Here is a 227857-nt window from a genome sequence, read left to right on the forward strand (position 1 = left end):
TCACCTGAGCAAGCTGGGCACCGCGCGTTTCTACTTTGCCCGCCTGCTGCCACGTATTCATTCGCTGAGCGCCAGCGTCAGGGCCGGTAGCGACAGCCTGTACCTGCTCGAGGCCGGGCAACTGTGAAGGCCGCCGACATGATCACCACTCGCATCATGCCTGCGGCCGAGCAGGCCTACGCCTATCCGCTGCTGATCAAGCGCCTGCTGCTGTCGGGCGTGCGCTACCAGCCCAACCAGGAAATCGTCTACGCCGACAAGCTGCGCTACACCTACACTACGCTGCTTGAACGCATTCAGCGGCTGGCCAATGTGCTGACCGCCGCGGGGGTCAAGCCTGGCGACACCGTGGCCTTGCTCGACTGGGACAGCCATCGGGCCCTTGAATGCTTCTTCGCCGTACCGATGCTGGGTGCGGTGCTGCACACGGTGAACGTACGGCTGTCCACCGATCAGGTGCGCTACACCATGAACCATGCCGAGGACCGCCTGGTACTGGTGCATGACGACTTCCTGCCGTTGATGGCGCAACTGCGCGATGACTTGCCGACGGTCGAGGGTTTCATTCGCCTCGGCGAAGGCGGCCCGGCAACGCAAGATGTGCCGTTGTTGGGTGAGTACGAAGCGCTGCTGGCGGCTGCCGAGCCACAGTTCGACTTCGCCGATTTCGACGAGCAGTCGCTGGCCACGCTGTTCTATACCAGCGGTACCACCGGCAACCCCAAGGGCGTGTACTTCAGCCACCGGCAACTGGTGCTGCATACCCTGGTCGAGAAGGGCACCCTGGCTGCCTGCGGCGAGGTACCGCTGCTGCGCAGCGGCGACGTGTACATGCCCATTACGCCGATGTTCCATGTGCACGCCTGGGGCGTGCCCTATGTGGCCACGGCACTGGGCATCAAGCAGGTCTACCCGGGGCGCTACGAGCCCAACCGCCTGGTGCGCTTGTACCGCGACGAGGGCGTGACGTTCTCCCATTGCGTGCCCACGGTGCTGCAGATGATGCTCGACAGCGACGAAGGGCGCCGCGCCGACCTGAGCGGCTGGAAGATGCTGCTGGGCGGCAGCGCCCTTACCCTGGGCCTGGCGCAGCGTGCCAGTGAGCGCGGCATCAGCGTGCATTGTGGTTACGGCATGTCGGAAAGCTGCCCGCTGCTCAGCATCACCCACCTGAGCGCCGAGCTGCTGGCACTGCCCATGGCGCAACAGCTGCCGCTGCGTATCGATGCCGGCGTGCCGATTGCCCTGGTGGACCTGCGCATCGTCGACGCTGAAGGCATTGATGTGCCCCGCGACGGCGAGAGCCTGGGTGAAATCGTGGTGCGTGCCCCGTGGCTGACCCAGGGCTATCTGCATGAACCGGAGCAGGGTGCCGCGTTGTGGCTGGGGGGCTGGATGCATACTGGCGACCTGGCCTGCATCGACCCTGCGGGTGTGGTGCGTATTCGTGACCGGATCAAGGATGTGATCAAGACCGGAGGCGAGTGGGTCAGCTCGGTGGCGCTGGAAAACCTGATCAGCCAGCACCCGGCTGTCGCTTCGGTGGCGGTGATCGGCATCCCGGACCCGCAGTGGGGTGAGCAACCCTTGGCCTTGGTGGTCCGTTGTGACGGCATGCAATTCGACCAGGCGGCATTGGCAGGGCATCTGCAGCCGTTTGTCGACAGCGGGCACCTGAACAAATGGGCGATACCGCGGCAGTTGCGTTGCGTGGACGAGATCCCAAAGACCAGCGTTGGCAAAATCGACAAGAAGCGGATTCGCCAGGCATTTCTCTGAATGCTGGCAGGGCCCGGCTGATGGGGGCCCTGTGGGAGCGGGCATGCCCGCGAAGCAGGCGACGCGGTGGAGGGCACTCTGGTCCGGGCAATATGCCGACGCCGATGTTCCGCTTGCGTGATTGCCTGAGCAAGAAAGCGGATGCAGGCAGAACTGGGGATGCGTACAGTAGGTTGATCGCAACCTGGCAGGAGCCTGCTTATGTCCAGCGCATTCACCTTCATGCAGTCGCCCGTCGGCACCTTGACCCTGGTAGCCCGTGGCGAGTGCCTGGCAGCCGTACTCTGGGAAGAGGAGCGGGAAAACCGCGTGCGCCTTGGCGCCCTGCACCGCGATGACCAGTGCCCGGTACTGCTGGAAACCGCCCGCCAGCTCGGCGAGTACTTTGCCGGCAAACGCCAGTGCTTCGAACTGGCGCTGGATTTTGCCGGCACCGAATTCCAGCGACAGGTGTGGGCCGCGCTGTTGGCGATACCGTTCGGTGAAACCCGCAGCTACAGCGACATCGCCCGGCAGATCGGCAACCCCAGCGCGGTGCGTGCGGTAGGCGCCGCCAATGGCCGCAACCCGATCTCGATCATCGCCCCGTGTCATCGGGTGATCGGTGCTTCGGGCAGCCTCACCGGCTTTGCCGGTGGCCTGGCGGCCAAGCAGTACCTGCTGGCGCTGGAGGGCCGGCAAAGCCTGGCACTGGACCTGTAAGGCGTCAGTAGAACCAGCTGGCGACCAGGCAGACCAGCACGGCCAACGCCGAGCCGGCCATCAGGGTGTACTGCCGATGGGCCCGGCGCGCATGGGGCTTGACTGCGCGCAGGTACTCGCCAGGTGTCGGCGCGTCGGGCCGGTGGCGCAAACCCTCGGCCACATCGGCCAGTTGCCCCTGGATGAGCAGACCCGTCAGGTAGTAGGTACAGGCATAGCTCAGCAACGCCAGAAACAGATAGATCATGCCGGGTGTGGGTTCAGGGGCACTGCCATGGCACTGGCGTTGGCGGTGTCCAGCACGATCAGACCTTCGCTGTGGTCGTCCAGGCTGGCCAGCAAGCGCCCCTGGCTGTCCCAGGCCGCCGAGCCGCCAGCGCCGATGAAGGTGTCGGCCGGCCCCACGCAGTTGGCCAGCAACACTGCCATGCCCAGCTCTAGAGCCACCTCGGAGTAGTGCAGGTAACCCTCGCGAATGCCTTTGGCAGTTTTAGCCACACTGACCAGGTACAGGTCGGCGCCGTGTTCCCGCGCGGCTGCCGCATGCGCCATGAACATCGATTCGTAGCAGATCGCAGGCGCTACCCGGTGCGCGCCCACCTGCAGCAGCAAGGCTTGATCGCCTGGGGTGAACCAGGGCAGTTCATCATCATGCAGGCGCCGCTTGGCATAGGCCTGGCGCGCCACACCGGGGCTGAGGATTGGCATGCCGATACGAATGCCATCAGGGGTCGGCAGTGGCAGGCCCGCTGCGACAGTGATACCAAACCGGTCGCAGGCTGCCTGCAGCGGGTCCAGCCGTGCCGAACTGACTGGCAGGGCGGCCTGGCGCGCGAGGGTTGGCTCATAGCCGGTCAGCGACAGTTCGGGAAATACCACCAGTTCGGCACCAAGGGCCGCGGCCTGTTCGATGCAGGCCAGGTGGCGTTCGAGGTTGGCTTGCACATCGCCCTTGAGCGATGCCAGTTGCACGGCGCACAACTTCATGAAAAACCCTTCCCTGGTACAGGTTGAAGGGCCGAGCATACTACCGGCACCAACGCCTGTACCAGTGAAGGGATTTTCAGGATGCCGGGTGGACGGCGAAACGCTGGCGGAACCAGTCGTCGAGCATGGCCTTTTCGGCATACAGGCGGTCGCTGCTGCTCGTGACCCGGCCCGGGCGGCTGAGGTACATCTTGTCGCTGACCCGTTCCTGCGCCTGCTGGTCGGGTTTGCCCGGTTGGCTGAGGGTGTAGCTGAGGTCGATGGTCGGCCAGGTGATTTCGCGCATGAAGCGTACATCGTAGGCCTGGCTGTGCCAGGGCTCGAAACGCCCGGCCAGGTCGATGTCGCGGATGTCGATGACCAGTTGCTGGCCAGGTTGCAGGTAGCGCTGGCCAAGCTTCTGAAGGTACTGGGTCAAGGTTTTCATCACATAGGCGTCGGCACCACGCTCGTACCCGTGGCTGTCGAGGCTGGCATCGCGGAATTTTTCCGGATGGTCGAAACGTACCTCGACCTGCGCGGCCGGGGCGCCTTGTGCCATGCTGTCCAGTGACAGCGCCATGAGCACGGCACACACGAGGGCGGTACGCATGATGCACCTCCGGGGCAGACTGCGTGTGCGTCCATTTTACCCCTGGCATGGCGGCGCCAGCAGAGGAAGATTGTAATGGCACGGTTTCGGCGTCTGATTGCCAACCTGCGGGGGCGTGACCTGGCGGTGGGCGATATCCATGGTCACTTCCAGCGCCTGCAGCAATGCCTGGATGGGGTGGGGTTCGATCCGGCCGTGGACCGCCTGTTCAGCGTGGGGGACCTGGTCGACCGTGGCCCGGACAGCGAGGCGGCGCTGGAATGGCTGGCGCAGCCCTGGTTCCATGCCGTGCAGGGTAATCACGAGGCCCTGGCAATCACCCGCGTACGCGGCGGGCGGCTCGATCTGGACATGTACCGCGCCGCCGGGGGTGGCTGGTTTCTGGACCTGCCGAAGGCTCGGCAGTTGCGTTTCGTGGAGCGATTCGAGCAGCTGCCGATTGCGATAGAGGTTGAAAGTGCGGCGGGCTTGGTAGGGCTGCTGCATGCCGACAGCCCATATGCCGACTGGACGGTGTTGAGGACCTGGCTGGAACTGGATGACGACCCGCAAGTACGGGAAGTGTGCCAATGGTCGCGGCGGCGGTTGAAGGTAGGTGATACCGAGCCCGTGCAGGGCCTGCGTGCCTTGTTGGTGGGCCACACGCCGGTACTGGAAGCCAAGCTGCTGGGCAACGTCTGGCACCTGGACACCGGGGGCTGGGCCAGTGGCCATTTCACCTTGATGGACATGCGGACCCTGCAACTGGTCAGCCCCAGGCCAGGTGAAACAACAGTGCCGTAGCCAATAGCACCAGCATGGCCCCGGAGGCCCGTTCCAGCCAGGGCAGGCTGCGGGCGAAGCGCCGCAGCACCAGCGGGTTGCCGATGGCCACGGCAATCAGCAAGTCCCACAGCAGCACGATGCTGAACATCCACAGGGCACAGGTTGCCTTCCAGGCAAAGCTGGCGCTGGCGACCATGCTTACCAGGCTGGCATAGAACAGCGCATTCTTGGGGTTGAGGATGCCGGACAGGAACCCCATGCCCAATCCACGCCACCACCCTTGGGCGGTCTGTTTGCCAGCGACTGTGCTCAGGCTGGTTTGCCCGGCATGGCGCAGGAACAGGGTGCCGATGTACAGCAGGTAGCCGGCGCCGGCCAGTTGCAGGGCGGTGAACAGCAGGCTGCCTTCCTGCAGCACCGACAAACCGGTGAAAGCCATGGCGATGAACACGCCATTGGCCAGGGCGATACCCAGGCAGGCGGCGCTCGCGACGCGCCAGCCAGCGTTGACCGAAGTGCGTGCGACCAGGAAGAAGTCCGGGCCGGGAGAGAGCAGGGCGAGGAAGTGGGCGAGGGCGATGATCAGGAACTGTTGCATTGGGGTGAGGCTGCTCTGGAGGAAAGCCTGACTCTGCCCCTCAGCGCAAATGCCGTATTGAACAATATTGCAGGCCCCTGTAGGAGCGGCCTTGTGTCGCGAAAGGGCTGCGCAGCAGCCCCGGCAATCTGTGCGGCGGAGCTGAAAACCTGGGGCCGCTTCGCGCCCCATCGCGACACAAGGCCGCTCCTACAGAGACCGCGCGGGCCTTCAGTCTCCCCGATACTGCCCTGGTGTCACCCCCACATGGGCCTTGAACACCCGCTGGAAATGGCTTTGGTCAGCAAACCCGAGCCGATAGGCCACCTCCGCCAGGGCCTGCCCTTCACCCAACAATTCGCGCCCACGGTTGACCCGGGCATTTAGCAGGTAGGCATGCGGCGTAAACCCGGTGGCCGCGCGAAATGCGCGAATCAGCTGGTAGCGCCCAAGCCCGGCCTGCCGGGCCAGTAACGCCAGGCTCAACTGCGACGGGTCCTGGCCTTCGATGTGCGCGATCAGCCCACTCAGTTCGCTCTTCCCCAAAGCCGGCGCCGGCGCCAGCGGCGCGTGCCTGGCAAAGTCGAGATCACCCAGAAAGGCAATCAGCGCCGCATCTTTCTCTCCGTTGCTGGCGCTGGAAAACAGCAAACTGTTCAGTTCGCAGAACTGCCGATATACCTCCGGCTCCTGGCAGATACGTGCCGGCTCGCCGGGCCCGGCACCATCCAGCCCGGACTCCAGGTGCAGCTGAGCCAGCCAGTCGGCATCCACGTGCAGCATCTGGTAGCTCCACGCCTGCCCGGGCTCGGGGTTGCAGGCATGTACCCGGCGGGCCGGGACCAGCACCAGAGTGCCAGGCGTCAGGCGTTGCTGGCCGTTGCCGGCACCGGTGAAATGACTGTGGCCGGCATCCACCACACCGATGGAAAACGTTGGGTGGCTGTGGGCCTTGTAGCAGGCGCGGCTATGGCAGGCGCGGCGGCTTTCGACATGCGGCAGGGCCGGGTCGCGCCACAGCGCGGCATGGGAACGGGGCATCACAGGGTCCTCGATATGCCAGGCAGCTTATCAGGCGCTGCGCACCCATACAGTTTTTTCCACTGGCTGTAACTTGACCACCAGGCCAGCTACGCGCCGAAATAGGCGCCTGTTGCCAAAGGAAAACGATAATGGACCTTTCAAGCCTGCTGCTTTTCATCCCCGCCTGTTTCGCCCTGAACATGGCGCCGGGGCCGAACAACCTGCTGTCGCTGCACAATGCCAGCCGTTACGGCCTGCGTACGGCCTGCGTGGCCGGTGGCGGGCGCATCGTCGCCTTCAGCGGCATGATCGCCCTGGCGGCGATGGGCCTGGCAGTGGTGCTGCACACCAGCGAATACCTGTTCCTGGCCATCAAGTTGGCGGGGGCGGCCTACCTGTTCTATATCGCCTGGCAACTGTGGCGGGCACCGGTGGGCGAGGCCGCGGTTGCAGGTGATCAGCCGCACGGCACTTGGCGTCTGATACGCCAGGAGTTCTGGATGGCTGCTGGTAATCCGAAGGCTATCCTGATCTTCACCGCGTTCCTGCCGCAGTTCGTTTCGGTCGGCAGTACCACTCCGGTGAGCGAGCAGTTCCTTTGGTTGGGTGCGTTGTTCCTGTTGCTGGAATGGGCCGCCATCGCCATCTACGCCGGCCTGGGGGCGTACATGCAACGCTGGTTCAGCCAGCCCGGCCCACGCCGGCTGTTCAACCGGGTCAGCGCCTCATTGCTGGGCTGCGCGGGTCTCGGGCTGCTGGCTGCGCGGCGCGCTTAATCGCGGTAGAACGTCTGCACCAGGTGATAGCCGAACTTGCTCTTGATCGGCCCGTGCACCACGCGCAGGGGTTTCTTGAAGATCACCTGGTCGATGGCGCCGACCATCTGCCCGGGGCGGATTTCACCCAGGTCGCCGCCACGTTTGCCCGAAGGGCAGGTGGAGAACTTTTTTGCGAGCACGTCGAAAGCCTCGCCATTGGCGATGCGCTGCTTGAGCTTTTCGGCTTCGTCAGCGGTCTTGACCAGGATGTGGCGGGCTTGGGCTTTCATGGGGTACCTGTGCTTCTGGGGCGGAAAAAGTGGGCATTATGCCTCATAGTTTTGTGCTGAGGCGATTACGCGTCCCTTGTAGGAGCGGCCTTGTGTCGCGATGGGGCGCGAAGTGCCCCGGCAACCTGTGCTGCGAAGCTGAAAACCTGGGGCCGCTTCGCGCCCCATCGCGACACAAGGCCGCTCCTACAGGGACGGTGACAAGGGTCAGGTTTGCAACTCCTCGCGATCCCGGAACTGCTCCAGTGCCTCGGGGTTGGCCAGGGCGTCGGTGTTCTTCACCGGCAAGCCATGCACCACATTGCGAATCGCCAACTCCACCAGCTTGCCGCTGATGGTACGCGGGATGTCATCGACCTGGGCGATCACCGCCGGTACATGGCGGGGCGTGGTGTACTGGCGGATCACCTGACGGATGTGCTGGCGCAGGGCCTCATCCAGCTGCAGGCCGTCGCGCAGGCGAACGAACAGCACCACCCGCACGTCGCCTTGCCAGTCCTGGCCGATGGCCACGCTTTCCAGCACCTGCTCGACCTTTTCCACCTGGCGGTAGATCTCCGCCGTGCCAATGCGCACGCCACCGGGGTTGAGCACGGCATCGGAGCGGCCATGAATCACCAGCCCGCCGTCGGCACGCTGTTCGGCGTAGTCGCCCTGGGCCCACACTCCCGGGAACTGGCTGAAGTAGGCGTCGTGATAGCGGCTGCCGTCCGTGTCCTTCCAGAACCCCAGCGGCATGGACGGGAAGTTGCGCGTGCACACCAGCTCGCCTTTTTCGCCCAGCACCGGCTGGCCATGCTCGTTCCATACTTCCACCGCCATGCCCAAGCCCTTGCACTGGATCTCGCCACGGCGCACTGGAAGGGTCGGGTTGCCCAGCACGAAGCAGGAGACGATATCGGTACCGCCGGACATCGACGCCAGGCACAGGTCGGCCTTGATCTTGCGGTACACGTAGTCGTAGCTGTGTGGCGACAGTGGCGAGCCGGTGGACAGTAGCAGGCGCAAGCGCGCCAGGCGGTGGCTTGCCGCAGGCTCCAGGCCCGCCTGCTCCAGTGCCGCCAGGTACTTGGCGCTGGTACCGAAGGCCTGGATATCCTCGGCGTCGATCAGGTCTAGCAGCCGCTCGGGGCCGGGATGGAAGGGCGAGCCGTCATACAGCACCAGCGTGGCGCCCACCGCCAGGCCGCTGACCAGCCAGTTCCACATCATCCAGCCGCAGGTGGTGTAGTAGAACAGTACGTCATCGGCTTTCAGGTCATTGTGCAGGCCATGTTCCTTCAAGTGCTGCAACAACACGCCGCCGGCGCGGTGGACGATGCACTTGGGTACGCCGGTGGTGCCGCTGGAATACAGGATGTACAGCGGGTGATCGAAGGGCAGCGGGGTGAAGCGGGGCTCGCCGCCGGGCTGATAGAACTCGTCCCACAGGCTGACATTGGCGGCCTGGAATTCGTCGACACGCGTTCCGCTGCGGGTGTGGGGTACCACGATCAACTGTTCCAGCCCGGGCAGCTGCGCACACACCTGGTTGACCTTGTCCACCTGGTCGATGGCTTTGCCGGCGTACTGGTACCCGGCGCAGGCGATCAGCAGCTTGGGCTCGATCTGGCCGAAGCGGTCGATGATGCCGTGCACGCCAAACTCGGGCGAGGAGCTGGACCAGACCGCACCGAGGCTTGTGCAGGCAAGCATGGCGACAAGGGTCTGCCAGGTATTGGGCATGATGGCGGCTACGCGGTCGCCGGGGGCGATGCCGGTGGCCTTCAAGGCTGTTTGCAGGCCGGCCACCTGGGCGGCCAGCTGGGCATGGGTGAACAGCTGACGCTGGCCGTCTTCGCGCACGGCGACCAGGGCGGGGCGGTCGTCACGGCGGCGCAGCAGGTGTTCGGCGAAGTTGAGGGTGGCGTTGGCGAACCACTGGGCATCGGGCATCTGCGGCCCTTCGCTGAGCACCTGGCTTGGCGGGGTATGCCAGTGAATGTGGAAGTAGTCGGCAATGGTTTGCCAGAAGGCAGGGCGCTGCTCGATGCTCCAGCGGTGCAGCGCGTGGTAGTCGTCGAGTTGCAGGTTGTAACGCAGGTTGACCCGGCGGCGGAAGGCATCCATCCGGCTGGCCTCGATCTGCGCCGTGGAGGGGCGCCAGAGCACATCGTTCATGCCGAACCTCCTGTTGCCTGCAAGGGCCCCATCGCCGGCAAGCCAGCTCCCACAGGAACCTCACAGGTTTTGAGTGCAGTGACCAACCTGTGGGAGCCGGCTTGCCGGCGATGAAGGCACCATCAAGGCCAAAGGCTTGCGTTTTACTCTACTTTAGCCTTTTGCACGTCCTGCGACGCGGTCCACACGCGGTAGCGCACTTCGACGTCCTTGGGCACATACACCACCACCGGCAGCTTGCTGTTGTAGCGCAGCATGAAGCCTTCACCGACCACAGGCACGAAGGCCTCGGTCTTCTTGCCATCGGGGCAGGCCATCAGCGTGCTGGCCGGGCCGCTGACCTTGTCCAGGCGGTAGTAGCTGTAGCCCCAGCCTTCCAGGGTACGTTCCTCCAGGCTGCCGCCCAGGCGCTGGCGATTGCAATCCACCTTCAGGGTCTTGCCGGCGAGGATTTCCAGTTGATAGGCCGACTCATCAGCCTGGGCCGGCAGGTGGATGACCTGCCGGGTGAAGCCTTTTTCCGCCTCGGGGTAGGGCGCGACGTCCTTCAGGCTGGCTGCCATCGCGGGTGCGACGGCAGCCAGGGTCAGGGCCAGAATCGCGGTCATCGGGGTTGGGCGCATAGGGCCTCCTTGCAGATAAACGAATGCAAGACCGCCGCCAGGCCCAGGCCGCCCGTCACTGGGCCAACCAGCCACCATCGACGTTCCAGGCGGCACCGCGAACCTGGCTACCGGCCTCGCTGCACAGGAATAGTACCAGCTCACCCAGGTGCTCGGGGGTGACGAAGGCCAGCGATGGCTGTTTTTCTGCCAGCAGATCGTGCTGCGCTTGCAGCGGATCGCCACCGTTGGCGGCACGATCGTCGATCTGCTTTTGCACCAGCGGGGTCAACACCCAGCCAGGGCAAATGGCGTTGCAGGTGACGTTGCTGGTGGCGGTTTCCAGGCCCACCACCTTGGTCAGGCCGACCACGCCGTGCTTGGCCGCCACATAGGCCGCCTTGCCGGTAGAGCCGACCAGGCCGTGCACGGAAGCGATGTTGATGATGCGCCCCCAATTGCGCGTGCGCATGCCGGGCAGGGCCAGTCGCGTAGCGTGGAACACGGCCGACAGGTTGAGGGCGATGATCTTGTCCCAGCTTTCCAGCGGGAACTGTTCCACTGGCGCCACGTGCTGGATACCGGCGTTGTTGACCAGGATGTCGACGTCGCCGAACTCGCGCGCGGCCAGGGCGAACAGCGCTTCGATCTGGGCCACGTCCGAGAGGTCGGCCGGGTGATGGACTGCCTTTACCCCGTGCCGGGCGATCTCGGCCAGCGCCGGGGCAGGGTCGCCGAAGCCGTTGAGCACGATGTTGGCGCCTGCGCGGGCCAGCACCTGGGCAATGCCCAGGCCGATGCCGCTGGTGGAACCGGTGACGAGTGCGGTCTTGCCTTTGAGGGTCATGCAAAGCTCCTTAGACGATGCCGGTGGCGTAGAACGTGGCGATGACCACGAACACCGCCAGGGTCTTGATCAGGGTAATACCGAAAATGTCCTTGTAGGCCTCACGGTGGGTCAGCCCGGTCACGGCCAGCAGGGTGATGACCGCACCGTTGTGCGGCAGGGTGTCCATGCCACCGCTGGCCATGGCGGCCACGCGGTGCAGTACTTCGAGCGGGATGTTGGCGGCATTGGCGGCGGCGATGAAGGTGTCGCCCATGGCCGCCAGGGCGATGCTCATGCCGCCCGAGGCAGAGCCGGTGATGCCGGCCAGCAAGGTCACGGTAATCGCTTCGTTGACCAGTGGGTTGGGGATACCGCGCAGGGCGTCGGCCAATACCAGGAAGCCCGGCAGCGAGGCGATCACCGCGCCAAAGCCGTATTCCGAGGCGGTGTTCATGGCCGCCAGCAAGGCACCGCCCACGGCGCTTTTGGTGCCTTCGGCCAGGCGGGCACGGATGGCGCCGAAGGCACACACCAGCACCATCAGGATGCCCACCAGCAACGCTGCCTGCACCGCCCAGATGGCAGTGAGCTTGGCCACATCGCTTTGCACCGGTGCGCTCATGCCGGGCAGTTGCAGGCTGTGACTGGGGCCGTACCACTGCGGGATCCAGTGGGTGAACAGCAGGTTCATCACCCCCACCAGCAGCAGCGGTGACAGAGCCAGCCAGGGGTTGGGCAGTGCCAGGTCGGCAGCGGTCTCCGGTTCGTTGCGCAAGTCGCTGCCATAGCCTTCACCGGCGCGCTGGGCCTTGTTGCGCTGGCGCTGCAGGTAGGCCATGCCGGCGCAGAACACGAACAATGTGCCGATCAGGCCCAGCCATGGCGCTGCCCAGGCGGTGGTGTTGAAGAAGGTGCTGGGGATGATGTTCTGGATCTGCGGGGTGCCGGGCAGGGCATCCATGGTGAACGAGAACGCGCCCAGGGCGATGGTTGCCGGGATCAGGCGCTTGGGGATATTGCTCTGGCGGAACATCTCGGCGGCGAACGGGTACACCGCGAACACCACCACGAACAGCGACACGCCGCCATAGGTGAGCAGCGCGCAGACCAGCACGATCACCAGCATCGCCTGGCGGGTGCCGAGCACGCGGATGGCGGCGGCGACGATCGAGCGCGAGAAACCGGACAGCTCGATCAGCTTGCCGAACACGGCGCCCAGCAGGAACACCGGGAAGTAGAGCTTGATGAAACCGACCATTTTCTCCATGAATACCCCGGTGAATGCGGGGGCCACGGCGGACGGGTCGGTGAGCAGTACCGCACCGAGGGCGGCGATGGGGGCGAAGAGGATTACGCTGTAGCCGCGGTAGGCAGCCAGCATCAGCAGGGCCAGAGCGGCTAGGGCGATGAGCACGGTCATCGGGGTGGGTCTCCTGGGTGAGTCTTGTTTTTATCGGTGAGCAGGAGATAGCGGGAATCGTGCCAGTTTTTAACTCATTGATTTATATGGGTATTTTGTTTTCTTCTGAATTTTTGTCTCTGTCTTGAGATTTTGGGGCCGCTTTGCGGCCCATCGCGACACAAGGCCGCTCCTACATGTGCACCGCAATCTCCTGTAGGAGCGGCCTTGTGTCGCGATCGAGGGCAAAGCCCTCGCGACAGTCTCGAAATGGAAACAAAAGTCTCCAGTCAGAGACCGAGCGCTACCATCTTCTTATACAGCGTTGACCGCCCCAGTCCTAACGCCGACGCAGCTTCCGGCACATTTCCCCCATGTTCGGCCAGTGCCCCGACAATCAGCTCGCGCTCAAATGCCTCACAGGCCTCACGGTAAGTCTGCCGCATAGGTTCACCCGCCACCGGGCTCAACGGCCCCAATGCCGCCCGAAGATCCGCCACCCCCAGCCGCGGCTGATCCGCCAGCAGCGTGGCCCGCTCCAGCACATTGCGCAGCTCGCGAATGTTCCCCGGCCATGCATGCCGCGCCAGTAGCTGCTGCGCTTCGGCCTCGAGCTCATACTGGCTGCCCAGTTCGCCCAGGATGGCCTCGCACAGCGCCGGCAGGTCCTCCAGCCGTTGCCGCAGTGGTGGCACCTCGATCGGCAGCACATTCAGCCGGTAATACAGATCGGCGCGGAATGCCCCGCGGGCGATGGCGGCCTGCAGGTCGATGGAAGTGGCGGCAATGATGCGCACATCACTGCGCAGCATCTGATTCGAGCCTACCGGCTCGTACTCCTTCTCCTGCAACACCCGCAGCAGCTTGCTCTGCAGGGCCAGCGGCATGTCGCCGATCTCGTCGAGGAACAGCGTGCCGCCTTCGGCCAGTTGCAGCTTGCCGCTGCGGCCCTTGCGGTCGGCGCCGGTAAAGGCGCCGGGGGCGGTACCGAAGAATTCGGCTTCCAGCAGCGTCTCGGGGATCGCCGCACTGTTGATGCTGACAAACGCCTTGTGCGCCCGCGCCGACGCCGCATGGATGGCATGGGCCAGCAGTTCCTTGCCGGTGCCGGTTTCGCCCAGCAGCAACACCGGCGAATCACTGCTTGCGCCACGCCGGGCGCGGCGCTTGGCCTCCAGGCTGGCGGCGCTGCTGCCGACGAACTGGGCGAAGCTGTACTTGGCCTGGCGAGCGCGCAACTGCGAGCGGGTCGAGGCCAGTTCCTGCTGCATGCTGGAATAGCGTTTGAGCAGCGGCGACAGGCTGCGCAACTCGTCGAACAGGGCAAAGCCGATGGCACCGATTAGCGCGCCCTGGTCGTCGTGGATGGGCAGGCGCATAACCACCAGCGGCTCGTTCGGGGTGTCGAGCATGTCCAGCAGGATTGGCCGGCCATTATTCACCACCTCGCGCATCAGGCTGCCCGGGATCACCGCCTCGCAGGGTTGGCCAATAGCGCTTGCCGCGTCGGCCAGGCCAAAACGCCGGGCGTAGCGTTCGTTCATCCAGACGATGCGCGCCTGGCGGTCGACGATTACCGTGCCTTCGCTGGACTGTTCGATGATTTCGAACAGCGAGCGGATCGCCAGTTGTCGTACCTGGGGGTAATCCTTGAGGCTGTCGCTGTCGTGCATGGGGCTCCCCTTTGAGTAACAAGGGAGTATGCCTTGTTCCCCTTGTCATTAGAATGGTGCGTGGCACTAGTAAAACTGCCAGTTTTAATTGTCGCGTAAAAAATATATGTTGGGGTAGTGCGGCCAGATATCAAGTGAAGGAAATGCATACTCGCCGATTTTACAAAATTGATAAAATGATTACCGTTTTAGTAGCGGGAGAATCAGTCTCGCTATTTCAGGTGAAGGCTGCATGCTTGGCAACGTTGTCCGGCAAGAAGTGTACGATGGTAGTTAGTGATGCGAAGCACACGGGATTGGCGTTTCTGTGTAATCGCACGCTTGATATTCATACGTATTTACCATTCGGGTATTCTGCCCAGGCGCTTATCCATCCGTTGAGGCCTGGATATAATGGAGAATGGTTGTGTTCAGCTTCAGGCGGGTATCTGTTAGGGAATGGTCATCGCGTATTCAAGCCACAACGCATGGGTTTCGAATCGCCAGACGCATTAAGCCCCTTTGGGGCCGGAGGTATTAACGCTTACACTTATTGCCAAGGCGACCCTTTAAACTATGTGGACCCGTCCGGACAGTTCAGGATTGGCCGGCTAAAATTTTCTAATCTCTTCAGGTGGCCATTCAGAAAACGTGTGCGAGTCAGCGATCGTCAAGTGAGCAAGGGCGTCGCGGCTGTTACGAAAGCGCTGGTGGGTGGCTCAGAGCAGCAAAAAGCATCGCTGCGAAAACTCAGTGAGGATCGCCGTGCTTTTAATGAGCTCTCAAATGAAGTATTAGCGCTCGGTTCGACTGCCTTTGGCATCTCATGGCGTGGCTCTGATTATCGTGGCATCATTACGGATATTGTTGTTGAGCCGTTTTATTGGCAGCAAAGAAAATTTTCGTATGCACATCAAATTAGTCTGCTGGAGGATCGAAAGGCCTTCCTAACAGCATTTGTGGGGGCTGGGCCGGATCAAGACCTTATTCCTTTGGCACAAGCTGTAAGTGCCAGTCAGGCGTTGATCAGGTCCGGGGGTCAAAGGCCTCCCGCAAGGCATCCCCAATACAAACCAGCAGCGACAGAATCACCGCCAGGGCAAAGAACGCGGTAAAGCCCAGCCACGGCGCCTCCAGGTGCTGTTTGCCCTGGGTCACCAGCTCTCCCAGCGAAGCGCTCCCGGCCGGCATGCCGAACCCGAGAAAATCCAGTGCAGTCAGGGTGGTGATCGCCCCGGTCAGCATGAACGGCACATAGGTCAGCGTCGCGTTCATGGCATTGGGCAGGATGTGCCGCAGCATCACCTGGTTGTCTGGTAACCCCAGCGCCCTTGCGGCCTTGACGTACTCCAGGTTGCGACCGCGCAGGAACTCTGCGCGCACCACGTCGACCAGCGTCAGCCAGGAGAACAGCGCCATGATCCCCAGCAGCCACCAGAAGTCCGGCTCGACGAACCCGCTGAGGATGATCAGCAGGTACAGCACCGGCAACCCCGACCACACCTCCAGCAGGCGCTGGCCGACCAGGTCGATCCAACCACCGTGGTAGCCCTGCAGGGCTCCGGCCGCCACCCCGATCAGCACGCTGACCACGGTCAGGGCGAAGGCGAACAGCAAGGATACCCGCGTGCCATACAGCACCCGGGCCAGCACGTCGCGGCCCTGGTCGTCGGTACCCAGCCAGTTGCTTGCGCTCGGCGGGCTGGGGGTGGGCACCTGCAGGTCGTAGTTGGGGGTATCGGCGCTGAACGGGATGGGGGCGAACAGCATCCAGCCACCTTGCTGCTCGATCAACTGGCGTACATAGGCGCTGCGGTAGTCTGGCTGGAACGGCAGCTGGCCGCCGAACTGCTGCTCGGTGTAACGCTTGAGCGCCGGCACGTACAGGTCGCCCTTGTAGCCCAGCAGCAGCGGTTTGTCGTTGGCCACCAGCTCGGCGCACAAGCTCAGCAGCAGAAGTGCGGTGAACAGCCACAGCGAAACCCAGCCGAGGCGGTTGCGGCGAAAGCGTTGCAGGCGACGACGCGAGATCGGTGAAAGCATCAGTATGCCCTCGCGTCGAAGTCGATACGCGGGTCGAGCAGGGTGTAAGACAGGTCACCGATCAGGCGGATCAGCAGGCCCGCCAGGGTGAAGATGAACAGCGTGCCGAACACCACCGGGTAATCGCGCGACACGGCCGCTTCGTAACTCATGCGGCCAAGGCCATCGAGCGAGAAGATCACCTCGATCAGCAACGAGCCGGCGAAAAACACCGTGATCAACGCCTGCGGCAACCCCGCCACCACCAACAGCATGGCATTGCGCAGCACGTGGCCATACAGCACCCGGCGTTCGCTCAGGCCCTTGGCGCGGGCGGTAACCACGTATTGCCGGGAAATCTCGTCGAGGAAGGCGTTCTTGGTCAGCAGCGTCAGGGTGGCGAAGCCGCCGATCACCAGGGCGCCGACCGGCAGCACCAGGTGCCAGAAGTAGTCGGCGACCTTGCCAAGCAGGCTGAGCTCGTCGAAGTTGTCCGAGACCAGGCCACGCACCGGGAACCAGCTCAGCGAGGTGCCGCCGGCGAACAGCACGATCAGCAACAGGGCGAACAGGAACGAGGGCAGGGCATAGCCGACCACGATCAGTGCACTGCTCCAGGCATCGAAGCGGCTGCCATGGCGCACCGCCTTGCGGATGCCCAGCGGGATCGACACCAGGTAGGTGATCAGCGTGGCCCAGAAGCCCAGCGACAGGGTTACCGGCAACTTGTCGAGGATCAGGTCGGTGACCTTGGCGCCGCGGAAGAAGCTGTTGCCGAAGTCCAGCCGGGCGTACTGGCCCAGCATCAGCCACAGGCGCTCGGGGGCGGACTTGTCGAAGCCGTACTGGCGTTTGATCTCCTCGATCAGTTTCGGGTCCAGGCCACGGGTGGCACGTGACTCGCCGTGCACCACCTCGGCCCGGGCACCGGGAGCGCCACCGCCGATACCTTGCAGGCGTGCCACTGCCTGCTCCACCGGGCCTCCCGGTGCGGCCTGGACGATCAGGAAGTTGACCAGCAGGATCGCCAGCAGGGTCGGGACGATCAGCAGCAGGCGGCGCAGTATGTAGGTGGTCATGGCGAGGATTTCCGGCGTTCGGCCATTTGCGCGTTGGTCAGCGCGGCAGGGCTGACTTCCCACCAGGTGTCCAGGCCTTCGTCATAGGCAGCCTGGACCTTGGGCAGGCCGAAGCGGTTCCACCAGACAGTGGAGCTGCCCGGTGGGTAGTAGTTGGGGATCCAGTAGTAGTTCCATTGCAGCACCCGGTCCAGGGCATGGGCGTGGTACAGCATGTCGGCCTGGGTGTCGGCGCGCACCAGGCCGTCGATCAGGCGGTCCACGGCAGGGTCCTGCAGCACCATCAGGTTGTTCGACCCAGGGTCGTGGGCTGCTGCCGAGCCGAAATAGTTGTACAGCTCGGCGCCAGGCGACAGGGTGACCGGGTAGCCGGTGACGATCATGTCGTAGTCACGTGCCATCAGGCGGTTGACGTACTGGGCCGAATCGACGTTGCGGATGTCCAGGGTCACGCCAATCTGGGCCAGGTTGCGCTTCCAAGGCAGCAGCAGGCGCTCCATGCCTGCCTGGCCGTTGAGGAAGGTAAACGCCAGCGGCGTGCCCTGGCTGTTCACCAGGCGGTCGCCTTCGGGGCGCCAGCCGGCTTGTTCGAGCAGCGCCAGTGCCTGCAGCTGCTGCTTGCGGATTATCCCCGAACCATCGGTGACCGGGGCGGTGAACACGGTGCTGAAGACTTCGTCCGGCACCTTGCCGCGCAACGGTTCGAGCAGTTTCAACTCGCCGGCATCCGGCAGTTGGCGGGCGGCCAGCGGGGTATTGGAGAACACGCTCTGCTGGCGGATGTACATGTTGCGCATCATCTGCCGGTTGCTCCACTCGTAGTCCCACAGCATGCCCAGCGCCTGGCGCACGCGACGGTCCTTGAACTGCGGCCGGTCGAGGTTGAACACGAAGCCTTGGGCCACCTGCGGTTTGGCCGGGCCCAGGTGGGCGCGCTGCAGGCGGCCGTCGTCCAGTTGCGCGCCGTTGTAGCCCAGGGTGTAGGCGGTGGCGGAGAACTCGCGGTTGTAGTCGTAGCCGCCGCCTTTGAGCACCTGCCGCGCCACTTCGGTATCACCGAAGTACTCGATGCGCAGCTTGTCGAAATTGTAGCGGCCACGGCTGACCGGCAGATCGCGCGCCCACCAGTTGGCGTCGCGCTGGAAGGTGATGCTGCGGCCGTTGTCGATGCTCCCGATACGGTACGGCCCGCTGCCGACCGGCTTGTCGAAGCCGGCGCCGTTGGCAAAATCGCGCTGCTGCCAGTCGTGTTCGGGTAGTACCGGCAAGCTGGCGAGGTCGAGTGGCAGGGTGCGGCCGTGGTCAGGCTTGAAGTCGAAGCGCACGCTGTGTGGGCTTTCCACCACGACGGCCGCAACATCGGCGAACTGGGTGCGATACCTCAGGCTGCCCTTGCTCATCAGCAGCTCGAAGGTAAAGCGTACGTCTTCGGCGCGCACCGGCTTGCCATCGGCGAAGGTGGCGCGCGGGTCGATCTCGAAACGCAGCCAGGCATCCTCCGGGCCGCGCTCCATGCGCCGGGCGATCAGGCCGTAGACGGTGTAGGGTTCATCGAACGAGCGCACGGCCAGTGGCGCGTACAGCAGGCCATCGACCTCGCTGACACCGATGCCTTTGTCGATGTACGGCAGGATATGGTCGAACTGGCCGATCTCGATGGCCGAGCGGCGCAGGATGCCGCCTTTGGGGGCGTCGGGTTGACGTAGTCGAAATGCTGGAAGCTGGCGTTGTAGCGCGGGGCTTCGCCGTAGACGGTGAGGGCGTGGGTGGAGCCGGCGTGGGCGTTGAAAGCCAGGCAAAGCAGGAACAGGCACCACAATCTCTGTAGGAGCGGGCGTGCCCGCGAATGCGTCAGCTCAGGCAACGAGGCTGCATGCTCGGACGCATTCGCGGGCACGCCCGCTCCCACAGGGGATCTCATCACCTGAACAGGTGAATCAGTCCTGGCGGCTGGTCACTTCCAGCAGGTGGTAGCCGAACTGGGTCTTCACCGGGCCTTGCACGGTATTGATCGGGGCGCTGAACACCACGGTGTCGAACTCCTTGACCATCTGGCCCGGGCCGAACGAGCCCAGGTCACCGCCCTGGCGGCTGGACGGGCAGGTGGAGTTGGCTTTGGCGATTTCAGCGAAGTCGGCGCCTGCTTCGATCTGGGCTTTCAGTTCGTTGCATTTATCGATGCTGCTGACCAGGATGTGGCGGGCGGTTGCACGGGCCATGGGTACTGCTCCTTGGGGTAAAAAAGGCAAGCCTAGCGTACTTGTCCAGGGTATGTCTCGCCAGGCTTGCGTCCCGCTGCCTGGAGTTTTTGTGCCGCCTCGCGCAACAGGGTTTCGGTCGAGGCCCAACCCAGGCAACCGTCGGTGATCGACACGCCGTATTTCAGCGCGCCCTTGCCCAGCGCCTGGCAGCCGTCGAACAGGTGCCCTTCGATCATCACGCCGACGATCGAGCGGTCGCCGGCCAGGCGCTGCGCCAGCACATCGTTGAAAACCGCCGGCTGACGCGCCGGGTCCTTGCCGCTGTTGGCATGGCTGCAATCGACCATGATCCGCGCCTGCAGCCCGGCCTTGGCCAGCGCCTGGCGGGCCATGGCGATGCTGTTGGCGTCGAAGTTCGGGCCCTTGTGGCCGCCGCGCAGCACCAGGTGGGTGTCCGGGTTGCCCAAGGTCTCGATGATGGCCGGGTAGCCCTGCGCATCCATGCCGAAGTGGCGGTGCGGGTGGGCGGCACTGCGCATGGCGTCGCTGGCGATGGCGATGCCGCCGTCGGTGCCGTTCTTGAAGCCGACCGGCAGCTCCAAGCCACTGACCATTTCGCGGTGGATCTGCGACTCGGTGGTGCGCGCGCCAATCGCGGCCCAGGCCAGAAGGTCATCGAAGTAGCCGGCGGCCATTGGCTGCAGCAGTTCGGTGGCGACCGGCAGGCCGCGTTCGATCATGTTCAGCATCAGCCCGCGGGACAGCGCGATGCCGGCGTGCATGTCGTCGCTGCCATCGAGGTGCGGGTCGTAGGCCAGGCCTTTCCAGCCGACCGTGGTGCGGGGTTTTTCGACGTAGGCGCGCATCACCAGCAGCAGCTTGTCGTCGACTTCGCGGCTGAGGGCTGCCAGGCGGTCGGCGTATTCCAGGGCCGAGCGCGGGTCGTGGATCGAGCACGGGCCAACGATCACCAGCAGGCGCTGGTCGCGGCCTTCGAGGATGTCGCGAATGGCCTGGCGGTGGGCATGGACTTGCTGGGTAAGTTCGCTGGACAGCGGCATTTGCTGCTTGAGCAGGTGCGGGCTGGGCAGGCGCTGGCTGACGGTGGTGTTGGCTGCTTGCGGCTGGGTCAGGGCGAGGCTGGAGGCGTGCATGGCGTTTTTTCCCTGGGCGGACGGCGGGTTCTGGCCCGCGTCGTCGGCCCTATCGAGGTGTTCGACAAATCGTTGAATTCGTATTGGCTGCTGCATTGCCACCTGTGGAAGACCGAACGGAGGCGGCAGGCTGGCCCGAACGGGATTGGCTAAATCGCCAGGCGTAGGTGTTTGCGTAGTAATAAGTGGCGTAGTTCATGAATCTGTCCTCAATGTGAATCGGTGTTGTTCAAAGGCCTGAAAAGCAAAACCCCCGGTCGGGGAGCCGACCGGGGGTTTGAGTATTCTCATGTTCGGCGGCCCCTCGAAGGTGGGCGCCGTGTGGGTATCGGCGCCTAGTGGCTAAACCAATACCCAAAGTAATAGCTGGCAGGTGCCACGCAGCCGGCAACGGCCAGCACAGGGCGCAGGGTGCGGCCGGTGTGGTTGGCGTGGTTGCGGGTGTGTTTCGGCATGTTGCTCTCCAGTGAATGAGCCCGAGCTTACTTCAGTTCGGCTGGGCCATTCAATGGATAAATGCTATGGGGGTGTTTAATTGTTCCGGTACGGCCAGGCTCAGTGGCCATAGCGCCCGACCAGGCTCTGCGCCCCCAGCGCGTGGCCTTGCAGCAGTTGCAGCAGGCCGCTGCGGTCCAGGCCTTCGGGCAGGGTACCCAGTGGCAGGTCGGTGGCGATCAGCGTCAGCGCGTAGTGGTGCGGGTTGTCGCCGGCGGGTGGGCAGGGGCCGCGGTAGCTGAGCGTGCCCCGAGAGTTGCGCCCTACGGTCACGCCTTGCCCGGTCAGCCCGGCGACGCCTTCCTTCAGCCCATCCTGGGCCGGGTCGATGTTGTAGGCGATCCAGTGGACCACGCCAATACCCTTGCCGCCGTCCGGATCGAACATGATCAGTGCCAGCGACTGAGTGCCTGCGGGGAGGTTGTCCCAGCTCAGTTGCGGGGTGCGCTCTTCGCCAGCACCACAGGCCGGGTCCGGGCCAACCTGCTGCAAGGCGATCACGCCGCCATCGGTGAACGACGATGAGCTGATCGACAGCGCGCCCTGGCTGCCAGCGACGGCCAAGGCGCTGCACGGCAGCAGGGCGGCGAGCAGCCAGGGTTTGAGGTTCATGGTGAATCCTTGGCAGGGCGTTCCGGCGCAGTGTAGCCCAGGCCGGCCTCAATGGCTGTCCTGGTCCTCGGCGGTGCCACCGGTGTGCCCGGCGCCGGAGCCGGTTGCTTCGCCGGTGCTGTTCGAGCCGCCAGCGGCGCCGTCGGCGGCATCGCTGTTGCTGCCGGTGTCGCTGCTGTCATTGGTTTCGCTGCTGCCTGGGCTGTTGACGCTGCTGTCTTCACCGGCGGTCTTGCCACCGTACTGGTCGGTTTGCGGGCGGCTGTCGGTGTCTGTGTCGGTGGCGGCGAAGCTGGTGCCAGTGACGCTGACCAGGGCGAGGGCAAGGCACAGTGAAAGTGGGCGAATGCGGATCATGGAACCTCTCCTTTACGGATGATCTGTCATTCGTTGGGCTGGGGGCGGGGAGTGAGGTGCCGTCTGGGCGACGGATGGTCATTGTTGCGGGCTGCTGTGCAGCCCGCTCGATTGCAAGGGGCCGCGCAGGCCCCGAGGAAGGCGATCAGCGGCAGTTGCCCGCCTTGCGATAACCCGCCGCCTGCGCCTCACCCTCTGTGGCGAAGGTGACCTGGTTCTTCGCGGTAACCTGGGTATAGCCTGGGCAGCCGACGGAAAGGTGATAGACATGGCTGTTGCGGTTGCCAAGCACCGCCCCCACCGACCCGGCACTGGCCAGGCTCGGCTTTGCCTCTGGCTTGGCAGCCTTCGCCGGCACCGCTTGCACCACGCCACTGCCGACTGGCTTGTAGTTGGCGGTCCATTTGCGTTCCCCGGTCACGAAGGGGTTGGCATGCCCCATGATCGCGGCAATGCGCCGGTCACGCTCTTTCTCCCAGGCCGACACTGGGTGCTGTTTGTCCCAGGCCATCAGCAACTGCTGCTGTTGGCGCGACATGCTCAGCTTGTAACGGTCGTACATGTAGAAGGTGGTGCGGGCGACCAGGCCTTTCACTTCGTCGCGTGGTTCGGCAGCACGCTGCACGAAGTCCACCTTGGTGGTGCACTGCCCGTATTGCCCTGCATTGCCAGCAACCATGCCGTAGTTGAAATTGCTGCGATCACCGTTTACCTCGCCCACTGCCGGGTACAGGTTGAACAGGTCGGCCTCCATGGCGCGGAACACCGGGTCGTCATCCACGCAATGTTCGCGGCCGCCATTCTTCCAGCACTGGCGCTGGTTGCCGAAGGTGTAGGCCGGCACGATGTGTTCCCATTCGGTGCGTTCGGCGCGGTTCTGCTGCTTGCGGGTCTGGTAGCCGCACGAGGCGGCATCGATACGCCCGCCAGACTTGCCCACCCAGGCCCATTTGCAACCGCAGTACAGGTCGCCCATGGCACTGCTGGCCTGGTCCATGTACACCTTCTGCTTGGCCACCACCTTGGCCTCGGTGAAGGTCGCCGGCGGGCTGGCCAGGGCAGGGAGGGTGAAGGAAAACAGTAAGGATACGGCGTAAAGCAGTGATTTCATGGGAAAAACATATTTCAGGTTGGGGCATGCATTGTAATCATTTCCCTGGGGCTGGCCAGCTCGCCGATCCACACCAGTGGGCGGCGCGGGTCGTCGCTGCCCATGCTGCTGAACGTGGCCGAGTCGTGCATCGCCTTGAGCTGGGTGGCCATGCGCAGCAGGCGCTCGATGAAGCCGGTACCGACGGCGCCCAGTACCACGGTGAAGCGAGGGCTAAGCTGCCCGGCCAGGCGCTCCTGGACCAGGTCGAGTAGCGCGACCGGGACTTCGTCGGGGCGCAGTGAAGTGGGGAAGCATGGTGTGAAGGGTGGCATGGGCATGTCCTGCTAGGCGGGGGTACGAGTCCTAGGGAGCTTAAGCAAGGTCACTGTCAAAGGGGTAAAAGCGGGTAATGCTCAACGCCAGCTCGGTGCGGTCTCTGTAGGAGCAGCCTTGTGCTGCGAAGAGGCCAATCATGCCTCTACATTTCCGTCGGCCGTGCTGGCCTCTTCGCAGCACAAGGCTGCTCCTACACGGAGTCAGGCATCAGAAGGTCTGTCCCAGCGAGAACTGGAAGATCTGGGTTTCTGCCCCATCCGGCTTCTTAAGCGGTGCCGCCGGGACCGCACAAATTTCAGGCATTGTGCGGTCTCTGTGGGAGCTGGCTTGCCGGCGATGGGCTGCATGGCAGCCCCGTTCACGCTATCTGTCAGGCCTCAACCTTAGTGCCCACCCTTCATCCGCCGTGCCACCAGGTAGATCCCCAGCCCGACCAGCGCCGTAGCCGCGCCAATGTACCCGGTGCTGGTCCAGCCCATACCTGCGGTAATCGCCATGCCACCCAGCCACGGCCCCAGCGCATTGGCCAGGTTGAACGCCGCATGGTTGGACGCCGCCGCCAGGCTTGGCGCTTCATGGGCAATGTCCATCAGGCGGATCTGCAACGGCGCCGCCAGGGCAATCATGGTGCCGACCAGGCCAATGCCCAGCAGCAGGCTCCACAGCGCCTGTGCGGCAAAGCTGAAGAACAGCAGCACGGCAATCGACCACACCAGCACCAGCCCGACGGCGCGGAACTGCAGGCGGTCGAACAGCTTGCCACCGGCGATGTTGCCGACGATGCCGCCGACGCCGAATGCCGCCAGGCCGAATGGAATCCACTGCGGCGACACCTGGGTCACCTGCAACATGGTCGGCGCCAGGTAGCTGAACACACAGAACATGCCGGCAAAGCCGATCGAGGCGATGCCCAGCGCCATCCACACTTGCGGCAGGGTGAAGGCTTGCAGTTCCTTGCGCGGGTCGCTGCGCACTTCATCGTGGCGCTGGGGCACGAAGCGCCAAACCAGGGCGATGGTGCACAGGGCGATCACGCCGACCAGCACGAACGCCGAGCGCCAGCCGAAGTACTGGCCCAGCAAGGTGGCAACCGGGTTGCCGAGCAACATGGCCACGGTCAGCCCCATCATCACCCGGGCCACGGCCCCCGCCCGCTGGTCCTTGGCCACCATGCTCGATGCCACTACCGCCGCGATGCCGAAGTAGGCACCGTGGGGCAGGCCGCTGATGAAGCGGAAGGCGACCAGGCCACCGAACGAGGGGGCGAAGGCGGTAGCCAGGTTGCCAAGGGCATACAGCGCCATCAACAACAGCAGCATGTGCTTGCGCAACAGCCTGGCACCGATGATCGCCAGTGTCGGGGCGCCAACCATCACCCCCAGCGCATAGGCGCTGATGGCATGGCCCACCTGGGGCTCGCTCAATTGCAGATTGCTGGCGATATCGGGCATCAGCCCCATGATGGCGAACTCGCCGGTGCCAATGGCAAAGCTGCCCAGTGCCATGGCAGCTTCCATCTTCGCGACGGTACTTTTGCTAGAGAGAGGGGGTAATTCCTGAACTGACATCTGGATCCTTGTGAAACATGCTGAAACGTTCAAGGTGGGATCATAGTCAACTCGCGATAGTGACGTCGAGCAGGGTGGAGTCAACGTTCCAGGTAATGGGTCTGCGCGGCAAAATCGATGAAGCGCTTGCTGGCCAGCGACAGGTATTCCCCCGAGCGCCAGCACAAGCGGAAGCTCATCTGCTGCGCTGGCTGGAACGGTACGCCGACGATGCCCGGTGTGCGCTGTTGCACCGAGCGCAGCAGGGTCGCCACGCCCATGTTGTCCAGCGCGGCTTGTACCACCAGCGATACGAAGTTGCTCTGCAGCGCTACCTGGTACGTGATGCCATGTTCGGCGAAGAACGCATCCAGCAGGTGGCGCTGCACGAAGGTGCGGTCGAACACCACCATGTCGGTATTGCGCAGGTCCTCGGCTGTGAGGAAGGCCTTGCCAGCATAGGGATGGTCAGGGTGCATGCACGCCAGCATCTCATCGCTGCCCAAGAGGATCGATTCCTTGTCGGGCGGCACGCGCCGGGACTCCAGCAGCGCCAGGTCGATCTCCCGTTGTTCCAGGCGATGACCAATGTCCTCTGCACTGCCTTCGAACACGGTCATGGCAATACCCGGGTACAGCTGGCGGAAGGCGTTCATCAGGCCGGGTACATAGTGCAGGCCGAACATCGGCGGGATTCCCAGGCGCACTTCGCCGCGCTTCAGGTCGGCCATGTCACGCAGTTCTTGCCGCGCCACATCCATTTCGCGCAGGGCCGCTGCGATACGTGGCAGGAAGCGTTCGCCCTCGGCTGTAAGGATGACTTTGCGCGTGGTGCGGTTGAACAGGGTGACGCCCAGTTCTTCTTCCAGGCGGGTAACGGCCATGCTAAGTGCCGGCTGGGCGATATGCAGGTGCTGCGCGGCTTTGGTGAAGCTGCCTTGGCGCAGGATCTCGACGCAGCAGCGCAATGCCTTGAGGTTCATTGAGGGGGGGTTACCGTTCATAACAAACTGTGATGCCAAGCATCATAACAATATATTTATTATTATTAACCAGAGGGCCTACGATGCGCGCCACTGAGACATCCTGCAACATCTCAGTCACGCAGCTTAATAAATCTGCAATCCCACAAAGATTTTGAGGTAGTACCCCAAATGGCCAAGGCCGCCGATGTCGTTGTGCAATGCCTGGAAAACGAAGGTGTCGAGTATGTGTTCGGCATTCCTGGTGAGGAAAACCTCGACCTGCTCGAATCCCTGCGCAAGTCGAAGATCAAGCTGGTACTTACCCGTCACGAGCAGTCCGCAGGTTTCATGGCTGCCACCTATGGTCGCCTGACCGGCAAGACCGGCGTCAGCCTGTCGACCCTCGGCCCTGGCGCCACCAACCTGGTCACCGCCAGCGCCTACGCCTACCTGGGCGGCATGCCGATGATGATGATCACCGGCCAGAAGCCGATCAAGAAGTCCAAGCAGGGCCGTTTCCAGATCATCGACGTGTGCGGCATGATGGACCCCATCACCAAGTACACCCACCAGTTCGCTTCCGCCGACAACATCCCTTCGCGCATGCGTGAAGCCTTCCGCCTGGCTGAAGAAGAAAAGCCGGGTGCCGTGCACCTGGAGCTGCCGGAAGACATCGCCGCCGAGCAGACCGACGCACTGCCGATCCCGCCAAGCCTGCACCGCCGCCCGTTGGCCGAGCACGTGGCGATCGACGCAGCCGTACAAAAGCTGCTGAACGCCCGCAACCCGATCCTGGTGATCGGCGCCGGCGCCAACCGCAAGATGACCGCCAAGGTCCTCAAGCAGCTGATCGACAAGACCGGTATCCCGTTCATCACCACCCAGATGGGCAAAGGTGTGGTCGACGAGCGCCATCCACGCTTCCTGGGCAACGCCGCGCTGTCGTCGGGTGACTTCGTGCACCGCGCCGTCGAAGCCGCCGACCTGATCGTCAACATCGGCCACGACGTGATCGAGAAGCCGCCGTTCTTCATGGTCCGTGGCGGCACCGAAGTCATCCACATCAACTTCCGCTCCGCCGAGGTCGATGCCGTGTACTTCCCGCAGGTGGAAGTGATCGGCGACATCGCCAACGCCGTATGGCAGATCAGCGAAGCGCTGAACGACACGTCGCACTGGGACTTCACCCGCCTGATGGCGATCCGTGAAGCCAACGAAGCACAGATCGCCGAAGGTGCCGACGACAACCGCTTCCCGGTCTACCCGCAGCGCATGGTCGCCGACATCCGTCGCGTGCTGCCGTCCGAAGGCATCGTTGCCCTGGACAACGGCATCTACAAGATCTGGTTCGCCCGCAACTACAAGGCGCACAAGCCGAACACCGTACTGCTGGACAACGCCCTGGCGACCATGGGCGCGGGCCTGCCATCGGCCATGGCCGCGCACCTGGTGCACCCGGACCGCCCGGTAATCTCGGTTTGTGGCGACGGCGGCTTCATGATGAACAGCCAGGAGCTGGAAACTGCGGTACGCCTGGGCATGCACATCACCGTGGTGATCCTGCGTGACGACGGCTACGGCATGATCCGCTGGAAGCAGGCGAACATGGGCTTCACCGATTTCGGCCTGGACTATGGCAACCCGGACTTCGTCAAGTACGCCGAAGCCTACGGTGCCAACGGCCACCGCGTGGAAAGCGCCGAAGGCCTGCTGCCGCTGCTGGAGCACTGCATCAAGACCCCGGGCGTGCACGTGATCGACTGCCCGGTCGATTACAGCGAGAACGACCGCATCCTCAACAGCGAGCTGCGTGAGCGCGCGCTCGCCGTGTAAGGCCTGACAGGATCGGCGCCACCTCAAGGCTGGCGCCGAACCTGTGTAGGAGCGGCCTTGTGTCGCGATGGGCCGCAAAGCGGCCCCCCGGATTTCAGCATCAACGCAACAATCGCCGGGGCTGCCATGCAGCCCATCGCGACGCTAGGCCGCTACTACACGGCTAGCTACCTGCCTCAGAATCCGCCACCGCAAACACCGGCGCCGCCGGTGCCATCCAGAGCATCGCTCAAAGCGCCGTATCGACCTGAGTGGACAGCTCAGGCTTCCTCGAAGTGCATCTCCGGGGGCTTGCGCTTGAAACCACGGGTAATCACCGTCAGGTAGAGCACGCCGAGGCAGAGCCAGCCTGCCCCCAGGTAGATCGCCAGGTGATCCAGGCTTGCCATCAGCCACAACGTGGAGGCGAAGCCCACCAGGGGGAATGCGAGGTACATCAGTAGCGCGTTCGCACCACGCTGCTGCATGGCGACCCAGTAGTGGAAGATCACCGCCAGGTTGACCAGGCTGAAGGCGAGAAATGCACCGAAGTTGATGAACGAGGTGGAGGTCGTCACGTCCATGCGCAAGGCAAGCAGGGCGACCACCCCGCACAGGATGATGCTGGGCACCGGCGTGCTGAAGCGTTCGCTCAACCTTCCAAAGAATGACCTGGGCAGCACTCCGTCACGCCCCATCGCATACAGCAGCCGGGAGGCGCTGGCCTGCGCCGACAGGCCAGAAGTGAACTGGCCGACGATCAGGCCCAGCAGGAAGATGCTGACGAAGATGTCGCCACCGATGTTCTGGGCTATTTCATAAGCCGCCGCGTCGGCGTTGGCAAAGTCGGTGGACGGGTGAGCGAGCTGGACGAAGTAGCTGCAGGCGATGAACAGCGCGCCGCCAATCAGGGTGATCAGCAGGATGGCTTTCGGGATGTTCTTGCGTGGTTCTCTGGTTTCTTCAGTCAGGGTACTGACCGCGTCGAAGCCCAGGAATGAATAGCAGGCAATCGCCGCACCGCTCATGATCAGCGGCAACTGGGTACCTTCCTTGTAGAACGGCTCTAGCGTCCACAGCGGTACCGTCGGGTCGCCCCAGACATAGTGCACCGCGAGCACAACGAACGCCGCCAGCACCAGCAGCTGGATGAACATCAACAGGCCATTGACGGTCTTGGCCAACCGCAGGCCGATCACATTGATCGTTGTGGTGATGCCGATGAATGCCAACACCCAAATGGCTTGTGGCACGCCCGGGAACGCCGAGTGCAGATAGGCCGCGCCAATGAGCCAGATCGCCATGGGCAGGAACAGGTAGTCGAGCAACACCGCCCAACCGGTGATGAAGCCCAGCTGCGGGCTGATCGATTTGCGCACGTAGGTATAGGCGGACCCGGCGACCGGGAAGGCGCGCGCCATGTGGCCGTAGCTCAAGGCGGTAAAGAGCATGGCGATGGCTGCAGCGAGGTAGGCTGCGGGTACCCTCCCTCCCGTGGTCTCGGCCAGGATACCGAATGTGCCCAGGACAATGATGGGGGTCATGTAGGCGATGCCGAAAAGCACCACCGAGCCCAGCGAAAGCGTTCGCTTGAGTGTGGCCATTACTGCTTGCTCCAGCTTGTGATTGTTATTCAGAGTCGAACACGCTGCCGTCCCTGGCGGCATTGCATTCCAGTAATAGAGCCTGGAAGGGTGGAATGTTCAGGAGGCGATGATCAGTTCGCGAAGGCCGTTGGCGTGCTCGACCTGTTCACCCGGCAGATGGATGCGGCGCTGGGCAATGTAGCTGTAGTCGCGCCGTGACCGCTGCAGTTGCTCCATGGCCAGCTCGACGGTCATGCGGCACTCGCCACGGCCGGCTTCGCACAGCAATTGGCCGTACGGGTCGACGACGGCACTGCCGCCAGCGAAGACCAGGCCGCCATCACCATCGCCCACGCGGTTGACCATGACTGCAAAGGCCTGGTTTTCCATGGCGCGCGCGGTGATGGCGGTTCTGTGGGTGGGCCCGTACGGGTCCATGTTGCCGTTGGTGACGATGATCAGTTCTGCTCCCAGCTGCCCCAGGGCACGGGCGGTTTCGGGGAATTCGATGTCAAAGCAGATCAGCAGGCCGACACGGATGCCTTTGAACAGGGCTGTCGCAAAACGGTCGCCTGGGGTGAAAACCCCGCAGTCCGATGCCCAAAGGTGGGTCTTGCGGTAGGTGAGCGCTACGCCTTCAGGCGTGACCAGCACAGTGGTGTTGTAGAAACGACCGTCGTTTGCGGCTTCGGCCATCCCGACGACCACGGCAACATTCTGCGCTTGTGCTGCCTGTTGGACTGCCGTGATGCTCGGGCCATCCAGTGGCTCGGCGATGCGGCCGATGTTTTCTTCGGTTGGGAAGCCCATCAGCTGGGTTTCCGGAAAGACCAGCAGATCGGTATCGGCGCCGCAGTTGCCGATCGCCTTGATGGTGCGCTGCAGGTTGTACGCGGTATCGCCATCGCGACCGGCCAGTTGGACAAGCTCTACCTTCATTTCCAATCCTCGACTAACAGCTTCGACCGCCACGCCGTGGCGACATGGGGTGTAAAAAACGATCCCGGTACAGGTTCGCTCAGCGTAAGCTAGCCCGGATTATGGGGTGGTCATCATGGCGGGGGGTATTACGCCCACGTGGTAACCCAACAGGGGTAGAGGATGAATTTTACGCTGCACGACATCGCCTGGCACCGATCGGTAGGCCAATTGATCGAAACCCTCGACAAGGACCACTTCTGGACAGCCTTGGTGCGGTTACTGAACGAGTACGTTGCCTGCGACAGCTGGGTTGCGCTGCTGTTTTCCGCAGGGCGCCCGCAGGTGTTCGCCGAGTGCCCCAGTGCAGACGGCAACCCTGACCCGCTGTTTCAGGATTACCTGAAGGGCTTGTACCTGCTGGACCCTTTCTACGTGGCCAGCCGAGAGGCTGCGGTGTCCGGCCTGGTGCGCCTGGCGGATGTGGCCCCTGAGTGTTTCGAGCAGACGGACTACTACCAGCGCTATTTCCGGCTTAACGTGGTTGCCGATGAAATTCAGTTCAACGTGCAGCTGGATGCGCAGCGCACGCTGTGCCTGTCGTTGGGTAGCAAGCGCCGGTTCAGCATCGAACAGGTCACCCTGCTGGAACTGTTGCGGCCGTGGGTCACTGCGCTGATGCGCCAGCGGATGACGTTCGAGCGGGAGTTGCTGGAAGAGGCCACCAAGCCTGCGCCGCACTGGCAAAGCCGCATGGAGGACAGGGTCGAGCAGATGGCGTCGCCGCTGACCGGGCGTGAGCTGGAGGTGGGCCGGCTGATGCTCAGCGGGTGTTCCAGCAAAGAAATTGCGCGCAAGCTTGAAATCTCGGTGGAGACAGTGAAAGTGCACCGCAAGCATATGTACAGCAAGTTGGGTATCAAATCGCAGTCGGAGCTTTTTTCGCTGTTTCTTCAGGCCCAGCTGGGTTGATTCAGGCTAGCTGCATGGCTCCACTGGCTTGTGATGAATACTGTCGCACCCAGGCCTGCGCTGCATCTTCAGATTCGACTGGTAATTAAAAATGACCCGCCCGCTGTTTGTTTCCATCGATGGGCCCAAGGGCACTGGCAAGACCACGCTTCTGGAGGCGGTTACCAAGGCCTTGCGGGCTGACAACAAGAAAGTGATCCGGCTTTGCGAGAAAAAAAGCGACCCCTACCGGGGGGAAACCATGGCCCTTGTCAATCAACTGGTCAGAAACCCCTCCCGGGACCTGGAGTTGAGGGTATGCGAGCGCTTCGCCGAAAGCCGTGCCTGGATTTCCCGAGACGTGCTGCCCAGGCAGCCAGCGGGCAGCATCATCCTGATCGATCGCTGGTACCCGTCTGATGCCGCATTTCGCCGCAGCGTGGCGTTCGACGAGATTCTGCGCCTGAACCTCGAGCGAAATGTACAGGTGCCCGATTTGCATGTCGGCGTTGTCACGGCCCCCGATACTTCGTGGGCAAGAGCCGCGGCAAGGACGCGCGGGCTGGGCAGTACGGTGATCCATAGCCTGGTCGAGCAGGTTGCCTGTACCGAGGCGTTCGAGCGTGCGGTTGCGGAACACGGCTGGGTATTGTGCCGTAATGAAGGGGCCATCGAGGATGCAACGCGGCAGATAGTGGCCGAGATCGATGGCGTGCTTCGACCACGTCATCGACCGCAGTGCGATCAGTGCTGAAACAACAGCAAGTACTGGTTACTGCTTCATGGGCATATCCATCATCGACGACTGCTGATCCATCATCTTCATCATCATGTCCATCATTCCGTCGCCCATACCCATGCCACCCTTGGCTCCCGACATTCCCATGCCCGAACCCATGCAGCCCGCAGCATGTTGCTGGTGCAGCATGGCCATGCTCTCCTTCATTGTCTTCATGCCCTCGCGCATGGCGGCCTGGCGCTCGGCAGGGGTCTTCGCGGCTGCGGCTTTGTCATGAGCAACCTGCATCTTGTGCATTTGCTCGCTCATCGCCTTGTGCATGGGCGACTCGGAAGTTGTACTGGCGGCTGGGGCGCTGGTGGAGGCGTCGCCAGCCTGATTTTTGTCTTCGGCATGCGCCATGAATGCACTACCGGCCAGAACAACAGCAAGAACCAACTTCAATTGCGTTTGCATGGCGAACTCCACTTTTATGGATATATACGACGTGCCTCAAGGCCTTGGTATGCCTGGATGATTGCAGTCTAGGCGGCCATCTGGTCGCGAATTTGACCTGCATCAAACAAGTGCAGCTTCATGCACTTTTAATAGGCTGGCTAATCTCATTGAAATTGTCGGCATAGGGGGCGTGGTATTCTTCAACTTTCTTACTGAACCGTTAATTGTTCTCTTGTTCCTGTTCCGGGAGAAATACGATGGCAATTGATTGGCTGGCCTTTACACCATGGTCCGCGCTGGCTGGTGGTGTGTTGATCGGGCTGGGGGCTGGGCTGTTCGCGGTGGTGAATGGCCGTATTGCAGGAATCAGTGGTTTGCTCGGTTCGATGCTGCAGCGAGGCGGGGAAGGGCGCAGAGAAAAGCTTGCCTTTCTTTTGGGGCTGCTGGCAGCCCCGTTGCTTTGGGGGATATTTGCCACGCTGCCGTCAGCCCGTTTCACCACGGCTTCCTGGACACTCATCGCGGCGGGCCTTCTGGTAGGGCTGGGGACGCGCTACGGCAGCGGTTGTACCAGCGGCCACGGCGTCTGTGGCCTGTCGCGCCTGTCACCCCGTTCGGCGGTGGCAACGCTGTGCTTCATGGCTACCGGTTTTGCCACGGTGTATGTGGTCCGCCATCTCGTACAAGGGGCCTGAAATGCCGGTGTTCAGTGGTTTCATCGCCGGGCTGCTGTTCGGCGTGGGGTTGTTGCTGGCAGGCATGGCCGACCCCGCCAAGGTGCTCGGTTTTCTCGACATCGCAGGGCAATGGGACCCTTCGCTGGCGCTGGTGATGATCGGGGCGATTGCCGCAGCATGGATACCGATGCGCTGGGCGAGCGGTCATCCAACGGCCCTGCTGGGTGGAGCGATGCAATTGCCTGGCCGACGTGATGTGGACCGCCGCCTTATCGGCGGCAGCCTGGTATTCGGCATTGGCTGGGGGCTTGCGGGCATCTGCCCGGGGCCGGCCCTGGTGCTGCTGCCTGCAGGGTACTGGCAGGCCTGGCTGTTCGTCGCTGCGATGCTGGTTGGCATGGGGTTGTTCCAGTGGCTTGAGGCGCGTCGTGGTAGCTGACATCCAGCTTTCCAGAGCAGGCCGCTGTATGTACGCACCTTGGTGGATGCTGCATCATGCCTGGCCATTTACCGCCCCACGGAGAAAACGATGATCAAGACCGGCGATACACTGCCCGACGTAACGCTTTACCAGTACAGCAACGGCGAGGGCGGCTGTGCAATCGGCCCGAACGCGTTTTCCCTGCACGAGCGCTGCAAGCAGAAAAAAGTGGTTATCTTCGGCTTGCCTGGTGCCTTCACGCCTACCTGTTCGCAGCGGCATGTACCGGGCTACGTGGCCGCGGCCAAGGACCTGTTCGCTACCGGGGTTGCCGAAATTCTCTGTGTTTCGGTCAATGATGCGTTCGTCATGAATGCCTGGGGTGTAAGCCTGCAGGTGGGCGATGAGGTCATGATGATCGGCGATGGCAACGGTGAATTCAGCGAGGCGCTGGGCCTGATCCAGGACCTCTCGGCGCGCGGCATGGGCCGGCGCTCGCAACGCTATGCCATGCTGGTCGACGACTTGGTGGTAAGGCACATCGCGGTCGAAGCACCCGGCAAGTTCGAGTGCAGCGATGCTGCGAGCATGTTGGCTGTTTGTAAGCTCTGAAGGCATACACAGTTCATGTGGGAGATAGCTTAGCCCTTTGGGATGCGCTATCACGCAGAAAACAAATATCGCTCGCTTGACGCGTTCTTTGTAGGAGCAGCCTTGTGCTGCGAAGAGGCCCGTACTGGCATTGCATATCTGTTGCCTATACCGGCCTCTTCGCAGCACAAGGCTGCTCCTACTGGACCCTGCTAAATCAAAGGTTCATGTGTTGCGCCTCACGCCACCAGGACAACGTGTCTTCTGGAGGCAGGTAGGGAAGGGCTAAACTGGCGCCAGTTCCAGACGTTCGCTTTGCCGCCGCTGCCTGCATACCCCGGAGGTAACTCATGGCTTCTGCACCTGAAAGGCTCTTTTTCGAGGACTTGCAAGTAGGTGAGTCCTTCATGAGTGGCTCGTATGAAATGACCCAGGAACGCATCCTGAGTTTCGCCTCGGAGTTCGACCCCCAGCCATTCCATACGGACCCCGATGCTGCCCAAGAAACCTTTTTTGCTGGGCTGGCTGCTAGCGGCTGGCATACATCCGCAGTCACGATGCGGTTGTTGGTAGAGAGTGTTCCAGTGGCTGGAGGGCTCATCGGTGCCGGCAGCGAAATCAGCTGGCCAAGGGCCGTGCGTCCAGGTGACCTGTTGCGAGTGACCACAACCATAAGGGAGCTTGCCGCGTCGAAGTCCAAGCCTGACCGGGGCTTCGCTGTCCTTGAGAGCATCACGCTGAATCAGGACGATGCCGTATGCCAAACCACGGTTTCAAGGGTATTGGTGTTTCGCCGGGCAGATGCATAAGGCCCCGAACTGTCCACATCATTCAATGCTCATGGGCATGCGAGTGAACGGTCAGGGCACCCGGCACCTTGGTCCGTTCGAGCCCGCCGTGGTCCAGCCACCGCAGCGTCTGCTCATAGGCCCGCTCCAGCAACGACTCGGTCTGGTCGAAGTTGAATACCGAGACATCGACCGGGCACAAGGGCGGAACGATATGCAGGCTGGTGAGCGTGCGGAAGTGTTCGATGTCACTCACAAGCTGGCGCATGCTCATCAGGTTGACAGTGTGCAGGGCCAAGGCGACAAGGCCGCGGGGCGGTTGAGTCAAGGCGCAGCTGAGCCCGGTGGGAATTACCACGACATTGCTGGCGCCCAGCGCTACGGCAGTCGAAATAGGCGTGTTGCTTGCCACACCGCCATCCACCAGGAACTGGCCGCCGATCTGCACGCAAGGGAACACCAGCGGTATCGCGGCGCTGGCCAGTAGCGCCTGCTCGAGTTCGCCATTGCACAGCACTGTCTCGGCACCACTGAGCAGGTCGGTGGTGACGATATGCAGGGGCAGTTTCGCATCCTCGATGCGATGGATCGGCAGCGCCTTGCCAAGCAATCGGTGCAAGGCCGCTGGTTGCAGCAGGAAACCACGCCGTTTGAGCAGGCCTCGGCAGGTATCGAGCCAGGACAACGGAAAGATGTCGGTTCTGCTCAGGCCTCGCCAGAATTCGGCGAGAGTCTCGACACCCTGAGCGTTGGGCCTTGCTGCAAAGTAGGCACCGTTGATGGCGCCTACCGAGGCGCCAACCACCATGTCGAACTGGACTTCGGCTTCGACCAGGGCCCGCAGCATCCCCACCTGGACCGCACCCAGACTGCCGCCGCCAGCGAACACGATTGCGGTTTGCGTAGGCATGATTGCTGTCTCTGCACAGACGTGTGTCGACTGAGTGTAGTTGGCCGGGTGCCGGCGGGGCTGGGTGCTGCCAGTGCCGCCCACCTCTCATTTCTTGCCCGGCAATACCGAACCGAGAACCTGCCTGGCCGTCTGCACGATGACCTGAGCCGGTCGTCGTCGCTGCTGAACGGCTGCACTCAAGCCAGGATCAATCGAGCTGAGTCGCCCGATTTCATTCAGCCAGCAGGAGTTACAGCGATGGCCCAGTACCTGTACCTGATCAGCTACATCCTCGACAACCAACCCGGCACCTGCGAATTGCGCAGCGACCAGGAGGACCTGAGCCGCGAAGCAGCGCGCGATTACCTCCAAGGCCTGCACCGCAACGAAGCGTCATCTTTCACTGACGTGCAGGTGCAACGTCTGGAGCACGACCATGAGCCAGGCACGTCACCGGGGCATTATCAGCAACCATGAAAAGGTGAGGGCTGGCAGATGAAAAGAAGAGGTGAAACCTATAGAAAGTGGTGCGACCCGATCCTGCACCATCAAACCCATGAGGAAACGCTCGGAACCGGCACTTGCCTGGAAGTGCAGACGCGCTTGTCACGCACAGGCGCCACGCAGTTGTTCATTGGTGTCTATCGCACCGACGGTTCGGTGCTGTGCGAACGGATCTACGACCAACGCGCGGGGGAAACCATGAGGCGTGCGTTGCTGTGGGGTGTGGGATATGCCCGACGCGTCGCGGGTGAGGGCGAGGCGTTGCGTGGCGAACCGGCAGGTAGCTGATGATTTATCTCGGTTGCGCTGGCTGGAGCCTGTCGAGCCGTTACGCCGAGGCATTTGCGCAGCCCGGCAGCCACCTGCAACGCTACGCCACCCGCTTCAATGCAGTGGAAATCAACAGTTCCTTCTACCGGCCCCATCGCCCGGAAACCTATGCCCGTTGGGCTGCGTCCGTACCTGAGCATTTCCGCTTTGCGGTGAAGGTGCCCAAGGCCATCAGCCATGAGCAGCGGCTCTGCGGGTGCGAGGACGCGCTGGACAGGTTTCTTGCTCAATGCGGTCAGTTGGGCGACCGCCTGGGTTGCCTGCTGGTACAACTGCCGCCATCGCTTGGCCATGACCCCCAGCATGCGCGACGTTTCTTCGAAAGCCTGCGGCAACGGTATGACGGGCCGGTAGCGCTGGAGCCCAGGCACGCCAGCTGGCAATCGGCGCAGCCGATGCTGGTCGATTTGCGCATCGCCCAGGTTGCCGCGAGCCCGTCGCGCTTCGTTACCGATGCGCAACCGGGAGGTTGGCCGGGGCTGGTCTACTGGCGCCTGCATGGCGAACCGAGGATCTACCACAGCGAGTATCCCGACGAATATCTGCAGCGTCTGGCTGAACGCTTGCAGCACAGCCTTGCCGCCGGAGTGCCCACCTGGTGCATTTTCGACAACACCGCCTCCGGCGCTGCGATAGCCAATGCACTGGCTTTGGAGCGGCATTTGCGCTGAGGAAGTGATGGAAGCATGGCGATGGAAAAGAGCGATGACCAATCAGTCAAAATTAATGAATCTTTTTACACGTCGCTCGCTCCATTAGTCTGAATTGGTGAAGGAGAGTGCAATGGCTGGACAGCAGTTGTATGTGATCGAGTACGAGCTTCATGGGGAATTTCGCACCTTCATCATCCGGCTCGAGCGTATGGACAACGCCGAAGCCTGGCACTGGGCAAGTTGCGATGCCGGCGTGGGTATCATTCCACGGTTCGGCCAGCACAAGATCAAGAAGGTCAGCCGGCCAATGGCTGAGCGCTACGGCATCGGCAATGTGCGCTGGCGGGTATCGGGCGACGGGCCGGAGTTCGTCGCACCGACCATTGATGTGAAGAAGTTTTCCAATAGCGGTACCGGCAATACCTGAAGCTTGTTGTGCGCAAGGCCTGCCTGAAGTCTTCAGGCAGGCTTGCGCTCATGGGTTCGCTTCCCAAGTTTCGAGGCACCATCACTCTCACTTTCAGGAGCCAGTACGTGCCGCAAATCATCACTCCAGGCACCCCTGAACACGAGATCAGCGAGCGGAACGCCCGCATGTTCGGCTCGCCAAAGGAACGCCTGGATTTCTACCGCCGTGAAATCCAGTACGAGACCAGCATCCTTGCCAACCGCACTGACGCCTATCTAGCTGCCCAGTCGTTTCTGGTGATCGCCTTCGTGTCGTCAATGAGTAACCTCAACCAGAGCTGGGGCGAGATGTTCACGCTGGTGGTTCCCCCGTTTCTCGCATTGCTGGGCGTGTTGAGTTCACTCAATGCCTGGCCGGGCATTCGCGCGGCCTACAAGATCATCGAGCACTGGCAATTGAAACAGAGCCACCTTCTGCGCAGCGAGCCATTGATGGGCCTGGCATATGACGAATCGCCACTGTTCAGCGAGGCGGAAACCTCCCTGGCCGGGCACCGCAAGTCGTTGTTATTTTCGCTGCGTACGCCTTGGATATTCCTGGTCTTCTGGATGATTCTCGGTATTTACGCGGTCTTCATCCAGCTGGCGTGAGCGGCGCGGCTGCACCCCGAGACAAAGCGGTACTCCAATCGTTGTCGACGCTGATTACCGCCACCTTCAAAGCCTTTGCTCCGGTACCAATAACCAGGTTTGATTGCGCCATTTTCTTTGGGTCTCCAGACAAGTGTCATAGATCACAAACGCTGAACTCCTGCCGCCCCACCTGCGTCCCTCGAATGAATGCCCCAGTAAAGACGGCATCCACCCAACAATCAGCTTCGAGGGCGAAACGATGGACAAGACTAATCAAAGCTCGACGTCTCCACCCGGTAGCACCCAGGAACATGCCTTGATCGATGACGCCGGTGCGCTGCTTGGCGAGGCCAGGCACAAAGGCAGCGAGCAGTTCGAACACTACCGCGATAACGCAGCCGATCAGCTTGATTCGCTCGAGGAAGGTGCGCGTTCGGCGGCAGCTGCGCTGCAAGGCAAGGACAGTCTCGGGCTGTCGCAGTACCTGAACCAGGCAGCAGAGTGCGTGGGTGAGTTCGCCGAACAGGTACGCCATGAAAGTGCCGAAAGCCTGCTGCAGCGTGGTGCTCAGTTGGCCAGGAGCAACCCGGCGCTATTCCTGGCCGGTAGCGTCGCGATCGGGTTTGCCGTATCGCGTTTCATGCGAGCCAGCACCAGCCATGAGTCCACCACCCCTGCGTCGTCCGGTGATTGGCAACAGTCCCGCCCCGCGCAGCCAGTGCCTGATCGTGGTAGCGACGTATCCACCCGTGAACCTTTCACCCCAGTCGACCCAGTCGGCCCTGGTGCAGGCACGCCGGTCAGTGGCAGCCCGTTCGAACGCGATCCTCTCAAAGGAGGTGAATGATGAACAAAGAACCCTTGCATACCACCCCGAGCTTGCACACGGCGGAAGACGACGCCGTCGGTGTTGGCGGTTTGTTGCGCCAGCTGATGCGGGAAGTACCGGACCTGTTCACCAAGGAGCTGGCGCTGGCCAAGGCAGAGCTGCAGCAGAACCTCGCCACCCTCAAAGCCGGCACGGCTGCGGTGGCAGCGGGTGCGATCGTGATGCTGGCGGGCTTCGTCATCCTGTTGCTGGCGGCAGTCTACGCCTTGGCGATGGTGCTCGAACCCTGGCTGGCAGCCCTGATCGTGGGCGCGGTCACCTTGGTAATCGGGTTCATCATGTTGCAGTCGGGCAAGAAACGGTTCGAACCCACGCATCTGGCCCCTGACCGCACCTTGCATGCCATGCAGCAGGACAAGGACACGCTGAAGAGGAAACTGCCATGACCACTTCCTTCGAACATGAAGCGCACAAGGACCCGGACTTGCTCGAGCAGGAAATCAACGCCAAGCGCGAGCACATCAGCGATCTGGTGGACGCCCTCGAACAGCGCCTGAGCCCGGGCCAGATGGTCGACCGGGTCCTGGCCTATGCCAAGGGCAATGGCGGCGAGTTCTTCGAGAACCTTGGCACCACCCTCAAGAACAACCCCGTACCCGCAACCCTGACGGTATTGGGCCTGGCCTGGCTGGGCCTGAACCAGAACCGCCCCTTCAACCCCGGGCCTGCGCACCATGGGCCTGGGTTGGGCGAAAAGCTCGGCGACGCGGTGGACACGGTGAAGGGCGCTTTCGCGCAGGCGGGGGAGGCAGTGCACGACGCCAGCCAGAAGGTGCGCATGAAAGCCCATGACATGCGCGATCGGGCCAGCGACCTTGGCAGCGGCGCCCGCGACTCCGTGGGGGCTTCCGCGGATACCCTGCGCCATTCGGCACACAAGGCCGCAGATCAGGCCACGGCACTGAAGGGCCAGTTCGATCACCTGCTTCAGGAGCAACCTCTGGTATTGGCCGCTTTGGGCATAGCACTGGGTGCGGCATTGGGGGCCGCATTACCCACTACCCGCAAGGAAGACCAGCTGATGGGCGCCAGCAGTGATCGTTTGACCGACACACTCAAGGCCAAGGGCCGCGAGGTGAAGGCGTCGGTCGAAGAGTCGTTCGATCAGGTGGGTGGTAAAGCGTCTACACAGGCAGAGCGCAAGCCCGGAAACTCCGACCTTTCCTCAGGGTTGGGCTTCAATTCCTGATCCCGTGGGATGTGCGTCGCCGGCCCCTCTGCCTGCGCAGAGGGCTGGCGGCTCATCACGAAGGTTGTAGGCCCAGGCTGGGAATGGCTGCGCAATGTCGCTACGCTTTGGCCCACGCGCCAGGTCAAGAATTCGCCACAGTGAAGAAAACAGTTCGGTTTGATGATCTTCAGGTCTTCGTCACAACAGCCTTTGCCGGCAGCTTCTCGGCAGCGGCCAGGTTGTTGGATATTTCACCGGCCTTGGCCAGCGGGGCTGTCCAGCGACTGGAAAGCAGCCTGGGTGCCAGGTTGTTCGTGCGCTCCACGAGGCGTTTGCGGCTCTCGGATGATGGCGAGCGATATCTGCCCCATGCCCGTCAGGCCTTGGACGCACTGGACGCCGGTGAGGTGGCGCTGACCGAAGGGCGAGATGAGATCGCGGGTACACTTCGCCTGTCCATCCCTTCGGATATTGGCAGGAATCTGTTGCTGCCCTGGCTCGACGATTTCCAGCGGTTGAACCCCAAGGTGACGCTGCAACTGCGGGTCAGCGATCAGGTGGCCGACCTTGTCGGCCAGCAACTGGATGCGAGTATCAGGTATGGGCAACTGGCAGACTCCAGCCTCGTTTCACTGATGCTCGCCCCAGGGAATCGCAGAACGGTCTGCGCCTCACCTCGATACTTGGCACGACATGGGGCGCCAGACGCTCTGGAAGACCTGGGCAGGCATAATTGCCTGCGCTATGTGATGGGCGAGCAGACTTACGAGCGATGGAGTTTCCATTTGCCCGGTGGAATCAAGACCGTCCAGGTTACAGGCGACCGCTTGAGCGATGACGCCGATGTCGTTCGGCGCTGGGGCGTTGAAGGATTGGGGATCGTTTACAAATCCAGGCTGGACGTTCTGGCGGACATACGCGCTGGGCGGCTGGTCGAGTTGTTTCCTTGGGGTTACGGCCAACCTGCGCCGTTGCAACTGGTGTGCGCTCATCGAACCTCGCTCACACCTGCCGTGCAGGTGCTCAGAGCGTTTCTGGCGGAGCGTTTCGAGCAGCTCATCGCTGCTGATGGATAAGCTGACGGGGCTCATGGCCCCGCCTTGGTTACCTTGACTGGATGAATGCTCAGAAGCCTTCCAGGACAATCTTGCCTTTTGCCTTGCCGCTTTCGATCAGGGCATGGGCGCGTTTGAGGTTGCTGGCATTGATGCTGCCGAAGTGCTCGCCAACGGTGGTCTTGATGACCCCTTCGTCGACCAGCGTCGAGACTTTTTCCAGCAGATGGTGCTGCTTGATCATGTCCTCGGTCTGGTACAGCGAGCGGGTGAACATCAGCTCCCAGTGCACCGACAGTGATTTGCGCTTGAACGGCACGACATCAAGATGCTCAGGGTCATCGATCAGCGCGAGCTTGCCCTGTGGGCGCAGGACTTCGACGATCTGCGCAAGGTACGCATCGGTGTGAGTCAGGCTGATCACGTAATCCACTGGGTTGAGCTGGAGTTGCTCCAGTTGCAGGGCAAAGGATGCCGAATGGTCGATGACGTGATGTGCCCCGAGTTCGCTGACCCAGGCCTGGGTTTCAGGCCGTGACGCGGTACCGATCACCTTGAGCTGGGTACGCTTGCGTGCAAGCTGTACCAGGATCGAACCAACCCCGCCGCCGGCACCGATGATCAGCAGGCTCTTGCCAGCGCCGCCATTTTCCTCAACACCCAGGCGGTCGAACAGCAGCTCCCAGGCGGTGATGGACGTCAGCGGCAAGGCTGCGGCACTGGCATTGTCCAGAGTACGAGGCTTGTGCCCGACGATGCGTTCGTCGACCAGGTGAAACTCGCTGTAAGTGCCCGGGCGGTCGATCGCGCCGGCGTAGAACACTTCGTCGCCAGGCTGGAACAACGACACCTCGGCGCCGACCTCGCGAACGACGCCCACGGCATCCCATCCCAACACCTGGGGATGGGCGCCGCCGCGGCTGGCTCTGACCTTGGTATCGACCGGGTTTACTGCGATAGCTTTGACTTCCACCAACAGGTCCCTGGCGCCGGGCGTGGGTTTGGGCAGTTCGTGCTCGTACAACGATCGGGAATCCTGGATCGGGAGGCCGGGGGTGTCGTAGACGATTGCTTTCATTGGGATGTGACCTTTCAGGTAAACAGTGGTAACAGGCTAATCGTGTCGGCCCCCCTGAAAAACCGGGCTATTGCCGGAACACTTTCCGCGTTTCGCTGAAAATCGGCTAGCTGCCGCCCGGGTTGAAAGGGCTCCCTTGGACCGGGCGGCAGCAATCGGCAGCCTTGTGGTGGAACGTTGCCAACAGACTGCGCAACGTTGTCGGGATTCGGGAATTGGGTTCAGGCAACAGGGATCGGGTTCTCAACCAGCGCCAGGTTGAACTGGTGAATCAGTTCGTGTTCGTTCAGGCCCTGGTTGGCTCGCAGCGGGACGACACGATCCACCAGGACTTCCGTGGTTGCGGATTCGAGCTTGACCAAGGTTTCCTGGATAAAATCATCCAGCGGCATGGCACGCTCATCACCGCTCTTGTGAATCAGATCGGTGTCCACCCAAGGTGGCGCAATTTCCAGTACCTTGACGCTGGTGTCACGCAGGCTGAACCGCTGCGACAGTGAGTAGGAGTGGATGGCGGCCTTGGTCGCCGAATACAAAGCGGTGGCCGCCAGCGGCAGGTAGGCCAGAACCGAACTGTTGTTGATGATGCAAGCATCCGGTTGGCGCTTGAGGTGCTCGACGAAGGCTGCGCTGACGCGCACCGGGCCGAGCAGGTTGGTCTGCAGCAAGCTCACTGCTTGTTCGTCGTCGAGGTCCCCGGAAGCCGGATTGTCGAACGGCATGACGCCGGCATTGTTGATGATCACGTTCAATGCAGGATGGCGGCGGATCACATCCTGGGCCACCTCCTTGATCTGCTGCGGATCATTGATGTCCAGGCGCACTGTATCGATCCCCGGGTTGGCCTGGGCGATTTCATCCAACAGTGCCTGACGGCGCCCCGCAACGATCACTTTATTGCCACGTTGGTGGAATGCCTCGGCCAGAGCGCGGCCGATGCCTGAGGTACCGCCGGTAATGAAAATGGTGTTTGCGCTAAGTTTCATGATCCGTCTCCTTGCATTGTTCAGTTGGCGTTGTAGCGAGGGGCAAGCTGATTGCTGGACAGCTGGCCGAACAGGGCTTGCCGGCTGGCCTCGTAGCGTTCGAAGGACTTCAGGTCATGCATCGAGGGGATAGAGATCAGTACCTCGTCGTCAAAGTCCTGCAGGGCACCGTCCACCAGGTCCTGGGCCGACATCACGATACCCGGATCAAGGTTTTCGACCGGCAAGCCGCCGATCTGCCAGAAGTCGGTGGCGGTGGCTCCTGGCAGCACTGCCTGGATCCTTATGCCCTTGTCCGCAAGCTCCTTGTGCAGGGACTGGGTAAAGGCGGTGACATACGCCTTGCTGCCACCGTACACACCATTGAGCAGCTCCGGCGCCAGGCTGACAACGGACGAGATGTTGATCACGGCGCCTTGCGCACGGGCGACAAATCCGGGGATGGCCGCGTAGGTGAGGCGGGTGAGGGCGGTGACGTTGAGGGTGATCATTTCAGCCATGCGCTCGACATCACTTTCCAGCAGGCTAGTGTGGGTGCCTATGCCTGCGTTGTTCACCAGCAGGCTGATACTGGCGTCCTCGCGCAATTTGCGTTCTACCTTGGCCAGGTCATCCGTGTTTGCCAGGTCTGCCGGAAACACCTCCACGTTCTGCCGGGTTTCCGTAGTCAGCCGGCTGGCCAACGTATTGAGGCGCTCCCGGTTGCGGGCCACCAGCACCAGGTCGTAACCCCGACGCGCCAAGCGTTCTGCGTAGATCGAACCGATGCCGGTAGAGGCGCCAGTGATGAGGGCAGTGCCTTTGAATTGCTGCTTCATGGTCATGCTCCGTTGTTGGATGTGGAGCCCATGATGCAGAAGGTCGCCTTTGTCTTAAACGACACATATGGTACGTTTTCAGGACATCCAATGTGGAGCTCCAACCATGCACCGGGTCGGCTATCTCATCACCGAAGGTTTCCAGATCATGTCGCTGGCGACGCAGGCCGTGTTCGAGTTCGCGAACATTGTCGCGGGCGAAACGGTTTACAAGATCCAGAATTTTTCCATCGGCGGCGGCACGGTGCGTTCTTCCCTGGGCATGTACATGGACACGCTGCCGTTGGGCGCTCCTGGTCTGGCTGATACCTGGATGATCACGGGAACCCTGACGCCGCTGACTCCGCCAGGCGAGGAAGTGCTGGCCAGCGTCAGAGGCTTTGTCGATGGCGCTCGACGCACTGCCGGTCTGTGCACCGGCTGTTTCGTGTTGGCCCAGGCAGGCGTGCTGGACAACCGGCGGGCCACGACACATTGGGCCTATGCGAAAAAGTTGCGTGAACTGCACCCGAAGATCGAAGTGGAAGAAGACCGAATCTTCATTGTGGACGGGCAGATCTGGACGTCCGCCGGGATGACCGCCGCCCTGGACATGGCACTGGGTATGGTGGAAAAAGACCTGGGAACTGAGATGGCCAGGTCAGTGGCACGCAAGCTGGTGATGCATCAGCGCCGCTCCGGTGGGCAATCGCAGCATTCCGAGTTGCTGGCGCTTTCGCCGAAGTCTGATCGGATACAAAACGCCCTGGATTACGCACGCAAGCATTTGAGCCGTCCATTGAGTGTCGAAGAGCTCGCCGAGTCCGTGCATTTGAGCCCCCGACAATTTACCCGCGTATTCACTGCCGAGACAGGTCAATCACCTGCCAAGGCTGTGGAAAGCCTGCGTCTTGAGGCTGCCCGCCTGATGATCGAGCAGAGTCGCCACAGCCTGGATGTGGTGGCGAAGGAAACCGGGTTCAGGGACCGTCGGCACATGCGGGAGGTGTTCATTCGTGGATTTGGTGTCCCGCCTCAAGCCGTGCGAAGAGATGCCCGGCGGGTCATATTGGTTGAATGACAACGGACCCAGCCCGATGGATGTGCGCTTTCTGGCTCTGATCCACTACACAGGAAGCAGGTGCTCTCGTTCAAGCAACTCGATGTTGGACGGCTTCACCCGAACTTCGTGAAGCTCTGGGGCAGTGAACCAGCGGCACTCCACGATCTCGTGATCTGCAGCAGGCTTTGCTCCCGTTTCAACAGGCAACTGATAGAGGTAGTGCTCCTCACCCGCGAGCACGTAATGGTTGAGGAATCGAGCACCATTGAAGGGTAGGCAAGTTTCCTCCATCAGCTCGCGCTGCGCTGTATCCAGGTGATGCTCGCCTGGGTCAATCTTCCCGCCTGGCAACGCCCATTCAGCGCCTTGCTTGCGCACGAAAAGGATACGTCCTGCTTGCAGGCAAATGACAGTCGAGTGTCGTTCTGTGGCGTTGTTCATCATGCCCTCCCGTACCATGGAGGTGGCATCAGGGCAGCAATCACCCTGATGCCCGCTGCTGATTATCAGCGCTCTTTATCCCACTGCTGCTGATCATCTGCCTGGTTTTGCTGACCACCCATGCGGTCCTTGTCTTGCAGGTTCTGGCTCTGCTTGTCGGTCGTACCCTGGCCGCCCTGGCCGCCCTGGCTACCCGTATCACGGGAACGTTCCCAGTCCTTGTTCATCTTGTCCTCAGGTTTTTGGCCGGATTGGCTGCCACCTTGCTGCTGACCGGGCATCCGCCCCCCCGAACCTTGGCCGCCTTGCTGGCCAGCTCCGGCAGTATTGTTGCCCATGCCGGTGTCGGCATTGCCCTGGTTGCCACCTTTGTCTTGATTGTTTGCCATGATCGCTTACCTCGGGTCAAACACAGGAAGGTCTGTGTGTACTGTTATGACCGAGGCCCGTTCGCGCGGTATTCAAGGAATATTTGGCTAGCTGACTAAACGCATGAATTTCAGGGGTACGAGATTTTGGTGTGTGGGCAGGAAGGTGCCTGAAGGGCAGCGCCATCTGCGAAACCCTGTTCGGGGCGATCGGAGATCGCCCCTTTTGCGGTTCAGGGGCGGTCCTTGAGGGTTTCGAAGGCTTTGACGCTTTTGATCAGACTTTTGTTGCTGGCGGAGCCGGCACTGTTGAACAGAAAAGAGAAATCCGAGGCCAATGACGGGCTGCCGGCAATCGTCGCGTACTGATGGCACTGATTGCAGTTATCACCCTGCACGTAGGTCTCCATGGTGGTGTTGGCCACCGGCACGTTCCCCTGGCTGATGAACGGCCCGTACGACAGCGGCACTTGCGCGTTGGCGCCCGGTTCCGGGCTGGGCGGGTTGGGAGCGAGGGTCCAGAGTACGTTGACCAGCTTGTAGTACTGGAACACCGACTTGCCTTGGCTGTGCTGCGCGAAGTTGGCTTGTACCGCGCTGTTGAGGGCTTGCAGGTCGCCGGGCACGGGGTGTTCGCGGGTGGTCTGTACCGGCTGGTCGCGCGGGAAGAGATCGGTGCAGTCCTTGTCGGGATGCGTTTGCTTGCACTGGATACGGGCTTGGTTTGGTGTGCACTCGGGGCCGTTGCCACAGTCAGGGTTGTTGAAGGCAAACCCGTTTGGCGGGGTTTGTTGCGGCGGAACCTGGGCCGGTTCGGGCACGTTGTCCACCTGCTCGAAGGTGGTCCAGATGAAGTTGGGCGAAGCCTGGGTCTTGTTGATGATATGCAGGCCCACCAGCCCCACCACCTCCTGGGTGCACTCCAGCGTGTCGGGACGTTTGAGCCAGGCGACGGTAGTCAGGTAGCGCCCGAACAGCTCGGGTTTGCCAGTCAGTACCCGCCAGGCGGCCTTGAGCTCGATCGCGCCCAGTTGCTCCTGTGGCACTGGGGAGGTAGGCAGTGAGCGCATCGGTTCGCCGATGGGCAGTGACAGACCCTCCGGTGTCTGGCCGTCGAGGTTTCGCGCGACCTTCAATTGGTTGGCGGCGTCGTAGAGCCCCTTGTCGACGATGTAGTCGAACTCGGCCTTGCCCACCTTGCGTTCAAAAAACACCGGTTTGCCCGCCTGGTCCGTCAGCCAGCCGCCGGACGCTTCCATGACCGGGTCGGGAATGGAGGCAAGTGTCCCGGTCGACAGGTGGAAACCGTGCAAGGCATTGATCGCGCCTTCGGAGGTGGCGTTCATGAACTTGCGCGCGCCCACCTTGAGTGTCTTGAGGCTACCTTGGGTGCTGCAGTCGGACGGTACCAGGGTTTGCACGCCCCAGCCGGTGGGCGTGGGGGCGCCGGGCAGGAAGATGTCGTTGGCGTCCTTGTAGCTGGCCCATACCGGGGCCACGCTCATGGGTTGACCCGGTGTGGAGGGGACCCCGAACTGCGCCAGCGTGCTTTGCATGTCGGGTTCGCCCGCCAGGCTGGCGGTGGCCGGCCAACCGGGGTTCACCGGCCAGTTCAAGGCAATGAACAACTGCCAGCCAAAGCAGTTCATGAACGCCTGGCTGGTGGCATTGAAGTTGTTGACCGGCAGGAATCCCCCGCTGGCCGGGTTGAACACCAATTGCTGCTGTACACAGGTATCGGCGTCCGACAGCGTGGCCGCCGTGGCGGGTTGCGGGGTCGACAGGCACAGTAGAATGCCGCACAGCAGCGACAGAAGACTCAAGCGTGACCTGGACATCATTGCGCTCCTTGCAAGCTGTGAAGCCGCACCCGAAGGTGCGGCGGTAGAAGGGCGTAAGTGGCGTGGCTCAGGCGCCAGGCACCAGCGCCAGGCCAGATTCCCAAGGGTGGTCTGTCGCGCTCACGTTCACATCTTCACCCGGGTTGAGGGCACGCAATGCCACCAGGCCGGGTGCTGCGGAGGGGCTGACCGTGATGGTCAGAATGTAGGCCTGGGTGCCGCCCGAGTTGGTCTGGCCGGGAATGGCCGACGCGTCGGGCAGGTACTGGGTTACCTGCGCCGTCACCCCGGGGTTGGAGAATTGCACCCTGGCATTCTGCGCCGTGGTAGTCGGGTCGGCACCTTGCACCACCAGCACGAACTGGTTGCTGCTACCCGGTGCAAGCCAGGCGGGCAGGTCGGTGGGGGATTGCCCGTAGAACAGGTCCAGCGGCAGCAGTTGCACTGGCCAGGGTTGCAGGCCGGCTACCCGGTCCTGCACGCATGGGAATGCTTGGGGCGTGGCGCTGAGCGGCTTGACGGTGACGCTCAGGCCGACCAACAGTTGTTGGGCGATGACCCACACATAGTTGACCTTCTGGTTGTTGATGGTGATGTCATTGATCGAGAAACCAGCGCTTTCCGGCACCTCGAACACCGCCTGCAGGATCTGGTCGGAACCGTTGGCAGCCGACTTGGCCGTACCGCGCGTGATGCGCCAGTACTGGCTCACGTCCTGGCCTTGTGGGCCCTTCCAGGCGCTGAAATCGGTGGGCTGTTGCAAGTACAGGCCAATGGGGTTGGTCAGCGACAGTCGGTTGTTCACCGCCGTGGTATTGGCCATGAAACCGATGTGCGGATCAGAGTTGCGATAGTTTTGCCCGTACTGCGCGCAGCAGATCAACGACTGGGCGTTCTGGCTGCTGCTCACCGGGCGCAGGATGGTGGCGGCGGCGGCCAGGTACACCTCGGCGCTGAGGGTATTGGGGCCGGAGGTCAGGTGCATCGCACCGCCATACTGGCCGGGCACACAGGCCGTTCCGGCGTTCCATTTGTTGACGGTGTCATAGGCCGGCTTGCCGGTGGTGGGGTCGATGACCGGGTCGCCGGCCTTGCCGGTCGGGCAGTCGACGGTGTAGCGCAGGTACAGGTCTTCGAGTTGCACGTTCGGGTCGATGTAGTCGCGGTAAAGCCCCAGTACTGCGTTCGGGTCGATGCGCCACATGGTCAGGAAGTACGCGGGGTTTTCGCAGGTGAAGGTGATCTTGCGCATGTTGCCGTTGGCATCGCGTACGATCGACCACTCGCAGTACTCGTCGAGCCAGCCCCGTGGGCCGGAAGGCGAGAACGCCGTGTATTTGCCGTTCCAGTCGATGCTCGGGCAGCGCTTGGCCGGCAGTTGCAACACGGTACCTTGCTTGTTGGGGTCGTAGAGCATGTAGAGGGTGTTGTCGAGGGTGATCTGGCCGTGGTCGGTCAACTCCATCACCTGGTCCAGGGTCATGGCCTTGCCACCCAGCTGGGGAATGACCGCTGCACCGTTGTTGTAGAAGAACGTCCAGAGCCGGTTGGGGAAGGGCGCCCAGGTGATCGCCGGGGCGGTCACGTCGCCGAAACCTTCCACCAGCGGGTTGTAGTAACCCGAGCGGGGGGCGTCGTTCAGGCCCGACCAGGGGTTGCCGATGATCGACGATTCGGTCCAGCCGGTGAGGTTGTTGTTCCAGTCGGTTTCAAACTGCGGCAACTGGTCTTCCAGGCCCAGCTTGTTGTAGTCCTTGGGGGCTTGGCCGGCGGGAGAGGTGAACTGCTTGAAGGGCGTGCTCATGTCGGTTCTCCTGATGTGCGTGAGGTGGAAGCAGAGCAGCAGCCGGCGACCGGGGGCGGGCCGGCGAGGGTCTGGCGCGGGTCGTCCCACACCAGTTGGGCGATGAAACCGGGCAAGGTCATGTATTCGTCAGGCGTCAGCACGCGGCCGCTGTCGAGGTGGGTCACCACCAGCGACAACTGCACCGCGTCGCCGCGGCCAAGGCCCAGCGCAGCAGCGTTGCGGGCCGCATTCAGTGCACGGGACACGCCGTGGGTGATGCACCGGCCCTTGTCGTCCACCAGCCCCATGCCGATACGGCTGAAGCGCCCCACGTAATGGGGGTTGTCGGCGCTGATGTGCTGCGTGGCAGCGTCGGGCTGGTCGAGAAAGACATCGATCAGATAGGTGTCATGGGTGCAGCGCACATGATCGAACACCACCCACGGCCCGGGCCCTGCGGCGTTGCCCGCGGCAGGCCCGGCTTTTGCGCTGTGCTTGCAGCAGGCGCCGGTGGCCGCCTTGGGCGCGCCGAATTGTGGGGCCACCGGCACGCCGTAGTCGTAGCCGATGTGCCGGCTGTCCTGGGCCATGTCGCCGATGGTGGTGTAGCGCCAGGCGTCGGCGCTGGTGAAGGTGAGCTGCGTGGCGTCGTGGCCGGAGAACGGCTGGAGCAGGCACTGCGTGGTGAATTGCGCCCCGGGGTTGGCCCTGATCCATACCTCGAGCATGCGGTCGATATTGGCGTGGTAGGAGCAGAACACTGGGTCGAAGGCGGTGTAGGCGTTGTCGGCCATGTCACCGCCGATCCAGCCGTGATAGTTGTCGTGGGGTTGCTCGTACAGGCCGTCGAAGTTGAGGGCACGATTGGGGTACAGGCTGTCCTTCTGGGGCGGGTCGAACACCGGGATGTTGGCCCACGGATAACCGGGCACACCCTGTGGTTGGCTGAAGGTGGTGAACTTCAGGGCATCTACCACCTGTTGCTGGAAAATCCGGCTCATGCCGAACAAACGGGTGCGCTCCGAACGCGAGTCGTCACCGTGGGTGTAGAACAACCGGTCGCGTTGCACATACCGGCAGTCCACCCCTTTGACCGCACCGCTGGCGCACACTTTCGAACAACCATCCTTGGCGGCCGCGTAGCGCAGGGGGTTGGGCCGGGTTTCGCCGGTGTGGGGGTGCACATAGGTTTCATCGAGAAAAGCCTGGGGCAGGCCGGCCTGTGGGCTGCCGTCGACGCTGGCGTCTTCGGCCATCCAGTCCCAATAGGGAATGGCACAGTCGATCAGTTGTTCCAGGTACAACAGGTAGGCCCGGTGCCAGAGGGCAAACGCCTCCTGATAATGCAGGCACCAGTTGGTGTGGATGTAGGCGTAACGTTGCCAGGGCGAACCACTGTCGGGGTCGCCCACCTGCATCACATCGTCCAGGCGGGCGCGGTACAGGTTCAGCTCCTCAAAGGTCAGGGCGCGGATGTCCTTTCTCACCCGCCTGACCGATTGGGGCAGGTCTGGTGGCGGGATGCGTTCGGCCAGATCGAAGGGAGAATCGGCGTCCAGGCGCCAGCCCTGGTTGACCCACAACCTGAAGGTTTCCAGCGCATCGATCGGCCAGAACTGTTGCTGGTCGAGGGTCAGCGGCATGTTGCGCGAGGCCAGGTGCTGGTAGATGGTTTCTGACCAGGTTTTGACCGACTCCGGGTCGTCCAGGTAGACGAAATAGGCGTTCATGCACCCGGTCCAGGAGGCTGCCACGGCCGCGCGCTGCGCAGCGGGAATCCAGTAGGGAGCGGTAAAAAGGCCGTGGATGTCCGCGGTCCATGTCGGTTTCGCGATGATCATAAGGTCCCTCTCATGCGCCCCGCAGGCCATATTCGGCCGGGCTGCTAAGCTCAGTTGATGGTAAAGAGCTGGCGCGTAGGGAATCGTGCAAATTGGCGCGTCCTTGCGGCGGATTCATTGCAGTTTTTCAGGGAAGACACGTGAAAAATGACAGACGCCATGGATCTGAAGATTCTGGGAAAGCTGCAAAAGGATTGCAGCCAGAATCTGGAGTTGCTCAGCTACAGCGTTGGGCTGTCTTCCACCAGTTGCTACCGGCGTATCAGGCGCCTGGAGAGCGCAGGCATCATCAAGGCCAAGGTCGCGATACTGGACGAGCGCAAGCTTGGCATTCAGGTGACTGCCTTCTTTCTGGTGAAGCTGGACCGCGACAGCAACGACATTGACCGCAAGATGCAGCACATCCTGGCCAGCCACCCGGAGATTCAGGACTGTTACCTGATGACGGGCGAGTTCGATTTCGTGATGGTTGCCAAGTTTCGCGATGCCACCGAGTACACCGACTATATCTACCGGTTTCTCGACACTTACCGGGATATTCCGATTCGCACTTATTCCTCGACGCTGGTGGTGCGTACGGTGAAGAAATCGTATGAATTGCCGCTGGGAGGAGGGCTGCAGCAGGCTGTCGATGCCTGACAAAGCTAGCGCGGTACCTTGAACCGCTCGTGATACTCAGCATTTATTCAAAGGTAGATTGCTGCCGTAGTGTCGAAAGAGTACAGATGTGCTCCTTGATTGAGCAAAGGCTCAGTTTGAATGGACGCTTGTCGCTGCCAAGCCTGCGGCGACATTCCCTCGGCCTTCACGAATGTGCGGCAAAAGTGGGACTGATCGCAGAAACCGCACTCCAGTGCGATCTCAGCGAGCATCATTCCCGAGCCCCCCAGTAGTTCCTTGCTTTTGCGCAAGCGTTGTTCACGCATCCACTGCTGCGGGGGCACGTGCATGGTATCCCTGAACATTCGTGTGAAATGGCTACGCGACAGCGAGCAGGCTTGGGCGAGCTCCGTAACCGTTATGCCGGTGTCCAGGTTCTCCAGCATTAACCTCTTGGCAGTCGTGACCTGCCAGGGCTTGAGGAGCCCGGTCGTTTTCAGAGCGACAGTCGCCAGCACAGTGCAGTGATCGCTGTTCATACAAATCCATTAATCAATGAAGTGGGCACGCAAGTTTCGAGTGGGCAGGGCAGGCCACTGCAGCCTCGGGCGGGCTACAGACGATAACGCTCGATTCGATGGCCTGGCTCAGCCAGCCGGCGTACCCATCAGCGGGTCAATGAACAGCCCCTGGATGCAGGGGCTGGCAATGGTCAGACAGCGGCAGCAACCGGGGCCAGGGTTGGGCCGTGCTGAACGCGCTCTGGTGCTTTGTGCACCATGGTGTAGGCATAGTCGACACCCATGCCGTAGGCGCCGGAGTGTTCTTTCACCAGTGCCATGACGGCATCGTAGGTGTCGCGGTTTTTCCAGTCGCGTTGCCACTCCAGCAGCACCTGTTGCCAGGTCACCGGAACCACGCCTGCCTGAATCATGCGCTGCATGGCGTAATCGTGGGCTTCCTTGGTGGTGCCACCGGAGGCGTCGGCAACCATGTAGATTTCATAGCCGGCATCGTTCATCGCCGACAGCGCGAAGGTGGTGTTGCACACCTCCGTCCACAGGCCGGAAACGATGATCTTGTTGCGCCCGTTTTTCTTCAGCGCGTCACGCACCTTCTGGTCATCCCAGGAGTTCATGGAGGTTCGCTCCAGCAGCGGAGCGTCGGGGAAGACGGCGAGCAGCTCGGGGTAGGTGTGCCCAGAGAAGCTTTCAGTCTCGACCGTCGTGATGGTGGTGGGCACATTGAAAATCCTGGCTGCCTTGGCCAGGCCCACGGTGTTGTTCTTCAGCGTCTGGCGGTCGATGCTCTGGACGCCGAAGGCCATCTGTGGCTGCTGATCGATGAAGATCAGCTGGCTGTTGAACGGGGTCAGTACTTCAGTTTTCGGATTGTTCATTTGTGTTCCCTGTCAGCTGGATGATGGTCATCGCACAAGTCACGGCGCCTGCTTTTCGCAGGCTGTGCTGAGGCACTGGATGACGTCCTCAGTGATGCCCGTTGCTTGAGTCCGAGCACAAGATAGCCAATCGCAGAGCGAAGCGGTGGCGCACTTTTGCGCTCTCAAAGGCGCACTAATGCGCCCTTCGTTTGTTCATCCTGTTGCTAGTATTCGCACGCAAACGCGGATCTACCTGATCCGGTTTACGCCAGGAGAAAGCGATGGCAGCTTCACAACCACTCAATAAACAAACCGCCTATTGGGGCGTTCCGTGGGAGAATTCCTACGGGTATCCGCAGGCACGGCGGGTAGGGGACGAGATCTACGTATCGGGCCAGTTCAATCATGACGAAGAAGGGAACCTGGTCGCGCCAGCACCCTTGGATCGTGACGGCAGGCCCTGTGATTTCTCTTCGATGGGGGATCAGATGCGCGCCGCCTACGACAATATTGCCAAGCTGCTCGCGCTATACGGGGCGACGCTTGAAGATGTCGTGGAAGAGACGCTCTACGTACTGGACATGGACGCGGCCTTTGCCGTGGTCGGCAAGGTGCGCAAGGCCGCCTACGGCACGGAACGGCCTCAATGCGCCAGCAACATCATCGGCGTATCGAGGCTTGCCCAGCGCCCACAGCTGATCGAAATCGCCTGCAAAGCGGTACTTGGCTCACACGCTGAGTGACCCGCACTCCCGGTTTCGCTCTACGTGACCGGGAGTACCAGTTGGCCCTCGATCAACGGCTTCTGGTTGGCAACGGCAGCTGCACAGAACGTCATGAATGCTTTGACCCGCCACGATTTGCGGATGTCCTGGTGCGTCAGCAGCCACAGCTCATCCTGCAGCTCCGGCACCACCGGGCCGACGCGTTCTAGCCCAGGCGTGATATCACCCAACATGCAGGGCAAAAAACCCACCCCCAGGCCTGCCGCGATTGCAGCACTTGCCGCCGCAACCGAATCGGTGCGGTACGAGATGCACTCGGCTGCGACCCTGTCTTCGACATAGCTCGTTGCCTTGAGCCCGCGTAGCGCTGCGGAATAGGAAACCCATGCCTGGCCTTCAGTGAACAGAGGAGTAGGCGATGTGTGGTTGCTGCTGCCGTAGGGAGCCCAGGCGATTGTGGCCAGTTTGCGGCCCACCAGGCTTTCGGCGGGTTTCCTGGTCGCCCGAACCGCTATATCCGATTCGTCTCGCGCAAGGCTCAGTGATTCGTTGCCCACCAGCACCTCAATCGTGATGCCTTCATTGAGGGCCTTGAAGTCCGCGATGATGGGGGTGAGGAAGTAAAGAAGCAGTGAGTCGCTGGTGGTGATACGAAGCTTTCCGAGTGGCCCCTGGCCGGCACGTGAGACACGCCGCGTCACGCTGACAATGTCCAGCTCCACGCGCTCGGCGAGGGCACGTAATTCCGCGCCCTCGATGGTGAGCAGATAGCCTGATTTGCGGTGATCGAACAAGGCTACGCCAAGTGTTTTTTCAACCTGGGAGACCCTGCGGGAGACGGTGGACACGTTGATGCCGAGCTTCTTGGCTGTGGCAGCGCGATTGCCACACTCACTGAGCGTTTTGATGATCCGCAGGTCGTCCCAGGAGAGCTGGTTGGCAGCCTCGCCCACGTTCCATTTCACGTCCTTGGGGGCAACTGGGGTAATTGGGACATTTCCAGGTAACGACTTCACGAAATCCGTTCCAGATCAGATTGCAACGATCATACGAGAAGGGGCTGCGTGAACCAAGTATCAGCATGAAGGCGAAGGAGGGGGCTTCGGTCGTCCCTTCATGCACACTCAACACTTGTCGGCGTTATCCTGTCTGTTGAGCCGAGAGTCTTTGGGGAATTACTCATGCGCAAGTTGACACTGTTGTTGGCGATCGCTGCATTTGCGGGTTGCCAGGCGCCGATGCCAACTGCCAACCCACAGATGGCTTGGGTCGATCTCTCGACGCCATTCCCGAATGACCGTGTGCTGTTGGCCGAACGCCAGGATAAACAACGCCTGCGTGATGGGCGCTTCTTTGAGGTCAACCCCGGCAGTCATGAATTGGTCGTCAGGTTCGACTACGAGGTAAATGGTGGCGGTGGCATCAGCCTGATGGGAGGTACCACGGTAAGGCAATGCTACCTGACCATCGACTACGAGCATTTCAAGGCTGGGCAGCGCTACGTGCTCGAGGCCCGCTCCATGGCCATGACGCCAGAGGCGAGACTTTATGATGCGAAGGGAGAGATTGTGGCAGAGGTTACGGAGTTCTATTGCCTGATGTGATGGTGAATCGTTCATAGTTCATTGATTACAACTAGCCTCGAAAAATCAGATTTTTTCGCTTTCTTGTAGGGCATTTCCCAAAGATACTGTTGCCGCCTATTTTCCGTTGCGGGTGCTCTGGCACGGCTCTAGTCTGGGCCTGTCGCTGCTCATCAGTGACACGGCTTTGACAGGCCGTAACGGTTTAAGCATTCGGCTTTCCCTTTATGGTGGCTGTGCGTGGGGCACGCTTGCGTGCGCCGGAACTTGCTTATTCCGCCGGTCTGTCAACCTACGTACAGCTGCCACCCTTCTGTTTGACAGCAGTCAGGTGGCGCACTCATAAAGGTAATAAGCAATTGACTACTGACGAATCGAACGAGAAAACCACCGTTGGCAAGACCACGTTCTACCAAGGTGAAAACCAGACCCATCCGTTGTTTCGCATCGAAGCCGGCATTCCTTGCAAGAGCGCTCGGGAGCAGTCTTCGGAATTGATGGGGTACGTGCGGGAACTGACGATTGTCGGGTTGATGGATGAAAAGCCGATGATGATCTGGGCTGCGCATTACCTGAGCGCATTGGCCAAGGCGCTTATGGACGATGCCGAACTGGGTATGATGCGCTGAGTTCACTCCACCCGTGGCGGTACGCGAAACGCGGCCGCCTTCACATCAGTGTATGTCTTACGTCCGCCCCGGATGTAGGCATACGCTCAAACGGCGATGAGCTTCCGGTTCGGATCTTGCTGCATGAAGAGCAGGATGTCGAAGACCCGTCCAGGCTCGAATTGAAGGGCAGGGTGATCGCTCTTCAAAACGGCTTCAGTCAATAGCTCCTTGTTTTGCTCCCAGCATCCCAGCATCCCAGCATCCCAGCGCTGCCAAGAGCCTCGATCTCTCGATCGAACAGACTTCCCGGATTGCTTAGCGACCCTGGATAATGGAGGGGAATCACAAGGGCTATGCCATGCTGACCATCTCTAATAACGTGCATCTGCCAGATGCCGACATCGAACTGACATACATCCGCGCGCAAGGCGCAGGTGGGCAGAATGTCAACAAGGTGTCCAGCGCCGTGCACCTGCGCTTCGACATTCGCGCCTCGTCGCTGCCCGAGTATTACAAGGAGCGGCTGTTGGCGCTGCGTGACAGTCGCATTACCAGCGACGGCGTGTTGATCATCAAGGCACAACAATACCGCACACAGGAGCAGAACCGCGCTGACGCACTGGCGCGTCTTGCCGAGTTGATCATCACTGCCGGCAAGATCGAGAAGAAACGCCGTCCCACCAAGCCGACCCTCGGCTCGAAGACCCGTCGCCTCGAAGGAAAAGCCAGGCGCAGCACTGTCAAGGCGGGTCGGGGCAAGGTGGAGTTCTAAGTTCTGCACAAAATGCGATGTCTCAAGCCAGTGAGACCCTGGCGGCGTGGTTTTGCGAGCTTGTGGAAGCGTGGGGCTTGATAGACGAATGGGGACAGAATACGGACGGGCACTTCCAAATACGTCATTTAACATAATACTCATTATGCGCTAGTCTATATTTGGTCACCAGACCACGAGTGAGGCACTTTGGGACCAGGTGTGACGCTCTGCTAATTTTGACCATGATCGAATGACGAGAAGATTCAGGGATTTTCCTTTTGAATCAGCCGGTTAGGCTATGGGGTTAACGAAAAATCCGCTCAGAATTATGAGAGATATTTTGATCATTGACAGCTATGGTCGCCAGAAATGGCCCGATTACTACGCAGAAACTCAATTTTGGTGAGTGTCGACGCCTGCAGCTAGAAATGATCAATCCTTCTCGCTGTGTCAGGAAAATATGATCGGATCTTAAAAGTGATTATCGCCCGGTTGTGACGCTCTGCTAATTTTGACCATGAGTGATTATCGCCCGGTGAGGGTCGCGCTATAAAAGTCATTCAGTGATATTTTCACCAAATCAGTCGCTTGCGAGCGTTCAGATAGTGTTTAGCCCAGTGTGACGCTCTGCTAATTTTGACCATGATCGAATGACGAGAAGATTCAGGGATTTTCCTTTTGAATCAGCCGGTTAGGCTATGGGGTTAACGAAAAATCCGCTCAGAATTATGAGAGATATTTTGATCATTGACAGCTATGGTCGCCAGAAATGGCCCGATTACTACGCAGAAACTCAATTTTGGTGAGTGTCGACGCCTGCAGCTAGAAATGATCAATCCTTCTCGCTGTGTCAGGAAAATATGATCGGATCTTAAAAGTGATTATCGCCCGGTTGTGACGCTCTGCTAATTTTGACCATGAGTGATTATCGCCCGGTGAGGGTCGCGCTATAAAAGTCATTCAGTGATATTTTCACCAAATCAGTCGCTTGCGAGCGTTCAGATAGTGTTTAGCCCAGACCAGTCAAAACTGCACTGATCCGCTTATATTTGAGGCTAGCGATGCGTGTCAACATAGAAACAACCATGTTGGGGTGTTCGGTACTGGCGTCGTGAACATGCTACGTCTGGTGGGCAATCCGTGGGCGCACGACGACTACGAGCAGCCTGTCAGGGGTGCCGGTTAGGGTGATGAACCGTTAGCATTTCTATGCATTAAAATTATCAAGTGTACCTCAGCCTTATCGCATCACACTGGTCTGTGGCTTGCTCGCCTCCGCATGGTGCTCAGTGACAAAGCCAAGCAATTTACTCAACTAAATAATCATTTAGCGTAGTTATAAATAACCCGCCTCTGCACCCAATCCTCAAACAAGCCCGCCAAAACGCCTGTAAAAGCCTTCATTCACATCCGGCAAAGGCCCATCAGCCGTCTCCAGCGCTGCGTTCAGCCATTCTTCCGCCTTGGCAAACACCAGCCGATAGAGGTTACGGCACAACTGTCGCGCGGCCCTTCCCTCCCAATCCCCAGGCAGCAGCTCGTCCGGCAGTTGCGGGTCGCGCAGCAGCAGCCGGCGGTATTCGTGAATCAGCAGCGTACGCGCCAGGAAGCAATCCTGCGCATCAAGTTGTTGCTGCTCTTTCAAACCTTGCCATAGCGGCCTGAACAGCTGGATGAACTCGCTGTACTGCTGCCCCAGTTCGTCGATACGCCAGCTTTCCCGCACCTGGGCACGCATGGCCTTGGATGCCAGCACTTCCTGGGTGTGGGTTTCGAAGACGATGCTGTCGTCGCTCGCCTCCAGGTCACGCAAGGTGGCGGCCAGGTCGGCGCGGTCTGCCCGTGGGCAGCCCAGCAGGTTCGGCGCCATGGTCCCGAAGCCCTGCCACTCCAATTCTTCACGCAAAGCCTTGCGCTTGCCGGCCTCCAGTTGCGAGAGCAAAACCAGTGTCCAGGCACCGTCCCAGGCTGGCTGGCTGGGGCTGTAGACCCGCTTGAAGGCCTTCTCGAAACGCCGGCGGCCGGTACCTGTCAGGCTGTAGTAGCTGCGGCGGCCAACCTTTTCGGCAGTGAGCCAGCCTTCCTTGGTAAGGCGGAAGATCGATGTGCGGATCAGGCGCTCGTTGATGCCGATCGGCTCCAGCAGGTTGATCAGGCTACCCAGCCAGACGGTTCCGCCGTGGGGCTCGATGGCGTCGCCGTACAAAGTGATGATCAGGGAACTGGCGCGGATCGGCGTCTGTTCCTGGAAGCGGGTGATCAGGTTGTTCAGTGGGGCGAGATTGCTCATGGGCGAACTGTGCGCGGTTAAAGCACCGACTATACCTGCGCGGCGGGCCGCCTGACCATTGCGTGACGCTGCCAGGCTCATGCCGATGCCTGGCCTTTGGGCCTGACGCCAGTGTCTTCCATGCGTGGGCGCTCGGGCTCGACCTCGGTCAGTGGTGGGCATTCGACCATGCTGTTCATGCAGCGTTGCGCCAGGTGCTGATACTCCGCCGTGCCACGTTGCTTCCAGGCCAGTTCCTGTTCGGTCAGTGGGCGCTTGACCTGAGCTGGCGAGCCCATCACCAGGCTTTGTGCCGCACATTCGAAACCCGCCTTGACGAATGCCGTGGCCGCGACGATGCAGCGCGGTGCCACATGGGCACCATCCATGACCACCGCGTTCATGCCGATCAGGGCGTCTTCGCCCACGCGACAGCCGTGCAGCACGGCGCCATGCCCGACATGCCCGTTGCGTTCGACCACCGTATCGCCACCCGGGAAACCATGCATCACGCAGGTGTCCTGCAGGTTGGCACCCTCCTCCAGCACGATACGGCCGAAATCCCCCCTTAGTGACGCCAGTGGGCCGACGTAGCAACGAGGGCCGACGATGACATCACCAATCAGCACGGCGCTGGGGTGCACGTAGGCTGTCGGATGAACCACGGGCGTCAGGCCGTCCAGTCGATAGCAAGGCATGGCAAAGCTCCTGAAATGATTTCAAATGCGCCTTGATCTTGTATCACAATCTTGTGGTGCGTCAATCGCCATGGTCGTGTATCACTTTTGCTGGGGTCATTGAGCTCCATTAAATTCAGCGTTAATCGTTAATTATAAGGTGATGAAGCGATTCAACATCATAAAACCCTTTGCTGAGGCAGGTGTCACTCCCACAAAAAGAGATACATGAAACAATTTTGGATGTTGCATTATTGTATCGCATAATGCATATACTGGTTCCACCTGGACGTGATCCCCGCATCACGCCTCTGCAAACAATTCCAAGAAATGCCGGCCCCACGATGTGCCGTGCGTGCAGCCAGAGGAACCCGACATGCCGCGATATCTCGATGTGCCGGCGCCTGAACACGGCGTCCAGCTCATTACCCTGCAACGGCCCGAGGCGCTCAACGCCCTGTGCACCGAGCTACTGGCAGAGCTGGCCGCTGCGCTGGAAGCGGCCGGGCAAGACGAACAGATCCGCGCGGTGGTGCTCACCGGCAGCCGCAAGGCATTCGCCGCAGGCGCCGATATCCGCGAGATGGCCGAGCGCGACCTGGTCGGCATCCTCAACGACCCCCGGGTGGCCCACTGGCAAAGCATCGCCGCCTTCGCCAAGCCACTGATCGCCGCCGTCAACGGCTACGCCCTGGGTGGCGGCTGCGAACTGGTGATGTGTGCCGACATCGTCATCGCCGGCAGCGACGCCCGTTTCGGCCAGCCGGAAATCAACCTCGGCATCATCCCCGGCGCCGGTGGCACCCAGCGCCTGCTACGGGCAGTAGGCAAGCCGCTGGCCATGCAAATGGTCCTGACAGGCGAAGCCATCACCGCCCGTCATGCCTTGCAGGCCGGATTGGTCAGCGAAATCACCCAGCCGGAACTCACCGTAGAACGCGCCCTGCACATCGCCCGCAGCATCGCCGCCAAGGCCCCGCTGGCAGTGCGCCTGGCCAAGGAAGCGTTGCTCAAGGCCGGCGATACCGACCTGGCCAGCGGCCTGCGCTTCGAACGCCATGCCTTCACCTTGCTGGCCGGCACCGCCGACCGCGACGAAGGTATCCGTGCCTTCCAGGAAAAACGCCAGGCCCGCTTCCAGGGCCGCTGATCATCTTTCCCTCGACTGACGGAGCGAGTCTGTCATGACTTTCCAGCACATCCTGTTTTCCATCGAGGACGGCGTCGCCCTCCTCTCGTTGAATCGCCCCGAGCAGCTGAACAGCTTCAATACCGCCATGCACCTGGAAGTGCGCGAGGCGCTCAAGCAAGTACGCCAGAGCAGCGAAGCCCGGGTGTTGTTGCTGACTGCCGAAGGCCGGGGTTTCTGCGCCGGCCAGGACCTGTCCGATCGCAACGTCGCCCCGGGCGCCGAGATGCCGGACCTGGGCGAATCGATCGACAAGTTCTACAACCCGCTGGTGCGCACCCTGCGCGACCTGCCGCTGCCGGTGATCTGTGCGGTGAACGGCGTGGCAGCCGGCGCCGGTGCCAACATCCCGCTGGCCTGCGACCTGGTGCTGGCGGCGCGCTCGGCCAGCTTCATCCAGGCCTTCTGCAAGATCGGCCTGGTACCCGACTCCGGCGGCACCTGGCTGCTGCCGCGCCTGGTCGGCATGGCACGGGCCAAGGCTCTGGCCATGCTGGGCGAGCGCCTGGGCGCTGAACAGGCCCAGCAATGGGGGCTGATCCACCGCGTGGTGGACGATGCCGCGCTGCGCGACGAAGCCCTCACCCTCGCCCGCCAGCTCGCCACCCAGCCCACTTACGGCCTGGCCCTGATCAAGCGCAGCCTGAACGCCAGTTTCGACAACGGTTTCGATGAACAGCTGGAGCTGGAGCGCGACCTGCAGCGCCTGGCCGGGCGCAGCGAGGACTATCGCGAAGGCGTGAGTGCCTTCATGAACAAGCGCACGCCGGCATTCAAGGGGCGTTGATCATGAGCGCACTCGCAAGCATTGCCAAAGTGGCGGTGATCGGTGCAGGCGCCATGGGCGCAGGCATCGCCCAGGTTGCGGCCCAGGCCGGCCACCCTGTAAAGCTCTACGACAACCGCCCGGGCGCTGCCGCCCAGGCGGTGGCCGGCATAGACCGGCAACTTGCCCGCCTGGTGGAAAAAGGCAAGATGCAGGCTACCGAACGGGAAGCCATAAGCGCCCGGCTGTGCCCGGTAGACGCCCTCGAAGCCCTGGCCGATGCTCGCCTGGTGATCGAGGCCATTGTCGAGAACCTGCAGGTCAAGCAGGCGCTGTTCAGCCAGCTGGAAGCCTTGTGCGCCACCGACTGCATCCTCGCCAGCAACACTTCGTCGCTGTCCATCACCAGCCTCGCCGCCGGGCTGCAACGCCCGCACCAGGTGGTTGGCATGCACTTCTTCAACCCGGCGCCGCTGATGGCCCTGGTCGAAGTGGTCTCGGGCCTGGCCACCGCCCCGGCTGTTGCCGCGTGCATTCATGCCACCGCCCAGGCCTGGGGCAAGCAGCCGGTGCACACGCGCTCCACGCCGGGCTTCATCGTCAACCGCGTGGCGCGGCCGTTCTACGCCGAAAGCCTGCGCCTGCTGCAGGAAGGCGCAGCCGATTGCGCCAGCCTCGATGCGCTGCTGCGTGATGCCGGTGGTTTCCGCATGGGCGCATTCGAACTCACCGACCTGATCGGCCACGATGTCAATTACGCCGTTACCTGTTCGGTCTTCGATGCGTTCTATGGCGACTTCCGCTTCCAGCCTTCGCTGGTGCAAAAAGAACTGGTGGACGCGGGCCGCCTCGGGCGCAAGACCGGCCAAGGCTTCTATAGCTATGCCGAAGGCGCCGAACGCCCGCAGCCAGCCGAACTGCATAGCCCCGCCATAGTCGATGCCTGCGTCGTCGAAGGCGACCTGGGGGTGATGCAGCCTCTGGCCGAACGCCTGCGCCAAAGCGGCGTCGCCGTGACCCAACGCGCCGGCAGCGGTCTGATCCAGGTGGGCGATGCCACCCTGGCGCTGTCCGATGGCCGCCTGGCCAGCCAGCGCGCCCGGGAAGACGGCCTGCGCAACCTGGTACTGGTCGACCTGGCCCTGGACTACACCACCGCCACCCGCCTCGCCATCAGCTGGTCGGCCGACACCAGCGACAACGCTCGCGACCAGGCGGTGGCCTTGCTGCGGCGTGCCGGTCTGAAGGTAACGGCGGTCGCCGACCTGCCCGGCCTGGTGGTGCTGCGTACCGTGGCGATGCTCGCCAACGAGGCCGCCGATGCCGTGCTGCAAGGTGTCGGCAGCGCCGCCGACATCGATCTGGCCATGCGCGCCGGCGTCAACTACCCCTGCGGCCCGCTGGCCTGGGCCGCGAACCTCGGCATCCCCCACACCCTGCGCGTGCTCGACAACCTGCAGCGCAGCTACGGCGAGAGCCGCTACCGCCCTTCCCTGCTGTTACGCCGCTGCGAAGCCAAAGGAGGCACCCTGCATGACTGAAGTCGAACTGGCACAAGCCTGTGCCCAGGCCATGTACGCCCGCGACCAGGCCACCCAGGGCCTGGGCATCCGCTTGCTGGAAGCCGGCCCTGGCCAGGCATGCCTGCGCATGCCGGTACGCGCCGACATGATCCAGGGGCATGGCACCTGCCATGGCGGCTTCCTGTTCGCCCTGGCCGACTCGGCATTTGCCTTCGCCTGCAACAGTCACGACCAGGCCACCGTCGCCCTGGGCTGCAGCATCGACTATCTGGCCCCGGCGCTGCGCGATGACGTGCTTACCGCTCGCGCCAGCGAGGTCAGCCGCAAGGGCCGCACCGGCCTGTACCACGTCCGCATCGAGAACCAGCGCGGTGAGCTGGTGGCGATGTTCCATGGCAAATCCTACAAAGTGCGCGGCACCGTGCTGGCGCAGGAGACGCAAGATGACTGAACACACTCAAGCCGATGCCTTGATCATCGACGCCGTGCGCACTCCCATCGGCCGATATGCCGGCGCCTTGAGCGGCGTGCGCGCCGATGACCTGGCTGCCATCCCGCTCAAGGCCCTGATCCAGCGCCACCCCGAACTGGACTGGAAAGCCATCGACGACGTCATCCTCGGCTGCGCTAACCAGGCTGGCGAGGACAACCGCAACGTCGCGCACATGGCCAGCTTGCTGGCCGGGCTGCCGATCGAAGTGCCGGGCACCACCATCAACCGCCTGTGTGGCTCCGGCCTGGACGCCATCGGCAATGCGGCCCGCGCCCTGCGCTGCGGCGAAGCCGGGCTGATGCTGGCCGGCGGCGTGGAGTCGATGTCACGCGCGCCGTTCGTCATGGGCAAGTCGGAGCAGGCGTTCGGCCGTGCGGCCGAACTGTTCGACACCACCATCGGCTGGCGTTTCGTCAACCCGCTGATGAAGGCGGCCTTCGGCACCGACTCGATGCCGGAAACGGCCGAGAACGTTGCGCAGCAGTTTGGTATTTCCCGCGCCGACCAGGACGCCTTTGCCCTGCGTAGCCAGCACAAGGCCGCCGCTGCACAGGCACGCGGGCGCCTGGCACGGGAAATCGTGCCGGTCGAGATCCCGCAGCGCAAAGGCCCGGCCAAAGTGGTCGAGCACGACGAACATCCCCGCGGCGACACCACCCTGGAGCAACTGGCCAGGCTGGGTACCCCGTTCCGTGACGGCGGCAGCGTCACCGCCGGCAATGCCTCCGGGGTCAACGATGGTGCCTGCGCCCTGCTGCTCGCCAGCAGCGCCGCCGCCCGCCGCCATGGCCTGAAGGCTCGCGGCCGCATCGTCGGCATGGCGGTGGCCGGGGTCGAACCACGGCTGATGGGCATCGGCCCGGTACCGGCGACCCGCAAGGTACTGGAGCTTACCGGGTTGTCGCTGGCAGACATGGACGTCATCGAGCTCAACGAGGCCTTTGCCGCCCAGGGCCTCGCGGTACTGCGCGAGCTCGGCCTGGCCGACGACGACGCGCGGGTCAACCGCAACGGCGGTGCCATCGCCCTGGGCCACCCGTTGGGCATGAGCGGTGCACGCCTGGTCACCACCGCGTTGCACGAGCTGGAAGAAACCGCCGGACGCTACGCCCTGTGCACCATGTGCATCGGCGTTGGCCAAGGCATCGCGATGGTCATCGAACGCCTCTGAGCGGCTCAGACCATCGGCTTGTTACCGAACCGAACGCAGCCGTATATGCTGCTTCCATGACACTCACCACGCGGCCTGCAACCGGTACCGCGCGGCGTACAAGAACAATTCGAGTGAAGCCATGAACATGTACCATGATGCCGATCGTGCCCTGCTGGACCCGATGGAAACCGCCAGTGTCGACGCCCTGCGCCAGCACCAGCTGGAGCGCCTGCGCTGGAGCCTGCAGCACGCCTACGACAACGTACCGCTGTACCGCCAGCGCTTTGCCGAGTGCGGCGCTCACCCCGACGACCTCAAGTGCCTGGAAGACCTGGCGAAGTTCCCCTTCACCGGCAAGAACGACCTGCGCGACAACTACCCCTACGGCATGTTCGCCGTGCCCCAGCAAGAGGTGGTGCGCCTGCACGCCTCCAGTGGCACCACCGGCAAGCCGACGGTGGTGGGCTACACCCAGAACGACATCGACACCTGGGCCAATGTGGTCGCCCGCTCGATCCGTGCCGCGGGTGGGCGCAAGGGGGACAAGGTGCATGTCTCCTACGGCTACGGCCTGTTCACCGGCGGGCTTGGCGCGCATTACGGTGCCGAGCGCCTGGGCTGCACGGTGATCCCCATGTCCGGTGGCCAGACCGAGAAGCAGGTGCAGCTGATTCGCGACTTCCAGCCCGACATCATCATGGTCACCCCCTCCTACATGCTCAACCTGGCCGACGAGATCGAGCGCCAGGGCATCGACCCGCAAGACCTCAAGCTGCGCCTGGGCATATTCGGCGCCGAGCCGTGGACCGACGAGCTGCGCCGCTCGATCGAGCAAAGGCTGGGCATCGATGCCCTCGACATTTATGGCCTGTCGGAAATCATGGGACCTGGTGTGGCGATGGAGTGCCTCGAAACCAAGGATGGCCCGACCATCTGGGAGGACCATTTCTACCCCGAGATCATCGACCCGGTCACCGGTGCGGTGCTACCGGACGGCCAACTGGGCGAACTGGTGTTCACCTCGCTGAGCAAGGAAGCGCTGCCCATGGTGCGCTACCGCACCCGCGACCTCACTCGCCTGCTGCCCGGTACCGCCAGGCCCATGCGGCGGATTGGCAAGATCACCGGCCGCAGCGATGACATGCTGATCATTCGCGGGGTCAACGTGTTCCCGACCCAGATCGAGGAACAGGTGCTAAAAATAAAACAGCTTTCCGAGCTTTATGAGATTCATCTGTATCGCAATGGCAACCTCGACAGTGTCGAGGTGCATGTGGAACTGCGTGCGGAGTGCCAGCACCTTGATGAAGGCCAGCGCAAGCTGTTGACCGGGGAGTTGACCAAGCAGATCAAGACCTATATCGGCATCAGCACCCAGGTGCGCCTGCAGCCCTGCGGCACGCTCAAGCGTTCCGAGGGCAAGGCCTGCCACGTGTTCGACAAACGGTTGGCCAGCTGATTCATTCGGCTGCCTTTTCGGCCCCGGCATCGTCCGGGGCTTTTTTTTGCCTGGGAGATTGCTGGGGGCGCTTTGCGCCCCTTTCGCCGGCAAGCCAGCTCCCACAGGGGCAGCGTCCATCTCCAGGGCAACCGCTCTCCTGTGGGAGCTGGCTTGCCGGCGAAAGGGCTGCACAGCAGCCCTCTTGGCCCGCAAAGTGATACACAAATCTTATTCGATACACATAAAACTGTTTGACGTTATGTTTTGTATCGCTTACAAATGACTCATGCCTTAGCAGGAGTCGGAACACATGTACGCACAGCTAGTGGAAACCGGAGTCAAGCGCGTCAAGTCGCTGGAAGAGATGTCGCCCGAGGAGCGCAACTTCCAGGAAAAGATCGACGCCGAAATCAAGATCGAAGCCAAGAACTGGATGCCCGAGGCCTACCGCCAGACCCTGATCCGGCAGATCTCCCAGCACGCCCACTCGGAAATCGTCGGCATGCTGCCCGAAGGCAACTGGGTCACCCGTGCCCCCAGCCTCAAGCGCAAGCTGCAGCTGATGGCCAAGATCCAGGACGAAGCCGGCCACGGCCTGTACCTGTACAGCGCCATGGAAACCCTGGGCGCCGACCGTGACGAAGAAATCGCCAAGCTGCACAGCGGCAAGGCCAAGTACTCGAGCATCTTCAACTACCCCACCCTCAGCTGGGCCGATATGGGCGCAGTGGGCTGGCTGGTGGACGGCGCCGCCATCGTCAACCAGGTGGTGCTGCAGCGCACCTCCTACGGCCCGTATTCGCGCGCGATGATCCGCATCTGCAAGGAAGAGAGCTTCCACCAGCGCCAAGGCTACGAAATCCTTCTGACCATGATGCGTCACGGTACCCAGGCCCAGCGCGACATGGTCCAGGACGCGATCAACCGCCTGTGGTGGCCGGCACTGATGATGTTCGGCCCCAGCGACGAGCACTCCCCCAACAGCGCCCAGTCCATGGCCTGGAAGATCAAGCGCCAGACCAACGATGAACTGCGCCAGCGCTTCATCGACCAGACCGTGCCGCAGCTCGAGCTGCTCGGCTGCACCGCCCCCGACCCCGAGCTGAAGTGGAATGCCGAGCGCGGTCACTACGACTTCGGCGAAATCCAGTGGGACGAGTTCTACGAAGTGATCAAGGGCAATGGCCCGTGCAACCAGGAACGTGTCGCCACCCGGCGCAAGGCCATCGAGGACGGCGCCTGGGTACGCGAGGCCGCCGTGGCCTACGCGCGCAAGCAACAGAACAAGAACGCCGCCTGAGCGGCGATTGATGCGGAGATCGAAAATGTCTGTCTGGACCCTCTACGAAGTGTTCGTGCGCAGCAAGCACGGCCTTAACCACAAGCATGTCGGCAGCGTGCACGCCGCCGATGCCGCCATGGCCATCGAAAACGCCCGCGAGCTGTACACCCGCCGCAGCGAAGGCGTCAGCCTGTGGGTGGTGCCCTCGGCACTGATCACCGCCTCTTCCCCGGACGAGAAAGACCCGCTGTTCGCCCCTGCGGACGACAAGGTCTACCGCCATGCCAGCTTCTACGAACTGCCCGACGAAGTCGGACACATGTGAGGTTGGCCATGCACAACGAAACCCTTGTCCCTTACCTGCTGCTGCTCGGCGACAGTGCCCTGGTGCAGGGCCAGCGCCTCTGCGAATGGTGTGGCCGCGCCCCGGCCATCGAAGAAGAACTGGCCCTGATGAACGTCGGCCTCGACCTGGTAGGCCAGGCGCGCAACTGGCTGGAATACGCCGCCGAGCTGCTCGATGATGGCCGTGACGCCGACGCCCTGGCCTTCCGCCGTGACGAGCGCGCCTATCGCAACCTGTTGCTGGTCGAGCAGCCCAACGGCGATTTCGCCGTGACCATGACCAAGCAGTTCTTCTATGACGCCTGGCATTTCGCCGTGCTTCAGGGTCTGGTCGGCTCGAACGACGAGCGTATCGCCGGTATCGCCGCCAAGGCCCTGAAGGAAGTCACCTACCACCTGCGCCGCTCCAGCGAGTGGGTGCAACGCCTGGGCGGTGGCACCGAAGAAAGCCGCCAACGCATGCTCGCGGCCATCCCGGCACTGTGGCGCTTCACCGTCGAACTGGCCGCCGGTAGCGACAATGAAGTGCACCTGGCGCAAGCGGGTATCGCCGCCGACCCCGCTGCCGTCGGCGCGGCCTGGCTCAAGCAGGTTGGCGAGACCTTCGCTTCGGTCGAACTGCCGTTGCCCAAGGCCGCCAGCCACTTCTACCTGGACGGCCGCAAAGGCCTGCACACCGAGCACCTGGGCCTGCTGCTGGCCGAGATGCAGTTCCTGCCAAGGGCGTACCCCGATGCAACCTGGTGAGCTGATTGCCGGCGACCGTGGCGCCCGCGCGCCACGCGGCGATGACCTGGCCCGGGCCTGGGCGGTACTGGCCGAGGTCATGGACCCGGAAGTGCCCGTGGTCAGCGTGGTCGACCTGGGCATCGTGCGCGACCTCGGCTGGCGCGCCGGGCACCTGCACCTGGTCGTCACGCCGACCTACTCCGGCTGCCCTGCCACCGAGGTGATCGAAGGGGATATCCGCCAGGCGCTGGAGCAGGCCGGCTTCCCCGCGCCGCTGCTCGAGCGCCGGCTGACCCCGGCCTGGAGCACCGACTGGATCAGCGAACTGGGCCGCGAGCGCCTGCGCGCCTACGGCATCGCCCCGCCACAGGGCAGCGCCAGCAAACGCAGCCTGCTCGGCGAGGCGCCGCAGGTGTGCTGCCCGCAGTGCGGAAGCGCCCATACCGAATTGCTCAGCCAGTTCGGCTCCACGGCTTGCAAGGCGCTTTACCGCTGCCGCGAGTGCCTGGAGCCGTTCGACTATTTCAAATGCATTTGAGCCGTGGAGAACGCCATGAGCCAGTTTCACAGCCTGACCATCAAACAAGTGCGCAACGAGACCCGCGATGCGGTGTCGATTGCCTTCGACGTGCCCGAGCACCTGCAGGCGCAGTTCCGTTTCACCCAGGGCCAGTACCTGGTCATGCGCACCCAACTGGATAACGAAGAAGTCCGCCGTTCCTATTCCATCTGCAGCGCCGTGCAGGATGGCGAACTGCGTGTGGCGGTGAAGCGCGTGCCAGGCGGGCGCTTCTCGGCATTTGCCAACGACGTGCTCAAGGCAGGCCAGCAACTGGAAGTGATGCCGCCGTCGGGCAGCTTCTTCGTGCCACTGGAACCGGCCCGCCAGGGCAACTACCTGGGCGTGGCTGCCGGCAGCGGCATCACGCCGATCCTGTCGATCATCGCCACTACCCTGGCCAGCGAGCCGCACAGCCGCTTCACCCTGCTGTACGGCAACCGCTCCAGCTCTGGCGCACTGTTCCGCGACAAGCTGGAAGACCTGAAGAACCGTTACCTCGACCGCCTGAACCTGATTTTCGTGTTCAGCCGCGAGCAGCAGGATGTCGACCTGTACAACGGCCGCATCGATGCCGACAAGTGCGGCCAGTTGTTCTCGCGCTGGATGGACGTTGCCAATCTGGACGCTGCGTTCATCTGCGGCCCACAGGCGATGACCGAGACGGTGCGCGACAGCCTGCAGGCCAATGGCCTGGCCAAGGACCGTATCCATTTCGAGCTGTTCGCAGCCGCCGGCAGCGAAGCCCGTCGTGAAGCCCGCGAGGCGGCGCGCCAAGTGGACTCGGCGCTCAGCCACATCACCGTGATCAGCGACGGCCGCGCCCTTACCTTCGACCTGCCACGCAACACCCAGAACGTGCTGGACGCCGGCAACGCCATCGGCGCCGAGCTGCCGTACTCGTGCAAGGCCGGCGTGTGCTCGACCTGCAAGTGCCGGGTAATCGAGGGCGAAGTGGAGATGGACAGCAACCATGCCCTGGAGGATTACGAAGTGGCGGCCGGGTATGTGCTGTCGTGCCAGACCTACCCGGTGAGCGACAAGGTGGTGCTCGATTTCGACCAGCTGTAGGCCCAAGCCCCTCTCGGACTGACGCGGTCTCTGTAGGAGCGGCCTTGTGTCGCGAAAGGGTCGCAACGCGGCCCCAGGATCCTGGCCCTGATCATGGATTGCCGGGGCTGCTGCGCAGCCCTTTCGCGACACAAGGCCGCTCCTACAAAGGCCGCACCAACAGCATTGCAATGCAACACCCGCGTGACCTCAACAAAACAATTACAACACCCAGAGATCGCAACCCATGACACCCGAACGCATCGAAAGCATCGCCAACCACCCCGACTTCCAGCACCTGGTGCAGCGCAAACGCCGCCTCAACGGCAGCCTGACCCTGGCCATGCTGGTGATCTACTACGGCTTCGTCCTGCTGGTGGCGTTTTCCCCCAGCACCCTCGGCCAGTCCCTCAGCGGTGGCGTGACCACCGTTGGCATGCTGGTGGGCGTGCTGATGGTACTGCTGTCCTTCGCCTTGACCGGCATCTACGTGCACCGCGCCAACAACGTGCTCGACCCGCTCAACGACAAGGTCAAGCAGGAGTGCGCACAATGAACTGGACCGCCATCTCGATGTTCATGGTGTTCGTCTGCTTCACCCTGCTGGTCACCCGCTGGGCTGCCATGCGCACCCGCTCGGCCAGCGATTTCTACACCGCCGGCGGGGGCCTGACCGGCATGCAGAATGGCCTGGCGATCGCCGGCGACATGATCAGCGCCGCGTCGTTCCTGGGCATTTCGGCAATGATGTTCATGAACGGCTACGACGGCCTGCTGTATGCCCTGGGCGTACTGGCCGGCTGGCCGATCATCCTGTTCCTGATCGCCGAACGCCTGCGCAACCTGGGCAAGTACACCTTCGCCGACGTGGTCAGCTACCGCCTGGCACAAACCCCGGTGCGCCTGACCTCGGCCTTCGGCACCCTGGTGGTGGCGCTGATGTACCTGGTGGCGCAGATGGTCGGTGCCGGCAAGCTGATCGAACTGCTGTTCGGCATCAGCTATCTGTACGCGGTGATGCTGGTCGGTGTGCTGATGGTCGCCTACGTCACCTTCGGCGGCATGCTCGCCACCACCTGGGTGCAGATCATCAAGGCAGTGATGCTGCTTTCGGGCACCAGCTTCATGGCCTTCATGGTGCTCAAGCATTTCGGCTTCAGCACCGAAGCGATGTTCGCCAGCGCCGTGGCCGTGCATGCCAAGGGCCAGGCGATCATGGCCCCGGGCGGCTTGCTGTCCAACCCGGTGGACGCCATTTCCCTGGGCCTGGGCATGATGTTCGGTACCGCCGGCCTGCCGCATATCCTGATGCGCTTCTTCACCGTCAGCGATGCCAAGGAAGCGCGCAAGAGCGTGTTCTATGCCACCGGGTTCATCGGTTACTTCTACCTGCTGCTGATCGTTATCGGCTTTGGTGCGATCGTCATGGTCGGCACCGAACCGTCCTACCGTGATGCCACCGGCGCCATTATCGGCGGCGGCAACATGGTCGCCGTGCACCTGGCCCAGGCCGTGGGTGGCAATCTGTTCCTCGGTTTCATCTCCGCCGTGGCCTTCGCCACCATCCTGGCGGTGGTCGCCGGCCTGGCGCTGTCCGGTGCATCGGCCGTTTCCCACGACCTGTATGCCTGCGTGGTGCGCCAGGGCAAGGCCAGCGAGCAGGAGGAAATGCGCGTGTCGCGTATCGCCACCCTGCTGATCGGCCTGCTGGCGGTCATCCTTGGCCTGATGTTCGAGTCGCAGAACATCGCCTTCCTCTCCGGCCTGGTGCTGGCGGTGGCCGCCTCGGTCAACTTCCCGGTGCTGCTGCTTTCGATGTTCTGGAAAGGCCTGACCACCCGCGGCGCGGTGTGCGGCAGCATGGCCGGCCTGGTTTCGGCGGTGCTGCTGGTGGTGCTGGGCCCGGCGGTGTGGGTCAACGTGCTGCATCACGAAAAGGCGCTGTTCCCCTACAGCAACCCGGCGCTGTTCTCCATGAGCCTGGCCTTCCTCGGCGCCTGGGTGTTCTCGGTCACTGACAGCTCCGAACGCGCCAGCCAGGAACGTGGCCGCTACCTGGCCCAGTTCATCCGTTCCATGACCGGAATCGGCGCCGCCGGCGCCAGCAAGCACTGACTCTCAGGGAAGAACAACCATGTCGGGTAAAACAACAACAATGAACCGCACGCACTTCATTTCGGCCGCCTGGCTGGCGACCCTCGCCCTGCCGATGCCGGCGATGGCAGACTTCCTCGGCGACAGCCACGCCCGGTTGGAGCTGCGCAACCATTACCTCAACCGCGATTTCCGCCAAAGCAATGCACCACAGGCCAAGGCCGAGGAATGGGGCCAGGGCTTTACCGCCAAGCTGGAGTCGGGCTTCACCGAAGGCCCGGTCGGCTTTGGTGTCGACGCCATGGGCCAACTGGGCATCAAGCTCGACTCCAGCCGCGACCGGCGCAATACCGGCCTGCTGCCTTTCGGCCCGAACAGCCATGAACCGGTCGACGACTACAGCGAACTGGGCCTGACCGGCAAGGTGCGGGTGGCCAAGAGCACCCTGCGCCTGGGGACCTTGCAACCGATCCTGCCGGTGGTGGTGTACAACGACACCCGCCTGCTGGCCTCCACCTTCCAGGGGGGCCTGCTCACCAGCCAGGACTTGGCCGGCCTGACCTTCAACGCCGGCCGCCTGACCAAGGCCAACCTGCGTGATTCCTCGGGCCGCGACGACATAGGCTACGGCGCCGCCAGCAGCGACCACCTGGACTTCGGCGGCGGCAGCTACGCCATCACCCCGCAAACCAGCGTCAGCTACTACTACGCCAAGCTCGAAGACATCTACCGCCAGCAGTTCGTCGGCCTGATCGATACCCGCCCGCTGGGCGAAGGCCTGAGCCTGCGCACCGACCTGCGCTACTTCGACAGCCGCAACGACGGCGCCGAGCGTGCCGGCAACATCGACAACCGCAACTTCAACGCCATGTTCACCCTCGGCGTACGGGCCCACAAGTTCACCGCCGCCTGGCAGCAGATGTCCGGCGACAGTGCCTTCCCGTTCGTGAACGGCGGCGACCCGTTCACCGTCAACCTGGTCACCTACAACACCTTCACCCGCGCCGGGCTGGACTCGTGGCAGGTGCGCTACGACTACGACTTCGTCGCCATGGGCATCCCCGGCCTGAGCTTCATGACCCGCTACACCGATGGCCGCCACGCCGAAACCGCCACTGTCAGCAACGGCCGTGAGCGTGAGCGCGACACCGACATCACCTATGTCATCCAGAGCGGCCCGTTCAAGGACGTCAGCCTGCGCTGGCGCAACGTCACCTTCCGTTCCGGCAATGGCCTGACCAACGCCGTGGACGAAAACCGCCTGATCATCGGCTACACCGTGGCGCTGTGGTAACAGCGCCCCCTCTACATTGGAGAACAGCATGTCTGCCGCCCCTACCCTGCAAAGCTTCATCGCCGGCCGCTGGCTTGGCCAGCACGGCGCCCAGGCCCTGCGTAGCGCCCTGGATGGCCACGTTTTGGCCTACAGCCACGAAGAGCGCCCGGATTTCGCCGAGGCCGTGGACTTTGCCCGCGCCCGTGGCCTGGCCACGCTGATGGCCATGGACTTCCAGCAACGCGCTGCCCGCCTGAAGGCACTGGCGCTGTACCTGGCCGAGCGCAAGGAGCAGCTTTACGCCCTGTCCCACCACAGCGGTGCCACCCGTGCCGACAGCTGGATCGACATCGAAGGCGGCAACGCCACGCTGTTCTCCTATGCGGGCATCGGCAGCCGTGAACTGCCGTCGGGCAACCTGGTACACGAAGGCCCGGCCATCCCGCTGGGCAAGCAAGGCCATTTCGCCGGCAGCCACATCCTGGTGCCGCGCGCCGGCGTGGCGGTGCACATCAACGCCTTCAACTTCCCCATCTGGGGCATGCTGGAGAAGTTCGCCCCGACCTTCCTGGCCGGTATGCCGTGCATCGTCAAGCCGGCGACCTCGACCAGCTACCTGACCGAGGCCGTGGTGCGCCTGATGAATGCATCCGGGCTGTTGCCCGAAGGCAGCCTGCAACTGGTGATCGGCAGCACCGGCGACCTGCTCGACCGCCTGCAAGGCCAGGACGTGGTGACCTTCACCGGCTCCGCTGACACCGCCGCCAAGTTGCGCGTCACGCCGAACCTGGTGCGCAACTCGGTGCCGTTCACCGCCGAAGCCGATTCGCTCAACTGCGCCATCCTCGGCCCGGACGTTACCCCGGACAGCGAAGAGTTCGACCTGTATATCAAGGAGGTGGTCCGCGAAATGACCACCAAGGCCGGCCAGAAATGCACCGCCATCCGCCGCGCCATCGTACCGGCCAGGCACATCGACGCGGTTGCCACGCGCCTGCGCGAGCGGCTGGACAAGGTGGTTGTCGGTGACCCGTCGCTGGAAGGTGTGCGCATGGGCGCCCTGGCCTCCCACGACCAGCAGCACGATGTGGCCGAGCGCGTGCGCAGCCTGCTGCAGAGCTGCGAGCAGCTGTTCGGCGCCAGCGATGGCTTTGCGCCGCGTGGCGAGGGCGTAGCCGAGGGCGCGTTCTTTGCTCCGACCTTGCTGCAGGCCCGTGACCCGCATGCCGAAGGCGGTGCCCACGATATCGAAGCGTTCGGCCCGGTCAGCACGCTGATGGCCTATGACGACCTCGATGAAGCCCTGGCGCTGGCCGCGCGGGGCAAAGGCAGCCTGGTGGCGACCCTGGTCACCGCCGACCGCAGCGTGGCAGCCATGGCCATTCCAGTGGCTGCCGCCTGGCACGGCCGCTTGCTGGTACTCGACAGCGAGGCGGCCAAGGAATCCACCGGGCATGGCTCGCCATTGCCGCAACTCAAGCACGGCGGCCCGGGCCGCGCTGGTGGTGGTGAAGAGCTGGGTGGCCTGCGTGCCGTCAAGCATTACCTGCAGCGTGCCGCAGTACAGGGTTCGCCGAGCATGCTGACGGCGATAACCGGCGAATACGTGCGCGGTGGCGAAGTGATCGAAACCGAAGTACACCCGTTCCGCCGCTATTTCGAGCAGTTGCGCATCGGCGAGTCGCTGCTCACCCACCGGCGCACCGTGACCGAAGCCGACCTGGTCAACTTCGGCTGCCTGTCGGGCGACCATTTCTACATGCACTTCGACGAGATCGCCGCCAAGCAATCGCAGTTCGGCAAGCGCATCGCCCACGGCTACTTCGTGTTGTCGGCAGCGGCCGGGCTGTTCGTCTCGCCAGGTGAAGGCCCGGTACTGGCCAACTACGGCCTGGATACCCTGCGCTTCATCAACCCGGTGGGCATCGGCGACACCATCCAGGCACGCCTGACCTGCAAACGCAAGATCGACCAGGGCAAGACCAGCCCGCTGGGCCAGCCCCAGGGCGTGGTGGCGTGGGATGTGGAGGTGACCAACCAGCTGGGTGAGCTGGTCGCCAGCTACGACATTCTCACCCTCGTGCTGAAGAAGCCCTGACAGTACCGTTGGTCAGGGGTGGTGGACATCCAACCGACCGCCCCTGGCTGTTGCCGCTCTCATTCAATGAGGGGTGGTCAATGGCTTCGCCTCTCACTCCTGTATTGGGCCCGCCTGATCGCGGGCCTTTTTTTCATCGAGAGCGAGGGTTGCGAGATGAAAGAGTTTACTGCGATGGGTGGCGGCAGCGCACAGGATGACTGGCCAGAGCTCGAGCCGGACCGGCGCAATGACCGGGCAGATGACCCGGATGCCGACCCCAATGTGACTGATGACGAAGAAAACCGCCCGGGCGTGCCGGCCAGCGACCCCGAGTCCGGTGCCTAGACGGCCTGCGCGTACCTGTAGAAGCGGCTTTAGCCGCGAAGAATCCAACGCGGTGCATGGCACCGGCTGCGCCGGTGTTCGCGGGCGCGCCCGCTCCCGCAGGTAGGGCGCACTCCTTGAACTGGTGATGTCCCTGTGGGAGATTGCCCAGCCCTTTGGGCTGCGCTGTCGCGCAGAGAACCAATATCGCTCGTCTGACGCGTCCTTTGTAGGAGCAGCCTTGTGCTGCGAAGAGGCCGGTACAGCCAATAGACAGGCTTCGTCAGCCCCTCTTCGCAGCACAAGGCTGCTCCTACAGGACCTCGCCGAACCAATGAGTCATGTGTTGTTCTATGAGAGCGGGCATGCCCGCGAAGCAGGCGACACAGTGCTTTGGGCTAGGGATCACATTGTCGCCGCTGGCCCCCCCACCGACTGGTTCGGCTTGCTGCCGGATACCCGCCAGCTCACCGCGGTAATCCCGTAGCGCTCGGCCATCGGCCTGCTGACTTTCCTGATTTTTTCGCGCCCGAACTTCGGAATGATGCCGATGCCCGCATCACAACTTGCCCAATGCCAGGCCTCGGCGTTGTCCAGCGTCTCCAGACGGATGATGAAACTGCGCGGCTTGCCATGCAGTTGGTAATCGATGATGTATAGCTGTGGGCCAGGCATCGCAGGGGCCTCCTCTTCTCCATGGATGACACCCTGATTGATCGGGGTACGGCCAGAAGATTCAAAAAAATGTCGAGCAACAGGTACCAAAGGCCATTGCAGCCCCGGTACACAGGAGGTAGCCGGCACCCGGCACTGCGGGTATCGGGTGCCCAGAAGCACTCAACTCACTGTTGGCGGCCCCCGCCGTGGCTGTTCTGGCCGCCCTTGCGACCGGCCTCCGATGCCCGTTGGCGGTCGTTGGCGAAGTTGCCGCCAGACGCCTGCCCACCCTTGTGCCCCGCGCGGGAGGCCCGTTCCCGGTCATTGGCAAAATTGCCAGGGTTGGTTTCCTTGGTGCCGCCGCGCTGGCTGGTTCGCTCTTGATCCTGCGCCATGTGGTATCTCCTTGCGATGGATTGGCTGCTCGCATGGATGTTTGCCATGCCTTGGTTCCGAGCCGCCGATCACAGACTTTGCTCAATGGTTTTGCCAGCAACTGACCAACGGCACCAAACGTGTGTCGGCAAAAGGTTTGGGCGGCGGATGCAGGCGGGTCGCACTTTCCTTCGCAAGCAGAGGTCTCAATAGCATGGCGACGGCCTATAATCCCGCCACACACACGCCCGATGATGCTGCTAAGGGCGGAACGTTCCGGTCTGCACAAGGCTCCGTCCATGAAGTCGTCCCCCAAGCAACCTGCCTCGCCCCAGAACCCGGCACTCAGCCCCAGCCACCTGGATTTTCCGGTGGTGGGCATCGGTGCATCGGCAGGCGGCCTGGAAGCGATCTGTACGCTGTTCCGGCAAATGCCCAGCGATTGCGGCATGGCCTTCGTCGTGGTCCTGCACCTGTCCCCCGACCACCAGAGCGTCGCCGACCGCATCATCCAGGACACCACGCAAATGCCGGTGCGCCAGGTGACTGAGCCGGTGCCCATCGAGCGCAACCATATCTACGTGATTTCACCGGCCAATCGCCTGTCCACCAACGACGGCTACCTGCGGGTGACCCCGGCCAACCGGCGCCGTGGCGACCACGTGGCCATCGACCTGTTCTTCCGTGACCTGGCTGACGTGCACAAGGACCACGCCTTCTGCGTGGTGTTGTCCGGTACCGGTGCCGATGGCGCCGTGGGCCTGTCGCGGATCAAGGAGCAAGGCGGTGTGACCCTGGCGCAGACACCGGACGACGCCCAGTACGACAGCATGCCCCGTGCCGCAATCGAGACCGGCATGGTCGACCTGGTGCTGCCGGCGGCAGAAATGCCGCAGAAGCTGCTGGAGCTGTGGCGCAATGCCCGCCAGGTCAGGCTCCCGGAAATCGAAGACGATACCCTGCCTCCGGCCTTGGGCACCCGAGTCGGCGATGCCCAGGCCAGCGAGCCGATGCTCGAAGAGATCCTGCTGCAGTTGCGCAGCAATACTGGCCACGACTTTCAGCACTACAAGCGCGCCACGGTACTGCGACGCATCGAGCGCCGCCTGCATGTGACCGGCCAGGCAGACCTGGCGGCCTACCTGCATTACCTGGAACAGTACCCCGCGGAATCCAGGGCCTTGCTGGCCGACATGCTGATCGGCGTGACCAATTTCTTCCGCGACCGCGAAGCGTTCGAAGCCCTGGAGCGCCATGTGTTGCCACAGCTGGTCTGCGAACGCGACCCGGCCGAGGGCGCGGACGAGATACGCGTGTGGTCGGCCGGCTGCTCCACCGGCGAAGAGGCGTACAGCCTCGCCATGCTGGTTTGCGAGCAGCTGGCACTGGAGCAGCGCTCGCACAAGGTACAGGTGTTCGCCACCGACCTGGACGAACGCGCCATCGGCATCGCCCGCAGTGGCTCATACCCCGAGGCGATTGTCACCGACGTGCCGCCCAGCCGGCTGCGCCAGTTCTTCCTCAAGGAAGACCAGCATTACCGGGTGCGCAAAGAGGTTCGCGAAAAGGTGCTGTTCGCCCGGCACAACCTGCTGTCGGACCCACCGTTCTCGCAGATCGACCTGATTGTCTGCCGCAACCTGCTGATCTACCTGGACCGCGAGGTGCAGCGTGACATCCTGCAGATGTTCCACTTCGCTCTGCGCCCGGGTGGCTACCTTTTCCTCGGGTCGTCCGAGTCGGCCGACATGGCCAGTGAACTGTTCGCCCCGGTGGACAAACGCAACCGCATTTTCCGCGCACTCGATGCCAGCAATACCGGCCGCCGTTCCGGCCGTCAGCTGGCCGGCACATCTGCCGCCAGCATGCCACTGGAAACGCTGGCCAAGGCCAAGCCGGGGCGCAAGCCATCGTTCGCCGACCTTCACTACCGCGCCCTGGCGCGTCGCATGCCGCCCAGCCTGATCGTCGATATCGATGGCAATATCCTGCACATGAGCGAAGGCGTAGGGCGTTTCCTGCAACTGGCCGGTGGCGAACCGAGCCGCAGCTTGCTCAACCTGGTGCTGCCGCCCCTGCGCCTGGCCCTGCGCAGCACCTTGTTCCAGGCGCGCCAGGGGACCGAGGCGGTCACCTCGCGCCCTGTCGACCTGGCGGAAACCATGGGCAAGCTGCAGGTGGAAATCACCGTGCAGCCGTACAAGGACGACCTCAGCGCCAGCGATTGCCTGCTGGTGGTGTTCGAGGAACGCGCGCCCGACCCGTCCCTGCCGTTACCCGGCGTCATCCGCCAGACCGACAGCATGGTGCTGCACAACCTCGAACGCGAACTGCAGCGCACTCGCCTGCAACTGCAGGAAACCATCGAGCAGTCAGAGGTCTCCAGCGAGGAGCTGACGGCTTCCAACGAAGAGATGCAGGCCATCAACGAGGAGTTGCGGTCGGCCAGCGAAGAACTGGAAACCAGCAAGGAAGAGCTGCAGTCGATCAACGAGGAACTGCTCACGGTCAACTACGAGCTGAAGAACAAGGTCGAGGAAACCGACAAGGTCAACGACTACCTCAGCAACCTGATCGCCTGCACCGAGATCGCCACGGTGTTCGTCGACCGCAACCTGCATATTCGCTGGTTCACGCCCCGCGCCACCGACCTCTTCAATATCCTGCCAGTCGATACCGGCCGTTCCCTGCTCGACATCACCCACTGCCTGGATTACCCGGCGCTGGCCGACGATGCCCGCGCCGTGGCCCAGGGCGAGGCCGTCATCGAGCGTGAAATCGGCGGCCAAAGCGATCACTGGTACCTGGCGCGCCTGCTGCCCTACCGCTCCAGCGAGCAGAAAATCGACGGCACGGTGCTGACCTTCATCGACATCAGCAGCAGCCATGCCGCCGAAGAGCGCGTGCGCCTGGGCGAAGAGCGCCTGAGCAAGCAGTTGGCCGAGACGCAGAGTACCAACCACATGAAGGACGAGTTCTTCGCCGTCATGTCCCATGAGCTCAAGCACCCGCTGAACCTGATCCAGCTCAATGCCGAAATCCTGCGCCGCCTGCCGTCGCTGCGCAACATCAGTGCAGCGAGCAAGGCCGTGGGTACCATTTGCGACGCGGTAACCAGCCAGGCGCGGATCATCGACGACCTGCTGGATGTGGCGCGCATTCGGACCGGCAAGCTTAAGCTCAAGACCCAACCTGTGGATCTGCTCGCCCTCCTGCAGGGCATCCATGATGTGGTGGTGAGCGAGCAACACCCCTGCCCGGTTCGCCTGGAGCTGCCCGCCGACACCCTGCCGGTGATGATCGAAGGTGACGTTACCCGCCTGGAGCAGATCATCTGGAACCTGCTCAACAACGCGCTGAAGTTCAGCTCGGCGGGCAATGAGATACGCCTGGTGCTGAGCCACGACGAAAACCACGCGCGGTTGCAGGTGATCGACCATGGCGTAGGCCTGAGCCACGACAGCCTCGAGCACATCTTCGACCTGTTCAGCCAGGCTACGCCGCAACAGGCCAGCCACAGCCGCGAGGGCCTGGGCATCGGCCTGTCGCTGGTACGGCAACTGGTCGAGGCCCATGGCGGTAGCGTACGCGCCAAGTCACCGGGGCTGGGCCTGGGCTGCACCTTTGAGGTCACCCTGCCACTTTGCGATACGCAACTCCCGCAGCGTGAGCAAGGCTCGGAGCCACTGAGCGAGGGCCGCCTTAATGGAATTCGCGTGTTGCTGGTGGACGATTCCGTAGAAGTGCTGGCGGTAATGCAGGAGCTGCTGGAAATGGAGAGCGCCACTGTCAATGCCTTCAGCAAGCCACGTGAGGCCCTGGACGCCGCTGCGGGTGAGGAATACGACATCATCCTGTCCGATATCGGCATGCCGGTGATGGACGGCCATGCGCTGATCAAGGCCCTGCGTGGCTACGTGCACCTTCGCCATACCCCGGCCATCGCCCTGACCGGCTATGGCGCCAGCGCCGACCAGTACAAGTCACGCCAGTCCGGCTTTGACCGGCACCTGAACAAACCGGTGGGCTATGACGAGCTGGTCGAGGCCATCGAGGCCCTCAGCGGTTCGGTGCCTTACTGACCGTTGGTCGCTTTCAACGCAACGTTCATTGCCGCCGGGGGCCGAATCTACATGGAATGAGGGATTCGCCCGGGAGCCTGAATGAAACCAGTCAAGCATCGCGCAACGATCATCTGCCGGCATGGCAAACAAACCCATAAATGGCTGTGGGTGAGAAAGCCCAACGCCGCCTGGACCCTGCCCGGCGGCAGGATCGAGCCCGGCGAGACGCCAGTACAGGCAGCGGAGCGTGAATTGCTTGAGGAAACCGGGTTGCAGGCAGAATCGCTGACCCTGCTGATGCGCCACGAAGCGGCAGAGCGCATGCATTATGTGTTCGAAGCGGAGTTCGCCGACGCCCCACATCCCAAGGCCCTGCGTGAAATTGCTGATTGCCGGTTCGCCCACCTGGACCAGGTGCCCATGCTCAAGGACGAGATCAAGCTGCTGATCCGCTCGTTGCTGGCGTGTGACCGGGCAATGGCAGCGTCAGTGAGGTAGACCTTTTTCTCCTGTGCCGGCCCTTTCGCGGGCTTGCCCGCTCCCACAAGTACTTCACCGCTTCTGAAGCATGTGCTGAACCTGTGGGAGCGGGCATGCCCGCGACGAGGCCGGCACAGGTATCAGCTAGGCATGCACACTCCACTGACAAGCCTCCACCTCGATCGGCATCTCGTCTATGGCATGGATCATCCCGTTCGCCAATGCCTCCCGGGGCCCGAGTATCCGCGGGTAGGCCATCAGATACCGCGGTACATCCAGCACCTCGTCCGCCCCTTCGGTCCGCTCGGCGACGATTTGCGCGTATAACCGCAGGTCATAATCCAGGCTCATCGCATATTCAGCCATGCGTGAGTGGTCGACCGAGCCATGCAAGGTCCAGTGGAAAGGATGAAACAGGAACTTGCTGTAACTGCATGCCGTGCGCCGTTCCCCGGCCAGGAAGATGATGTTGCCCATGGATTCCACCGTACCCAGGTTGTGGGTATGCACCTCGACCGGTAACGCCCGCAGAAAGTTGTACAAAGTAAACCCGTAGCTGCATTCACCGCCCATGGTGGCGATGTTCAGTTGCAGGGCGTCGGCGCCCTGCTGCAACGCCCGCGAACAGGTGTTGATCAGGTTGCCGCAGGTGGATGAATTGATAGGCCCGGTGAAGTGGACGATATGTCTGGCCATGCTTGCCTCCAAGGTTGGCAGGTCATTCCTTGGTTGAATGCGCATCGTCACCCTGCCCGGCCATCTGCCGGTATTGCTTGCGCAGGGCATGCAGCTCGGCCGGATCCATGTCTTCAAGGTCCAGCAGCGCCTTGTGCGCCTGTTGGGTGGTGCGCAACAGCTCATCGATCTTGATGTGCAGTTCGTCGTTGTCGCGGTTCTGGGTGTTCTGGATCAGGAACACCATGAGAAACGTGATGATGGTGGTCGAGGTGTTGATCACCAGTTGCCAGGTGTCGTTGAAGCCGAACAGCGGCCCGGTCACTGCCCAGATCAGGATCAGCAGGCAGGCGATGCCAAAAGTCAGCGGGCGGCCGGCCCAATTGGCCAGCCATTGGGCGAAACGGTCGAATTTCATCCTGGCGCCCTTCCTCGTAGCAGGTATGCGGTGGAAACGCCGCAGGCCGCAAAGTTCCACGCGGCATCAGCCTTTTCCGTTGGTCAACCGTGCTGAACCCTGGCCGCTGTTCACCAGTCGCACCTTCAGAGTGACCGAACAAGGACTGGCAATGAGGAAGGCAGCGTGAGCGATATCCGCATCGGCATCTCCGGTTGGCGCTACGGCCCGTGGCGCAAGGATTTCTACCCGAAGGGCCTACCCCAGGACGACGAACTGGCGTTCGCTTCGCGGGCGGTCAACAGCATTGAAATCAACGGCTCGTTCTACAGCCTGCAAACACCCGAACGCTACCAGGGCTGGCATGACCAGACGCCGCCCGGCTTCGTGTTCGCGGTAAAAGCCCCGCGCTACATCACCCATGTACGGCGGCTCAAGGACATCGAAGAAGCCGTGGCCAATTTCTTCGCATCCGGGCCGCTGCTGCTCGGCAAGAAGCTGGGCCCGTTCCTGTGGCAGTTTCCGCCGAACATGAAGTTCGACGAGGGCCGCTTCGCCCGTTTTCTCGAACTGCTACCGCACAGCCGCAAGGAGGCCCGCGAATGCGCACAGGGGTGTGCGCAGCGCCTGAAGGACAACGGCAGCACCGATATCAGGGGCAACGCACGGCTGCGCCACGCGGTGGAAATCCGCAACGAAAGCTTTTTGTGCGAAGCCTTCATCAAGTTGCTGCGCAAGCACCAGGTAGCGCTGGTAGTGGCCGACAGTGCCGGTAAATGGCCCTATGTCGAGGACCTTACCGCCGACTTCGTGTACATGCGCCTGCATGGCGATGTCGAGCTGTACAGCAGTGGCTATACCGCCCAGGCGCTGCGGCGCTGGAAGCAGCGCATCCAGCACTGGAGCCAGGGCCGCCAGGCCGACGATGCCCAGCTGGTGGTGCCTGGGCCGCCACCGCGGCGCGCCGCCCGTGACGTCTACTGCTATTTCGACAACGACCAGAAAGTCCATGCGCCTTATGACGCCCGGCGCCTGTTGCAGAAGCTGTCGCTGGACCATGAACTGATGACCGAGCCTGGCGTGGTGCCGGAGGTGACCCTGTGAACAGGACCCTGCCTGCCCCGCACGGCATCATCGACAAGATCACCGCCGTGCGTCGGCTGAATGTGCTGACGTTGAACGTGCACAAGGGCTTCACCTTCTTCAATCGGCGCTTCATCCTGCCCGAGTTGCGCGAAGCCGTGCGCGCCACCGGCGCCGACCTGGTGTTCCTGCAGGAGGTGCACGGCAGCCACCAGCAACATGCCCTGCGCCACCCGGCCTGGCCGGATACGCCACAGTACGAGTTCCTGGCCGACAGCATGTGGCCGCAGTTCGCCTACGGCCGCAATGCGGTGTACCCCCATGGGGACCACGGCAACGCGCTGCTGTCGAAATTCCCCATCAGCCGCTTCGACAACCTGGACGTCTCGGTGCAGGGCAACGAGCAGCGCGGGCTGCTGCACTGCCAGCTGGAGGTGCCGGGCCATGACCAGGTACATGCGGTGTGCGTGCACCTCGGCCTGCGCGAGGCCCACCGGCAACGCCAGGTAAAGCTGCTGCTGGACCTGCTCGACAGCCTGCCGCCCAAGGCGCCGGTAATCATCGCCGGCGATTTCAACGATTGGCGGCTGAAGGCCGATGCCGTGCTGTGCGAACACCTGGTAGAGGCCTTCGGCGAGCATTTCGGCACCCCGGCGCGCAGTTTTCCGGCGCGTCTGCCGCTGTTGCGCCTGGACCGCATCTACCTGCGCAATGCCATGCCCGGCACTGCCCAGGTGCTGTCGAAGTACCCGTGGTCGCACCTTTCCGACCACGCCCCTCTGGCTGCGGAGATCAAACTGTGAACCGACCCTGGGTAGACGGCAACAGCGTGCAGTTGCTGATCAATGGCGAGCAATACTACCCCCGCGTGTTCGAGGCCATGGCCCAGGCACGGGAGGAAATCCTGCTGGAGACCTTCATCATCTTCGATGACAAGGTTGGCCAGCAATTGCAGCAGGTACTGATAGATGCCGCCCACCGCGGCGTGCGTGTCGAAGTGGCCGTGGATGGCTACGGCACGGCCGACCTGCCCGACTCCTTCATTGCGGCCATGACCGATGCCGGGGTCAGTTTCCATGCCTTCGACCCGCAGCCGCGGCTGGTGGGCATGCGCACTAACCTGTTCCGGCGCCTGCACCGCAAGATCGTGGTGGTCGATGGCGAGCGGGCCTTCATTGGCGGCATCAACTATAGCGCCGACCACCTAGGCGATTTTGGTGCCATGGCCAAGCAGGACTATGCCGTGGAAGTCGCCGGCCCGGTGGTGGCGCAGGTGCATGCCGCCAGCAAGCGCCTGATGTCGCCGGTGCTGCAGCCGCCCAGCGCGGTACGGCCGCTGACCGAGCCTGCCGGTACCTGCAGCGCCGTGCTGGTCGAGCGCGACAACGGGGTGCGCAGCACCGATATCGAGGCCCACTACCTGCAGGCGTTTCGCAGCGCCCGGCAGCGTATCGTGGTGGCCAACGCGTATTTCTTCCCGGGCTACCGGTTGATGCGTGAACTGCGCAATGCGTCCCGGCGTGGCGTGGAGGTGCGGCTGATCCTGCAGGGCCAGCCAGACATGCGCTGGGTGCGGGCGCTGTCGCGGCTGTTGTACAACTACCTGCTGCGCGATGGTGTGGCCATTCACGAGTATTGCCAGCGGCCGCTGCACGGCAAGGTGGCGCTGGTGGACGATGAGTGGGCCACGGTCGGCTCCAGCAACCTGGACCCGCTCAGCCTGTCGTTCAACCTGGAAGCCAACCTGTTCATCCGTGATCGCGCCTTCAACCAGCAGCTCAACCAGCACCTGCAGCAGCTGGCCCGCGAACAATGCAAGCCGGTCACCCTGGAACGCATGGTTCGCGGCTACTGGTGGCGGGCGCCGCTGATTTTCGTGTGCTTCCACGTGATCCGCCATTTCCCGCGGATTGCCGGCTGGTTCCCGGCGCACCGCCAGCACCTGCGCTCGGTGCAGCCGGAGGCCGAGGCACAGGGTGACTACCACGAGGGCCAAACCTGATGGCGCGTAAACACTGGCAAACCTGGGGCAAGCGGCTGTTCACCCTGGCATTCCTGATCCTGATCCCTGCGCTGTTGTACCTGCTGGCGCGCAACCTGGACTGGAACGAGGTGCGCCAGTCGTTGCTGGCCTACAAGCCCGGCACCCTGGCCATAGGCCTGGCGCTGGCCGGGTGCAGCTACCTGACGTTCGCCAGCTACGACCTGCTGGCCCGGGACTACACCGGCCACCACCTGCCGGCACGCCAGGTTTTGCCAGTGGCCTTCGTGTGCTATGCCTTCAACCTGAATTTCACCACCTGGGTGGGTGGGGTTGCCTTGCGCTACCGGCTTTACAGCCGCCTGGGCCTGGACACGGCTACCATCACCCGCATCCTCACCCTGGGCCTGCTGACCAACTGGATGGGCTACATGCTGCTGGCTGGCACCGTGTTCGCCTTGCGCCTGGTCGAGCTGCCCGCCAACTGGGCGGTCGGTGCCAGCGGCCTGCAACTGATCGGCGTGGTGTTGCTGGCGATTGCCGCTGGCTACCTGCTGGCCTGTGGCTTCGCCAAAAAGCGCACCTGGCGCTGGCGCGACCATGAGGTAACGCTGCCGTCGCTGCGCCTGGCGCTGTGCCAGGTTGTACTGGGTGCCAGCAACTGGGCGCTGATGGCGCTGCTGATCTTCTGGTTGCTGCCTGGCGAAGCCTTCTACCCGTCGATTCTTGGCATCCTGCTGATCAGCTGCGTTGCTGGTGTGGTTGCGCATATCCCGGCCGGGCTGGGTGTGCTGGAAACGGTGTTCCTGGCCCTGCTGCATGGGCAGCTTGCCCAGGGCACGCTGGTGGCGGCCCTGCTGGGCTACCGCACGTTGTACTACCTGGTGCCGCTGTTGCTGGCGGTGCTTGTCTACCTGATCCTCGAGAAACGCGCCAAGGCCATGCGCCGGCGCGAGAAGCCTGCCCAGACCTGACAAGGGCCATTGGCCCGGGAGGTGGCAAATGCGTGGCGCTGTCTTGAAGCCGATGTTGATACTGATGATGGCCAGCCTGCTCAGCGGCCAGGCCCTGGCCGAAGCCTGCAACGTGCTCACCCGTTCCTCCAGCGAGGCGGTAACGCCGGTGGAGCGACACAGCTGCTACAGCTACAGCAACCTGCCCGCCGAAGCGATCAACTGGTCGTGCAGCAATGAGAGCAAGGACATGCTCAACAGCGAAAAGCACAAGGTCGCGCGCTGTGCGGATGGCAGCGTTGGTAGTTGCATCGCACCGTTGACCCAGGAAGCATTGGCCAACCCAAAGGCAACTGGCGGTGACAAGCCGGCGTTGCCCAAGGATGCACGGGTGATCACCTACTACTACGACACCCCCAGCCTGGGCCAGGCCCGCACCGATTGCGAGCGTAGCAATGGTATCTGGCAGACTCACTGATTCTGCGGGCCTGCGCGCTGCTTTGTGTAGGAGCGGCCTTGTGTCGCGAAAGGGCCGCAAAGCGGCCCCGGCAATTTTCCGTGCGAAGCTGAAATTCTGGGGCCGCCTCGCGGCCCGTTCGCGACACAAGGCCGCTCCTACAGGATCATCACAGCCCCATAGACCTATGCAGAAGCTATGGGACGGCGATGTTTCAGGGCGAAATCGGGTCACTCGCCGGAAAAGTCTCGTCCAGCGCATTGTCCACGGCGCTTTCCTTGGTTTTTCCCCCACAGTGGCAATCCGGCATCCGGCACGGTTCGCCATTGCGATGCCCGCTGGCACAGGCCTCGCAGCAATACACCTTGCCTTCGAGCTGCAAGGCATTGGCATCCACGGTGCAGGAACAATCTGCACAGGCACAACGCAACTCGTTCATGGCTTGCTCTCCTCGTCATCGATCACATCATCGGTCCACGGTTCGCCATCAAGCGGTGCGGAGCGGGCCAGTTCGGCTTCGTCCAGGCCTATGCCGCCGCCAATCTCATTGGCCTCTACCCGCCTAAGGGTCTTGTCTGCAGGGCCACCGCTGCCACCGGGTTCGTGCGGGTCACGGGCGCCGGTCTCGTCCAGCAAAGTGTCCGGGCTAAGGTCGTCGTAGGTGACGTTGTCCTCGTGCAGGCTGTCGCTCAACGCCTCGCCGCCAGTCATGCCGCTTTCGGCAACGCGCCGCGGTGGGAACTCGCGGGCCACGTCCGCGGCCGGTCGCTCGTCACCCGCACGCCCCTCGCGCTCGTCCAGGCGCTCGTCGAAGTCCAGTTCATGCACGCTGCCCATGCGGTCTTCGGTATCGTCGATTTCAGTGGGGGTATAGGGCTTCGGTTCATCTGTTCGGGCCATGTGCGTTCTCCGTCAGGTGGCTTCATTCGGTCGACTGCACCTGCTGCTGGAAGATTCAGAGTTTTTTTGAACTACCGCCCGGGCCGCTGCCTCCGAGATTAGAGACTGCGAACCGCCCGGAGCCCGCCATGGCCAAGCCCCTGCAGGAATATGCGCGCAAGCGCGACTTCAATGCCACGCCCGAGCCCAGCGGCAAGCGCAGCCGTGGCAAACGGGCTCACGCGCTGCAGTTCTGCATCCAGAAGCACGATGCCAGCCACCTGCACTACGACTTCCGCCTGGAACTCGATGGCACGCTGAAAAGCTGGGCCATCCCCAAAGGGCCGTCGCTGGACCCCAAGGTGCGCCGCCTGGCCGTGCACGTGGAGGACCACCCGCTGGACTACGCCGACTTCGAAGGCCATATCCCCGAAGGGCATTACGGCGCGGGCGACGTGATCGTCTGGGACCGGGGCATCTGGGAGCCCGAAGGTGATGCGCATGAGGCCTATGCCAAGGGCAAACTGCGTTTCCGCCTGCAAGGCGAAAAGCTCGGCGGTGTATGGAACCTGTTCCGCACCCACCTGGCCGGCAAGAAGGAGCAGTGGATGCTGGTCAAGTCGCACGACGGCCTGGCGCGCAGCGAAGCCGACTACAGCATCGTCGACGCCCAGCCCGACAGCGTGCTCAGCGACCGCACGCTGGTGCCGCGCAAGCCGACAGCAAAAAAGGCCGCCGCGCCACGTCGCAAAGCCGCCAGCAAAGGCCGGAAGGTGCCGTTGCCGGCGCAGCTGCAGCCACAACTGGCGACCTTGGTCGACTCCCCGCCCAGTGGCGACTGGCGCTACGAGGTCAAGTTCGACGGTTACCGCATCCTTGCCCGCATCGACGGTGATGACGTGCGCCTGTTCACCCGCAATGGCCATGACTGGAGCGGCAAGATGCCCAGGCAGGTTGCCGCTTTGCGTGCGCTGGGCCTCGATTCGGCCTGGCTCGATGGCGAGGTGGTGGTGGCTGGCGAAAACGGCGCGGCGGACTTCCAGGCGCTGCAGAACGCTTTCGACACCGAGCATGACGAGCACATCACCTATTACCTGTTCGACTTGCCCTTCCTGGGCGGCCAGGACCTGCGCCAATTACCGCTGCAGGACCGGCGCGACACCTTGCAGCGCTTGCTGGAACACAACGAATCGGACGTACTCAAGTACTCCGCCGACTTTGACCAGCCGGTCGAATCCCTGCTCGACAGCGCCTGCCGGCTGCAACTCGAGGGCCTGATCGGCAAGCGCGTCGACAGCCCCTACAGCGGCCGCCGCAGCCCCGACTGGATCAAGCTCAAGTGCAAGCAGCGCCAGGAGTTCGTGATCGTCGGCTACACCGACCCCAAAGGCAGCCGCAGCGGCTTTGGTGCCCTGCTGCTGGCCTTGCACGACAACGACAGCGGCGAGTTGCGCTATGCCGGCAAGGTCGGCACCGGCTTCAGTGCAACCACGCTGGCCAGCATCCATGCCCGGCTCAAACCATTGGAAACCGCCAAGCCGGCCCTGCCCAACCCGCCCACCGGGGCCGAAGCCCGGGGCGTGCACTGGCTGAAACCGCAACTGCTGGCCGAAGTCGCCTATGCCCAGATGACCCGTGACGGCATCGTGCGCCACTCGGTGTTCCACGGCCTGCGCGATGACAAACCGGCTACCGCCATCGACCTGGAGCGCAGCATGCCCGCCAAGACCCTGCCCAAGCGCAAGCAGGCCAAGGCCCCCGAGGCTTTGGGCGAGCTGCGCCTGACCCACCCCGAGCGGGTGGTCGACGCCACCAGCGGCGTTACCAAGCGCGAGGTCGCCGAGTACTACGCCGCAGTCAGCCAATGGATACTGCCCCAGCTCAAGAATCGCCCGGTGGCGCTGGTACGTGCACCGGACGGGCTGGCCGGGGAGCTGTTCTTCCAGAAGAACGCCGGCCAGTTGCATCTGCCCAACGTGCTCAGCTATGACAAGGCCGAGGCCGGCCAGGCGGCGATGGTCATCAATCGCGCCGACACCTTGATCGGCGCAGTGCAGATGAACATGCTCGAACTGCACACCTGGAACGCCACCGACAAGGACTTCGACAAGCCCGACCGCTTCGTCCTCGACCTTGACCCGGACCCGGCGCTGCCGTGGAAGGCCATGCTGGAAGCCACCCAACTGGCCCTCACCTTGCTGGATGAACTGGGCCTGAAGGTGTTTCTCAAGACCAGTGGCGGCAAAGGCATGCACCTGGTAGTGCCCATGACCCGGCGTGCCAGCTGGGATGAGGTCAAGGCATTCAGCCACGGCATCGTCGATTACCTGGCCAGGTTGTTCCCCGACAGGCTCAGTGCCGTGTCCGGGCCCAAAAATCGCATCGGGCGCATCTTCATCGACTACCTGCGCAACGGCAAGGGGGCTACCACCGCCTGCGCGTATACCCTGCGCGCCCGCGAAGGCCTGCCGGTATCCGTGCCGATCTGGCGCGAGGAACTGCCGCAACTCAAGGGCGCCAACCAGTGGAACATCGGCAACGTGCTTGAACGACTGGCCGACGTGGACGACCCCTGGGCCGATTATGGCAAGACCAGGCAATCGATCACCGTGGGCATGCGCAAGCAGCTGGGGCTGGCCTGATGACGACTTGCCTTCAGCGCTACGCCCGCAATGCCTCACCAAGGAGCCGAGCCCATGAGCATTGTCCAGGATTTTGACCTGACCAACCTCGATCGCCTGTTGCGAGCCTTCGGCGAGCGGCAGCAACCGCTCAACCTCGATACCCAGTTGCCGCAGCTGATTCAGGCACTGCAAGCCGACCACCTCGACCTGCTGCCCCTGCCCGGCCAGGGCAATACGCTACGGCGCTGGCAAACCCTGGCCCGGGTGGCAGGCTGTGACCTGGCCTTGGCCAAGCTGTACGAGGGCCACACCGACGCGTTGGCGATCCTTGCCGAATGCGCGGCTGCACACCACGCTGCCGAGGGTATATGGGGCGTGTGGGCCGCCGAACCGCCGGATGCCCGCGCCTGCATTGTCGCCCGTGATGGCGACCAGGTCCGCCTGGAGGGTCGCAAGGCCTGGTGTTCGGGCGCACTGCAGATCGACCGGGCGCTGGTCACGGCCTGGGACCAGCACGGCCAGCCCCAGCTGGTGGCCATCGAACTGTCCCATCCCAGCCAGGACCTTGCCATAGACCGCTGGCAGGCCATCGGCATGGCCACCACCGCCAGTGTCGAAGTCGAGTTCAACCACACCCCTGGCATCGCCATCGGCCGCCCCGGGCAATACCTGTCACGCCCCGGCTTCTGGCATGGCGGTGCTGGCATTGCAGCCTGCTGGTACGGCGCCGCCGAGGCATTGGCCGATTACCTGCGCGAACACTGCCGCAACCCCCGCCCCGACCCACATGCCGATGCTCACCTGGGCGCGGTCGATGCCGCCTTGTACGGCGCCAGGGCGGCACTGCGCGAATGCGCGGCATGGATCGACCGCCAGCCAGGCGCAGACGCCAGCTTCGAAGTGCGCCGCACCCGCGCCCAGGTCGAACAGGCCGTTGAACAGGTGATCCACCACGTTGGCCGTGCGCTGGGCGCCACTCCTTTCTGCCGTGACAACCACTTTGCCCGGCTGAGTGCCGACTTGCCGGTGTTCCTGCGCCAGAGCCATGCCGAGCGCGACTTGGCGGCGCTCGGGGAACAGTTGGCAAAACAGCCGGCGGGAGTCTGGCAACTATGAGCGAGAACCTGATCCGGGCGAACAGCGGTACACCGTGGGCGGACTGGCAGCAGGCCGCGCACCTGGCCAGGGCCACCTGGATCACCCCTCAGCAATTGTGCCCGCCGGGCCGCCGCCTGGTGCTGCTGGCACCGCACCCCGATGACGAGATTCTCATGGCCGGTGGGCTGCTGGCGGGCTTCCACGGCCGGGAAGACGACCTGGTGCTGATTTCCGCCACCGATGGTGAAGCCAGTCACCCCGGCTCTACCCACTGGAGCGAACACCGCCTGCGCCGGCAAAGGCCACTGGAGAGCCGCCATGCCCTGCAACAGCTTGACCTCGACCTCGGCCGCCTGGACTGGCGGCGGCTCCACCTCAAGGACGGCGCGTTGCCACGTGACGAGGCGTTTCTGCTCAACCACCTGAGCCAGTTGCTCAGGCCTGACGACCTGCTGATGGCTACCTGGAGCGGCGATGGCCACTGTGACCACGAAGCAGTAGGCCGGGCTGCCGCGCAGGCGGCCCGGATGCGCAAGGTGCAATGCCTGGAGGTACCTGTGTGGGCGTGGCACTGGGCACGACCGGACGACCCGCGTCTGCCGTGGCCGCGTGCCCACCGCATTCAGCTGGACGAGGCCCGCCTGGCCCTCAAGCGCAAGGCCCTGGCCGCCCATGTCAGCCAACTCGAACCGGACGGCCAGCGCCCGTCCGTACTGCCGCCGAACTTGCTGGATTGTCTGCTGCAACCTTTCGAACTGGTGTTCCTGTAAATGGAGTTGTCATGAGCCTCGACCCACAGTATTTCGCCGACCTATACGCCACCAGTGAAGACCCTTGGGCCTTTCGCACCCGCTGGTACGAAAAGCGCAAGCGCGAGCTGGTCATGGCCTGCCTGCCGCGCCAGTGCTACCAGCGCGTGTTCGAGCCCGCTTGCGCCAATGGCGAGCTCAGCGCCTTGCTGGCCGAGCGTTGTGCCAACCTGGTGTGTCAGGACCTGGACCCTACTGCGGTAGCGCTGGCCGGTGAACGCTTGGCTGGGCTGCGCAATGTCTCGGTGGAGCTGGCGCGGCTGCCGGCGGACTGGCCAGGTGGGCGTTTCGACCTGATCGTGCTGAGCGAGGTGGGTTACTACCTCGACCCGACCGACTGGTTGCAGGTGATCGAACAGTCAGTGGCCAGCCTGACCTACGACGGCGGGCTGCTGGCCTGCCACTGGAAGCATCCCATCGCCGGCTGCCCGCAGGACGGGCGTGAAGTGCACCGCATGCTAGCCCGGCACCTTCCGCTGTATCTGCAGTTCCAGCATGACGAGGCGGACTTCTTGCTGGAGTACTGGTCCTCTCAGCCCAGCGTGGTCGACCTGGACGAGACCTGCCCATGATTGGCGTGGTCATTCCGGCGCACAACGAGGCGCGACACCTGGGGCGGTGCCTGCGCGCAATGCAGGCTGCTGCCCTTCAGGCTCGGCAGTCCGGGCAACGGGTCGAGGTACTGGTGGTACTGGACCGCTGCAGTGATGGCAGTGCCGCTGTGGCAAGGCGCTACGGTGTGCAGATGCTGTCGGTGGATGCCGGCAATGTAGGCTTGGCCCGCCGGGTGGGCGCGGCACACATGGTCGAGCGCGGCGCGAAATGGCTGGCGTTCACCGATGCCGACAGCCGTGTGCCGGAACATTGGCTGCTTTCGCAACTGGCCTGTGATGCCGAGGTCGTATGCGGCACGGTGCATGTCGAGCACTGGCAACCCTGGCAGACAGCGGCCTTGCGCAAGCTGTACCACAGCCGTTACCAGGCACATGAGGGGCATCGGCATGTGCATGGGGCCAATCTGGGTGTGTGTGCCGACGCCTATGATCGTGTGGGCGGCTTCCAGCCACTGGCGGCGCATGAGGATGTGCAACTGGTCAGCGACCTGCAGGCCAGTGGTGCGCAGATCGTATGGACCGCCAGGCACAGCGTGGCCACCAGCAGCCGGCGCGACAGCCGCGCCCGCGAAGGGTTTGGTGATTATCTGGCGGGGTTGCAGACACAGGTTTGATGAGGCTTGTGTTTGACTCTTGGTTCAGCAGTTTCTGTAGGAGCAGCCTTGTGCTGCGAAGAGGCCGGTCCTGACAAAGCCTTTCTATTGCTTGTACCGGCCTCTTCGCAGCACAAGGCTGCTCCTACAAAGGACGCTTCAAACGAGCGATATTTGTTCTCCGCGCGACAGCGCGGCCCCAAAGGGCTGGGCAATTTCCCACCCAGTGCAAGCGCAACGGAATCACGACGCCTTGCGTGTCTTCTTCGCCGGCTTCTTGCCACCGAGGCTGCGCTTGAGCAGTTCGGTGAGGTCGAGGATGTCTGCGCCTTTCCCTGCTTCCGTCGCCTCGCCCTTCTCCACGGTCTCGATCTTGCCCTTGCTGGCCTTTTCTTCCACCAGGTCCATGATGGTCTGGCGGAAGGCATCGTGGTAATCCGCAGGCTTCCACTGCCCGCTCATGTCTTCGACCAACCGCTTGGCCATGTCCAGTTCGCGCTTGTCCACCTTGGCCTCGGTGACGCTGCTGTCCAGCTCCAGCGTTTCCAGCCCGCGCACTTCTTCGGGCCAGCGCAAGGTGATCATCACCAGCGCATCATCCAGCGGCCGCAACAACGCCAGGTGCTGGCGGGTGTGCAGCACTACCGTGGCCAGCGCCACCTTGCCGGTCTTCGCCAGGGTTTCGCGCAGCAAGGCGTATACCTTGCCGCCACGGCGGTCGGGGGTAAGGTAATACGGCGTGTCGAAGTGCTGCAGCGGGATCTCGCCAGCCTCCACGAAGGAGAAGATATCGATCGTCTGGGTCGCCTCGGGCCGGGCCTTGCGGATTTCCTCCTCGCTGATCACCACATAGCGGCCCTTCTCGAACTCGACGCCCTTGACGATGTTGTCCTTGTCGATTTCCTTGCCAGTGACCTTGTTCACCCGCTTGTAGCCGACCGGCTCCATGCTGCGCTTGTCGAGCCAGTCGAAATCGACCCGCTCGGTGCGCACCGCGGTATTGAGGGCCACGGGGATATGCACGAGACCGAAACTGATGGCGCCTTTCCAGATTGCCCTAGCCATTGAAGGTGCTCCCAGGGTTGCCTGCCAATACCTGAATCGACTGCAACCGGCGGCGAAGGTTTAGCCGCCCCGCCCTACGGCAGCGGGTTGCCGCCGGTCACGCCGAACACCTCGCCGGTGATGTAGCTGGACTCCTGGCTGGCCAGCAACACATACACCGGCGCACACTCGGCGGGTTGCCCCGGTCGCTTCATCGGCGTTTGTGCGCCGAACTCGGGGATTTTCTCCGGCGGTTGGCCGCCACTGGGCTGCAACACGGTCCAGATGGGCCCCGGGGCCACGGCATTGACCCTGATGCCGCGCTCGATCACCTGCTTGGCCAAGGCCTTGGTGAAGGCGACGATCGCGGCCTTGGTGGTGGCATAGTCGAGCAAGGTGGCCGAAGGCTGGTAGGACTGGATCGAGGCGGTGTTGATGATGGTCGCCCCCGCCGGCATCAGCGGCACGGCCGCCTGGCACAGCCAGAACAGCGCGTAGACGTTGGTTTTCAGGGTGTGGTCGAACTGCTCGTGGCTGATCTGGCTGATGTCCTTGCGCGCTTCCTGCTTGCCGGCGACGTTGACCAGGATGTCCAGCCCGCCAAGTTGCTCATGGGCCTGGTCGACCAGCTCCTTGCAGAACTGCTCATCCTTCAGGTCACCGGCAATTGCCACCACCTTGCGGCCTTCGGCTTCAATCAGCTTGATGACTTCGCGGGCATCGGGTTGCTCGATGGGCATGTAGTTGAGGGCAATGTCGGCACCCTCACGGGCAAAGGCGATGGCCACTGCACGGCCGATGCCCGAATCCGCACCGGTGATCAGCGCCTTGCGCCCTGCCAGGCGGCCAAAACCCTTGTAGGTGGTTTCGCCGTGGTCTGGCTCGGGCTGCATGTTGGCATCCAGCCCCGGTGCTGGTTGGCCTTGGGCCGGGAATGGTGGATGCGGGTACTGGGTCAGCGGGTTCTGCATGCTGAACTGGTCGTGGGGTTTGTTAGGCATGGGGGCCTCTCCTCTGGTGTACCGGTGTTGGCCCATTCGCGGGCTTGCCCGCGAAGGCCGTCCTACCGTTTTCGAGGAGAGCCTTCATCGATGGTTTTTTTCGACTGGCCCAAACACCGACCAGCGGTCACACCGGGCTAAACAGCACCCGCCTGAAGGCCTCGGCAGCCAGGTGCACCTGTACCGCCCAGTCCTGCGCCGCATCACTGCCGGCATCATCGGAAATGTACTTCAGGCACACGAACGGGATGCCTTCGCTGCGTGCGATCAGCGCCAGCACGTAGGCTTCCATGTCGACCACGTCATAGGGTGCATCGCCATGGTTGATCTCGAAGCTGTCGCCACTGCCGCAGGTTTCCAGGGCCAGGCCGGGGATTTGCGCCCCATGCTCCAGCACCACCGGGATGTCCGACAAAGGTGTCTGGTAACGGGCGAAGCCCAGTGGGGTCACATCCATGTCGCGCTGCACGAAGCGGGTGCAGCACACCACCTCGCCCTTGCCATGGCGCTGGCTGCCGGCCGAGCCGAGGTTGACGATCAGCCTGGGCCGGCGCGCGGCAATGGCCTTGGTCAGGGCGATGGCGGCATTGACCTTGCCGATGCCGGTAAACACGGTATTGACGTCAGCGAATACATCGCCGGCCTCGGCTTCGAGGGCGAAGACAAACAACGTGTCGTCCAGGGAAATGTCGGGGAATTGCTTGATCAGCATCATGGCGCAGGTGGTTCCGGGTGGCTGCGAAAGGCGCGGCCATTTTCGGTCAACCCCGGCTAATTGCAAGCCCCGGCGGCCACCACGGCTCGTAATGCCTGCGCCCTGCCCAAGCCTGCAGCGCTGGCCTGGGCCAGGCATTGCAGCTGCTGGTCGGCATGGGTGCCATCGCGCAGCAGGCGTTGTGCATGCAGGAAGGCGCGTTCGGCGTCTACAGTGTCGATCGGCAACTGTTCCTGCAACTGGGCCAACCAACCTGCGGCCGTGACCGGCTGCTGCTCATGCAGGCCAATGAACTCGCCCTGGCGCCCATGGCGCATGGCGCGCCAGTAGTTTTCCTGGGTGATCCAGCGCTGCTCGCGGTTGCAGGCGGACGAGTCGTGCCGGTACACGATGCTGTGCTCGACCAGGTGACGAAATAGCGCGGCGATGCACAGCGCGTCCTCCAGCCGCGGGCAGCCATCGCAGATGCGCAGTTCGACCGTCGGGAAGCGCCGTGAAGGCCGGATCGCCCACCAGAAGTCGCCATCCGCGGCCAGCGACCCTGTGCGTTGCAGCAATGCACGGTAGCGCTCGTAGGCTGCCCAGTCCGGCAAAGGCTCGGGCAAACCCATGTGCGGCCACTCCCCGCAAATTACCCGCCGGTAGCTCATGTAGCCGGTGCACTGGCCTGCCCACAGCGGGGATGACGTGCTCAGCACCAGCAACAGAGGCAGCCAGCCCAGTACACGGTTGATCAATTGGATGCGGTCGCAACCTGGCGGTACGCCCACGTGAACATGCAGGCCGTTGAGCAGGCTACGCCGCGCCACATGCCGGTAGTCAGCGAACAGTTGCTGGTAATGCGCAGGGGTAGCAGGTTTCTGACGCAGCCAGGCGGCATTGGGGTGGCTTGCCGCGCCGTACAGGCCCATGCCCTCTTCGGTCAGCGCTGTGTTCAGCCGCTGGCGGCTGTGCTGGAAGAACTCGCGTGCCTCGAACAGGTTGGCGAACACCGGCGAGGCCACCTCGATCTGGCTGCGGAACATTTCCTGGGCAAAATGCTGGCCCAGCGCCTTGCGACAACGCCCGAGCACAGCTGGCAAAGGTGTGGCTGGCACCTGCCCCGTGTCCAGGTTCACCAGCAGGTATTCTTCCTCAATGCCGAACGTGCAGGGTCGGGCCATGCTGCCTCAGCTGTTGCGGGTGACTGTGAGCACCACCGCGGCGATGCGCTCGACCTGCTCGTAACCGGGTTCGTTCAGTTGCTCGCCAAACACGTCCGGGTCGATTTCCCGATACACCCAGGACCATTCCGGGCCCGCCAGGCGCAGGCGAATGGCTTCGAGCAAGGCATCACGGCCTTCGACTATCGCCACGCCGGTATACAACAATAGCGAGCCCCCCGAGCCGAGCCGCTCGCAAGCTTGCTCGACGATACGCAGCGAAAGCTGCGCGCCGAGCGAACCACCGCCATGCCGATAGGTACGTTGGCAGGCATCCAGCATGTACGGCGGGTTGGCAACGATTAGGTCGAACAGCCCGGTAATGCCGTCGAGCAGGTCACTGGGTTCCACGGAAACATTGCTCAAGCCCGCCAATGCCGCGTTGATCGCGGTGTAACGCAGCGCGAGCGGGTTGATATCCACGGCGCTGACATGGGCATGGGGCGCCGCGCGGGCGATCAGCAAGGCGCCGACACCCGTGCCGCACCCGATATCCACGGCATGCTCGACACGCTTGGGGGTGCGTTGCAGGTGATCGTGAATCACTTGGGCGAAACGGTAACTGTCGGGGCCGAGAAACACTGCGTCGGTTTCCTCGGTGGGGTAAGCAGAGTGCAGCAGCAGCAGGTCGTCGATCGTGGACCAGCGCACGGTGCTGATCAGCAGTTCTCCGTGCTGCTTGAGCACCTGAGCCCGCCGCATCTGGTCCAGCTCATCGGCAGAAACCAATGACGAACGGAACGGACGGTTCCAGCCGAACACATCGCGCACTGTCCTGGCTTGCCCGGCTTGCGGGCGCGCATTCACGCGAGCATGGGTTGCCGGGGTGACGCAGGTGAAGCGGTAGCCGTCGGCGCGCAGGCGCCTGCCCAATTGCAGCATTGCCTGGTCAGCCTGGATTTGTTGTGGATCGAGCAGCATCAGCGGGTTACCTCCTGATTCAGGCCGGTAGCACGCAAGTAGCGCCGGGTGGCCAGCAACCCTTCCGGTGTCGCATGACGGTTACCGGACATCGTGTCGATCAACGTCTGGATATCGGCGTCCGGGGCAGGAGTCGCGAGCGTATCATCCGATTCCACCTGCACCTCCCAGCTGCCAGGCAGCACGCGACGCCCGCGGGCTTGCAAGCCTGCAGCGATCCAGTCGTGCCATAGCTGTTTTTCATACGCCGTGAACACGCCATACATCGGTGCCGAGGGGCCATCGATGAGTCCCCACCAGCGGCTGTTGGCGGGTGCTTCACCACGGCGGATCCAGCCCTGTGCCTGCAAGGCTTGCAGAAACGCGGGCATGGCACCGGGCTCGGCCAGCCATTGGTTGACCGTGCGTTTTTGCAAGCGGCAATGGTCGGAATGCATGAATTGGCCAAAATTGCGCTTGCGCTCCAATGCCGACAGCAGCTCGGATTCAAGATCGAAGCTGCTGATCAGGCTGGGTGTATCAAGCCCCAGGTCATTCAAGCGGTACCCGCTGCGCACCCGCTGGTAGAACTGGCCAGCGTCGTCGACCGGGCAGAGTTGGCGTAGCGCCTGGATGGACAGATGCGCATGCCCGCTGGCCGCGTTGTCGATGGTCACATGAAGCTGGAAATAATGGCCATCGATGCCCACTTCCGCCAGTTCATAAGTGGTAATCAGCAAATGCAACGGTGGTTGTTCATAGCCCAGGTTGTAGCCGATCAGCTCGGGAAGAAAATCATCGCCATGGCGCCCCAACGCCAACTGCAAGGCACCTTGCAGGTAACGCTGGTCGTCCAGTTCAGTCAGGCCCAGGCAACCCAGCCGGCTCAACAGCCGTTGGTAGATCAGCACATGGTTGCAGCGCGGATCACCGCCACCCAGTTCTTCCAGGTAGGTGCGAATCAGGCCGTGATAGCGCGGATCGCCCCAGTGGCGCAAGGTGCTGTGCAGCCATGCCCCGTCCACTGCCTTCGTGGGCGCCACTTGTTGCAGGAACCACAACGCCTGGGCGCGGTTGGCAAAGTAGCGCCGAGGTGCGCCTTGGCGGCGTTGTTCGAGGTAACTGGCATAGGCTTCGGCCACCTGGCTTGCATGGCCAGCGCTCCAGGCTTCCAGCTGAGCAGGATCGGCAGGCAGGTCATCCGGCAAACGCTGCGCGCGTGCCAATTGTTCGCTCAGCCAGGCTGTACTCGTGGTGTCGTGGCTCACGAGCAGCTTGTGGTAACGCTCCTTCAGGCTTGGCCCATTTGCCGAAGCCGGTATCACCGCGCTGGTCTTGCGGGTCATTACCGTCATGCCGTAGTCCTTGTCCGCGTTTTATTGGCTGGGTTTCTGCCCGGGCATCGGTTCAGGGGCCGACGCCGGCTGGGTAGCGGGTTTGTCGCCGGGTTGCTGCATCTGCAGTGAAGGTTTGCTTTGGTCGGCATCCTTTGCCGGGTGGTCGTCATCCCGGTCGAAACAACCACCCAGCAAGCCAAGCGTGCCCACCAGCGCTATCAGAGGGATCAATCGCATGGGGTTCTCCTCATGTGCAGAATCGCAGTGCCCGATCACCCGGGCACTGCGCAGGCTCACTTACGAACGGCCGCCCTTGCGGTCCGATTCGCTGGTACGGCCACCACCGGATTGCTGGCCGCCCTTGCGCCCAGCTTCGGAGGCTTTTTCGCGGTCATTGGCAAAGTTGCCCGGGTTCTTGTTGCCACCCTGGCTGCCTTGCTGGTTGCCGGTGCGGCTGTTCTCTTTGTTGGCCATGGTCTTAAACCTCGTATGACTTGGGAATGCACGGCATTACCCGCCGTACACCTGTTGGGAGTTCGGTCATTTCGGTGGATTCGGTTTAATGCGAAGCGTTCTGACCAGCGGCATTAAATAAGCGGCATCGGCATATTTGGCGCGCCTGTCAGTCGCGCGATGTGCTATCCAGGCGTGCCTGTCGCTTTCCCAGCAAACCTCCGGTCATCGCCCAGCCCAAAGCCATCAGCGTACCGATCAACATCGCCAGTTGCGGGTACTCGCCCATCACATCCAGCCCCCGCTTGACCCAGCCACTGAGCGCGTCACCGCCGCGGTAGACCACGGTGTCGATGAAGTTCTTGGCCTTGTACTTGTCCTCGGCGGGCAGCACGGTGAACAGCATCTCCCGCCCCGGCCGCACCAGCGCGTACTCACCGGCCCGGCGCACCACCATCACCACCACGAACACGGCGAACACCGGGGCCAGTGCCAGCCACAGGAAGCCCGCAGCCATCACCAGCGGCACCGCCACCAGCAGCACACCCACCCCCAGCCGGCGGGCCAGGCGACCGGTGAGGAACACCTGGGTGAGGATGGCCAGGGCCTGTACCACGCTGTCGATCAGCCCGAACACCTGGGTTTGCCGGGTACGGTCGGTGAAGGTTTCGCTGACGATGCGTGCCTGCTCGAAATACAGGAAGGTACTGACACTGGCGAGCAACACCACGAACAGGGCAATGCCCAGCAGGTAGGGCGAGCGCAGTACGGCAGTGGCACCGGCAAACGGGTTGCCGCCCAGTGGCCGGGAGTCCGCCCGCTCGGCTTGCGCCGGTAGAGGGTTGAGCTTTCGCCAGCGTTGCAGGTACAACGTAGCGCCAATGCTGCCCAAAAGAAGCGCTGCGGCCAGCACCAGCAAGCCGGCATGGCCCAGCGGCGCTACCAGCAGCGTGCCCAGGATGGGGCCGCTGAGCCCACCCAGGCTGGCCCCGGCCGCCAGCAGGCCGAACAGGCGCTTGCCTTGTGCGGTGGAAAACAGGTCGGCGAGCACGCTCCAGGCCAGCGATATGCTCAGCAGGTTGAACACCGACAGCCAGATGTAAAAGGCCCGCGCCGCCCATGAAGCTTCCGGATTGCGGGCAAACAGCACGGCGAACAGCAGCAGGTTGCTGGCGAAAAAGCCGTAGGTCCAGGGCAGGATGTGTCGGCGCTGCACCTTGGAGGCCAGCCAGCCAAACAGCGGCAGGCACGCCAGGGTGGCGATGAAAGTGCCGGTGAACAGCCATTGCAGGTTGTCCACGCCACCGGCGACGCCCATGGTTTCGCGTACCGGGCGCAGCATGAAATAGCCAGTGAACAACAGGTAGAACAGCAGCAAACCGGCGATCACCGCTGGCCCTTCGCCGGGCTGGATGTTCAGCCCCTGGTCCAGGCGCCGCCGCCAGGCTGCCATGGTGTCAGGCAAACTGCTTGATCAGCGCCTGTTGCTGCGCCTGGGTCAGCAACGGCCCGTGCCCGGCCTTGAGCTGGTCGAGTTGGCGCTCGGGTCGGCTGGTCGCGGGGATGACCGTGGTCACCGCCGGGTGACTGATGGCGAACTTGAGAAACAGCTGCGCCCAGCTGCCGACACCCGCCTCTGCGGCCCAGCCGGGCAAGGCCTGGTCCTTCACCCGGGCGAACAGGCGGCCATCGTCGAACGCCCGGTTGACCAGCACGGCGACGCCCTTGTCCTGGCACAGCGGCAGCAGTTCGCGGGCGGCGTCGGGGGCATTGACCGAGTAGTTGATCTGGATGAAATCCAGCGGCTCGCTGCGCACGATGCGGGCTACCTCGTCCTGGCCACTGTTCAGGTAATGGGTGATGCCGACATAGCGGGTCTTGCCCTGCTGCTTCAATTCGCGGGCATAAGGCAGCTGGGTCTGCCAGTCGCGCAGGTTGTGGATCTGCAGCAAGTCGACCTTGTCGGTGCGCAGGCTCGCGAGGCTGCCGGCCCATTGCGCTTCGGCGTCTGCCCGGCTGTCGGCGGCGATCTTGGTGGCAATGAAGCATTGCCGGTGCCAGCCGCCCTCTTCCAGCAGCTGGCCGAGAATGCTGTCGGCGCCGCCGTAGTTGGGCGAGGTGTCGATAACCCGGCCACCGCCTTCGAAGAAGGCCTGCAGTACAACTTTCAGCTGCTGGTACTGGGCAGAACCGGCTTGCACTTCGAAACTGCCGGAGGTACCAGCACCGATCACCGGCAGCGCTTCACCGGTGCTCGGCACTTGGCGGGTCAGCAAACCCGCCGGGGCAGCGGCGTGCAACCAGGGGCTGGCGGCCAGCAAGCCCAAGGTGGCACCCGCACGTAGGACATCACGACGTGCGTACATGGAAAAGCTCCCGTCATGAAGCGGAAACTTTCAAGGCTAGCCGCTGCCCCCGGCTGCGTCCGGTGTTTCTGTATCTGGATGTTTAGCGATCAGGCTTGCAGCAACAGGCTCAGGTCGACACCCGTCTCGCTCATCGGCGGACACCAGTAGTATCCACCGGTCAGTGGCCGGCTGAAGCGGTACAGGCCGTCGATGATGCCGTCCTCCAGACCGCTCATGCGCCGCAGCTGCACCTCGAACGCATCGAAGCTGTGGCCCAGGGCCACGAAGGCCAGGCCAGCGCCCCGTTGGTCTGCCCAGGCCACCGAACGACGGACCATGAACGCTTCTGGTTCGAAACTTTCCTGGGCCGTGCGCTTGACGTGGGCGGACTCGGGGGCGTCGTCGAGCTCTTCGTTGTCGCTAAGGCGCCGGCCGATGATGTTGTCCTGGTCAGCCTGGGGCAGCGACTTGAAGTACTCCAGGTCGTGCTTCCACAGCTGGAACGCGGCAAAGCTGGAGCCATCGGCGCCAATTGCCGCCTGCACGGCCTCTTCGTCCACGGGGTTTTCGGTGCCGTCCTCATAGCCGGTCAGGTCATGGCCGCCACGGTGCAGGAAGCCATCGACGCTGTCGGCCAGGCGCAGGGCTGGAGCCAATGCCAGCTCAAGGGCCTGGGCCCGCAGCAGCAGGTCACCGCGCTCGTCGCCACGCAGCCACAGCCACAGGGCGTGTTGGGTGCTGGGGTTCTCCACGGCAGCATCCAGCTGGGGGAAGGCGCGCAAGCCAGGTACGTCACGGCCCAGGGCCTTGGCCAGCGGGGCGCCGACACCCAGGATCAACTGTTCGCCATCGACCTGCGGCAGCAAGGCATCCAGGGCGGCAGGCAGGGCCTCGGGCGACTGCAGGGAGAAGAACAGGTGACGGGCGTGGGCCGGCACCGGGGTGGCAAGCAGACCTTGCTGGAACGGCATGACAGGCTAATCCTCGGTAAAAACAGGAATGCTACTGCGCCTGCAGGCCTGCTGCAACGCGGCATACAGCCTCGCTGGGCGCTGCGCTCGGTAACAAACGGTTACCAAGGGCTGGCGTTTTGCGATTAGCTATCAATCAGGGCCGACCTACACTCCACCGGATCCTTCGCCCGAGAGACCGCCCATGACCGCCTCACCTTTGCTCACCGCTTTTCTGCCGCTGGCCCTGGGCATCATCATGCTCGGTCTCGGGTTATCGCTGACCCTGGCCGACTTTGCCCGCATAGTGAAGTACCCCAAGCCGGTGGTGGTAGGCCTGGTTTGCCAGATCCTGCTGCTGCCGCTGGTGTGCTTCCTGATCGCCAACGGGTTTGGCCTGGAGTCGGCGCTGGCGGTGGGGCTGATGTTGCTGGCCGCCTCGCCGGGCGGCACCACGGCCAACCTGTTCAGCCACCTGGCCCATGGCGATGTGGCATTGAATATCACCCTGACGGCAGTCAACTCGCTGATCGCGATCCTGACCATGCCACTGCTGGTGAACCTGTCGCTGAGCTGGTTCATGGCATCGGACCAGGCCATACCGCTGCAGTTTGCCAAGGTGATGCAGGTGTTTGCCATCGTCCTGCTGCCGGTGGCGCTGGGCATGCTGGTTCGCCGCTTTGCACCCGCCTTCGCCGCGCGCATGGAGAAGCCGATGAAGCTGGTGGCTGCGTTGTTCCTGGCGTTCACCATCGTCCTGGCGCTGGCCAAGGACTGGCAGACCGTGGTTGCCTACGCGCCGGTGGTGGGCCTGGCCGCGCTGCTGTTCAACCTGCTGAGCCTGAGCGTGGGCTACTGGGTACCGCGCCTGCTGAACATTCCCAAGCGCCAGGCGATTGCGATCGGCATGGAGATCGGCATCCATAACGGCACCTTGGCGATTGCCCTGGCATTGAGCCCTTCGCTGCTGAACAACGCCACCATGGCAGTGCCGGCGGCGCTTTACAGCCTGATCATGTTCTTCACCGCGGCGGCGTTTGGCTGGTGGGTGAGCCGCGGGCATGTGGCGGCGCAGCCCAAGGGTGAAACAGTGAACTGAGGCAAGTTCCCTGTGGGAGCGGGCGCCAGTCCCTGTCACAACTGGCTGCGCTTGTGCCGCAACTGCTGCTTCAACACCTTCAACGGCGGTGCATAGAAGAACCCGAACGACACACTCCCCGTTCTCCCCTTCACCGCATGATGCAACCGGTGTGCGCGGTGCAGGCGCTTGAGGTAGCGGTTGACCGGCCGTGGCTTGCGTGGCCAATGCCGATGAAAGAACCCGTCGTGGGCCACGACATACAGCACGCCGTACCCCGCCACGCCGCCACCCACCCACTGCAAGGGCGCAAAACCACCCTTGCCCAGGGCCACCAGCAGCGTGGCGATCAGCCCCAGGGCCACCAGGTACAGGTCATTGGTTTCGAGCATGCCCAGTTGCGGCTCATGGTGCGAGCGGTGCAGCCACCAGCCCCAGCCATGCATGATGTACTTGTGAGCCAGCGTGCCAACGCCCTCCATGGCCACCAGGGTGCCGAACAGTACGGCGAGATTGAACAGCATGGAACGGTCCGGGGGATGGCAAGGGAAGGCGCAAGGGTACCGATTGGCCGCGTTTTTTTCCATGCAGGCGTGACCGGTTGACGAAAGGTGTAAGCTCGGTGCGCTGCCATTGCAGCCGCAGGTGCTGGCGGCAGACCAGGACGTACAACTTGAAAAGGACTGATTGATGCGCATCCGCCCTACCCTTGAGCGCGATATTCAATGGCTCCCGGACGTCGAGCGCTCGGCGGCCCAGGCTTTTGCCGCCCGGCCGGCGCTGGCATGGCTGGCGCAAGGGGATGTGATGGATTGCGAGGCACATCGGGAATTCGTCGACGCAGGCGGTAGCTGGGTGGTCGAGGACCTGGATGGACGGATTCTGGGGTTTGCCTGTGCCCGGCTCGAGGATCAGGCGCTGCATCTTCATGAAATTTCGGTGCGCCGGGAGGCCCAGGGGCAAGGTGTCGGGCGCAAGCTGTTGCAGCAGGTGGTCGATGCGGCGCGCCATACGGGGGCGCGGGAGCTGACCTTGACCACCTTTGCCGATGTGCCATGGAATGCGCCGTTCTATGCGCAGTTGGGGTTCGAGGTGATCGGTGAGGGGCTGCTGGATGCACGCTTGCAGCAGATTCTGGCCGATGAGCTTGCCCATGGGCTTGAGGGCCGCTGTGCGATGCGCCTTGGCGTGGATAACTAGACCCCGGGGCTGCTTTGCAGCCCATCGCCGGCAAGCCAGCTCCCACAGGTACAGCGACAGCCTAGAGATCAACGCTGTTCCCGTGGGAGCTGGCTTGCCGGCGATGAGGCCGGTACAGGCAACCAAGGGCGTTTATTCATCTACGCCCACCACTGCACGTTCTGCCAGGCAATACCCGTCCCGCCCCCGGCGCTTGGCCTGGTACAGCGCCGCATCCGCTGCCGCCATCAGGCGCTCGGCCGTACACCCCTCCCGCGCCAGGTCACCCACGGCAATCCCCGCACTGCACGACACCCGGCCCAGTGGGCTACCTGCATGCTCCAGCATCTGACGCCGCAACAGCTGTTGCACTTCCTGCACCAGCAGCTCCGCCCCGCGAACATCGGTATCAGGCAGCAGCAGTGTGAACTCCTCGCCCCCATAGCGCACAGCCAGGTCGGCCGGCCGCTTCAGTGCCTGCTGCAGCACCTCGGCAAAGCGCCGCAGGCACTGGTCGCCCGCTGGGTGCCCGTAACGGTCGTTGTAGGCCTTGAAGTAATCCAGGTCGAGCATCACCAGCGCCAGCGAGTAGCCCTGGCGTCGTGCCCGACGCAGCTCCGGCTCGAACACTGCGTCCAGCCGCCTGCGGTTACCCAGGCCGGTCAGGCTGTCGGTCAGTGCCAGGGCCTTGAGGGTCTGGTGTGCCTGGTGCAGCGCCCGCTCGATGACAATACGCTCGCGTAACTGGCGCAACACCACACCACCAAACGCTGCCAGCCCCACCAGCAACAGCAGCAACACTGCCACCGACTTGATCGCATCGTGCCGCCAGGGCGCGACGATCGATTCCCGCGACAAGCCGGCCTCCACCACCAACGGGTAGCTGGCCAGCGCCCGATAGCCATACAGCCGTGGCGTACCGTCCACCACGGCGACCGCCTCAGCCACCCCTTCGCTTGCATGCGGCAGGTGCTTGCGGAAGATCTCGCTGCTGCTAAGGCTGCGGCCAATCACCTGTTCGACGAACGGCCGCCGTACCAGGATAGTGCCGTCGCGCTTGGCCAGTACCAGCGCACCGCGTTCGTCGATCTTGAAGTCGCCGTAGTAGCGTACGAACCAATCCACCTTGATGGTGCCCAGCAACACCCCGGCGAAGCTGCCATCGGCGTATTGCAGGCGCCGTGAAATGGGGATGATCAGGTCGCCAGTAGAACGGCTGCGCACCACCGAGCCAATGTGAACCCCGCGGTCGGTATGCTCGCGGTGGTAGATGAAGTAGTCGCGGTCGGCATTGTTGGCATTGGGCGGGACTACCGCCTGGTCGGTAACGATCCAGCTGCCATCCGGGCCATACACGAACAACCCGTGCAACTGCGGCATGATGCTTTTCTGCTGGACCAGCAAGGTATGCAGGCGCGGCCGGTCGATGTGCTCGAAGCCGTCGCCTTCCAGGCGCTCGGCCAGCGCCGCGGTAATTGCGTCGACCTGGCGGATGGCATCTTCGGCATGCTGCGCCGTGGCCCGGGCCAGGTTGGAGACCATGTTCTCGGCATTGGTGAAGGCGTGCCGGTAGTCGCGCCAGATGCGCCAACCTTCCACCACGACAAAGGCGAGCATCACCACCAGCATGAACGCGAGTACCAGGCGGAACAGCGCCACGGCCCGGCCCTCGCCGGTTATCGCGAAGAGCCCGTCCTCATCCTGCTTCCTGGCTGCGCACATTGAAATCCCTAGCCTTACCGCGTTCGCCGCGTTTCACTATAGTTCAGCATCACCTGGGCGCAGCCGACCAGGAAAAAGATTAAACCTTTGCTCCCCATTCACCCTCAACCGTACGCGACACTGAGGTCGCGCCACGGTTTAAGGAGTGAAGCATGAGCAGTCTCTTCATCAAGCGTGTCGGTTTTTCCATGGTGTTGGGCTTGGCATCGGTGCAGGCAATGGCGGCGAGTTCCGATGACTTCGTCGAAGCGGCCACCGAGGCCGGTATTGCCGAAGTGGTCACCGGCAAGCTGGCTCTGGAAAAAACTCAGAATGCCGAAATCAAGACCTTTGCCCAGCAGATGGTCAGCGACCACACCAAGGCCAATCAGAAACTCGGCGACATCGCTCGCAAGCTCGACATCTCCGTACCCGATGAGGCGGCAATAACCGACAAGGTCAAGAAAATGATCCTGGAATGGCGAGAGGAGTCGTTTGACAAGTCTTACGTCAACAACCAGGTCGACGCTCACGAAAAGGCGGTGGAGTTGTTCAAGAAGGAAGCCGCATCTTCCGACAAGGCTGAATTGAAGGCCTTTGCCAGCGAAACCCTGCCCAAGCTCGAACAGCATCTGGAGCATGCCAAGGCGCTTCAGGCCAAACACGGCAAGTGAGGCCCGCCATGAGTAACGATGCATTGAAAGCCGAAGTGCTGACTCGCCTGTTGCACGCTCACCCCCAGGGGCTGGGCAAGGAAGTGCTGGACAACTACCGGGGCGAGAAAGCCGTGGCCGGCATGCTCAAGACGCTGCAGGAGGCCGGTTTGATCCTGGATGGTAGCGTGGCGGTGAGCAGCGACCACCAGATCAGCGTGAACTACCCCATCAAGCTATCGGCGGCAGGTGTGGAGGCAGCCAGACAAGCCGAAGACTGAGTGGGAGCGGGCGTGCCCGCGAAGGGCCCAACGCGGTGTATGGCACCGGCTCCGCCGGTGTTCGCGGCGGTTCGACGCCTCGACACGCCCGCTCCCACAGGCCCTCTTCGCAGCTACTGCGCCGCGTTGGCGGCAGTCAACTGCGACTGACACTGGTGCAGCGCTTCGTCTCGTGCCTTGAGTTGCTCTTCAAGCTGCCGCAACTGGCGAGCCTGTTCCGTGCACAAGTCGCGCCTGGCCTCCAGGCTCTGTGCCTGCACATCCAGCTGCCGACGCATTTCCTCGCTAGCACCCTGCGCCTGGGCCAGGATCGTGCGCAAGCCCTGGATCTGCGCATCACGCTGCTCCAGCAATTCGTCCTGAGCCCTGCAGGCGCTGGCGGCCTGGCGATGCTCACCCAGCAAGCGCTCGTTGTCGCGGTGCAGGCGGGTTAGCTCGTCTTGCTTGACGATCATGCCTTGCTGCAGTTGACGCACCTCCACCTGCAACTGTTGCAGCTGCGCTTCGTGGCGGCGCTGCTCCTGTTCACGCTGTTCGCGGCTGGCGTTGCGATAGTGTTCCAGCGCATCGCGGGCATGACGGTGCTTGTCTTCCAGTGATTTTACCTGCTCGTCCTTGTCGGCCAGGCGCACCTGCAGCTCGCCCAGCGACTGGTTGAGGCTGGCACTGCGCAGCTGTTCGGCCTGCAGGGTGCTTTGGGTGGAAAGCAGTTTTTCCGATTCGGCGGCCAGTGCGGCCACATCGATCTGATGCTGTTGGTGCGCTGCAGCCAGTGCCTGCTGGGCAATGGCCAGTTGTGCCTCCAGCTGTTCGCGCTGTCGAGTGAAGGCGCTTTCGGCCTGCTCGATCTTCAGGTCGGCCTCGTCCTGCAGCTGGGTTGCCAGTTGCCCGACCATTCGGCTCAGCACGTCACTCAGCGCAATGCCGCCCTCGGAAGCCACGGGTTGCTGGCCGTTCAACTCTTTCAGGTAGCGGTGAATCGTGGTCTTGGAGCCGGTGTTGCCCAGCTCGATACGTATCGCATCGATGCTGGGGTTCTCGCCCCGGGCAATCAGCGCCTGACGTGCCTGCTGCACTACAACCTTGTTTATACCGCCCCGGGCCATGCTTGCTCCTACGATTTTGTACCGTGTTATGTACCATGTAATTACATACCGATTATGGAGACAAGCCATTGCCCGTGCAAACATTTCCTATGGTGGAATAATCACGGCTTATCGCATGTTAATGGTTCCTGGGAGCTGTGCGCGGGGATAAACCAGTACGCCAGACAGCAAAGCGCCCCGCTCGGCTTCAAGCCGGCGGGGCGCTGCAGAATGCTGAAGCAGGGAGCGTCAGCTGTAGTGTTCAACCCTGGCAGGTGTTCTACGCATGAGCACCTTGCCGTTGCGTACCGACACCAGCGCATGCCCCTGGCTGCGCACCATTTCGTAATCGTCCGGCGCAGACAGCAGCAACAGGTTGGCCGGCCGCCCCACTTCGATGCCGTAACGCTCGCCCAGGTTCAGGGTGCGGGCGCTGTTGTCGGTGATCAGGTCCAGGCAGCGCTGCAGGTCTTCGTAGCCAAGCATGTGGCAGATGTGCAGGCCGGCCTCGAGAATACGCAGGATGTTGCCATTGCCCAGCGGGTACCAAGGGTCGACGATGGAATCCTGGCCAAAGCACACGTTCATCCCGGCCCGGTCGAGTTCGGCCACGCGGGTGACGCCGCGGCGTTTCGGGTAGTTGTCGAAACGCCCTTGCAGGTGAATGCTCTCGGTCGGGCAAGATACGAAATTGATACCCGACTGCTTGAGCAGGCGGAACAGCTTGTAGCAGTAGGCATTGTCGTACGAGCCCATGGCCACGGTATGGCTGGCTGTCACCCGGGCGCCCATGTCGCGCACCCGCGCCTCCTCGGCCAGCACTTCGAGAAAGCGCGACTGCGGGTCGTCGGTCTCGTCGCAATGCACATCCACCAGGCAGCCGGTACGTTCGGCCAGGTCCATCAGGAACTTGACCGAAGACACGCCCTGGTCGCGGGTGTTCTCGAAGTGTGGAATGCCGCCGACCACGTCGGCACCGATGGCCACCGCTTCGGTCATCAGCGCCCGGCCGTTGGCGTACGACTCGATACCCTCCTGGGGGAAGGCGACGATCTGCAGGTCGAGCAGGTGGCGCACTTCGTCACGCACTTCGACCATGGCCTTTAGCGCAGTCAGGGTGGGGTCGGTGACATCGACATGGGTACGCACATGCTGGATGCCATGATCCACCAGCATGCCGATGGTCTTCTTTGCGCGGTTCTTGATGTCGTCGTGGGTGGTGATTGCCTTGCGCTCGGCCCAGCGCTCGATGCCTTCGAACAGGGTCCCGCTCATGTTCCACTGCGGCTCGCCGGCGGTCAGCGTGGCGTCCAGGTGGATGTGCGGTTCGATAAAGGGCGCCACCACCAGGTTCTGCCCGGCATCCAGGTCATCGGCAGCGCGCGCCGCCACCCCTTCGGCCTGGGGCACGATGGCGGCGATGCGTTCGCCGCTGAGTTCGATGCGGAACAGGCCAGGCTTGCCGCGCAGGCGTGCGTTGATGATGTTCATGATGCTTCTCCCTGGGCTTTGCGGGTGGCCCTACCAGCATAGTGGCCCAAGCCTTGTGGTATTTGCTACTGGCCCAATCGCCGGCAAGCCAGCTCCCACAGGTAAACCACAGCCCTGAAGTCTGTGCAGTACCTGTGGGAGCTGGCTTGCCGGCGATAGGGCCGGCGCAGGCAGCAAATCAGGCTCCGTCCAACCCCATCTGCCAGAAGTCCGCCTCCAGGCTGGACGCCTGGCCGAAAATTCCCGCCAGCTCGGCAAACCGTTGCTCGGTCATGCTCCGCGCTGCCAGCTCGTCCAGATGCTTGCGCGCCGCTGTGGCGACACCCTGGTAGCCCTCGCCGGCATACTCGGCGATCCACTCGCGGTACGGGTGATTGCTCAGATCGCCAATCCGCTCGGACAACGCCCGGCCAATCTCGGCATAACCGATCACGCAAGGCGCCAGCGCCACATGCAACTCCAGCAGGTCACCCGCGGCACCGCAGTCCAGCACATAGCGGGTATAGGCAACCGTGGCCTGGTGTTCGGGCGCGGCCTCGATATCAGCCTGGGTCAGGCCCCAGCGCGCGCACAGGCGCAAGTGCAGCTCGGTTTCATCCAGAATCGCCGCCAGCCCGGCCTGCGCGGCGCGGATGTCGGCCGGTCGACGGCTCTTGTAGGCAGCCAGTGCCCAGGCGCGGGCGAACTGGATGAGGAACAGGTAATCCTGTACCAGGTAGGTGCGGAAGGCGGCTTCGCTCAACGTACCCTCGCCCATCTGGCGCACGAATTCGTGGTCGACGTAGCTGTTCCACTGCGGCGTGGCGGCAGCCTTGAGGCGGTCGAAGATATCCATGCTCATTTATCCTCCGGGTAGACAGCATCGAAGAAGGCCAGCTCCAGCGCCACGGTGCGCTGGTAGAAGTCACCCGCCAGCACGGCGTCCTGCGGGCCGACGCGGTCGAGTTCGGCTTGCAGGAAGGCAACGAAGTCCTGGAATGCCGGGTTGTCGTGCAGGGTGATCCATTCAGCGTGGACGAAGTTGTCCGGCATCGGCTTTGGCGCCTTCAACGCCCAGTCCAGGTACAGGCCTTCGGCGACGTTGAGCACCGCCAGCGCGGCCGCATAGGACCGGGTGGCCGCCGCTTCGCGCATGATCGCCTTGAAGCCTGCGGTCGGGACGGTGTCGGCTGGTTCGCTGCGTTGTGCGGCGCTTACCCCCAAGGCCTCGAAGGCGCGCAGGAAGTAAGTGTTCTCGTCACTGGAGATCATCCCGGCAAAGCGCCCGAAGCGCAGGCGCGCCTCGAAGGTGTCGGCGGTGGCGATGGCCGCGCCCAGCAGGGTCAGGAAGCTGTCAAGGAAGCGGTGGTCCTGCACCAGGTAGTCGACCATGATCGGGTCCGGCAGGCTGCCGTCGCACAATTGGGTGACGAAGCGGTGGCCAACGGCCGCCGACCAGGTCGGCTCGCTGCGGCGGCGCAGGGACTGGCTGAAGCGTTCGGTCATGTTGCTGTCCTTGATGGGGGTGACAGCGAGACCGCGGTGATTGGCATGGACGGGCCTCGCAGTGAGGCCGGCAAAAAGGCAGGTTTCAAAGTCCCATCCCTTCGCCGGCATGATCCGGATCAGGTTCGAAGGGTCACCACGCTACAGCATCCAGCGGTTTCTCAGCCCGTTGCCGGGCTCCCCTTGGTGGCGCTCAGGTATACCCCAGGGCGCCGCGGCTGTCACCACCCAATCTGTGGGCAATGGGTGACCCACTAATGGGGGCTCTCACCCATTTTTGACGCCGTGGCATTTAGCGCGCATCAGGCGCCACAAGGATTTGTTTAGAAACATATTCCTCGTATTTGGGTTGGCACACCCATTGCTCCAGCCCCAGAAACGGGCAAAAAGCCATGACGGCGCAAACGAGGCGCAAGGCTATGAAAACACCTGCCGTTATCCACCCTGCAAGGCATGCATTCCAGCTGTCCACCGTCGCTACGCTGATGCTCGGCTTTGGGCTGGTCACGGCGACAGCGGCGCCCATGGACGACAACAGCATGCCCCCGCCGACCGACCCGTCGGCCTACACTGACCAGCCGACTGACCCGACCCAGCCCTTGCTGGACCTCTATAGCATGCCAGAGGCGAATCAAGGCTCACTCGAACTGACCGATGGCGTTTACGGTGACCGCAACACGGTAAGCGCAAACAACGTGTTGCCACCGGCCCTGCAAACCGGGGAAAAATACCCCACCAATGGCAAGCCAAGCCCGCTGTTCGGCGCGTTGCCGTTTACCCAGCAGTTACTGCTGTTCGAGGAATTCGGCACGGAAAGGCTCGACCCCACGCTGCCGCCGCCCACTCTGACCTTCCCGGTGCCGACCCTGGGCGCGGCACCAGCGCAGGACCCCAACGTGGTGGCCCGCAGCGGCCCCAGCGGTACAGCCCTGGAAGCCTTCCTCAAACAGCCGGGCCTGTACCCCTTCCCGACCCAGTATTCCAACGTGCTCGACCGCAACCCATGGAAGGCGCAGATCGAGATGTTCCTCAACCGCCAACCGGTCGGTTCGCCTGCGGAAGGCCGGCCACCAGGAAAAGGCTGGTCGCACCAGCGCTGGAACGAGTTCTACCCGCAGGCGGGGTTCAAGACCGCCCAGGCCGGTGCGCGCATCAACCTCGGCCTGCGTGACCGCAAGCAGCTGCACAACTATGCAGTTGGCGAGTTCGCCCCGGGCGGCCTGTACTACCAGACTTCCGATATCCCGAACACACTGGGCACCACCAAGGGCATCGACACCCGCTTCCACCCGAAGATGCCGCTGCAAAACCACAAGTCGCTATGGACCTTCGACGGCACCTTTCCGCCCAAGCTGCTGATGGTGCGCTATGGCCAACCGATCCTGATGCGCCATTACAACGCGTTGCCGATCGACCCCTCGGCCAACGCCGGGTTTGGCCTGCACACCCTTTCGACCCATGAGCACAACGGCCACTCCCCGGCCGAGAGCGATGGCTATGCAAACGCCTACTTCTTCCCGGGGCAGTACTACGATTACCGCTGGCCGCTGCAACTGGCTGGGTATGACACCATCAACACCCGTGCCGAAGACCCACGCGCTGCGTTCCCTTGCTCGGCGGGCGAAACCTTGTTCGTCAACGATGCCAACCCCGGCCTGAAAACCTGCCAGAACGGCAGCATCAAGATTCGTGGTGACTGGCGCGAAACCATGAGCACCCACTGGTTCCACGACCACATGATGGATTTCACGGCGCAGAACGTCTACAAGGGCAACGCCGTGATGATGAACTACTACAGCGCCCTGGACCGCGGCAACGAGGCCCTGCAGGATGGCGTCAACCTGCGTTTCCCCAGTGGCTCGGGCATGCCGTGGGGTAACCGCGACTACGACGTCAACCTGGTGATCGCCGACAAGGCCTGGGATGCCAACGGCCAGCTGTGGTTCAACCCGTTCAACACCGATGGCTTCCTCGGCGACCAGATCCTGGTCAACTGGCAGTACCGGCCAACGCTCAAGGTACGCGCGCGCAGCTACCGCTTCCGTATCCTCAATGGCTCGGTGTCGCGCTACCTGAAGCTTGCCGTCGTGCGGGAGATCGCCGGCAACAGCGGCGAGTTCAAAGGCCCTACCGGCTCCAACCTTTCATACGCGCGGGTACCGTTCCACATGATCGCCAACGACGGCAACATCATGGAACACACCGTGCCGTTCGACGGCACCATGGACCTCAACGGTGACGGCAACCTGCAGGACAACAACGGCGTCCTGCCGCTGCAGGGTATCGCCGAACGCTACGACATCATCATCAACTTCGCCAAACACGGCATCAAGGTCGGCGACAAGCTGTACCTGGTCAACCTGGAGGAACATCAGAGCGGCAAGGGCCCGGAGGGTACCATTGCCCTGGCCGATGTGCTGTCGGAAAAATACAAGGCGGTAATCAAGCAGACCAGCAATGGGCCTGAGTGGGACAACGGCGACCCGGCGATCGGCAAGTTCATGCAGTTCGTGGTTCAGCCCTACAGCGGCCAGGACCTGAGCATGGACCCGGTTGCCTATGAGCCGGCCAAACCGGGCAAGGCCGAAGGCCTGAAAATGCTGCCGCTGCCGATAGACCGTAATTCGGCCACCGACCAGGCCAAGCTCAAGGATGCCCGCCATCGCGAGTTTATCTTCGGCCGCTCGGACGGTACCGACACCCAGCCCTGGACCATCAAGACAGATGGCAGCTTTGGCTACTCCATGGACCCACGTCGCATCAACGCGGCGCCACAGTTGGCCCAGCAGTCTACCGACGGCGGTTTCAGCGGCGACGGCACATTGGAAGTGTGGAAGATCATCAATGGCGGCAATGGCTGGAGCCACCCGGTGCATGTGCACTTCGAGGAAGGCGTGATCCTCAGTCGCGACGGCAAGGCCCCGCCAGAATGGGAAAAATGGGCGCGCAAGGACGTGTATCGCATAGGGCCGGATACCGACTCGTCCAAAGAGGTGGAAATGGCCATCCGCTTCCGCGAATTCGCCGGTACCTACATGGAACATTGCCACAACACCCAGCATGAAGACTCGTCGATGCTGCTGCGCTGGGACCTGGAACACCCAGGCCAGTTCCAGGTGATGCCGACCCCACTACCGGGTTGGGATGGCGTGGAGTACGTGGCTTCGGTTGGGCTGCCGACCTTCCGCACCGAAGACCATGATAACGACGACCCGACCAACAAACCGCCGGTTGCGGCCAACGACAGCGCGGCTACCACGGCCGGCAAGCAGATCACCTTGAACGTGCTGGCCAACGACACCGACCCGGAAAACAACCTGCCGTTGACCGTAGTCGGCCTCAGCCAGCCGGACTCCGGCCAGGGCACTACCAGTACCGACGGCAGCACGGTCACCTACGTCCCACCGGCCACGGTAACCACAGCGTTCACCGCCAGCTTCAACTACACGGCTCGTGACGCCAAGGGCGCCGAATCGGTGGCCCCGGCCACGGTCAGCATTGCGGTGAGCCCGGCAGCGGCGGTCGACCAGATCCAGGTCACCAGTGCCACGGTGCAGGTGCGCAGCGGCAACCGCTTTACCTGGGATATTTCGGGCACCACCACGGTGGCCACCGGCAACAGCATCACCGTGACTGCGGCAACCACCAGTGGCCCGCTGCTGCTGGGTACGGCCACGCTGAGTACCACTACCAGCGGCGCCCGTTGGCGCTTGTCAACCACAACCACCGGCAGCGGCCCGGCCACACCGGCGACCGTGACCGTGAAATCGGCGCTGGGGCAGAGCGTGACGGCGCCAGTCAGCATCAGGTAATCGAAAAGCGGGGGCCGCTGTGCGGCCCATCGCTGGCAAGCCAGCTCCCACCTCGACCGCGTCGGCTCCAAGCCTTGTGCAGTACCTGTGGGAGCTGGCTTGCCGGCGATAGGGCTGCAGGGCAGCCCCAATACCGTTATCGACGAGGACCGCATCATGTCCGGTTCATGGCGTTTCCTGCTGGTGCTCTCGCTGTTCGCCGCCAGTATCCCGTTCTGGCCGTTGCAACCACAGCAACCCGTGGCCGAGGAAGCTGAAACTCCCTGGGGCGCCGATTACTTCCCCAACATCCCGCTGCTCACCCAGGACGGTGAGAAAGTGCATTTCTTCGACGACCTGATCAAGGACAAGGTGGTCGCCATCAACTTCATCTTCACCGGCTGCTCCGACTCCTGCCCGGTGGAAACCGCGCGCCTGCGCCAGGTGCAGAAAATCCTCAGTGACCGGGTCGGCAAGGACATCTTCCTCTACTCCATCAGCATCGACCCCTACAACGACACCCCCGCCACACTCAAGCGCTACGCCGAAAAGTTTGGTATCGGCCCCGGCTGGACGCTGCTCACCGGCGAGCCGGCCGATATCGAACAATTGCGCCGCAGCCTGGGTCTGTACATCGATGGCCTGGAAAACGGCCGCTCCAAGGACCACAACCTGAGCCTGATCATCGGCAACCAGGCCACCGGCCGCTGGATGAAGGCCTCGCCCTTCGAAAACCCGTACATTCTCGCCGACCGCCTGGGCAACAGCCTGCACAACTGGAAACAGGCCAGTGCCATGGCCAATGACTACGCCCAGGCTCCCGAGGTGCGCGCACCCAGCAGTGGCGAGCAACTCTTCCGTACCCGCTGCTCGTCCTGCCACACCCTGGGCAATGCCGAGCCAGGACAACCCGGCATCGGCCCCGACCTGCTCGGCGTGACCCGCCAGCGTGATGCCAACTGGCTGACCCGCTGGCTGAAGGAGCCCGACCAGATGCTGGCCCAGAAAGACCCCCTGGCCATGCTGCTGTACGAACAATACAACCGCGTGGCCATGCCCAACATGCGCCTGGGCGATACCGAAGTCAGCGCGCTGATGAGTTACATGGAGGAAGAAACTGCGCGCCTGCAGACGCCGCTGGCCGATAAGGGAAATCCTTAAAGGCAATTGGCCACCAGTCATTAGGCTGTCATCTTACTGTCGTATTTTTCGACCATCACCCAGGGTCGGGAACTATCAGCAGTGATTCGCCGTTCGCTTTCATCCGCCAGCCTTCTGCGGCTGCTGATCCTGATGCTCTGTGCAGCCACCCTGGCCTTTGTCTGGGGACTGCATGTTTCGCAGAAGGTTGCCGCCCGCCAGGACGCGCTGTCGGCCAAGGCCGCCGAGCACCTGAACCTGGCCAGTATCGTTGGCGAAAGCCTGCGCCAGTTGGTGGATCGCGCCCAGGCCGTGGGCCGGGTCGCCCAGGACGACATGAAGATGCTGAGCCAGGGCAGCGTCAGCCTGGCGCGCATGCTTGCCGAAGACCCGGTATTCAAGCGCATGAGCCTGTACGACCGGCAAGGCCGGCTGTTGTCGGCCAGCCATGCCGACGAGGCCGCCGAGCTACCCGAAGACTGGCTGCGCCAGCTGCAGCGGCACGTTGCCCGCTACGGTTTCAAACCGTTCCTGCCCAGCGTGCAGCCCCCCGGGCAAGCGACCACCGTGCCCAACCGGCACCTGCCCTTCCTGCTACCGCTGACCAACCTGCCGGGTCGCGAAATCGACAATATCCTGGTGGTGCAGCTGGACATCGGCTACCTGGCGGTGCTGCTGCAGCACATCGACCTGGGCGGCAGCGGGCTGGTGCGCCTGCTGCAGGATGACGGCCTGGAGCGGGTGCGCATCGATAGCAGCGGCGTGGTGGCCGGTGACGCACTGCTGCCCGGGCTGCCGGACAGCGGCAGTGAAGCAGGCATGCTGACCCAGTACGCGGCCGGCGCCCCCTACCAGAGCCTGTACCGGCGCCTGCCCGAGCGGGGTTTCAGCGTGGTGGTCAGCCAGCGCCAGGACGAAATCCTCGCGCCCTCGACGCTTGCCTATTCCCGGCAGTTCTGGTTGAACCTGAGCATGACCCTGATGATCCTCGCCAGCCTGCTGTGGACCTTGCGCCTGTTGCGCAAGCGCCAGGAGGCCTTCAGCGCGCTGGAACAGGCACAGCAGGTCAACCAGCAGTTGATCGACCGCCTCGAGGACGAACACCGGCGCAGCAGCCATGCCGCGGCCACCGACCACCTCAGCGGCCTGCACAACCGCCGCCAGTTCGTCGAGGTGGCCGGCCAGGTGCTGACCCGGCAACGCGGCAAGCGCCGGCTGATGGCGATCCTGTTCATCGACATGGACCGCTTCAAGTCGATCAACGACTCGCTCGGGCACAAGATCGGCGACCTGCTGCTGCAGGCCGTTGCCGGGCGTATCCAGCGCCTGCTGGAGCCCGGCGACGAGGCTTCGCGCTTTGGTGGCGACGAGTTCGTGGTGCTGCTGGCCGGCGAGCGCAGCGAGGAGCAGATCAATGCCTGGGTCCGCGTACTGGTGCAGAAGCTGTCGGCCACCTATGCGCTGGACGGCCAGGAGGTCAACACCAGCCCCAGCGTGGGCGTGAGTATCTGCCCGCGCGACGGCCAGGACATCGACAGCCTGATCCGCAGTGCCGATGCCGCAATGTACTCGGCCAAGCAGGCCGGGCGCGCGCAGTACCGTTTCTTCGACCCGTCGCTGAACCTGGCCGACATCCACGCCTTCACCCTCGAACAGGCCTTCGGCAGCGCCCTGGCCGAGCGCCAGTTCGTGCTGCACTACCAGCCACAGATCCGCCTCGACACCCAGCAGGTGCTGGGCTACGAAGCGCTGGTGCGTTGGGACCACCCCGAGTTCGGCCTGCTGTACCCTGACCGGTTCATTGACCTGGCCGAACGCAGCGGCTTCATTGTCGAGCTGGGCTGGGAGGTGTTGCGCCTGGCCTGCGAGGCCCTGTCGGGTTGGGACGCCCAAGGCCGGAAGACGCGGCTGGCGGTCAATGTATCTGCGCTGCAGCTACGCCAGGCAGACTTCGCTGCACGGCTACTGAGCGAACTGCAGCAGTACGCCATCGCCCCGCAGCGGCTGGAGCTGGAAATCACCGAAACCACCATCCTCGACCCCGAAGGCACGGCGGTGGCGCACCTGCACACCCTGCGCGACGCCGGGCTGGGCATCAGCCTGGACGATTTCGGCCGCGGCTACGCCGGTTTTGCCCACCTGCATTCGCTGCCACTGAGCAAGCTGAAGATCGACCGCTCGCTGATTGCGCCTCTGTCCAACAGCCACGACGACAGCCCGATCGTATCGTCCACCATCATCCTTGCCAAACGCCTGGGCCTGGAAGTGGTGGCCGAAGGCGTGGAAACCCGCGAACAAGTGGTGTGCCTGAAGCTTGCCGGCTGCGATATCGCCCAGGGCTACCACTTCAGCCGGCCGCTGTCACCGGCGCAGCTGCGTGACTACCCGCTCTTCAACGGTGTCGAGGACAAGGCCTGCGTGTAATGGAGGCCCTGGCGAATCCGCCAGGATGAATCGATCATACCTGACGCGCCACGTCTGTAGGAGCGGCCTTGTGTCGCGATCGGGCCGCAAAGCGGCCCCAGCAGTATTCGCGTAAACACTAAAATCAGAGGGGCCGCTTCACGGCCCGATCGCGACACAAGGCCGCTCCTACAGGGACCGAGCATGTATTAGGAACCCATTTCGGTTTATCGTGTGCCCATCATCCACTTGCACCCGCACCATGACCGACATCGAGCGCTACCTCCGCGCCGCCACCCGTGACAACACCCGGCGCAGCTACCAGGCCGCCATCGAGCATTTCGAAACCCACTGGGGCGGTTTTCTCCCGGCCACGGCCGAGAGCATCGCCCGCTACCTGGCCGACCACGCCGACCAGCATGCCGTCAGTACCCTGCGCCAGCGCCTGGCGGCGCTCAGCCAATGGCACGTCGCCCAAGGTTTCCCCGACCCGACCAAGGCGCCGCTGGTGCGCCAGGTGCTGCGCGGCATCCGCACCTTGCACCCGACACCGCCCAGGCAGGCGGCGCCGCTGTTGCTGCAGCACCTGCAAAGCGCAGTGGAATGTTTCGAAGAAGAAGCCCGCCATGCCCGGGAACAGCATGACCTGGCCACCCTGCGCCGGGCGCGTCGCGACGCTGCGCTGCTGTTGCTGGGCTTCTGGCGCGGTTTTCGGGGTGATGAACTGGCACGCCTGCGCGTGGAGCACATCCAGGCCGAGGCCGGCGTCGGCATCACCCTGTTCCTGCCGCGCAGCAAGGGCGACCGCGAAGCCCTGGGCGTACAGCATCGCACCCCGGCCCTCAAGGCCTTGTGCCCGGTCACGGCCTACCTGCAATGGCTGGAAGTCGCCGGCATCGCCCATGGGCCGGTGTTCCGCAAGCTCGACCGCTGGGGCAACCTCGGCGACACCGCGCTCAACAGCAACAGCCTGGTCGGCCTGCTGCGGCGCATGCTGGAGCGCGCCGGGGTACCGGCGGCGCTGTATACCGGGCACTCGCTGCGCCGAGGTTTTGCCACCTGGGCCACGGCCAACGGTTGGGAGCTGAAGGCGCTGATGAGCTATGTGGGCTGGAAAGACGCGAAGTCGGCGTTGCGCTACATCGACGCGGCGCAGCGCTTTGGCGAACTGGCCGTGCTACCGGCCAGCCAGGCGCAAAAGCTTATTCCTTGAAGGTGTGACGGGCGATGCCGCCAATTTCCGGGTTGATGGCATACAGGTCGCCAGCGTCGGGGTAATGCTGCAAGTCTTCGGCACTCATGCCCAAGCGCGCGGTGCTGATGAACAAGGTATTCATCCCCTCCCCACCGAAGCAGCAACTGGTAGGGCACGGCACTGGCATCAGTACCTGGTCGGTGAGGTGACCATGGCGGTCATAGCGTAACAGGCAACTGCCATGGTACTGGCACACCCACAGGCCGCCGTCACGGTCCAGCGCAAGGCCGTCCGGCCGCCCCAGTTCGGCAGGGGTTTCGGCAAACAGAGTGACCGCGCCAAGCCGGCCTTCGGCCAGGTAACTGGCGCGGTAGATCGAGCGCGCCGCCGAGTCCACGAAGTACACCGTGTGGCCGTCCTGCGACCAGGCCAGGCCGGTGGGCAACGCCATGTCGTCGTGGATCACCTGATCGTTCAACTGCCCGTCAAAGCGGAACAGTGCCCCGGTGTTGCCGCTCAGGGCATCGTCCATCAGCCCGGTCACGAATCGGCCCTGCGGGTCGCAGGCGCCGTCGTTGAAACGGTAGGTCGACCGCGGGTGAACCGACACCGAATTCCGGCGCACCTTGCGCAGCGACACGTCGAAGATGGCCACGCTGGCGTCTTCGGTGAAAATCAGGTTGCCCTGGTCGGTCAGCGCCAGCGCGCCAATGCGTGCCGCGGATTCGTACAGGCACTCGGCCTGGCCATCAGGCGTCAGGCGGTTGATCCGCCCGCCAGAGATATCGACGAAGTACAACGCGCCGCTGCCTTCATCCCAGACCAGGCTTTCGCCCAGGTCGGCGCGGGTGCTGGCGACGTTGACTGGCACGTAGCGGCATGCCTTGAGGCGGTTGCGCAACTCGCCCACCTCCGCCAGCGTCATGGAACAGGCCAGTCCCAGGCCCTGTGCGGCATCGGTAAACACCGCAACGTTATCGTGGAAAGGCTCTGTGACGGGCATTTGCTGGCTACCTTCGATTCTCCTTTCTACGATAACAACAAAAAAATCAATGACCAAGCGCGGGGTGCGGCAGACTGCAGCGGTCGATCAAGTTCGCGTTGCGCAGCGCCACAGCCGCCCGATATCACAAGCCCGCGCCCGCAGCAGCTCAGCAGCATTGGCACAAGCCTGCTCCAGGCTCATCGGCCCGCTGGCCAAGGCAAAGGCAGCATCGACGCCATGGGCATACAGTTGCTGGTAGCCTTCACCCAAGGTGCCGGCCAGCACCACCACCGGCACCCCATGGCGCTTGGCAACCCGAGCCACCCCCATCGGCGTCTTGCCACGCAAGGTCTGGGCGTCGAAGCGCCCTTCGCCGGTCACTACCAGGTCTGCACCTTGCACCAAGGCATCCAGGCCGGCCAGTTCGGCCACCACTTCCACCCCAGGGCGGAACTGAGCCCCCATGAAGGCCCGGGCTGCGAACCCCATGCCACCAGCAGCGCCACAGCCTGGGTAGTCCCGCACATCCTCACCCAGCAGTTGCGCACAATGGTCGGCAAAATGCCCCAGGGCCTGGTCCAGCGCCTGCACCTGCTGTGGGTTGGCGCCCTTCTGCGGGCCGAAGATCGCCGAGGCGCCATTGGCGCCACACAGCGGGTTGTCGACATCTGCCGCGACTTCGAACTGCACCTCGGCCAGGCGCGGGTCGAGGTCGCTGGCATCGATGCGGGCCAGCTTGGCCAAGGCCAGGCCGCCCTCTTCCAGCGCTTGCCCGTGGGCGTCCAGCAGGCGCAGGCCCAGCGCCCGCAACATGCCGCTGCCCGCGTCGTTGGTGGCGCTGCCGCCAATGGCCAGCACTACCCTTTGCGCGCCAGCGGCCAGAGCGGCGGCAATCAGCTCGCCGGTACCCCAGGTGCTGCTGCGGCAGGCATCGCGCTGGCCAGTCGGCACCAGTTGCAGGCCACTGGCCTGGGCCATTTCGATGATCGCCGTGCGGCTTTGCGGCAGCCAGCCCCAGCCCGCCTCCACGCTTTGCCCCAACGGCCCGCGTACCGTCTGACGACGCAGCTCGCCGTGGCTGGCGGCAAGAATCGCATCCATGGTGCCTTCGCCACCGTCGGCCATCGGGCACTCGACCAGCTCGGCCTCCGGCCAGGCCTCGCCCATGCCCGCCGCGATGGCGCGGGCGACACCGGCGGCGTCGAGGCTGTCCTTGAACGAGTCGGGGGCAATGACGATCTTCATGGGGTTTCTCCTGTCCTGATGAGCGGCATGCTGACAGGTGGCTGCAAAGGTGGCCTCGGTCAAATGCACAAAATGCCGGGCGGGTTGTTTGGGCAGATGCCTTTCACCTGCCCCGGCCCTATCGCCGGCAAGCCAGCTCCCACAGGTTCAACACAGGCCTGAGAGCAGCATGCATCCAGTGGGAGCTGGCTTGCCGGCGATAGGGCCGGGGCAGGCGGCCCTTCAGTCGGCAGGCAGCAGCTGCAACCCCAGGTACAGGCTAAGCATCCCTTCCATGCGCAGCGGGTCGACCTCGCCCAGCTCGGCAATCCGCTCCAGGCGGTAGCGCAGGCTGTTGCGGTGGATGCCCAGGGCATCGGCACAGGCCTGGCTCTGGCCGTCATGGGCACACCAGGCGCGCAGGGTGGTGAGCAACTGCCCGCTGCTGTCCTTGCTGCGAATACGTTGCAACGGTTCCAGCAATTCATCCAGCGCATCATCGTTGCGGTGCCGCCACAGCAATGCCGGCAACCGGTAGCGCTGCAGGCTGAGCAAGCGCTCGCCGGGCAGTACCTCGCGCCCATAGGCCAACAGGTCGCGCACCCGGCGATAACCCCGGCGCAGTTGCTCCAGGCTTTGCGCGACACTGCCCAGGGCCAGCCGCTCCACGTCCCAGCCATGGCGCTGCAGGCGTTCCAGCAGGCGAGTTTCGTCCAGCGCCACACCTGCCGGGCGACACCACAACAACGACTGGCGGGCCGGGCTTACGCACCAACTGTCCGGGTAGCGGCTCATCAACCATGCCGCCAGGGTTTCGGCGGCTGGCCCCGAGGCCAGCTCGAAAAGGCACGGTACCCGCGGCAGCTGGGGCTTGAGGCCCAGTTGCCGGGCCTCGTCGAGCAACCGGGGAGAATCGCCGCTGCCGCCCAGCAACAGGGCCAGCAAATCGTCACAGCGCTGGCGTCGCCATTGCTGGTCGGCCTGCAAATGGCGCTGGGCCAGCAGCATCTCGGCGGTCATGCGCACCAGCTCGCCATAGGTGCGCACTTGCTGCGGGTCACCGGTCAAGCCGAGTACGCCCATCAATCGGCCATCCAGCATCAGCGGCAGGTTCACCCCGGGCTGCACGCCCTTCAGGCACTTGGCAGCGTCCGTATCCAGCTCGACGATGCGGCCGTTGGCCAGCACCAGTTGCGCACCCTCGTGGCGGGTGTTGATACGCTCAGGTTCGCCACTGCCGAGGATCAACCCCTGGCTGTCCATGACATTGACGTTGCATGGCAGAATGGCCATCGCGCGGTCAACGATATCCTGCGCCAGGTCATGGTCGAGTTCGAACATTGAGCGGTCCTTTGGGTGTCAGGGATTTGGGCTCGGGCACAGCAGCCCGGTGCAAGTGCTGTGCAAAAGCACAAAGACAGGCACGCCGCAGTCCCCGAGACTCGTCAGGGCGAGCGCCGGAACAGGCGACGCGGCGACAACCATAACAACAGAGAACCCGATCATGGCATACAGCCCCGCCCCTGACCAAGGCACGGACACCACCCGCAACGCGCTGTACCGGCGCATCACCCTGCGGCTGATTCCGTTCATTTTCATCTGCTACCTGTTCAACTACCTGGACCGCGTCAACGTCGGCTTTGCCAAGCTGCAGATGCTCGACGCCCTGAAGTTCAGCGAAACGGTGTACGGCCTTGGCGCCGGCATCTTCTTCATCGGCTATGTGCTCTGCGGCCTGCCGAGCAACCTGGCGCTCAACCGCTTCGGCCCGCGGCGCTGGATCGCGCTGATGATGATCGCCTGGGGCAGCCTCTCCACCTGCCTGCTGTTCGTCACCACGCCCACCGAGTTCTACGCCTTGCGCCTGTTGACCGGCGCCGCCGAAGCCGGCTTCTTCCCGGGCGTGGTGCTGTACCTTTCGCGCTGGTTCCCGGCGGCCCGCCGCGGCCGCATCATGGCGCTGTTCATGTCGGCGATCCCGGTATCGGGCCTGCTCGGCGGGCCGTTCTCCGGCTGGATCCTCCAACACTTCGCCGCCGGCCAGCACGGCCTGGCCGGCTGGCAATGGATGTTCCTGATCCAGGGCCTGCCGACCGTTGCCCTGGGTGTACTGGCGGTGTTCCTGCTCAGTGACGGCTACCAGAAAGCCGCCTGGCTGAGCCCGTCCGAACGTCAGCTGATCGCCGCCGACCTGGACGCCGATGCCGCCAGCAAGCCGAGCACCACCGGCGACGGCGTGCTCGCCGTGCTGACCAACCCGCTGATCTGGACCTTCGGCTTTGTCTACTTCTGCATCCAGAGCGGTGTGTATGCGATCAACTTCTGGCTGCCGTCGATCATCAAGAACATGGGCTTCGACAACCCGCTGCTGATCGGCTGGCTCAGCGCCATCCCGTACCTGCTGGCCGGCGTGTTCATGATCCTCTGCGGGCGTTCTGCCGACCTGCGCAACGAGCGCCGCTGGCATCTTGTGGTGCCGATGCTGATGGGCGCCATCGGCCTGCTGATCGCGGTGAACTTCGCCGGCAACCCGACCATTGCCATCCTCGGCCTGTCGATCGCCACCATGGGCGCGCTCACCGGCCTGCCGATGTTCTGGCCTATGCCCACCGCGCTGCTCAGCGCCGGCGCGGCTGTCGCGGGCCTTGCGATCATCAACTCGGTGGGCCAGATGGCCGGTTTCCTCAGCCCGTACCTGGTCGGTTTCATCAAGGACCAGACCGGCTCGACCGATGCTGCGCTATATTCGCTGGCGGCGTTGATCGTGCTGGGTAGCCTGGTGGCCTTGCGGGTTACCCGGGCTGGTGCGCTGAGTACTGCAAGCGCCAGTTGAACCCATTCGCGGGCTCGCCCGCTCCCACAGGATCACCACAAGCTCGAACGCTGTGGTATCCCTGTGGGAGCGGGCAAGCCCGCGAAGAGGCCAGCCCAGGCCACATAAAATCCACACCCTCCACCGATCGTCAGCTCAACGCATCCCATCCCCAGCCCAGGCGTCAAATGGTTCCAAAGGTCCCTTTGGAGAACCCCCATGACCCAGCACGCCGTGGCCCGACTGGCTCAACTCGACGAACACCGCCCCCTGCGCGTCCAGGCCGGCAGCGAGGAGATCATCCTCATCCGCCAGGGCGACCAGGTGCACGCCTACCAGGGCAACTGCCCCCACGAAGGCGCGCCACTCAATGAAGGCGTGGTGTGCGGCGGCCTGCTGGTGTGCCCCTGGCACAAGGCCGCGTTCGCTGTGGACGAGGGCGCGGTCTGCGAACCGCCGGCCCTGGCCGACCTGCGCCGCTACAAAACCTGGGTCAAGGGCGACGAGGTCTGGGTCGACGACCAACCCCTGCCCAGAACCGAGCCGCCCCGCCACAGCGACGCCCGCTGTTTCGTGGTGGTCGGCGCTGGTGCCGCGGGCAGTGCCGCAGTTTCCACCCTGCTGGCCCATGGCTTTGCCGGCCGCCTGGTCTGGATCGATCAGGAGCGCCAACCAGCCTACGATCGTACTTCCCTGAGCAAATTCGTGATCGCCGGGCAGATGCCGCCCGATGAGGTGCCGGCCCTGCTCGACGCCGACGCCCTGCGCAAGGGCCAGCTGGAGCGCAAGCATGGCAAGGTGCGCACCCTGAACACGCAGAAGCGCCAGATCACCCTGGCCGACGGCCAGCAGATCGACTATGACGCCTGCCTGCTGGCCACCGGCGGCAAGGCGCTGCGGCCCGATATCCCGGGCGTCGACCTGCCTGGGGTATTTACCCTGCGTTCACGGGAGGATGCCGCGCACCTGCTGGATGCTGCCGAGCCCGGCCAGCCGGCAGTGATCGTCGGCGATGGCTTCATCGGCCTGGAAGCCGCGTCGGCCTTGCGCAAGTACGGCGTGCAGGTGCACCTGATCACCCGCCATGAGGTCCCCCTGGCCCGGCAACTGGGCGAGCGCATTGGCCGTAGCATCCGCGAGTTGCACGAACGCAAGGGGGTCACCTTCCACGGCCCTACCGAGGTCGTACGGATCGAGGGCCAGGACAAGGTCGAGGCCGTGCTGCTGGCCAACGGTGAGCGGCTACAGACGCCATTGGTGCTGCTGGGCACCGGGGTAAGGCCTGCGACCGCGTTCATTCAGGGCGTGCTGCTGACCGAGGACAAGTCAGTGCAAGTGGACGCCGAAATGCGCGCCGCAGATGGCCTGTGGGCCGCGGGGGATATCGCCACCTTCCCCCTCAGCGGGCGCCCGGTGCGTATCGAGCACTGGCGGCTGGCCCAGCAACATGGAGTGATCGCCGCCGCCAACATGCTCGGCGAGCAGCGCCGCTACGCCGACGTACAGTTCTTCTGGACCTACCAGCACGGCCGCACCTACGAAGTACTGGGCCACGCGCGGGACTGGAACCGTATCGAGTTCGTCGGCGAGCCGGAAAAAGGCGACTTCATTGCCTTGCAATGCGTGGATGAGCGGGTCGAGGCAGTTGTCGCCAAGGGCTATTCCGATGCCATGGCGACGCTGTCGCAACGCCTGAAGCGACCGTTGACCTTGCAGGAGGCCTTGGCGCTGATCGGTTGAGGCTGCCTTTCATTGCGCCCCGGTTGTGTGTAAAACGGGTAGATCAGCCGACCGCACAAGGACCCAAGCGCATGATCTACCGCCCCCTCGGCCACAGTGGCCTGCAGGTTTCCGCCCTTACCCTGGGCAGCATGATGTTCGGCGAGCAGACCAGCACCGAGGACGCCCTGCGCATCATCGACAAGGCCTGGGACCAGGGCATCAACTTCATCGACACTGCAGACGTGTACAACGCCGGACGTGCGGAGGAAATCGTCGGCGAAGCGGTGGCCCGCCATCGCCATGACTGGATCGTGGCCAGCAAGGTCGGCTTTGGCCCGGCCGATGGCCTTCCCAACCGCAGCGGCCTGTCGCGCAAGCACATCTTCAATGCCCTCGATGCCACGCTGACGCGCATGGACATGGACTACCTGGATATCTACTACCTGCACCGCGAAGACCACAAGGTGCCGCTGGAGGAAACCGTGCAGGCCATCGGCGACCTGCTGCGCCAAGGCAAGATCCGCTACTGGGGCGTGTCCAACTTCCGCGGCTGGCGCATCGCCGAGGCGTGCCACATTGCCGAGCGCCTGGGCGTGCCCAGGCCGGTGGTGAGCCAGCCGCTGTACAACATCGTCAATCGCCAGGCCGAACCGGAGCAGCTTACCGCTGCGGCCGCCCATGGCCTGGGCGTGGTGCCATTCAGCCCGCTCGCGCGGGGCGTGCTCAGCGGCAAATATGCGCCGGGGGCGGTGCCGGATGCCGGTAGCCGTGCCGGGCGCCAGGACAAGCGCATCATGGAGGTGGAATGGCGCCAGGAGTCGCTGACCATTGCCCGGCAGATCCAGGCCTATGTGGAAGCCAAGGGCGTGGGTATCGTCGAGTTCGCGATTGCCTGGGTACTGAACAATCGGCTGGTCAGTTCGGCGATTGTCGGGCCGCGGACCGAAGAACAGTGGGATACCTATGGCGGGGCGCTGGCGGTGAAGATTACCGCGGAGGATGAAGCGTTCATTGATTCGCTGGTCACGCCGGGGCATGCATCGACGCCGGGGTTCAATGATGTGGCGCATTATGTGAGTGGGCGGTTGGCCCGTAGCTGATCGTTCTCCTGTTCTGGCCTCTTCGCGGGTAAACCCGCTCCTACAGGATTGCCCATGACTCCAGAGCCTGTGCAACCGCTGTGGGAGCGGGTTTACCCGCGAAGAGGCCGGTAGCTTTAACCCAGCTGCGCCAGGGCCTGCGCGGCATAGGCATGCGAACGCTGCCGTGCCAGCGGGTCGTGGATGCGGCAGTCGATCATCAGTTCATCCGCACCGGTCTGCTCGATCAACGTGCGCAACCCTTCCCTTACCCGGTCCGGCCCGCCGGCCACGGTGCAGGCCATCACCTGCTCAAGTACCTCGCGTTCATGGTCCGGCAGGCTCTCGACATAGCCCTCCTGCGGCTTGGGCAACAGGCCGACGCGCCCGACGTGCAAGTCCAGCATCCACTTGCGATGGGAGCTGGCCAGGTAATCCGCCTCGGCATCGCTGTCGGCGGCGAACAGGTTCATGCCCACCATCACATACGGCTTGGCCAGTTGTGCCGAAGGCTGGAAGTTGGCCCGGTAATGGGCAATGGCCTGCAGCAGGTAGCGCGGGGCAAAGTGCGAGGCGAAGGCATAGGGCAGGCCCAGTTTCGCTGCCAGGTCGGCACCGAACAGGCTGGAGCCGAGAATCCACACCGGTATGTCATGCTTGCCAGGCACGCCGCGCACCCGCCGTTTGCCATTGTCAGCCAGGTAGTCGCGCAGTTCGGCTATGTCCTGGCTGAAGTCGCGCTCTGGCGCAGCACCACGCAAGGCGCGCACGGTAGGCCCGGAGCTGCCCGGCGCACGGCCGAGGCCCAGGTCGATGCGGCCAGGGTGCAGGGTGTCTAGCGTACCGAACTGCTCGGCCACAACAAGCGGCGCGTGGTTGGGCAGCATGATGCCACCGGCGCCAACGCGGATATGCCGGGTGGCGTTGGCGATTTCGTTGATGACCAGTGACGTGGCGGCCGAGCCGATGCCCGGCATGTCGTGGTGCTCGGCGATCCAGTAGCGGCTGTAGTGCTGTTGCTCGACATGGCGCGCCAGTTGGCGGGACTCTTCGATCGCGTCGGCGAAGGTCTTGCCTTCGCCGATCATGACCAGGTCCAGTACGGACAGTGCAGTCATGGGGTCTCCACAGGGATTATCAGTGACTGCCAGTTTCCCTGCTGCGCAGCCAGTGATAAACCCGGCTTCAGGCCCGGCATAGGGGCCTGCCATTCCCCAATCAGTCTTCCCAGGGCACGCCCGGTTCCCAGCTGGCTACCAGCAGGTCGATAAAGCCGCGTACCCGCGGCGACAGGTGGCGCTTGCTTGGGTAGACGATGCGAATCGGGTCCGCCGGTGGCCGATAGGCTTGCAGCACCTCCACCAGGGTGCCGGCGCGCAGGTCGTCGCCGGTGATGTAGGTGGGCAGGTGAACCAGCCCGAAACCCGCCCGGGCGCCAGCGAGCATCGCCTCGGAGCTGTCGATGTTCAGCCGCCCGGGGTCTTCGCACAGGTGCAGCCCCGCTTCGGTATGAAAGCGCCACGGCATGACCTTTTCGCCGGCCAGGAAGGCGATCTTGTCATGGCCGTAGAGGTCGCCGGGCACCTGTGGTACGCCGCGTGCGTCCAGGTATGCGGGAGAGGCGCAGGTGACGAACTGCTGCCAGGCCACCGTACGGGTCAAGAGTTGCGAGTCTTCCTTCGGTACACCGATACGCACCGCAACGTCGATACCCTCCTCGACCAGGTCGACGAAACGGTCGGTGAAGCGTATATCCGCGCGCAGCTCGGGCCACTGGTTCAGGTAGCGGTCGAGAATCGGCAGCACATGGCGCTGGCCGAACGACAGGGGTGCTGTCAGGCGCAGGGTGCCGGTGGGCTTGCCACGGCGCTGGGCCATGGTGCTTTCCACCTCGTCCAGGTCGTCCAGAATCTGCCGCCAGCGTTCATAGGCCACCAGGCCCTCGTCGGTCAGGCTCAGCTTGCGCGTGGTGCGGTTGAGCAAGCGCACGGCCATGCGCGCCTCCAGGCGAGCGATGCTCTTGCCCACCGCCGAGCGCGTCAGGCCCAAGGTGGCGGCGGCGGCGGTAAAACTGCCAGCCTTCGCGGCGCTGACGAAGGCGGTGATGTCGCCGAAGCGGTTGGGTTCCATGGGTGGTTCCTGAGTCTGGTGCGGCTGGTTTAGATAGGTATGGATTTGTGAAATGCAAGCAGGACTGTCGAGAGCGATCAAGCGAAGACCTTGATCACCACTAAATGCACCGGATAGAACAGGTAACCCCAACGCCCCACCGCAGGCACCCGCCAACCCTCCTGACGCAGCAACGACCACCCGAGCGGAATCGCCAAGGCCGCGGCCATCAGCGTCAGCACGGTAAACGGCGCCAACAGATGCTCCTGCAACCAGCTGTTGGTCAGGTTCCCCCCCATGGCCAACAGGCAGGGCAACAACCAGGCCCCCCCTTCCTTGCGCCGGGCCATCAACCAGGCGCCCGGCAGCATTACCCCGGGCAGCCCGTACATCAGCTGTTCGCTGAACAGCCACCCTGCAAGCAGACCGGCAAAGCCAAGCACGCGCGCCGAAATCAACGGATGATGCACACCCCAGGCAACCAGCAACCCCAACACCAGGGTCGGCATCACACTGAACGTTGACGAACCACTGTCCAGCCAACGGTACGCAGGTTCCGACAGCACCGCGAACACCAGCATCAGCCCCAGATAACGCAGGTTGCCGCGGGTATAGAGCGTCCCGCAGCTGGTGCGCGCCACATTCACCGCAATCGCCAGGCAAAACAGTGGAAACGCCAACCGGCCAACCACGAACAAGCCATCGGCATCAGGCCACAGAAAACGCAGGTGGTCGGCGACCATGGTCAGCATCGCCGTCCACTTGACCAGGTCCAGCCCGGCTGAACGCACGCCTCAGCGCCCGCGCTCGACTGTGGCAGGCCCCAGGTAGCGATCGGTCCACGCGGCCAGCGGCAAAGGTGGCTGCTGCTCGACGATCCGTCGCCAGATCAGCACCAGGTCGTCGCCATTGAACGCCGCCCCTGGCCCGGCACCCTCCCACAGCGACGGCACATCGGCAATCCAGTGCCCCTGGCTGTCTCGGTGGGCCATGTTGAAGCGGAACGTGTAGTTACCCGGGATACCCATGCGCAGGTCGCTGACCACCAGCGCATCGCCGATCTGGTCGTAGCGCAGCCAGTCATCGGTGAACCAGCGCAGGCGCTGGTGCAACGGGTGCCCGGCCAGCGCTTGCGCCAGTTGAAGATTACGCGGCAAACGTTGCATTTCTGGCGGGTGCTGGTCGAACCCGCTGCTGATGCCCTCGTAGTAATCGCCATCCGGGGTCTTGGCCAGCACCCGCCAGACCAGGCTGTTGAACGCTATCGGCACGGCACGCACCTGGCTGACGGCGATGCCTTGGCGGTCGAGGGCAGCCTGGAACCGCTGCTCGGCCGCCATGCGTCCGGCCAGGCCGAACCCCAGGTAGGCTGCGCTGAAGAGCAAGGCCAAGGTCATTAGCTGCACCGCCTTGCTTGTCAGCCCCTTGATGCTTGCGTAGATCACCGCGGCCAGCAGCGGCACGGTGTAGACCGGGTCGATGATGAACACCGCCGCCCAGCTTTCCGGGGTGGCCTGCAAGGGCCAGAACAACTGCGTGCCGTAGACCGTGAAGGCGTCGAGCAACGGGTGGGTGACCAGCACCAGCCAGAACGCCAGGAACAGCCTGGGCAAGGTATAGCCTTTGCCTGGCCAGCATTTGTTGACCAGCCAGGCCAGCAGCAAGGCCAGCCCGGTGAGCACGAACAAGGAATGAGAAAAGCCGCGGTGGTAGGTCATCTGCGACACCGGGTCGGCGTAGCGGATGATCACGTCCAGGTCGGGAAGCGTGCCCAGCGCCGCACCATACAACAGTGAGCGGCGGCCCTGGATGCGGCCAAGCACGGTACCTTGCAAGGCCGCGCCGAGTACGGCCTGGGTGATGGAGTCCAAGGGTGGCATTCCTGAAAGGGAGGTTTCCGGAAGCTAACTTCATCCGGGCCCAATGCGCAATTCCTCTTGAAGGTGCATCTGTAACGGGCTGCCTGCACTGGCCTCATCGCCGGCAAGCCAGCTCCCACCCCGACCGCGTTGAGCTCAAGGTATGCGCTATCCCTGTGGGAGCTGGCTTGCCGGCGATGAGGTCAGTGCAGGCAACATAAGACAGCTGCTCCCACCGGGTTTGCACATGCCTCTATGGATGATTCAGAACAACTGCCAGGTGTACACCAGCGTCAAGCGGTTCTCGTCGATGTCGCTGCGGTAGTTGGACCGGGCCATGGCATTGCGCACCCGGATCCCCAGCCCCTTCAGCACACCGCCCTGCACCGCATAACCGATGTCCAGGTCGCGCTCGCGGTCGCGCCCTTCGTAACCCAGCCCGGTATCGACATTGTTACCGGTTATGTAGCGCACGGTCGCGGTCAGCCCCGGCACGCCCATGGCCGCGAAGTTGTAGTCGTAGCGCACCTGGTACGAGCGTTCGTCGGTGTAGGCGAACTCATAGGTCGGTACTTCGTTACCCAGCGGCGAGATGTTGGCGAACACCCGTGGGAACGGGCTGTCGCCATAAATGCCCTGGTAGCCGGCATGGAAGCTGTGCCCGCCATGCCGGGCAGTGAACATCGAGAAGAACGCCTGGTTGTCGATGTTGCCGAGCAACGCATCGCCGTCCTCGCGCGCGGTGAAATACCCCAGGTTGGCACTGAGCACCCAGTTGCCCAGGGGCTTGCTGTGCTTGAGGCCGACAAAGCCCTGTTCGTAAATGTCCTCAAGCTGCCCATACCACAGGCTGACGCTGCTCTGGTTGGCATTGAACGCATAGTCACCGCCCAGGTAGTTGAAGGCGTCGCTTTCTACCTGGCGGATCGGCACATGGCCGAGCATGGCATTCATCTTGCCGTCGCCGCCTTCGTTGCGCAGGTGGGTGCTTTTCAGGTGCCCGGCCTGCACGGTCAGGCCGTCGATTTCCGCCGAGCTCAGGCTGGCGCCCTGGTAGGTCGGTGGCAACAGGCGGATGTCGCTGAAGGTCAGCACCGGCAGGTTGGGTTGCAGTTCGCCGACGCGCAATTCGGTTTTGGACAGCCGGGCCTTGAAGGTGGGCGCCAGGCGGCTGTATTCGTCGGCGGCGCGGCCGTCGCCGTGCACCGGCAGCAACCCGGTATTGGTGCGGTCTGGGCTGCTGTCGAGCTTGATGCCCAGCAGGCCCAGGGCATCAATGCCAAAGCCGACCGTGCCCGGGGTGTAGCCCGACTTGAAGTCGAGGATGAAGCCCTGGGCCCACTCCTCGGCCTTGGATTGCCGGTTTGCCCCGACGATGTCGGAGAAGTCGCGGCTGAAGTAGTAGTTACGGGCACTCAGGGTGGCCTTCGAATCTTCGAAGAAGCCGCCTTCGGCGGCCAGCAACGGTTGGCTGAGCAAAGTCAGGCCCAGGGCGACGCAAGGGGTGTGGTTCATTCCGAAGCTCTCTTGATCTTGTTTTTATGGGTAAAGCGTTGGAAGCACGGCGGTTCATGGGGTACGGCGCAGCACCTCCCGGGCACGTGGCTGGCGCAGCCTGAGCAACCCATGGCTCAGCAGGCCGAACAGCAAGCCCCAGAACGCTGCCGACAGGCCCAGGAAGGCCACCCCCGAAGCGGTGACCAGGAAGGTGAACAGCCCGGCATCGCGCTCGGTTGGTTCCGCCAGGCTGCGGGCCAGGGCTTCGCTGATGGCGCCATACAGGGCCAGCCCGGCCAGGGCGGCGATCAGGGCGGCGGGGAATGCTGCAAACAGCGACATCAGCGTGGCCCCGGCGATCCCCAGCAGCAGGTACAGCGCACTGCCAGCCACCGCCGCGACATAGCGCCGCCGTGGGTTTTCATGGGCTTCATGGCCAGTGCACAGGCTGGCAGTGACCGCCGCCAGGTTCAGCCCGTGGCAACCGAACGGCGCCAGCGCGGCACCGGCCAGCGCGCTGGCACTAATGATCGGGCTGGCCGGCGTGGGGTAGCCGGCGTTGCGCAGTACTGCCATGCCCGGCATGAACTGCCCGGTAAGGGCCACCAGCACCAGCGGCAGTGCCAGGCTGAATACCGCTGCCAGGCTGAACTGCGGGGTGACCCACTGCGGCGACGCCAGCTCCAGCACCAATGCCTCGCTGCGAAACGCACCGCTGGCCACGGTCACCAGCGTGCCCACGCACAGCACCGCCGCCACGGCGTAGCGCGGCTGCACCCGGCGCATCAGCACGTAGGTGACGAACATCACCAGTACCAGCAGCGGTTGCACCGGCAAGGCGCGGAACACCTCGATGCCGAAGCTGAACAGGATGCCGGCCTGCATGCCGGCGGCGATGGAGCCCGGCAGGCGCGCGATGATGCGGTCGAAGGCCCCGCTGATGCCGATCAGCAGCAGGAACAGGTTGGCTACCAGGTAGGCGCCAACGGCCTGTTCCAGGCCCAGTTGCGGCAAGGCGGTGACCAGCAGCGCCGAGCCAGGGATCGACCAGGCGATCACCACCGGCACCCGGTAGCGCAGGCTGAGCAGCGCGCCGAGTACGGCACTGCCCATGGACACTGCCCAGACCCAGGAGGACAGTTGCCGATGGGACAGGCCGGCAGCTTCTGCGGCGTGGAAGATGATCACCAAGGGGCCTGCGTAGGAGATCATCGTGGCGATGCAGCCGGCGACGATGGCGGACAGTGAACTGTCCTTGATCAGGGTTTTCATGGCACCTCTCGCATCGGTGATGTATGGCAAGGGCTGCGCCCTTGATCGCCGGCAAGCCAGCTCCCACAGGGATCCCACTGGTTTCAGCCCTGTGGTGATCCTGTGGGAGCTGGCTTGCCGGCGATAAGGCCTCAGGCCTCTTGCAAAGCCCGCGGCCGCCCACTGCGCTGCTCATTGGCACCGCCCCGGGCCTGCTGCAACTGGAAGTCGAATTTCAACTCGGCATGTCGCCCCGCCTCGCCCTCGACGAACACCACCTCGCCCACCAGCCCATCCCGCGTGGCATAGGCAAAGTCATCCCACAGGTACTTGTCTCCGGCCAGGTTGATCTGCGTGGTCAGGTGTCGGTACCCCGGTGCCGAGATAAAGAAGTGCACATGCGCCGGACGCTGGCCGTGACGGCCGAGCAGGTCCAGGCACTCCTGGGTCGGCCCCTGTGGATCGCAGCCATACCCGGACGGCACGATGGAGCGCGCGCGGTAGCGGCCTTCGCCATCGGTGATGATGCGTCGGCGCAGGTTGTACTCGGACTGGCTCTGGTCGAAGAACGAATAGGTGCCACGGGTATTGGCATGCCACAGGTCGACCGTGGCCCCAGGCAACGGCCGCCCTTGTGGGTCGAGCACCTGGCCCTCGAGGTACATCGGCGTGGCCACGCCCTCCTCGCTACCGTCATCCATGCGTACTTCACCTTCGGCGATCGGCGCGCCGGCCACGTACAGCGGGCCTTCGATGGTGCGTGGAGTGCCGCCGACAAGGCCTGCTTGCTGGTCCTTGGCATCCTGCAGCAGGTCGAGGAAGTGCTCGATGCCCAACCCAGCCACCAGCAACCCGGCCTCCCCGCGGCCACCAAGGCGGTTGAGGTAGTCGACGGCATGCCAGAACTCGTCTTCGCTGATGTCCAGGTCTTCGATCAGCCGCGCGGTGTCCTGCAGCACGCGTTGCACGATGCGCTTAAGGCGCGGGCTGCCGGCATCGTTGCCGAAGCCTGCGGCCTCTTCGAAGAACTGCTGTACCTCGGCAGTGTGGGAAATTTTCACGGTCATGGTGGTTTACCTCATGTTGTTTTTCTGGAGTTACGCCTGTGCCGCAACCGCCTGGGCGTGCCGACGGCCGCTGGCCAGGTGCACGGCCATGGCCAGCGCGGCAATTGCGCCAGGGATGGCGAAAGCAATGAAATTGAGCTGCAGGGGCAGGTTGATGCCCATCAGCGCACCACCCAGCAGCGGGCCGACGATGGCACCGTTGCGGCCGATGCCCGAGGCCCAGCCCAGCCCGGTGGAGCGCACCGATAGCCCGTAGAGTTGAGCGGCGCCGGCATACAGCAGGATCTGCGTGCCGATGGTGGTGGCGCCGGCAATGAAGATCAGCAGGTACAGCACCGGCATCGGGCTGTTGACGCCCAGCAGGCTGATCGACAGCGCGGCGGCGATGAAGAACGCCACTTTGACTTTGACCAGGCTGTAACGGTCGCCCAGCCAGCCACCGAGAATCGCCCCGGCCATGCCACCGAAGTTCAGCGCCAGCAGGAACGACAGGCTCGAGCCCAGGCTGTAGCCGGCGTTGGCCATCAGCTTCGGCAGCCAGGAGCTGAGCGCGTAGACCATCAGCAGGCAGCAGAAGAACGCCAGCCACAGCGCCAGGGTGCGAATGGCCAGGCCGTTGCGAAACAGTTCCAGCACCGACGCCCCGCTGCCTTTGCGGTCGGCCGCCTGCAGCGCATCGTCCGCCTTCACGTCGCAATCCGGGTCCAGCCGCTTGAGCAGCTTGCGGGCCTCGTCGGTACGGCCCTGGCGTACCAGGAAACCGATCGATTCAGGGAGGTAGTACAGGATTACCGGCAACAACAGCAGTGGCACCGCTGCGGCGAAGAACATCGATTCCCAGCCGAAACGCGGCAGCATGAAGATGCCGACACCCGCCGAGAGCATGCCGCCCAGCGAGTAGCCACTGAACATGATCGCTACCAACGTACTGCGCAGTCGCTTGGGCGCGTACTCGTTCATCAGTGCCACGGCGTTGGGCATCAGGCCGCCACAGCCCAGGCCGGCAATGAAGCGGTAGATGCCGAACTCGCTCGGGCTGCTGGCAAACCCGTTGAGGATGGTCGCCCCGGAGAACAAGGCAAAACAGATGGCGATGCCCTTCTTGCGCCCGATGCGATCGGCCAGGCTGCCGAACGCCAGGGCGCCGAACATCATGCCGAACAGCGCATAGCTGCCCAGTGCACCGGCCTGCAACGGGGTCAGGCCCCACTCTTTCATGATGACCGGCAGTACCACGCCGTAGATGAACAAGTCATAGCCGTCGAAGATCAGCAGCAGGCCGCACCAGGCCATGACCATCCAGTGGAAGGGGGTAAAGCGCGCATTATCGATGATCGGGTGTACGTCAAGGGTTCGCATGGCATCTGTCGCTCTTGTTTTTGTTGTGAAAGAAAGCTTTTTGCCTAGGGGTGTCGCTCAGCCGAGGTCGCCGCCCCCTACCGGCAAGGTCACGCCGGTGATGTACGAGGCTTCGTCGGAAGCGAGGAACAGGATCGCGCCGACCTGCTCGTCGATGCTGCCGTAGCGGTGCATCAGGCTGCTGTCGAGGGTCTGGTCGACGATCTGCTGGTACCAGTGCTTTTCCTGTTCGGTCTGCTCGGCACTGTTGCGCGGTACGCGCCGGGGTGGCGCTTCGGTGCCGCCGGGAGCAGTGGCGTTGACCCGGATGCCACGGCCGGCGGTTTCAAAGGCCAGGCACGCAGTCAGCGCGTTGACGCCACCCTTGGCTGCGCCGTAGGGCACGCGGTTGACGCCACGGGTGGCGATGGACGAGACGTTGACGATGGCGCCGCTGCCACGCTCGAGCATGTATGGCAGTGCGGCATGGCAGCACCACAGGGTGGGGAACAGCGAACGGCGTACTTCGGCTTCGATCTGGTCCACTTCGTAGTGTTCGAAGGGCTTGGCCCAGATGGTGCCGCCAACGTTGTTGACCAGGATGTCGAGGCGGCCGAACGCTTCAACCGCGTTGGCCATTACCCTGGCGCAGTCACCATATTGTTCCAGGTCGGCGGTGAGGGTGAGCATGCCCTCGCTGGCCAGTTCGTGAACCAGTTCGGAGCGGTCTACCGCTATCACTTGCGCGCCTTCGGCCTTAAGCCGCCAGCACACGCCACGGCCGATGCCCTGGGCGGCACCGGTGACCAGGGCGACCTTGCCTTGGAATCGGTTGTTCATATCCATCTCTCCGGTTCGCCACGGTTCCTGTGGGAGCGGGCATGCCCGCGAATGCGTCCGACCAGACAAAGTTGTTGAACCTGCTGGCCTCTTCGCGGGCACGCCCGCTCCCACAGGGTCGGCGTATTACTTGGAATAAAAGGAATCAGGCCGCCGCCGCGAACTTCTCGTAGTAGAAGTTCACCGGGGTAATGCCCTGCTCGCGCACGTACTGGCTGACCGCCTCGACCATCGGTGGCGGGCCGCACAGGTACACATCCACATCACCATCGTTGAGGTGGCGCGGTTCGATGTGCTGGGTCACGTAGCCCTTCTGCGGGTACTGGCTGTCCGGGTTGGCCACGCAGGCACTGAAGGTGAAGTTGGGGATGCGCGCCGCCAGCGCCTGCAGGCGGTCGAGTTCGACCAGGTCGAAGTCGTTGGTCACGCCGTAGATCAGGTGCAGCGGGTGCTCGCTACCCTGCTCGGCGATCTTCTCCAGCATCGCCGTGAACGGCGCCAGGCCCGTACCACCGGCCAGCAGCAACAGCGGGCGCTGGATCGGCCGCAGGTAGAAGCTGCCCAGCGGCCCGGCCAGGGTCATGCTGTCGCCGGCCTTGGCCAGGTTGGTCAGGAAACTGCTCATCAACCCACCCGGCACGTTGCGGATCAGGAAGCTGACCTCGCCGTCCTTCTGCAGCGAGCTGAACGAATAGGCTCGGCTCTGCTCGCTGCCCGGCACCTTGAGGTTGACATATTGCCCCGGCAGGAAGGCCAGGCGGCTGAGGGATTCACCCTTGATCGACAGGGCAATGGTGCTGGCCGACAATTGGCGGACATCACTGATGGCGGCCTCGAAACTGGCCTGTTCGGTCTTGCACAGCTGCGACGAGGCCGGGATGCGGATGACGCAGTCGCTCTCGGCGCGCATCTGGCAGGTCAGTACGTAACCTTCGGAGATTTCATCTTCGCTCAGGGCATCTTCGATGAGGTTGTCGCCCAGGTCGTAGCGGCCGGACTCGGCCTTGCACTTGCAGGTACCGCAGGCGCCGTCGCGGCAGTCCAGCGGGATGTTGATGCCCTGGCGGTAGGCGGCGTCGGCCACGGTTTCATGGCCGGCGGCCTCGATGAAGCGGGTAACCCCGTCTTCGAAATTCAGTGCGATCTGGTAGCTCATGTTGCACCTCGCGGGCGAGCCTGGCCACGGCACGTCGCAGGACGCTCCGGGCAGCGCTCGCAAAAACCCTGGATCAGATGTGGTAGATGTCGATGACCTGGCGAACGTAGTCGTTCTTCAGCACCACCTTCTTGGCCTTGATCAGCGGCTGCTCGCCGCGCAGGTCGAGGTTGTAGAAGCTGGTGCCGAAGTAACTGTCGGTGGTCTTGTAGCGGAAGCTCAGGGTGTGCCAGTTGAAGCGCACCTGGCAGCTGCCCTCGCCCTGCTCGACGATCTCGATGTTGCTGATGTTGTGCGAGGTGCGGGTGTCGGGCACGGTTGCACTGGAGCGCTCGGTCTTGATGCGGAACACCCGGTCTTCCAGGCCGCCTCGGTTGCCGTACCAGATCAGCGAGATTTCGCTTTGTGGGTCTTCGGTAAGGGTGTCGTCATCGTCCCAGCTCGGCATCCAGAAGGTGCAATCACTGGCGTACATTTCCAGCCACTGATCCCACTGGGCGTCATCCAGGTAACGCGCTTCGCGGAAAAGGAAGTCGCGCACGGTTGCATACAGGCTCATTGCACGGCCTCCACGGGGATCAGTTGCTGTTCATCCTTCAAGGCCTGGATCATGGTTTCCTGCCAGTACTTGTGCTGCAGCACGAACAGGCCTTCGTCCTCGGTGCGTACGCCCGACAGCAGCGGCTTGAGCTCGATTTCCCGGGCCGCCTCGTCGGCGCCTTCCACCCAGTGTTCAGCGCCGCGGGACATGTCGTTCCAGCCGGTACCGCCGCCGTAGCCGGTCTGGCACGAGCGAAACTCTTCCAGGTCGTCGGGGGTGGCCATGCCGCTGACGTTGAAGAAGTCTTCGTACTGGCGAATGCGCTTGGCGCGGGCATCGGCGCTCTCGCCTTTCGGCGCGATGCAGTAGATGGTGATTTCGGTCTTGTTCACCGAAATCGGCCGGGCGATGCGGATCTGCGAGCTGAACTGGTCCATCAGGTACACGTTCGGGTACAGGCACAGGTTGCGCGAGTTCTCGATCATCCAGTCGGCACGGGCCTGGCCGAAGTCGGCGGCCAGTTGGTTGCGGCGCTCGTAGGCCGGGCGGTCCTCGGGGTTGGCCCAGCGGGTCCACAGCAGCAGGTGGCCGTGGTCGAAGGAGTAGAAGCCACCGCCCTGCTTGGCCCAGGCACCGGCGCTCATGGTCTTGATCTCGTCACCCGCCTCGCGCTGCTTGCGCTGGTTCTGGGTGGCGGCATAGTTCCAGTGCACGGAGCTGACGTGGTAGCCGTCGGCGCCGTTCTCGGCGGTTAGCTTCCAGTTGCCTTCGTAGATGTACGAACTGGCGCCACGCAGCACTTCCAGGCCTTCCGGCGACTGGTCGACGATCATGTCGATGATCTTGGCCGACTCGCCCAGGTGCTCGACCAACGGCTTGACGTCGGCCTTCAGGCTGCCGAACAGGAAGCCACGGTACGACTCGAAGCGTGCCACCTTGGTCAGGTCGTGGGAGCCGTCGCAGTTGAAGCTGTCGGGGTAGCCGGCGTTGCTTGGGTCTTTGACCTTGAGCAGCTTGCCGCTGTTGTTGAAGGTCCAGCCGTGGAACGGGCAGGTGTAGCTGGCGCGGTTGCCGCGCTTGTGCCGGCAGAGCATGGCGCCGCGGTGGCTGCAGGCATTGAGGAAGGCGTTGAGCTCACCGTCCTTGTTGCGCGCGATGAAGATCGGCTGGCGCCCCATGGTCAGGGTGAGGAAGTCGTTTTTCTCGGGGATCTGGCTTTCATGGGCCAGGTAGATCCAGTTGCCCTCGAAGATGTGTTTCATCTCCAGGTCGAACAGGCGTGGGTCGGTGAACATCTCGCGCTTGCAGCGGTAGATGCCCTTTTCACGGTCGTCCTCGAGCAAGGCATTGAGGTAGTCGAATCCCAGGGACATGGCCAGGGTCTCCCTTGTTATTGTTTAGACCTGGTCAGGTTAGGGAGACGGCTGGCGGGGGACTATCCGGATTGTGCAGAGTGTTATCCAGCTTTGCCGGGGTCTCGCACTTGTTGACTCAGCCGTTTGGGGTCATGGAGCCAGCTGTTTACTTGAGGTATCTCCTCAGCTGCTTTCATGCGACTATGGAGCGCGTCAAGAACCACGAATGCTTCAAGATTCTGTTCCCGCTCCGCTATAAGCCAATTGCGGCCACTGCTCCAGTTAACTGGCGTTCTATCAATCAGCCACCCTTTTTTCGCAATACGAGTTGACAACGTTAAGACGCTACCCTCCACCAGCAACTTCTGCCCATCAGACCATATAGCCGCGTTCATGATTGGTTCTATTTGATTCCCATAACCACGACCCAGTGCATCAACCGCCTTTACAACATGCTGGCCTACTACACGGGGGGCAGACTTGCCTCCGTTGAAATCTGGATTGATGCTATACCCGCTTTTGGTGCTTCCAGCCTTAGGCCGGATGCTTGGGAGTTTTACTTTTGGAACAACTATATGACCGCTGGGGTCAGTATTATTAACTGGATCACCACCACAATAGGCGTAACAGTTTGTTCCTCCAGCACCCATTGGGCTCAAGCTGTCCGGGCTGTTGAACCGCATCAAACCCGGGTTGAGCGCACGATATCCCTCCCCCAACAAGTAGTGCCCTGTTACAGACTCTTTTTTCTGCCCGCTGTAGCGAAGTACAGTTGCGCATTGCTCGTTTCCATCAAATCCATAAACTGTGTACTGCAGCGAACAAGGGGGAAACTGCAAGATAGATCCATGCTCGTCCATGGCGTAGAACGCCGCCTGCCCACCATTGCGCTGTGCCAGTGCCCGGCCAGCGCCCCGCAGCAAAGCCGAAGCCCCTGCGCCGGTATGTTTGACCAGCGCGAGGCCTTCGGGGGAATAGAAATAGAGATCCTTCTGTAACGTCGACATGGTTGCCACCTTTTACCCGAAATAAAGCAAATGGTGGGTCGAGCATTAAATGCGAACAACTAGCAAAAATATCAGGTGGCCGAGCTAGCTGGCCTCATCCTCGTCGCTTGAACGTCTGCGAAGGCAGCTCACCAAACTGCTGCCGATACACCTCGGAAAACCGCCCCAAATGCAGAAATCCGTAATCCAGAGCAAGCTCTGTCACGCTGCGAACCCCACAAGTCGAGTCGCTCAGGCACGCATGCACCCGCTCCAGCTTGCGCTGGCGTACGTAATGCTTGGGTGTGGTACCCAAATGCTGGTCAAACAGCGCATACAACGAACGTAAACTCATGCATGCCTGCTCCGCCAGAACTTCAGCCGACAGCTCCAGCTTCAGGTTGCGCTCAATGTACTCAAGAATGCGCTCAAGCCCCGCTTGCGGTGCGCTCAGGCATTCGCGACGGATATTGGTGCTCATCAAGGTCAGCAGCTTGCTGGCGACGATCTGGCTGTAGTGGCCCTGCACCCTGGGCAGCGAATCGCTCACCTCTGCTTCCTGGCAGACCATGCCCAGCAGGTTGACGAACCCGTCCAGCTCGTCCAGCCGGTAATGGTTGCGCAAGAACCGCACCCCGCCATCAGGGCGGTGCCAGCGCTGTTCGTCGCAGATCGAATCCAGTAGCCGGGTCGGCACCTTGAGGATGAACTTCTCGCAGTCTTCCGAGTAGGTCAGGTCAACCGGGTCGTCGGGGTTGATCAACAATAGTTCGCCCGGCACCAGGTGGTGCTCGCGCTTGTGCCCGCGCCACAGGCAGTTGCCATTGAGCAGCACCTGCAGGTGGTAGATGGTTTCCAGTGCCGGCGAGGTAACGCGCACGCTGCCGCCGTAGCTGATGCGGCAAAGGTCCAGCTCAGCGAACTTGCGGTGGCTGAGGCTGGCTTGCGGATGAGTGGTGCGAGACAAACCGATGCAATGCTGGCCTACGTGCTGGTTGACATAATCGGACACAGCATAAGGGTCGGCGTGATGAAACACGCTACTGCGCTCGCTCAGCAGGCGGCTTTCCATAGGCAAGGTTACCCGGATCGTTATTGTTCTGGTTGCCGCATCCTACGGCCCGGCGGGCTGTGGTTGCGGTCGTCACGGTCATTCTACCGAGCCGGTTGCGGGTCGCGGGGGCAGGCGACAACCGGTGGATGGGCACACTTAAGCAAAAAGGCGGGGGTTGGGCAATGCGACCTTGGGAATGGATGGGCGGATAGCGAACAGTAAGGACAGGTCAGTGTTCGTTTATCGAACGGCTCAGGCAACCCGGCAACGCTCACTTCACTGCACCGGCAGGAAGTTCATCAACAACAGGCTTTGCGCATAATTCAACCCAATCCTCCTATACCGCTCATCCAGCAACTCCGCCAGCAAATCCAGCCGTGCCACGATCTTGCCGAACTCCACGGCAAAACTCAGGTTGCTGCCCTCTTCCGAGATTTCGTTGGAGAACAACAGCAGCACACCATTGGCATCCTGCCGCTGGCTCAACATCCAGGTGGCCTTCTCGATATTGCGTGCCGCGTTGTTGACGAACAGCGGGTCGATGGTATCGGTCATGTAGAACTCTGTACGGCCGCCGTGCGCGGTAATCAGCATGCTGCCGATGGCGTAGATGAACGCACCGACCCGGTCACCGCGAAACTCGGGGCTCAGGGCGTAGCTCAAGGCTGCCAGGTCGCGACGGTTGCCTAGTTGTGGCAAGGGCTGGCGTTGCTCGATGGCGATACGGATCTGCCCCTCGGCAGTTGCAGCATCCACGTAGCCGGACAGCTTCCACTGATTGGGGTTGCGCAGGTACAGCTTGTTCATCAGCAGGTACAAGCTCTGCAGGTTATCGCGCATGGACAGCGTGGCCAGGCGATCGACGCTGGTCTGGAACAGCTCGCTGGGTTTGCCGTTGCCGAACTGGTCGAGCACGTCGCGGCCCTGCTGCTGGGTGCAGGCGCACAGGCATGTGAGGGCGCCTGCCATTAGCAGGCGGGGGAAGAATTTTGGCTTGCTTGCAACCATCGGCACCGGGTCGATATTCGGCGGCCGCACCGTGGATCAGTGTGGCCTGGCCATGCATAGAGCCCGGAAATTGGAAAAAGTGCGGTGATCGGGGGTTTTGCATACCTGTGCCGGCCGCTTCGCGGGTAAACCCGCGCCCACAGGATCACCACAAATCTTGAAAACTGCGCAGAACCTGTAGGAGCGGGTTTACCCGCGAAGAGGCCGGCGCAGGCATTACATGAATTACATGGCGTGACGCAACATCTCCACCACCTGCGCATGCAGCGCCGGGTCACCACAGGCCACCACGCACCCGCCATTCTGCGCACTGCTACCATCCCACGCCGTGATCACCCCGCCCGCCCCTTCGATGATCGGCATCAGCGCCTGCACGTCATATGGCTGCAGGCTCGCCTCGACGATCACGTCGACGAACCCGGAAGCCAGCATGCAATAGGCATAGCAATCGCCACCGTAACGCATCAGGCGCGCCTTGCCGGCAACGGCCTCGAACGCAGCCTTGCGCGCGGCGGTATCGAACATGTCCGGCGTGGTGCACATCAACGTGGCCGAGGCCAGGTCGGCACAGGCGCGGGTCTTCAACGGCGCACCGCTGCGCCAGGCGCCTTCCGGCGTTCCGACAAAGCGTTCGCCGGTGAACGGCTGGTTCATCACCCCGACCACCGGGTGCGTGCCGTCGTTCAGGGCAATCAGCGTGCCCCACAGCGGCAGGCCGGTGATGAAGGCGCGGGTGCCGTCGATCGGGTCGAGCACCCAGGTCAGCGGGCTGCTGCCGACTGCCACGCCGGCTTCTTCACCGAGGATGCCGTGGTCGGGATAGCGGGCCTGGATCAGCTCGCGCATGGCGTCCTCGGCTGCCTTGTCGGCCACGGTCACCGGGTCGTACAGGCGCCCACCCTTGTCCTCGACGTCCAGGCTGGCGCGAAAGTATGGCTTGATCGCCACGGCAGCGGCATCGGCCAGCTGCTCGGCAAAGGCGCGGAATTCGCCGATCTGTTCAGCACTCAGGGACATGGGGCGGGCCTCGTGAAAATGATGGGGCCCGCATCATACCCGACACGCCGTTCCGCGCCAGCCTCCGCCAGGCTGCTCATGCGCCCTGCGCGGTCTAGACTGAACAAGACCAGATCACCGGGGGGCTGCCACACGTGGAGGTGTGAGATGAGCCAGTTCAAGCGTCTGTTCGTCATGCTCGGCCCGCAGATGCGCCACACGCCAGCGCTGCAACGCGCTGCGGCGCTGGCGGAATCCAGCGGTGCCTTGCTGGATATCAACGTGTTCGTCGACGATGTCGATACCTTCGGTTTGATGAGCGATAGCCGCGAGCGGGAACGGCTGCTCAGTGACAACCGCCAATGGCTGGCGGACGAAGCCGAGCAACTGGCCAACGCCGGCCTGGATGTATCTACCGAACTGCTGCTGACCCGCGACCCGTTGAGCAGTGTGCTGGAACGGGTCGAGCGCCTGGGCTGCGACCTGCTGATCAAGGATGTGCAGCACGAACCGGTGCTCAAGCGCCTGCTGGTAACGCCACTGGACTGGCAGTTGCTGAAGGACAGCCCGGTCGCCGTGCACCTGGTCAGCGATATCCGCCTGCCCCTGCCCCGGCAGATTGCCGCCGCGGTGGACCTGAACAGCCATGGCGCAGGCGAGCATCTGGATGAGCAGGTGATCCGCTGCGCCCATGCCCTGGCCCTGCAGTGCAATGCCGAGTTGCACCTGCTGCATGTGTGCGACGCGGCCAAGACGCACATTGCCGACTTCGGCGCTGGCACGGTGACCATGCCCGGCTTCGATGTCAGCGTGCGCACCGCGCAGCGGGCGGCGTTCAACCGGCTGGGCGACCACCACCAGATCCCGCTGGAACGCAGGCACTTTCTGGAAGGGGCCGCGATCAAGGCGATTGCCCAGTTCGTCGGGCACAGCCGGGCGGATGTGATCGTGATGGGCAGCCACCGGCATGATGCCATGCAGACGTTCCTGGGCGGGACCACGGCGCATGTGCTGGAGCATCCGCTGTGCAATGTGCTGGCGATCAAGGGGGTTCGGTGAGTACTGGTATACCTGCACCGGCTTCTTCGCGGGTGAACCCGCTCTCATTGAACAACACATGACTCATTGGTTCGGCGAGGTTCTGTAGGAGCAGCCTTGTGCTGCGAAGAGGCCGGGGCTGACAAAGCCTGTCTATTGGCTGTACCGGCCTCTTCGCAGCACAAGGCTGCTCCTACAAAGGACGCGTCAGACGAGCGATATTGGTTCTCTGCGCGAAAGCGCAGCCCAAAGGGCTGGGCAATCTCCCACAGGAATTCCACTGACCTCAGGCTTGGTGAACCCCCTGTGGGAGTGGGTTTACCCGCGAAGAAGCCAACACGGATTCTACCCTTGGCATCTGGTACACCAGTGCCACATAAAAATAATGCATTTGATAATGATTCGTAGTAGTTTCTCGGCGCTTGCCCACCCTACCCTCAGCGCCCCACTCCAGGATCGTACCGTCGATGCGTCGCACGTTCGTTTCGCTTTGTGTGCTTCATGCTGTCTCTCCGCTGGCCTTTGCCGAGCCTGAACCGCTCAGCGAACCCACCCAGATCGAACTCCAGGCCCTGAACATCACCAGCAGCGCCGACAGCGAACGTGCCGATGGCCCGGTCGAGGGTTACAAGGCTACCCGCTCGGCCAGCGCCACTCGCACCGACACTGCCCTGCACGAAACCCCGCAATCGGTCAGCGTGGTGCCCAAGGATGTACTGGAAGACACCGGCGCCACGCGTCTGCAGGACGGCCTGGACTACGCCGGCGGCGTCGGCCGCGCCAACAACTTCGGCGGCCAGGGCCTGACCACCTTCACCGTGCGTGGCTTCACCACCGGCGAGTTCTACCGCAACGGTTTCCCGATCAACCGCGGCTACCCCAACGCCCCCGACGCCAACACCGTCGAACGCCTGGAAGTGATCCGTGGCCCGGCCAGCAGCCTGTACGGCCGTGGCGACCCAGGCGGCACCTTCAACGTGGTCAGCAAGCAGCCGCTGCCAGAGTCGAAAGTCACCCTGGGCAGCCAGTTCGATGACCAGGGCATGCACCGCGCTACCCTGGACGCCACCGGGCCGCTGAACCAGGACGGCTCGCTGGCCTACCGCCTGAACCTGCTGGGTGAAGGCGGCGAAAGCTTCCGTGACGATGTGGAAAGCGAGCGCTATGACGTGGCGCCGGTGCTCAGCTGGCAGGTCAACGATAGTACGAAGATCGTCTTCGAGGGCGACTTCATGCGCAACAACCATCCGCTGGACCGTGGCCTGACCCGCCTGCCCGGCCAGCTCGGCACAGCTTCGCGCGACACCAACATCTGGGAAAAAGGCAGCGACAACCTGCTGCACAACGACAACAACATGGCCCAGTTGCGTTTCGAGCACCTGCTCAACGACAACTGGACGCTGGGCGGTGGCATGCAGTGGCTCGACGGCTCGCTCAAGGGCAACGTCGTGGAGGCCAACGCATTGCAGGCTGACGGTCGCACGCTGGGGCGCAACTTCAACCACCGCAAACTGGAGTGGACCGACCGCGACTACCAGCTCAACCTCACCGGCCACTTCGACACCGGCGGCTACGCTCATACACTGCTGACGGGCATCGAGTACGAAGACTACGACTACAACTCGATCATCCAGCGCTCGGCCAGCGGTGCCGATAAGTACCCGATTGACATCTTCGACCCGGTACTGGGCCAGCCACGCCCTGCCCTGACCCGCACCACCACCCATGACAAGGAAAACCTGAAGACCTGGGCGGCATTCATCCAGGACCAGGTGGCCCTGACCGAGCGACTGAAGGCGCTGGCGGGTGTGCGCTTCGAGCGCTTCGAGCACGATTACGATGACAAGCTGCCGACCAACCGCGACTTCAGCAAGGGCGAAAACGGCGTCACCCCACGCTTCGGCCTGATCTACGACCTGACCGATACGGTTGCGGTCTATGCCAACACCGCGCGCTCGTTCAAGCCCAACACCGGCACGCCAAGCGGAGGCGGAGGCTTCGACCCGGAGAAAGGCAAGTCCTACGAACTGGGTGTGAAATGGGAGGCACTCGACCGCCAGCTGAGCATCGACGCGGCGATCTATCACATCGTCAAAGAGAACGTCCTGGCGCGCGACCCGAACGACTCAACCGGTACCTACAGTATTGCGGCCGGCGAAGTGCGCAGCCGTGGCCTGGACATCAACATCGCCGGCAACCTGACGCCAGAGTGGCGCGTGATCGGTGGCTATGCCTACGTGGACGCCGAAGTCACCCAGGATACGACCCTGCCCAAGGGCACGCGCCTGGCCAACATCCCGCGCAACAGTTTCAGCCTGCTGAACACCTACGAGTTCCAGGATGGCCTGGCCAAGGGGCTGGGGTTGGGGGTTGGGGTGAAGTACGTGGATGATCGCGCCGGCCAGACGGCAGCCACGACCTACACCATGGAGCGCTACAGCGTGGTGGACCTGCTGAGCTTCTACAAGGTCAACGAACACGTGCGGTTGAACCTGGATGTGAAGAACGTGTTCAACAAGGGCTATGACGAGGGCGCGTTCAACAACTACGTCTACCCGGGTGCGCCAAGGACAGTGCAAGCTGGGGTTTCGTATACCTTCTGACAGTTCCTGGGGCTGCTTTGCAGCCCATCGCCGGCAAGCCAGCTCCCACCTCGACCGCATCGTCCCAGCCATACGCAGTCCCTTTAGGGGCCAGCGCAGATCCAAAGAACTGCGCGGTCCCTGTGGGAGCTGGCTTGCCGGCGATGGGCCGCAAAGCGGCCCCCGGTCTCAGAACCCTTTGCTATAGAACAGCGAGTACGACTCGATGCCGTCGTTAGGCTGCTTGAGCCCCGCGTTGGAGTAGTGCATCGCGCGGATCCCCACCTTCTGCTCCCCCGGCAGTTTCAGACCGAAGCCGATGCGGTCTTCGAAGTTGACCGACGAGCCCAGGCGCTGGTCGCCCACGTCGGTCTTGGAAAACGCCGCCAGGCCAATGCCGGCCTCGATGTACGGGGTATAGGTGAAACCGCTGAACTCGTAGGTGAACACCGGGCTGAACGACAGCGAGTGCGCGCCACTGGCCTCACCGCCTTCCCAATAGGTGTAGGCCGCATCCCAGTACCCGGTCAGATGACCGGTGCTGCTTTCCAGCCATTTCTTGTCCCAGTCGAACGACAGGCCGATACGGTAGGTCATGTCACCTTGGCCAGTGGCGCCAACGGCACCGCTCACCTGCGCTGCCTGGGCCAGATTCGCCCCGGCAAAGGCCAGCACTGCAGCAGCCAGCGAAGCTGCTAGACGGGTTTTCATCAATGACTTCTCCTGATGGTCTATACGACAAGTGGGGGCTTGGGCCCCTCGATCTTATGTGGTGACCGGATGCATCCCGACCGGTCACACGAAGTAATAGTTTTCTGATTATCGACCAGATAAACAGAAAGTTGAAAGTGAATTGCCACCATTGGCTAATACCCTGCGCCAGCATCTGCCATGCCGAACAGCAGCAGTCAGTCGTATTCCGCCTCTTCGTGTTCGCCCAGCAGGCGCCTTTGCCTGGGTGTGGCTTCCTCCAGCACCTGCGGGTTGAAACGCCAGTTCAGGTATGGCGAAAACTTCTGCGCGACCATGCGCCGGCCATAGTGCACTTGCAGCATGTCGCGCTGGCTTGATTGGGTGCAGTTGGCCCCGCCGCTATGCCAGACATCGCTGCGAAACACCAGCGCGTCCCCGGCATTGCACAGCACCGGCTGGGCCTCACGGCCCTGCCAGTGTTGCTCGCCAGCCTGCGGTGGCCGTGCCGCGCGGTGGCTGCCGGGCACAATCCAGGTCGGCCCGATGTGATGGTCGATATCGCTGAGGTACAGCTGCGCAGTCAGGATTTGCGGGGGCTGGGTGAAGTCGCCACGCTCGCTGAGCCAGTCGGGCAACTGCATGGGCAGATGGTCCAGGTGCAGGGCCATGCCGGGGTAGCCCGGGTGGCTGCGCCAGGCGGTCTGGCCGATCACATGGCAGTCGGCGCCCAGTGCCGCTTCGGCCAGGGCAATCAGCGGCGGCAGGTCGAGAAAGGGTAACCACAACGGGTTTCGGTTGAATACGCACTTGTAGTGTTCCAGCAGCCCCTGGTAATCCCAGTGGATGGGCTGCAGGTCATCGATGGCGCAGCGCAGCAAGGCGATACGCAAGGGCTCGAGCACACCGGGGAGCAACACATAGCCCCGCTCGTCCAACATCTCCAGCTGAAGATCCAGGCTCATGGCGATGTGCTCCTTTCAGGCAGGAGCACATCCGTACTCCTGCCCGTTTTTCCATCAACGCCAGTTCAGGTTCACGGTGGTGGGGGTCTTGCCATTCACGGTCACCAATTGCTGCACCGTCTCACCCTGGGCGTTGCCAGTCACTTTGTATTTGCCGGGAGGCAACTGCACATACAGCAGCGGCCCGGCATCCGTAAGACTGAGCACGGGCTGGCCCTGTGCATTCTGGATGTCGACGGTGGCACCGCTCTGGAACTTGCCTTCCGGGCCGGTGGAGAGTTCTACGTGCAGGTCATAGCCCGGGGTCTTGCGCAGGGCATTGGCTTCATCCTGGCCGATGCCGCCTTGCAGGTAGCGGACGCCGTTCTGCTCCTGCTGTTGCAGTTGCACAGCCTGCATGTCGATAGGGGCATTGAGGTCGGCGGCGGCCGCCAGGGTCCATGGCAGCGCCAGGGCGATCAGCAGCGCCGCGCCGAGGGCATAGTGATGGTTACGCATGGTACGACCCTCCTTTCGAGGATGGCTTACCTATTATCTGATCCTTCGGGCGTAACGGCGTTCGTGCTGATGCATGGTCGTCTTGATGAAATTCGCATCAATGGTGTGGATATTGCGCTGGAACATCAGGTTGCGCGCCCTTCCTCGAGCAGTTTCACGAACATGCTCAAACTGCGCGATACCGTGCCCCGGCGCCACACCAGCCAGGTTTTCAGGTAACGGAAATCCTCCGACATCGGCCAGGCACTGACGGTGCTGCAACCGGGCATGTTGTCGAGCATGCTGCGCGGCATCATGGCCAGGCCGGCGCCGGCGCTAACGCAAGCCAGCATGCCGTGGTACGACTCCATTTCGTGGATCTTGCCCGGTACCGCCTGGTCCTGCACGAACCAGTTCTCGAAGTGATGCCGGTATGAGCAGTTGGCGCGGAAGGCGTAGATGCTTTCGCCGTTGACGTCCTGGGCGCGGGTTACCGGGGCGTGGTTGAGCGGCGCGATGACCATCATTTCTTCCTCGAACACCGGCATGCCCTCCAGCGTCGGGTGCAGCACCGGGCCGTCTACGAACGCCGCTACCAGGCGCCCCGACAGCACGCCTTCGAGCATGGTCCCGGAAGGCCCGGTGGACAGGTCCAGGTCGACCTTGGGGTAACGCTGGTTATAGGCCGCCAGCAAGGCCGGGATGCGCACCGCGGCCGTGCTTTCCAGCGACCCCAGGGCGAAGGTGCCCTGCGGGTCTTCACCGGCCACGGTCAACCGCGCCTCATGCACCAGGTCAAGGATGCGCCGGGTGTACTCGAGGAAGTTCCAGCCTGCGGGGGAAAGGCGCAGGCGGCTCTTTTCACGTATGAAAAGCTCCACGCCCAGGTCCTCCTCCAGTTGCTTGATACGCGTGGTCAGGTTCGACGGCACCCGGTGGATATGCTGCGCAGCGGCACTGATGCTGCCCTGCTCAGCCACGGCCTTGAAGATCTCGAGTTGCACCAGGTCCACAGCCATTCTCCAAACGTGAATGTTTCGCTCATTATTATTCAGTTTTCATTAAAGCCATAGCCCACTAGTCTGGCGTCACGGTTCAACAACAACGAGAGTGTCCCGCCATGAGCGCGATCAGCAGCCTGACCCACGCCATCTCCCTCGACCCGTACAGCGGCGAGCAGATCGGCGCCTACCCGTTCGACACCGACGCCGCACTGGAAGCGGCGCTGCAACGCGCCAAGGTTGGCTACCGCCAGTGGCGCCAGGTGTCGCTGGGTCAGCGCAGCGAGTACCTGCTTGCCCTGGCCAGCACCCTCGAAACCAAGGCCGAAGCCTTCGCGCAAATGATCAGCCGCGAAATCGGCAAGCCTGTCGCCCAGGCCCGTGGTGAAGTCAGCAAGTGCGTCGGCCTGTGCCGCTGGTACGCCGAACATGGCCCGGCCATGCTCGCCCCCGAGCCGACCCAGGTCGAGAAAGCCCGCATCGAATACCGCCCGCTGGGCCCGATCCTGGCCGTGATGCCATGGAACTTCCCGGTCTGGCAAGTTCTGCGTGGCGCCGTGCCGGCAATCCTGGCCGGTAATACCTACGTACTCAAGCACGCGCCGAACGTAATGGGCAGCGCCTACCTGCTGGGCGAGCTGTTCAAGGATGCCGGCCTGCCGGAAGGCGTGTTCGAAGTGCTCAACGTGACGCCGGACGGTGTCACTCGCGCCATCAACGACCCACGCATCGCCGCGGTGACCCTGACCGGCAGCGTGCGTGCCGGCATGGCGATTGGTGCGCAAGCCGGCGCGGCGCTGAAGAAGTGCGTGCTGGAGCTGGGCGGTTCCGACCCGTTCATCGTGCTGGCCGACGCCGACCTGGATGCCGCCGTGAAAGCTGCCGTGATCGGCCGTTATCAGAACACCGGCCAGGTCTGCGCTGCGGCCAAGCGCCTGATCGTCGAGGAAAGCATCGTTGACGAATTCACCCGCAAGTTCGTCGAGGCTACTCGCGAGCTGAAGGTCGGCAACCCGCTGGAAGAAAGTACCTACATTGGCCCGATGGCCCGTTACGACCTGCGCGACGAGCTGGATGGCCAGGTCCAGGCGACCATCGCCGAAGGCGCCACCCTGCTGCTGGGCGGCCACAAGGTCGATGGCGTGGCCAACTTCTACGCGCCGACCGTGTTCGCCAACGTCACCCCGCAGATGACTGCGTTCAAGCAGGAGCTGTTCGGGCCGGTGGCGGCGATCATCAGCGCACGTGATGCGGAGCATGCGGTGGAGCTGGCCAACGACAGCGAATTCGGCCTGGCCTCAACCATCTACACCGCCGACTACGCGCTGGCCGAACGCATGACCGCGGCGCTGGATACCGGCGGCGTGTTCATCAACGGCTATTGCGCTTCCGACCCCCGCGTAGCGTTTGGCGGGGTGAAGAAGAGCGGCTTCGGGCGTGAACTGTCGCACTTTGGTGTGCGTGAGTTCACCAATGCCCAGACTGTGTGGCTGGACCGTAACTGATCCAGCGTAACAGGGGCCGCTTTGCGGCCCATCGCGACACAAGGCCGCTCCTACAGACGATCACGGTGCGATCCTGTGGGGTCGGCCTGTATCGCGGTCCCTTGTAGGAGCGGCCTTGTGTCGCGATGGGCTGCAAAGCAGCCCCAACAATATCAATCCCGAACCTGGTCCTTGACCCAGTCCAGCATCCCCCCCGGCACGATCAGTTCATGCCGCGCCCGCGAACAGGCGGTATACAACCCCGCCAGCATCCGCGCCCGTTCATTGCGGTTCCCCGCTACCTGCGGCGCTACCATCAGCTCCGGCGACACCATCACCCGGGCGAATTCCATGTTCTTCACATCGCGCACCCGCCCCAGGAACAGCTTGGGCGCCTTGTCCCAACGGTAACGGCTCTTGGCCCTGGCAAAGTGCTCTGGCGTGTAGCCCTTGCGCAGCATGTTGGCCACGGCGACGAACGCCTTGTCATCACCCTTGTCCTGCTCCAGCGCCTGCCAGCTGGCATAGCGGAACAGCATCGGGTGACGCGGCCGGGTGCCATGGCGATACAACTCGATGCAGTCTTCGACGAACAGCTCGAAGTCCTTGCGCGCGCTTTTCAGCAGCACGAACGGCACGCCCTGGTGGGTCAGGCGCTGGAACCAGCCAAACAGGCCCCATTCATCGTCGACGATCAGCGCCGTAGGCTGTTCCGGCACCGTTACCGCATCGAAAAAGCTGACCCGGGTGTAGTGCTCGGCGCTGCCACTGAAGGCCGCCTGGATCGCCGCCGGGTGGGCATTGATCAGCGGGTTCAGCACGTTGTCCATCGCCGGCCCGGCCCGCAGTGAGTGGTCGATATAACGCTGGCGGATAAAGCCGCCATGGTGCGCGCTGAGGCCGTTGAGGTTCTGCAGCTCGTCACCCAGGGCAATGATCGACTGCGGGCTGCGGTCGAGCACGGCAAGCATCGGTGCCGACAGCTCGTGGGCCTCGTCGACGATGACATGGGTGTAGCGGCTGTCGATCACATGACCGGTCAGCGAAAGCAGTTTGACCCGATGGTAATCGCGCACCGGCAACTGGATTTCCCGTGCCGACGGGCGAATCAGCTCCTGCCAGTACAGGCGTGCCTTTTCCAGCAACACTTCCTGGTCCAGCGGCGTGGTGCCCGGCCCGGCCCACGGCAGGTGGTGCAACTGCAGCTGGGTGTCGGCGCTGTGGCAGAACGTGCGTACCGCGCGGATGCACAAGGCAACCACATCGCGCGCGGCGAGCGGGCCGATGTCGGGGATGGCCAGCCAACGTACCACCTGCGCATCCTGCGGGCGCCACGACAGCTTGGTGCGATACGGGTCGCGCAGGCGCCAGCCATTGCTGGTGAGGTCGCGGTTGAGCAGTTCGTCGGCCAGCTGGCCGAAGGTCAGCGCGGTGTAGGCGGCGGCGTCCTTGACCCGCGCCTGCAGGGCGCGCAGCTGGCCTTCGGTCAAGGCCAGCAACAGCGTGCGCTGGGGCTCGAGCAGGCGGGCGAACTGGTGAATCAGGAAGGTCTTGCCGGTGCCGGCAAAGCCCTGCACCGCCACCGACTCATCGATACCACTGAGGAATTCGCGCAGCAGGCGGTTCTGTTGGTCGCTGAGCATCAGGTCGCTGGCCAGGGAAGGCAGGAACACCGGGTGCAGCGGGGTTGCCCGCTGGCGGTAGCTGTCGGCGAACTGGAAATTCCACTGGCCCTCGGCGTCCAGCAACTCCTCGGCCTGGTACTCCACCTCGGTCGACAGCAGTGCGATCCCGTTTTCGCCCAGCATGCCCAGGCCCATGGCGAAGGCTTCGCGATCGAAGTGCTGTGCTACCTGCCCCTGGAAGCGCCCCGGCGCGGCGCTTTCGACCTCGTTGGCAATGCGCACGATTTCGGCAAAGCGGCGTTCCTGCGCATCCGCCGAGGCGGTGGCGGGCTGGCGCGGCAGGTTCTGCACGAACAGCACGACGGCGGCGTCGAGCACGCTGGCGGTGGTGAAGAAGTCGGTGGTGGGCTCGCTGGCGAGGCGGTCGGCCTGGTCGCTGGGCAAAGGCAGGTAGAACATCGGCACCTCGGGTGAAATCAGGGCGGCACGATAGCAATTTTTGCTGTGGAATGCTGGGTTGTGTATTGCCTGGCCCGGCCTCTTCGCGGGTGAACCCGCTCCCACAGGGACCTCACAATGCCTGGCACTGAGGTAATCCTGTAAGAGCAGCTATACCACCAAGCTACACCACCAGATTCAGCCCCTGCCCCGCTTCAAGGTCTCGCTGGGAAACTCCTTGAACAACTGCCGGTAACTCTCTGAAAACCTTCCCAAATGCCAGAACGACCAACGCATCGCCACCTCGGCCACGGTCACTTCACCGCCATGCAGCAGATCGCGCCGCGCACCGTTCAGCCGGCGCAGGCGCAACCAGTGCGCCGGCGGCATCCCGGTAAACGCCTTGAAGGCTTGCTGCAACTGACGCAAGGAAACCCCGGCAACATCCGCCAGCTCCACCAGATTCAGCGTTTCCTCCGGGCAGTCGGCCGCCCACTCGCTCACCCGCCGCATGATCGCCCGTTCCTCGTCACGCCGGCCCAACGCCACGCCCTGCAGGCGTTGGCAGGCGTTGTCGAGGATGAACAGGCAGTCCTCCAGCAATTGCTCCGCCAGGGCCTGCCCCTGCAGAGGGCAATCCGCCTGGCCCAGGCGGGTCAGTGTCGCACTCAGCCAACTGCCGAACAGCGCATTCTGCCCGCTGCCCAGCGGCACCATGAACAACCCTTCCAGGCGCTGCGGGTCAAGCCCATGGCGCGCCAGGAAGGCCTGGTCGAACACGACCGCCACTTCCTGGTAGTTCTCTGGCGTGATCCAGATGTTCCGGCTCTGCTCGTTCAGCAGGTACAGGCTGTTCTCGCTGCGGTCGAAGCAGAACGCCAGCGAACCGCTCGGCGCGCGGAAAAACTGCTCCACCCGGGTGTTCAGCCGCTCCTCGTACACCTCCACCCCGTCCAGCCCCAGGCAACGCAGCTCACCGCTGAAATGCCCGGGCGACATCTGCCGGTACTGCTGCTGCCAGCCAGGGGTGGCACGTACTTGTTCGGTTACGTCGGTGGTGTGGTAAGCCTGGACTTGCAGGGCATTGGCGGTTGTCACGCTCGGTCCTAGTTGCACTCTTTTGGTGCATTCATTGCCGGAGAAAGTGGATAGATCAGCCTTGCGGGCTGCGACCAAGATAGTCTCCAGCGCGTCACCTGGGAAGCGGGACGCCTTCGAAACCCTGGAACGGTTTACGCTGGCACGCTTGCTCCCACACCAAAACCCAACCAAGAGGTCTGTATGAACGCCCCCTTCGATCAGCTGTCCGCCTGGCTGAAAGAACACCGTATCACCGAAGTCGAATGCGTGATCAGCGACCTGACCGGCATCGCCCGCGGCAAGATCGCACCCACCGCCAAGTTTCTCCACGAGCGTGGCATGCGCCTGCCCGAGAGCGTGTTGCTGCAGACGGTCACCGGCGACTATGTCGACGATGACATCTACTACAACCTGCTCGATGCCGCCGACATCGACATGGTCTGCCGCCCAGACCCGAGTGCCGTGTACCAGATCCCGTGGGCGATCGAGCCGACCGCGATCGTTATCCACGACACCTTCGACAAGCAAGGCAACCCCATCGAACTGTCGCCGCGCAACGTGCTGAAGAAAGTGCTCAAGCTTTATGCAGACAAAGGCTGGCAGCCAATCGTGGCACCGGAGATGGAGTTCTACCTGACCCAGCGCTGCGAAGACCCGGACTTGCCGCTGCAAGTGCCGCTGGGGCGTTCCGGCCGTGCCGAAAGCGGCCGCCAGTCGTTCTCGATCGATGCCGCCAACGAGTTCGATCCGCTGTTCGAAGACGTCTACGACTGGTGCGAGATCCAGGGCCTGGACCTGGACACGCTGATCCATGAAGACGGCCCGGCGCAGATGGAGATCAACTTCCGCCACGGCGACGCCCTGGACCTGGCCGACCAGATCACCGTGTTCAAGCGCACCATGCGTGAAGCCGCGCTCAAGCACAACGTAGCCGCCACCTTCATGGCCAAGCCGATCACCGACGAGCCCGGCAGCGCCATGCACCTGCACCAGAGCGTGGTCGACATCGCCACCGGCAAGCCGATCTTCGCCAATGAAGACGGCAGCATGAGCCAGCTGTTCCTGTACCACATCGGCGGTTTGCAGAAGTACATCCCCAAGCTGCTGCCGATGTTCGCGCCCAACGTCAACTCGTTCCGCCGCTTCCTGCCGGACACCTCGGCACCGGTGAACGTCGAGTGGGGTGAGGAAAACCGTACCGCCGGGCTGCGCGTACCCACCTCAAGCCCCGAGGCAATGCGCGTGGAAAACCGCCTGCCGGGCGCCGACGCCAACCCGTACCTGGCAATCGCCGCCAGCCTTCTGTGCGGCTACCTGGGCATGGTCGAGCGCATCGAGCCCAGCGCACCTGTGCAGGGCCGTGCCTACGAGCGGCGCAACCTGCGCCTGCCGATCACCATCGAGGACGCGCTGCAGCACATGGAAGACTGCGAGACCGTGCAGCAGTACCTGGGCAAGCAATTCGTCCAGGGTTATGTGGCGGTCAAGCGTGCCGAGCACGAGAACTACAAGCGCGTGATCAGCTCCTGGGAGCGTGAATTCCTGATGCTGAGCGTGTAATCACCTTCCAGGGCATGCACTGGACCTGCAGGAGCAGCCTTGTGCTGCGAAGGGGCCAGTGCCGCCACAGCTGATCCTTTGCCCTACCGGCCTGTTCGCAGCACAAGGCTGCTCCTACAAGGTGATGAGTCACCTGTGGGAGCGGCCGCCATAAACCGAACGCCAAGAACAATACCAACGAGGTGTCCCCATGCGTCATCTGCAAGCCCTGATACCCGCCGCATTCACCCTGCTGTTCGCCACCACTACCCAGGCCACTCCCTCGGTCAGCGTGTACAACTGGACCGACTACATCGGTGACACCACCGTGGCCGACTTCCAGGCCAGCAGCGGGATCAAGGTGGTCTATGACGTGTTCGACTCCAACGAAACACTGGAAGGCAAGCTGCTGGCCGGGCGCACCGGCTATGACGTAGTGGTGCCATCCAACCACTTCCTCGCACGCCAGGCACAGGCGGGTGCCTTCCTGCCGCTGGACCGCAGCAAGCTGCCGAACTGGCAGCACCTGGACCCCAAGCTGCTCAAGCAACTTGAACAGAACGACCCAGGCAACCAGTACGCCGTACCCTACCTGTGGGGTACCAACGGCATCGGCTACAACATCGACAAGGTCAAGGCGGCCCTGGGCGTCGACCATATCGATTCATGGGCGGTGCTGTTCGAGCCCGAGAACCTGAAAAAGCTCAAGCAATGCGGCGTGGCGTTCATGGACTCGCCCGATGAACTGTTCCCGGCCGTGCTCAACTACCTGGGCATGGACCCGCGCAGCGAGAAACCGGCCGACTACGCCAAGGCGGAAGCCCGCCTGCTCGAACTGCGCCCCTACATCACCTACTTCCACTCCTCCAAGTACGTTTCCGACCTGGCCAATGGCAATGTCTGCGTGGCCTTCGGCTACTCCGGCGACGTGTTCCAGGCCGCCAACCGCGCCGTGGAAGCGAAGAACGGGTTAAAGATCGCCTACAGCATTCCCAAGGAAGGCAGCAACCTGTGGTTCGACCTGCTGGCCATCCCCAAGGACGCCAACAACCCCGAACAAGCCCTGGCGTTCATCAACTACCTGCTCGACCCCAAGGTGATCGCCAAGGTCAGCGCCACGGTCGGATATGCCAATGCAAACCCCGATGCCCAGGCCTACATGGACGCATCGCTGGTAAACAACCCTGAGATCTACCCACCCCAGGACGTGCTGGACAAGCTGTACATCTCCAGCACGCCGAGCCCGAAAATCATGCGTGTCATGACTCGCTCCTGGAGCAAGATCAAGTCCAACCGCTGAGCCGAGAACGCCCATGTCTTTCACTACCCAACACACCGCTTCGTACTATGCCGCCACGGCACGCGATGCGGCGCCCTACCCCAGCCTGGACGGCGAGCTGAGCGCCGATGTGTGCGTGGTCGGCGGCGGGCTGACCGGGGTCAATACCGCCCTGGAACTGGCCGAGCGCGGCCTCTCGGTGGTGCTGCTGGAGGGCCGACGCATCGGCTGGGGTGCCAGCGGCCGCAATGGCGGCCAGCTGATTCGCGGCATCGGCCATGACGTCAGCGGCTTTGCCCGGCATGTCGGCCAGGACGGTGTGCACTACCTGAAACAGGCCGGCATCGATTCGGTAGCGCTGGTGGCCAGCCGTATCGCCCGGTACGGCATTGCCTGCGACCTGCGCTGGGGCTTCTGCGAACTGGCCAACACCCCTGCGCAGTTCGCCGCCTTCAAGGACGAACAGGACGACCTGGCCGCACTCGGTTATCGCCCTGAAACCCGCTTGGTCAGTGCCGACCAGCTGCATGAAATCGTCGCCAGCGACCAGTACGCCGGCGGCCTGGTGGACATGGGCTCGGGCCACCTGCACCCGCTTGACCTGGTCCAGGGCGAAGCCCGCGCCGCCCACGGCCTGGGCGTACGCATCTTCGAGCAGAGCCCGGTGCTGCGCATCGAGCACGGCCCCCGCGTGACACTGCACACAGCCCGTGGCAAGGTGCGGGCAAGCAGCCTGGTGCTGGGCTGCAACGCCCACCTCGATGAACTGGAACCACGCCTGAGCGGCAAGGTGCTGCCGGCCGGCAGCTACGTGGTGGCCACCGAGCCATTGCCCGAAGCGCTGGCCAACAGCCTGATCCCGCAGAACATGGCGCTGTGCGACCAGAAAGTCGGCCTGGACTACTACCGCCTCACGGCAGACCGGCGCCTGCTGTTCGGCGGCGCCTGCCACTATTCCGGCCGCGACCCCAAGGACATCGGCGCCTACATGCGGCCCAAGGTGCTGAAGGTGTTTCCGCAACTGGCCAACGTGCGTATCGAATACCAGTGGGGAGGCATGATCGGCATCACCGCCAACCGCTTCCCCCAAGTCGGGCGCCTCAGCCAGCACCCCAATGTTTACTACGCCCAGGGCTATTCCGGGCATGGGCTGAACGTGACGCACTGGACGGCGAAACTGCTGGCCGAAAGCATCGCCCTCGGCCACAGCCAGGGGCTGGACGTGTTCAGCGCCGTGCCGCACCTGACCTTCCCCGGTGGCAAGGCACTACGCTCACCGCTGCTGGCGCTGGGGATGTTGTGGTATCGACTGCGGGAGGTGCTGGGTTGACGTGGCAGCAGGCTTGCCTGCGAATCGGAAGTTAAAGGAAATTTTTCAAAAAATTCCGTAATTCACTGATTTTAAAGGGCTTTCAAAGAACAAAGATAAAGGACTCAAAGAAGAGCCTGTAACCATTTGTTTTTAATGATATTCAGCAGCTTCAAAGCCGGTCCCGATGGACGCGTCTCGCCCTGCTCCCATTTGCGCACTGTCGATGCGCTCGTGTGCAAATGCATCGCAAAGACCGGCTGGCTGAAGTTGAGTGCCTCACGCAAACGGCGTATGTCCAGTGCGCTGAAATCTCGTACCGGTGCAGGGCATAGCGCTTCGTAATCCCGAAGCGTGACCTTGCCGATCGCTCCGGCCTCGTGCAGGGCGACAAGGTCCTCGCGTAACGATTCAATCAGTTTGCTGCTCACAACATACCTCCACCCGCCTGCAACGCCCGGCAGAGCAAACCCAGAAAGACTTTGCCCGCGAATCGCAGCACTTCTGCTCCTTAACGGGCATAGTTTTCCAAGGGCGGCAGAAACTGAAAAGCCAGCGAAGTCCCAAGACACCGTTGGAATTTGCGCGCTTGGGAACGTGACCGTAGCCACTTCCCACTACAGATTGAACCAGCCCACTGGCCAACTGCCCCGCACCTGCTAGCGTTGTTCTGGCCGACCTATCATGGATGCATCTTCATCATGAAATCATTGCCCCGCATTACCCTGTTGTGCGCCGCACTGCTTACCATGGCCGCCTGCTCCAGCAATCGCGTGGACCCAAAGGACTACTCCGGCTTCCTCAAGGATTACAGCCGTCTGGAGGAAACCAAGAGCCCGTCGGGTGACCCGGTGATGCGCTGGATCGACCCCAAGGTCAACGTCAACCAGTACAGCCAGGTGTTCATCGAGCCCAGCCAGTTCTACCCCAAGCCGCAGCCGACGCCGGTCATCTCGGCGCAGACGCTGCAGGAAATCACCCGCTACTTCAACGAAGCGCTGCGCCGTGAAATGGGCAGCGTGGTACCACTGGCCAAGGGCCCCGGCCCGGGCGTGATCGTGGTGCGCCCGGCCATCACTGCGGTGTCCACCAGCAACGAGGGCCTCAAGCCCTATGAGGTCATCCCTATCGCGCTGATTTCAGCCGGTGTGAACACCGCCATGGGCGGCCGTGACCAAGAGGTGGATGTCGGCGTGGAAGCTGCGTTCCTCGATGGTGCCAGTCAGAAAGTGCTGGCCCAGGTCGTGCGCAAGGGCACGGGGCAGGAGCTGGAGAACAAGACCACGCAGCTGACCCTGAATGACGTCAAGCCGGTGCTGGATGGCTGGGCCAAGGACATGCGTGCGAGTTTCCTGGAAGCGAAGCAGAAAGCCCGCTAAAGCCTCACTGGTCCATGTAGGAGCGGCCTTGTGTCGCGATGGGGCGCGGAGCGGCCCCAGATCCACATATTCAAGCTGAAATCGCTGGGGCTGCTTCGCAGCCCTTTCGCGACACAAGGCCGCTCCTACAGTTGACCGCGTCAGCACTCTACGAAGGCAACGGCAAGGCCGCCACGCGAGGTCTCCTTGTAGTTGGCATGCATGTCCGCCCCGGTATCACGCATGGTGCGGATCACCCGGTCGAGCGAGATGAAGTGCTCGCCATCCCCTCGCAACGCCATCTGCACGGCGTTGATCGCTTTCACCGCAGCAATCGCGTTGCGCTCGATACACGGCACCTGCACCAGGCCGCCGACAGGGTCGCAGGTCAGCCCAAGGTTGTGTTCCAGGGCAATCTCGGCGGCATTTTCCAATTGCGGCGGCGTAGCGCCCAGCACCTGGGCAAGGCCGGCAGCGGCCATCGAACAGGCCGAACCTACCTCGCCCTGGCAACCAACCTCGGCCCCGGAAATCGATGCGTTCTTCTTGCACAGGATGCCAACCGCCGCTGCCGCCAGCAGGAAGTCCACCACGTCCGCGTCACACGCCCCCGGGTTGAACTTCATGTAGTAATGCAGCACCGCCGGGATGATGCCGGCAGCACCATTGGTAGGTGCTGTGACCATGCGCCCGCCGGCGGCATTCTCTTCATTCACCGCAAGGGCGAACAGGTTGACCCATTCCATGGCGCTGAGGGTGGAGCCGATCACGTTGGGCTTGCCCAGCTCCTGCAGGCTGCGATGCAGCCGCGCCGCACGGCGCTTGACGTGCAACCCGCCCGGCAGGATGCCTTCATTGCGCAGGCCATTGTCGACGCATTCACGCATGGCACCCCAGATCCGCAGCAGGCCCTCGCGTACCTCGGCCTCCGAGCGCCAGGCGCATTCGTTGGCCATCATCAGCTGCGCCACACTCAAGCCATGGCCCTTGCACAAAGCCAGCAATTGCGCAGCGCTGTCGAACTCGTACGGCAGCACCACCGCGTTCGCTTCGACCGCTGGCGCATCGATCTCGGCTTGCTCGACGATAAAGCCTCCGCCTACCGAATAGTAGGTCTGGCGCAACAGGCTGCCCTGCCCGTCCATGGCTTCCAGGCTCATGGCATTGGGGTGATACGGCAGGTTCTCGTCAAGCAGCAGCATGTCGCGGCTGTACTCGAACGCCAGTGGGTGGCTGCCATCGAGCATCAGGCAGTGCTCCTGCATCACCTGGCCGATGCGCGACTCGATGGTGGCCGGATCGATGCGGTCCGGCCACTGGCCCATCAGGCCGAGCAGGCAGGCGCGATCGGTGGCATGGCCAACCCCGGTGGCCGACAGCGACCCGTACAACCGCACCTCGACACGGCTTGCCCGGGCCAGCAGCCCCTGTTCGCGCAGGGCCTGGGCAAAGGTAGCCGCCGCCCGCATCGGGCCGACGGTGTGGGAACTGGACGGCCCGATGCCGATTTTGAAAAGGTCGAAAACACTGATAGCCATGCTAATGCCTGACCGTGCCCGGGTATGAAGCCGCAGCGCGGTTATCTGGAGAAATTGAGCGATATTGCGATTTTGCGCGATACTGCCGCGCTGGTTCACGGATGACCAACGAAACTTCCTAAGCAAGGCTTTAGTGGTACTAAACGATGCGACGACAACTCAATGGCCAGACGTTCGTCTGGCTACACGTGTTCGCCTGTGCGGCCCGGCACTTGTCCTTCACCCGCTGTGCCGAAGAGCTGCACATTACCCCGGGCGCCGTCAGCCAACAGATGCGCCAGTTGGAGGAACGCCTGGGCTACCAGCTGTTCCTGCGTCGGGCACGTGGTGTGGAACTGAGCGCCGAAGGGCAACGCTTGGCACAGACGGTGACCGAAGCCTACGGCAGCATCGAAGCCGAACTGCTGCGCCTGGATGCAGGTGAGATCCGCGGCACCTTGCGCCTGCGCTCGATCCCGTCGTTCCTGGCCAAATGGCTCACGCCTCGTCTTCCGCGTTTTCAACAACGCTACCCGGACATCGAGTTGCGTCTGGTGGCCGAAGACAGTGCCCAGGCGTTGACCCCGGGCGATTTCGACCTGGCCATCGACCTGAACGATGGCAGCTACCCCGGCATGCTCTCGACACCACTGCTGGACGAGCAGATCTTCCCCGTATGCTCCCCCACCTTGCTGCGCGGGCGCCCGCCGCTGCACGGGCCGGCGGATCTTGTGCACTACCCGCTGCTGCACGACATTACGGCCTGGCGCGGCAGTTCGGAATATGCCGAATGGGAGTTCTACCTGGAGGGCATCGGCGCCGCCGGCCTGGATGTGCGGCGCGGGCATACCTTCAACCGCAACCACCTGACCATCGAGGCGGCGATTGCCGGCATTGGCGTGGCGATCGCCCGACGCACGCTGCTCAACGACGAACTGGAGCGCGGCGCACTGATCGTGCCGTTCGGGGTGCCTATCGCCAATCACAAGCGCTATGTAGTGCATTACCCACCGGGCGGGCTGAACCAGCCGGGGGCGCGGGCGGTGCATGACTGGCTAGTGGAGGAAGCGCGGGGTTTCAGGGAGTTGCACCCGCTGAACAAGGACTAGGCCAACCAATTGCGGCTGCACGAAATCGCTCTCATAGAACAACACATGACTCATTGGTTCGGCGGGGTTCTGTAGGAGCAGCCTTGTGCTGCGAAGAGGCCGGGGCTGACAAAGCCTGTCTATTGACTGTATCGGCCTCTTCGCAGCACAAGGCTGCTCCTACAAAGGACGCGCCAAGCGAGCGATATTTGTTCTCCGGCGACAGCGCAGCCACACCTGGGGAGGTCTCAATAAGCCTGCTTGCCGGTAAAGGCGCTAAGTGTGCGCACCAGAATCACGAAATCCAGCCACAGCGACCAGTTGTTGATGTACTCGATGTCCGAGTCCACCCGCTGGATCATCTGTTCGATATCCCTGGTTTCGCCCCTGAACCCACGCACCTGCGCCAGGCCGGTCATGCCAGGCTTGATATTGTGGCGAGCGAAGTAGTCGACGATGTCCTGCGAATACAGCGTGTCATGCTGCAACGCATGCGGCCGCGGCCCTACCAGCGACATCTCCCCGGTCAGCACATTGAACAACTGCGGCAGTTCATCGAGGCTGGTGCGGCGGATAAAGGCGCCGACCCGGGTCAGCCGTGGGTCATCCCTCTGCGCCTGCTTCACCACGCCATCTTCCGGCTGGTGGACATGCATGCTCCTGAACTTCCAGATACGGAACGCCTCCCCCGTCCAGCCGGTGCGCTCCTGACGGAAGAAAACCGGGCCGCGGCTATCGAGCTTGATGGCCAGCGCAACGGCCAGCAACACCGGCGATGCCAGCAGCAGGATCAGCGCCGCCAACACCCTGTCCTCGAGGTTCTTCAAGAACAGGCTCATGCCCGTCAGCGGTGTTTCCGACAAGGTCAGCACAGGTATGCCGGCAATTTCCCGCACACTGTGATTGATCAGGCGCAACGAGAAGATATCCGGTACCCAGTTCACCGCGATGCACTTGTCGAGCAACTTGAAATACACATCGTTGATGACCTCGGAACCGCCCAGCGGGGTCACCAGGTACACTGTGCGAATGCCATGGCGGGCCACGATATCGTCGAGCTCGGCAACATGCCCGAGCACCGGCATGCGCTGCTTTCCTTCGGCACTTTCGCGCCCCGGTTCATCGGCATTGTCGATCAGCACGCAACCCAGCACGCGTTCGCCGAACCAGGGGTTGTTGCTGATTTTCTGATACAGGAAGTTGGCCAGATCACCGGCACCAATGATCAGGGCGTTGTCCAGGCGTGCATGGGCGGTGAAGCGCTTTTGCAATTCGCGCACGGCAAAGTGCAGGAACAACTGAGCGATGTAGCCAATGATGAACAACTGCACGACCAGCAGTCGCGAATAGGTTTCGCTCTGTTTGGCCAGGAAGGCCATGACCACCAGGAAGCAAAAGGTTGCCGACCAGGCCTTGAACAGCCGGAAAGCCTTGATGGAAAGCCCGACGTTGGTACGGTAGATCGCATAGTGATCGTAGATGACTGCCAGTGCGCCAACCAGCAACAGCAGCATGATCACGTAATCGGAAGTGATGTAGCCGAACTGGTCGTAGATCAGGTACCAGGCAATACCGATGACTGCAATTCCATCGAGGCCGGCCTGAATGGCGTTACTTACGCTGCTTCTTCTCTGCAGTAAGGAACGACTGCTTCTGGGCTCTAAGACCATTTCAGACCTCATCAATTTGCGTGCAGCAAATGCCTTCCACCAACAAGCAAGCCTTGACAACGGCTCATGCAAAGCCCGTGGAGCAAAATCCTGCAGCCGCAAGCCATTGATCAAACTGTAGCAGCCATCCGCCATCAGCGTACCCGGAATCACCGCTCGGGCGGATTCTGACGCTCATACGGTGTGCCTGGCCGTCCCCCGTCGCAGCGGAACAGCAGGGTACGCACCAGGAACAACGGGTTGCCCACAACATAACGAATGAACAAACGCTTCGGCTCGCGCAACAGCCGGTATAGCCACTCCCCACCCAACCGCCGCAACCACTCGGGCGCCCGGCTGACCTTGCCGCCGAGAAAATCCAGGATCGCGCCGCCACACACGATCAGGCACGGCCCCCCAGCTGCCGCCAGCCTTGCGGCCACAATCTCCTGCCTGGGCATTCCCATGCCCAGCACGATCAGCTCAGGTTGCAAATCCCTGGCCAGTTGCAGGTAGGTATCGACGCTGGCAAAGCCATCGTGGACCGACACCGGTACCACCCCGAACGTGGCTGTGCTTCGTTGCACGGCCTGGTCCAGGTACGGCTGTCGGGTGCCCCAGAACGCAACCCGCCGCCCACGGTAGGCAGCCAGAAGCCTTGGAATGAAGTCGGTGCCATTCATGTTGAGCCCTGGCTCAAGCCCCAGCCGGCGATACAGGATCGCCAGGCCGGAACCATCGCGCAGCAGTACGTCGGCCGCTGACAATGCCTGGTGGCAGGCGCCATCACGAACCACCAGGTTCATTGCATGGGCATTGACGAAGCCCAGCACGGTCGCGGCTTTCGGGGCGCTGAGCCTGTCCAGCAGGCGCTGCGCGGCAGTGGCATCCGGCACCACTTCGAGCTTGCCGACAAGGGTGTTCCAGCGTTCCTGCCAATGAGCCATCAGTCTTCATCCCGTTTCGAACGTACCCATTCAACCTGTCGCTTGATCAGGAACCGCAGATACAAGGGGAGCTTCCTTACAGCGTAGAACGGCGCGTACAGCAGCACGGAGAACGGGATCAGTTCGCGACAGAAACTCGCCCAGGCCACTGCGACAGCAAGGCCGAGCAAGGCCAGCGCGCAAAGGGCGATCCACGCAGGTGCCGCCAGGCCGAACAGCAGGTACGCCAGCCAGGCCACCAGGTTAAGCCCGAGCAAGGCCAGCACCAGCAACGCCAGCGGCGGCACCAGCAGGTCCAGGGTCATGGCCAGCAAGCTGCCGTTACGCTGGGTGATTGCCGCCAGCGCACGCTTGGGCACATCGGCCAGCATCAGGCTCAGGTGCCCATGTTCCCAGCGGGTGCGCTGGCTGCCCAGGCCTTGCTGGCTGGCAGGGAACCGGCTGCTGACCACGGCCTCGGGGCAGAACACTGGCGGCTTGCCCTGCTGGCACAGGTCCAGGCCCAGCTTCACATCCTCTACCAGGTGCCCGTTGGCCAGGTCGATCAAGGCCAGGTCACGCCAGCCGAATGCCATGCCGGCGCCCATCAACTGGCATGGCAGGCCCAGCCGCGCCCAACCACGCGGGCGCACCAGGTTCTTGACCCGCCAGGCGAACTCGGCAACCTGCACTGTCAGCCCAGCCCCTGCCGGTGCGTACATCAGGTACAGCGCCTGCACCGGGCGAGCGACTTCTCGGTAGCGCCGCGCCAGGCGCTCGATTGCCCCCTCGCCCACCTGGCAGTCGGCATCCACCACGATCACCACCTCGGGCGGCTGGTTGGTCAGGTGGCGCACGCCGAAGTCCAAGGCGTAGCCCTTGCCGCGCAACCGTGCATCGTGGCGCTCCACCACTTCGGCACCCGCCTCACGCGCCAGTTGCGCGGTGTCGTCAGTGCAGTTGTCCGCCACCACCAGCAAGCGGTCGCCAGGCCGCAACTGCGGAGCAATGCTCGCCAGCGTGGCACCAATTATCGAAGCCTCGTCGTGAGCTGGCACCAGCACTGCCACCTGCGGACGGGCGGTGTTGCCCATCGGCTGCGCGCGTGCAGGCAGGCAGGCCATCAGCACCTGCACCACCAGCAGCAGCACCGGCAACAGGACGATGGCCGCCAGCATACCCAGTAGCCAAGCCAATACACTCATCATGCGGATGCCTTGAAATAGCTGGCCAGCCTGGCCGCCTCGGTATCGATGTCATGCCGTTGCAGGACACGCTGGCGTGCCGCGTCGCCCATGCGCTGCAGCACTTCGGCAGGTTGTGCCAGGCAATCGGCAATGGCCGCTGCCAGCTCGTCCACGGCGCCGGCAGGGAACAACCAGCCGTTTTCGCCCGGCCGCACCAGCTCGGGAATGCCTGCCACATAGGTGGTCAGCACTGGCCTGCGCAAGGCCATCGCCTCCATGATCACCACCGGCAAACCCTCGGCAAAGCTTGGCAGCACCAGCGCACGCGCCGCCAGGATTTCCTCGCGCACCTGTGCGCTGCTGATCCAGCCGGTGATGCGCACCTGCTGCTGCAAGCCATGCCGTGCAATCAACGCCTCGACCTGGCCACGCATTTCACCGTCGCCGGCCAGCACCAGTTCGAAGGCGATCGACCGGGCGGCCAGTACTCGCGCGGCCTCGAGCAGCAGCAGCTGGCCTTTCTGTTCGCACAGGCGGCCGACGCACACCAGGCGCGGCGCCGTGGGCACGCCAACTGGCGCCACCTCATGGAAACTGCGCTCGAGCCCGCAATGCACCACCTTCACCTTGGCCCAGTGTTCGTGTGCCACCCAGCGAAACAACTGGCTGCGCCCGTACGAGCTGACCGCCGCAACAAATGCGGCACGCCGCACCTTCTCGCCCATGTGCAGAAACTGCGGCTTGTCGAACTCCTCCGGCCCGTGCACGGTAAAGCTGTAGGCCGGCCCGCCCAGCACATTGGCCAGCATCACCACCTCGGTGGAATTGGTGCCGAAATGTGCATGCACATGTCTTGCCTCGCCAGCCTGCAACCATTGCAGTACCTGGCAGGCCTCGGCCAGGTAGACCAGGTGGTAGGGCCAGGCGCGGTCGGCCCGCAAGCCAACGCGCATGGCCAACTGCAGTGCCCGGAAGAACCGGCGCGGCTGTGCCCGCAGCACTTGCCAGGCCGGTGCCAGCAACCCCTTGATGCCACGCTGCAGCACATAGCGGGTCTTGGCCCGTTCGCTCGCGTCGTCGGCATCCTGCAACTCGGCGTCCCACCCGCGCAGGGCAATACGCTGCACCTCTACCCCCTGGCGCTCCAGCGCCAGGATCTCGCGGCGGATGAAACTGTGGCTGACCTTCGGGTACTGGTTTATGAAGTAAGCAATGCGCATAGAAATCCAGATCAAGACCCGCGTAGTGAACATTCAGACCTGCCGCGGCAGGGCTGGCGATTACTTCAGGCTGTCGACTACCGGCGGCCGGGGCCCCGCCGATGCCATCTCGTCAGATACATCCCCCTGTTCCCCTTGTAGTCCAAGGTTGTGACCGCTGCCTGGCAACACGGCCTGCAAGCGGGCGAAAACATCGTCGAGCAGCACCTGGCGGCGGCGGTACATTGCCCGTTTCTTCGCCGGAATATCCTGTTCCGCCCGCTGTACCGCAGCCAGCGGAAGGGCGAAGAAGTCAGCATGGCTCGATGCAGTAGCACCGTGTTCCAGCCAGATCACATCATAATTGGCCGCCAGGTCGTGGCCTTTGTCGCTGCCAAAATACGCGTGCCGATGGTGGCGGCAGGCATCACGGACGGCATACAGGTGCGCCACGCCAAGGGTCCTGGCCAGGCACTTCAATGCCTCGAGCAACAGGCTGCGCGGGCGCAGCCCTTCGAAGTCCTTGGTCAGGTCGCGGTAGATGGCCAGTGAGGTTTCGCTGTCGATACCCTTGTGGATGCCCTGCACGGCACCAATGAACAGGCACAGTTCGCCCTGGCTGCGGCACAGGCTGAATGCCAGGGATGCCACGCGCAGGTCGCTCTGAAACAGGTTCAATACCAACTCGCCTTCGCGCTTGAACCAGATCGGCCGGTCCAAAACCAGACGACAACCCGGCGAATGGCTGGACAGCTCGCACAGCGTCAGGCTTTCGTCCCGCCCCAGCAGCAACAGCGCCGGAAACTGCCCGGCCAGCACTTCGAAGTGCGAAGCCACCACCTCCAGGCGCTGCGGGGCTTCCCAGCATTTGCTGAGGTAAGGCCACTGCACGACACCGATGCAATCCACCCCTAGCCGCTGCAAGCCTTGCTGGCCCAGCGCCGCCGTCATGCGCTGCAGGAAGGCGTTCAGTTCAGGCCATTGCCTGGCAATCTGCAGCGCCAACCTGCACTTGTTGTTCAGCGCCCGCAACGAGTAGCCCGGTTGCAAGGTAAACACGCTTTTGACGATCGTGCCGAGCATCATGGGCCTCTCTCACTTGTACTCGATCAACGTCGATTTGCCGGCCGCGATGCGGTGGCGCAGGAACTTCAGTTGCCCGAGCATTTCCGGGAACTTGCCCAATACCAGAAACACTGCCTGTAGCCAGTTCTCCCGCACCGACTTGCCACCACGGCGTGCCAGGCGTACGGCCTGCAGCGGGTAGACCGCCAGCAACAGCAGGCCCCAGCCGCCCAGCAGCAGGCAGGCCAGCACGATTACCACGGGGATGCCCAGACCCCACAGCCAAGCCCGGCGCGATTCGCGCAACCAGTGCCGCTCGGGTGGCTGACCATGCAGGTAAGCCCCTTCGGCATAGGCGTGGCCAGCGCGCAGGCTACGCCGCCACCACTGGCTGAAACGGGTCATGGCGGCGTCGTGCAGGGTCATCTCGGCGTCCAGGCGCCAGACTTTCCAGCCCTTTGCCCGCAGGCGCACGCACAGCTCGGGCTCCTCTCCGGCAATCAGCTCGGGGCGAAAGCCGCCGACGGCGGCAAAGGCATCTGCTCGCATCAGGGCATCGCCACCACACGCCTTGGCCTCGCCAATGGGGGTGTCCCACTCCAGGTCACACAACAGGTTGTACACCGACCGCTGGGGGAAGCGCTCGCGTCGGCGGCCACACACCACGGCCACGTCGGGGTGGTCGTCGAGAAACGCCTGCGCCGCGGCCAGCCAGCCGCCATCCACCTCGCAATCGCCATCGACGAACTGCACCCGTTGCAGCGACGGCAACCGCCGTTGCAGGGCGAAAAAGCCTTCGTTGCGCGCGCGTGCGGCAGTGAACGGGGTGTCCATGTCCAGCGCCAATACCTCTACCCCCAGGCTGCGGGCCAGGTGCGGTGAACCATCGGTAGAGCCGGAGTCGACGTACATGATCTTGTCCGTACCCTGTAGCAGCGAACGCAGGCAACGCTCCAGGCGCAGGCCTTCGTTGCGGCCAATCACCACCACTCCGATGCCGCTCGCCATGGGCCTCACTCGACGGGCGCCGTGGCGGCCGGTTGCCTGGCCTTGATGATGGCCGGCACCCCCACCGCCAGCGAATTGTCCGGCACATCCACCAGCACCACGGCGTTGGCACCGATGATCACGTCGTTGCCGATACGGATGCTACCCAGCACCTTGGCCCCGGTGCCGATATCGACGTTGTTGCCGAACACTGGTGCAATCGGCTCATCGACGTTCTTCAGGCCCACCACTACCCCGTTGCGGATGCGGCAGTCATCGCCAAACCGGGCATAGCCGCTGACTACGATGCCGCCAAAATGGTCGATGACGAAGTTGCGGCCGATCACCACCTCGCACGGCAGCTCCACACCTGTGATGATCTGCACGAACTTGAACAGGACCTTGTAGATGAGCGAAAACAGTTTTCGCAGCAGTGCCGGGCGCACCCCATAGCGCCAGCGGCCGAAGCGGTACACCAGCAATACCCAGAAGCCCTGGGCGCCCCAGTCGCCCCCATGGGCACGCAGGTCGGCACGTATATTCTCGAACATGGCTCCACCTACCTTGTCGGTTGGCTGGCGTACCGGGTCTTGAACAACAGAGACCAGGTCGCCCGGCAGTGACGCCAGCAGGCCTGTATTGCGCCCAGACCGCGTCGTTTCAACAGCGCCTTGAGTGCCAGTACCAGGTCGCCCAAGGTGACCAGCAGCATGTGCAGGGCAAGGCCCGCCAGCCCGTGATGCTTGCGGAAGTACAGCAGCTCGCTTTCGATCTGGTATGACGAGATCTGTCGGCTGGCCGCCTCCAGTTCGGCCACCGATCTGGAGCTTTCCCCTCCGATGTGCACCACCGTGGTATGCGGGTAGAACACCACCTTCCAGCCTGCAGCCTTCACCCGCTTGCAGTGGTCGACCTCCTCGTAATAAAGAAAGTAGCGCGGGTCGAACAGGCCCACCTGGTCGAGCACTTCGCGGCGCACCAGGTAGAAGCAGCCAGGCAGCCAGTCGCACTCGCGGACCGAAGCGTGGTCCCAATCCATTTCGTCGACCATTTTCAAGCCCGGGAAAAAGCGCCCCAGCCCGGTACGCCCGACGAACACGTTGAACGGTGTGGGGAAGTAGCGGCAACTGGGCTGCAGGGCGCCGTCGCGTCCCTCCAGGCGGACCCCCAGCACACCGCACTCCGGGTGGGCTTCCATGTAGTCGAGGGTTTTCTGCAGTGAATCGGTGGCGACAAAGGCGTCGGTGTTCAGCAGCAAGGCGTACTTGCCCTTCAGGTGCGCCAGCAACTGGTTGTTAGCCCGGCCGAACCCCACGTTCTGCTTGTTGCTCAGCAGCAGCGCCTGCGGGCATACCTCGGCCATGCGCTGCAGCGAGTCATCGGCGGAGGCATTGTCCACCACCAGGTAGCTGGCCAGCCGTTCGCTGTCGGCCCGACGCAGTGCATCGAACATCGGCTGCAGCAGCCCGGCCGTGTTGAAGTTGACCACCATGACGTCCACAGGTTTGCTAGCCATTGTTGCCGTCCCCGAAGAAATACTGGCGCCTTTGCGCCATCAGCTGCGGCTCCAGTTGCGGGTCGTAGGCACCATTGCGCTGCTTGACCAGGTCGATCCATGGGTAGGCCTCGCAACGTGCCTCAACCCGCTTGATCAACGCCTCGGTGGTGCATATGAACTCTGCAGGGTTGCCACCGAACACCGTGCCCGGCGGCACATCCTTGGTCACCACGGCACCGGCGGCCACGATCGACTCAGGCCCGATGGTGACGCGGGGCATGACGATTGCACCGTGGCCGATGAAGCAGTTGTCCTTGATGTCGATGAAACCGACCGAATCCAGGTGCTTGCCGAAGCGATGTTCGATCAGCAATACCACCCCGTCATGACCGATCAGGGTGCAATCGGACAGCCCCACACTGTTGCCGATGCGAACCAGCGAAGGGTCGAGGAACTTGCAGCCTGTATTGACATAGAAGTTGCTGCCTACCGAGTGGAAGTTGCCCCAGCGGGCAAGGTAGGCCCCCCACTCAAGCCCTGACGGCTTGCAGAACCTCCTGTAGAAGGAGCTTCCTCGCCCCGTTGCATGGACATAGTGCGCCACTGCCTTGCGTATCCATCCCTTCATTCTGCCAGCCTCGCAATCAAAGCCATCTGGACTGTCCCTGAGGCGCATCCGGTCTCGTTCTTGTGGGTGCTGACCGTCGCGCACTCAACCCGTTTACAACATGCATCACCCCACGGCGTCGCTGGCCGCGCTCAGCCTGGCATCGAGGTGGTCGGCCAGGCGTACCGCAAACTGCAGCAGCGGCATGGTCGGATTGCAAGCGCCGCCCGTGGCAAAGATGCTGCTGCCGGCGACATAAAGATTTTCGGTACCGAACACCTTGCAGTTGGTATCGACAACACCAAACTGCGCCGAAGACGCCATGCGCGTGGTACCCATGTGATGGGCATGTGGCGACAACTTCAACGGTATCGAGGTGTCGTAAACGAAGTCATTGAGCCTGATGTAGCCCAGGTCCATGGCAGCCCACTGCTTGGCCAGCTCGCTTCCGATGCACTTGATGGTGTGCCGGTCATCAGCGGTCAGGGCCCAGTTGACATTGACCTTGGCCACGCCCAGTGCGTCCTTCTCCTCCAGCAGCGAAATACGGCTGTGCAGGTTGGGAAACTGCTCGATCATGGTGCTGATGACGCCATCACCGGGGCAGTTGAACTTGGCCACGAAGGCGATCTTGCTGGCTACTCCCATGTCGCAGGCCAGGTTCTCCAGAAAATGCTTCACCTCGGCAGTACGACCATAGGTTTGCACATCAGCCAGCAAGGCGGCCCTGACGTTGCCCTTGCCTGCCTTGTACTCCTCAACGAAAGCATCGGTGGTGTAGTACTCGCGCGGTTCAGGGGCCAGCCTCGAATTGAGGATAAAGGTGCCAAGATCAATGTTCAGATGCTCCATGAAGCACCCGCCGACCAGCCCGTCCTTGCTCACGATCCCCGCCGCCGCCAACGACTCGCTGTTGAGCAGTTGCCGGGCATTCTCGATGGCACCTGTAGCGAGTACGAAGTTTCTTGCAACCAGGCGCTGGCGATTGCACTCGTAATCGGAAAGCACGACTGCAGCCAAGTGACCGGAAGCCTGGTCGAACTCCAGGTTCACGCAATTGCAGTTGATGAATACGTCCAGGCCCTGGGTCTGCTCCAGGGCCGTGGCGTACTTCTGCGCAAAGCGCGTTGGCGGGCTGAGCAGAAAGCGGTCCGGTTCGAAGTCACCGCCGTCGAGGCCATCATTCAACGCGCGAAAGTCCGCCCCTGGCGGCAGGTCGACGATATCCATGGCAGCAGGCAGGTAGCCTGCGATCTCCGAATAAGGAATGGGCCAGCCAGGCAAGTCGCCAATGGGAGGGACTGCGAAGTCCGAGGGGCTGAACGGCCGGCAACGGCCGGCCCAATGGTTGGATGTGCCGCCCAGGTAACGCAGGCGAGCTTCCCCGGCATACAGTTCCAGGCCAGTGGATGCACAGGCGTACAAGGCTTGCGAGTTCGCCGAGTACTCGCGCCCGCCACCTTCGGCAAGCAGGACGCTCCAGCCGGCGGCGGCCAGGCGCAGGCCCAGGGTGATACCGGCCGGGCCGGCGCCGATGATGCAGACATCGTAACTGTCGCGCAGCGCCTTCTGCTGCTGATAGTCCCTGATCATGCGTGCTCGTTCCGGAAGTAACGGGACGGCAGTACCCAGCCGTTGATCACCACGAACCCAGGCCTGCCAGCAGGTTGGCTGGCGACGGCTGGCGTAGCAGCGAACACCACACCACCTACACCAAGCAAGACACAACTTTGGAGAAACCCCCTACGACCCAATTGCGCAGTACAAAACGTAAGTTTCCCCATGATCCAATGACCTGCACCTTAGAAAGTTTCACCCGACAAGCCGAATTACAGCCAGTTGAAAAAGGCTGTCAGCAGCGCCCCGCAAAGCGCCCCGACCAGCAGCATCGGCAGTACCACCAGCTCACGCCTCAGGCTGAACATATCCAGCTTGCGATTCACGTACACGATCAACACAAGGGTTGGCACGGTATGCAGGGCAACCCCCCAGATCGCCCAGTCAACGCCACCGATCGCCAGCAACAGTGGCAACAACCCCCACAACGAGACCAGGCGGATGATGTTATCCATGGCCTGGTACTTGGTCAGGCCCAGGGCAATCCACACCTGATGAGCCAAGGTATAGCGCAATGTGAGGAACGACAGCGAAAGAATGGCCATCATCGGGCCAGCTTCACGGTAGCGATCGTCGTACAGCCAACCGATCAGCAACGGGCTGGCGGTCAGGAAGCCACCACAGATGAACAGCACCAGCAGGTCGACCAGCAGGCGGAAGCGGTAATACAGGGCCTTGAGGCGCTCCTTGTCATCGGCCCGTGCCGCTTCGCTGAAGGCGGGCAGCGCCACCGCGCCGAAAACCTTCATCAGCGCGGTCTGCACGGCACCCAGGATCAACACGGCAATCGAATACACACCCAGTTGTGCCGCCGTCATGCTGGCGCCAAACCACATGCGGTCACCGTACATGGCCAACACGCCAACCATCGACGACAGCAAGATCCAGCGGCCGAACACGATCAGTTCGGTCAGCGCGCTGCGGTCCCACTGCAGGCGGTTGTCATGCCCCTCCAGGGCGGTGTGACCGAGCAGGGTCCAGGCCACGGCAGACACCAGGCCAGCGATCACCAGTGCCCACACCGAATGGGTCAGGTAGCCCAGCACCAGCATCACCACCAGGCCGACCGCCTGCGAGGCCAGGTCCACCAGTACCACGCGCTTCTGTTGGAAAGTCCGTACCGCGACATCTATCTTGGTGGACTGGAAGCCCCAGATCACCGCCGACAGCCCGGTTGCCGCCAGCACCATCGGCAACACCGGTGCGGCATAGGTGGAGTCCGCCGGCCACAGCTCGGCGAGCTGAGCGAACCAGGCCCCCAAGGCCAGCAGCAAGGTCAGGGCGAACAGCACGAAGCCGCGGATGATCTGCACGGTCCATGCAGTATTGAGAAAATCCGGGTCGTCACCGCGATGGCTCTGGATGATGTTCTGCCGCAGGCCGACATCGGACAGTAGATGCAGGAGTACCGAAACGGTGGTGGCGATGACCATCACCCCGAACATTTCCGGCAGCAGCAAGCGGGCCATGATCAGGTTGCCGCCAAGGCGCATCACCTGTGACGCCACTTGTGCAACCAGGTTCCATGACCCGGCCCTCAGGGCCCGCTTGCGCAGGCTCGCGGTGGCAGACACATCAATCGACGGCATGAGAGCAATCTCTGACTGACTGGCTAAAAGGTCACTATAGTTTCAATCAGCCACGACGCTAGCCGTTGCCCACCGATGCAAAGGTGCACATAGCCAATGCCTGAACATTTTCGTGCGTTGATCGTCATCCTTTTTCTGGCGAGCGTGGTCTTCCTGCTGGCGCGGCGGCCTGCCACCGACCTGATTCCGCTGAGCGACTTCAAGCGCCGACGCAACCTGTGGTTCCTGCTTACCCTGCTGGCCTTCTTCTCGCACAGCTTCTGGCTGTACCTGGGTGCTGGCGCCGTCATCCTGTACATCGCCGGGCGCCGCGAACACAACCCCATGGCGCTGTTCTACATGCTGCTGTTCCTGATCCCGCCGGCTTCGGTGCAGGTGCCCGGGTTTGGCGTGGTCAATTACCTGGTCGACCTCAACCATATCCGCCTGCTGGCCTTGTGCGTGCTGTTGCCGGCGGCGCTGGCCCTGCGCCGGCAAGGCGACACCCTGCGCTTCGGCCGCACCTGGCCCGACAGGTTGTTGGCGGCCGGCCTGCTGCTGATGAGCGTGCTGTACCTGCGCGAGACCACCCTGACCGACACCCTGCGCCAGACGCTGTACCTGTTTGTCGACGTGTTACTGCCGTATTACGTGGCCAGCCGTGGCCTGCGCCAGATCAGCGACTTCAAGGACACCCTGCTGGCCTTCGTGCTTGCCTCATTCGTTCTGGCCCTGATCGGCGTGGCCGAGTACGTGCGCCACTGGCTGCTGTACAGTGCCCTGGTCGACGCCATGGGCGTGCCGTGGAGCATGTCCGGCTACCTGAGCCGTGGCGGTTCGCTGCGCGCCAGCGTTACCACCGGGCAGGCGATTGCCCTGGGTTATGTGATGAGCGTGGCCATCGGCCTGTTCCTTTTCGTCCAGGGTTACGTGCGCCGCCCCCTGCAGCGGGCCCTGGGCGCCCTGCTGCTGGCCGCAGGGCTGTTCGCGCCACTGTCACGCGGCCCGTGGATCGGTGCCGTGGTCATCGTGGTGGTGTTCATCGCCCTGGGCAAAGGTGCGGTCAGGCGCCTGGCGCTGCTCGCTGCGGCCGGCATGCTGGCCCTGCCCTTGCTGACCATCGTGCCCGGTGGCGACAAGGTACTGGACATGCTGCCGTTCATCGGCAACCTCGAGAAAGAGAACATCACTTACCGCGAACGGCTGATGGACAACTCGTGGATCGTCATCCAGCGCAACCCGTTGTTCGGCTCGTTCGACTTCCGCAACACCCCGGAAATGCAATCGATGATCCAGGGTGACGGCATCATCGACATCGTCAACACCTATATAAACCTGGCACTGCGGGTCGGGCTGGTCGGGCTGGGCCTGTTCGTGGCGTTCTTCGCTGCCGTACTGCACGGTATCCGCAAGGCCATGCGCAGTTTCCCCGACAAGGACGACGAGCGACGCCAGCTCGGCCGGGCATTGCTGGCGACACTGATCGGCATCCTGGTGATCATCTTCACCGTCAGCAGCATCACCTTCATCCCGGTGGTGTACTGGACTGTCGCCGGACTGGGCGTGGCCTATGTCCAGATGGTTCGCAAGCTGCACAACAGCCAGGCCATCGCGCTGGCCGACCCCGCCCTTCAACCCAGGTGACGCCTATGAACCTGCTCCCCCTGCGCCGCTGGGGTTTTCAAACCCTGCTGCGGGTTTCGGCCATCGCCGGCCTGACCTCACTGCCGCTCACCGGCTGGGCCTCAGCGTGGCAAGTCAGTGTCGATGAACAGAACGGCCTGCCCTTGGTGACCCGCGGTGGTGGGCCAGTGATGAAAGCCAAGTTCGACTTCTGGGCGGCCAACTGGAGCTGGACCGGTTTTTCCACCACGTTCAAGGTAGTTGGCCCCGGCCACTACACGCTGCTGGGCAAGAACAAGGAACTGGACTTCGATCTGGCGGCGGATATCCGCAAGGAGCAGGCGCAAACCCTGGGCTGGGCCTTCGACCTCGAGGCCCACAGCCGCCAGGCCGGAGTAATGGGCGGTGGCATGGTGTTCGAGTTCGACCCTGGGCAAATTGCCGGGGGCATGGGTGCACCGCAGCTGCTGCCCGGCAACCGTGGCTGGTCATGGGGCAAGGCTGACCAGGGCCGACGCATCGAAATGCGCTTCGACCCGCCGCTGGCCAAGGTGTATTTCGAGCGCGGCAACCCGTCCGAACTGCGTGCGTTCATTTACAGCGACCCGATCAACGCTGGTCGGCAGCAGATCAAGGCGGTGCTGAACATCACCGGCGACATCGACCTGGGTCCCACGCCCAGCGAACGCTTCGGCCTGGCCGACCCCGCCGGTTGGCCCGACGACCAACTGGACTGGCGCACCTCGCCCGTGGACCTGTCATTCCTCAACGCCCCGGAAAAGCCTGCCGGCAAGCATGGCTTCGTCAAGGCCGTCGGCGAGCAGCTGATGTTCGAAAACAACACCCCAGTGCGCTTCTGGGGCACCAACCTGTCCGCCTATTCGCTGTTCAAGAGCCCCGACGAAGAAATCCGCCAACAGGCCAAGCGCCTGTCGGCACTGGGGTTCAACCTGGTGCGTTTGCATCACCACGACTCGCCCTGGGTCAGCCCGAACGTGTTCGGCGACGGCACCCTGGTGCGCGATACCCAGCAGCTCAGTGCCGAATCGCTGCGCAAGCTCGATTTGTGGATCAAGGCGCTCAAGGACGAGGGCATCTATATCTGGCTGGACCTGCACGTGCAGCGGGCGCTTACTGCCAATGACAATATCGATGACTTCAAGGAACTGGCCAAGGGTGAGAGCCAGGTCGACCTGAAGGGTTACGCCTATGTGAACCGAAGCATCCAACAGGCGATGAAACGCTTTGCCGAGCAGTACCTGACTCATGTGAATGAATACACCGGCCTGGCTTACAAGGACGACCCCGCCATCGCTGCCGTGCTGCTCACCAATGAGAACGACCTCACCCAGCATTATGGTAACGCCCTGATGCCGAACAAGGACGTGCCGCGCCATAGCGAGCGCTACATGGAAGCGGCCAAAGCCTTCGCCAAACAATATGACCTGCCCACCGACCTCACCTGGCGCGCCTGGGAGCATGGCCCTTCGAAGCTGTTTCTCAACGACCTGGAACAGCGCTTCAACACCGACATGATCACTCACCTGCGCGGCCTCGGCGTGAAAGTGCCGATCGCCACCACCAGTACCTGGGGCGGCAATGGCCTGAGCGCGCTGCCGGCACTGACCACAGGCGATGTCATCGATGCCCATGGCTACGGTGCCAATGGCCAATTGGAGAAGAACCCGTTGACCAGCGACGGCGTGATCGACTGGCTCGCTGCCGCCCAGGTAGTCGGCAAGCCGCTGACCGTCACCGAGTGGAACGCCGAACCCTTCCCGCTGCCCGACCGCCACTCGCTGCCGCTGTACGTGGCCGGCACCGCTGCCCACCAGGGCTGGGACGCCATGATGCAGTACGCTTACAGCCAGCAGGCCTTCAACCCTGGCTGGCGCACGGCGGATAACTGGCACGCGTACAACGACCCGGCGATGATCGCCACCCTGCCCGCTGCCGCCCTGCTCTATCGCCGTGCGGATGTGAAGCCGGCCACTACCCGATACGTGTTCGCGCCGACGCCCGCCACCCTGTACAACCAGGAGATCACTCCGCGCAACTCGCCACTGCTGCGCACGGCCATGGAAAAGGGCCAACTGCAGATCGCCCTGCCACAGACGCCGGAGTTGCCCTGGCTGAAACCCGCCGCCATCCCTGCCGGTGCGCAGGTACTGCAGGACCCGGAGCAGTCCTTGCTACCGGCCGACGCCACGGAAGCGGTCAGCGATACGGGCGAACTCAAGCGCAACTGGCAACAGGGCATCTATACCATCGATACACCGCTGACCCAGGCCGCCACCGGATGGCTGGGAGGTCGCTTGATCAGCCTGGGCGCCATCCAGGTGCAAGCACGAACGCCGTACGCCAGCGTCGTGGTGCAAAGCCTGGACGGCAACCCCCTGGGCCAGTCGCGCGAACTGCTGCTGTCGCTGGGTACCCGGGCCGTGCCCAAGGCCGATGGCAAGACACCGTTCAACGTAGAGCCGCTTGCCGGCACCTTGAGCATCAAGGCGCCTGCTGGCCTGAAGCTGTTCGCCCGGGATGCACAGGCCCAGTTGAAACCCTTGCCGATGGCTTACCAGGATGGACGCTACAGCATCACGTTCGACGGCAAGTACATGTCCAACTGGCTGTTCTTGAAATAGGGCATATGGCCATCTACCCTCACAACAGTCCTGTAGCTGAAAAGCGCAGCTGTACAACAGCAGAGTCCAGGAGGCATGGATGAAGTTTCTGGTTGTCGGTGGCGCAGGCTACATTGGCTCGCACATGGTCAAGCACCTGCTCGGTACAGGCCATGAGGTGGTGGTGGCGGACCTCGTCTCGCCCGGCCCCGGCGTCCAGTGGGCGAAACTGGACATCGCCGACGAACCCGCCCTGGATGTGCTGTTCGGTGTTTGCCGCTTCGATGCCGTGTTCCACTTTGCCTCGTTCATCCAGGTGGGCGAGTCGGTCAGCGTGCCCGGCAAGTACTACCAGAACAATGTCGCGGCCACCCTTTCCCTCCTGCAGGCCATGGTGAATGCCGGTATCAGGCACCTGGTGTTTTCTTCCAGCGCAGCCGTCTACGGCAACCCGCAGTACGTGCCGATCGACGAAGCGCATGCCAAGGGGCCGATCAACCCGTATGGGTTGAGCAAATGGATGGTCGAGCAGATTCTCGAGGACTTCGACCGGGCCTATGGCTTGAAGTCGGTATGCCTGCGTTACTTCAACGCAGCGGGCGCAGACCCGGAGGGCCAGCTGGGAGAGCGTCATGAACCCGAAACCCACCTGATCCCGCTGATCCTGCAGGCCGCTTCGGGCCGGCGTGATGCAGTAACGGTGTTTGGCCGCGACTACGACACGCCGGATGGCACCTGCATACGCGACTATGTGCATGTGGCCGACCTGGCGGCGGCTCATGCACTGGCGGTGGATTACCTGCTGGCGGGTGGCGAGCGAACTGCGTTCAACCTGGGCAACGGGCTGGGCTTTTCGGTGCAGCAGGTGATCGATACGGCCCGGGCGGTGACTGGCCGGCAGATCCGCACCCTCGACGCCCCCCGCCGCCCCGGCGACCCGCCCCGATTGGTGGCGGATGCTGGCAAGGCCATGCACATGCTGGGCTGGCGGCCGGAGTTTGCCACGCTGGAGTCGATTGTGCGGCATGCGTGGCAGTGGGAGTTGCAGTACCCCTGGGCTCGCTACCCCACAAGCTGAAAAGAGTGCGCCATACCTGTGGGAGCGGGCGCGCCCGCGAACACCGGCGCAGCCGGTGCCATCCACCGCGTCGCCTGCTTCGCGGGCATGCCCGCTCCCACAGAGACCCCACCAGCTGAAGGAATGCGCTGTACCTGTAGGAGCGGCCTTGTGTCGCGATGGGCTGCGAAGCAGCCCAACAATACCGAGACTCAATAATAGGTTCGAGGCTGCTCGTCAGCTTTGTTCAATACCGTTCCCACCAGGTTCACCCTTGCCAGGTGATGCAGGCAATCCTCGATCTCCTTCCTGTTGTTCATACCGTTGGCCACCACCAGCAGCACACAGTCGAACTTGGGTATCACGGTGATCGCATCGTCAGAACTGAGCAATGGCGGCAAATCGAAAATGCAGATGCGCGACTCGTATCGGTTGCGTAGTTCGCTGATCAGGTTGCTCACTTTGGGCGACGACAGCATTTCGGTGGACAACGGCACCGGCACTCGCGTGGGCAGTACCACGAACCGAGGCAAGGTCGGGTTGACCAGGCAGTCCTGCAACTCGGCCTTGTCCGTCAGAAACTCGTTCAACGACTGGTCCATGGGCAGGCCCAGGCTGCTGCCAACCTTGGGTCGACGCAGGTCGAAGTCCACCAGCAAAGCGGTCTTGGTGGTGTGGTGGGCGATGCTCATGGCCAGGTTGATCGCCAGCACCGTCTTGCCCGCTTCAGGGGTTGGCGAGGTGATGGCCAGGGTTCGCCAGCCATTCTCGTCCATGGTCCTGAGCACTTGCGTGCGCAGCAGGTCGATCGGCCCGTTCATGTTGGAGTTCTTGTTGTAGGCGACGATACGGTGACGCTCCAGGTGCTCCGCGCGCAGCGGCACCACCTTGGTGTTCACGTAATCGAACTGGCCAGGCACTTCCGCCAGTCCCGTACCAGGGGCGGGTGACAAGGCCTGCGGGGTACCCGGGGTAACCTGGTGAAGATTATTGCCAACAGCCGGCTTGGTCCTGTCCATCACTGCTTCCCTATGCAAACCGAGACATGACTTTGAACAACAGCACATCCAGTGGCATGTAGAACACGTGCACCAGCACTACCATGATAGCCGCCAGCGCCAGTGCCGCCACGATCAGCCAGTTGCGCCAACGCTTGCGCCTGGCCACATCGGCCTTGGTATCGATGTATGGCAGCGCCACCAGCACCCGCCTGCCCAGCAGGTTCTCCAGTGCACCGACGCCGCGAATGCGCTGGTTGAACATCTCCAGCAGCATCACCAGCGCACCGCCACCTGCCGGTGCCAGCACCAGGCCCAGCGCAGCGATCTTCTTGCGGTTGGGCTTGATCGGTTTCTCGGGCATCAGTGGTGGCTCAAGCAGTACAAAGCGCTCGGCCTTGTTTTCCTGCTCCAGGCTTTCGGTAATCTTCGCGCCCATTTCCTTGGCGCGGATTTCCTCGTACTTCTTGCGCGCGTTGTCGTGGTCACGCATCAAGGTCACCAGGCCACGCTCGACCTGCGGCGCCTCGAGGATCTCGGCCTCGTAGCCTTCCATCTTGCGGGTCAACTCGCGCTTCTGCTCGGCCAGCGAAGCAATGCGTTCCTGTGCCGCGCTCATCTTGGCGCGCACGCGGGCGACATCGAGGCCGACCGTGGAGGCCGCCGCCGTGCGATTGCCACTGGCTTCGAGCGCCTGGATCCTGCGCTTGACCGCCACCACATCGGGGTGGGCTTCCTTGTAGCGGCTCAGCAGCCGGGCATATTCGGCCTTCAGGCTGGGCAGGTCCTGGGGCTGCTCGGCACCGGCCACCCTGGGGCCTTCGCCGGCCTTGGTTGCCAGCCCGGCATTGGCCGCGGACAGTTCCAGCTCAAGGTAACGCAGTTCTTCCTGGGCGGCCTTGTAATCACGGTCGACCTCGCGGAACTCCAGCTCCGATCGTGACAGCATATTCATGCGCAAGGTCTGGTGCTCGGGCAAGGCGTTGGCGTGGGCCTGCTTGAAATCCGCCAGCTGGTTTTCCAGTTTGGCCAGCTCGGCACCCAGCTTGTTCGCCTCCTGGGTGAGGAACTCGGTGGTTTCGTTGGCCCGCTCGGTACGCTGCTTGAGGTTCTCGTTGAGGAACAGCGTCACCAACTCGTCGGCGACGTCCTTGGCCACCTCGGGCTGCTTGTGCTCGAAGGACACATTGAACGCCACGGTCGCTTCACCCCGCCCGCGCACGTATGTGGTAAGGGTTTCGACGACGATGGCGCTGCGCATGTGGTCGATCTTGTCGCTATCGCTGAAACGCTTGTCGGGAAACAAGTTGTACTTGTCGATGATGCGCAGCAGGTTCTCGCGAGTCATCACCCGCTGGCGAATCACTTCGATGCGTTCATCGGCAAAGCTGGTGTTGTTGGTCGACACCAGCTCAGGGGAAATCTGCTGCGACTCCACCAGGATGGTGCCGGTCGATTGGTAGATCGGCGGCACCATCACCGCGACTGCGACGGTCGCGGCCAGGATGACTACGATGCTCACCCCCAATAACAGGGCCCTGTCCTTGATTATGGCAATGTAATCTCTGAGGGAGAGCTCGTAGTCAGACTTCATGGGGCCACCTGCCTGAAGTTCAGATGTCGGGGTACCTGTACGTCAACGTCAAACCCACGATCGTAGCGTTCGCATCGGCTTCGTTATCCTGCTGCCGTTCCTTGTACATCAGCGACAGGCGCAGGTCCCAGTACGGCGAAAACTCGCGGCTGGCCCACACGCTGTAAGTCTGCAGGGTGTTGGGGGTCTGCCCTTTGCTGTCTTGCCAGGCAGCGTCCGTACCCACCCGTGTCAGTTCGCTGACGGCGTAACTCCACACACCGCGCACCTGGTCCAGCTCGGCGAAGCCGCCTTCGGCGCTGGCTACCGTGCTGCGTTCGGCGGTGAAGCTGGCGACGGCGCGCGCACCGGTGTACAGCAGCGCAACCCCACCCTCCCCGCGTCGGCCACCTTCGTCACCGGAAACCTCGGTGACACCCACATGCGCATCGGCGCTGAGGCTTTCGGAAAACTGGTACTTGACCCCGACCGCGGGGCTGTAGCTGTTGGACGCCGTCGCCGTCTGGTCCTCCTCGGGCTCATAACGCCGGGCACCAAAGCGGCTGTACAGATCAGCCCGCTCGCTCCAGGCGTAGGTCCAGGTGAACACGTTGCCCAGTTCTTCGTAACCCGTCAGCGTACTGATGTCATAACGGGCACGGTTGTACGTGGTTTCGTTGCTCAAGGTGCTACGCTCGGTAACCGCCTGGCTCCAGTTGCCGGTCAGCGTATACAGCTTTTGCGTGCCATCGGTGGTGACCACACCGGTATCCAGCACCGTTCCCGACAGCGTCGAACTTTCGTTGTAACGCGCCAGCAGGCCAAACCGCCCGCGCTCGGTCTGACGCTGCCAGCCCAGGCTCACATCAGGGTCCTCACGGTTGTCGACCACCGCCGTGTCGGACGAGCGCAATACATTCAAGCCAAGCCCCAACCTCAGTTCGTCACGGTCGAAGGTACCGATCAGGGTGTAATCCGGCGCGATGATCGTGCGCGTTATTCCCTTTTCACCCGAAGACAGCAGCAAGGGGTTGCTGTCATGTTCGACGGATGTCGGTACCACTACCGTAGACTGCCAATTTGCTGCCAAGACCGTGTTCGTAAACGGCAACACCAAGATTGCCGTTGCAATACTAGTTGTTCTGAGAAGAGGCATTAAGTGTTCTTATTAAAGGCAAGATCAAGGGACGACCAGCGTATCGCCAGCCTGAAGTTGGATGTTGGTGGACATATCCCGGCCAGACACCAGGTCTCTATATCGCACGGGCAGGATTTTTTGGGAAGCGCCAGTGCCGCGCACCACTTTGATTTCGCTTTCATCTGCAAACTTGTCCAGGCCGCCGGACATGCTCAGGGCCTGCAACACTGCGGTAGGGCCCGCCATCTGTACCGGCCCGGGCTTGATCACTTTGCCTTGTACATAGACCAGGTTGCCGGCGATGCTCTTGACGACAACGCTGACGTTCGGGTCGGGGAGGAATTTCTCGAGTTTGGCAGCCACTTGTTTTTCAACGGTCGTCACATCCAGCCCGGCAACATCGATGCGACCTGCCAGGGGGAACGTGATACTGCCATCGGGAAGTACGGTGGCTTCCTGGCGCAGGCTATCTTCCTGCCACACCGAAACCATCACCACATCGCCGGGGCTGAGCAGGTAGGTAGCACTGCTCGGGTCGGCCTTACCGGCACCAGACCACACCATCAGCATGCAGAACGCGGCAAACATTGAACGCACCATGAGGGTCCCTCCGGCCGAAAAGGCCCGACAAAGAGCACTGAATGAGAACAGCACACCAACTCTCGCTCCGCTTCGCGGCATACGCCAACCGCGATGACCTCGATCTTTACGAGGCCTTGCCTTGACGCTGTGCAGCCTGGGCTTTGCTGCCTGCAACCGTGGACCTGCACGGGCTACTGGCAATATAGCAACGGCTGGGGAATTGACAAGCGAGGCCCCGGGCCGCTGGCGTCAAGGGTAGAACCCAGGCTGGCGGATTCAGATCTTTCTCCTGTTGGCGACAGCTACAAAGCCAACGACAGCAAATGCAAAGAACCACCCTGCCGTTGATACAGGGACGATACTGCTCTGATTGATATACATATCCGCCGCACGCGCTGCGCCACTTAACAGCGCCAGCAAAGACATCGATTTGATAATCAGAGCCGTGCGCATACGCCCCTCCTGAAGAGGAAAATCAACTGTTTGTTGGCGAGGTGTTCGGGAGTTGTTTCACCGTTGAGATGAGCTTATGAACACAATGACATTGCGTCAACGATTCGACACTATAATAAAATTCAATGGGCGCGGGACAATACAGTCAAAATATCGACGCGCAAATTGAGCATAGGGCGCTGCATGGGTGGCGCCATAGTTTCATCGCTGAGAAAGGCAAGGCCGTGGGGCGGTTTGGCATGTTATTCGTCTGCATGATGCACCACGACCAGCAACTGCGCCGGCAGCGGCCCGACCGACCTTAGCCGGTGTGGTGTCTGGGCATTGAAATGCAGGGCATCGCCTTGCTCCAGCAGTACCCGCTCGCTCATGAAGTCCACTTCCACCTGGCCGGCGTGGACGAACAGGAATTCTTCGCCCAGGTGCTCCTTGAACGTAGGGTCGCTGAACTCGGTCGGCGGCTGGATCAGGAACGGCAGCAGGCTGCGCTGCCCGACCTGGCTGGTGAGGGCCGAGTACCCCGGCCCTGCCCCGTCACCCACCAATGCCTGGCGCTCGCCATGGCGTACCAGGCTGTAGCGGTTCTGGCCGGTCTGCTCTTCGGCGAACAGTTCTTCGACATTGACATTCAGTGCCCGCGCCAGCTTGAGCGCGGCGGCGATCGAGGGGGTGTTCAGGCCACGTTCGACCTTGGACAGGTAGCTCTTGGTCATGCCGGTCTTGTCGGCCAGCAACTCCAGGGTCATCCCCAGTTTCTTTCGCAGCAGTTTCAATCGGATAGACATGTGACGCGGATTTCCCAGGCGAAGGCAGCCTGGTAATGATACGTGGACTGCTCAGGAAATGCTGGGGCTGCTGCGCTGAGTCTTGTAGGAGCGGCCTTGTGTCGCGATAGGGCTGCAGAGCAGCCCCGGCAATTTGTGCACTATTGCTGAAACCCTGGGGCCGCTTTGCGGCCCTATCGCGACACAAGGCCGCTCCTACAAAAAGCCAGCGCAGGCCCAGGGTTACGGCATCACCGGCGGCAGGTACTGCAATGTCGTACCCAATGCCCACAGCAACACCAGCACCAGCGGCACGTGCACCAGCAACTGCACGAACGAGAAGCCGATCAGGTCGCGTGCCTTGAGCCCCAGTACCCCCAGCAGCGGCAGCATGTAGAACGGGTTGATCAGGTTCGGCAAGGCTTCTGCGGCGTTGTAGATCTGCACTGCCCAGCCCAGGTGGTACTGCAGGTCATTGGCCACCAGCATCACGTACGGGGCCTCGATGATCCACTTGCCACCACCCGATGGGATGAAGAAGCCCAGCACCGCCGAATACACGCCCATCAGCACGGCATAGGTGTCATGAGTGGCGATCTGGGTGAAGAACAGTGAAATGTGGTGGGCCAAAGTCTGCTCGTCGACGCCCTTCACCTGGGTGAGAATGGCAGCGATCGAACCATACAGCGGGAACTGGATCAGCACCCCGGTGGTGGTCGGCACCGCGCGCGCCACCGCATCGAGGAAGCTGCGCGGGCGCCAGTGCAGCAAGGCACCGAGCATGATGAACAACAGGTTGTAGGTGTTAAGCCCGGAAATGGCGGTAATCGCCGGTTTGGTGGCGAACTCCTGGTACAGCCAGCCGGCGGCCAGGGCCACCAGCAACAGGATCAGGATGGGGCTGTGTTCCAGCCACTCGCCCGGGCGGGTGCGCTGGGGTGCCGGTGGCGCGGTGAAGCTGGGGTCGACCCCGCAGTCCTGGGCGCTGCGCGCGCTTTTCGGGCCCGGCGCCGTGGCGTAGGCGATCACCAGCGAGACCACCACCAATGCCGCCAGCATCACGCCGGACTGCCAAAGGAAGATGGTTTCGGTGAACGGGATCACCCCGGTAATCGACAGGATCGACGGTGGCAGGCTGGCCGGGTTGGCCTGCAATTGCGCCGCCGACGAAGACAGGCCCAGCGCCCATACGGCGCCCAGGCCCAGGTAGGCGGCGGCACCGGCGGCGCGGTAGTCCATCTTCAGTTCGGTGCGCCGCGCCAGGGCGCGCACCAGCAGGCCGCCGAACACCAGCGACAGGCCCCAGTTGAGCAGCGATGCCAGCATCGAGATCAGCGCCACCCAGCACACTGCCGAACGGCCATTGCCGGGGATGCGCGCCAGGCGGTCGATCAGCCGCGCCGCGGGCGGCGAGCTGGCCACCACATAGCCGCCGATGACCACGAAGGCCATCTGCATGGTGAAGGGGATCAGGCTCCAGAAGCCATCGCCAAAGGCCTTGGCGGTGTCGGTCGGCTTGGCGCCCATGGCCAGGGCGCCGATGCACACCAGCAGCACTGCCAGGGCGGCAAACACCCAGGAATCGGGGAACCAGCGTTCGGCCCAGTTGGAGCAGCGCAAGGCAAAGCGCGCGGAACGGCTGTCTTGGATTTCAGCGGCCACAGTTCAATTCCTTTTATTGGTTTTATCGGATACATCAGCAAAAACGCAAAACCCCTGTAGGAGCAGCCTTGTGCTGCGAAGCGGCCAGTACAGACAACACATCTCGTGCATGCCTGCGCTGGCCGCTTCGCAGCACAAGGCTGCTCCTACAGGGGCGTGACGCTAGCGATCTTAGAAGGTCATTTCCTTCACATCATCCGGCACGATCAGCTTGCCGGCGGTTTTCTCGATGATTTCCTCGATGCTCACCCCAGGCGCGGTCTCGCGCAGGATGAAGGCGCCGTCTTCGATTTCCAGGTAGGCCAGGTCGGTCAGCACCTTGCGAATGCAGCCAGCACCGGTCAATGGCAGGCTGCACTGCGGCAGCAGCTTGGACTCGCCGTCCTTGGAAGCGTGGGTCATGGTGACGATGATGTTCTCGGCACCGGCCACCAGGTCCATGGCGCCGCCCATGCCCTTCACCAGCTTGCCCGGGATCATCCACGAAGCGATGTTGCCTTGCACATCCACTTCGAAAGCGCCGAGCACGGTCAGGTCGACGTGGCCGCCACGGATCATGGCGAACGACTGCGCCGAATCGAAGATCGAGGCACCGCGGCGGGCGGTGACGGTCTGCTTGCCGGCGTTGATCATGTCGGCATCGATGGTGCCTTCGGTGGGGAATTCGCCCATGCCGAGCAGGCCGTTTTCCGATTGCAGCATCACATCCATGTCGGCGGGTACGTAGTTGGCCACCAGGGTCGGAATGCCGATGCCCAGGTTTACGTAGTAGCCGTCCTTCAGTTCACGGGCGACGCGTTGCGCCATCTGTTCGCGGGTCAGTGCCATGGTCAGGATCTCTTTGTTGTTCTGGTGGATGGCGCTCAGGCCTTGACGGTGCGCTTTTCGATACGCTTTTCGAAGGTGCCGACGATGACGCGGTCCACGTAGATGCCCGGGGTGTGGATCTCGCTGGGCAGCAGCACGCCAGGTTCGACGATCTCTTCCACTTCGACCACGGTGATCTTGCCGGCGGTGGCCGCCAGCGGGTTGAAGTTTTGCGCGGTGTTGCGGTACACCACGTTGCCGTAGTGGTCGGCCTTCCAGCCCTTGACGATGGCGAAGTCGCCGGTGATGGATTCTTCGAGGATGTACTTGCGGCCGTTGAATTCGCGCACTTCCTTGCCGTCGGCAACCGGGGTGCCGTAGCCGGTGGCCGTGTAGAAGGCCGGGATGCCGGCGCCACCGGCGCGCATTTTCTCGGCGAGGGTGCCTTGCGGGGTCAGTTCCACTTCCAGCTCGCCGCTCAGCAGCTGGCGTTCGAACTCGGCGTTCTCGCCCACGTAGGAAGCGACCATCTTGCGGATCTGCCGGTCTTCCAGCAGCACGCCCAGGCCAAAGCCGTCGACACCGCAGTTGTTGGAGACCACGGTCAGGCCCTTGACGCCACGGCGCTTGATTTCGCTGATAAGGTTTTCAGGGATACCGCACAGGCCGAAACCACCAGCCAGTACCGTCATGTTGTCGGTCAGGCCTTCGAGGGCCTGTTCATAGGTTGCAACGCGCTTGTCCAGTCCGGCCATGCTGATCCGCCTTTTGTAGTTGTTGAACCGACGAGGCTGTCGGTGAGCGTGTGGGGACATCTTCACCGCAAGCGACTGATTTGTTAATTTTGTTTTCATCATCGATTGATAACTTTTGCAAAACAACCAACAGGCCTGTCATGAACGTCAAGCAACTGCGCGCCTTTGTCGCTGTGGCCAAATACCAGAGCTTCGCCCAGGCCGGTGAACACCTGCATGTCTCGCAACCGGCACTGAGCCTGACCATCAAGGCCCTGGAAGAAAACCTTGGCGGCGCCCTGCTCAGCCGCACCACGCGCAGCGTCAGCCTGACTGCCGAGGGCGAGGTGCTGCTGCCGCTGGCACGGCGCCTGCTGGCCGACTGGGACGACACCGAAGAAATGCTGCGCCAGCGTTTCACCCTGCAACTGGGCCGGGTTTCGGTGGCGGCCATGCCGGCCTTTGCCGGCAACCTGCTGCCCCACTCGCTGAAGGTATTTCGCCAGCGTTACCCGAAGGTCAACGTCACGGTGCACGATGTGATCAACGAACAGGTGCAGGAACTGGTGCGCCATCGCCGCGTCGAACTGGGCATCGGCTTCGAACCGGACAACAACGATGGCCTGGATTTCCACCCGTTGTACATGGACCGTTTCGTCGCCGTGGTGCCCGCCGATTCGCCCTTGGCGCAGCTGCCCCAGGTCAGCTGGGCACAATTGCTGGCCGAAGACTTCGTGGCCCTGCAACGCCCTTCGGCGGTGCGCCTGCTGATGGAGCAGAACGTGGCCGCCCGCCACGGCAAACTGGCGGTGGCTTTCGAGAGCCATCAGTTGTCTACCGTCGGGCGCATGGTCGCCAGTGGGCTGGGGGTCAGTGCCGTGCCGGCACTTTGCATCAATCAGATGCAGGAGCTTGGCGCCCGCTGCGTGCCCTTGGTCGAGCCCACGGTCGAGCGCCGCATCGGTGTGATTGCTCTTAGCGAACACAAGCTTTCCACGGCAGCGCAAGCGCTGCTCGAGGTACTGCTTTCCAATACCCGCATCCCGGAGGTGACATGCGTTACGTGAAACTGGCAGGTTCGAGCGTTCCGGCCATCGGCCAGGGCACCTGGTACATGGGTGAAGATCCGGCTCGCAAGGCGGCCGAGGTGGCGGCCCTGCAACAGGGTATCGAACTTGGGCTGAGCCTGATCGATACCGCCGAGATGTATGCCGAAGGTGGCGCGGAAGAAGTGGTTGGCCAGGCCATTGCCGGGCGCCGCGACCAGGTGTTCCTGGTCAGCAAGGTGTATCCGCACAATGCCAGCCTGCGCGCCATGGCCGCCGCCTGCGAGCGCAGCCTCACCCGCCTGGGCACCGACTGCATCGACCTGTACCTGCTGCACTGGCGCGGCCAGCATCCGTTGGAGGAAACCGTCGAAGCGTTCGAGCGCTTGCGCGAGCAAGGCAAGATCAAGCGCTGGGGTGTTTCCAATTTCGATGTCGACGACCTGCGCGAACTGCACAACCCCGATTGCGCCACCAACCAGGTGCTGTACAACCCGGCCCAGCGTGGCATCGAGTTCGACCTGTTGCCGTGGTGCGAAAAGCGTGCGCTGCCGACCATGGCCTACTGCCCGCTGGCCCAGGCCGGGCGCCTGCTGCAGCACCCGGTGCTGGCGGAAATCGCCGAGCGCCATGGGGCCACGGTGGCCCAGGTCAGCCTGGCGTGGGTGACACGCAATGACGGGGTGATAGCCATCCCCAAGGCCGTGACACCCGAGCATGTGCGGTTGAATGCCGCTGCGGGTGCGCTGACCCTGACCGGCGAAGACCTGCGGGCGATCGACCGGGCGTTCCCGGCACCGATGCGCAAGCAGCGGTTGGCGATGGTGTAGCGACTGGCACGAAATCGTTTTTTGTGGGAGCGGGCGTGCCCGCGAACACCGGCAAAGCCGGTGCCATCCACCGCGGGGGCTGCTTCGCGGGCTTGCCCGCTCCCACAAGTACCCGCGCAAAGATGGGGCTTCAGTGAAAGTCCCGGCTGCGTACATCCAGCCCTTGCAACAGCGGGCTCACATCCTCCAGCCGCCGTGCTATCAGGTGGCGCACGCCATTCTCCTGCTCCAGCCGCCCGCTGACCTTGAGCAACTGCGCCCCCACCAGTGCCCGCCGCTGCCGTTCGGCAAGATCCCGCCACACCACCACATTGACCATGCCGTGCTCGTCCTCCAGGGTGACGAAGGTCACGCCGCTGGCGGTCTGTGGCCGCTGGCGGCCCACCACCAGCCCTGCCATGGCAATGTTGTCACCATGCCCGACATCTTGCAGCTCGCGCGAACTGCGACAGCCCAGGGCCCGCAGGCGTGAGCGCAACAAGGTCAGGGGATGCGGCCCAAGCGTGGTACCCAGGGTCTGGTAATCGGCCATCAGGTCCTCTGCCACACTGGGGACGGGCAGTTCGACGGTACGTTCCGGCAAGGCTTCGATATCGGCGAACAAAGGCAGCTGCGGCTGCACCGCCGCCACCTGCCAGCGCGCCTGGTGCCGGTCGCTGGCCAAGGCGCGCAACGCGCCGGCATCGGCCAGGTGGGCGCGGGCACGCGAATCGAGCCCGGCACGCAGGCACAGGTCTTCGACATCGCGCCATGGCCGCTGTGCCCTCGCCTGCTCCAGGCGCCTGGCATCGCCCTCGGCAAGGCCGCGTACCAGGCGCAAGCCCATGCGAATGGCCAGCACCTCTCCAGGCTCAGGCTCGAGCGTGCAGTCCCAGTCACTGTGGCACACATCGACCGGCCTGACCTCGATACCCTGGCGTCGGGCCTCTTGCAGCAACTGGTCGGGGCTGTAGAAACCCATGGGCCAGCTGTTGACCAGCGCGCAGGTGAAAATCGCCGGTTCATGGCACTTGAGCCAGCTGCTGGCGTAGCACAACAAGGCAAAACTGGCCGCGTGCGATTCCGGAAAGCCATAACTGCCAAAGCCCTTGATCTGCTCGAAGATGCGCTCGGCAAACGCCAGGTCATAACCATTGCGCAACATGCCCTGCACCAGCCGCTCGCGGTGCGGTTCCAGACCGCCGTGACGCTTCCAGGCGGCCATGCTGCGGCGCAACTGGTCGGCCTCGCCCGGGGTGTAGTCGGCCGCGACCATCGCCAGCTCCATCACCTGCTCCTGGAACAGCGGCACACCCAGGGTGCGCTCGAACACTGCCTTCAGTTGCGGCGAGGGATAGGTCACCGGTTCCTGCTTCAGGCGCCGGCGCAGGTAAGGGTGGACCATGTCGCCCTGGATCGGCCCGGGGCGGACGATGGCCACCTCGATGACCAGGTCGTAGAACTTTTCCGGCCGAAGCCGCGGCAACATGGCCATTTGCGCGCGCGACTCGATCTGGAATACGCCCATGGTCTCGGCACGGCTGATCATCGCGTAGGTAGCCGGGTCTTCGGCGGGGATGGAAGCCAGGGTCAGGTGCCGGCTACGGTGGCGTTGCAGCAGGTCGAAGCAACGGCGCAAGGCGCTGAGCATGCCCAGCGCCAGCACGTCGACCTTGAGCAGGCCGACCATGTCCAGGTCGTCCTTGTCCCACTGGATCACCGTGCGCTCCGGCATCGCGGCATTCTCCACCGGCACCAGTTCGTCCAAAGGTTGCTGCGAGATGACGAAGCCGCCCGGGTGCTGTGACAGGTGCCGAGGGAAGCCGATCAGTTCGCCGGCCAGCACCAGTACCCGGCGCAGCGAAGGGCTGCCCGCCTCGAAGCCGGCCTCGGCCAGGCGCTGGTCGTCGGGTATGCGATCGCTCCAGCGGCCACAGCATTTGGCCAGGGCGTCCACCTGGTCGGCGGGCAGCCCCAGCACCCGCGCCACATCCCGCACCGCACCGGCGGCATGGTAGGTGTTGACCACCGCAGTGAGCGCCGCCCGGTGTCGGCCGTAGCGGCGGAACACATACTGGATCACCTCCTCGCGCCGGTCGTGCTCGAAGTCCACGTCGATGTCCGGCGGCTCGTTGCGCTCGCGCGACAGGAAGCGCTCGAACAACAGGTGGTGTTGCATGGGGTCGAGCTCGGTGATGCCCAGCACGAAGCACACCACCGAGTTGGCAGCCGAGCCCCGCCCCTGGCACAGAATGCGCTGGCTGCGGGCGAAGGCGACGATGTCGTGCACAGTCAGGAAGTAGCTTTCGTAGCCCAGCTCCTCGATCAGCGCCAGCTCCTTGGCCAGCACATCCCGCACCTTGCTGCTCGGCCCGTTTGGCCAGCGCGACGGCAAACCCTGCTGGCACAATTCGCGCAACCAGCTCGCCGGGCTATGCCCCTGGGGCACCAGTTCGCGTGGGTACTGGTATTTCAATTCGCTCAGTTCGAACTGGCAGCGCGCAGCGATCGCCAGGGTCTCGGCCAGCAGGTCGGCGGGATAGAGTTCGCCCAGTTGCGCCTGGCTGCGCAGGTGCCGCTCGCCATTGGCAAACAGGAAGCGCCCGGCCTCGGCCACCAGGCAATGCTGGCGAATGGCGGTCATGCAATCTTGCAGGGCGCGGCGACCGCGCACGTGCATGTGCACGTCGCCACAGGCCACGGCGCGGATGCCGACCCTGGCCGCCAGGCCGCGCAAGCGTTCAAGGCGCAAGGTATCGTCACTGCCGCGGTGCAGGTGCACGGCCAGCCACAGGCGCTCACCGAACACGCCGTGCAGCCACTGCCCGGGGGTGGCATCGCCGCTGTCATCGGCTACCCATAATGCCAGCAGGCCCTGATGGTGCTGCTGCAGGTCATCGCGAAACAGTTGGTACTCGCCCTTCTGCGCCCGCCGCCGGGCCCGGGTGATCAGCGCGCACAGGTTCTGGTAGCCGGCCAGGTCCTGCACCAGCAGCACCAGCCTGGGGCCGTCCTGCAACTGCACTTCACTGCCCACGATCAGCCGCAGCTGGTGTTCCTTGGCCGCCTGCCAGGCACGGACGATGCCGGCCAGGGTGCATTCGTCGGTGATCGCCAGCGCCTGGTAGCCCTGTTCACGCGCGCGCCGGAACAGTTCGTCGGCGCTCGACGCGCCGCGCTGGAAGCTGAAGTTGGACAGGCAGTGCAGCTCGGCATAACCCGGGGTGTTCATGCGAACCAGCCCTGCAGCCACAACGGGCCGGCCTTGCCCAGGTCGCGGTAGGCCCAGCCGCGCAGGCCGTCGCGGGTTTCGATACGGTAATAGTCGCGGCGCACATCGCCGCCATCCCACCAGCCCGATTCGATGCGCTCGGCATGGCCTTGCAGGCGATAGCCGCCTTCGTCCAGCGCCATGGGGGCCGACAGCAGCCAGCCAGGGCGGCTGCCAGGAACGACCGGCATGCTGCCCTGGGCACCCTGCTCTACCGCTTGCCAGGCGCATTCGGGGCGATGATCGGCTGCCGCGCTCAGGCCCTTGACCGCCTCATCCCCCAGGCGGGCGCGTAGCCGTTCGCGCAATTGTTCCCAAGGTTGCGCCTGTTGCGCACGCGGGTCGAACAATGCCTGGTGTTGCGGCACGAAGGGTGGCAGGTCCTCGGCAACCAGCCGCAGGTTGCGCACCGGTGCGGGAATGCGTAGCGGCTCCAGGCGCCCGCGCGCCAGTTCGAACAGCATCGCGGCATCGCGTTCGGCGGCCAGCAGGCCTACCTTCAGCAAGGTATCCGGCCCTTCGGCATGCTCCAGGTGCAGGCAGAAACGCTGCACGCCACAGTCACGCCCGGCGAGGAACGCGGCAAGGTCGTTGAGCATGCGCCGCAGCGGAAACAGCAGGGCCTGGTGCGATTCGACGTCGAAGTTCAGCTCCAGCCGGGTCTCGAAACGGTCCGGGGGCTGGTAGAAGCCCAGCCCCAGGTTGCGCAGGCCGAGCAGCTGATCAAGGTGCAGCTGCACCTGGGCCGGAAAGCGCCTGGCCAGGCTGTCGCGGGGCAAGGCCAGCACCTGGCTCAACTGGCGCAGGCCCATGCGGGCAAAGGCCTCGGCAGCCTGCGCAGGCAGGCCGATACGCTCGATGGGCATGCCCAGCAGCGCCGCACGGGTGGCATCGGCATCCATCACGGCCAGGCCATCGTGAGCATTGGCGAGCATGCGCGCCGCCACCGGGTTGCTGGCCAGGACGATGCGTTGGCGCAAGCCCAGTTCCGCCAGCTCCTGGCGCAGGCGGGCCTCGAACAGCGGCCAGGGGCCGAACAGCTGCAGGCTGGAGCCCACCTCCAGCAACAGCGCCCGTGGGTAGTGCAGGCTGACCTGGGCACTGAAGCGGTAGGCCCAGGCTGCCAGCAACTGCTGCACCTGGTCGATGCGCTTGGGGTCGGCCTCGACGCAGCTGAAGCCATCGGCCAGCGCACGCGCCGCCGTCAGGGTTTGCCCGGCCCGCAGGCCGAGCGCCGCCGCCGCCGGGTTGACCGCCTGCAGCACACGTCGCTGGGTCGGCCCGCCAAGCAGCACCAGGGGGGTATCGGGGTCGTCACGCTCACGCAGGACCGTGTCCAGCGCCAGCTGCGGAAGCAGGATGCAGGCCCAGAGCATGTTGCATCAGCCCCGCCCCGGGCAGGCGATGGGCAGCGCCGGGGGCATGCCGCCACGGCTTTTCAGCACGCGCCATTGTGCCGGGCGGGTGTCGACGGCAATGCGCAGCGCTGCGGGCGAAGGGTTGTGCGCCGCCTGTTGCGGCCGGCAGGCGAAGGCCAGCGCCTGGCCGGTTTCGGCAGCCACCTGCAAGCGCCGCAGGGCGCGGTCATCGGCACGTTCCGGCCAGCACAGCACCGCCGCGCAACTGCCGGAGCGCAGGCACTGCTCGGCGGCCCACAGGGCATCGGCAGGTTCGGCGTCCACCTGTACCAGCCAGCGCAGGTCCACCCCCGCGGCCTGCCAGGCCGGGGCGTAAGGAATGAATGGCGGTGCCACCAGCACGATTCGGCTGGCTTCAGCGCTCAAGCGGGCCAGGGTCGGCCACAGCAGTTGCAATTCGCCGCAGCCGGGGCTGGCCAGCAACAGTTCGCTGAGCGCAGCCGCCGGCCAGCCACCTTCCGGCAGGCATTGGTCAAGGGCGACATGGCCCGTGGGCTGCAGGCCGAGCGGCCGCGCCTGGGCCTGCCGGCCGCGCCATACCCGGCGCTGGTCGAGCAACCTGTCGAGGTCGACCACCGCGCCCATCAGTCACGCCTCAGCAAGCCGCAGAACACGCCTTCGATGAAGAACTCCTGTTCAGGCCGCACATCGATGGGCGCATAGGCCGGGTTGCGTGGCAACAGCCGGTAATTGCCACCCTGGCGCTGCAGGCGCTTGATGGTCACCTCGCCGTCCAGGCGGGCGACCACGATCTGGCCATCGCGGGCGTCGGCCTGCTGGAGGATGCCGACCAGGTCGCCGTCGAAAATGCCGTCGTCGATCATCGAATCGCCACGCACCTTCAGAAGGTAGTCGGGGGTACGGCGGAACAGGCTGGGGTCGAGCAGCAGTTGCTCGTGAATGTCGAGGTCCGGGCCGATGGGGGCGCCTGCCGCCACCTGGCCCAGCACCGGCACTTCGAGGATTTCCGGGCGGCGCAGCCGTTCGGCCAGGCGTATGCCCCGCGCCTGGTTCGGCGTGACGTCGATGTAGCCGGCCTGGCACAGGGCGGTGATGTGCTTGCGCGCCACGCTGCGCGAGGCAAAACCGAAGCGCGTGGCGATATCGGCCAGGCTCGGCGGCTGGCCGTGGTCGGCGATGCGCTCACGGATGAACTCGAAGATGGCGCGGCGTTTTGGGGTAAGATTGTCCATGGAGCACATTTGTACTCTTTTCGGAGCACGCTGAACAGCCCCCTTCGTCGACGGCTTGGCGGCTGCGATCCGCGAAACTACCGCAATGATGCTGAAGGCTATATGGCTGGTCCCAAACCTGACTGCACATGGCGAATTGAATCAGCAGGGACACTGTGGGAGCCGCGCTTGCCGGCGATGGGGCGCGAAGCGGCCCCGGTTACAGATGCCCGCTGTGGGTCGGTAACAGCCAGTCGGAGCAGACCGTTCACGCCCCATCGCTGCGTCGTTACATAGACCAACGACCAAAATGCTGCTCCAGAAACTCAGTCACCAGCGAGGCGATCTGCAACTGGATCGCCCCCCGAGACCGGGCGTTATCGCCGTCCCGGCAAATGACACCATCCCCTGGAGCATCGTCTTCGAGCAACGCCATCGCGCCTGGTTTGCACGTCGACAAGAAGCTGAAATGGCTGGCGTCCTCGATCTCGACATAACGACTCGTCGCCGAAGGCAGACGCTTGGCAAGGTCAGCAGATTCCAGCTGCGCGGGAAGGTCTTCAGAAGGCGCGCCGGCCGCAATCACCAACGTCGGCACTGGCAAAGCCGCAAGGCTTTCATCGGTCAGGCCACGTGACAGGCCAAGATCCAGGGTAACGATGGCGGTAACACGACTGTCGCGCAAATCGCCACCCAGTCGAGCTTTCGATGCCGGGGCGCTGTCGGCATTGATCTGCTTGTAGACGCTGCAACTCGACAGCTGCGGATGGATGGAACAGTCCTGGGCAAAACGCTTGGGATCAAAGCGGGCGCCGGCAATTTCCAGCGCGGTCCAGCCGCCCAGTGAGTGGCCGACCACTGCAACTTGGCCCTTCGCCACCCGCCCGAACTGATCCGCCTGGGCCATGACCGCATTGATGGCCCGCTGCAAGTCAATGGGACGCCGCCACAACTGTGCCGCGGCTTCAGGGTTGCGATCGCGGGTAGTAGTGCCGGGGTGGTTGACCGCCGCCACGATGTAGCCTTGGTGAGCCAGTGCACTGGCCAGCCACGACTGGTTTCCCCAATTGCCGCGAAAGCCGTGGGAAAACACCACCAATGGATACGTGCCTGCAGTTGGAGGTGCATCGCGCACAGCGAGGTCACCGCTGAAAACCGGGGTATCAGCGATCAACTGTGGTGGCGCAGTGGTCGTACTCGGGTACCAGACGACCAGCTCCAGCGGACGGTCAGTTTGCCTGTCCGATAATGTCGAGGTCTTGAAGCCAATGGTCTTGTAGCCAGCGAATACAGGTATGTCCAGACAGATAAAAAGCAACAAGCCGAGCACTGTTTTCATTGTTTTTCTTCCTTGATAGGTCAGCGTCGATCAGATGCAAACCGGTACGCGGGAAACATATCAGCCCTCGCCGCGACCCACACAATCTTTCCGGCGATGCAGCGCTCCAATAGACCAGATAGTGGAAATATATTTTGCGCACTAAATATTATCGCGCAATATTCAGCCCAGACAGCAAGCAGTCGCTGATCCCACTACCCAAGCTAACGGAGCATGATCATGACCTTCATCAAAGCAATCGCCATCACCACCCTGACCTTCGGCAGCAGCGTCGGCGCCTTCGCCCAGACCGCCTCCCCGTACCAGTACGGCATGAACCTGGACATCGCCCAAGTGATCGCGGTGGAGGCCTCGGGCCACGCCACCGACCACGCCGACACCGCCACCCTCACCTACCGTGACAGCGACGGCAAGGTGCAGAAGATCAGCTACCTGCGCCCAGCCACCTCCGCCAACCAGAACTGATGACAAAGCTTCGAAAGCCGGAGCGTGCCAACGGCCGGTTTCTCGGGTTGGCTTTCCAGCCTTGGCAGTTGCTGACTCGACGCGCAGGCGTCAACCTCGCGTTCGAGCACAGCTCTGCCAAGGCTGCCGTACTCCAGTACACTCAGGAAGTCGCGTAGTTGACGTGACTCCAAAGGCAAAGAATCTCCCTTCTGGCCCGCCCATGATTTTGCACCTGGATACCCAATGCTGACTGCCCTGCTGTTCGACCTCGACGGAACCCTCACCGACACTGACACCTTGCATCTGCAGGCCTTTCGCCAACTGTTGCGCGAGCATGACGGCCGCGAGCTGAGCCAGGCGCAGTTCGATGCCCAGGTCAGCGGCCGCGCCAACGGCGAGCTGTTCGCCGAGCTGTTTGCCGGCGCCAGTGCCGAGCAGTGCCAGGTGCTGGCCGACCGCAAGGAGGCGCTGTTCCGCGACATGTCGCCGGCTCTTGAGCCGATGCCGGGCCTAGTGCGCCTGCTGGAACATGCCCAGGCTCGTGACATCGGCATGTGCGTGGTGACCAATGCACCGCGGCTGAACGCCGAACACATGTTGAACGCCATGGGCCTGGGCCAGCGCTTCGCGCACGTGCTGGTGGCCGAGGAACTGGCACGGCCCAAGCCGGACCCGCTGCCTTACCTGACCGGGTTGCAGCGGCTGGGTGCCGAGGCCGGGCAGGCACTGGCCTTCGAGGATTCGCTGCCGGGGGTGGCGGCCGCGAGTGGCGCGGGGATCTTTACCGTGGGCGTGGCCACTACGCAGACGCCGGAGCGGTTGCTGGCGGCGGGGGCGAAGCTGGTTGTCCGTGACTTCAACGACCCAGCGTTGTGGACCTTGATCGGATCCATGCAATGAGCATACGGGGCCGCTTCGCGCCCCATCGCCGGCAAGCCAGCTCCCACCTCGACCGCATCGGCCTCAAGCCGTGCGCTGTCCCTGTGGGAGCTGGCTTGCCGGCGATGGGCTGCGAAGCGGCCCCAAAATTTCAAGGCAATATGCATGCCCCAGCCATTGTGCACACCCAGGTCAACCCATGCTGATCGACGAAGAACTGACCCTCAAGAAGCTGGAAACCTTCCTCGCCTTCATGCGCACCGGCAACCTCGGCCGCGCCGCCGCCGAGTTGGCCACCAGCGCCGTCAGCGTGCACCGCGCCATCCACTCGCTGGAAAGCGCACTGCGCTGCCCGCTGTTCAAGCACGAAGGCCGCCAGCTGATCCCGCTGGAAAGCGCCTACGTGCTGGAAAAGAAAGCCCGCCAGCTGATCCAGGACGCCGAGCAGATGGTCCGCCTTACCCGCGAGGCCGCCGGCTTCTACGCCGAGCGCTTCCGCCTGGGCGCGCTCTACTCGCTGACGGTGAAAACCGTGCCCAAGCTGGTCATGGGCCTCAAGCTGCGCCGCAGCGAACTCAACATCGACCTGACCCTGGGCTCCAACGTCGACCTGCTGCAGCGCCTGAAGAACCACGAGCTGGAGGCCATCCTCGTGTCGCTCGACGAAAGCGTCAGCGACCCGGCCTGCGAGCAGTTGCCGCTGTTCTCCGACGACATCTTCCTTGCCGTGCCCATCGATTCACCCTTCGCCGAGCAGGCCGAGGTGGACCTGGCCGACCTGGCCGACTCCACCTTCATCACCCTGACCCAGGGCTTTGCCACCCACCGCGATGGTGCCCGGGTGTTCCAGCAGGCTGGCTTCGAACCCAAGGTGGCCATGCAGGTGAACGATATCTTCACCCTGCTGAGCATGGTCAGCTCGGGCGTGGGCTTTGCCTTGCTGCCTGGGCGGATCGCAGCGGTGTACGAAAACCGGGTCAGGCTGATTGCCCTGAAGCCGCAATATCGCTTGCAGCAGCATATTGGCGTGGTGTTCCTCAAGGCGCGGGAGCGGGAGCCGAACCTGCTGGCGTTGCTGGCGGAGTGCCGGATGTACAGCCTGGAACGTTGAAGGGCTGCGGACACAGCTTCTTTTGTTGTTTGCTGCACTGGCCTCTTCGCGGGTAAACCCGCTCTCATAGAACAACACATGACTCATTGGTTCGGCGAGGTTCTGTAGGAGCAGCCTTGTGCTGCGAAGAGGCCGGTACTGACAAAGCCTGTCTGTTGCTTGTACCGGCCTCTTCGCAGCACAAGGCTGCTTCTACAAAGGCCGCGTCAGACGAGCGATATTTGTTCTCTGCGCGACAGCGCAGCCCAAAAGGGCTGGGTAATCTCCCACAGGTACCGAGCAAGCCTCGGGCAATGCACTTTCCCTGTGGGAGCGGGTTTACCCGCGAAGAGGCCGGTACAGGCTGACTCAAACAATCAGGGCCCGCTGCACCTCCCCCACCGTTGTAGCCAGGCTGTTCAGGTGCAGGTTCAACACCCGCTCCACCGGCGCCTGGTCCAGCGGCCAGTGCAAGGCAATGCTCCCGGCCAGGCGCCCTTCGGCATGCACCGGCAGGGCAATGGCGCGGATCAGGAACGGCAAGCGCACCGGGTACTCCCAGTGCCCTTCGGTGCGCTGGCCGAACCCCTTGTTCGCTTCCTCCTCGATGTCGCGCAGCACCGTCTCGTCGCCCACCCGCTCATGGGCCGCCAGGCGCTGCACTTCATCGACCGCCAACTCACCCAGGCATGCCCGCCCCATCGCCGAGTGGAACAGGCTGGCATGATGGCCGACGATCTGGCAGGTGTGCGGGTAACGCTTGCGCAATACCTGGGGCACAGCGCTTTCCATCACCTCCAGCCGCTCGCCGTCGAAACACGACAGGTCGGCCACCAGCCCGGTGCGCTCGCTCAATTCCAGCAGCATGGGCGCGGCGTGTTCCACCAGGCGCCGCTTGAAACGCAGCTGGCGGTCACCGAACAGGCGCCGCGCGCACAGCCGGTAACGCCTGTCGCTGAGGCCGCGGTAAACCCAGCCTTGCTCCTGCAAGGTGGCGAGCATGCGCGATACCGTGGCCTTGGGCAGCGCCGTCAGGTAATGCAGTTCTTCCAGGCCCAGCGCCTGGTGTTCGCCAAGCAGGTCGACGATGGCCAGCGCCCGTTCCACCGAACGCACGCCGCCACTGTCTGCCGTGATGCCCATGAGTGTGACCTCCCTGTAACTGGATGGTCAGGATAGCCAGCAAGATCCGCGCCTGCCCAGCGGTTTCATGGCGCTTGCAGGCTCCGGGGTGGGCGCCGCGCTACCCAACGGGTGAGCTGTTCATGGGCATGGGCCAGCTGCAACACCGCATGGTCGGCCTGGGCCGGGCCGATGATCTGCAGGCCCATGGGCAACCCAGCAGCGTTGAAACCGACCGGTACGCTGATGCTCGGCAAGCCGGCCAGGGTCGGCCCAATCACCACTTCCATCCAGCGGTGATAGGTGTCCATCGCCCGCCCTCCGACCACCGTTGGCCACGGTTGCCGTGCATCGAATGGGAACACCTGGGCCGATGGCAACAGCAGGTAATCGTAACGCTCGAACAGCTTGCCCAGCACGCGGTACCAGTCGCTGCGGGCCACCGAAGCCTGGTACACCGCCGCCGCGCTCAGTTGCAGGCCACCCTCCACCTCCCACTGCGCCTCGGGCTTGAGCAGCGCGCGCTTGCCCGGGTCGGCATAGGCCGCAGCGAGGTTGCCGTGCACCAGGAAGTGGCGATGGGTCAGCCAGCACTGCCACAAACGCGCCATGTCGAACGCCGGCTGGCAGGCCTCGACCCGGCAGCCCAGTTCGGCGAAGTCTGCCAGGGCCGCTTCGCACAGGCTCAGCACCCCGTCATCCATCGCCAGGTAGCCGTCGTAGTCGCCCAGCCAGCCAACCCGCACGCCGCGGAAATCGCGCTGCAACCCGGCGGCAAAATCGCGCCGGCCATCGCCCAGCGACAACGGCGCCCGCACATCGAAGCCCGCCTGGGTCGACAACAACCGCGCCACATCCACCACGCTGCGGCCCATCGGCCCCTCGGTGGCCAGCTGCTGCACGAACAGTTCCGGCGCCGGCCCGTGGGGTACGCGGCCCTGCGACGGGCGCAGGCCATACACGTTGTTGAACGCCGCCGGGTTGCGCAGCGAGCCCATCATGTCGCTGCCGTCGGCGACCGGCAGCAGGCGCATGGCCAGCGCCGCCGCCGCCCCACCGCTGCTGCCCCCGGCCACCTTGCCCGGGTCGTAGGCGTTGGTGGTGGTGCCGAACAGGGTGTTGTAGGTCTGCGAACCAAGGCCGAATTCCGGCACATTGCTCTTGCCCACGATCAGCGCACCACTGGCCCGCACCCGCGCCACACTGATCGCGTCCTGCTCGGGCACCTGCTCGGCGAACAGCGGCGAGCCCAACGTGGTGCGCAGCCCGGCTGTGGCGGCCAGGTCCTTGATCGCCTGGGGCATGCCATGCATCCAGCCGCGCGAATGGCCACGGCCCAGCTCGCGGTCACGCTCATCGGCCTCGGCCAGCAGTGCCTCGGCCGGGCGCAGCGACACCAGCGCGTTGACCTGCGGGTTGAAGCGTTCGATGTGCGCCAGATAAGCCTGCATCACCTCCCGGCACGATATCTGGCGGGCATGGATGGCCCGGGACAATGCCTCGGCATCGAGGGCAACGATGGGGTCGATGGCTAGCGGCATCACGGTTTCACTCCAAGGTTGAAAGCGGCAGGCTTGCCCGCGCGTGGGGCTTCTTTCAGGCAATAGGTGCCCAGCAGTGTCAGCAGGCAGGCGAACAGCACGTAGAACGACGGCGCCACCGGGGTACCGAGCACCTTGCTCAGCCAGGTGACGATCAACGGGGCGAAGCCGCCGAACACCATCACCGCCACGTTATAGGCCACCGACACACCGGTAGAACGCACCTCGACCGGGAACTGCTCGGCCAGGGCCGTGGGCGCCGGCCCGAAGAAGCCACCGATGGCGGTGCACAGCAGCAGTTGCATCACCAGCAGGCGCTCCAGCGACGGCGCGGCAGCCACCCACACATACAACGGGTAGACCATGACGAAGAACGCCAGGGTGAAGGCCATCAGCACCGGGCGCCGCCCCAGCCGGTCAGACAACGCCCCGGACAGCGGGATCACCACGGTCATCAGCCCAACCGCAAGCATCTGCACCAGCAGCACCTGGTCCAGCGGCAGGCCGAGGTTCTTGTGGGCGAAGGTCGGCATGTTCACCAGCACCACGTAGAACGACACCGTCGCGCCACAGGCCAGGCCCATCGATACCAACAGGCTGCGCCGATGCTCACGCAGCACCTGCCACAGGCTGGGCGACTGGCCCTTGGCCTGGCGGCGCGCCTCGATGAATTCCTCGGGCTCCTCCATGTGCTTGCGAATCCACAGCCCCACCGGGCCGATCAGCAGGCCAAGCACGAACGGGATACGCCAGCCCCAGCTGTCCAGCGCCGCAGGCGTGCACAAGTGGGTGACCAGGGCCACCATCGCCGCCCCGGAGAACACTGCCAGGCACTGCCCCACCAGCTGCCACGAGCCATACAGGCCCTTGCGGTGGGCCGGCGCGCTCTCCACCAGAAAGGCCGTGGCGCTGGCGTACTCGCCGCCGGTAGCAAAACCCTGCAGCATGCGCGCCACCACGATCAGCATCGGCGCGGCCATGCCGATGGCCAGGTAGTCGGGGGCAAAGGCGATCATGGCAATGGACACGGTCATCAGCCGGATGATCATCTGCATCGCCGCCTTGCGGCCCTTGCGGTCGGAATACATGCCCAGCAGCACACCGCCCACCGGGCGCATGAAAAAGCCGACGCCGAAGGTGGCCAGGGCCATCAGCAGCGAGGCGTATTCGTCGTCGGAGGGGAAGAACTGCCGGGCGATGATGCTGGCCAGAAAGCCGTACACGATAAAGTCATACCACTCCAGGGCGTTGCCGATGACGGCGGCGACCACTTGCCGGGTACGCGACACGCCGGTGCTCGAAGTCTGCATAGGAAACACTCCACACAATGATTGGGTGATCGCCCAGGCGCGGTCGCGCCCGGGTTCCAGCGGCAGTCGTCAAAAGGACAGGTCAGGCGGGCGCGAGCCAGCGCTCTGCCAGCGCGCCCCAGTAGGCGGCACCGGTCAGCAGGATCTCGTCGTTGAAGTCGTAGGCCGGGTTGTGCACCATCGGCCGCGATACGCCATTGCCGATGAACAGGTAGGCGCCCGGGCAGCGTTGCAGCATCCAGGCGAAGTCTTCGCTGCCCATCAGCTTGCGGGTGTTGCCATCCACAGCCTCGGCACCGAGCAGTTCTACCCCCACCTGCCGGGCGAAGGCGTTTTCCGCGGCGTGGTTGACCAACACCGGGTAGGCCGGGCGGTGTTCGATGGTGGCGCGGCAGCCGAAGCTCTCGGCCTGGCTGACAATTATCGCCCGCACCCGCTCCAGGGTCTGCGCCCGCACCTCGGCGTTCAGCGCGCGCAGGCTCAGGCGCAGCAGTGCCTGCTGCGGGATCACGTTGGCCGCTTCGCCGGCCTGCAAGGCGCCGACGGTAACCACCGCCGCCTCCTGTGCATCGATATTGCGCGCCACCACGGTTTGCAGGGCCATCACCACACTGGCCGCCGCCACCAGCGGGTCGACGGTCAGGTGCGGCATCGAGCCATGGCCGCCAACCCCGTCGAGGGTCACCGTGAGCAGGTCTTGCGAGGCCATCATCGGCCCCTCGCGAAAGCCCAGGTGCCCGGCCGGCAGCCCGGGCATGTTGTGCATGCCGAACAGTGCATCGCAAGGGAAGCGCTCCAGCAGGCCGTCGGCAAGCATCGCCTCGGCGCCACCCTGGCCCTCCTCGGCCGGCTGGAAGATCAGCGTCAGCGTCCCGTCGAACTGCCGGGTCGCCGCCAGGTAGCGTGCGGCGCCAAGCAGCATGGTGGTATGCCCGTCATGGCCGCAGGCGTGCATGCAGCCCTGGTGCTGGCTGCTGTACGCGGCGCCGGTGGCCTCGTGGATGGGCAACGCGTCCATGTCGGCGCGCAGGCCCAGGCGGCGTGGGCTGCTGCCATTGCGCAGTACGCCGACCACGCCGGTCTTGCCGATACCGGTGTGCACTTCATAGCCCCATTCTTCGAGCAGACGGGCGACCAGCGCCGAAGTGCGGCTTTCTTCGAAACCCAGTTCCGGGTGAGCGTGGATATCGTGACGGATTGCGTGCAGGTCGCTGGCCACATCGTTCAGCCAGGCCAGGATGTGCTGATGTCGGGACATGTAGAGTCTCCTCGCGCGGGTGGTTTCCCGTTCTTGTTGTTCGCCTTGAGGTCACGACGGGTGAGGCAGGTCGTGCTTGGCTGACAGATAAGCGCGAGGAGCGATGAAGCACAATCGAATCTGGTTTCGCACGGTGGAACCGAAACGTGGCTTGCCGGGGAGGCAGTCACTTTGGCGGCCCTACCTGCTGGCCGTAACCATCTCATCCAGACGCACGAGAAGGCCGCCAGTGTTCCAGCTGAAGCGCCGCGCCACTTTTGAACCCCCAAGGCATGGGCAATCCCTGTAGGAGCGGGTTTACCCGCGAACACAGGCGAAGCCTGTGCCATCCACCACGGTACTTACCATTCAGCACGCACGCGTGAGCTCTACTCGATAAGCCGAATATCGCTTCAGAAAACCTCGGCTAGCACGGGAAATGCCCAGATTGGTAACTGGCAAGCAACTTTTCACACCATGTCGTCAGGTGACCTTTTGCCAGCGCCTCAGCAAGCAAGCCGATATCGTCAGATATGTAACCTGCAATTTCGGCATCCGCAGTGAGACGAAACATCTCCTTGAAGGCAAACTCTCTAAGCACGGTTACATTAGCTTCGCTATTTGGTTCCTGATAGCTAATCCCTTGCAGCGTTTTAAAATTGCTTATCCAAGCATTGTCAAAAGATGGTCGCTCTCGGCTATCGAGGAGCTCCTCCCAATTTTCGACGCTCGCAGCAAGGGCTTCAAATAAACCCTTGCCATAAATCAGATGTGTGAATGTTATCAGGTCCTTCAATCGATACCCCTTCATCCTGGCAACCGCGCAGCCGGCTGAATCGCCCCATGAGCGATACCTCGCCTGCCAGACGATCTTGGCCAGCCGCCCCAGCAGGTCGCAGGCGTACTCCGGCGTCTACTCAGTCACCCCGAGTTGTATGTTATCCCACCCAACTAAAAACGACTCATATAAAAAATCACGCACAAGTAACCTATCAGCTTTCAATCACCCAATAGCACTGAACCTGACCAGCAATTTATTGCTTTCAACCTTGCGCACCAATACCTCTGAGACAATAGGGTCGATCCAGATCACACCTGCCACAAAGAAAAGGTCCAGCGAACCAGTTTTTGCCTCATCAATACACATCTTCTTTACGCCTCGGACCTTGTAATCAGCAGTCAGCTCACCGGCCTGAATCTTACTCATAACCAAAGACTTACCAGAGTACTCCGAAAGCCCGTAGTCAAAGCATGCGCACCTGTCATTAACGTGAATAAAATAATACTTTTTGACCGCAGGCCTTCCATTAAAGTGTTTTACATCCGCAGGGGAAAATTGCAGGCTAGTATTTAGACCCCCAAGAACATCCTTAAAATCTTGGGACACAAAAAAAGCACCGGAAGTTGTCAAGAAAAAATCAGACTTAAGAGCACGAACCGTTTTATCCAAAATCACAGAAACCGACACGCCAATCAAGGAGAGACTCATCCCTACCTGATAATAATCAGATAGGGTTGGGTAGAACACTACATCTCCATCTGTATACCCACCTTTCACCACTTCATGACACATTGAATAATAGTTCATCTTTCTTCCTAGCATGTCAAGCGGGTGCCTTTTGGCCTAAGATCTGTATTTCGTAATCGTATCGGCAATCTCGCCAGGGCCAGTGTCAAAATAGAAAGCAATACATACGACCGCCTCAAAGCCAGCGGTCGTCACCTAGAATTTTCATTTTAATGACCGCCAAGCTCAGAACCTTCTGCCTAGTAAACTCCATCATCCAGCAAGAACAAAACCATTCAAAGCCTCGACCAATTTAGAATGCGTGAGCACTTCTTCATCTTTCCGGTTGCGAACTAGAGTAAACACATCTTTTTTTGGAGAAAGGACTTCTACCACCTGGCCCTTATAGTTTGTAACCTCAACAAACCCACTAACTACACCATTGAGATTCTCTATCTCCGATAGGAGTGTAGGATACTTCATCAACACGCCAGCCTCATCAGTGCCGGCTTCAGTCCCCGGATTATCAAAATACACTTTAATTTTAGGACAAACGCTCCTACTCCAATGAAAGATAGGAATCATACGCTGAATAATTTCTTTAAATTCACCCTCAGATTCGCTTCCCGAAAACTCACACCGATGTATAGGAATACAAAGATACAAGTTCTCTCGCTTACCGTCCAGTCGTCCTTTCAAGCTTCCGTGATAAGTATTGGGCACAACCAACACATGAGTAAAGCCATACTTATTCGGAGCAATATCGAATATTGTAGTCTTATCTTGGCTCAAAGAGTCAGGCGCCCGCTCAACAACCTCCACAGAAAACGCCCTGTCACTTACGCCCTCAGATATAACCAGCAAATCTTTCCTATCTGTACTTTTCAAACAATATTCATAAACCACTTTTGGAAGCTTGTGCTGAAAAAAATAGCAACCAGCGTATTCATCCACGCAAGCAAAGGACTGCAATAAGTCATCTTTAGAGAACATACCAACCTCATTCATCGTCTCGCCCTCATGCCCTATGGCGATCAGGTCGCGAAAGCGAAATCGACCGAAAATTGCTAGCCGAGAAATAGTCTTCGAATCATCATCTAGCCTGAAAGCTTCGCGCAAAGCCACTTCCCCTGGGCTCGCTGGCTTACGGCATGCACTGCATGTATTCAATCTTCTCGCAAAAATTCATACCTGACAATACTCGTTAGAGTCAGAGCTCTCCAAAAAAATTGACATCCATGAGTCCATCACATTCCATAAATCGATTCCTTCTGTGGGACTTTCTGGCTTTTCATGCCACCAGATAAAAGCCTCGCCTTTGAATGAGCCATCACCCAAAGCCAAATAATCACCAGCCCCGCTAGAAAAAACTCCTAGCATATCAGGAAGCGCCGGATAATCTTCATCGCACAAATCCTTGATTGGAACAAAATCTTGCAACCTTGATGGCCCCATAGTACAACCAATATAAAACCCAAAGCCATTATGCAATCTTGAATAGAACTGCCTGAAGCTCGCAGGAAGGCTGGGATAACCATCGAGATCTGACCCTTCAACGCCTAGCGGAGCCCCCCCATATAGAAATACAAATCACCACCCTCGCCATATACATACATGAGATACGGCCTATCACTCACTGCCAAAACAGTTCCTAACACACATTTGTCGAGCCACGCGCTTACCCAAGGCAAAAACTCAGAAAAATCAGCCCATTCCACAGGAATATGATTTTTTCCACTATCTAAAAAACCAAACCCAAGCCACTGCTCGGGAAAGTCGACTTCAAGAGGAACATCGTCAGCTGAAAAATACACATCATAACCCTTTAGCTCGCTTGCAATACGCAGCTTTAATGAATCAGACCAATCCATTTTCATATCACCTCAATACCCCAAAAGCAAACCATTGATATATTGCTGTAATTCCGGCTCCAATTTAGCGGCCTTATCCATCATGGCGGAACGAAACGCCGGATCAACAGATATATTCCCCTTCTTGTACAGCTCCACTCGCCCTTGGCATCCTGACGGCTGCTTACGATTGCCCAGTTCGATCAATTGGAAATGAGACGACTGAGGTACAGCAGGCAGCCATCACAAACCGAAATGTTAAAGAACCTTATGCTATTGAATAGTTTTTTGGCCAAGCACTAAAAACCGCAAGAAGCAAAATACAACCCAACCAAGAATCAGCCCCAAGGGGCATAAATGAAATCGCCATCAATTTTCGTGAACTCTAGCCCTGCAAGATTTCTCTCCAAGTAACCGCGTTTGAATTCTGAAGAGCAGACCATTTGTTTTATCTCCACACAATAAAAAAGATCCTCATCAACACCCCCCCTTATAACAAACTTCTCGATCCTATCATAAACCACAGGCATGCCTTGAGGCTCGCTCTCAGGCCTCAACAGCCCCTCATCCATGAGAGCAAATTTGGATTTGCCCACATCTAGAATTGAACATCTGCTCTGGACAAAAAACAGACTATAACCCTTACTTGCCTCACGCCCTTTGCGCAACTCAATCGCCAAAGGCACACTAAAATATTTGCAATTATACAAATCACAAAGACTCACAAAATCTAAAGACACGATGTATTGTTCAAAGAACGCATCGCCATAAAATACATCCAGATCAATTTTAGCTTGATATGCATCTCCAAACATATCTCTACTGGGATTCTCTGAAACCTGATTAAACTCCGGCAGTTTAGGAGTCCATTCAATATCAAAAAAAAGCGGAACCCCATGACCTTCATCAGCATTAATCATATAAAATTCTTTCATAACACCTCACAACAACCTACCCGAAACAGGATCGACTTTAAATAGACCATTCTGGAGACCTGACCTTGCCCAATCCTGAATATTTTTTATACCCAAAATTAGTTGCGCATCGCTCAATTGAGGAGCCAGTTTGTTAAGCTCAAGTAGCTTTTTACCCACTGCCGTTGTATACGCATCATGATTCGTCCAATGCCCAGGCAAATCAATATACTGAACGTTTTTCTTGTCTGGCAAAAAAATTCCGTTTGATGCGCCGTCACCATCAAAACCCAAACCCTTTAAACGCTTAAACATAGATCCAAATATAGGCTTATTCATCAATTGCTCAGGTATGAGATGGTGATTAGCCATCCCACCACCTGTTCTATGCCCCATATTTTGACCTAGCTTAGTAGAACACCACCCCAGCGGATCAATTTCTAAGGTAGGCTTTGCAGCGTACAAATAAATATTAATTCCACCTGCAAGTCCTATCGGATCTTGCAAAAGGAACCGTCCTACCTCTGCGTCGTAGAAACGGAACGTATTGTAGTGCAGCCCTGTTTCAGAATCGAAGTACTGCCCCTGGAAGCGCAGATTCTGCTCGACCTGATCGATTACCAGCCTTTCAATTGTCCCCCACGAGCGATACGTCGCCTGCCAAACAATCGTGCCATCACTGTCCGTCAGCTCCAGCGGCGTACCAATCTGGTCAGTATGGAAGTAGTAGACCTGCTGCTCTTCCCCTTCTGCCTGATCAACCCGCACCAACGGCGCATAGCTACCCGGCTCATACAGGTACAGAATGCTCTGCCCCGGCGTCTCCTCACGCAGCATCCGCAAGCCTTGCCAGAGGAAGCGCTTCTGTTCGACTTCGCCGTTGATTTCCGCCTGCTTGGCTATTCGCCGCCCCAGGCTGTCATAGCGATACTCGCCTCGGCTCTCCAGCTTGCCATTGACCAATGTCTCCGCCCGCACCAGCCGGTTCTCGCAGTCATAGCTAAAGCTCTGCAGCTTGCTGTGCCCCGAGCGCTTCTCGATCAGGTTGCCCCACGGATCGTAACGGTACTCCTGATCCCGCCACTGTTTGATCCGGTTGTCCTTGACCTTGTCGAACTGCCGCGCATTGAAGTCCAGCCGGTTGGCCGCCGCGTCGTAGCGGAATTCCTCGCTGCCCACCAGCGAGCCGGTATCGCGGCTGCGCAACTGCCCGTTGGCTTCGTACTCGTACTTGATCTCACCCCGCAGCTTGTCCAGCGTGCGCACCAGTTCACCCGCCGGGTCGTACTGATAGCGACGGTGGATCGGGTTATACGCATGCTCCACCAGCAACGAGGTATTGATACCGGTGTTGTGCACCTGCGAGAGCTTGTCGGCCGGCAAGGTCGAGGCAAACTGCCAGGCCTTGCGCCCCATCGCGTCATAACCGAAGCAGCTGGTGAGCTTGCCCTGAGTCCGGTACACCTCGCGGTGCAGGTCGTCGCGCTCCATGTCGCTGATCACCTGACCGTCCAGGTTCAGCTGGTGCAGGTGCCCGCTGCCGTAGTACAGGTGGTTGACCTTGCGACCATCCGGCAGGGTCAATGTGGTCAGGTTGCCGAGCGGATCGTACTCGTAGCCGAGCGTGCCGTCGGGGGTGATTTCTTTGGTCAGCCGCCCCAGCAGATCGTAGGCGTACTCCAGCTTCTCTTCCGTGATCCCAAGCTGCTTGCCGATCCCGGTCGGTTGCCGCTCGATGCTCAGCAACCGGTCGCCGTCGTCGTACGCAAAGGTCTGGCTCGCATCGCGATTGATCTTGGCGACCAACCGGCCAATGGCATCGCGCTCGAACAGCGTATGACGTTCCGGGCGTTCGGCGTTTTCACCGTAGCCAATCTCATCCAGTCGCGTGAGATGGCCTCCGACGTTGTAGCTGAAACGCCGGGTCAGGTTATCCACCCGCACTTCTTCAGTCAGCCGGTCCGAAGCGTCGTAGGCAAAGCTGTACGTGGCATTGTTCTCATTGACCAGCGCGATCAGGCGCACGGCCTTGTCGTACTCGTAGCGTACCCGCTGGCCCTTGGCATCCTGGCGGCTGCTCGGCAGGCCACGCGCCGTACGCATCAGGCGTGTGGTCTGGCCCTTGCCGTCGGTGTGGCTGAGCACCTGGCCGTAGACGTTGTAGGTGAAGGTTTCCGCAGTACCGTCCGGATGGCTGATGCGCAGCACCTCACCGTCGGGCTTGCGCTCCAGCGTGGTGGTCTGGTTCAGCGCATCGGTCACCGCCACCAGGTGCTGACGCTCGTCGTAGCGGTACCAGGTGCTCTTGCCCGAGCAGTCCTGATAACGCTCGACCTGGGCCAGGGTGTTCCACCACAGGTACTTGGACTTGTAGGTCGCGTCGATGATCGTATGCGGCAGGCCGTCATCGCTGTTCAGGTACTCGGTCATCTGGCCGAGGGCATCGTATTCGGCGAGCAGGTTGCCCTTGTCGTCGTAGCGCGCTCGCCAGGTGCTGCCGTCCGGATAGCTGACCTGGGTCACCAGCGTGGTCAGGTGGTGATATTCGTAGGTGGTCTTGCGGCCCAGCGGGTCGGTTTCTTCCAGCAGGCGGGCGTATTCATCGTACTTGAAGGCGAGCCGGTTGCCGTCCGGCAAGTCCAGGCCGGTCATGTTGCCCTGTTCGTCCAGCTCGATGGCGTAGCGTTCACCACCGTAGTCACGGCTGGCGACCACGCGATGATCGGCGTTGTACTGCACTTCCAGCTCGCGGCCAAGCACGTCGGTGGCCCAGCTGGTGCGGGCGTCGAGGTCGTAGCGGAAGTGGTAGTGCTCGCCATCGCTGGTCCAGTGCTCGACCACGCGCGGCTTGTCGCCGAGGGTTTCCCAACGGTAGTGACAGCCCAGGCCCAGCGCGTTGCTGTGGGTCACCATCAGGCCTTCGGCGTAGCTGAAGCTGCGCACCGTGTCGCCGTTGCGGTTGATCACCGCGCTCAGTTGGCCGTGTTCGTCGTAGCGGTACTGGGTGAGCGTTTCCACCGCTTCGTTGTTCACCACGCGCTTGATGTCGGTCAGGCGACCCAGCGGGTTGTCGTAGTGCAGGTGCACGCGGGTGCCGCCGGTGGCGCTGATGTCGGTCAGCGTACCGTCGGCCGTGCGGGTGAAATGCAGGAAGTGGCCGAGGGCGTTTTCGATGCGTTGCAGTGGCACTTCGCTGTTGGTGTCTGGCACTTCGCCGAAGTAGAAGAACAGGTTGTCGAGGGTTTGCAGGATGTAGTGGCCGCCCTCGGTGCATACCAGGTACACCTGTTCGTGCGGGTTGTAGATGCGCTGGCCCGGTTGCAGGGTCACGAACGGGATTTCGCGGCCCTGGTTGTCGGTGAGGTAGATGAACGAGCCCTGGCGGCGCAGGCTCTGCTCCCAAGGCAGCACCCAGCCGCGACCGAGCACGCTATCGACAGTCAGGTCGCTGGCGTAGAAGCGTGACCACTCGATCGGCATCAGGCCAGGCAGGCTGAAGTCGATTTCGTCGGGGATCAGTTTGCGGCCGGTGGTGAGGTCGACCGGGTTGCCGACCAGGCCGCCGATGGCCCTGCGGGCGACGGGTTCGACCACGTAGCGGCTGGCTACCTCGCCAGCGACGAAGCCGGCGGTGAACTTCAGGGCGCAAGGCATGACGGCTTTCATGCCGGCCTGGGTACCCGCCTTGATCAACTGCGCGATACCACCCGCGGCACCGGCGATGGCCATCAGCACATCCACGGTGGTGCGCAGCCACTCCGGGATCTCGTCATCCACTGGCAGATAGCGAGGCCGGCCAGCAAGGCCACGCCGAACCCACAGGTGAAGGTGGCGATGGCCACCGTCGCCACCAGTGCGATGCCCAGGGCGGCCCCGATCAGGAAGCCCCCCAGCGCGCTGCTGTGCGATATCTCGTCGCCGAACCTGGCCGCTTCGAACATGAGGGATTACTCCTGTTCGCCGGACTCGGCGCTGGTTACGGACGGGGCTCGCGGCGTGAAGCTGGCCAGCAGAGTGGCCCAGTCCTGTTACACAGATGGCAAATTAAGGAATCTTTTTTGCCGACACCTTCGTAGCAGTTGCTTTCCAAGACAATAACAAACCTAATTTCCCAAACTTCTCATTAATGGCATTAAGGCTCTCCGCCTGAACCACCCAGACAAATATCGATTCGGAAACTCTCTCTAGCACACCGTTATTTCGATCTTGAAGAATCCAGTCCCCCAATTTCACTCCTGACACATCCAGCTCGATATGAGAAGCATTGAGAAGATTGACTTCATAAACCATGCGAAGAAGCCGCCCCTTATATCTCTCCTGACCACCATGTCGACCAGGCACCTCTTTTTTGAATACCCCGGAGTTCTCAAACGGATAAATCGAGATAAAATTCTCTCCCGCGGCATAATTAAAACCCTTGCTTACACTCGCGCACTGGTAAGCAATACCATAGAACGAAGACTCAGGCGACTCCCGAACAATCTCCTTGAGAAAATCGACATAGAAATCAAGCGAGGATCGCTCACTGCTTGATTGAGCATCTATATGAGGAAAATTTGAGAAGCTGTCGGTATTATAACCATAAGACGCATACCACGGAACTACACCATTACTCTCATTGTAAAGCCTGAAAGAAGACGCGGAGCCGGCAGCAATTTTTTCAGCTAGATCTCCCAGCGACACCTCGACTAAGTCATGATCACCAAGGTGGTCACCATCAGAAAGGTACTCGTAGTACGCAGCGCCCGTGATCGGCAAATTAATAAGTGAGAAATATGCCATTCCCAGCTTCAAAGCCAACTCAGGCGAAATATTTTCAGTACCGTATAAAGCCATTGCCAAGCACATAAAGCACCTATATACCCGAAATAAAATCGTCCAGTATAGCTTTCATGTCAGATGCACTATACGGGTGTTCAAGAACCACAACCTCCCCTCGTTTACTGCTCGGTAGATTGTTCATGGCAGAATTATTTCGAGAGGTCAGGGTGGGTAGTTTTTTCCCCATGTCCGTCTTCGATGCCAACTCTATCGCGTGAACCTTGCCATTGACATCAACAGCCATAACATCGGGCCTTCTTGCAGAAATGCCGCGACCGCTAGCGAAACTATAAGACCTATTTAGGTAAACATCTGTAAATTTTCCACTCATTGCCAGCTTATTTGCAATTGCTTCAGAAAACTGATCATGACCCGGTGTGCCATCTACTTGACCACGCCCATGAATTTTTGTGTTATTAACCACCCGTACCGGGCATGGCGCGAGGCCGGCAGGATCAATCCACATAATCGGATTGAGATTATACCTAAATAGGTTAAATCCACCTCGAAGCCCTATCGGATCGGGCGACATAAAGCGACCAACATCAGGCGCATAATAACGGTATGTATTATAATGAAGCCCTGTTTCAGAATCGAAATATTGCCCCTGAAAGCGTAAACTCTGATCGACTTCACTAACGGCTACCTGCTCTACAGATCCCCACGAACGATACGTCGCCTGCCAAACGATCTTCCCATCACTGTCCGTCAGCTCTAGCGGCGTACCAATCTGATCCGTATGGAAGTAGTAGAGTTTCTGCTCTTCTCCCTCTGTCTGGTCAACCCGTGCCAACGGCGCATAGCTACCCGGCTCATACACATACAAGATGCTCTGCCCAGGCGTCTCTTCCCGCAGCATCCTCAGCCCTTGCCAAAGGAAGCGCTTCTGTTCGACCTGGCCATTGATCTCCGCCTGCTTGGCCACCCGCCGCCCCAGGCTGTCGTAGCGATACTCACCCCGGCTTTCCAGCTTGCCATTGACCAGTGTCTCGGCCCGTACCAGGCGGTTCTCGCAGTCATAAGCAAAGGTCTGCAGCTTGCTGTGCCCCGAGCGTTTCTCAATCAGGTTGCCCCACGGATCGTAGCGGTACTCCTGGTCCCGCCACTGCTTGATCCGATTGTCCTTGACCTTGGCAAACTGCCGCGCATTGAAGTCCAGCCGGTTGGCCGCCGCGTCGTAGCGGAATTCTTCGCTACCTACCAGCGAGCCGGTATCACGGCTGCGCAATTGGCCGTTGGCTTCGTACTCATACTTGATCTCACCACGCAGCTTGTCCAGCGTGCGTACCAGTTCACCCGCCGGGTCGTATTGGTAGCGTCGGTGAATCGGGTTGTAGGCATGTTCCACCAGCAGCGATGTATTCACGCCAGTGTTGTGCACCTGCGAGAGCTTGTCGGCGGGTAAGGTCGAGGCAAACTGCCAGGCCTTGCGCCCCATGGCGTCGTAGCCAAAACAACTGGTGAGCTTGCCCTGGGTGCGGTAGACCTCACGGTGCAGGTCGTCACGCTCCATGTCGCTGATCACCTGGCCGTCCAGGTTCAACTGGTGCAAATGGCCGCTGCCGTAGTACAGGTGGTTGAGCTTGCGGCCATCCGGCAGGGTCAGTGTGGTCAGGTTGCTGAGAGCATCGTACTCATAGTCCAGCGCGCCGCTCGGGCTCAGTTCCTGTGTCAGTCGCCCCAGCAGGTCATATCTGTAGCAGAGCTTTTCATCGGTGATGCCCAACTGTTTGCCAGTAGCTGTCGGCTGGCGCTGAATGCTCAGCAAGCGGTCAGCATCGTCGTAGGCGAAGTCTTGCCGCGCATCGCGGTTGACCTTGGCCAGTAAACGGCCAATTGCGTCGCGCTCGAACAGCGTGCTGCGCTCGGGGCGCTCACCGCTTTCGCCGTAGCCGATTTCGTCCAGCCGGACCAGATGCCCGCCCGCGTCGTAGCTGAAGCGTCGGGTCAAATTGTCGACCCGCACTTCTTCGCTCAAGCGGTCCGATGCGTCGTAGGCGAAGCGGTACGCCGCGCTGTTTTCGTTGACCAGTGCAGTCAGACGCAGCGCCTTGTCGTATTCATAGCGAACCCACTCGCCCTTGGCATCCTGACGGCTGCTCGGCAGGCCACGTGAAGTGCGTTGCAGGCGTGTGGTCTGGCCTTTGCCATCGGTGTGGGTCAACACCTGGCCGAGGGTATTGTAAGTAAAGGTCTCCGCAGTGCCGTCCGGGTGGTCGATGCGTAGCACTTCGCCATCCGGTTTACGTTCCAGCGTGGTGGTCTGGTTCAGTGCATCGGTCACTGCAATGAGGTGCTGACGCTCGTCATAACGGTAGTAAGTGCTTTTGCCGGAGCAGTCCTGGAAACGTTCGATCTGGGCATAGGCATTCCACCACAGATACTTGGACTTAAAGTTGGCATCGATGATCGTGTGCGGCAGGCCATCGTCACTGTTGAAGTACTGGGTCTTGTGGCCCAGCGGGTCGATCTCGGTGATCAGGTTGCCTTTGTCGTCGTAACGAGACTGCCAGACGCTGCCGTCGGGGAAGCGGGTTTCGGTGACCAGTGGCGTGGCGAGGTGATACTTGTAGCTGATCTTGCGGCCCAGTGGGTCGGTTTCCTCGATCAGCCGGGAGAATTCGTCGTACTTGAGCGCCAAGTGATTGCCATCGGGAAGATCGATGCCGATCAGATTTCCAGTGGCGTCGAAATCCATACCGTAGCGCTCACCACCGAAGTCGCAGCTGGCGATGACGCGGTTGTCCTCGTTGTACTGGATCTCCAGTTCACGGCCCAGCACGTCGGTTGCCCAACTGGTGCGTTTGGCAGGGTCGTAACGGAAGTGGTAATGCTCGCCGTCGCTGGTCCAGTGCTCGACCACGCGCGGCTTGCCATTCTGGGATTCCCAACGGTACTCGCAGATCAGGCCCAAGGCATTGCTGTGCCGGGTCATTAGGTGATCTGCGTAGCTGAAATGACGAACAGAATCGCCATTGCGGTTGATCACTTCAGTGAGCTGGCCGTTATCGTCATAGCGGTAACGCACCAGCGTTTCGACAGCGGTGTCATCGACCACGCGCTTGACGTCCGTCAAACGCCCGAGCGGGTTGTCATAGTGCAGGTGGACACGCACGGCTCCTGGCGCGGTGATGTCCGTGAGCCGCCCTTCGGCACTGTAGGTAAAGTGCAGGTAATGGCCCAGCGCATTTTCCAGACGCTGCAAAGGCACATGGGTATTGCCATCCGGCACTTCACCAAAGTAGAAGAACTGGTTGTCGAGCGTTTGCAGAAGGTAGTGGCCGCCCTCGGTACGCACGAGGTAGATACGCTCGTTGGGGTTGTAGATACTTTCGCCAGGCTCCAGATCGACGAATGGGACGCTTCGGCCCTGGTTGTCAGTCAGATAGACGAACCCACCACTACGACGCAGGCTTTGCTCCCAAGGCAGTATCCAGCCCTGGCCGAGAGCACTTTCGGCGGTAAGGTCGCTGGCATAAAAACGCGACCACTCGATTGGCATCAGGCCAGGCAGTACAAAGTCTGTTTCATTGACCAGCAGCTTGCGGCCGGTGGTCATGTCCACCGGGTTACCGGTAAAGCCTTCGATCGCTCGCCCTACAGCCGGGCCGATGATGAAGCGCCCGGCGAGGTAGCTTGCTGCAATGGTAGCGCCAGTCTGAAGTGCACACGGGCCAGCGGCCTTGAGGCCGGCCTGAAGCCCCAGGCGACCGACTGCCAGTACCGATCGCCCCATCGAGGCAACGATCATCAACACATCGACCGTGACGCGCAGCCATTCCGGTACCTCATCATCGACGGGCAAGTACCGCTGAGTACCGCCACCAATGTAGACGTTGTTCGAACCGCCCGAAATCTTTGCGCCACACGTCAGCTTGTCACCTTTGCGGGCCGCTGCAACGCCATTGATGAATACGTTGGTGGAGCCTTCTGCAACCAGTACCGGCGCCGGATGCTTGTCACATTTGGCGGTACTCAAAGTGGCGTGGGCCGCATTGCGATTGTTGATGAATACGTCTGTCGAACAACCGGGTAGCTCTATCTGTCCAGCGGGCGAACTGAACATCGAGCCTATCTTCTCCCCCAACATCGGCAGCATGCCGGCACCAATGCCGATCAATGCCCCCAGCAAGAAGCCGCCGAGGCCGGCGGTGCAGATAGTGAAGGCAGCAGCCGTAGCGATTGCCAGGCCAATCACTGCGCCAGCAAGAAAACCTGCCAGGGCACTGGTGTGTTCAATCTCGTCGTGCAGCCGCGCAGCCTCGAACATAGGTTCAACCCTGCGTGGTGTTTTCTGGGGAGCTTGGTTGGCGTGGTTCGAAGCTGTTCAACAGCCCAAGCCAACTGTCGTTCTGCTTGCCATTGAAGTCGGCCTGACTGGTCGTGGAGAAAACCAGAATGCGCCCAGGCGCGACCTCGAAAGCCGCCTGCCGTTGATAGACCGGCCTGCCATCCTTGAGGTAGTAGCCATCGACCTGAATACCTGCCTGGGGCTGGCTTGAAGACAGGCTGGCTGGCTTCTTGCCGAGGATGGTGTAGCCGCGCAATTTGGATGCGATCAACTTCACCTGTCGCTCGATATAGGCTTTGAGGTCCTCGCCAGGCATCAGGTTGTCACGCGAGAGCGTAATATTCAGCGGGGCTGGGATACTGTCCCCCAGGATAAACATATTGACCGTGCGATCCTGGAAGCCTTCCGGCAACGTGATAGATCCTTCCTGCAGCTGATAGTCCATTGTCTGAGTGTTCCATGAAAACGTGAAAAAGATATGAGCCTTACTGAGCGGTCACTCCGGCCAGCATGGCGTCGAATGCGATCAGCCAATCGGCCAGTTGCGATTGGTCCGGGTTGATTACCGTAGACACATTTAGCCATTGCCGTTTGTTGCCGTCCGCCGAAGCGATAATCATGCACACGGCACGGCCGTGACGGCGCTCCTGGCCTGCGTTGAACTGGTAGTCGAGACTGATTGCCGGGTGGCCAGCCAACAAGGCTTCGGCTTGACGCACCAAGGTCAATTCTGCATGGCGCTCACGCAGCTTTTTAATAAACAACTCGACCGCATTATCAATTTCAAGCCCCTCTGGGGCAGGGCGGCGGCGGGCGCTGAATTGTACATAGCAACCGGCAAACTCCAGCGTTGTCTCAATATCACGAAAAGCGAAACCTTGAGGCATCAACAAATTCAAGCCGGCAATACGCAGTGCGTTCTGCTCTACATCCATTGGTAGTTGCGGCGGCGGCGGTGCAACCTCTAGCGTAGCTTGCACTGCAATGCGTGCTTCCTCAGCCTGTTGCCGGGCAAGCGCCTCCGCGGCCTCTCGCCTCTGCGAAAGTCTGTCGTAGATATTTCCCCTGATCATCACGCTTCGCCCTACTCGTTGATGTCGACCCGGTCACCTTTGACAAAGGTGTTCTTGCCCAGAATGTCGATGCTGTCTGCTTCGATAGTGATGCCATCCGGTTTGAGGGTTATCTTGCTAGTGCCGACTTGCAGCAGGATGCTCTCTTTGGCGCTCACCTGGATGAACTTGTTATCCACCTGCAAGGTGTAAGCCCCCTCCTTGACGTTCACCACCGTATCTTTCTTGATAATTTCCGTGTGCGTGCCACCTACTGTAATCGTCCGGTTGTTCCCCACATCATGGGTCTCATCCAGCTCGATCTCGGTATCCATGTTGCGCTCGGCATGCATGATGATCTGCTCGGCGCCGGCCTTGTCCTCGAAGCGGAAGAAGTTGGCGGTACCGCCGTCGCCCTTCATCGACCGGGTCAGGAAGCCACTCTGGGTCTTGTTTGCCGGCAGCGACCATGGCGGGGTGTTGGTGCTGTTGTACAGGCTGCCCATGATCAGCGGGCGGTCGGGGTTGCCGTCGAGGAACACCACCACCACTTCGTCGCCTACACGTGGGATCTGGATGCTGCCGAAGCCACCGCTGGCACCGGACTGGGCGACGCGTACCCAGCACGAGCTGTGGTCGTTGTACTTGCCATTACGGTCCCAGTGGAACTGGATCTTCACCCGGCCCAGTTCGTCGGTGAAGATCTCCTCACCCGGTGGGCCGACGATGATCGCGGTCTGCGGGCCGGCGATGGTCGGCTTGGGCGTGCTCAGCTGCGGGCGGAACGGGATCTTCTTGCGCACGCAACTGAAGGTGTTGAAGTAGCTGGCCTGCTGGCCGGTAAGGTAGTTGTTGTGGCCTTCGCTTTCCACGCTCATCAGCAGGAACTGGCGGTCTTCTACCGGGCCCTGGTCGTGGATGTAGTGCTGCAGCAGCTCGAAGGTGTAGCCCGGCTTCATGGCCCGACAGTTACTGGCACCTTCGAACTTCTTGCCGCGCAGCTCCAGCGCCTCGATGCGCAGGCGCAGCAGGGTTTCGCCCTCGTCGTAGGTGCCGTGGGTGTACTGGCCGGGGAAGTCGTAGATCTCGAAGTTCTCGACATCGCCCTGCTTGTTCACGCTGTTCAGCGCCACCGGCAGGCGGTTGTTGGGCTGGCGGTAGTCGAAGGTCTGCGTGGCCATCTTGCCGGACTGCAACTGGCGGTTGCCGCTCCACTGGGTGATGGAGTCGGCAGTCTCGGTGACCGAGGCGCTGTGGAAGCGGATTTGCGGTTGCTCGGGGATGTCCACCAGCGTGCTGGAGTCATCGCAGATGATCATGGTGTGGCCTTCGGCGGTGTGCTCGAAGTAGTAGAACATCCCCTCTTCCTCCAGCAGGCGCTGGACGAAGTTGAAGTCGGTTTCACGGTACTGGGTGATGTAGGTGTAGCGCTTCTGCGGACGGGTCAGGCGGAACTCGTGACGAGAGAACGCCGGGCACAGGGCGAACACTTCGGTAACCACTTCCTCGACCGTGTTGCCCTGGAAGATCCGCGTGTCGAAGCGGTTCTTCAGCATCGAGAACCACGGGTTGAGGGTTGCGGTATAGCGCGCCATGCCGCCGTCGCTGCCGATGCTGGCAAAGCGCGTGAGGTAGCCGGTTATGTAGCGCGGGCCGCCTTCGGCCAGTTCGATCTCGATGCTGACATGCTGGCCCATCATGGATTTGAGCGGCACGCCGGAGTCTTCGCAGACCAGCAGCAGTTCGTAGTTGAACGCCCGCGACAGGGCTTCGGTGCCCTTGAAGGTTTCCAGCAGCAGTTCCTGCTCGGGGTTGGCCAGGTTGTGAAACTTGAACAGGCGGCGGTTCTGCGGCGACAGCAGCGCGGAGGCCAGGTCCATGATCATGCGAAATCTCCTTGAAAACACGGCCAGCACGCGCTTGCGATGCTCAGCTGCAACCCTGATCTTGCGGGCGTATTCTGCATGCGCGCATAACGCGCGTGCTCTGCGGAATCATGCGACTGCCTGCAGAAAGGAAAGTGCCATCATGCATTGAAATTAATGCGACATGGTTCACATTCCCGAATGCCAGGCAGGCAGAAAGGCCCAAAGGAAACACCGGCAAAAGCTGCCCTGTCAACTCACTACAGGCCTAGAAAACCGGGCAATACCGCCCTGCAAGGCAATGTCATATCGCCATCTTTGATATTCCTCACTGGCGCCCGGAAGCGCCCCGCCTATCGCCGAACGGCCCGTCGCAGAAGGTCCTTGAGGTGTCGATCAGAGCCCATGCCTGACAGCTCCAACTCGAACTGTCTCGCTACCTGACGCATCAGCTCCACTGGCGGAGAAAAATGTTTCATAACGTGGATTGGTTCAAATTTTTCGCCACTGGCCAATTCCGGCAAATGGCCATCGCGAACGCGGCCGTAATGGCACTTGCGGGACGCGGTCAATGATGACCGGGTGTGCTTCAAGCCGGATCACTACATTCAAGTTGGTAAGCCCAGGTGATTAACATGAAACCTACTACACCACTCGAGTATGTAGACAAAGCGCTCGCACTCGCCATTGACCGCCAAAATCGCCCCCCTGGCTTTACTGTCTACGCCACCGTCATCGATCAACTGAAGTACATCAGGGCCGTGTTCGACGGTACGGAGAAGGATAAATCGAAGCTGCACAGACTGACGATTGGTTCTATCGCGGCTAAAGAATTTGAACCCACGGACGAAGCCCTCGCCGAGGCATTGCTTCATGTTTATTACATTGCAAAGCAATCCGCCAACGGCCTGAAGATTCGCCTGCCTGGAGAAAAATAACTACCGAGGGGACGCGGACCGCCAAAAGCATTCAGGCTTCGTGTTTTTCTCAATCCATCAGCGCAGCGCTAATACTCCTCACTCGCCGTTCGCTCTGACAGCAAAAAGCCTGCTGCTGAACCGGTTGCTCACTGACAACGCCCCGTGCAGGCAGCAGCAGAGACTAGACCGATGCAGAAAGGAACGCAGAGGCTACCGTGAAGAATCATGCCGAACTCCATGTACGATCCCCGTTCCTTTTCAAACTGGCGGGCATTGGCCTGGCCCTTTGCCTACTGGCCGTAGGGGCACTTGGCGTCTACGTGCTCTGGACTGAAATCGTCCCGCTTTACGGTCGTATCTGGAGGCATGCACCGGTCGTGGAAACGCCCCTGATGTCATTCTTCTCGATCGCGGCATTGCCGTTCACGCCGATAATGGTGGCGGGATGCTTGATCGCCGCCTGGACCGGTCAGAAATTCGACCCGCCCAAAAAGTCCTGGCTCTACGCGTTCCAACTACGCTCGATGCAATTGACGGTTGCACTCATGGTCGTAGCGCCTGTCATGATCGCGCTGACCACTGCCACACTCTCCGCCAAAGGCTACTGGTCGTGCCCCAAGCTGCGCATCTCGGGTTCTGGATGGCAAATGTTCTGGGTTAACGATGAGCGCGTGTGCTTCACGCCAGACAGCTACATCAACGATAACTGGCCATGCAAGATCGTGGGCAAGCAGAACATCTGCGTCCAGGTGGATGGCCGCTAGCTGCTTACCTCGAAGGCGCTTCCCAGCATGAAATTCAACGACACCTACACCAGCCGCGAGCACCGCTTTTCGCTAGGGATAGAACTGACTTCACAGCAGTGCTACCTGTCGATCCCGGTCAGCAACGCACTGGCCGATTACGAAGAGTATTACTGTATCGACAAGGCCCGATACACGGCATGGCTACAGGATCCATCGGCTGCACTGCCCATGGTCGTCCGATGCCGCCGCCGCGAACTGGACCACCTCTTGATGATGCAACCTGGCACCCAGCGAGGCACGGCTGCCCCCTGCACCTGGGATCTGACCGAAATCTCGGCGGTACTGGCACGAGCAGCAACCTTGCTGCTGCGCGATGGTGGTTACTCAAGCTGGGCCAACACGCTCCTAGGCTACCACTCACGGGTGCACAGCGACCCCGAGCAGGTCCGTTTGAGCGTTTTCGAAATGCCCTACGGCATGGGCACGCTCAGCGATGCCGTCCTGTATGAAAACGGCTCGCTTTTGATCGAGGCCACCGATGAATTACACGCCTTGCTCGGGTGGTTGCGGGACTGGGGAATCGAGGGTCGCATGGCCGCTGCAAAGCCGCTGTAGCAACCCATGCCAAACCGCTTTAACGCGGCATATTCCGTCGCATTGCCATCATTGAAACGTGTCGCGATGACAGTCGAATGCCATCACCTCGACGCCAAAAAATGAGACCCGCTTCACTTTTTGAAAAAAACTTTTTACGCCAATTTTTACCGACCTTTTAGTACTTCCGCCCCCTGACTTTAGGGGCCAAAGTCCCATTTCCCGTACTCGAAACCCTTCACCA

211 protein-coding genes, 5 pseudogenes and 1 riboswitch (1 of these 217 only partly in view) are annotated in these 227857 nt (G+C 62.6%); of the genes and pseudogenes, 86 read left to right on the top strand and 130 right to left on the bottom strand.

The annotated features are described in order from the left end of the window. The 3 genes from GEV38_RS13940 to GEV38_RS13950 form a co-directional block, all read left to right on the top strand. Positions 1-127, top strand: the end of a protein-coding gene (locus GEV38_RS13940) for an acyl-CoA dehydrogenase C-terminal domain-containing protein (RefSeq protein WP_054571965.1). 1652 nt of this gene lie to the left of the window's left edge; the window shows 127 of its 1779 coding nt (coding positions 1653-1779); its start codon lies beyond the left edge, outside the window; the stop codon is at positions 125-127. A gap of 11 nt (positions 128-138) precedes the next feature. Beyond that, on the top strand, positions 139-1779 hold the full coding sequence (locus GEV38_RS13945; RefSeq protein WP_173895860.1) for a fatty acid--CoA ligase: 1641 nt from the start codon (positions 139-141) through the stop codon (positions 1777-1779). 201 nt (positions 1780-1980) lie between these two features. After that, positions 1981-2481 carry a methylated-DNA--[protein]-cysteine S-methyltransferase gene (locus tag GEV38_RS13950; protein WP_054571964.1) on the top strand — a complete coding sequence of 167 codons (501 nt, stop codon included), beginning with the start codon at positions 1981-1983 and terminating at the stop codon, positions 2479-2481. A 4-nt stretch (positions 2482-2485) separates the two neighbouring features. On the opposite strand, the gene GEV38_RS13955 is transcribed toward GEV38_RS13950, so the two are convergent. The 3 genes from GEV38_RS13955 to GEV38_RS13965 all read right to left on the bottom strand — a co-directional run bounded on the left by GEV38_RS13955 (position 2486) and on the right by GEV38_RS13965 (position 4060). Continuing rightward, on the bottom strand, positions 2486-2728 hold the full coding sequence (locus tag GEV38_RS13955; protein WP_015270243.1) for a hypothetical protein: 243 nt from the start codon (positions 2726-2728) through the stop codon (positions 2486-2488). Then, entirely contained in the window at positions 2725-3468 is a 744-nt protein-coding gene (locus GEV38_RS13960; protein ID WP_054571962.1) for a carbon-nitrogen hydrolase family protein, read from the bottom strand. Before GEV38_RS13960 ends, GEV38_RS13955 begins: the two co-directional genes overlap by 4 nt. 76 nt (positions 3469-3544) lie before the next feature. Beyond that, complete coding sequence (locus GEV38_RS13965; RefSeq protein ID WP_015270245.1) at positions 3545-4060, bottom strand: DUF3016 domain-containing protein; 516 nt, start codon at positions 4058-4060, stop codon at positions 3545-3547. Positions 4061-4135: 75 nt separating this feature from the next. Here GEV38_RS13965 and GEV38_RS13970 point away from each other — a divergent pair, with 75 nt between their 5' ends. Then, positions 4136-4843 carry a metallophosphoesterase gene (locus GEV38_RS13970; RefSeq protein WP_015270246.1) on the top strand — a complete coding sequence of 236 codons (708 nt, stop codon included), beginning with the start codon at positions 4136-4138 and terminating at the stop codon, positions 4841-4843. Here GEV38_RS13970 and GEV38_RS13975 read toward each other — a convergent pair. Further along, positions 4809-5423, bottom strand: coding sequence for a LysE family translocator (locus tag GEV38_RS13975; protein WP_054571961.1), 615 nt, complete (start codon positions 5421-5423; stop codon positions 4809-4811). The genes GEV38_RS13970 and GEV38_RS13975 overlap by 35 nt on opposite strands. 210 nt (positions 5424-5633) lie before the next feature. Next, a complete protein-coding gene (locus GEV38_RS13980; protein WP_054571960.1) occupies positions 5634-6443 on the bottom strand; it encodes an AraC family transcriptional regulator in 810 nt (269 codons plus the stop codon). Between the two features lie 131 nt (positions 6444-6574). Between GEV38_RS13980 and GEV38_RS13985 the strand changes: the two genes are divergently transcribed. Beyond that, a complete protein-coding gene (locus tag GEV38_RS13985; RefSeq protein ID WP_054571959.1) occupies positions 6575-7201 on the top strand; it encodes a LysE family translocator in 627 nt (208 codons plus the stop codon). On the opposite strand, the gene GEV38_RS13990 is transcribed toward GEV38_RS13985, so the two are convergent. The 6 genes from GEV38_RS13990 to GEV38_RS14015 form a co-directional block, all read right to left on the bottom strand. After that, the gene (locus GEV38_RS13990) at positions 7198-7473 is read right to left on the bottom strand and encodes a peptidylprolyl isomerase (protein WP_013972552.1); all 276 of its coding nucleotides are present in this window, start codon (positions 7471-7473) and stop codon (positions 7198-7200) included. The genes GEV38_RS13985 and GEV38_RS13990 overlap by 4 nt on opposite strands. A 207-nt stretch (positions 7474-7680) precedes the next feature. Beyond that, positions 7681-9633 carry an acetoacetate--CoA ligase gene (locus tag GEV38_RS13995; protein ID WP_054571958.1) on the bottom strand — a complete coding sequence of 651 codons (1953 nt, stop codon included), beginning with the start codon at positions 9631-9633 and terminating at the stop codon, positions 7681-7683. 143 nt (positions 9634-9776) lie between these two features. Beyond that, entirely contained in the window at positions 9777-10256 is a 480-nt protein-coding gene (gene eco, locus GEV38_RS14000; protein WP_054571957.1) for a serine protease inhibitor ecotin, read from the bottom strand. A 55-nt stretch (positions 10257-10311) separates the two neighbouring features. Further along, positions 10312-11082, bottom strand: a complete 771-nt coding sequence (hbdH, locus tag GEV38_RS14005) for a 3-hydroxybutyrate dehydrogenase (RefSeq protein ID WP_054571956.1) — start codon at positions 11080-11082, stop codon at positions 10312-10314. 10 nt (positions 11083-11092) lie between these two features. Continuing rightward, positions 11093-12484, bottom strand: a complete 1392-nt coding sequence (locus GEV38_RS14010) for a GntP family permease (protein ID WP_039613441.1) — start codon at positions 12482-12484, stop codon at positions 11093-11095. A gap of 269 nt (positions 12485-12753) precedes the next feature. Continuing rightward, complete coding sequence (locus tag GEV38_RS14015) at positions 12754-14136, bottom strand: sigma-54-dependent Fis family transcriptional regulator (protein WP_015270254.1); 1383 nt, start codon at positions 14134-14136, stop codon at positions 12754-12756. Between the two features lie 143 nt (positions 14137-14279). On the opposite strand from GEV38_RS14015, the gene GEV38_RS14020 reads away from it, so the two are divergent. Further along, complete coding sequence (locus GEV38_RS14020) at positions 14280-15230, top strand: RHS repeat-associated core domain-containing protein (protein ID WP_152976786.1); 951 nt, start codon at positions 14280-14282, stop codon at positions 15228-15230. Here GEV38_RS14020 and GEV38_RS14025 read toward each other — a convergent pair. From GEV38_RS14025 to GEV38_RS14075, 11 genes and pseudogenes are all read right to left on the bottom strand, one after another. Then, positions 15142-16158 carry an ABC transporter permease gene (locus GEV38_RS14025; RefSeq protein ID WP_054571955.1) on the bottom strand — a complete coding sequence of 339 codons (1017 nt, stop codon included), beginning with the start codon at positions 16156-16158 and terminating at the stop codon, positions 15142-15144. The two genes, GEV38_RS14020 and GEV38_RS14025, sit on opposite strands and share 89 nt — an antisense overlap. After that, complete coding sequence (locus tag GEV38_RS14030) at positions 16158-17216, bottom strand: microcin C ABC transporter permease YejB (RefSeq protein WP_015270257.1); 1059 nt, start codon at positions 17214-17216, stop codon at positions 16158-16160. Before GEV38_RS14030 ends, GEV38_RS14025 begins: the two co-directional genes overlap by 1 nt. Then, a pseudogene (locus GEV38_RS14035) lies at positions 17213-19140 on the bottom strand (extracellular solute-binding protein). Before GEV38_RS14035 ends, GEV38_RS14030 begins: the two are co-directional and overlap by 4 nt. A gap of 13 nt (positions 19141-19153) precedes the next feature. Further along, complete coding sequence (locus tag GEV38_RS14040) at positions 19154-19435, bottom strand: peptidylprolyl isomerase (protein ID WP_015270259.1); 282 nt, start codon at positions 19433-19435, stop codon at positions 19154-19156. Between the two features lie 32 nt (positions 19436-19467). After that, entirely contained in the window at positions 19468-20571 is a 1104-nt protein-coding gene (locus tag GEV38_RS14045) for a 3-deoxy-7-phosphoheptulonate synthase (protein WP_054571953.1), read from the bottom strand. Positions 20572-21126: 555 nt separating this feature from the next. Next, complete coding sequence (locus GEV38_RS14050) at positions 21127-21678, bottom strand: YbhB/YbcL family Raf kinase inhibitor-like protein (RefSeq protein WP_013972562.1); 552 nt, start codon at positions 21676-21678, stop codon at positions 21127-21129. A gap of 48 nt (positions 21679-21726) precedes the next feature. Next, positions 21727-22035 (bottom strand): hypothetical protein, encoded by a 309-nt coding sequence (locus tag GEV38_RS14055; RefSeq protein ID WP_015270261.1) that lies wholly within the window; start codon positions 22033-22035, stop codon positions 21727-21729. 145 nt (positions 22036-22180) lie between these two features. Continuing rightward, positions 22181-23146 (bottom strand): endonuclease, encoded by a 966-nt coding sequence (locus GEV38_RS14060; protein ID WP_015270262.1) that lies wholly within the window; start codon positions 23144-23146, stop codon positions 22181-22183. A gap of 14 nt (positions 23147-23160) precedes the next feature. Then, positions 23161-23460: a hypothetical protein gene (locus tag GEV38_RS14065; protein ID WP_015270263.1), complete on the bottom strand. Its 300-nt coding sequence runs from the start codon at positions 23458-23460 to the stop codon at positions 23161-23163. 387 nt (positions 23461-23847) lie between these two features. After that, a complete protein-coding gene (locus GEV38_RS14070) occupies positions 23848-25032 on the bottom strand; it encodes an MFS transporter (protein ID WP_043935602.1) in 1185 nt (394 codons plus the stop codon). 80 nt (positions 25033-25112) lie between these two features. Further along, positions 25113-25994 carry a LysR family transcriptional regulator gene (locus tag GEV38_RS14075; protein ID WP_054571952.1) on the bottom strand — a complete coding sequence of 294 codons (882 nt, stop codon included), beginning with the start codon at positions 25992-25994 and terminating at the stop codon, positions 25113-25115. A 171-nt stretch (positions 25995-26165) separates the two neighbouring features. Here GEV38_RS14075 and GEV38_RS14080 point away from each other — a divergent pair, with 171 nt between their 5' ends. Beyond that, entirely contained in the window at positions 26166-27809 is a 1644-nt protein-coding gene (locus tag GEV38_RS14080; protein ID WP_013972567.1) for an acetolactate synthase large subunit, read from the top strand. 260 nt (positions 27810-28069) lie between these two features. Here the strand turns inward: GEV38_RS14080 and GEV38_RS14085 are convergent, their stop codons facing one another. Further along, positions 28070-29392 carry an APC family permease gene (locus GEV38_RS14085; RefSeq protein ID WP_054571951.1) on the bottom strand — a complete coding sequence of 441 codons (1323 nt, stop codon included), beginning with the start codon at positions 29390-29392 and terminating at the stop codon, positions 28070-28072. 99 nt (positions 29393-29491) lie between these two features. After that, positions 29492-30313, bottom strand: coding sequence for a carbon-nitrogen hydrolase family protein (locus GEV38_RS14090; RefSeq protein WP_100413927.1), 822 nt, complete (start codon positions 30311-30313; stop codon positions 29492-29494). Between the two features lie 162 nt (positions 30314-30475). Here GEV38_RS14090 and GEV38_RS14095 point away from each other — a divergent pair, with 162 nt between their 5' ends. Both GEV38_RS14095 and GEV38_RS14100 read left to right on the top strand, forming a co-directional pair. Further along, complete coding sequence (locus tag GEV38_RS14095) at positions 30476-31264, top strand: helix-turn-helix transcriptional regulator (protein WP_054571949.1); 789 nt, start codon at positions 30476-30478, stop codon at positions 31262-31264. Between the two features lie 91 nt (positions 31265-31355). After that, complete coding sequence (locus GEV38_RS14100; protein WP_054571948.1) at positions 31356-31997, top strand: dTMP kinase; 642 nt, start codon at positions 31356-31358, stop codon at positions 31995-31997. 18 nt (positions 31998-32015) lie between these two features. On the opposite strand, the gene GEV38_RS14105 is transcribed toward GEV38_RS14100, so the two are convergent. Continuing rightward, positions 32016-32438, bottom strand: coding sequence for a hypothetical protein (locus GEV38_RS14105; RefSeq protein WP_054571947.1), 423 nt, complete (start codon positions 32436-32438; stop codon positions 32016-32018). A gap of 239 nt (positions 32439-32677) precedes the next feature. Here GEV38_RS14105 and GEV38_RS14110 point away from each other — a divergent pair, with 239 nt between their 5' ends. The 4 genes from GEV38_RS14110 to GEV38_RS14125 all read left to right on the top strand — a co-directional run bounded on the left by GEV38_RS14110 (position 32678) and on the right by GEV38_RS14125 (position 34918). Continuing rightward, positions 32678-33115 carry a YeeE/YedE family protein gene (locus GEV38_RS14110; RefSeq protein ID WP_003258763.1) on the top strand — a complete coding sequence of 146 codons (438 nt, stop codon included), beginning with the start codon at positions 32678-32680 and terminating at the stop codon, positions 33113-33115. Between the two features lies 1 nt (position 33116). Further along, entirely contained in the window at positions 33117-33536 is a 420-nt protein-coding gene (locus GEV38_RS14115) for a DUF6691 family protein (RefSeq protein WP_024087109.1), read from the top strand. Between the two features lie 90 nt (positions 33537-33626). Next, complete coding sequence (locus GEV38_RS14120) at positions 33627-34130, top strand: peroxiredoxin (protein ID WP_054571946.1); 504 nt, start codon at positions 33627-33629, stop codon at positions 34128-34130. Positions 34131-34459: 329 nt separating this feature from the next. Beyond that, on the top strand, positions 34460-34918 hold the full coding sequence (locus GEV38_RS14125; protein ID WP_013972579.1) for a MaoC family dehydratase: 459 nt from the start codon (positions 34460-34462) through the stop codon (positions 34916-34918). Positions 34919-34940: 22 nt separating this feature from the next. Here GEV38_RS14125 and GEV38_RS14130 read toward each other — a convergent pair whose 3' ends face one another. Then, positions 34941-35807 carry a patatin-like phospholipase family protein gene (locus GEV38_RS14130; protein ID WP_015270273.1) on the bottom strand — a complete coding sequence of 289 codons (867 nt, stop codon included), beginning with the start codon at positions 35805-35807 and terminating at the stop codon, positions 34941-34943. 240 nt (positions 35808-36047) lie between these two features. Here GEV38_RS14130 and GEV38_RS14135 point away from each other — a divergent pair, with 240 nt between their 5' ends. From GEV38_RS14135 to GEV38_RS14175, 9 genes are all read left to right on the top strand, one after another. Then, positions 36048-36266, top strand: coding sequence for a hypothetical protein (locus tag GEV38_RS14135; RefSeq protein WP_013972583.1), 219 nt, complete (start codon positions 36048-36050; stop codon positions 36264-36266). A gap of 18 nt (positions 36267-36284) precedes the next feature. Continuing rightward, positions 36285-36581: a hypothetical protein gene (locus tag GEV38_RS14140; RefSeq protein ID WP_013972584.1), complete on the top strand. Its 297-nt coding sequence runs from the start codon at positions 36285-36287 to the stop codon at positions 36579-36581. Continuing rightward, positions 36581-37294 carry a DUF72 domain-containing protein gene (locus GEV38_RS14145; RefSeq protein ID WP_015270274.1) on the top strand — a complete coding sequence of 238 codons (714 nt, stop codon included), beginning with the start codon at positions 36581-36583 and terminating at the stop codon, positions 37292-37294. The genes GEV38_RS14140 and GEV38_RS14145 overlap by 1 nt, the downstream gene beginning before the upstream one ends. A gap of 112 nt (positions 37295-37406) precedes the next feature. Next, entirely contained in the window at positions 37407-37703 is a 297-nt protein-coding gene (locus tag GEV38_RS14150; protein WP_015270275.1) for a DUF6555 family protein, read from the top strand. Positions 37704-37810: 107 nt separating this feature from the next. Next, positions 37811-38335: a hypothetical protein gene (locus GEV38_RS14155; RefSeq protein WP_015270276.1), complete on the top strand. Its 525-nt coding sequence runs from the start codon at positions 37811-37813 to the stop codon at positions 38333-38335. 241 nt (positions 38336-38576) lie between these two features. After that, entirely contained in the window at positions 38577-39164 is a 588-nt protein-coding gene (locus GEV38_RS14160) for a hypothetical protein (protein ID WP_043935605.1), read from the top strand. Next, positions 39164-39592 carry a phage holin family protein gene (locus GEV38_RS14165; RefSeq protein ID WP_003258743.1) on the top strand — a complete coding sequence of 143 codons (429 nt, stop codon included), beginning with the start codon at positions 39164-39166 and terminating at the stop codon, positions 39590-39592. The genes GEV38_RS14160 and GEV38_RS14165 overlap by 1 nt, the downstream gene beginning before the upstream one ends. Continuing rightward, positions 39589-40395: a DUF3618 domain-containing protein gene (locus GEV38_RS14170; RefSeq protein WP_023663296.1), complete on the top strand. Its 807-nt coding sequence runs from the start codon at positions 39589-39591 to the stop codon at positions 40393-40395. Before GEV38_RS14165 ends, GEV38_RS14170 begins: the two co-directional genes overlap by 4 nt. An 83-nt stretch (positions 40396-40478) precedes the next feature. Continuing rightward, the gene (locus GEV38_RS14175; RefSeq protein ID WP_081013902.1) at positions 40479-41453 is read left to right on the top strand and encodes a LysR family transcriptional regulator; all 975 of its coding nucleotides are present in this window, start codon (positions 40479-40481) and stop codon (positions 41451-41453) included. 49 nt (positions 41454-41502) lie between these two features. Here the strand turns inward: GEV38_RS14175 and GEV38_RS14180 are convergent, their stop codons facing one another. The 3 genes from GEV38_RS14180 to GEV38_RS14190 form a co-directional block, all read right to left on the bottom strand. Further along, positions 41503-42510: a zinc-binding alcohol dehydrogenase family protein gene (locus tag GEV38_RS14180; protein WP_039613412.1), complete on the bottom strand. Its 1008-nt coding sequence runs from the start codon at positions 42508-42510 to the stop codon at positions 41503-41505. 221 nt (positions 42511-42731) lie between these two features. Then, positions 42732-43496 carry an SDR family oxidoreductase gene (locus GEV38_RS14185; RefSeq protein WP_015270282.1) on the bottom strand — a complete coding sequence of 255 codons (765 nt, stop codon included), beginning with the start codon at positions 43494-43496 and terminating at the stop codon, positions 42732-42734. 20 nt (positions 43497-43516) lie between these two features. Beyond that, positions 43517-44314: an SDR family oxidoreductase gene (locus GEV38_RS14190; RefSeq protein WP_015270283.1), complete on the bottom strand. Its 798-nt coding sequence runs from the start codon at positions 44312-44314 to the stop codon at positions 43517-43519. Between the two features lie 106 nt (positions 44315-44420). Here GEV38_RS14190 and GEV38_RS14195 point away from each other — a divergent pair, with 106 nt between their 5' ends. Continuing rightward, the gene (locus GEV38_RS14195) at positions 44421-45374 is read left to right on the top strand and encodes a GlxA family transcriptional regulator (RefSeq protein WP_054571942.1); all 954 of its coding nucleotides are present in this window, start codon (positions 44421-44423) and stop codon (positions 45372-45374) included. A gap of 45 nt (positions 45375-45419) precedes the next feature. Here the strand turns inward: GEV38_RS14195 and GEV38_RS14200 are convergent, their stop codons facing one another. The 5 genes from GEV38_RS14200 to GEV38_RS14220 form a co-directional block, all read right to left on the bottom strand. Next, positions 45420-45797 (bottom strand): NUDIX domain-containing protein, encoded by a 378-nt coding sequence (locus GEV38_RS14200; RefSeq protein WP_054571981.1) that lies wholly within the window; start codon positions 45795-45797, stop codon positions 45420-45422. Between the two features lie 65 nt (positions 45798-45862). Next, a complete protein-coding gene (locus GEV38_RS14205; protein WP_054571941.1) occupies positions 45863-46186 on the bottom strand; it encodes a hypothetical protein in 324 nt (107 codons plus the stop codon). A gap of 212 nt (positions 46187-46398) precedes the next feature. Then, on the bottom strand, positions 46399-48003 hold the full coding sequence (locus tag GEV38_RS14210; RefSeq protein ID WP_173895862.1) for a hypothetical protein: 1605 nt from the start codon (positions 48001-48003) through the stop codon (positions 46399-46401). A gap of 70 nt (positions 48004-48073) precedes the next feature. Further along, positions 48074-49810 (bottom strand): hypothetical protein, encoded by a 1737-nt coding sequence (locus GEV38_RS14215; protein ID WP_054571939.1) that lies wholly within the window; start codon positions 49808-49810, stop codon positions 48074-48076. Further along, positions 49807-51633 (bottom strand): tyrosinase family protein, encoded by a 1827-nt coding sequence (locus GEV38_RS14220; RefSeq protein ID WP_173895864.1) that lies wholly within the window; start codon positions 51631-51633, stop codon positions 49807-49809. Before GEV38_RS14220 ends, GEV38_RS14215 begins: the two co-directional genes overlap by 4 nt. Before the next feature lie 159 nt (positions 51634-51792). On the opposite strand from GEV38_RS14220, the gene GEV38_RS14225 reads away from it, so the two are divergent. Then, positions 51793-52272, top strand: coding sequence for an Lrp/AsnC family transcriptional regulator (locus tag GEV38_RS14225; RefSeq protein WP_173895866.1), 480 nt, complete (start codon positions 51793-51795; stop codon positions 52270-52272). 47 nt (positions 52273-52319) lie between these two features. Here GEV38_RS14225 and GEV38_RS14230 read toward each other — a convergent pair whose 3' ends face one another. Beyond that, positions 52320-52772: a helix-turn-helix domain-containing protein gene (locus GEV38_RS14230; protein WP_054573578.1), complete on the bottom strand. Its 453-nt coding sequence runs from the start codon at positions 52770-52772 to the stop codon at positions 52320-52322. Between the two features lie 173 nt (positions 52773-52945). After that, positions 52946-53632 carry a hydrolase gene (locus GEV38_RS14235; protein WP_013972601.1) on the bottom strand — a complete coding sequence of 229 codons (687 nt, stop codon included), beginning with the start codon at positions 53630-53632 and terminating at the stop codon, positions 52946-52948. Between the two features lie 263 nt (positions 53633-53895). On the opposite strand from GEV38_RS14235, the gene GEV38_RS14240 reads away from it, so the two are divergent. Next, on the top strand, positions 53896-54357 hold the full coding sequence (locus GEV38_RS14240) for a Rid family hydrolase (RefSeq protein WP_015270292.1): 462 nt from the start codon (positions 53896-53898) through the stop codon (positions 54355-54357). A gap of 20 nt (positions 54358-54377) precedes the next feature. On the opposite strand, the gene GEV38_RS14245 is transcribed toward GEV38_RS14240, so the two are convergent. Further along, entirely contained in the window at positions 54378-55304 is a 927-nt protein-coding gene (locus GEV38_RS14245) for a LysR family transcriptional regulator (RefSeq protein ID WP_054573576.1), read from the bottom strand. Between the two features lie 216 nt (positions 55305-55520). Here GEV38_RS14245 and GEV38_RS14250 point away from each other — a divergent pair, with 216 nt between their 5' ends. The 3 genes from GEV38_RS14250 (at position 55521) to arfB (ending at position 57305) form a co-directional block, all read left to right on the top strand. Further along, positions 55521-55943: a hypothetical protein gene (locus tag GEV38_RS14250; RefSeq protein ID WP_054573575.1), complete on the top strand. Its 423-nt coding sequence runs from the start codon at positions 55521-55523 to the stop codon at positions 55941-55943. 338 nt (positions 55944-56281) lie between these two features. Further along, positions 56282-56551 (top strand): DUF3077 domain-containing protein, encoded by a 270-nt coding sequence (locus GEV38_RS14255; protein ID WP_025339172.1) that lies wholly within the window; start codon positions 56282-56284, stop codon positions 56549-56551. Between the two features lie 340 nt (positions 56552-56891). Continuing rightward, the gene (gene arfB, locus GEV38_RS14260; protein WP_054573581.1) at positions 56892-57305 is read left to right on the top strand and encodes an alternative ribosome rescue aminoacyl-tRNA hydrolase ArfB; all 414 of its coding nucleotides are present in this window, start codon (positions 56892-56894) and stop codon (positions 57303-57305) included. A gap of 1348 nt (positions 57306-58653) precedes the next feature. Here the strand turns inward: arfB and paaX are convergent. Further along, positions 58654-59577, bottom strand: coding sequence for a phenylacetic acid degradation operon negative regulatory protein PaaX (gene paaX / locus GEV38_RS14265; protein WP_015270318.1), 924 nt, complete (start codon positions 59575-59577; stop codon positions 58654-58656). 77 nt (positions 59578-59654) lie between these two features. Continuing rightward, a complete protein-coding gene (gene paaY / locus GEV38_RS14270; protein ID WP_038409635.1) occupies positions 59655-60254 on the bottom strand; it encodes a phenylacetic acid degradation protein PaaY in 600 nt (199 codons plus the stop codon). Positions 60255-60609: 355 nt separating this feature from the next. Here paaY and paaF point away from each other — a divergent pair, with 355 nt between their 5' ends. The 16 genes and pseudogenes from paaF to GEV38_RS14350 all read left to right on the top strand — a co-directional run bounded on the left by paaF (position 60610) and on the right by GEV38_RS14350 (position 76558). Continuing rightward, complete coding sequence (gene paaF, locus GEV38_RS14275) at positions 60610-61383, top strand: 2,3-dehydroadipyl-CoA hydratase PaaF (RefSeq protein ID WP_054573573.1); 774 nt, start codon at positions 60610-60612, stop codon at positions 61381-61383. Between the two features lie 34 nt (positions 61384-61417). Further along, positions 61418-62209 carry a 2-(1,2-epoxy-1,2-dihydrophenyl)acetyl-CoA isomerase PaaG gene (paaG, locus tag GEV38_RS14280; RefSeq protein ID WP_015270321.1) on the top strand — a complete coding sequence of 264 codons (792 nt, stop codon included), beginning with the start codon at positions 61418-61420 and terminating at the stop codon, positions 62207-62209. Positions 62210-62211: 2 nt separating this feature from the next. Next, positions 62212-63729, top strand: a complete 1518-nt coding sequence (paaH, locus tag GEV38_RS14285) for a 3-hydroxyacyl-CoA dehydrogenase PaaH (RefSeq protein ID WP_054573572.1) — start codon at positions 62212-62214, stop codon at positions 63727-63729. After that, positions 63722-64162, top strand: a complete 441-nt coding sequence (gene paaI / locus GEV38_RS14290) for a hydroxyphenylacetyl-CoA thioesterase PaaI (RefSeq protein ID WP_054573571.1) — start codon at positions 63722-63724, stop codon at positions 64160-64162. Before paaH ends, paaI begins: the two co-directional genes overlap by 8 nt. After that, on the top strand, positions 64155-65375 hold the full coding sequence (pcaF, locus tag GEV38_RS14295; protein ID WP_054573570.1) for a 3-oxoadipyl-CoA thiolase: 1221 nt from the start codon (positions 64155-64157) through the stop codon (positions 65373-65375). Before paaI ends, pcaF begins: the two co-directional genes overlap by 8 nt. A 121-nt stretch (positions 65376-65496) precedes the next feature. Next, entirely contained in the window at positions 65497-66816 is a 1320-nt protein-coding gene (gene paaK / locus GEV38_RS14300) for a phenylacetate--CoA ligase PaaK (protein WP_054573569.1), read from the top strand. Between the two features lie 292 nt (positions 66817-67108). After that, on the top strand, positions 67109-68098 hold the full coding sequence (gene paaA / locus GEV38_RS14305) for a 1,2-phenylacetyl-CoA epoxidase subunit PaaA (protein ID WP_015270325.1): 990 nt from the start codon (positions 67109-67111) through the stop codon (positions 68096-68098). A gap of 25 nt (positions 68099-68123) precedes the next feature. Further along, entirely contained in the window at positions 68124-68405 is a 282-nt protein-coding gene (paaB, locus tag GEV38_RS14310) for a 1,2-phenylacetyl-CoA epoxidase subunit PaaB (protein ID WP_013972614.1), read from the top strand. A gap of 8 nt (positions 68406-68413) precedes the next feature. Then, a complete protein-coding gene (gene paaC / locus GEV38_RS14315; RefSeq protein WP_054573568.1) occupies positions 68414-69172 on the top strand; it encodes a 1,2-phenylacetyl-CoA epoxidase subunit PaaC in 759 nt (252 codons plus the stop codon). Further along, a complete protein-coding gene (paaD, locus tag GEV38_RS14320; RefSeq protein ID WP_054573567.1) occupies positions 69159-69692 on the top strand; it encodes a 1,2-phenylacetyl-CoA epoxidase subunit PaaD in 534 nt (177 codons plus the stop codon). The genes paaC and paaD overlap by 14 nt, the downstream gene beginning before the upstream one ends. A 15-nt stretch (positions 69693-69707) precedes the next feature. Beyond that, entirely contained in the window at positions 69708-70784 is a 1077-nt protein-coding gene (gene paaE / locus GEV38_RS14325; RefSeq protein WP_054573566.1) for a 1,2-phenylacetyl-CoA epoxidase subunit PaaE, read from the top strand. A gap of 226 nt (positions 70785-71010) precedes the next feature. Next, entirely contained in the window at positions 71011-71319 is a 309-nt protein-coding gene (locus GEV38_RS14330) for a DUF485 domain-containing protein (RefSeq protein WP_004376242.1), read from the top strand. Beyond that, a pseudogene (locus GEV38_RS14335) lies at positions 71310-72878 on the top strand (cation acetate symporter); the annotation flags it as partial. The gene GEV38_RS14330 and the pseudogene GEV38_RS14335, both read left to right, overlap by 10 nt. A gap of 40 nt (positions 72879-72918) precedes the next feature. Further along, the gene (locus tag GEV38_RS14340; protein ID WP_015270330.1) at positions 72919-74151 is read left to right on the top strand and encodes an OprD family porin; all 1233 of its coding nucleotides are present in this window, start codon (positions 72919-72921) and stop codon (positions 74149-74151) included. Positions 74152-74179: 28 nt separating this feature from the next. Continuing rightward, complete coding sequence (paaZ, locus tag GEV38_RS14345; RefSeq protein WP_054573564.1) at positions 74180-76231, top strand: phenylacetic acid degradation bifunctional protein PaaZ; 2052 nt, start codon at positions 74180-74182, stop codon at positions 76229-76231. A gap of 156 nt (positions 76232-76387) precedes the next feature. Continuing rightward, the gene (locus tag GEV38_RS14350; protein WP_155252250.1) at positions 76388-76558 is read left to right on the top strand and encodes a hypothetical protein; all 171 of its coding nucleotides are present in this window, start codon (positions 76388-76390) and stop codon (positions 76556-76558) included. A 384-nt stretch (positions 76559-76942) separates the two neighbouring features. Here GEV38_RS14350 and GEV38_RS14355 read toward each other — a convergent pair whose 3' ends face one another. Both GEV38_RS14355 and GEV38_RS14360 read right to left on the bottom strand, forming a co-directional pair. Beyond that, positions 76943-77212 carry a DUF6555 family protein gene (locus tag GEV38_RS14355; RefSeq protein WP_054573301.1) on the bottom strand — a complete coding sequence of 90 codons (270 nt, stop codon included), beginning with the start codon at positions 77210-77212 and terminating at the stop codon, positions 76943-76945. Positions 77213-77379: 167 nt separating this feature from the next. Then, complete coding sequence (locus GEV38_RS14360) at positions 77380-77589, bottom strand: general stress protein (RefSeq protein ID WP_003259459.1); 210 nt, start codon at positions 77587-77589, stop codon at positions 77380-77382. A gap of 279 nt (positions 77590-77868) precedes the next feature. On the opposite strand from GEV38_RS14360, the gene GEV38_RS14365 reads away from it, so the two are divergent. Beyond that, positions 77869-81651 carry a CheR family methyltransferase gene (locus GEV38_RS14365; protein WP_173895868.1) on the top strand — a complete coding sequence of 1261 codons (3783 nt, stop codon included), beginning with the start codon at positions 77869-77871 and terminating at the stop codon, positions 81649-81651. An 81-nt stretch (positions 81652-81732) separates the two neighbouring features. Further along, positions 81733-82131 (top strand): NUDIX hydrolase, encoded by a 399-nt coding sequence (locus GEV38_RS14370; RefSeq protein ID WP_054573299.1) that lies wholly within the window; start codon positions 81733-81735, stop codon positions 82129-82131. A 126-nt stretch (positions 82132-82257) separates the two neighbouring features. On the opposite strand, the gene GEV38_RS14375 is transcribed toward GEV38_RS14370, so the two are convergent. Together GEV38_RS14375 and GEV38_RS14380 are read right to left on the bottom strand one after the other, a co-directional pair. Then, positions 82258-82809: an ATP-dependent Clp protease proteolytic subunit gene (locus GEV38_RS14375; RefSeq protein WP_015270335.1), complete on the bottom strand. Its 552-nt coding sequence runs from the start codon at positions 82807-82809 to the stop codon at positions 82258-82260. 22 nt (positions 82810-82831) lie between these two features. Continuing rightward, the gene (locus tag GEV38_RS14380) at positions 82832-83206 is read right to left on the bottom strand and encodes a low affinity iron permease family protein (protein WP_054573298.1); all 375 of its coding nucleotides are present in this window, start codon (positions 83204-83206) and stop codon (positions 82832-82834) included. 165 nt (positions 83207-83371) lie between these two features. Between GEV38_RS14380 and GEV38_RS14385 the strand changes: the two genes are divergently transcribed. From GEV38_RS14385 to GEV38_RS14405, 5 genes are read left to right on the top strand one after another with little or no spacing between them, the layout of a single operon-like run. After that, on the top strand, positions 83372-84289 hold the full coding sequence (locus GEV38_RS14385; RefSeq protein ID WP_054573297.1) for a DUF72 domain-containing protein: 918 nt from the start codon (positions 83372-83374) through the stop codon (positions 84287-84289). Then, positions 84286-85071, top strand: coding sequence for an endonuclease/exonuclease/phosphatase family protein (locus GEV38_RS14390; protein WP_013972626.1), 786 nt, complete (start codon positions 84286-84288; stop codon positions 85069-85071). The genes GEV38_RS14385 and GEV38_RS14390 overlap by 4 nt, the downstream gene beginning before the upstream one ends. Beyond that, positions 85068-86270: a cardiolipin synthase ClsB gene (clsB, locus tag GEV38_RS14395; RefSeq protein ID WP_054573296.1), complete on the top strand. Its 1203-nt coding sequence runs from the start codon at positions 85068-85070 to the stop codon at positions 86268-86270. The genes GEV38_RS14390 and clsB overlap by 4 nt, the downstream gene beginning before the upstream one ends. After that, positions 86270-87223 carry a lysylphosphatidylglycerol synthase domain-containing protein gene (locus tag GEV38_RS14400; protein ID WP_054573295.1) on the top strand — a complete coding sequence of 318 codons (954 nt, stop codon included), beginning with the start codon at positions 86270-86272 and terminating at the stop codon, positions 87221-87223. Before clsB ends, GEV38_RS14400 begins: the two co-directional genes overlap by 1 nt. 28 nt (positions 87224-87251) lie before the next feature. Next, positions 87252-87680: a hypothetical protein gene (locus GEV38_RS14405; protein WP_054573294.1), complete on the top strand. Its 429-nt coding sequence runs from the start codon at positions 87252-87254 to the stop codon at positions 87678-87680. A gap of 193 nt (positions 87681-87873) precedes the next feature. Here the strand turns inward: GEV38_RS14405 and GEV38_RS14410 are convergent, their stop codons facing one another. Together GEV38_RS14410 and GEV38_RS14415 are read right to left on the bottom strand one after the other, a co-directional pair. After that, on the bottom strand, positions 87874-88098 hold the full coding sequence (locus GEV38_RS14410) for a metallothionein (RefSeq protein WP_054573293.1): 225 nt from the start codon (positions 88096-88098) through the stop codon (positions 87874-87876). After that, positions 88095-88559, bottom strand: a complete 465-nt coding sequence (locus tag GEV38_RS14415; protein ID WP_054573292.1) for a hypothetical protein — start codon at positions 88557-88559, stop codon at positions 88095-88097. Before GEV38_RS14415 ends, GEV38_RS14410 begins: the two co-directional genes overlap by 4 nt. Positions 88560-88687: 128 nt before the next feature. On the opposite strand from GEV38_RS14415, the gene ligD reads away from it, so the two are divergent. The 5 genes from ligD to GEV38_RS14440 are packed head-to-tail and all read left to right on the top strand — an operon-like array spanning position 88688 to position 94297. Further along, complete coding sequence (gene ligD, locus GEV38_RS14420; RefSeq protein WP_054573291.1) at positions 88688-91180, top strand: DNA ligase D; 2493 nt, start codon at positions 88688-88690, stop codon at positions 91178-91180. Positions 91181-91234: 54 nt separating this feature from the next. Beyond that, positions 91235-92278: an acyl-CoA dehydrogenase family protein gene (locus GEV38_RS14425; protein ID WP_137137481.1), complete on the top strand. Its 1044-nt coding sequence runs from the start codon at positions 91235-91237 to the stop codon at positions 92276-92278. After that, positions 92275-93030, top strand: a complete 756-nt coding sequence (locus tag GEV38_RS14430; RefSeq protein ID WP_054573289.1) for a PIG-L deacetylase family protein — start codon at positions 92275-92277, stop codon at positions 93028-93030. Before GEV38_RS14425 ends, GEV38_RS14430 begins: the two co-directional genes overlap by 4 nt. Before the next feature lie 11 nt (positions 93031-93041). Continuing rightward, positions 93042-93641, top strand: a complete 600-nt coding sequence (locus tag GEV38_RS14435; protein ID WP_013972635.1) for a bifunctional 2-polyprenyl-6-hydroxyphenol methylase/3-demethylubiquinol 3-O-methyltransferase UbiG — start codon at positions 93042-93044, stop codon at positions 93639-93641. After that, on the top strand, positions 93638-94297 hold the full coding sequence (locus tag GEV38_RS14440; RefSeq protein ID WP_054573288.1) for a glycosyltransferase family 2 protein: 660 nt from the start codon (positions 93638-93640) through the stop codon (positions 94295-94297). Before GEV38_RS14435 ends, GEV38_RS14440 begins: the two co-directional genes overlap by 4 nt. Before the next feature lie 222 nt (positions 94298-94519). Here GEV38_RS14440 and GEV38_RS14445 read toward each other — a convergent pair whose 3' ends face one another. From GEV38_RS14445 to GEV38_RS14495, 11 genes and pseudogenes are all read right to left on the bottom strand, one after another. Continuing rightward, the gene (locus GEV38_RS14445) at positions 94520-95341 is read right to left on the bottom strand and encodes a Ku protein (protein ID WP_015270347.1); all 822 of its coding nucleotides are present in this window, start codon (positions 95339-95341) and stop codon (positions 94520-94522) included. Positions 95342-95415: 74 nt separating this feature from the next. Further along, entirely contained in the window at positions 95416-96321 is a 906-nt protein-coding gene (locus GEV38_RS14450; RefSeq protein WP_013972638.1) for an SDR family oxidoreductase, read from the bottom strand. Between the two features lie 127 nt (positions 96322-96448). After that, positions 96449-97036, bottom strand: a complete 588-nt coding sequence (locus tag GEV38_RS14455) for a nucleoside phosphorylase-like protein (RefSeq protein ID WP_015270348.1) — start codon at positions 97034-97036, stop codon at positions 96449-96451. Positions 97037-97092: 56 nt separating this feature from the next. Then, positions 97093-98199: a carboxylate-amine ligase gene (locus tag GEV38_RS14460; protein ID WP_054573287.1), complete on the bottom strand. Its 1107-nt coding sequence runs from the start codon at positions 98197-98199 to the stop codon at positions 97093-97095. A 6-nt stretch (positions 98200-98205) separates the two neighbouring features. After that, positions 98206-99159, bottom strand: a complete 954-nt coding sequence (locus GEV38_RS14465; protein ID WP_054573286.1) for a class I SAM-dependent methyltransferase — start codon at positions 99157-99159, stop codon at positions 98206-98208. After that, positions 99159-100493 (bottom strand): iron-containing redox enzyme family protein, encoded by a 1335-nt coding sequence (locus tag GEV38_RS14470; RefSeq protein WP_054573285.1) that lies wholly within the window; start codon positions 100491-100493, stop codon positions 99159-99161. Before GEV38_RS14470 ends, GEV38_RS14465 begins: the two co-directional genes overlap by 1 nt. 21 nt (positions 100494-100514) lie before the next feature. Beyond that, positions 100515-100712, bottom strand: coding sequence for a hypothetical protein (locus tag GEV38_RS14475; protein WP_054573284.1), 198 nt, complete (start codon positions 100710-100712; stop codon positions 100515-100517). Between the two features lie 60 nt (positions 100713-100772). Next, positions 100773-100892 (bottom strand): annotated as a pseudogene (locus tag GEV38_RS14480) (general stress protein); the annotation flags it as partial. Positions 100893-101097: 205 nt separating this feature from the next. After that, on the bottom strand, positions 101098-102381 hold the full coding sequence (locus GEV38_RS14485; RefSeq protein WP_054573282.1) for an NTP/NDP exchange transporter: 1284 nt from the start codon (positions 102379-102381) through the stop codon (positions 101098-101100). A gap of 4 nt (positions 102382-102385) precedes the next feature. Beyond that, complete coding sequence (locus GEV38_RS14490; protein ID WP_054573281.1) at positions 102386-103294, bottom strand: aldo/keto reductase; 909 nt, start codon at positions 103292-103294, stop codon at positions 102386-102388. A gap of 89 nt (positions 103295-103383) precedes the next feature. Then, on the bottom strand, positions 103384-104247 hold the full coding sequence (locus tag GEV38_RS14495; protein WP_013972645.1) for a Dyp-type peroxidase: 864 nt from the start codon (positions 104245-104247) through the stop codon (positions 103384-103386). A 184-nt stretch (positions 104248-104431) separates the two neighbouring features. On the opposite strand from GEV38_RS14495, the gene GEV38_RS14500 reads away from it, so the two are divergent. Further along, positions 104432-105325, top strand: a complete 894-nt coding sequence (locus GEV38_RS14500) for a bile acid:sodium symporter family protein (RefSeq protein ID WP_054573280.1) — start codon at positions 104432-104434, stop codon at positions 105323-105325. A 35-nt stretch (positions 105326-105360) separates the two neighbouring features. On the opposite strand, the gene GEV38_RS14505 is transcribed toward GEV38_RS14500, so the two are convergent. After that, positions 105361-105828, bottom strand: coding sequence for a sterol desaturase family protein (locus GEV38_RS14505; RefSeq protein ID WP_015270356.1), 468 nt, complete (start codon positions 105826-105828; stop codon positions 105361-105363). Between the two features lie 166 nt (positions 105829-105994). Here GEV38_RS14505 and GEV38_RS14510 point away from each other — a divergent pair, with 166 nt between their 5' ends. Then, positions 105995-106504 (top strand): GNAT family N-acetyltransferase, encoded by a 510-nt coding sequence (locus GEV38_RS14510; RefSeq protein ID WP_054573279.1) that lies wholly within the window; start codon positions 105995-105997, stop codon positions 106502-106504. Positions 106505-106636: 132 nt separating this feature from the next. On the opposite strand, the gene GEV38_RS14515 is transcribed toward GEV38_RS14510, so the two are convergent. Continuing rightward, complete coding sequence (locus GEV38_RS14515; protein WP_054573278.1) at positions 106637-108205, bottom strand: sensor domain-containing diguanylate cyclase; 1569 nt, start codon at positions 108203-108205, stop codon at positions 106637-106639. Positions 108206-108357: 152 nt separating this feature from the next. Here GEV38_RS14515 and GEV38_RS14520 point away from each other — a divergent pair, with 152 nt between their 5' ends. Together GEV38_RS14520 and GEV38_RS14525 are read left to right on the top strand one after the other, a co-directional pair. Next, positions 108358-108858 carry a DUF4142 domain-containing protein gene (locus tag GEV38_RS14520; protein WP_013972651.1) on the top strand — a complete coding sequence of 167 codons (501 nt, stop codon included), beginning with the start codon at positions 108358-108360 and terminating at the stop codon, positions 108856-108858. 8 nt (positions 108859-108866) lie between these two features. After that, positions 108867-109118: a hypothetical protein gene (locus GEV38_RS14525; protein WP_054573277.1), complete on the top strand. Its 252-nt coding sequence runs from the start codon at positions 108867-108869 to the stop codon at positions 109116-109118. A 113-nt stretch (positions 109119-109231) separates the two neighbouring features. Here GEV38_RS14525 and GEV38_RS14530 read toward each other — a convergent pair whose 3' ends face one another. The 4 genes from GEV38_RS14530 to GEV38_RS14545 all read right to left on the bottom strand — a co-directional run bounded on the left by GEV38_RS14530 (position 109232) and on the right by GEV38_RS14545 (position 113179). Further along, positions 109232-110224 carry a DNA-binding protein gene (locus GEV38_RS14530; RefSeq protein ID WP_054573276.1) on the bottom strand — a complete coding sequence of 331 codons (993 nt, stop codon included), beginning with the start codon at positions 110222-110224 and terminating at the stop codon, positions 109232-109234. A gap of 228 nt (positions 110225-110452) precedes the next feature. Then, complete coding sequence (gene codA, locus GEV38_RS14535) at positions 110453-111694, bottom strand: cytosine deaminase (RefSeq protein ID WP_015270361.1); 1242 nt, start codon at positions 111692-111694, stop codon at positions 110453-110455. Between the two features lie 178 nt (positions 111695-111872). Continuing rightward, entirely contained in the window at positions 111873-112535 is a 663-nt protein-coding gene (gene tenA / locus GEV38_RS14540; RefSeq protein ID WP_043935631.1) for a thiaminase II, read from the bottom strand. After that, positions 112532-113179 (bottom strand): TenA family protein, encoded by a 648-nt coding sequence (locus GEV38_RS14545; RefSeq protein WP_015270363.1) that lies wholly within the window; start codon positions 113177-113179, stop codon positions 112532-112534. The genes tenA and GEV38_RS14545 overlap by 4 nt, the downstream gene beginning before the upstream one ends. Before the next feature lie 79 nt (positions 113180-113258). Next, a riboswitch (TPP riboswitch) is annotated at positions 113259-113373 on the bottom strand. A 225-nt stretch (positions 113374-113598) separates the two neighbouring features. On the opposite strand from GEV38_RS14545, the gene GEV38_RS14550 reads away from it, so the two are divergent. From GEV38_RS14550 to GEV38_RS14565, 4 genes are all read left to right on the top strand, one after another. Further along, complete coding sequence (locus tag GEV38_RS14550; protein WP_015270364.1) at positions 113599-116991, top strand: Ig-like domain-containing protein; 3393 nt, start codon at positions 113599-113601, stop codon at positions 116989-116991. A gap of 156 nt (positions 116992-117147) precedes the next feature. After that, on the top strand, positions 117148-118131 hold the full coding sequence (locus GEV38_RS14555) for an SCO family protein (RefSeq protein WP_043936156.1): 984 nt from the start codon (positions 117148-117150) through the stop codon (positions 118129-118131). A gap of 81 nt (positions 118132-118212) precedes the next feature. After that, on the top strand, positions 118213-120534 hold the full coding sequence (locus tag GEV38_RS14560) for a bifunctional diguanylate cyclase/phosphodiesterase (protein WP_015270366.1): 2322 nt from the start codon (positions 118213-118215) through the stop codon (positions 120532-120534). 241 nt (positions 120535-120775) lie between these two features. Next, a complete protein-coding gene (locus GEV38_RS14565) occupies positions 120776-121726 on the top strand; it encodes a site-specific integrase (RefSeq protein ID WP_054573275.1) in 951 nt (316 codons plus the stop codon). On the opposite strand, the gene GEV38_RS14570 is transcribed toward GEV38_RS14565, so the two are convergent. From GEV38_RS14570 to GEV38_RS14580, 3 genes are all read right to left on the bottom strand, one after another. Continuing rightward, positions 121716-122633, bottom strand: coding sequence for an SMP-30/gluconolactonase/LRE family protein (locus GEV38_RS14570; RefSeq protein ID WP_236222227.1), 918 nt, complete (start codon positions 122631-122633; stop codon positions 121716-121718). The genes GEV38_RS14565 and GEV38_RS14570 overlap by 11 nt on opposite strands. A 165-nt stretch (positions 122634-122798) precedes the next feature. Beyond that, the gene (locus GEV38_RS14575; protein WP_054573273.1) at positions 122799-123938 is read right to left on the bottom strand and encodes a glycerate kinase; all 1140 of its coding nucleotides are present in this window, start codon (positions 123936-123938) and stop codon (positions 122799-122801) included. A gap of 222 nt (positions 123939-124160) precedes the next feature. Beyond that, a complete protein-coding gene (locus GEV38_RS14580) occupies positions 124161-125258 on the bottom strand; it encodes a sugar diacid recognition domain-containing protein (RefSeq protein WP_054573272.1) in 1098 nt (365 codons plus the stop codon). A gap of 163 nt (positions 125259-125421) precedes the next feature. Between GEV38_RS14580 and GEV38_RS14585 the strand changes: the two genes are divergently transcribed. From GEV38_RS14585 to GEV38_RS14595, 3 genes are all read left to right on the top strand, one after another. Then, positions 125422-126750 (top strand): MFS transporter, encoded by a 1329-nt coding sequence (locus GEV38_RS14585; protein ID WP_054573271.1) that lies wholly within the window; start codon positions 125422-125424, stop codon positions 126748-126750. A gap of 198 nt (positions 126751-126948) precedes the next feature. Beyond that, entirely contained in the window at positions 126949-128469 is a 1521-nt protein-coding gene (locus tag GEV38_RS14590) for an FAD-dependent oxidoreductase (protein WP_054573270.1), read from the top strand. Positions 128470-128540: 71 nt separating this feature from the next. After that, the gene (locus GEV38_RS14595; RefSeq protein ID WP_054573269.1) at positions 128541-129551 is read left to right on the top strand and encodes an aldo/keto reductase; all 1011 of its coding nucleotides are present in this window, start codon (positions 128541-128543) and stop codon (positions 129549-129551) included. Positions 129552-129667: 116 nt separating this feature from the next. Here GEV38_RS14595 and GEV38_RS14600 read toward each other — a convergent pair whose 3' ends face one another. The 16 genes from GEV38_RS14600 to hisN form a co-directional block, all read right to left on the bottom strand. Further along, entirely contained in the window at positions 129668-130648 is a 981-nt protein-coding gene (locus tag GEV38_RS14600; RefSeq protein ID WP_054573268.1) for an LLM class flavin-dependent oxidoreductase, read from the bottom strand. A gap of 100 nt (positions 130649-130748) precedes the next feature. Continuing rightward, positions 130749-131660 carry a LysR family transcriptional regulator gene (locus GEV38_RS14605; protein WP_054573267.1) on the bottom strand — a complete coding sequence of 304 codons (912 nt, stop codon included), beginning with the start codon at positions 131658-131660 and terminating at the stop codon, positions 130749-130751. 77 nt (positions 131661-131737) lie between these two features. Next, positions 131738-132430: a TraX family protein gene (locus GEV38_RS14610; RefSeq protein WP_081014000.1), complete on the bottom strand. Its 693-nt coding sequence runs from the start codon at positions 132428-132430 to the stop codon at positions 131738-131740. A 3-nt stretch (positions 132431-132433) separates the two neighbouring features. Beyond that, positions 132434-133510, bottom strand: coding sequence for a metal-dependent hydrolase (locus GEV38_RS14615; RefSeq protein WP_054573265.1), 1077 nt, complete (start codon positions 133508-133510; stop codon positions 132434-132436). 252 nt (positions 133511-133762) lie between these two features. After that, positions 133763-135013 (bottom strand): OprD family porin, encoded by a 1251-nt coding sequence (locus tag GEV38_RS14620; protein WP_054573264.1) that lies wholly within the window; start codon positions 135011-135013, stop codon positions 133763-133765. A gap of 54 nt (positions 135014-135067) precedes the next feature. Continuing rightward, positions 135068-136267 (bottom strand): benzoate/H(+) symporter BenE family transporter, encoded by a 1200-nt coding sequence (locus GEV38_RS14625; protein ID WP_054573263.1) that lies wholly within the window; start codon positions 136265-136267, stop codon positions 135068-135070. Positions 136268-136398: 131 nt separating this feature from the next. Beyond that, the gene (gene catA / locus GEV38_RS14630) at positions 136399-137313 is read right to left on the bottom strand and encodes a catechol 1,2-dioxygenase (protein ID WP_054573262.1); all 915 of its coding nucleotides are present in this window, start codon (positions 137311-137313) and stop codon (positions 136399-136401) included. A 30-nt stretch (positions 137314-137343) separates the two neighbouring features. Beyond that, positions 137344-138672, bottom strand: a complete 1329-nt coding sequence (locus tag GEV38_RS14635) for an aromatic acid/H+ symport family MFS transporter (protein WP_054573261.1) — start codon at positions 138670-138672, stop codon at positions 137344-137346. A 57-nt stretch (positions 138673-138729) separates the two neighbouring features. Then, positions 138730-139491 (bottom strand): 1,6-dihydroxycyclohexa-2,4-diene-1-carboxylate dehydrogenase, encoded by a 762-nt coding sequence (locus GEV38_RS14640; protein ID WP_013972676.1) that lies wholly within the window; start codon positions 139489-139491, stop codon positions 138730-138732. Between the two features lie 145 nt (positions 139492-139636). Continuing rightward, on the bottom strand, positions 139637-140647 hold the full coding sequence (benC, locus tag GEV38_RS14645; protein WP_173895870.1) for a benzoate 1,2-dioxygenase electron transfer component BenC: 1011 nt from the start codon (positions 140645-140647) through the stop codon (positions 139637-139639). A 73-nt stretch (positions 140648-140720) separates the two neighbouring features. Then, positions 140721-141206, bottom strand: a complete 486-nt coding sequence (gene benB, locus GEV38_RS14650; RefSeq protein WP_015270383.1) for a benzoate 1,2-dioxygenase small subunit — start codon at positions 141204-141206, stop codon at positions 140721-140723. Then, positions 141203-142561, bottom strand: coding sequence for a benzoate 1,2-dioxygenase large subunit (gene benA / locus GEV38_RS14655; protein ID WP_015270384.1), 1359 nt, complete (start codon positions 142559-142561; stop codon positions 141203-141205). Before benA ends, benB begins: the two co-directional genes overlap by 4 nt. 83 nt (positions 142562-142644) lie before the next feature. Continuing rightward, a complete protein-coding gene (locus GEV38_RS14660; protein ID WP_173895872.1) occupies positions 142645-143550 on the bottom strand; it encodes an RHS repeat-associated core domain-containing protein in 906 nt (301 codons plus the stop codon). A gap of 94 nt (positions 143551-143644) precedes the next feature. Next, a complete protein-coding gene (gene benR, locus GEV38_RS14665) occupies positions 143645-144601 on the bottom strand; it encodes a benABC operon transcriptional activator BenR (protein WP_015270386.1) in 957 nt (318 codons plus the stop codon). Between the two features lie 258 nt (positions 144602-144859). Further along, positions 144860-145591: a hypothetical protein gene (locus tag GEV38_RS14670; RefSeq protein ID WP_043936158.1), complete on the bottom strand. Its 732-nt coding sequence runs from the start codon at positions 145589-145591 to the stop codon at positions 144860-144862. Positions 145592-145816: 225 nt separating this feature from the next. Next, positions 145817-146608 carry a histidinol-phosphatase gene (hisN, locus tag GEV38_RS14675; protein WP_015270388.1) on the bottom strand — a complete coding sequence of 264 codons (792 nt, stop codon included), beginning with the start codon at positions 146606-146608 and terminating at the stop codon, positions 145817-145819. 147 nt (positions 146609-146755) lie between these two features. On the opposite strand from hisN, the gene GEV38_RS14680 reads away from it, so the two are divergent. Together GEV38_RS14680 and GEV38_RS14685 are read left to right on the top strand one after the other, a co-directional pair. Beyond that, on the top strand, positions 146756-147646 hold the full coding sequence (locus GEV38_RS14680; protein ID WP_054573259.1) for a universal stress protein: 891 nt from the start codon (positions 146756-146758) through the stop codon (positions 147644-147646). Between the two features lie 446 nt (positions 147647-148092). Continuing rightward, on the top strand, positions 148093-150228 hold the full coding sequence (locus GEV38_RS14685; protein ID WP_054573258.1) for a TonB-dependent siderophore receptor: 2136 nt from the start codon (positions 148093-148095) through the stop codon (positions 150226-150228). Positions 150229-150396: 168 nt separating this feature from the next. Here GEV38_RS14685 and GEV38_RS14690 read toward each other — a convergent pair whose 3' ends face one another. From GEV38_RS14690 to GEV38_RS14705, 4 genes are all read right to left on the bottom strand, one after another. Then, the gene (locus GEV38_RS14690) at positions 150397-150918 is read right to left on the bottom strand and encodes an acyloxyacyl hydrolase (RefSeq protein ID WP_015270391.1); all 522 of its coding nucleotides are present in this window, start codon (positions 150916-150918) and stop codon (positions 150397-150399) included. Positions 150919-151115: 197 nt separating this feature from the next. Next, positions 151116-151862, bottom strand: a complete 747-nt coding sequence (locus GEV38_RS14695; protein ID WP_015270392.1) for a phytanoyl-CoA dioxygenase family protein — start codon at positions 151860-151862, stop codon at positions 151116-151118. A 54-nt stretch (positions 151863-151916) separates the two neighbouring features. Next, the gene (locus tag GEV38_RS14700) at positions 151917-152360 is read right to left on the bottom strand and encodes a hypothetical protein (protein ID WP_054573257.1); all 444 of its coding nucleotides are present in this window, start codon (positions 152358-152360) and stop codon (positions 151917-151919) included. Positions 152361-152485: 125 nt separating this feature from the next. Then, the gene (locus GEV38_RS14705) at positions 152486-153352 is read right to left on the bottom strand and encodes a LysR substrate-binding domain-containing protein (RefSeq protein ID WP_013972688.1); all 867 of its coding nucleotides are present in this window, start codon (positions 153350-153352) and stop codon (positions 152486-152488) included. 107 nt (positions 153353-153459) lie between these two features. Between GEV38_RS14705 and GEV38_RS14710 the strand changes: the two genes are divergently transcribed. Further along, positions 153460-154845, top strand: a complete 1386-nt coding sequence (locus GEV38_RS14710; RefSeq protein ID WP_015270394.1) for an aldehyde dehydrogenase family protein — start codon at positions 153460-153462, stop codon at positions 154843-154845. Positions 154846-154997: 152 nt separating this feature from the next. On the opposite strand, the gene GEV38_RS14715 is transcribed toward GEV38_RS14710, so the two are convergent. Then, on the bottom strand, positions 154998-156908 hold the full coding sequence (locus GEV38_RS14715) for an AAA family ATPase (protein WP_054573256.1): 1911 nt from the start codon (positions 156906-156908) through the stop codon (positions 154998-155000). 177 nt (positions 156909-157085) lie between these two features. After that, positions 157086-157985, bottom strand: coding sequence for a helix-turn-helix domain-containing protein (locus tag GEV38_RS14720; protein ID WP_015270396.1), 900 nt, complete (start codon positions 157983-157985; stop codon positions 157086-157088). A gap of 183 nt (positions 157986-158168) precedes the next feature. Between GEV38_RS14720 and GEV38_RS14725 the strand changes: the two genes are divergently transcribed. From GEV38_RS14725 to GEV38_RS14735, 3 genes are all read left to right on the top strand, one after another. Further along, the gene (locus GEV38_RS14725; protein ID WP_013972693.1) at positions 158169-159527 is read left to right on the top strand and encodes a glutamine synthetase family protein; all 1359 of its coding nucleotides are present in this window, start codon (positions 158169-158171) and stop codon (positions 159525-159527) included. Between the two features lie 190 nt (positions 159528-159717). Continuing rightward, positions 159718-160806, top strand: coding sequence for a polyamine ABC transporter substrate-binding protein (locus tag GEV38_RS14730; RefSeq protein ID WP_015270397.1), 1089 nt, complete (start codon positions 159718-159720; stop codon positions 160804-160806). A gap of 13 nt (positions 160807-160819) precedes the next feature. Then, positions 160820-162115, top strand: coding sequence for an FAD-binding oxidoreductase (locus GEV38_RS14735; protein ID WP_015270398.1), 1296 nt, complete (start codon positions 160820-160822; stop codon positions 162113-162115). 104 nt (positions 162116-162219) lie between these two features. Here GEV38_RS14735 and GEV38_RS14740 read toward each other — a convergent pair whose 3' ends face one another. After that, a complete protein-coding gene (locus GEV38_RS14740; RefSeq protein ID WP_015270399.1) occupies positions 162220-162525 on the bottom strand; it encodes a DNA-binding transcriptional regulator in 306 nt (101 codons plus the stop codon). 270 nt (positions 162526-162795) lie between these two features. Here GEV38_RS14740 and GEV38_RS14745 point away from each other — a divergent pair, with 270 nt between their 5' ends. Next, positions 162796-163473, top strand: coding sequence for a DUF3313 domain-containing protein (locus GEV38_RS14745; protein ID WP_015270400.1), 678 nt, complete (start codon positions 162796-162798; stop codon positions 163471-163473). Between the two features lie 140 nt (positions 163474-163613). Here GEV38_RS14745 and GEV38_RS14750 read toward each other — a convergent pair whose 3' ends face one another. Continuing rightward, complete coding sequence (locus GEV38_RS14750) at positions 163614-164990, bottom strand: L-serine ammonia-lyase (protein ID WP_015270401.1); 1377 nt, start codon at positions 164988-164990, stop codon at positions 163614-163616. Between the two features lie 146 nt (positions 164991-165136). Here GEV38_RS14750 and GEV38_RS14755 point away from each other — a divergent pair, with 146 nt between their 5' ends. Continuing rightward, entirely contained in the window at positions 165137-166078 is a 942-nt protein-coding gene (locus tag GEV38_RS14755; protein WP_013972698.1) for a LysR substrate-binding domain-containing protein, read from the top strand. 227 nt (positions 166079-166305) lie between these two features. Here the strand turns inward: GEV38_RS14755 and GEV38_RS14760 are convergent, their stop codons facing one another. From GEV38_RS14760 to GEV38_RS14810, 11 genes are all read right to left on the bottom strand, one after another. Beyond that, positions 166306-167727, bottom strand: a complete 1422-nt coding sequence (locus tag GEV38_RS14760; RefSeq protein ID WP_054573255.1) for an undecaprenyl-phosphate glucose phosphotransferase — start codon at positions 167725-167727, stop codon at positions 166306-166308. 149 nt (positions 167728-167876) lie between these two features. After that, a complete protein-coding gene (locus GEV38_RS14765; protein ID WP_054573254.1) occupies positions 167877-168653 on the bottom strand; it encodes a WecB/TagA/CpsF family glycosyltransferase in 777 nt (258 codons plus the stop codon). After that, a complete protein-coding gene (locus GEV38_RS14770; protein WP_054573253.1) occupies positions 168653-169840 on the bottom strand; it encodes a glycosyltransferase family 2 protein in 1188 nt (395 codons plus the stop codon). Before GEV38_RS14770 ends, GEV38_RS14765 begins: the two co-directional genes overlap by 1 nt. Continuing rightward, the gene (locus GEV38_RS14775; RefSeq protein ID WP_054573252.1) at positions 169837-171039 is read right to left on the bottom strand and encodes a glycosyltransferase; all 1203 of its coding nucleotides are present in this window, start codon (positions 171037-171039) and stop codon (positions 169837-169839) included. Before GEV38_RS14775 ends, GEV38_RS14770 begins: the two co-directional genes overlap by 4 nt. Before the next feature lie 60 nt (positions 171040-171099). Beyond that, positions 171100-172104 (bottom strand): VirK/YbjX family protein, encoded by a 1005-nt coding sequence (locus tag GEV38_RS14780; protein WP_043935637.1) that lies wholly within the window; start codon positions 172102-172104, stop codon positions 171100-171102. A gap of 9 nt (positions 172105-172113) precedes the next feature. Further along, on the bottom strand, positions 172114-173091 hold the full coding sequence (locus GEV38_RS14785; RefSeq protein WP_015270407.1) for a glycosyltransferase family 2 protein: 978 nt from the start codon (positions 173089-173091) through the stop codon (positions 172114-172116). A gap of 5 nt (positions 173092-173096) precedes the next feature. Further along, positions 173097-173621 (bottom strand): serine O-acetyltransferase, encoded by a 525-nt coding sequence (locus GEV38_RS14790; protein ID WP_013972705.1) that lies wholly within the window; start codon positions 173619-173621, stop codon positions 173097-173099. A gap of 8 nt (positions 173622-173629) precedes the next feature. After that, the gene (locus GEV38_RS14795; RefSeq protein ID WP_015270408.1) at positions 173630-174586 is read right to left on the bottom strand and encodes a glycosyltransferase family 2 protein; all 957 of its coding nucleotides are present in this window, start codon (positions 174584-174586) and stop codon (positions 173630-173632) included. Continuing rightward, positions 174579-175196 (bottom strand): acyltransferase, encoded by a 618-nt coding sequence (locus GEV38_RS14800; RefSeq protein WP_024087161.1) that lies wholly within the window; start codon positions 175194-175196, stop codon positions 174579-174581. Before GEV38_RS14800 ends, GEV38_RS14795 begins: the two co-directional genes overlap by 8 nt. A gap of 105 nt (positions 175197-175301) precedes the next feature. Beyond that, entirely contained in the window at positions 175302-176768 is a 1467-nt protein-coding gene (locus GEV38_RS14805; protein ID WP_015270410.1) for an FAD-dependent oxidoreductase, read from the bottom strand. Between the two features lie 236 nt (positions 176769-177004). Further along, positions 177005-178381 carry an oligosaccharide flippase family protein gene (locus GEV38_RS14810; RefSeq protein WP_015270411.1) on the bottom strand — a complete coding sequence of 459 codons (1377 nt, stop codon included), beginning with the start codon at positions 178379-178381 and terminating at the stop codon, positions 177005-177007. A 96-nt stretch (positions 178382-178477) separates the two neighbouring features. Here GEV38_RS14810 and GEV38_RS14815 point away from each other — a divergent pair, with 96 nt between their 5' ends. From GEV38_RS14815 to galE, 3 genes are all read left to right on the top strand, one after another. Continuing rightward, positions 178478-180004 (top strand): O-antigen ligase family protein, encoded by a 1527-nt coding sequence (locus tag GEV38_RS14815; protein ID WP_015270412.1) that lies wholly within the window; start codon positions 178478-178480, stop codon positions 180002-180004. Positions 180005-180009: 5 nt separating this feature from the next. Further along, entirely contained in the window at positions 180010-182625 is a 2616-nt protein-coding gene (locus tag GEV38_RS14820; protein ID WP_054573251.1) for a cellulase family glycosylhydrolase, read from the top strand. 79 nt (positions 182626-182704) lie between these two features. After that, positions 182705-183682 (top strand): UDP-glucose 4-epimerase GalE, encoded by a 978-nt coding sequence (gene galE, locus GEV38_RS14825; RefSeq protein ID WP_015270414.1) that lies wholly within the window; start codon positions 182705-182707, stop codon positions 183680-183682. 191 nt (positions 183683-183873) lie between these two features. Here galE and GEV38_RS14830 read toward each other — a convergent pair whose 3' ends face one another. The 9 genes from GEV38_RS14830 to GEV38_RS14870 all read right to left on the bottom strand — a co-directional run bounded on the left by GEV38_RS14830 (position 183874) and on the right by GEV38_RS14870 (position 192393). Beyond that, positions 183874-184680 (bottom strand): CpsD/CapB family tyrosine-protein kinase, encoded by an 807-nt coding sequence (locus GEV38_RS14830; RefSeq protein WP_015270415.1) that lies wholly within the window; start codon positions 184678-184680, stop codon positions 183874-183876. 10 nt (positions 184681-184690) lie between these two features. Beyond that, positions 184691-186253: a Wzz/FepE/Etk N-terminal domain-containing protein gene (locus GEV38_RS14835; RefSeq protein ID WP_054573250.1), complete on the bottom strand. Its 1563-nt coding sequence runs from the start codon at positions 186251-186253 to the stop codon at positions 184691-184693. A gap of 19 nt (positions 186254-186272) precedes the next feature. Further along, positions 186273-187388 carry a hypothetical protein gene (locus GEV38_RS14840; protein WP_054573249.1) on the bottom strand — a complete coding sequence of 372 codons (1116 nt, stop codon included), beginning with the start codon at positions 187386-187388 and terminating at the stop codon, positions 186273-186275. Positions 187389-187412: 24 nt separating this feature from the next. Further along, complete coding sequence (locus GEV38_RS14845; RefSeq protein WP_015270418.1) at positions 187413-187970, bottom strand: polysaccharide biosynthesis/export family protein; 558 nt, start codon at positions 187968-187970, stop codon at positions 187413-187415. A 258-nt stretch (positions 187971-188228) separates the two neighbouring features. After that, positions 188229-188405, bottom strand: a complete 177-nt coding sequence (eppA, locus tag GEV38_RS14850; RefSeq protein ID WP_167506598.1) for an EPS-associated small membrane protein EppA — start codon at positions 188403-188405, stop codon at positions 188229-188231. Positions 188406-188647: 242 nt separating this feature from the next. Further along, positions 188648-189190: a helix-turn-helix domain-containing protein gene (locus GEV38_RS14855; RefSeq protein WP_039613642.1), complete on the bottom strand. Its 543-nt coding sequence runs from the start codon at positions 189188-189190 to the stop codon at positions 188648-188650. 222 nt (positions 189191-189412) lie between these two features. Next, positions 189413-190831: a short-chain fatty acid transporter gene (locus GEV38_RS14860; protein ID WP_054573248.1), complete on the bottom strand. Its 1419-nt coding sequence runs from the start codon at positions 190829-190831 to the stop codon at positions 189413-189415. Positions 190832-191002: 171 nt separating this feature from the next. Continuing rightward, positions 191003-191659, bottom strand: a complete 657-nt coding sequence (locus GEV38_RS14865) for a CoA transferase subunit B (RefSeq protein WP_003260585.1) — start codon at positions 191657-191659, stop codon at positions 191003-191005. Between the two features lie 35 nt (positions 191660-191694). Then, positions 191695-192393, bottom strand: a complete 699-nt coding sequence (locus GEV38_RS14870) for a CoA transferase subunit A (RefSeq protein ID WP_015270421.1) — start codon at positions 192391-192393, stop codon at positions 191695-191697. Positions 192394-192533: 140 nt separating this feature from the next. Between GEV38_RS14870 and GEV38_RS14875 the strand changes: the two genes are divergently transcribed. Continuing rightward, positions 192534-193439 (top strand): LysR family transcriptional regulator, encoded by a 906-nt coding sequence (locus tag GEV38_RS14875; protein ID WP_013972722.1) that lies wholly within the window; start codon positions 192534-192536, stop codon positions 193437-193439. Continuing rightward, a complete protein-coding gene (locus tag GEV38_RS14880; protein ID WP_054573247.1) occupies positions 193427-194248 on the top strand; it encodes an aldo/keto reductase in 822 nt (273 codons plus the stop codon). Before GEV38_RS14875 ends, GEV38_RS14880 begins: the two co-directional genes overlap by 13 nt. 130 nt (positions 194249-194378) lie before the next feature. Here GEV38_RS14880 and GEV38_RS14885 read toward each other — a convergent pair whose 3' ends face one another. The 5 genes from GEV38_RS14885 to GEV38_RS14905 form a co-directional block, all read right to left on the bottom strand. Further along, complete coding sequence (locus GEV38_RS14885) at positions 194379-197459, bottom strand: error-prone DNA polymerase (RefSeq protein ID WP_054573246.1); 3081 nt, start codon at positions 197457-197459, stop codon at positions 194379-194381. Further along, a complete protein-coding gene (locus GEV38_RS14890) occupies positions 197456-198874 on the bottom strand; it encodes a DNA polymerase Y family protein (protein WP_054573245.1) in 1419 nt (472 codons plus the stop codon). Before GEV38_RS14890 ends, GEV38_RS14885 begins: the two co-directional genes overlap by 4 nt. Positions 198875-198880: 6 nt before the next feature. Then, positions 198881-199501: a translesion DNA synthesis-associated protein ImuA gene (imuA, locus tag GEV38_RS14895; RefSeq protein ID WP_015270425.1), complete on the bottom strand. Its 621-nt coding sequence runs from the start codon at positions 199499-199501 to the stop codon at positions 198881-198883. Continuing rightward, entirely contained in the window at positions 199501-200118 is a 618-nt protein-coding gene (gene lexA / locus GEV38_RS14900; protein WP_025339260.1) for a transcriptional repressor LexA, read from the bottom strand. Before lexA ends, imuA begins: the two co-directional genes overlap by 1 nt. Positions 200119-200377: 259 nt before the next feature. After that, entirely contained in the window at positions 200378-201427 is a 1050-nt protein-coding gene (locus tag GEV38_RS14905; protein ID WP_054573244.1) for an alpha/beta fold hydrolase, read from the bottom strand. 219 nt (positions 201428-201646) lie between these two features. Between GEV38_RS14905 and GEV38_RS14910 the strand changes: the two genes are divergently transcribed. The 3 genes from GEV38_RS14910 to GEV38_RS14920 all read left to right on the top strand — a co-directional run bounded on the left by GEV38_RS14910 (position 201647) and on the right by GEV38_RS14920 (position 203864). After that, entirely contained in the window at positions 201647-201892 is a 246-nt protein-coding gene (locus GEV38_RS14910) for a DUF2790 domain-containing protein (protein WP_015270475.1), read from the top strand. Positions 201893-202117: 225 nt separating this feature from the next. After that, positions 202118-202774: an HAD family phosphatase gene (locus GEV38_RS14915; RefSeq protein WP_024087169.1), complete on the top strand. Its 657-nt coding sequence runs from the start codon at positions 202118-202120 to the stop codon at positions 202772-202774. Between the two features lie 178 nt (positions 202775-202952). Beyond that, positions 202953-203864 carry a LysR substrate-binding domain-containing protein gene (locus GEV38_RS14920; protein ID WP_003260483.1) on the top strand — a complete coding sequence of 304 codons (912 nt, stop codon included), beginning with the start codon at positions 202953-202955 and terminating at the stop codon, positions 203862-203864. A 348-nt stretch (positions 203865-204212) separates the two neighbouring features. Here the strand turns inward: GEV38_RS14920 and GEV38_RS14925 are convergent, their stop codons facing one another. The 16 genes and pseudogenes from GEV38_RS14925 to tssI all read right to left on the bottom strand — a co-directional run bounded on the left by GEV38_RS14925 (position 204213) and on the right by tssI (position 225374). Next, entirely contained in the window at positions 204213-204986 is a 774-nt protein-coding gene (locus GEV38_RS14925; RefSeq protein WP_013972733.1) for an IclR family transcriptional regulator, read from the bottom strand. A gap of 65 nt (positions 204987-205051) precedes the next feature. After that, the gene (locus tag GEV38_RS14930) at positions 205052-206506 is read right to left on the bottom strand and encodes an amidase (protein ID WP_161551473.1); all 1455 of its coding nucleotides are present in this window, start codon (positions 206504-206506) and stop codon (positions 205052-205054) included. Next, positions 206506-207816 (bottom strand): citrate-proton symporter, encoded by a 1311-nt coding sequence (locus GEV38_RS14935; RefSeq protein ID WP_015270478.1) that lies wholly within the window; start codon positions 207814-207816, stop codon positions 206506-206508. The genes GEV38_RS14930 and GEV38_RS14935 overlap by 1 nt, the downstream gene beginning before the upstream one ends. Positions 207817-207898: 82 nt before the next feature. Continuing rightward, positions 207899-209074, bottom strand: coding sequence for a M20 aminoacylase family protein (locus tag GEV38_RS14940; protein WP_015270479.1), 1176 nt, complete (start codon positions 209072-209074; stop codon positions 207899-207901). Between the two features lie 406 nt (positions 209075-209480). After that, entirely contained in the window at positions 209481-209849 is a 369-nt protein-coding gene (locus GEV38_RS14945; RefSeq protein WP_015270480.1) for a hypothetical protein, read from the bottom strand. A 207-nt stretch (positions 209850-210056) separates the two neighbouring features. Next, on the bottom strand, positions 210057-210641 hold the full coding sequence (locus GEV38_RS14950; RefSeq protein WP_137138408.1) for an imm11 family protein: 585 nt from the start codon (positions 210639-210641) through the stop codon (positions 210057-210059). Between the two features lie 192 nt (positions 210642-210833). After that, positions 210834-211679 carry a hypothetical protein gene (locus GEV38_RS14955; RefSeq protein WP_054573241.1) on the bottom strand — a complete coding sequence of 282 codons (846 nt, stop codon included), beginning with the start codon at positions 211677-211679 and terminating at the stop codon, positions 210834-210836. 66 nt (positions 211680-211745) lie between these two features. After that, positions 211746-212075: pseudogene (locus tag GEV38_RS14960) on the bottom strand (hypothetical protein); the annotation flags it as partial. Between the two features lie 44 nt (positions 212076-212119). Next, a complete protein-coding gene (locus GEV38_RS14965; RefSeq protein WP_143492618.1) occupies positions 212120-212431 on the bottom strand; it encodes a hypothetical protein in 312 nt (103 codons plus the stop codon). A 317-nt stretch (positions 212432-212748) separates the two neighbouring features. Then, the gene (locus tag GEV38_RS14970) at positions 212749-213345 is read right to left on the bottom strand and encodes a hypothetical protein (RefSeq protein ID WP_256674044.1); all 597 of its coding nucleotides are present in this window, start codon (positions 213343-213345) and stop codon (positions 212749-212751) included. A 6-nt stretch (positions 213346-213351) separates the two neighbouring features. Continuing rightward, positions 213352-217265 (bottom strand): annotated as a pseudogene (locus GEV38_RS14975) (RHS repeat-associated core domain-containing protein). Positions 217266-217368: 103 nt separating this feature from the next. After that, a complete protein-coding gene (locus GEV38_RS14980; RefSeq protein ID WP_102096048.1) occupies positions 217369-218160 on the bottom strand; it encodes a hypothetical protein in 792 nt (263 codons plus the stop codon). 19 nt (positions 218161-218179) lie between these two features. Next, positions 218180-222415 (bottom strand): RHS repeat-associated core domain-containing protein, encoded by a 4236-nt coding sequence (locus GEV38_RS14985; protein WP_015270484.1) that lies wholly within the window; start codon positions 222413-222415, stop codon positions 218180-218182. A 4-nt stretch (positions 222416-222419) separates the two neighbouring features. Beyond that, complete coding sequence (locus GEV38_RS14990) at positions 222420-222881, bottom strand: DcrB-related protein (protein WP_015270485.1); 462 nt, start codon at positions 222879-222881, stop codon at positions 222420-222422. Between the two features lie 40 nt (positions 222882-222921). After that, complete coding sequence (locus tag GEV38_RS14995; RefSeq protein ID WP_043935662.1) at positions 222922-223509, bottom strand: DcrB-related protein; 588 nt, start codon at positions 223507-223509, stop codon at positions 222922-222924. Positions 223510-223520: 11 nt separating this feature from the next. After that, positions 223521-225374, bottom strand: a complete 1854-nt coding sequence (gene tssI / locus GEV38_RS15000; RefSeq protein WP_015270487.1) for a type VI secretion system tip protein TssI/VgrG — start codon at positions 225372-225374, stop codon at positions 223521-223523. A 614-nt stretch (positions 225375-225988) separates the two neighbouring features. Here tssI and GEV38_RS15005 point away from each other — a divergent pair. The 3 genes from GEV38_RS15005 to GEV38_RS15015 all read left to right on the top strand — a co-directional run bounded on the left by GEV38_RS15005 (position 225989) and on the right by GEV38_RS15015 (position 227634). After that, positions 225989-226291: an immunity protein Tsi6 family protein gene (locus GEV38_RS15005; RefSeq protein ID WP_054573239.1), complete on the top strand. Its 303-nt coding sequence runs from the start codon at positions 225989-225991 to the stop codon at positions 226289-226291. A 197-nt stretch (positions 226292-226488) separates the two neighbouring features. After that, positions 226489-227037 (top strand): hypothetical protein, encoded by a 549-nt coding sequence (locus GEV38_RS15010; RefSeq protein ID WP_054573238.1) that lies wholly within the window; start codon positions 226489-226491, stop codon positions 227035-227037. A gap of 27 nt (positions 227038-227064) precedes the next feature. Then, positions 227065-227634 (top strand): hypothetical protein, encoded by a 570-nt coding sequence (locus GEV38_RS15015; protein WP_054573237.1) that lies wholly within the window; start codon positions 227065-227067, stop codon positions 227632-227634. The last annotated feature ends 223 nt before the right edge of the window (positions 227635-227857 follow it).

The sequence above is a fragment of the Pseudomonas sp. 13159349 genome (assembly GCF_013305685.1).
Classification (GTDB): Bacteria; Pseudomonadota; Gammaproteobacteria; order Pseudomonadales; family Pseudomonadaceae; genus Aquipseudomonas; species Aquipseudomonas asiatica.

Excerpts from the sequence above, each read along its gene's own strand:
- GEV38_RS13945 (WP_173895860.1), top strand. The coding sequence starts at position 139 with ATGATCACCACTCGCATCATGCCTGCGGCCGAGCAGGCCTACGCCTAT.
- GEV38_RS13950 (WP_054571964.1), top strand. The coding sequence starts at position 1,981 with ATGTCCAGCGCATTCACCTTCATGCAGTCGCCCGTCGGCACCTTGACC.
- GEV38_RS13955 (WP_015270243.1), bottom strand. The coding sequence starts at position 2,728 with ATGATCTATCTGTTTCTGGCGTTGCTGAGCTATGCCTGTACCTACTAC.
- GEV38_RS13960 (WP_054571962.1), bottom strand. The coding sequence starts at position 3,468 with ATGAAGTTGTGCGCCGTGCAACTGGCATCGCTCAAGGGCGATGTGCAA.
- GEV38_RS13965 (WP_015270245.1), bottom strand. The coding sequence starts at position 4,060 with ATGCGTACCGCCCTCGTGTGTGCCGTGCTCATGGCGCTGTCACTGGAC.
- GEV38_RS13970 (WP_015270246.1), top strand. The coding sequence starts at position 4,136 with ATGGCACGGTTTCGGCGTCTGATTGCCAACCTGCGGGGGCGTGACCTG.
- GEV38_RS13975 (WP_054571961.1), bottom strand. The coding sequence starts at position 5,423 with ATGCAACAGTTCCTGATCATCGCCCTCGCCCACTTCCTCGCCCTGCTC.
- GEV38_RS13980 (WP_054571960.1), bottom strand. The coding sequence starts at position 6,443 with ATGCCCCGTTCCCATGCCGCGCTGTGGCGCGACCCGGCCCTGCCGCAT.
- GEV38_RS13985 (WP_054571959.1), top strand. The coding sequence starts at position 6,575 with ATGGACCTTTCAAGCCTGCTGCTTTTCATCCCCGCCTGTTTCGCCCTG.
- GEV38_RS13990 (WP_013972552.1), bottom strand. The coding sequence starts at position 7,473 with ATGAAAGCCCAAGCCCGCCACATCCTGGTCAAGACCGCTGACGAAGCC.
- GEV38_RS13995 (WP_054571958.1), bottom strand. The coding sequence starts at position 9,633 with ATGAACGATGTGCTCTGGCGCCCCTCCACGGCGCAGATCGAGGCCAGC.
- eco (WP_054571957.1), bottom strand. The coding sequence starts at position 10,256 with ATGCGCCCAACCCCGATGACCGCGATTCTGGCCCTGACCCTGGCTGCC.
- hbdH (WP_054571956.1), bottom strand. The coding sequence starts at position 11,082 with ATGACCCTCAAAGGCAAGACCGCACTCGTCACCGGTTCCACCAGCGGC.
- GEV38_RS14010 (WP_039613441.1), bottom strand. The coding sequence starts at position 12,484 with ATGACCGTGCTCATCGCCCTAGCCGCTCTGGCCCTGCTGATGCTGGCT.
- GEV38_RS14015 (WP_015270254.1), bottom strand. The coding sequence starts at position 14,136 with ATGCACGACAGCGACAGCCTCAAGGATTACCCCCAGGTACGACAACTG.
- GEV38_RS14020 (WP_152976786.1), top strand. The coding sequence starts at position 14,280 with ATGCATACTCGCCGATTTTACAAAATTGATAAAATGATTACCGTTTTA.
- GEV38_RS14025 (WP_054571955.1), bottom strand. The coding sequence starts at position 16,158 with ATGCTTTCACCGATCTCGCGTCGTCGCCTGCAACGCTTTCGCCGCAAC.
- GEV38_RS14030 (WP_015270257.1), bottom strand. The coding sequence starts at position 17,216 with ATGACCACCTACATACTGCGCCGCCTGCTGCTGATCGTCCCGACCCTG.
- GEV38_RS14040 (WP_015270259.1), bottom strand. The coding sequence starts at position 19,435 with ATGGCCCGTGCAACCGCCCGCCACATCCTGGTCAGCAGCATCGATAAA.
- GEV38_RS14045 (WP_054571953.1), bottom strand. The coding sequence starts at position 20,571 with ATGCACGCCTCCAGCCTCGCCCTGACCCAGCCGCAAGCAGCCAACACC.
- GEV38_RS14050 (WP_013972562.1), bottom strand. The coding sequence starts at position 21,678 with ATGAACCTCAAACCCTGGCTGCTCGCCGCCCTGCTGCCGTGCAGCGCC.
- GEV38_RS14055 (WP_015270261.1), bottom strand. The coding sequence starts at position 22,035 with ATGATCCGCATTCGCCCACTTTCACTGTGCCTTGCCCTCGCCCTGGTC.
- GEV38_RS14060 (WP_015270262.1), bottom strand. The coding sequence starts at position 23,146 with ATGAAATCACTGCTTTACGCCGTATCCTTACTGTTTTCCTTCACCCTC.
- GEV38_RS14065 (WP_015270263.1), bottom strand. The coding sequence starts at position 23,460 with ATGCCACCCTTCACACCATGCTTCCCCACTTCACTGCGCCCCGACGAA.
- GEV38_RS14070 (WP_043935602.1), bottom strand. The coding sequence starts at position 25,032 with ATGTCAGTTCAGGAATTACCCCCTCTCTCTAGCAAAAGTACCGTCGCG.
- GEV38_RS14075 (WP_054571952.1), bottom strand. The coding sequence starts at position 25,994 with ATGAACCTCAAGGCATTGCGCTGCTGCGTCGAGATCCTGCGCCAAGGC.
- GEV38_RS14080 (WP_013972567.1), top strand. The coding sequence starts at position 26,166 with ATGGCCAAGGCCGCCGATGTCGTTGTGCAATGCCTGGAAAACGAAGGT.
- GEV38_RS14085 (WP_054571951.1), bottom strand. The coding sequence starts at position 29,392 with ATGGCCACACTCAAGCGAACGCTTTCGCTGGGCTCGGTGGTGCTTTTC.
- GEV38_RS14090 (WP_100413927.1), bottom strand. The coding sequence starts at position 30,313 with ATGAAGGTAGAGCTTGTCCAACTGGCCGGTCGCGATGGCGATACCGCG.
- GEV38_RS14095 (WP_054571949.1), top strand. The coding sequence starts at position 30,476 with ATGAATTTTACGCTGCACGACATCGCCTGGCACCGATCGGTAGGCCAA.
- GEV38_RS14100 (WP_054571948.1), top strand. The coding sequence starts at position 31,356 with ATGACCCGCCCGCTGTTTGTTTCCATCGATGGGCCCAAGGGCACTGGC.
- GEV38_RS14105 (WP_054571947.1), bottom strand. The coding sequence starts at position 32,438 with ATGCAAACGCAATTGAAGTTGGTTCTTGCTGTTGTTCTGGCCGGTAGT.
- GEV38_RS14110 (WP_003258763.1), top strand. The coding sequence starts at position 32,678 with ATGGCAATTGATTGGCTGGCCTTTACACCATGGTCCGCGCTGGCTGGT.
- GEV38_RS14115 (WP_024087109.1), top strand. The coding sequence starts at position 33,117 with ATGCCGGTGTTCAGTGGTTTCATCGCCGGGCTGCTGTTCGGCGTGGGG.
- GEV38_RS14120 (WP_054571946.1), top strand. The coding sequence starts at position 33,627 with ATGATCAAGACCGGCGATACACTGCCCGACGTAACGCTTTACCAGTAC.
- GEV38_RS14125 (WP_013972579.1), top strand. The coding sequence starts at position 34,460 with ATGGCTTCTGCACCTGAAAGGCTCTTTTTCGAGGACTTGCAAGTAGGT.
- GEV38_RS14130 (WP_015270273.1), bottom strand. The coding sequence starts at position 35,807 with ATGCCTACGCAAACCGCAATCGTGTTCGCTGGCGGCGGCAGTCTGGGT.
- GEV38_RS14135 (WP_013972583.1), top strand. The coding sequence starts at position 36,048 with ATGGCCCAGTACCTGTACCTGATCAGCTACATCCTCGACAACCAACCC.
- GEV38_RS14140 (WP_013972584.1), top strand. The coding sequence starts at position 36,285 with ATGAAAAGAAGAGGTGAAACCTATAGAAAGTGGTGCGACCCGATCCTG.
- GEV38_RS14145 (WP_015270274.1), top strand. The coding sequence starts at position 36,581 with ATGATTTATCTCGGTTGCGCTGGCTGGAGCCTGTCGAGCCGTTACGCC.
- GEV38_RS14150 (WP_015270275.1), top strand. The coding sequence starts at position 37,407 with ATGGCTGGACAGCAGTTGTATGTGATCGAGTACGAGCTTCATGGGGAA.
- GEV38_RS14160 (WP_043935605.1), top strand. The coding sequence starts at position 38,577 with ATGGACAAGACTAATCAAAGCTCGACGTCTCCACCCGGTAGCACCCAG.
- GEV38_RS14165 (WP_003258743.1), top strand. The coding sequence starts at position 39,164 with ATGAACAAAGAACCCTTGCATACCACCCCGAGCTTGCACACGGCGGAA.
- GEV38_RS14170 (WP_023663296.1), top strand. The coding sequence starts at position 39,589 with ATGACCACTTCCTTCGAACATGAAGCGCACAAGGACCCGGACTTGCTC.
- GEV38_RS14175 (WP_081013902.1), top strand. The coding sequence starts at position 40,479 with ATGGCTGCGCAATGTCGCTACGCTTTGGCCCACGCGCCAGGTCAAGAA.
- GEV38_RS14180 (WP_039613412.1), bottom strand. The coding sequence starts at position 42,510 with ATGAAAGCAATCGTCTACGACACCCCCGGCCTCCCGATCCAGGATTCC.
- GEV38_RS14185 (WP_015270282.1), bottom strand. The coding sequence starts at position 43,496 with ATGAAACTTAGCGCAAACACCATTTTCATTACCGGCGGTACCTCAGGC.
- GEV38_RS14190 (WP_015270283.1), bottom strand. The coding sequence starts at position 44,314 with ATGAAGCAGCAATTCAAAGGCACTGCCCTCATCACTGGCGCCTCTACC.
- GEV38_RS14195 (WP_054571942.1), top strand. The coding sequence starts at position 44,421 with ATGCACCGGGTCGGCTATCTCATCACCGAAGGTTTCCAGATCATGTCG.
- GEV38_RS14200 (WP_054571981.1), bottom strand. The coding sequence starts at position 45,797 with ATGAACAACGCCACAGAACGACACTCGACTGTCATTTGCCTGCAAGCA.
- GEV38_RS14205 (WP_054571941.1), bottom strand. The coding sequence starts at position 46,186 with ATGGCAAACAATCAAGACAAAGGTGGCAACCAGGGCAATGCCGACACC.
- GEV38_RS14210 (WP_173895862.1), bottom strand. The coding sequence starts at position 48,003 with ATGTCCAGGTCACGCTTGAGTCTTCTGTCGCTGCTGTGCGGCATTCTA.
- GEV38_RS14215 (WP_054571939.1), bottom strand. The coding sequence starts at position 49,810 with ATGAGCACGCCCTTCAAGCAGTTCACCTCTCCCGCCGGCCAAGCCCCC.
- GEV38_RS14220 (WP_173895864.1), bottom strand. The coding sequence starts at position 51,633 with ATGATCATCGCGAAACCGACATGGACCGCGGACATCCACGGCCTTTTT.
- GEV38_RS14225 (WP_173895866.1), top strand. The coding sequence starts at position 51,793 with ATGGATCTGAAGATTCTGGGAAAGCTGCAAAAGGATTGCAGCCAGAAT.
- GEV38_RS14230 (WP_054573578.1), bottom strand. The coding sequence starts at position 52,772 with ATGAACAGCGATCACTGCACTGTGCTGGCGACTGTCGCTCTGAAAACG.
- GEV38_RS14235 (WP_013972601.1), bottom strand. The coding sequence starts at position 53,632 with ATGAACAATCCGAAAACTGAAGTACTGACCCCGTTCAACAGCCAGCTG.
- GEV38_RS14240 (WP_015270292.1), top strand. The coding sequence starts at position 53,896 with ATGGCAGCTTCACAACCACTCAATAAACAAACCGCCTATTGGGGCGTT.
- GEV38_RS14250 (WP_054573575.1), top strand. The coding sequence starts at position 55,521 with ATGCGCAAGTTGACACTGTTGTTGGCGATCGCTGCATTTGCGGGTTGC.
- arfB (WP_054573581.1), top strand. The coding sequence starts at position 56,892 with ATGCTGACCATCTCTAATAACGTGCATCTGCCAGATGCCGACATCGAA.
- paaX (WP_015270318.1), bottom strand. The coding sequence starts at position 59,577 with ATGAGCAATCTCGCCCCACTGAACAACCTGATCACCCGCTTCCAGGAA.
- paaY (WP_038409635.1), bottom strand. The coding sequence starts at position 60,254 with ATGCCTTGCTATCGACTGGACGGCCTGACGCCCGTGGTTCATCCGACA.
- paaF (WP_054573573.1), top strand. The coding sequence starts at position 60,610 with ATGCCGCGATATCTCGATGTGCCGGCGCCTGAACACGGCGTCCAGCTC.
- paaG (WP_015270321.1), top strand. The coding sequence starts at position 61,418 with ATGACTTTCCAGCACATCCTGTTTTCCATCGAGGACGGCGTCGCCCTC.
- paaH (WP_054573572.1), top strand. The coding sequence starts at position 62,212 with ATGAGCGCACTCGCAAGCATTGCCAAAGTGGCGGTGATCGGTGCAGGC.
- paaI (WP_054573571.1), top strand. The coding sequence starts at position 63,722 with ATGACTGAAGTCGAACTGGCACAAGCCTGTGCCCAGGCCATGTACGCC.
- pcaF (WP_054573570.1), top strand. The coding sequence starts at position 64,155 with ATGACTGAACACACTCAAGCCGATGCCTTGATCATCGACGCCGTGCGC.
- paaK (WP_054573569.1), top strand. The coding sequence starts at position 65,497 with ATGAACATGTACCATGATGCCGATCGTGCCCTGCTGGACCCGATGGAA.
- paaA (WP_015270325.1), top strand. The coding sequence starts at position 67,109 with ATGTACGCACAGCTAGTGGAAACCGGAGTCAAGCGCGTCAAGTCGCTG.
- paaB (WP_013972614.1), top strand. The coding sequence starts at position 68,124 with ATGTCTGTCTGGACCCTCTACGAAGTGTTCGTGCGCAGCAAGCACGGC.
- paaC (WP_054573568.1), top strand. The coding sequence starts at position 68,414 with ATGCACAACGAAACCCTTGTCCCTTACCTGCTGCTGCTCGGCGACAGT.
- paaD (WP_054573567.1), top strand. The coding sequence starts at position 69,159 with ATGCAACCTGGTGAGCTGATTGCCGGCGACCGTGGCGCCCGCGCGCCA.
- paaE (WP_054573566.1), top strand. The coding sequence starts at position 69,708 with ATGAGCCAGTTTCACAGCCTGACCATCAAACAAGTGCGCAACGAGACC.
- GEV38_RS14330 (WP_004376242.1), top strand. The coding sequence starts at position 71,011 with ATGACACCCGAACGCATCGAAAGCATCGCCAACCACCCCGACTTCCAG.
- GEV38_RS14340 (WP_015270330.1), top strand. The coding sequence starts at position 72,919 with ATGAACCGCACGCACTTCATTTCGGCCGCCTGGCTGGCGACCCTCGCC.
- paaZ (WP_054573564.1), top strand. The coding sequence starts at position 74,180 with ATGTCTGCCGCCCCTACCCTGCAAAGCTTCATCGCCGGCCGCTGGCTT.
- GEV38_RS14350 (WP_155252250.1), top strand. The coding sequence starts at position 76,388 with ATGAAAGAGTTTACTGCGATGGGTGGCGGCAGCGCACAGGATGACTGG.
- GEV38_RS14355 (WP_054573301.1), bottom strand. The coding sequence starts at position 77,212 with ATGCCTGGCCCACAGCTATACATCATCGATTACCAACTGCATGGCAAG.
- GEV38_RS14360 (WP_003259459.1), bottom strand. The coding sequence starts at position 77,589 with ATGGCGCAGGATCAAGAGCGAACCAGCCAGCGCGGCGGCACCAAGGAA.
- GEV38_RS14365 (WP_173895868.1), top strand. The coding sequence starts at position 77,869 with ATGAAGTCGTCCCCCAAGCAACCTGCCTCGCCCCAGAACCCGGCACTC.
- GEV38_RS14370 (WP_054573299.1), top strand. The coding sequence starts at position 81,733 with ATGAAACCAGTCAAGCATCGCGCAACGATCATCTGCCGGCATGGCAAA.
- GEV38_RS14375 (WP_015270335.1), bottom strand. The coding sequence starts at position 82,809 with ATGGCCAGACATATCGTCCACTTCACCGGGCCTATCAATTCATCCACC.
- GEV38_RS14380 (WP_054573298.1), bottom strand. The coding sequence starts at position 83,206 with ATGAAATTCGACCGTTTCGCCCAATGGCTGGCCAATTGGGCCGGCCGC.
- GEV38_RS14400 (WP_054573295.1), top strand. The coding sequence starts at position 86,270 with ATGGCGCGTAAACACTGGCAAACCTGGGGCAAGCGGCTGTTCACCCTG.
- GEV38_RS14405 (WP_054573294.1), top strand. The coding sequence starts at position 87,252 with ATGCGTGGCGCTGTCTTGAAGCCGATGTTGATACTGATGATGGCCAGC.
- GEV38_RS14410 (WP_054573293.1), bottom strand. The coding sequence starts at position 88,098 with ATGAACGAGTTGCGTTGTGCCTGTGCAGATTGTTCCTGCACCGTGGAT.
- GEV38_RS14415 (WP_054573292.1), bottom strand. The coding sequence starts at position 88,559 with ATGGCCCGAACAGATGAACCGAAGCCCTATACCCCCACTGAAATCGAC.
- ligD (WP_054573291.1), top strand. The coding sequence starts at position 88,688 with ATGGCCAAGCCCCTGCAGGAATATGCGCGCAAGCGCGACTTCAATGCC.
- GEV38_RS14425 (WP_137137481.1), top strand. The coding sequence starts at position 91,235 with ATGAGCATTGTCCAGGATTTTGACCTGACCAACCTCGATCGCCTGTTG.
- GEV38_RS14430 (WP_054573289.1), top strand. The coding sequence starts at position 92,275 with ATGAGCGAGAACCTGATCCGGGCGAACAGCGGTACACCGTGGGCGGAC.
- GEV38_RS14435 (WP_013972635.1), top strand. The coding sequence starts at position 93,042 with ATGAGCCTCGACCCACAGTATTTCGCCGACCTATACGCCACCAGTGAA.
- GEV38_RS14440 (WP_054573288.1), top strand. The coding sequence starts at position 93,638 with ATGATTGGCGTGGTCATTCCGGCGCACAACGAGGCGCGACACCTGGGG.
- GEV38_RS14445 (WP_015270347.1), bottom strand. The coding sequence starts at position 95,341 with ATGGCTAGGGCAATCTGGAAAGGCGCCATCAGTTTCGGTCTCGTGCAT.
- GEV38_RS14450 (WP_013972638.1), bottom strand. The coding sequence starts at position 96,321 with ATGCCTAACAAACCCCACGACCAGTTCAGCATGCAGAACCCGCTGACC.
- GEV38_RS14455 (WP_015270348.1), bottom strand. The coding sequence starts at position 97,036 with ATGATGCTGATCAAGCAATTCCCCGACATTTCCCTGGACGACACGTTG.
- GEV38_RS14460 (WP_054573287.1), bottom strand. The coding sequence starts at position 98,199 with ATGGCCCGACCCTGCACGTTCGGCATTGAGGAAGAATACCTGCTGGTG.
- GEV38_RS14465 (WP_054573286.1), bottom strand. The coding sequence starts at position 99,159 with ATGCTGCTCGATCCACAACAAATCCAGGCTGACCAGGCAATGCTGCAA.
- GEV38_RS14470 (WP_054573285.1), bottom strand. The coding sequence starts at position 100,493 with ATGACGGTAATGACCCGCAAGACCAGCGCGGTGATACCGGCTTCGGCA.
- GEV38_RS14475 (WP_054573284.1), bottom strand. The coding sequence starts at position 100,712 with ATGCGATTGATCCCTCTGATAGCGCTGGTGGGCACGCTTGGCTTGCTG.
- GEV38_RS14485 (WP_054573282.1), bottom strand. The coding sequence starts at position 102,381 with ATGGCAGCCTGGCGGCGGCGCCTGGACCAGGGGCTGAACATCCAGCCC.
- GEV38_RS14490 (WP_054573281.1), bottom strand. The coding sequence starts at position 103,294 with ATGTACGCACGTCGTGATGTCCTACGTGCGGGTGCCACCTTGGGCTTG.
- GEV38_RS14495 (WP_013972645.1), bottom strand. The coding sequence starts at position 104,247 with ATGCCGTTCCAGCAAGGTCTGCTTGCCACCCCGGTGCCGGCCCACGCC.
- GEV38_RS14500 (WP_054573280.1), top strand. The coding sequence starts at position 104,432 with ATGACCGCCTCACCTTTGCTCACCGCTTTTCTGCCGCTGGCCCTGGGC.
- GEV38_RS14505 (WP_015270356.1), bottom strand. The coding sequence starts at position 105,828 with ATGCTGTTCAATCTCGCCGTACTGTTCGGCACCCTGGTGGCCATGGAG.
- GEV38_RS14510 (WP_054573279.1), top strand. The coding sequence starts at position 105,995 with ATGCGCATCCGCCCTACCCTTGAGCGCGATATTCAATGGCTCCCGGAC.
- GEV38_RS14515 (WP_054573278.1), bottom strand. The coding sequence starts at position 108,205 with ATGTGCGCAGCCAGGAAGCAGGATGAGGACGGGCTCTTCGCGATAACC.
- GEV38_RS14520 (WP_013972651.1), top strand. The coding sequence starts at position 108,358 with ATGAGCAGTCTCTTCATCAAGCGTGTCGGTTTTTCCATGGTGTTGGGC.
- GEV38_RS14525 (WP_054573277.1), top strand. The coding sequence starts at position 108,867 with ATGAGTAACGATGCATTGAAAGCCGAAGTGCTGACTCGCCTGTTGCAC.
- GEV38_RS14530 (WP_054573276.1), bottom strand. The coding sequence starts at position 110,224 with ATGGCCCGGGGCGGTATAAACAAGGTTGTAGTGCAGCAGGCACGTCAG.
- codA (WP_015270361.1), bottom strand. The coding sequence starts at position 111,694 with ATGAACATCATCAACGCACGCCTGCGCGGCAAGCCTGGCCTGTTCCGC.
- tenA (WP_043935631.1), bottom strand. The coding sequence starts at position 112,535 with ATGAGCATGGATATCTTCGACCGCCTCAAGGCTGCCGCCACGCCGCAG.
- GEV38_RS14545 (WP_015270363.1), bottom strand. The coding sequence starts at position 113,179 with ATGACCGAACGCTTCAGCCAGTCCCTGCGCCGCCGCAGCGAGCCGACC.
- GEV38_RS14550 (WP_015270364.1), top strand. The coding sequence starts at position 113,599 with ATGAAAACACCTGCCGTTATCCACCCTGCAAGGCATGCATTCCAGCTG.
- GEV38_RS14555 (WP_043936156.1), top strand. The coding sequence starts at position 117,148 with ATGTCCGGTTCATGGCGTTTCCTGCTGGTGCTCTCGCTGTTCGCCGCC.
- GEV38_RS14565 (WP_054573275.1), top strand. The coding sequence starts at position 120,776 with ATGACCGACATCGAGCGCTACCTCCGCGCCGCCACCCGTGACAACACC.
- GEV38_RS14570 (WP_236222227.1), bottom strand. The coding sequence starts at position 122,633 with ATGACGCTGGCGGAGGTGGGCGAGTTGCGCAACCGCCTCAAGGCATGC.
- GEV38_RS14575 (WP_054573273.1), bottom strand. The coding sequence starts at position 123,938 with ATGAAGATCGTCATTGCCCCCGACTCGTTCAAGGACAGCCTCGACGCC.
- GEV38_RS14580 (WP_054573272.1), bottom strand. The coding sequence starts at position 125,258 with ATGTTCGAACTCGACCATGACCTGGCGCAGGATATCGTTGACCGCGCG.
- GEV38_RS14585 (WP_054573271.1), top strand. The coding sequence starts at position 125,422 with ATGGCATACAGCCCCGCCCCTGACCAAGGCACGGACACCACCCGCAAC.
- GEV38_RS14590 (WP_054573270.1), top strand. The coding sequence starts at position 126,949 with ATGACCCAGCACGCCGTGGCCCGACTGGCTCAACTCGACGAACACCGC.
- GEV38_RS14595 (WP_054573269.1), top strand. The coding sequence starts at position 128,541 with ATGATCTACCGCCCCCTCGGCCACAGTGGCCTGCAGGTTTCCGCCCTT.
- GEV38_RS14600 (WP_054573268.1), bottom strand. The coding sequence starts at position 130,648 with ATGACTGCACTGTCCGTACTGGACCTGGTCATGATCGGCGAAGGCAAG.
- GEV38_RS14605 (WP_054573267.1), bottom strand. The coding sequence starts at position 131,660 with ATGGAACCCAACCGCTTCGGCGACATCACCGCCTTCGTCAGCGCCGCG.
- GEV38_RS14620 (WP_054573264.1), bottom strand. The coding sequence starts at position 135,013 with ATGAACCACACCCCTTGCGTCGCCCTGGGCCTGACTTTGCTCAGCCAA.
- GEV38_RS14625 (WP_054573263.1), bottom strand. The coding sequence starts at position 136,267 with ATGAAAACCCTGATCAAGGACAGTTCACTGTCCGCCATCGTCGCCGGC.
- catA (WP_054573262.1), bottom strand. The coding sequence starts at position 137,313 with ATGACCGTGAAAATTTCCCACACTGCCGAGGTACAGCAGTTCTTCGAA.
- GEV38_RS14635 (WP_054573261.1), bottom strand. The coding sequence starts at position 138,672 with ATGCGAACCCTTGACGTACACCCGATCATCGATAATGCGCGCTTTACC.
- GEV38_RS14640 (WP_013972676.1), bottom strand. The coding sequence starts at position 139,491 with ATGAACAACCGATTCCAAGGCAAGGTCGCCCTGGTCACCGGTGCCGCC.
- benC (WP_173895870.1), bottom strand. The coding sequence starts at position 140,647 with ATGAGCTACCAGATCGCACTGAATTTCGAAGACGGGGTTACCCGCTTC.
- benB (WP_015270383.1), bottom strand. The coding sequence starts at position 141,206 with ATGAGCCTGTATGCAACCGTGCGCGACTTCCTTTTCCGCGAAGCGCGT.
- benA (WP_015270384.1), bottom strand. The coding sequence starts at position 142,561 with ATGTCCCTGGGATTCGACTACCTCAATGCCTTGCTCGAGGACGACCGT.
- GEV38_RS14660 (WP_173895872.1), bottom strand. The coding sequence starts at position 143,550 with ATGTCGACGTTACAGAAGGATCTCTATTTCTATTCCCCCGAAGGCCTC.
- benR (WP_015270386.1), bottom strand. The coding sequence starts at position 144,601 with ATGGAAAGCCGCCTGCTGAGCGAGCGCAGTAGCGTGTTTCATCACGCC.
- GEV38_RS14670 (WP_043936158.1), bottom strand. The coding sequence starts at position 145,591 with ATGGTTGCAAGCAAGCCAAAATTCTTCCCCCGCCTGCTAATGGCAGGC.
- hisN (WP_015270388.1), bottom strand. The coding sequence starts at position 146,608 with ATGTCCCTGAGTGCTGAACAGATCGGCGAATTCCGCGCCTTTGCCGAG.
- GEV38_RS14680 (WP_054573259.1), top strand. The coding sequence starts at position 146,756 with ATGAGCCAGTTCAAGCGTCTGTTCGTCATGCTCGGCCCGCAGATGCGC.
- GEV38_RS14685 (WP_054573258.1), top strand. The coding sequence starts at position 148,093 with ATGCGTCGCACGTTCGTTTCGCTTTGTGTGCTTCATGCTGTCTCTCCG.
- GEV38_RS14690 (WP_015270391.1), bottom strand. The coding sequence starts at position 150,918 with ATGAAAACCCGTCTAGCAGCTTCGCTGGCTGCTGCAGTGCTGGCCTTT.
- GEV38_RS14695 (WP_015270392.1), bottom strand. The coding sequence starts at position 151,862 with ATGAGCCTGGATCTTCAGCTGGAGATGTTGGACGAGCGGGGCTATGTG.
- GEV38_RS14700 (WP_054573257.1), bottom strand. The coding sequence starts at position 152,360 with ATGCGTAACCATCACTATGCCCTCGGCGCGGCGCTGCTGATCGCCCTG.
- GEV38_RS14710 (WP_015270394.1), top strand. The coding sequence starts at position 153,460 with ATGAGCGCGATCAGCAGCCTGACCCACGCCATCTCCCTCGACCCGTAC.
- GEV38_RS14715 (WP_054573256.1), bottom strand. The coding sequence starts at position 156,908 with ATGTTCTACCTGCCTTTGCCCAGCGACCAGGCCGACCGCCTCGCCAGC.
- GEV38_RS14725 (WP_013972693.1), top strand. The coding sequence starts at position 158,169 with ATGAACGCCCCCTTCGATCAGCTGTCCGCCTGGCTGAAAGAACACCGT.
- GEV38_RS14730 (WP_015270397.1), top strand. The coding sequence starts at position 159,718 with ATGCGTCATCTGCAAGCCCTGATACCCGCCGCATTCACCCTGCTGTTC.
- GEV38_RS14735 (WP_015270398.1), top strand. The coding sequence starts at position 160,820 with ATGTCTTTCACTACCCAACACACCGCTTCGTACTATGCCGCCACGGCA.
- GEV38_RS14745 (WP_015270400.1), top strand. The coding sequence starts at position 162,796 with ATGAAATCATTGCCCCGCATTACCCTGTTGTGCGCCGCACTGCTTACC.
- GEV38_RS14750 (WP_015270401.1), bottom strand. The coding sequence starts at position 164,990 with ATGGCTATCAGTGTTTTCGACCTTTTCAAAATCGGCATCGGGCCGTCC.
- GEV38_RS14755 (WP_013972698.1), top strand. The coding sequence starts at position 165,137 with ATGCGACGACAACTCAATGGCCAGACGTTCGTCTGGCTACACGTGTTC.
- GEV38_RS14760 (WP_054573255.1), bottom strand. The coding sequence starts at position 167,727 with ATGGTCTTAGAGCCCAGAAGCAGTCGTTCCTTACTGCAGAGAAGAAGC.
- GEV38_RS14765 (WP_054573254.1), bottom strand. The coding sequence starts at position 168,653 with ATGGCTCATTGGCAGGAACGCTGGAACACCCTTGTCGGCAAGCTCGAA.
- GEV38_RS14770 (WP_054573253.1), bottom strand. The coding sequence starts at position 169,840 with ATGATGAGTGTATTGGCTTGGCTACTGGGTATGCTGGCGGCCATCGTC.
- GEV38_RS14775 (WP_054573252.1), bottom strand. The coding sequence starts at position 171,039 with ATGCGCATTGCTTACTTCATAAACCAGTACCCGAAGGTCAGCCACAGT.
- GEV38_RS14780 (WP_043935637.1), bottom strand. The coding sequence starts at position 172,104 with ATGATGCTCGGCACGATCGTCAAAAGCGTGTTTACCTTGCAACCGGGC.
- GEV38_RS14785 (WP_015270407.1), bottom strand. The coding sequence starts at position 173,091 with ATGGCGAGCGGCATCGGAGTGGTGGTGATTGGCCGCAACGAAGGCCTG.
- GEV38_RS14790 (WP_013972705.1), bottom strand. The coding sequence starts at position 173,621 with ATGTTCGAGAATATACGTGCCGACCTGCGTGCCCATGGGGGCGACTGG.
- GEV38_RS14795 (WP_015270408.1), bottom strand. The coding sequence starts at position 174,586 with ATGGCTAGCAAACCTGTGGACGTCATGGTGGTCAACTTCAACACGGCC.
- GEV38_RS14800 (WP_024087161.1), bottom strand. The coding sequence starts at position 175,196 with ATGAAGGGATGGATACGCAAGGCAGTGGCGCACTATGTCCATGCAACG.
- GEV38_RS14805 (WP_015270410.1), bottom strand. The coding sequence starts at position 176,768 with ATGATCAGGGACTATCAGCAGCAGAAGGCGCTGCGCGACAGTTACGAT.
- GEV38_RS14810 (WP_015270411.1), bottom strand. The coding sequence starts at position 178,381 with ATGCCGTCGATTGATGTGTCTGCCACCGCGAGCCTGCGCAAGCGGGCC.
- GEV38_RS14815 (WP_015270412.1), top strand. The coding sequence starts at position 178,478 with ATGCCTGAACATTTTCGTGCGTTGATCGTCATCCTTTTTCTGGCGAGC.
- GEV38_RS14820 (WP_054573251.1), top strand. The coding sequence starts at position 180,010 with ATGAACCTGCTCCCCCTGCGCCGCTGGGGTTTTCAAACCCTGCTGCGG.
- galE (WP_015270414.1), top strand. The coding sequence starts at position 182,705 with ATGAAGTTTCTGGTTGTCGGTGGCGCAGGCTACATTGGCTCGCACATG.
- GEV38_RS14830 (WP_015270415.1), bottom strand. The coding sequence starts at position 184,680 with ATGGACAGGACCAAGCCGGCTGTTGGCAATAATCTTCACCAGGTTACC.
- GEV38_RS14835 (WP_054573250.1), bottom strand. The coding sequence starts at position 186,253 with ATGAAGTCTGACTACGAGCTCTCCCTCAGAGATTACATTGCCATAATC.
- GEV38_RS14840 (WP_054573249.1), bottom strand. The coding sequence starts at position 187,388 with ATGCCTCTTCTCAGAACAACTAGTATTGCAACGGCAATCTTGGTGTTG.
- GEV38_RS14845 (WP_015270418.1), bottom strand. The coding sequence starts at position 187,970 with ATGGTGCGTTCAATGTTTGCCGCGTTCTGCATGCTGATGGTGTGGTCT.
- eppA (WP_167506598.1), bottom strand. The coding sequence starts at position 188,405 with ATGCGCACGGCTCTGATTATCAAATCGATGTCTTTGCTGGCGCTGTTA.
- GEV38_RS14855 (WP_039613642.1), bottom strand. The coding sequence starts at position 189,190 with ATGTCTATCCGATTGAAACTGCTGCGAAAGAAACTGGGGATGACCCTG.
- GEV38_RS14865 (WP_003260585.1), bottom strand. The coding sequence starts at position 191,659 with ATGGCACTGACCCGCGAACAGATGGCGCAACGCGTCGCCCGTGAACTG.
- GEV38_RS14870 (WP_015270421.1), bottom strand. The coding sequence starts at position 192,393 with ATGGCCGGACTGGACAAGCGCGTTGCAACCTATGAACAGGCCCTCGAA.
- GEV38_RS14875 (WP_013972722.1), top strand. The coding sequence starts at position 192,534 with ATGAACGTCAAGCAACTGCGCGCCTTTGTCGCTGTGGCCAAATACCAG.
- GEV38_RS14880 (WP_054573247.1), top strand. The coding sequence starts at position 193,427 with ATGCGTTACGTGAAACTGGCAGGTTCGAGCGTTCCGGCCATCGGCCAG.
- GEV38_RS14885 (WP_054573246.1), bottom strand. The coding sequence starts at position 197,459 with ATGAACACCCCGGGTTATGCCGAGCTGCACTGCCTGTCCAACTTCAGC.
- GEV38_RS14890 (WP_054573245.1), bottom strand. The coding sequence starts at position 198,874 with ATGCTCTGGGCCTGCATCCTGCTTCCGCAGCTGGCGCTGGACACGGTC.
- imuA (WP_015270425.1), bottom strand. The coding sequence starts at position 199,501 with ATGGGCGCGGTGGTCGACCTCGACAGGTTGCTCGACCAGCGCCGGGTA.
- lexA (WP_025339260.1), bottom strand. The coding sequence starts at position 200,118 with ATGTGCTCCATGGACAATCTTACCCCAAAACGCCGCGCCATCTTCGAG.
- GEV38_RS14905 (WP_054573244.1), bottom strand. The coding sequence starts at position 201,427 with ATGAAAACAGTGCTCGGCTTGTTGCTTTTTATCTGTCTGGACATACCT.
- GEV38_RS14910 (WP_015270475.1), top strand. The coding sequence starts at position 201,647 with ATGACCTTCATCAAAGCAATCGCCATCACCACCCTGACCTTCGGCAGC.
- GEV38_RS14915 (WP_024087169.1), top strand. The coding sequence starts at position 202,118 with ATGCTGACTGCCCTGCTGTTCGACCTCGACGGAACCCTCACCGACACT.
- GEV38_RS14920 (WP_003260483.1), top strand. The coding sequence starts at position 202,953 with ATGCTGATCGACGAAGAACTGACCCTCAAGAAGCTGGAAACCTTCCTC.
- GEV38_RS14925 (WP_013972733.1), bottom strand. The coding sequence starts at position 204,986 with ATGGGCATCACGGCAGACAGTGGCGGCGTGCGTTCGGTGGAACGGGCG.
- GEV38_RS14930 (WP_161551473.1), bottom strand. The coding sequence starts at position 206,506 with ATGCCGCTAGCCATCGACCCCATCGTTGCCCTCGATGCCGAGGCATTG.
- GEV38_RS14935 (WP_015270478.1), bottom strand. The coding sequence starts at position 207,816 with ATGCAGACTTCGAGCACCGGCGTGTCGCGTACCCGGCAAGTGGTCGCC.
- GEV38_RS14940 (WP_015270479.1), bottom strand. The coding sequence starts at position 209,074 with ATGTCCCGACATCAGCACATCCTGGCCTGGCTGAACGATGTGGCCAGC.
- GEV38_RS14950 (WP_137138408.1), bottom strand. The coding sequence starts at position 210,641 with ATGAACTATTATTCAATGTGTCATGAAGTGGTGAAAGGTGGGTATACA.
- GEV38_RS14965 (WP_143492618.1), bottom strand. The coding sequence starts at position 212,431 with ATGGATTGGTCTGATTCATTAAAGCTGCGTATTGCAAGCGAGCTAAAG.
- GEV38_RS14970 (WP_256674044.1), bottom strand. The coding sequence starts at position 213,345 with ATGAAAGAATTTTATATGATTAATGCTGATGAAGGTCATGGGGTTCCG.
- GEV38_RS14980 (WP_102096048.1), bottom strand. The coding sequence starts at position 218,160 with ATGGCTTTATACGGTACTGAAAATATTTCGCCTGAGTTGGCTTTGAAG.
- GEV38_RS14985 (WP_015270484.1), bottom strand. The coding sequence starts at position 222,415 with ATGTTCGAGGCTGCGCGGCTGCACGACGAGATTGAACACACCAGTGCC.
- GEV38_RS14990 (WP_015270485.1), bottom strand. The coding sequence starts at position 222,881 with ATGGACTATCAGCTGCAGGAAGGATCTATCACGTTGCCGGAAGGCTTC.
- GEV38_RS14995 (WP_043935662.1), bottom strand. The coding sequence starts at position 223,509 with ATGATCAGGGGAAATATCTACGACAGACTTTCGCAGAGGCGAGAGGCC.
- tssI (WP_015270487.1), bottom strand. The coding sequence starts at position 225,374 with ATGATCATGGACCTGGCCTCCGCGCTGCTGTCGCCGCAGAACCGCCGC.
- GEV38_RS15005 (WP_054573239.1), top strand. The coding sequence starts at position 225,989 with ATGAAACCTACTACACCACTCGAGTATGTAGACAAAGCGCTCGCACTC.
- GEV38_RS15015 (WP_054573237.1), top strand. The coding sequence starts at position 227,065 with ATGAAATTCAACGACACCTACACCAGCCGCGAGCACCGCTTTTCGCTA.